Genomic DNA, 230,686 nt, shown 5'->3' with positions numbered 1-230,686 from the left:
TCTGTCCACCGAGAACGCCGACAAGATCTCTATCGAGAAGCTGCTGGCCAGCGCTGGATACCCCGCCAAGGCGGATCCCGCGCAGATTAACCGGCCAGCCGTAATCCTTCTGATCTGGATCCTTGTCGTGCTCGGTTGCATCGCATACGGACCTAACGCAGCCTATCTGGTTGAGCTCTTTCCGACGCGGGTACGCTACTCGAGCATGTCTATGGCGTACCACATCGGAACCGGGTATTTCGGTGGCTTTGCCCTTTACTTCGCGACGTTGATCTCGACGACCACAGGCGACATCTATTCCGGACTGTTTTATCCGCTCGTCATCGCCACAATATCGATTCTGGTGACCGCCTTCCTGTTGCCGGAGACCAAGGGTTGGACCCTCGATCGCTGATCGAGTCGGCCGGGCGGGTCGAGTGCTCCTCGGTCCCGCCCGATTTGTCGCTCTGGATCTGTATATTTGATACAATACAGCGATGTATGCACTTTGATGGTGGATCCCATGGAAATATCAGTAGCTACGTCGAACCTGGAAGAGAAGCCTTCGCCAAAACCTGAGGCCCGCAAACGCACGTCGCTGAGCTCCGCTGCGATCTATGAGCGGGTGAAGAACATGGCTGCGACGTTCGAATTGCGCCCGGGCGAGCGTATCAACGAGATCGATCTATCGAAGCAGCTCGATGTAAGTCGCACCCCTCTGCGAGAGGTTCTCAACCAGCTGATGGTTGAGGGGTTCCTCGAGCGGACCACCAACAAGGGATTTGTGAGTCGACCGTTGGACGTTAAGCAGATCTTCGACCTATATGAATATAGGCTCAGTTTGGAAACAGCAATCGGTCGACTGGCGTGCCAGCGGGCCACTGATGACGAGATTGTCCAACTGGAGCGCAGCGTTCAGGAGGACGCTGCCGTTCCCGAGGATTCGGATTCCAACCAGCTGTTGGCGCTAGATGAGGCGTTCCATATGCGGCTTGCACATCTGACGCGAAATGACGAGTTTGTGCGTGCGCTATCCAACGTCAATGCCCGCATTCACTATGTCCGCTGGATCGACATGCGAAACGGCCGGCGGCCGTACACGCAAGCTGAACACATGCAGATCGTGCAGGCTCTGAAGGCTCGCGATGAAGTGGCTCTCGTCAAATTACTTGAGGGTCATATTGCGCGCCGCAAGGAGCAGATCACAGAAGTTATCAAACTGGGCTTCTCCGAAATCTATACGCGGCAGCGAGGATAGGTGTCCTCCTCCGGTGACGCTCTCCTTTGGTAGTGCCGTCACCGTGCCGCAGCATGCGCGCCAGGGACGGCGTGCCAACACATGCGAGAGGCGTCGCCACGTCAAGGAATCTTGCCTGTGTTGCGACCAAATGTTAAGGGTATCTCGTTGATCATCGTGGCGGTCGTGTGTTTCGCCGCCTTCGATAGCCTCACCAAGTGGGTTGGCACTACAGTGCCACTGGAAATGGTGATCTGGTTCCGATATTTGTTTCAGACCACCTTGACGGCCGGAGTATTGCTGCCCATACGAGGCAGGGCAGTATTCATGACACGGCGCCCATATCTTCAGGTCATACGAGGCATGCTGCTTGTCCTCGTCAGTGTCTTCGCTTTCCTAAGCCTCAAATATTTGCCGGTTGCGGAATTCACGGCGATCGCAATGATCACGCCGCTCGTCATCACACTGCTAGCGACGATTCTCATAGGAGAAGAAGTCTCCGTGCAGCGATGGATGCTTCTGCTAGGGGGCTTTATAGGCGCACTGATGGTAGTCCGTCCGGGCGGACAACAATTCGGGTGGCCGATGCTGTTGCCATTGGGATTCGTCATTGCCAACGCGACCTTTCAGTTGGTGACAAGTCAGCTTGCAAAGGTCGACCATGCAGGAACCACGCATCTATATACCGGAGCCGTGGGTGCGCTAGTGATGAGTTTAGCCGTACCATTTGGCTGGCAGACAAACATTCCCTGGCAATGGTGGCTGGTGCTTGTGGTCATGGGGAGCTGCAGTTCTCTGGGCCACTTTCTTTTGATCAAGGCCTATTCCCATGCCCCAGTTGCCGTATTAACCCCATATCTCTATGGGCAGATAGGGTTCGCCATGCTTGGCGGATGGTTGCTGTTCTCTCATGTTCCGGATTTGTGGGCGCTGGTCGGCATCAGCATCGTCGCATGCAGCGGCGTGCTCGGAACATGTACCAGCGCCCGGATGAAGCTGTCTGCGGCGGTGGGTGATCCAGCGGGATGAGGTCCCGAAAAGCCGGCGCTGTCGCGCCGGCTCGTCCTATGCATCAGTTGACGGCCTTGAACATATCCTCGACCACCTTCTTGGCGTCGCCGAACACCATCATGGTCTTGTCCATGTAGAACAGCTCGTTGTCCAGCCCGGCGTAGCCGGCGGCCATCGAGCGCTTGTTGACGATGATGGTCTTGGCCTTGTACGCCTCCAGGATCGGCATGCCGGCGATCGGCGACTTGGGGTCGTTCTTGGCCGCCGGGTTGACCACGTCGTTGGCGCCCAGCACCAGCACCACGTCGGCCTGGCCGAACTCGCTGTTGATGTCTTCCATCTCGAAGACCTGGTCGTACGGCACCTCGGCCTCGGCCAGCAGCACGTTCATATGGCCGGGCATGCGGCCCGCGACGGGGTGGATGGCGTGTTTCACGGTCACGCCCTTTTCCGCCAGCTTCTCGGTCAGTTCCTTGAGCGCGTGTTGGGCGCGCGCAACGGCTAGGCCGTAGCCCGGCACGATGATGACCGTTTCGGCGTTGCCCATCAGGAAGGCGGCGTCGTCGGCCGAACCGGACTTCACGTTGCGCTGCGCCTGCGCGCCGGCCGCACCGGCAGCCACCGCTTCGCCGCCGAAGCCCCCCAGCAGCACGTTGAAGAACGAGCGGTTCATCGCCCGGCACATGATGTACGACAGGATCGCACCGGAGGAGCCCACCAGCGAGCCCGCGATGATCAGCATCGGGTTGTTCAGCGAGAAGCCGATGCCCGCCGCCGCCCAGCCCGAGTACGAGTTCAGCATCGACACCACCACCGGCATGTCGGCGCCGCCGATCGGGATAATGATGGTCACGCCCAGCACGAAGGCGATCGCCAGCATGATCAGGAACGGCAGCCACGCCTGCGACATGAAGAAGATGATGCCGAAGCCGACCATCGCCACCGCCAGCAGCAGGTTCAGCCAGTGCTGGCCGGCGAACACCACCGGCGCGCCCTGGAACAGGCGGAACTTGTAGCGCCCGGCCAGCTTGCCGAAGGCGATCACCGAGCCCGAGAAGGTGATGGCACCGACGAAGCAGCCGATAAAGAGCTCGATGCGGTTGCCCAGCGGGATCAGGTGCGAGCCTGCCGGGCTGATGCCGAACGCCGCCGGCTCGGACACCGCGGCCACCGCGATGAACACCGCGGCTAGGCCGATCAGCGAGTGCATCGCCGCCACCAACTCGGGCATCTTGGTCATCTGCACCTTCTTCGCCACGTAGGTGCCGATGCCGCCGCCGACCACAAGCGCGGCGAAGATCAGCGCGAGGCCCGTGCCCACCGCCGACTGGGCCGTGCCCGCCGCCAGGAATTCATTCTTGAGCTTGACGATCAGGACCAGCGTGGTCACCACGGCAATCGCCATGCCGATCATGCCGAAGGTATTGCCCTTGCGCGCCGAAGCCGGGTGCGACAGGCCCTTGAGCGCCTGGATAAAGCAGACCGAGGCCACCAGGTAGAGCAGGGTGACGAGGTTCATGCTGACGAGACCGGTCATTACGCGCCCTCCCTGGCCAGCGCCTGCTTGGCCTCAGGGGCCTTGGCCTTCGGTTCCTTCTTCTTGAACATCTCCAGCATGCGCTGGGTGACCAGGAAGCCGCCGAACACATTGACCGCGGCCAGTGCCACCGCCAGCGTGCCCATCACGCGCCCGACCCCGCCTTCGGTCAGGCCCGCGGCGAGCATCGCGCCGACAATGATGATGGCTGAGATCGCGTTGGTCACCGCCATCAGGGGTGTATGCAGGGCCGGCGTGACCGTCCAGACCACGTGGTAACCCACGTAGATCGCCAGCACGAAGATGATCAGGTTGATCACCGTATGTCCTACCACTTCCATTTGCTCCTCCTTGTTTAAGATTGTGCGTCGCGAACACGACCGTCGTGGGAGACCAGACAAGCTTTGACAATGTCGTCCTCCATGTTCAACACGCGCGCGTCATTCGAATTCAGTAGAATCGTCAGAAAACTAAGGACATTGCGGGCGTACAGGGCTGATGCATCGGCAGCCACCATGCTGGCCAAGTTCGTATGGCCGATAAGCGTCACACCATGCCGTTCAACCACTTCATCGGCGACAGTCAGTGGACAGTTACCACCGTCAGCCGCCGCCAGATCAACGACAATAGACCCAGGCTTCATCTCCATGACTGCTTCTTCCGGTAAGAGCACCGGGGCTTTTTGACCCGGGATGAGGGCGGTGGTAATAATGATGTCGGCCTGTTTGGCGCGCTCATGCACGAGCGTTGCCTGCCGACGCAACCAGTCACTCGGCATCGGGCGTGCGTAGCCGCCCACGCCTTTCGCGATCTCACGTTCTTCGTCGGTCAATAGCGAAACGTCAAGGAATTTGGCCCCAAGCGATTCAACCTGTTCCTTTACGCCAGGTCGCACGTCGGAAGCCTCGATAACCGCGCCTAGTCGCTTGGCCGTTGCAATCGCTTGTAGTCCCGCTACACCGGCACCAAGCACTAGGACCCGTGCGGCCTTAACGGTGCCTGCAGCAGTCATAAGCATTGGTAAGAATCGTTTGTAGTGCTGTGCAGCGATCAGGACGGCCTTATAGCCAGCAATATTGGCTTGAGACGAGAGCACATCCATGCTCTGTGCGCGCGTCGTGCGAGGTGCTGCCTCGAGCGAAAAAGCGGTCACGCCTACCTGGGCTAATAATTCGCTGTTGGTCTGATCCAAGCGGCCCAGCATCCCGACAAGGATGGCGCCCTGTCGCATCCGTGGCACCTCCTCAGTTGAAGGAGCTCTCACCTTCAAGACGATATCGGCGTCGAAGGCGGCGTGTATATCGCCAATCTGCGCACCCGCCTCTTCGTATGCGCCATCGGGTTGACTGGCCTTCAGCCCTGCGCCTGCCTGTAACGTGACCTGATGACCTTGCTGCACAAGTTTCTTAACGGTCTCCGCGGTCGCGGCGACGCGTGACTCTCCCACCCGAGACTCGGTAGGGACTCCAATACGCATGGGAAATCTTCCTTTGACGAATGAACGTGAGCCCCTCTTGGGAACCAGCAGGAGCCCGGTATCGTGTGACCAATTTGGCTAGCACAAGCCGCAAACAAGCCGCCGACGGTTGTTCTCAAATGAACGGGTTCAGCGCATTCGGCATGGACGCCGGCCCCCGCTGTACGGGCGCGCGTCGTTCGACGCGTGAGGAAGATGATACCGCCATATTGCATACCTAACAATATAATGTACAGTATGCACTTGTGTGTTCAGTGTGCGAACCCGAGAAAGTGGAGTGACCGGCGCCTGGGCCGTTCGTCGCGCATCTAAGCGGCGAACACGGCCAGAGGACGCCTTCCTTCCCAGAACTCTCGACGTCAGCTGATTTGAACGGGCCCGCGCCCCTTGCACAAATCACCCTCGCCATTCCTGGCGGACATCGCACCCTAATCCTCAACACGGACCCCACAAGCCTTTCGTGGGGCGGTAGCTTGGAGACAGCCAGGAGGATGTTAAGCCGCTTCAAAGTGCATACACAACTAAATATTGATCTGTATGCAGTTACAGGATATGCTGAATGGACGTTGCAGATCACCGCATCGCCAGTTGGGTCAGTTGACCTGCACTCTCATCCAGCCACGTAAAGACAATGACTTCGAGCCGAACTTCTTCTGCCGTTGAACTTGACGGCATCCCGTCCAGCGCCACCGCATGGCGCGCAGTTTTCGTTGATGCCAATCCAACCTTGGCGGAAGTCTCGCTGCGAATTCGCCGCGATGACGACTTGCCGTTAGCAGTCAACCGGCAACCCGACATTCGCCCTGAGGGATTGCCGGAGGCGCTGGCCGGCGCCCCTATCGCGATCATCGACCATACGCACCTGCCGACCGAAGTTGCGTACCAATGCAAGGGTCTCCGGCACGTGGTGTTCCTCGGCACCGGCGCGCGCAGCTATATGAATCCCGAACAACTAGCGGAGCTGGGCATCACGGTCCATACGATCAAGGGATATGGCGACACGGCCGTCGCCGAGTGCGCGTTCGCGCTGATGTGGGCCGCGGCGCGCAACTTCTCGCGCATGGACCGCGAGATGCGCGCCGGCAACTGGCTGCGTTCGGACGCTGTGCAACTCACTGGCAAGACGATCGGGCTGGTCGGCTTCGGCGGCATCGCGCAGGAGCTGGCCCGGCTGGCGCGCGGCATCGGCATGCGCGTGATCGCCTGGAACCGGACGCCGAAGACCCACGCGGATATCGAATTTGTCGATCTCGACACGCTACTGCGCGGGAGCGACGTGGTGTCACTGCACCTGCTGCTGACCGACGAGACGCGCGGTCTGATCTCGGCGGGGCGCATCGCCTCGATGCGCGACGGCGCGATCCTCATCAACACGGCGCGCGGCGCGCTCGTCGACGAGGACGCGATGGTGAAGGCTCTAGGCAGCGGTAAGCTGGCCCACGCCGGCCTGGACGTCTTCACAGTAGAGCCGATGCCGCCCGGCCACTTGCTGACTACGCTGCCGAACGTCACGCTTTCGGCCCATTCGGCTTTCCGCACGCCGGAAGCAAACAACAACCTGATCGAAGCCGCGCTCGATCACTGCCGCCGTATCGTCCAGTCATCCAACTGATATCCACCATGACCGTTACCGCACCCGCCATAGTCCGACTGGACCAAAATCATCGCCGCAGCCGCGCCGTAATCGCCAATGGCATGGTTTTTCTGGCTGGCCAGGTGGCCGACGACAAGGCCGGCGACATCGCCAGCCAGGCGCAGGAGGTGCTGGCCAAGGTGGACGCGCTGTTAGCCGAGGCCGGCACCGACAAGGGCCACGCGCTGACCGCGCAAGTCTGGCTCGCCGACATGGCAGACTTCGACGGCTTCAACGCGGTCTGGGACGCGTGGGTAGCACCCGGTGAGACGCCCACGCGTTGCTGCGGCCACGTGGCGCTCGCCGACCCCGCCTACCGCGTCGAGATTGTCGTCTCGGCCCTATTGCGCTGATTCTCCAAAGGAGCTCAGGACTATGATTTCAACTACCGATCCGCATCGCAACCGCAAGCCGCGTAATATTAGCGACGAAGAGTGGGCGGTGCGTGTCCAACTTGCCGCAGCCTACCGGCTGGCGGCCAAGTTCAACCTTACCGACCTGATCTACACGCACATCTCGGTGCGCGTGCCTGGCACGACCGACCAGTTCTTGATCAACCCGCACGGCTGGTTCTTTGACGAGATCACTGCGTCGTGCCTAGTGAAGATCGACACCGACGGTCGGCCCATCGCCGACGACCGTTTCGAGGTCAACGCGGCCGGCTTCACGATCCACAGCGCGCTCCACCAAAGCCGGCACGACGTTGAATGCGTGGTTCACCTGCACACCAACGCCGGCATGGCGGTGGCCGCACTGGAATGCGGTCTGCTGCCGCTGAACCAAATCAGCATGCAGTTCTACAACCGCGTGAACTACCACGACTATGAGGGCATCTCGCTCGACCTCGACGAGCGCTCGCGAATCGTCAAGTCGATGGGCGATGCTCACTATTTGATCCTTCGCAACCATGGCTTGCTGACGACGGGCCGCACGGTGGCAGAGGCGTTCACGCGCATGTTTTACCTAAACCGAGCCTGCGAGATCCAAGTGCAGACGCTGTCGATGGGTCAGAAGGTCACGATCCCGTCGGGCGACGTCTGCGAGCACGCCGCGCGCCAGCACGACGACTACGCCTATCTCAGCACAGTCCACCTGGACCGCGAATGGACAGCTCTGCTTCGGCTCCTTGACCGCGACGGTGGTGACTATCGTTGCTGAGCGGCGCTGTAGCGAAAAATGGAATTGCGGCTCTTAAAAGACCGTAAGCAACGCAAGGCCACGTACCGGCGCGAAACAAGCGCCGGTTCGATAACCGTAACGCGGCTCCCAACGCTTCTCACTGGCCGAAGCGTCACTGAGAAGCGGCCACTGATCGTCAAGGCACTAGACAAATCTATGTGTTCGGTGTGCAAACTCATTAGCTCGCTCCTGGCGGCCCTTGGCGCCTCCTACCATGAGTACTGCCGATACATTGAGCATGGTGCCATCGTCAGAAGTCATGCTGGGAGCCGGAAGACCGTCAAGACGGACACTCATGAAGACACGCATGCATCGCCAAAATATGGAAATTGCGAGGGTTCAACTCGCTACCCGATAACGGACAGGCGCATTGAAGACTAGCGCGCAAAGGCATTTACACCGTCGCGCCTCATCTTCGCTGCGACGAAGCCTCTAGCGCATCGCACAGTGGCTTTTTTCTCGCGCAACGCCGCGTTGGCCGGTCGACCGTGCGGTGCTTGGTGCTTGCTACGCGCAAGCACGCCGACCCAGCCTGGCACGGGGAGCAAAATCACACAGGCCCATGGCCTTCGAGATAGCGGTATGCGTGCTGGAGGAAACCAATATGTCTCTGTGTGCCCTTTGCCTGTCGCAACTGGACCGGCCTGGCCATGTTCCGCCTCACCCCAAGTTAGTGAAGTCGGCTACGCTGCGCACCACAAGTGGCGAAAACGCCTTCGCCTATCGCTGCTCGCACTGCGGCGAAACGCTGTTGCTGGCATCGGTCGACGGCGAGGCGCCGGACCGCTGGATGCGTCTGGAGGCCGACGATTGGAGCTAGGGCTGGTGTAGCCTGACGTGGTCGATGGCGATCACGCGCGCGGCGCCCTTCACTCGAGCGCTATGCGGTCCGCGCCGCAGATCGCGCAGCTCGCTCTCCGGGAAGCGTTCTCCGCAATAGCCGGGGAAGCGGCGATCAGGGATTTCGCCGCAGGTGGGGAGGAGGGAGAAGAAATGTGCGCAACAGGGCGCCTGCGGAGCAGTCCAGCTAATTTGCGCATCTTTTCACTGCAGTCCAGCTAATTCCGGTTCTGAGACGGCCGAGTCGCGACGGAATTAGCGGTTAAGCCATTGATTTTTCGGGAATCGCAGTCCGGCGAATTCCGGTTCCTAACAGTTCTGTAGGAAACCGGAATTACCTGGACTACGTGCGCTTTTGCTGGACTGGAAATCCGGAATTAGCTGGACTGCCGTGCAGCTGATGGGAGCGCGTGCTGCTCAGAGGGGATGATGGGCGGCCGCTTTCGACCCCTATGCGCAGATCGAAGCTATGCGGAGATTAGCATAGCGACCTGCCAGTAGTATTCGCCGCGCCACCTTCATCTCACTCGTTCAACAGACTCCGGGATATCGCCGGCATGAGGAGTTAAGCGGGCCTTGCGAGCAACCCAGCTCGCCCATTGCCCTGTTTGCCGCTGAAGGTCTCGATGCGGGCCAACCCGTTCATGGCTGAAGGTGGATCCGAGTTCTCGATGACAATGACTTGCACGTGCGCCGCGAGGCTCGCGAGGTGCTTGTAGAAGTGTTCCGCGAGGGAGGTCGCTTTGAGCGCGGCCTCGTCGGGAGACAAGTCACCGTACTTGGACTCCAGCGGCTCGCGGTAGGTGAGCAGCGGTGTGTCGAGCACTAGGAACCCAGGATGCGGCAGCTTGTTGTCAATGCAGTGGACGATCACCGCGACATTGAAGGCCGCGTGTAGTACCGCCCGGACCCCCTTACCGTTGGCCGCGCGGGATTTGCCGCCGACGGTGATGTCGTTGGCCCTCCCATCGAACTGCACCTTGTCGGCGTCGGGAAACTTCCAGGCCTTCAACACCGCCTTTACCGTCTCGCCGAAGTCGAACATGGTCGTCGAGTCCGGGCCTACCGGCGCAGGCTCGCCCTCGCGCTTGGTGGGCATGGCTCCGATCTCCGCCCGCCGCGCGGCCAGCTTTGCGCGACGCTGATAGAGATCGAGTACTTTGAGTATCTCGGTTCGCTTCGCGTTGTAGGTCTCGTAGCTTTCCCGCAGAGACGCCTCCTGGGGACGAAGTCCCTGGATAGTGCCGTCAAGCTTTTCGGTATCGGCGTTGTGTTTTTCGATGGTCTTGCGCAGTCCAACGGCCTCGGCCTCAAGCGAGGCGACGACGTGCGCCAGCTCTCGCTGCTCGCGCTCAATCTTGCGGGCCTCGGCGGCAGCGGCCGTGTGCGCCATGGAGATCTCATCAGCTGCGTGATTGTGGATCTGGGCGCCGGGCGGAGCACCACAGACCGCGCAGTCCCGTCCGGCCATCGCCACCAGCACGTACCCGCCTTCTTCGATGGAGTGCAGACGCTCCAAGTCGGATGTGTAGACCCCCTGCAGTTTTGCAAAACGCTGCAGCGTGAGCTCCAGCTCATCGGCGCGCTCTTCCAACTCGCGGCAACGGTCGACCGTGGTGCGTCGCTCAACGACGAGGCTGTCCAGCTCGTTCTGCGCAGTCTGCAACCGAGTTAGCAAACCGTCGGCACTCTGATCCAAGCGCCTAAGCTGCTCGTCGGTTTCCTTCTCGACTGGGGGCTCCTCGCCGAGCTCAGCGTCCAGTTGCGCCAGCAGTTCGTCGACCAACTCAATTTTCGCAGTCTTGGCCGCCTTGCGCTCCGTCTCCTTTGGGACGGTCACGGCGGCCGAATCGTCGTTGCCAGTGAGCAGGAGCTTAAAGAGGTTCCGTTCGAACGGGCGCTCTGACGGGCTTCCCGACAAATAGACAGGGCTGGTCTCGGACATGATGTCGTCCTCGGCCACCACGGCGTACTTCGACAGCAGGCGGATGGACAGCGAGTCCTTCTTCCCGTTGCCGTCACGAACCACCCACTTGTCGGCAAGGCCGATCACATCAAGTAGTCGATGCGATACGGTATCGGTGCGCTTCTGGTCGTGCTTTTCCCGCAGCACTTCCCCGTTGTCTGCCGGCGCGCCCTTGACTAGGCCCGTGTACAGCTTGAGGTGTCCGCCACGCGTCGCTCGATAGAGCGTGAAGTCGCCCTGTTCGCCCAAGGTGACGCCCAGCCAGGCACCGTCGTACGCGGCCACCTCCTCGGTTTCGGGCAGGCTAGTGTTCGCACCCAGCATGAAGAGGATGGTTTTGGACGCAAAGGACTTCCCGGTGTTGGAGGCACCGTAGATGATGTTGAGACCATCGTCGAACTCAAGTTCAGCGGACTCGATGTTCGGGCCAGTGAAGACAAGATGGCGGAGACGGATGCCGTTCATTTCCGATTCCCCACAGGCAGCTCTTCGACCCGGAAGTCAGCGGTCCAGCGCCCGATGCGGCTTTCGATCAATGCTCGCATCTCGGCGCTCTGCATGCCGGCAAAGCGGTCGGCCATCCACTTGGCGCGTTCCTTGAGGGCAAGGGAATATGGCGCCTGCAGTAGGTCCAGATAGCTCGGCGCGTCCTCGCTGGCGCCGAACGCAATGCCATCCTCAGTTTCGATTACGTCAATGAGATGCACCTGCTGCATGAGACGCAGGCTCTTCTCGACTAGTTGGCGCCGCACGAGCAATTCGCCCGCACGATTGGGCAGGTCCGGATGCAGGCTCCCAGGTACATCCTGGCCGTCGAGGTCGCCGGTGTGTACGACGAGGTGGTCGAGCCAAGTCATTTCCAGAAGGTCGCAGCGCCGCGGGTAGAAGGCCTCCAGCACCACCAGCGCCCTGATTCCGGTTTCAAGCGTGCTGTTGAATGGATGCGCTGGTGCATTGCGCCCTAGTGGTCCCATGGCAGCAGCCCCTCGTTTGCAAGCAGGTGACAGGTGCCTTGCTTGACTGGCGGGCTCGCGTGCTTGGCGAGCACGCCGGACGGCTGCAGGACGGCCGCTTGCTGCATCACTCGTCCGAGCCGACTGAACCGGTCCGTATGCGCGCCCTGATGGACATCGACCACACCGAGGTAGATCTCATCCTTGAAATTTGCCAGGTACTCCTTGGGCGTGGAATCCCGATAGAACCGTTCAAAGGCCACGGAATCGAAAAAGCGGGTGCGCTGTATGCGCAGATTCGGGCCGACCTCCGGACAAGCGAGCGCCGCCGCGGCGTCGGAATACGTCCCGGGTCCCTTCTCGTCGTAGACCTTGAGCAACTGGCCAATGTAGGCCGACTCACTAGCCTGAATCTCGTCGGGCACGACATCCCTGACCCACGACCCCGGATCGGCGTCGAACCATGCAACCAGCGCTGGTTTGCACGCGGGATCCTTGGCGAGGCGCGTCGCGTCGATCCAGTCAACCTTCTTGAAGTCGAAGGCCTTGATCTTGGCCTCGATCTTCGGGGTCAGCTTGACGACTTGGTTCTCCACCAGGTCCTCAGCGATGTAGGTGTCCCACCGGTCCAGGAAGGCTTGCCTGAACTTTTCGGGATGCGCTATGTAGTCCCGCGCGTTCCGAACAAGGCCGTACGGCGCGACGAAGGTGTACGCCCGCGGCAAGGAAAACGCGCCATCGGCCGAGTTCTTGAAAATCTTGCCGAGTTCGACAAAGGCCGAGTGCTCGGACAGCTTCGAACTGAGCTGCTTGCACTGGAAGTTGTCCCACGGGCCCTCCAGGCGACGGTCAGTCACGTATCCAGTCACATCGCGCCCCATGTCACCCGTTCCACGCCAAAGTTCATGGGCGGAGTAGTCTTTGCAACGCTGAGCGATCCAGTCGTCGACGAAATCTTCAAGGTCCGATGCCGAAAGCGCGCAGATCTGAGCGGCGTGGTTGATGCGCAAGGTTGGTCCTCCCTTATGCCGATCTATGGCTTCGTGTCGGTGTGCTCGCTGAGCATTATATTGGATTGCCGTGGGCAACGACGCAGGAAGACGCTGTTCGCGCCAAAGCCTCGAATGTCTCCTTTCGATGGTCGGATCCACCTGCGCTACTTCCGCTTTGGGTCGGGATCGGTCCAGCCGCTGGCCGCAGCCAAGCGGTCGTCACGGGACGACCGAAGGAGTCAAGGCGCGGATTTCAGCAATCGGTGGCTGCGGCGGCGGGGGTCGGCGGGTTCACCACCCCGCCTGAACGCAGCAGCCTTTCGAAGACCCAGGGGTGGTGCCACTGTCTCCGGCGCATGACCCGCTCTACATATTCCTTGTGATGGGCGGCGTCCCGCGCTGCTTTACCCTGGTGTCGGCGAGCGTTGCAAAACCGGCGGGCGGCCACGATGTTGCTTTGGGAGTCCCCACCGCCATCGACTCTGGCATGTAGATGCTCGGCCGTGCATTGAAGGTGTCGAGCCTGCCGAATGGAGGGATCGAACCATCTGACATCTACTCGTCATGCGTACAATGCCATGCGCATGCTCAAGCGCTCGGTACTACTACACTGAAGGGAGAATATGGGAGAAGCTAAACGACGAAAGCTGCTGGCCGTCAGCGATCAAGTGACCTCGAAGCCGGCTTCGGTGGGGCTTTGGCCATTGAGCAACGCGAGCACCCAGCAGGGGCTCGACGCCTGGTTCGTTCAACGTGGTATCGACCCGTCGAGGCCGCGCTTGCATGACACGCCAGAATTTCTGCGCGCCGAAGCGCAAGACCCGAAGGCACTGAACATGGTCGCGCGTCTCGTCGAGACTAGAAGTTACACGGCCGATGAGTTGCAACAGGCCGAGCGCAAGATCCTGGTCGCGGCAGAGGCCGTGGCCGACCGCGTTGCGCGCGATGGGCGGCACGGGCTGTGCGTAGTCGCGTCGGGCGTTCTTTCGCGGATTCTCGACGAGCTCGGCGTGTGGAACTACACCGCGAAGAGCAATCTGGCCATCCACTTCCCGCTATCGGTGTCGGTCACGCCTCGCTACTTCTACTCGATCGACCAGCGCCAGTTCGTCGCGCCCCACGCGATTGTGGTGGCCCCACCATTCACGGTAGTCGACGTCACGGTGCGGCACCAGATGTATGACAAAGATGCAATGGCGCAGTATTTGCCGGTGATGGCGGCCACCAAGGAGTTTCGACCCTACCGAGTGACACCAACGGAGCTCGTCTCACCAGAGTCTCGGGCGATCCTCAGAAGGCAGGGCATGCCGGTCGAGACCTACTTGGCGCGCGAGAGGTCCGCCATGCTGGAGCTCATGAAGCAGCTGCCGTCCCGGGAGGTAACTCTTGATGGCGGGCGGCTGGGCTACGGCCTCGTCGCCGTCGGCGGCTACCAGGAGCGGTTGCACGAACTGCACGGGAAGAACTGCAGTATCAACGGCCTGATGCCGATGGAGATCTTCGAGCAGGACGTGCTACCAAAGCTTTGATGGGCTGCGCTACCAGGCGCCCACTGACAAGGCGACCGCAAGCGCTGCAAAGCCGACATTGAGTCAGTTTTTCCGAAAGACTGCAAGGGGTCGATTTGAGCCCTCTGGCCTTGACCGCGACCTAGCCCCGCAGCATGAACAACGCTTCATTGTGCGCATGGTGGGCGATCCTTCAAAAGAGATAGCAAATTCGTGAGCTTTCGCCGGATGGACTGCGTCGGTTCCGCGATAAGATGATTTCCCGTAGCCCCCGCTACGGACCCAAGACCTCTTAGGACTCGCCCTCCCGTTGTGGAGGGCCTTTTTTTTCGTCCTGCGCCGTGTAGTTGGGTCGCGGCCATCTGGCGCGCAAGTTTCGATTGGTTTATCCTTACGGCTACTTCCGCGTCCCTGACGCATCGACCACGCACCGCCTGGTGCACAGCTTTTCGCAGTAATTTGGCCTCCCGCATCGCCGGGCTGCCAATTTCACTTTCTTATCCCATCGGGAACCTGTTCCCGGTGCGGCAACGGGTTCCCATTCCCCATCCGGAGAGCCCAATCATGCAAAGCCCCACTATCGCCCTCGGCAAGATCCGTCCTGGCCGCAACCCGCGCAAGTACTTCGATGCTGCCGAAATGGCGGAGCTCACCGATTCCGTTCGCGAGAACGGTGTTATCCAGCCAATCCTGATTCGTCCGTTGGGCGATGACGGCTACGAGCTGGTGGCCGGTGAACGCCGCTTGCGTGCCGCGAGGGCGGCGCACGGCGACGACTATCCCATCCCTGTCACCATCCGCGAGATGACCGAAGAGGAGGCCGACCGGCTCGCCCTCATCGAGAACGTCCAGCGTGCGGACATGGCCCCTTCCGAGGAAGCCGTGGCTGCCGCACGGATCGTTGGACAACTTAAGGGCGACCGCGAGGAAGCCGCCAAGATCCTGGGCTGGTCCCGCTCCACGCTGGACAAGCGCCTGGGGCTGATGAACTGCAGCACGTCCGTTCTGGACGCGCTCAACACCCGCACCATCCAGCTTGGCCACGCCGAACTGCTAGCGACGCTCGCCAAGGACAAGCAGGACAAGCTCCTGCCCGTCATCGTGGGCGAGAAGAAGTCGGTGGCCGAACTGAAGAAGACCATCGAGGCCGCCGCGTGCAGCCTCGCTACGGCAATCTTCGATAAGGCCGACTGCGCTGCTTGCCCACACAACTCGTCGTTGCAGACGGAAATGTTCGGCGAGGCGATTGCGACCGGCAATTGCACCAACCGCGCCTGCTACACGCAGAAGACCGACAAGCAACTGGAAACGGTAGCCTACGGCCTGAAGGATGAGTACCCGGTGATCCGGATTGTGCGTGCGGGGGACAACCATACGCGCGTGCAACTGGTGGTGGACGGTCCGACCGGCGTTGGCGAAGATCAGGCGAAGGCCTGCCATGCCTGCGAGCACTATGGCGCGGCGGTCAGCGCGTTGCCGGATAGCATCGGCAAGGTCTTCCGTGGTCAGTGCTTCGATACGGCTTGCAACAGCAAGAAGATCGCGGCACGCCTGAAGGCTGAGCGCGACGCCAAGGCGAACGCACAAAAGCCGGCCGCTGCAGCCGCGGGTTCATCCACGACTGCCAAAGGCTCGACCAAAACGCCTGCAGAGGAAAAGGCTGTCACGCACATCAGCGAGACCGAGAAGGTGAAAGCCTACCGGGTCGCGCTGTGGCGCAAGGCACTGCGCCGCGAGGCCGCAAGCGTTCCCGAGACCGCCAACATCTACCTGCTGGCGGTGGCGCTGTCCGGCCTCTCGCGCAACATTGGTGGCGACATCATGGGCAAGATCTTCGAGAAGCTGACGGACGAGAAGGCTACGTCCACCGACCTCAAGAAGAACCTGTCCACCGTGCAGGAGCTGGATGCCGGCAAGCGTGTCACGCTGACCACAGCAATGACCGTCGCGGCCATCGAGGGGATCGAAGTCAATCACCTTGTGGCGCTCTGCCAATACCACAAGCTGGATCTGCGCCAGCATTGGAACCTGCAGAAGTCCAAAGACTTCCTGGGGCTGCTGACCAAGTCGGAAATTAAGGTGCTGGCCGACGAGCTGGGCCTGCGTGCCGCACTTGGTGACAACTTCGCCAAGGTCTTTAACAAGTCCAAGCCGGATCTGATCGAGGCGTTGCTCAACGTCGACGGATTCGAATACGCGGGCAAGCTGCCCAAGGTTCTTCGCTTCTGATCGCAATCGACCGCTTCCCGGCGGTCGCTTTCCCCCATTTACTCATCTTTTCAAGGATCTCCCCATGTTTCAGGAACTCGTTCCGCTCGTCACCGCGTGCGACAAGGTTGTGCTCACGCTAACCATGAAGGGTGACGCGATGGCTGTTGTCGTTGCACCGGTCGTTTCCAAGGCCGCTGACGCGGCGCTGGCCACCCCGCTCGCTCTGACCGCCTCCCCGGCGGAACTGGACGAGGGCTTTGCCCAGGCAATCTCCTCGGTGTCGGTCTCGCATCGCTCGTTGGCCGAACAGGTCGAAGCCACTGCTTCGATCCTGAACGCGGCAACCAGCGCGCAGTCTACCAAGGCACAGAAGGCGCTATCCAAGGCCAACAGCAAGCCGGTCGCATCGTCTTCCGATGATGCGGATGGGACTGACGGCACGGACGACAACGCGGAAGGCGAGGGCAAGGCTGCGGCCCCCGCGCCCCAGGCATCCTCGCCCGAGCCGAGCGGTACCAACCTCGCCGATCTGCTCGGATAAGGAGCGACACCATGAGCCTGACTGTCCAGCAACTGACCCGTGAATTCATCTACAACGGCATGACCCTGATGGATCCTGGCCCGGCATTTTCGACCGACCAGGTGCGCGACATGTACACCGCCCAGTACCCCGAGCTGACCACCGCCACGGTGGATGGTCCGGTGCATAACGGGACCGTCATGCGCTACACGTTCGTGCGCGCCGCCGGCGCCAAGGGCTGCCATGCGTAAGCGTGACTTGATGCAGGCACTGTCCAGTCCGGACTTCTGCCTGCCTTCCAACCAGAAACCGCCCGAAAGGGCGGTTTTTTCACATTCTGAGGAGATGGAATCGTGCTGTTCGATGCTCGCCCATCTGATGAAATCTTCATTGCATCAGGGCCCGGCTGGACGCCATCGCGACAGCCTCCCGCTGCCAGACGTCGACCTGCCCATGGTTTTCTGACGCTACCCTCGCTCTCGGCCGAGATTCCCGCCCGCGGGAAGCTGCAGTACGGCGAGGGCGCGGACACGCTCAGGCTGATCCGCAAGCAGTTCGAAACCGGCGTGCTGGCGGCCCGGGACGTGCAGGGGGCGGCCAGCGCCGGTGATGCGTTCGCGCAGGCCATGTTCGCCTGGCTGCGCCGGCGCATGCCCAAGTGCAAACGGTTGAACTTCTCGTTCGCGTTGCTCGACCTGGCTGCCGCAAGGGAGCAGGTCGATCAGTTCGGATGGGACGAAGACCTCCATGCGCCGTTGTACCTGGCGATCGAGCTTGACGAGGAAGCCGTGTTCGAGATCGGGAAGCGTGCCGATATCATGCGCCGCGCTGATCCCGCCCTGCTGTACACGGCCACACACCTCGTCAACGAGGCTGCGGGTCGATCGCTCTTCGTGCGCACGCCAGACGAGCTGGCGGACATGTTCGCCCGCTGGTGGTGGGAGTGCGATCCGACAATGAGCGATGAGGAGGCGCGGGAGTTTCTCGGCGAGCGGTTCGGCGACGCTGACAGCTCCGAGATCGAGCGCTACCTGCCGTCCAAGGTACTGCCAGTGCTCGCCCCAGATGACGCGGTGCCTGCATTTGCGCGACGGGACAAATCCGTGCGCATCGACTGCTTGCGCGCTCCGCAACTGGAGGCGCTGGCGGGTCAAAAACGTGGCCTGCCACGCCGAATTTGCCTTGCGCTGCTGGACCTACAGGCGGTACTCGCCCGGACCCGGCGCAGCCGTGCACTCAACCACGCGCAATGGGCAGAACCTGCCTACTCGGCTGCGACGCTCTGCATGTGGAGGGGGCACTGGGTGGGCCAGATCCTCGATGACCACTTCGACTCCCTGAATTGCGGGGGCGACGCCACGATGTATCAGTCGCTAATTCCGCTGGCAAATACCCCTCGCGCAATCCGGCGCCAGTTCAAGCAACTGGCCGACATGATGGACGTCATCGCGGCACTCGACCGCGTTCTCACCTTAATTTCTGAATAGGAGGGCCACATGGCCAAGATTCATAGTGCTTCACGCGACCATGATGTGGCCCTGCAAGGGGCCATTCTGCTGTATGGGACTGACCTCAGTGCGTTCTCTTATGCCACGGCGCATCGCATCGTCACCGATGCTCAGACGGGGCGACCCGTGATCGGAGCCGGCACGCCACTGAACCGGCGTGCGCTGATCCAGGCGGTGCGTCAGGTCGCCGAGGCCTCGCTGCCCAAGGGCGAGTTCTTGACGCCCAACGTGCTGTCGATCGGCCCGGATGCCATCACCTGGTGGTGTCCGCCCGGCAATCGCCGCGTGTACTTCAACTGCGAGGAGCTGGGCGATCGCAGTGCCATGACGCCCCATCCCGGACTGGTCTTTCACGCGTCGCCTGCCGGCTTTCGTGTGTTCGCCCTGATGGAGGATGAGCGCCCGACGCCGGAATCGATGCTGTACGAGCCGCCTTACTTCAATACCTGGGACCACGGGAAGATCTGCATCGGCACGGCCCACGTGCCAAAGCAGATCGACGCGGCGTCCATAGCCGGCTGGGAAGGGGCGTTCTTCGCCTCTGCCTTCACCCATCCCAATCACGGCGGCAAGCGGGTCGACTATGACGACGGCTTCTACGCCTTCTGGCGCGACATGCTGGACGGGAGGTTTCCAACCTTCCCAAAAGCGGCGCTCATCCCCATGAACCAATCCCTCGGCAACCTGATCGCCGGGCAATTCTGAGACTGAACATGCATCCGATGGACATTACCCTGCAGCAATCCTTTCCGTCCGTGATGGTGCCGCGCTTCGGCGAACTGGCACCACTGGAAGCGACGGGAGAACGCCTGCTTATCGCCGCCAACGGCGTGTTTCTGGAAGTGTCGCGGCCATGGCTGCGGCTCGTGCGCCGCGTGGGCCAATTCGACGTCAAGACTGCGGTGCCGTATGGCACCGCGGCCGAGGCGACGGACCTGCGCTGCGGCAAGCTGCCCGCGCACCTGATCGGGCAGTTTGCCGAGCTGGCGCGTGCGGCCATGCCCAACGAGACCGGCAGCTGGATCGTCTGGCATCCGGCAACTTGCGCATTCCGGCTGGTGCCGGTCACGATGCTGTCGCACGGGCGCGGTCATTTGCAGTACGACCGGCCGGCGCTGGCGGATGGAGAAGTGCTGGTGGTGGATTGCCATTCGCATGGCAACTTCCCGGCGTACTTCTCATCGACCGACAACGATGACGATCAGCATGACGTGAAATTCGCCTTCGTGATGGGGAACTGCCTCGCCGCAACACCGTCGCTGTGCCTGCGGCTCTGTGCCAAGGGGATCTTCGAGGCAGTGGACCGTGTACCAGGCGACTGGTACGCGGCTGCACGGGCCCAGGAGGTAGTGTGATGAGTTTCGAGCACCATATCCCCGAAACGATGCGCGTCAATGCGTGGAAAGTAGTGGTAGTGGGCGCTGGCGGTACCGGCAGCGCCTTGCTGCCTGCACTGGCGCGTCTGCACCACGCCATGCTCGAACTCGGCCACCCCGGCGGCATCGAGTGCACGGTCTACGATGACGACACAGTGAGCGAGACGAACGTCGGCCGCCAGGGCTTCTACCCGAACGACGTCGGCCAGCACAAGGCGACCTTGCTGGTGAACCGCCTTAACCTGCTGATGGGCACCCGCTGGGAAGCCCGCCCGCGACGGATCGGCAGCCAGGATCGCTTTGTCTGCGACATGGCGGTCGGTTGCGTGGACTCCCGCGCGGCGCGCAAGGCCATTCTTGGCGCGCTCGAGCGCGGCACCGGTGGCTACTACCTGGATTGCGGCAACGAGACAGACCGCGGTCAGGTCATTCTCGGCCAGGTGCGCGGCAAGCGGGAAAGCCGGTTGCCCCATGTGGGCGACCTGTTCCCGGAACTGATCGATCCGAGGGGCGACAAGGCCGACACTGCGCCGTCCTGTTCGATGGCCGACGCGCTGCGCAAGCAGTCGTTGGTCATCAATCAGGCGATCGCGGTGCAGGCCTTCAACCTGTTGTGGACGCTCTTCCGGACGGGCACGCTGAAGTATTCAGGCGTGTTTGTGAACCTGGAGGCGGGGCGGACCAACCCATTGCCGATTGATCCTGCGGCGTGGGCGCGATTCGGCTATGACCTCAGTGCCAAGCCGACGCGCAAGCGCGGCGCGGCAAAATGACAGCGCGATGCGCGATCATGCAACCACCCCCGACGAAAGTTGGGGGTTTTTTCTTCGTGCTGCGCGCGTACAGTGCTGGGTTTCGTCGGAAGCAAAGCGGGTCATATATGGCTCGTATAGAGGCATGATTGAACTGATCATCAATGAGTCGAAGCACAATAATCACCTGACCCGGGTCGGCCAGTTGCTTGAGGCGGCCAGCAATGTAGTCATCGTTTCTGGATGGCTCAAGAAGGAGGGTGTCGATGTGCTGAAGTCCGCGCTGCTGGCCGCAGTAGGCCGGGGCGCCACTGTTACCGTCTACTCGAATAAGGGTGACCGAGCCGAAGAAACAGAGCAAGTTGCCATTCAGCGGCTCACCGAATTGGGCGTGTCGCACGTTTTGGTGAGAGATTTCTACCTACATTCCAAGATCTACTATTTCGAGCAGGGCGACCGATACACAGCGCTCATTGGCTCTGCCAATCTGACGAGAGGTGCCCTGTGCTCCAATGAGGAATTGTCGGTCGAAGTCTCTGGCAACCTGGGCGATACGCAGCACACCCAGATTTTTGCCTATCTGGCGCGGGTGAAGGCTCGCATTCCGGCAAAGGCGAGCGTGCTGGCCAGGGTCGCGGGCTAGTGGTAGGCGGGATGCTGTGCTAGTATCCCTATCACTTCTCGCGTCACCGACGCATCGACCTTTCCGAGCCTGACGTCCGTCAGGTATTCGCAACCCACTGGGGCATTGTCCCCGTGGCTGTGCTCCTGTCTTTCCCCGGAGCACAGACGTGAACCAAATCATCCAGATTGACCCGCGCCAGCTCAAGGCCATCGCCTTGCTTGCGCCCAAGCAGGATCCCCGCCATTGGCTCAATGGAGTCTTTGTTGAGGCCATGGCACGCGAAACCCGTCTGGTTGCCATGGACGGACAACGCATGGGCGTGTTCCGCGCAGAGAAGGCCAACCAGCTTGGCGACGCCATCTGCGTAAGCTGCATCCTGCCCCACAACGTCATCGAATGCGTAAAGCCGGTGCGCGGCAAGTTTGGCTTGCTGGACCTGCGCCTCGATACCGAGCGGCCCGGCTGGGCCGAACTGGTGCACGGCGGCACACCATTCGAATTTGTGCGGCGCGATCCGTGCTATCCCGTCTACCGTCGCGCCATCGGTCCCCATCGGGGTAGCGGTGAGCCGGGGCAGTGCGACCCGCGCCACCTCTATGACTTCCACCGCGTCTTCCTGGCGCTGGAGGGCAAACTCGCCGCTGACCGCGGCGGCGTCTATCTCCATCACAACGGTACCGACAATACGCGCGTCAGCCTCTGCGGGCGCGAAGACTTCGTTGGCACTGTGCGACCACGCGAGGCTGACGGCCCGGCTTTGCTCTTCTGGGCGGAGTCGCCGGTCCCCGTCGCTCGCGTGAACCCTGCGGACGTTCCGACACCAGACAGACAGCCAACGGGCTGCAGCGTGAAGGTTCGCTTCCTCACAATCCCTTGTCTCTTCGGAAAACTTCCGTGAACAACAGGGAAAATTCCTCCCAAGCAATCTCGCGCATTATCGCAACGCTTATCCGCGTGGATGGCGATGCGCCTGTCCTGGCAGATCCTGCTTAATCGTCATTCGTCATTCCTTGCGGGGCAAAGTCCCTCGGGGGCTTGCTCCGTTCACCTTTTCAGGATGCCTCAAATCACGCTTTCCCGTTCGCAGGTTGAGTCCCTTGTCGCCTTCTGCGACGCGGCGAAGTCCGAGAAGTTTTTTATCGCCAAGGACCACGGCGCTTATGTGGGCTATAGCACCGGCCCCAAGCCGGAGTAGCAGTGTCTGTTTTACTTTAAGGGGTGCAACCCGGCCGTGGATGCGGAGTTCTATGAGAACGCCCGGCGCGGTTTTGGTGGCGATGATTTCGGTGAGCGTCTGTCTCTGACCGGTCTCAAGGAGACCCTGGCCAATGCAGATTGCAAGTCCGTGCGGATCACCGTCACGCCCAGGTCTATCCGGATCGACGCGTTCGCCTGAGACGGCTCCACAAACGATGCCCGGACTGCTAAGATAGCTGCACTTCTCGCGTCCCTGACGCATCGACCACGCCGGCATCTCCGCTGGCACAGCTTTTCCCCTACGGGCCTTCCTGCCCGTAGGCATGTTGGCCCATTTTCATGTGAGGCCAGCATGTTCAAGCGTTATTTCCTCCTCTTTGCATTTGTCAGTGCTATCAGTGGCCGCGCTGCTCAGTTCGCCCAATGTCTACCGCGGTTCCGATGCCATGCGCGCCGGTTCCGCGGAGCAGGTGACGGTAGTGCGCGTGCGCAACGTCACCATTGCGGGCGACAGCATGTTGTCGGCTAACTCCGGTGTGCCGGCAATCCTCAGCACGTTGGTTGGCGCAGTACTCGGTGCGCGTGTCATCGGCAACGGCGATGGGCGTTACATCGCCGGCGCGCTCTCGGGCACGGCAGCGGGTGTCATCGGGCAGGTCGCGGCTACGCACCTGTCGCAGCGCGACGGCGTGGAGGTCATTGTCCGCACGGACAGCGGCCGCCAGCTCGTCGTGGCACAAGGCGCCGATCAGCAGTTCGTCGTCGGCGAACAACTGTACCTGGTGTCGTCGGGCGGCGGCTATCGCCTGACGCGTTGAACTGAGCACCGGCTTGCCGGTGCTCCCATCCCTCGCAAGCCCCAAGAGGGCTTGCCCCAGCGTTCGCGCTTGGGCAAGCGCTTTTGATCGCGTCCACGACGCATCGAAATCCGCGCCTGGCACCGCCAGGACCATCCCTTGCACCCACGGGGCACCGCCCTCGTGATCGGCGTCCCGTGCCATGGAGCCGACTATGCAATCCATCACCCCGATCCAGACCGAAGGCAAGACCGTCGACCAAGTCACCAGCCTTCTTGCGCGTACGCTGCGCGCCATCGACCTCGAGCCGGAGTGGATCATTCCGGCAAATCATTTTGCTGACGCAAACGAGGCGCAGTACGGGCTGTTGCCCGACGCGGTCTGGCCGGCAGAGCACGCCCGCCATCGCTTCGCGGTCTCGGTCGACCGCGGCTGCTCGGAAGGCTGGCGCGTGCACGTCGATCACATCGCGACTGCCGTCGAAGGTCCCACCGGTAGCACGGCGCTGCGCAAGCTCGTTGTGGCCAAGATGTTCAGCCGCGACCAGGCGTGGCAGACGGCGCGCGTGATCAACCGCTTGCTGGACATCGACTGATCCGGAATGCGTGGCGCCTTCGGGCGCCGCGCACACCGCACCAGAGTGCTTGCTCAATCGACGAGCGATTCGGCAAACACTCTTTGATCGCGTCCAAGACGCATCGAACCCCCGTCTGGCTTGTCCAGACCTTCACCCTTCTCGGGACACCGTCCCGATGGGGATGGCCGTCCCGATCATTTTCGAGATCTGCCATGAAAATCCCCAAGTCCTTTACACAGCCGCATCAGCCCGGCAATGCCGCGTCCTGCGCCAACCTCAAACGCGATGCTTCGCGCGTCTTCCGCCGTCTGGCCTGCGACCTTGGCCTGCGCCAGCGAGACTTCACTGTGCGCGAGCGCCGGCACCGCCGCCACCAGGCCGATCTCTATGCGCTGCACACCGACAGCCTGTACGTGCAAATCGCCCATGCGCCACAGCAAAACGCTGCTCACATGAGCTTTCGCACCTGCCGCGGCCGCGACGACCATACGGGCGGTCGCGACAACGCGGTGTGCTTGCATTCGATCGGCTCGCCCGAAGGCTATGCTTCGCTCGTTGCTACGCTGCGTGTGGTGGCTAGCCGCCGAAGCTAGGGGGAGGCTATGACCACACTTATCAAAGTGACATTCACTGGAACCACCGGCGAGGAGACCACTGGCAAAGCCCAGTACGATCATGCCAGCGGTCTCGTGACCTTGCCGACAAGCTTCCTGACGCTCATCGAGCAGGCAAAGGCGGTGGGCATCGGCTATGCGCTGGTAGCTCACGAAGACGGGTATCAATTCCCTCTGCTTCATGACGGCGGGGCAACCTACCGAATGGACCGCAGTCGGCGCGCGCGCCGCAGCCTGCTGGTTCTGGCATGGAAGGCAGTGGCTGAGCCAACTAAAGAGCAACGACAGCAGTCGGGTCGTTTCGCTCACACGCTGTCGGCAGCCGCGGTGATTGGTGCGGCCGGCTACCTTGGTACCAACCACACCTGGTCCATCCGTGCCGTAACCGACGTGATTAGCCTGGTCGGAGTCGGTGTTGTACTATTCTTCGCAGGCGCAATCCTTTCGAAGGGAGACTAAGAATGACCCTCGGCTTGTTTGTTGTGATTCTTGGCGGTGCGATTGCAGGCTTGCTCCTGTGGGCCGGCCAGAACGGCAAACGCGTTCACAAGGACTAAGTGATCCGTAGTTCTCACGATCGCAAGTCGCCGTCGATTTCCTAGGCGTCCAGATTTCTGGATGTCTTCTATAGCGCACCCTGTAAGGGGTGCGTTTTTGTTTACCCACCCACCGGGGCGTGCCCCGTTGGGGCAGCCCTGTAGCCCTCAGGAGTGCCCCATGGAAGAACACATCATCGGCGCGGGCATGGTCAGCTACCCAGCAGGCCTGCAGCTTCGCGTCCACGTCTATCGCAACAACAATCGGCCGGCGCTGGCGTTGATCTGTGCCGACGACTACCTACCTTACCTCGACCTCACTGCCAACGTTCCCGACCAGGAACTGGCCGAAGACGAGGTGTTCATTGCAGCCTGGAACGTTCCCAACGACGTCTTGACGGCGCTGCTGGAGTCCGGCTGGTTCGTGCCTGCGCGCACGATCGCCACCGGCTACATCCGCGGCCCCGTCTGGAAGATCCAGTCCGCCGACCTGCTCGCCTGGATCGCGGACGCTCGCGAAGACGCGCTGGCGGACATGCCGCAATAACCCTTTCACCATCTCACCCACGCGGGGCAATGCCCCGATGGGCATGCTCCGTTCTCTGCCGGAGCAATCATGTACGTTATCTCGACTGGCCCGGAACGGGTCGACACCCGCACGACCCTAGCCGGCGTGCTGGCTTATCTGAATCTCGAACCTGGGCCCAAGCCCGGCTTGCGCGCAGAAGGCATCTCGGTTCGCCATGTCGAGCGCGGCGCCATTCCCGTTTTGCGGCTGCACTCCGGGCAATTCGCGGTGCGGCCCGCCGGCGACCCGAAGGCGATCCTCACGTCCATCCTGGACGAGGTTGAGCGCTTCATCGTCCGTCCGCAGGGCAAGGTGCTGCGTCCGCACGAGATGAGCCGTACGTCGTGGCTTGCCGTCTATGCGGCCGGCCGCCTTGCGGTCTTCACCAACGAAGCGGTCGATCCCGACCAGGTCGCGGACCTCGGAGCGGCCAACCTCGATTTGTTCGCGGTGGTCGAGCCGTTCGATGCCTACGAGTTCATCCGAGTGGAATTCGATCGCCGATTTGGCTACGGGACCAACGGCCCTGAGTACTCGCCTGGCGCTGGCGTCAATTCGCGTTACGAAGTGCACGTTGCCTACGCGCTTCAGCGGGGCGAGCCGGTGCGCGACTGCATCCTCAATGCCTACCGCCACGACGGTGATGCGGCAGATGCTGGTCGGCACGACCTGCATTGGCTGCGGACGCTAATCGCGGTGCCAGCGCTGCGCGGGGCCTTGTCGCCAGGCAAGCTGCAGTCGCTGTGCGACGTGATGCGCCAAGACGAGCTCGCCATTACCGATCGCAACGCCGCGCGGCTCATCGCACTGGTGAAGCCCTTGCCAGACGACTGCACCTACGTGACGGTCGACGATGCGCTCTATGCTGCGCAGGTGATCCCGCCTTTGGCGGCGCCCGTCGGCAAGCCGCCGAGCGGTGATGATGCCGCGCCTGTCTCGCCGTTGGCTGCCCGCCTTCACTCGCTGATCGGTGCCAAGCGGTACGCCGAACGGCTTGCGCGCGCACAGGCTGAGCGCGCCAGGGGCGCGATGAGTGAGCGCTGCTTGCAACGCGAGACGGCGCTTGCCGCCATCGAACGTGACCACGCCAGCTTCTCATGGCCGAACCGGTTTGCCTTGGCGGTCATGCAACGCGACATCGCAACGCTATTGCAAACGCTGGACACGCCGAACGATCGCAACACATCGTCCAAGCGTGCGCTGCGTGAGCAATTCGGCGTTGTCCTGACCGGCGTACCCGCTGTCACACGGCGCCGCCGCATTTTCGAGCTGTGCGGGTTTTCCGAGGCTGAACAGCAGCATTGGGAAGCTCAGGCGCAGACTGCACGCACCGAGCGCCTGCAGGCGGATGATGCGGAGCGGGCGCGCGAGCGGGCCGAAGCGTCGCGCTGGAGTGTCGATGGCAGGAAAATGAACGGGCGCGAGTATGTCGACCTGTGCATTAACCAAGGTTTCAGCCAGATCCGGCATTTCCCGCGCGGCAGCGCTCGGGTCTACTACATCGAGCAGCCGGCGACGCGGACCATCAGACGTCTACAGGCCAAGGATGGCACGCTGGACTATGCCCGGTCGCGACTGGCCGTGGCGTCCGCTTCGATGGCAGTGGCCGCCTGATTGGCTTCCTCGCGTTACTCCCCGGCCCTGTGCCGGGGAGATTTTCTCTCTCGCCCCAAAAGGGACGCTAATTTCATCATGTTTCGTCGGCCTAATCCGCTGACTCTGAGCTAGCCTGTCTACTGAGCGCTGTTCGTACTGGTTCGGATCAGTCCAAACCGCGTTTTACCCGCGTCTCCTGACGCATCGACCTCTGCCAGCTTCGAGCTGGCCTATTCATTGAACCTTCCCACAGGGACACCATCCCTGTCGGGCGGGTGGCTTTGTGGGACTTCCCTTTAGGACATCCCATGAAAGTGAACCCTTCCCAACTGCACACCCTGCTCGCGGCCTTCATTCCCGCACGCCTGCCCGTCCTCATCACCGGGGCGCCTGGCATCGGCAAGAGCGATATCGTGGCCAGCGCTGCCAAGGCTGCAGGCTACGACCTGCTGATCTCCCACCCGGTGGTGGAAGATCCGACCGACTCCAAGGGCTTGCCCTTTCCGGCAACGGATGGCGCGGGTGCCAAGTTCCTGCCGTTCGGGGATCTGGCCACCGCGCTCAACAGCCTGCGCCCGCTGGTCTGGTTTATCGATGACCTTGGACAAGCCTCGCCGGCCGTCCAGGCGGCCAAGATGCAATTACTGCTCGCGCGGCGCATTGGTGAACACGTCCTGCCGGACCACGTCACCTTTGTTGCCGCCACCAACCGTCGCAGCGACAACGCGGCGGTGTCCAACATCCTTGATCCGTTGAAATCCCGCTTCAGCACCATCGTTGAGTTGGAGCCGACGATCGAGGACTGGACACGGTGGGCGGTCACGAACCATGTGCCGCCCGTGCTGATTGCCTTTCTGCGCTTCCGTCCTGACCTGCTGCTCTCGTCCGAGCGCAGCAAGGAAGTGGAGAACCTGCCCTCGCCGCGAGGCTGGGGGCACCTGGCGCGTCAACTGCCGCTGGTACCGCCCGGCATGGAGATCATCGTCTCGGCCGGCGCGGTGGGCGAGGGCGCGGCGCTCGAGTTTGAGTCGTTCCGCCAGATCTATCGCGAGCTGCCCAGTGTCGATTCGGTGCTGGCCGCCCCGGAATCCGCGAGGATTCCGGACAAGGTGGCGGCGCAGTACGCCATCTGCTCGGCGCTCGCCTCCGTTGCCAACGAAAACAACTTCGATCGCGTGATGGTGTACGCCAATCGCCTGTTCGAAGCCCATCTCGGGGAGTTCGCGGTGATGCTCGCCACCGACGCAGCACGCCGCGACTCGCGAATCTGTGCCACCCCGGCGTGGATCAATGCGCAGGGCTGCAAGCTCGGTGAGTTGCTGCTCGGCAACTGATCCACCTTTCTTCTTCATCCCATGACGGCGAGCCATCCGGCTAGCCGTTTGTCTTTGCAGCCGTATCCGTCCCATTTTCAGGATTCATCATGAACATTCAAGACATTATCAAGCGCGTCATGCTCGCCACCTTCAACACGTCGGTATGGCGGGCGCGCAAATTCGACACCCGGGCGACCGAGGAAGTCGAGGCGAACCACGACACCAAGGACATTGGCCGCTTCAACAAGAAGCTGCTGACCGAGGGTGCGACGTCGTACAAGGAGGTGTGTGCGATCGCCAATCGCGCACGCGCCTATTTCGATGCGCACAGCCTGGACTACGACCAACTGGGCGTGCGCCTATTGCCCACCGACATGTACATGGAGGTGGCCGATCGTCAGCGTCAGTTCCAGGACGAGTTCAACGCCGCTACCGCGGTGTTTCTTGGCGACTATCCGCGCCTGAAGGATGAGGCGCGCGAGGCCCTGAACGGCCTGTTCGACGAGGCGGATTATCCGACTCAGGCGGAACTGGCGAAGAAATTCGGCATGCGGCTCGCAGTGCTGCCGTTCCCCGACGCTAGCCAGTTTGACATCGCTCTACCCGCCAACGTGCTGGACGGGCTGAAGACGGATATGGACCAGCGAGTGCTCGGTGCGGTGAAAACCGCCAATGACGACCTGGTAGGCCGGCTCTTCGAGGCTGTGCAGCACTTCGCCAACCGCCTGTATGGGGCGACGAACGTGCGGCTGGACGTTGCCGACAAGGTGCGCGAGTTGAGCGCGCTGCTGCCCAAGCTGAACTTCTCCGGGGACCCGGCGCTCACGCGCATCCTGGAGGACACCCAGCAGCATCTGGCGCGGCACAGCGGCCTGGACCTGCGCAACTCGACCGAACTGCGCAAGCAGGTGGCCGAGAAGGCTATGGAGATCGAGGCACAGATGGCCGCCTTTATGGGCGGCCCTCCGCCGTCGTCGGATGCCACTGCGCCCGCCTCGCCGATGTTCCAAATGCTGACTGCGTGAGGCCGTCATGCGCGATCGAATCTCGAAGCAGCGTTCCCAGCTTATCCTGTCGCAACCGTTCTTCGGGGCGTTGCTGATGCGGTTGCAGCTGGTCGAGGATCCGTCGTGCAAGACGTTCTGGGTGAATGGCGTGTCGCTGGGCTACAACCCGGCGTATGTCGCCACCCTGAGCGATCTTGAACTGCGCGGCTGTCTGGCGCATGAGGTCCTGCATCCGGCCAATGGCCATTGCTGGCGCCGTGGTGTGCGTGATCCCGGCCGTTGGAATCATGCGTGCGACTATGCGATTAATCCATTGGTGCTGAACGCCGGCTTGCAGCTGCCGGCCGGCGCGCTGATCGACGGACGCTTTCTCGGCAAGTCCGCGGAAGAGATCTATGCCATGTTGCGCCAGGAAGGATCGGAGCAACCGCAACCGCAGCAGCCGCCGCAACCAGCACCCCAACCCCAACCACAGCAGGATGGCAGCGGTCAGGGTGATGGCAGCGGCCCGCCACAGCCTGATGGGCAGGACGGGCCGGACGATAGCAGCGCCGGGGGCGATCCTTCCCAGGCTTCGCCGGAGTTTTCACCCGGGGAGGTGCGCCAGCAACCGCAGGCAGCACAGCAGGCGCTGGCCAACGAGTGGAAGGTGGCGGCGATGCAGGCGGCGAAAGCCGTGCAGATGCGTGGAAAGCTTCCCGGCGACCTGAGCGCAATGGTGGCGTCAGCCACGCGGGCTTCGGTGGACTGGCGCTCCGTGCTGCACCGCTTTGCCTTCGAGCAGACTCGTTCGGACTATAGCTGGGCCATGCCGAACCGGCGGTACACCCACATGGGCCTGTACCTCCCGGCTTTGCATGACCAGTCGGTGGGCGATGCGGTCTTTGTGCGCGACACCAGCGGATCGGTATTCGACGAGACGCAGGCCCAGTTCGGCGCGGAGATCGAAGCGGTCTTCACGTCGCTGCAGCCGCGGCGTTTGTTCGTGGTGGACTGTGACACACGCATCGCACAGGTACAGTGCTTTGAAAGGGGCGAGGCTATCGAGCTTGGCCCCATCCGTGGCGGTGGCGGCACAAGTTTTGTAGCGCCGTTCGCCTGGCTGGAAGAGCAGGGTGTTCACCCGGCCTTCCTGGTCTATCTGACGGACATGGACGGGAAATTTCCGTCCGCGCCGCCAGCGTACCCCACGCTGTGGGCTTCGACCACGCCGCTGCGTCGGATTGCTCCGCCGCCGTTTGGCGAGGCGGTCGAGGTAATCGTTTGAACCCAACCCCGGAGCTTGCTCCGGGGTTTTTCTGTTGCATGTGAGCGCCGCATACCCACGCAACCGTCGACGCGGCGACTGCTGACTACTCGATAGCCGCACCAGAAACAACAAAGCCCGGCAAGCCGGGCTGTTGCAACTCAAAAGAGATGCTTAATGATGTGCGTTTCCGCAAATAGGGTGGACTCATGTGCTCGGGGTAGCCGCCGTGTTCGCATCGGCCATCTCAGCGGGATCGACTGATCCCGCCACCACAGCTTCTCGCGCAAAGACGTGTGCGCCGGTGCCAGCCGCGATGGCTGCGACCCGCGAAATCTTGCTCTCGAGGTTTGCGTTCATCCCCAGCCGGATGGTCCCGGCGTAGAAGATCTCACCCTTCACGCGGCCGTTGAGGATTAGCGTACTGCGTGCCGCCACGTCGCCCTCAACGATGCCGTCCACGATCACGTGGTCGCCTTCGACCTTGCCGCGCACGATGCCGCCGGCGGCAATGTGGAGCAGTCCGGCGGAGGAGGAAAGGTTGCCGTCGACGAGGCCAAGGCAGGTGATGCCATGATCCGCAGCCACATCACCGTGGATGCTCATGCCACGATTGAGCACGCTGAAAAGAGGGGTGTCTTTCATGGAAAATCCTCAGAACAGCTTGATCTCGGCCGCGCCGTCGGCGCGACGGGCAGCAGGAGAGGCCGGCGGGGCCTTCGCAACCGCCGGGGCAGGTTCGGCCTTGCGCGCGACCGGAGCTGCTTCCCTCGCGCCGGAAGCCGGACTTGGTCGAGGCACTGGCGCGGCGACCGGCGGCGACGGCTGGACGGACGGTTGCGCGGGCTCGGCAACCCTTGCCCGCGGTTCCACAGGCTGCGCGCTCGCCGGTACCGACGCAGCATCCGCAACGGCGGCGACGGCCGGCGCTGGGGCGGATTCTTTCTCCGGCGCCATCGTCTGCATAGGCGCGGGAGCGGCAGACTCAGGCGTTGCCGCGGTGGTTTCCCGCCCATGCAGCCAGGTGGCGATCGACATGCCGAGTGCGCCGGCCGCTACGATCCCAACAATGACGGTGACGATCAAGCGGGCGCCGCCGGCGCGTTCTGCCCAACGTCGCGTCGCGCCTGCGGCAGCGTAGGCGTAGGCGGGAGGCGGCAACAGGCCGGGGGTAGTATGGTTGGAGCTTGTCGGAGCCTCCAGGGTGAGCGGGGCATGCGCGAACTGCTCGTGCAGGCGCTGGATATCTCGAATGTCCACGGTAATCCTTGGAGTCGGAAAGTCTGGAATGCGGAAGGGGCGGCTAAGAGAGCCGGCTACCGTCGTCGGCAAACCGGTCGTTGTCCGGAATGCAAAGCGTGTGGATGATGTTGATACGGCGGCTTGCGATATCGAGCTGGGTATCGCGCTCGGCCCCGGAGATTGAGCGCCCGATGTGCGCGAATAGCGTTGCCGACGACAGCTTGTCGTACTGGTTGAGCAGGCGCACCAGTCGCCCTGCGAGTGCGTTGGGCACTTCCAGGGCAACGGTTTCATAACCGATGGAAAACTCCACCTGGTTCTTCGTGGCGAGCCACTCGGTCACGCGCGTGAACCACTCCTCGGCCTCGCGAAAGGCTTCGTCGAGCGCCTTCACCTTCCCGCCGCGGGCCACCGAGCATTTGGCGGCGCAGAAATTGTAGTCATCGTGCAGGAAGCGGCGCGTGAACACCGAAGAGAACGAGACCTGCACCTTGGTGGCCGTCTCGGGAACGATGCGCGAGATGCGATCTTCGCTGATTAGCCGCGTGATCGGTTTGAGGCCAGTGTCTGGGGCGGCGCTCTCGGTTTGCGCCGCCTGCACGGCGTCGGGTGGGAATTGCGGTAGGTGGGCAGGAAATATCCCTGGCTGCTCGGCTATGTCCATGATCGTAAGTCTCTCTCTCTGCGGAGATTCTCTGTCAGGACCCGGTGCAAATGCGCATCGTAAAGTATGCGATTTTCGCGAGGTTACGCACTTTGCGCATTGGAGCATTCCGTGCATAATGATCTCACTTCTCGCGTCTCCGACGCATCGACCTGACTCCACCGCGAGTCCATTGCATTTCTCAAGTCGTGCCTTAGCGCATGCGCCGACCGGTTGGCTACCGGTGTGGACATTCCATTGCGATGAGCAATTTCGCCGTTTGCTCCCCATCTATCATCCGTAATACGCGTCCGTGATCTGTGCTGCTTCGGCATGCACAGTGGACACCGTTCGAGCCTGGGACCATGTGGGTCTCTCTCTCTTGCCCCTCCTGGGCAGAACGGCCGTCGTCGGCTGATCCGTGATCCTGCGGTGAACTCCGTGTTCTAAATGGGCCGAAGTGCAGCGTGAACCCTGCTGCACGAGGACGACTTTGCGTCCTCACATAGAGCTATGCGCGTTGTGCGCACTGCTCCCCGTTCGCCACGCCCCCGGAAGGGGCGTGGCAACGGGTTTTCCTGCGAACAAGCTCGCTTCCGCAATGCCGGAGCGGGCTTTTTTTGTTTGTAGGAACCCTCGAACAGGAGCTTAGCCATGCTGTCTGCTATCGATCAGAACTCCGAGATTCGTGCCGCGATTGCGGCTACGCTGGCCCGCCGCCGGCCCGACTACGTCGGGCTGCCGAATGCGTGGCTAAATTTGTGTGAAGCGGCCCATGTGGCCGGTCTAGCGGAACCCGCCCGAGCGGCGTTCCTTTCCGACGTAACGACCCAGCGCGGGGCCGACATAGCCCTGCGCCTTCGGGAGCATGCTGCGTCCATCCGCGTCGCCGTCGTTCAATACCTTCTTGAACGTAGGAGCAACGCACCATGCAACGAGCTATTGGCTACACCGACTTCAACCAGCCTCGCAGCCTGATCGAGGAACGGCCCGCGCGGCCACCCATCATTGGCAAGATTCGACCGGGCATCAAGGTGCTCACGAAGAAGGCCAAGGAGAACGAGCAGGCGGTCAAGATCCACGACGCCGGTCTCGCCCGCGGCGACTCGTTCGAGGCTATCGGCGACGAGATCGAACGCAAAACCAAACTGCGCAACGCCCTGGTGCCGAAGAACACGGCTTGGTTCACCTGCCGGTCTTCGGACTTCACCAATCCGGCCACTGCCGACGAAATCCTCCAGAAGTACGGCGAGGATCGCGGCGATGGCCTGAAGCTCTGGCGCTTCCCGGTCATCTTCGCCTTCGACGACTGGCTGGCCAACATGCCAAACCAGTTGAAGGTATGGGGCACACGTGGTCTGCAGTATTTCTCCGAGTATGGCACCGACGGAAAGCGGTATTGCAAGATGTATGCTGCGCCGGAAGTTGATCAGCGCGCTCAGCGCGCCAAGCGCCTCTTCGGCGGACGTACCATCATCCTGCGCCAGGACGACGCCATTGCCGACGGCGTCTGCGATCCGCACCAGTGTCCGCAGTACCAGGAACGCAAGTGCAACCTGAGCGCGAACTTCCTCTTTTGCGTTCCCGAAATCAAGGGCCTCGGCCTGATCGAGTTGCCGACCAATTCCATCTACGTGTTGCAGAAGGCGTATGCCGCAATGCAGACGGTGGCGTTGGCGCGGGGCGGCCGCATGGCCGGCCTGCAGTTCTGGCTCTCGAAGAAGGCGGTCGAGATTACCCGCATCGGTGACGATGGCCTGCCCATGCGGCAGGAACAGATGCTCACAATGCTGGACGCGGAAATCGACATGGGCGCGCTGCTGGATGGCGCTGACCAGATGGCCCCGGCGCTGGACGCTGCAAGCCACGCGGTCACCTTGCTCGAAGGCACAAACTCGGCAATGTCCGCAACCGCTGCGCCGCCGGCGTCGCCGGTAGCCGACATCTCCGCGATGACGTTGGCACCTGAACCGGCACCGATCGTTGCGCCGGTGTCGCATGCTGGACCGATGTCCTCCGAAGTTGATCCCGACGACCGTGAAAGCGTGCTAGCTGATCTGGCCGCTCGTCTTGACATGGCGAAGGGGCAGGACAAGATGGACCTGCTGGCCTTTGCGCGAATCGAATACGGCCAAGGCTGGACCAAGCGGCCCAAGGACGTCGACAGGATGATCGGCGAGATGCAGATCGCGCTGGCCAATCCGATGGCCTTCCGGGAGCAGGTACGAGCCCGCGTGCGCGAGGCGTCGGCTTCTGTCTAACGGCGTAACAAGGTGAACGGCGTGCAATGCGCCGTTCACGTTTGCGTTTCCTCAATTCCTTTCACCTGTGGCCGCTCCGGGCCGCAACCATCCCTTCCCCGCGCCGCTTCTGGCGCACATCCCATTGGAGATTCACATCATGCTCAAGGCAGCTGAGAGCCTGCTGCTGGCTCACTTTTCTGATTTGCACTATTCGACCGGCCATCTGGCTGAAGCGGATCGCTGTTTCGGCTTTGCCGTCGAGCACGCGATCGCCGTAGGCAGCCGGGTAGGCATCGTTTCGGGCGACTCGACCGATCATCGCCTGGACGCCCATACCCCGGCGCTGCGTGTGCTGGCCGAGCGTATCCGCCAGCTTTCCGGGCACATGCCCGTGGTGATGCTGCAAGGCACGTTCAGTCACGAGCCGCCCGGCACACTGGATCTGTTTCGCCTCGTTGGCAGTCGCTTTCCGGTCTACATCGCTGACCGCATCCACCAGGTGGCGCTGCGCGACGGGGTGTTCATCGCATCATCGGGCGCGCTGTTCACGCCAGTCGAGATCGAGGCGTTGCTGGCTGACGAATCGCCGGAGGTGATTTTCACTTGCGTGCCCACCGTCAACAAGGCGATGCTCGCGGCGGCAGTAGGGGCAACGGAGGCTGCAACCGCAGTCGGCGACCATCTGTCCGCCTACCTGCACGCGGCTGGCACCGTGAATCGATCGTTTCGCGCACGGGGCATCCGCACCATGGGTATTTCGCATGGCACCGTCAACGGCTGCCAGACCGAGCATGGCGTGCCGATGGCCGGATTCGATCACGAATTCACCATTGGGGCGCTGTTCGACGCGCATTGCGACGGCTTCATGCTCGGCCATATCCACCGCGCCCAGCAATGGGACCGCGAGGGTCGGTTGGTGGCGTATCCGGGCTCGATCGGACGCTTCCACTACGGCGAGATTGGCGACAAGACCTACCTGCAATGGCGCGTCGCTCCGGGACTGGCTGAAACAACCCCGGTTGTGACGCCCGCCCGCGAGACGCTGTGCATCGACTTCAACTCCCCGCCTGACATGGACGAGCTGGCCCGTGTCGCCGCGAGTGCGACCGACAAGTTCGTTCGCATCCGCTGGGTGGTCGACGAAGAACACCGTCAGGCCGTCGATCGAGACGCCATCGGCGTTTTGTTTGCCAAGGCGGCCGAGGTGAAGCTGGAAGGCCGGGTCCTGCCCGCCGTGCGCAGCCGTGCCGAGGGCATCAGCCGCGCCACCAGTTTGTCGGAGAAGATCACGCGATGGGGCGAGTTGACGCACGTCGACACCAACCCGTTGTTGGATCGTCTTTCGATGCTGGAGCACGCCGAGCCGCAGGCCATCGCGGACCAGCTACTGCAGCAGCTGGATCGCGAGGGTACTTCAGAAGTCGCGGCGCTCGCCGCGCCGTCGATGTCACCGGAGTTCGTGATAGAGGCAACGCCGGCGCCAGTCGAGGCCCCCGCGCCTGTCATCGTGAAGCCGAGCGCACCGCCACCGGCGATGGACTGGCTCACCGACGACCTGTTTGCGGAAGCTGCCGCCTAACCCTTGAACCTGGCCAAAGCCATGTTCCGAGAGCCCTGTGGGGCTGTCGAAACAAGGTTTCACCCGCGTCCCTCGGACGCATCGAAAGTTGTTTCATCCCTTTGACCCCTGACGGGTGCATCCCGTCCGGGAACGCACTCCGTCCACCTTGGAGTGCACCATGATGCTTTACCCTGCCGGCCCCGACTGGGCCCATACGTTTCAAACCGCACTGGCCGCGCCCACACTGGCCGCGCGCCTGGCGGATGCGCACGGCTTCACCCGCAGTACCCAGTTCCAGCCGTTCGGAACTGGGCGCGGCGCGGTGATTGCGCAGCGCGATCATCTGCTGGTCCTCGCGGTGCACGCCGCCGATGACCAGCACTGGTATGAGGTCACGCCCTCGCTGGAAATGCAGAACCTGCTCTGGTCGTTCTCCCATGGCTATGCCAGTCAGTGGAGCGCGCTGGAACTCAAGGCGCTGTCAGGCTGCACTGCATGGCCTGACGTGATCGCGCTCGCCCGCCAGCAGTTCGCGGCCGTCGTGCGCTCCCTGGAGCGCGCGCTGGCCGGGCTGCCCGAGCGGGACGAGCCGGCAATTGTCCCTGACATGCCCTCCTATGACGGCGATGTGATGGAACTGCCCGGCGACTACCTGGCCTCGATGACTGGCGTGGAGGTATCCGAATGCGCCCATTGAAGCTGACCCTTGCGGGCTTTCATGGCGTGCGCGATGGCATGCGCCGTGACAGCGTGACGTTGGACCTGACTACTCTGCCGCCCGGCCTGATCGCACTGGTCGGCCCCAATGGTGCCGGCAAGACGACGCTGATGGATAACCTCCATCCGTATCCGATCATGCCCAGCCACGCCTCGAAAATGTCCGCGGACGCCTTCTCCTACTGGGATCACCTCTGTGGCACCCGTGGCGAGAAGGATCTGGAATGGGAGCACGCCGGCAAGCAGTACCGATCGGCGTTCGCGTTCCGCAACCCGGGCAAGAGCCGTAAGGCCGAGTATTACCTGTTCGAGAGGGGTGCAAACGGCGACTGGGTACCGCTGCAGCTACCCGACGGCACGCTGTCGGATGGCAAGGCCGATACCTACAACCGCTGCATCGAGGCGGTGATGGGATCCCCCGAAGCCTTCTTCACCAGCGTGTTTTCGGCGCAGAACCGGCGCCCGATCGCCAGCTACCAGGCCAGCGAGATCAAGAAGCTGCTGGCCGAGCTGCTTGGCATCGACCACCTGCGAGACCTGTCGGCAAAGGCTGGCGAGGTGTCGAAGGGGTTGGTGAGGCATCTGGACGCTTTGCAGCGCGAATTGGTAGGCTTGTCCGCCCAGCGCGAGCGGGCCGCTCGGTTGGGCCGGGAAATCGATCAGACCGACGCGGCCCTGGCTGTGGCCCGGCGTGACCGGGACGGGCAAACTGCCGATGGCGCGAAGCTCCTCCAGGAGCGCGCGACGCTGGCGGCCAAGCAAAGTGCAAGCGCGGCGACCGAGGCGCGTCTGCGCGAACTCAGGCAACGGGAAACGGAACTGGGAGCGCGCCGGCGGCAGTTGGAAGCTGACCAGCGTGCTCTGGCCGCCCGCAGCGCCACGCGGCGCCGGGAGCTGGAGCAATTGATCGCCAGCCGCAAGCTGGTGCTGGCCGAAGGGCCGGCGATTCTCGCGGCCGCCGAGCAGCGTGACGTGTTGCAGATGGCCATTGGCCAGAAGCAGGGCGAGTTTGCCACGCAACAGCAGGCCGTCGGCCGGCTGGAGGCGCAGCATACGCAGCACGCTGCACTGTCCACCGAGTTGCAGGGGTTGGAAGCCCGTGGCAAGTCAGCGGCGCTGTTTGCCACCTCGCTCAAGGGCCAGGCCGACGTGATCGAAACGGTGCCATGCCGGGCCGATCCGATGCACGCTACCTGCCCGCTACTCGCGCAAGCTCGTGACGCCAAGGGGAAGTTGGCCGAACAGGTCATTCTTGTGCAGGACTTGCGGACGAGCTACCAGGCGAAGGTGCAAGCGATGAAGCCAATGGCGGAAGCTGTGGCCCTCCTGCCTGCCCAACGTGCCGCGCTGGCAGCCATGCAGTCGGCCCTGGCCCGCGATCAGCAGGAATTGCAACGGCTGACTGCTCTTGCGGCAAAGAAGCCCATGCTGGACGTAGCGCAGGAAGGGCTGGCGCAAGCCGAGCGCGATCTTGCCGCCCTGACGGGCGAGGCTGCTGCCAGCACGGCTCGGCACGACCGGGATCTTGCCGAAGCCGCTTCGCAGTTGTCACTCGTGCAGCGTGAGCTGTCGGGGCTGGCGACGGAAGACGTCACCGGGCTGCTGGCCGCCATGGACGTTCGTCTGCGCCAAAGCCGCGAGGCGGTGGTAGCGCTGGATGCGCGGATCGAAGCATTGATCCGTCAGCAAACCAGCCTGACAACCGAGTGCGAGCGCGTCGAGACTGTGCTGTCCAGTCTGCCTGCAGTACAGGGAAAGGCTGATCGGCTCTCCGACGAAATCGCGCAATGGAAGCTGCTGGCGAAGGCGTTGGGCAACGATGGCGTAATCGCGTTGTCCATCGATGACGCCGGCCCGGCGCTCACGCGCATCGTCAATGACCTGCTGCTCGCCTGCTACGGGCCGCGATTCACCATCGCGATCCAGACACAGACGACGCTGGCCAACGGCGACAAGCGCGAGGGGTTCGAGATCGAGGTGCACGACGCCGAGAGTGACAGCGCGAAGAACTTCGCTGTCATGTCCGGGGGACAGAAAATCTGGATCAACGAGTGCTTGACGCGGGGGATTGCGCTCTACCGGGCGCAGGACTCCGGGCAGTCGTTTCAGACGCTGTTCACCGACGAGGCGGACGGGCCGCTCGATCCAGAGCGCAAGCGTGCGTTCATGCGCATGAAGCGCGAGGTGCTGCGTCAGGGCCGGTATGTGCGGGAGTTTTTCATATCGCATACCCCCGACCTGGTCGATGAAGCCGATGGCGCCATTGACGTGGCCTCGCTGGCTGTAGCGCCGTAGTCATCGCCGTCCTTTTCAATTCACTGTCGGCCCCGCAAGGGGCTGGCCGTTCCTTTTCCTGACCACCAAATCTGAGCTCAGTCATGAACCATATTCCAATGGCTGTGAAGGCCGAACTCGACGCGCTGCGCGAATTCCGCAAGGTGCCCGCCGCAGCCTACATATACGTCGAGACGAACGCGGCCGAGTTGGCCAAATGGGATGCGACCGGCGAAAGCGTCTCGGACATCGCCGATCTTGTGCTGGACATCGTCGCCGCAAGGTAAAGCCATGAACCGAAACCGGAACGAGCCTGGCAAGTCTGAGCGGTTCGACTCGCGATCAGGCGCGCGGGCAGTGGCGACCTTTACAGACGCATAAGCATTCTTCCTACCAATCGCTTGCCGGCTCTCGCTCGCAAGCCTCCACATTTCAAGCCATGTCAAAGATCATGATTTCGGCGGAGCACGCCGCCAAGTTGCTGCCTCGCGGTAAGAAGGTGCACACGTTTTTCAAAGTATTCGGCTGGATGGGCGCCGACGTCGACCGGACCAAAGTGCTGGCGGCATTCGAGTCAGCCCAGCGGGTTGAGGTCTCGCCCGATGCTGCGTGCTTCGGCCATGAGCTGGCCGTAGAGCTGGACGGCATGCAAACCTACATCGACACCAACCAGAAGGCCCTGCGCAAGCTGGTGCCGAAAGCGGTTGACGCGTGAGGACAGGTTATGAACCTCATTGTTGACATTGATATTGGTGGCCGCACGTTTCAGGGGACTGCCGGTCCGGCCGAAGCCGCGCAGCACTTACGCCAGTTGGCCAACGAGATCGAACGCAAGGTGGTTGATTTTTCCGCCTGCCGCGAGGGCAAACGCCTGGGCGGCGCGGAAGGCGGCTGTGCAATCGCCTATCTCGCCGATCTGTAGCACATCCACCACTCTACAACCCATAGGGGCCCAGCCCCTGTGGGCTGTGGCCCCGCTCCGAAGGGGTCACACATGCAAACCATTTCTCTCTTTCCGCAGGGCGCCTTCGATCCAATCGAGGACAAAGCAGACCAGGCCATTCGCGCCGCCCTTGCCATCCTGGAGGCTGGCCACCCGTTGGTCCTCGCTTATAGCGGCGGCAAGGACAGCAGCATGGTCGCCGCACTGGCACTGCACGCCGCGGCGCTCTACCATGCTGCGGGCGGCAAGCCACTGGTCGTCGCGACAACAGGGGACACCCTGGTGGAGTCCCCTGAAGTAGCGCATCATTACCGCCAAGAGCTCGTACGGATGCGCAGGTTCGGCAAGCAGCATGGCTTCGATGTTATTACGCGCGTCGTGCAGCCGTCGATGGCCTTGACATTCCAGGTGAAAATTTTCTCCGGCAGGGCGTTGCCCAGCTTCCCGGGCACGCACGGCGATTGCTCGACCGACCTAAAAATTGCACCACAACGCACCTTCCGCCGACAGCTCTTCCGGTCGTTGGCCGGGCAGGGCCGCGCGGAGCCGGTTACGTTGCTTGGCACTCGCTATGCAGAGAGTGCACGTCGCAGCGCTTCGATGCGCCAGCGCGGCGACTCGGCCAATGTGCCTGTGCGCAATCAGGATAGTGAATTCGTTCTTAGTCCGGTCTGTGACTGGAGCGACGACGATATCTGGGAAGGTATCGCGCTCTACGGGGGGTCCGCGCGCCCGTGTTACTCCGACTTCGAGGACATGCGGCGCATCTATGCGCATGCTGCCGGCACATCGTGCGCCGTGGTGGCTGACGCCATTCTCGATGGCGCCGGTTCGAGTCGACCCCGCAAATGCGGGGCGCGGCTAGGCTGCCATGTTTGCCAGATGGCGGAGGACAAGAGCCTCGCTAGTATGGTCGAGTACGACGAACGCTATGCCTATGCGGCCGGCCTGCAGAGGCTAAACCGATTCATCCGAAACACCCGCTTTGATTGGAGTCGACGTCATTGGGTGGGCCGCACCATCAGCGGCGGCTACATCAAGATCCAGCCGGACACGTACCATCCACGGATGGTTCGCGAACTAGTGCGGTACATGTTGCAGCTGGACTATGATGAGCAATGCCGGGCCGAGCAGGCAGGGGAACGACCGAAGTTCGAACTCCTGCCCCTAGACATGCTGATCGCAGTCGACGCGCTGCAGTCACTGAATGGCCTCGGCAGACCCTTTGCAGCATGGGCGGACTGGCGGGACATTCACCAGCGGGGTGTCAGGTATGACATTCCCGATGTGTCCCAGGTCGCCCAGACCGCGGTCCCGACGGCGCGCTTCTTGCACGTGGGAGCGGAATGGGACGACACGGCTGCGCCTTCGGATTGGACCGGCCTGCGCAATCCGTACCTTGAAAGCTTCACCGCAGATTCCCCCTGCGGCCCAAAGCTGCAGGTCACAACTGGAGGCCGCGAGCTTTGGGCATTGCCCACCGCGCAGCAATTTTCAGTCGATCCGGAGTCGGCGCTGCTGATCTCCGAGTTCGAGGTGGATCGGTTGCTGGACGTTCATGATGCAGGCCTGGCGCCCGGCCAAGTTACTGCGGGCTACCGCTGGTACGCGCAGTATGGGTGCCTGACGCTTTCCCATGCGCAGCGGGGCGAGCACGACGAGATCGCGCGGCGCACCGCCTACAAGGATCGCCTCGGGCTCACCCTTGAGTACGATGTGGGCGCATTGCGTTCGCGGGCGGTGCCCTTCGAGGACCTGCCAGCGACCAGTCAGTTGGCTTGGCGGCAAGCTGCTACGCCGCAGCAATCCCTCTTCTAGAGCCCATGCAAAAGGCCCCGAGATCGCGATTTCGGGGCCCTTTCTTTGGCTCGCGGGAACCGGCGCGATTACATCGCGGCATCCTTCAGCTTCTTCATCGCGCGAACCTTCACCTTCACGCTGGCCGGCTTCGCCGCAAACCACTGGTCCTGGCCTGTGAACGGGTTCTTGCCGAAGCGCTTCTTCGTGGCCGGGACTTGAATAGCCGACACCTTGAACAGGCCCGGGAACGTGAATTCGCCGGCGCCCTTCTTGTGAATGGCGCTGACGATGGTGTTTTCCAGGTGGGCCAGCACCGTCTGAACGGTCTTCTTGTCCAACTCAGTCTGGGCGATCAGGTGGGCCAGCAGGCTCGACTTGTTGAACGTGTCCTTCAACGGCTTGGCGACCGGGGCTGCCGAAGCAGCTTTTTTGGCGGGAGCGGCCTTCGTCACGGGCGTGTCCTTCTTTGCGGGGGCAGCCTTCTTTGCAGCGGTCTTCGTTGCGGTCTTTGCTACGGGTTTTGCTTTCGTGGCCATAGTCGTGTCTGGTTAGAAAAGTGCGCGCGCCTGACGGCGAATTAGGGTGTGGCGCCGCACCGGCGAAGAATAGCAAAAACCGCCGCGGGCGCAAGAGCGAGACGCGATTTTTGAATGCGCCGCTGGCTGCCCGCTCGGGATCGATCGCGCGGCGATAAATCGCTTTCATGGTGCCCATCGTGATATCCATGATCTTCCTATTCGTTGGCCTCGGCGGGGGCGGCCTGCAGCGTCTCGCAGCGCTTGGCCTCTGGCATCAGGGTAGCGGCGATCCGATCACAGGTTCGATTGCTGACCAGCCCCAACATTTGGCTGACCTCATCGCAAGAGTGACCGGCCAAAAGCTGGCGGCGGCAAAAGGTATTGCGCAACGTACGCGGGCTTGGCTCAGCACCCGAGAACCCGATTTCTGCGAGTGCGGTGGCCACGATGCGGCCGAGGCTCATGTCGGTGATCGGTCGACCATCTGGGGTAAGCGTGAACAGCAAATCGCCGTCGAGGGGGAGGGTTGCGCGCCGGGCGGACCAGGCGCGCAGGATCGGTACAGCGAAGCTGGCTAGGTGCACCGTGCGCGCGTCGCGCGGTCCGTGTGCGCGCACGACCAGGTAGGGCGGGGTCGCGTCCGGCCACAGATCCGCCAAGCGCGCTGCACGCGCCTCACCCGCTGTGATTCCCGTACCGAGGAATGCGGCGACGATCGCGCGGCTGCGTAGCCCGGCGACATCGTCCGGAGGCGATAGGAGGTAGGCCTGCAACCGCGCGTCCTCAGCTGCGGTGAGGAACAGAGGCGTTGGCTCCTGATCTGGCCAGCGCTCAGCGGAGAGCAGGGGGGCTGCAGGGTTATCCAGCCGTACGCCGGTGAAGACCAGATGCCGGCACAGCCGGTCCAGCAGCATCACATACCGCGTGCGGGTGGCCTGAGAGTAGTTCCGGCCATCGGGTGACTGCCAGAACGCGTCGACGTCTGCGGTGCCAAATGAGGCGATGGTCGCGCCCCTCACAACCAGGTGCCGGCGGAAATGCTCGAACATCGCCTGATGCTGGACGATCGAGCGCGCCGAGAAGGGACGGCGGTCAGCGCCGGCCGCTTCTCGAGCCTGCCAGTCCCGGTATGCCTGAGTTGGGTTAGTAAGCCAGAGGGAATCCATTCGCGTCATGCCGCAGTTATATACTGAATTTGCCCCATCCCACACCCCTGCCGCCGCTCCGCGGCGGATACCAGGTGAGGGGGTCAGAACCCCGGTCGGCCATAGCGGTTGCGGCGCGCGGCCAGTCTGCCGCGGGTGCAGGCGTAGCGAGGGTAGGAGGCATCCAGCATGTCCGCGATCCGCTCCAAGCGGTCCTCCGACGCGAAGCAGCACGCGAGCAAGCATTCCCAGGCGCAGTAGCGCATGATTTCCTGTAGCAGCGCATACCGCTTTTCTGGGGGAAGTGGAGGTTGCCGACCTTCGCCCACGCCTTCAGCCCTGCATGGGCCAGCGCTACGAGTTTGTCGGGCGTGGCCGGCCCCGTTTGGCACAGATCAATGGCCTCACGATGCAGCTGTCTGTCGAAATCACTCATGCCGACTCCTCTGTGGAAGGATGGAGATCCGCGACGCTGACCCAACGCGGGCAGATTTTCGCTCGGCCGCGCACAAACTCTTCGACTTCGACGTCGGCGGTGGGGCCGCTCGGCCCATTGAAAACCGAGAGCACGCGTGCCTGGCGCGCGGGAAGAGCGGGGGCGGCCCGGTAGAGCAGGGTGGCGATGGAGCCCGCCTCGATCCAGCCATACGAGCGATAGATCGGTGTGCCGTTGGCATGTTGGCCGATCTGGTCGCGGAACACCGACGGCAAGCCATCGAGGAAGGTGCCGAGCTGGGACCGCTGCGTGCCAATGCCACCGGTCGTTTCATGAACGGTGAGGGGCAGGGCGCCGTACTGGCGAACAAGCGCGGCACGCATGACGCGACGGTACTCCTTGCCGCCAGCCAGCAGCACCTTGCCTACCTGGGTGGGCCAGTCTGCTGATGCCGCGAACGCTGGCAGATCGGCCAGAATCTCGTCCGCGCGCTGTGTCGTCATGCGCTGGTCATAGGGGGCGATCACGTCGCGGGGATCGATGAAGCCGTGACGTGCCGACAGGATGAGTACATTCGGGCTGGCCTCGGGCCGGACGTGTGCCCGGTAGGATTCGTACATGACGCCCTGGTAGAGATCCATGGCCGGCGCCGGCCGGTCTAGCTTCGTGCCGGAACAGGCGAGCAGGAGCAGCGCGGGGCCAGTCGTGGCAGACTCGCGGCCTAACGGGCTTGAGAAGAGGGAAAGCTGTGAGTGGCAGGTGAGCATGTGCATCGTCGGCAATGGGATGCGTTCACTCTACGGGTGCCACGGCAAAGTCAAGTAGCCTGGTTACCAAGTCTTGTGCGCACTAGATTTCCCGTTCTCGGTACAGCGCCACCTTATGCCCGACACCGATCCCTTGCTCTGCAGAATGAGTTCCTGCACCGGAATCTGCATGAGGTTGCGCGCTACCTCGGCGGACGATGGTTGCCGTGGCACTCAAGGTAAGCCCGTGTCGCCTCGAAATACGCAAAAGCGGATTCCGTCGGCGCGAAGCGCAACGCCATCAGCCGGCTGGTGGCGTCGTCGACGTAGACCAGCAGCGTGCAGGCCGGCGCCCGGTCCTCGAACCAGGCGTGGTCGCTGCCGTCGATCTGCACCAGTTCGCCCAGGCAGGCCCGGCGATTCCTCGGCTGGTGCACCTTGGGTGGACGCAGCTTGCGTGGCATCCAGAACCCCGCGTCGATCATGATCCGGCGCACGCACGCCGGCGAGATCTCGATGCCATGGCGCTCGCGCAGCTTCTCGCAGGCCAGGGTCGGGCCGAAGTCGGCATAGCTGTCGCGGATCAGGCCACGCACACGGGATTCCAGACCTGCAACTGGTTGTGGCCCGGCTGTCCCCATTTACGGGAGACCAGGCCTTGGGGGCCATCCTGCCGGTACCGCTGCACCAGCCGCTCGACCTGGCGCTTGGAAATGCCGAGCTTCTCGGCGGCGCGCCAGACCATCAGCCCGTCCTGCACAACGGCCTGGATGACCTTGCAGCGGTCCAGTTCGCGCATGCTCATGGTGATCGTGTCGGGTCGGCCCATGGTCGCGCTCCTGGCTCGCTTGCGAGGCCGCCAGCTTGGCACGCTCCGGGACGGGGTACGACATTTGAACTTAACCCAAGTACGACATTAGAAAAAACGGCCAACACCAACTGTTCGCATAATAATTATTATGTTAAATCATGTCATCAAATGACCATCAAACAGAAGCGCTTCGTCTAGCCCATTGAGTTTATTAGTTTTTCTGTCGGTGGTGTGGCCGTGGCTACGAACCCGTGGGGCAAGTTGTCAAAAAGTCGAAACGACGTCGGCCGTGGGAGCTCTCGGACCGGCCCGATCAGTGGGCGGCACGCCGATGGCGCGGCCACTTTACTGCCCGTGTCGCGGGCGACCACTTCACGTCTGAGCAAATGGTCTGTCAAATGCTCTTTCGGTCTTCCGGACAATTGGGTGCGGTCATGTGTTATTCCATATCACCGCTTTTCGGGTGCTTGGCGATCCAGTCTTCCATATAAGTTATCACCGCGGCGGCACCCTCGTCCGACTCCAAAAGGTCCAAAGGGACCGCGCCCCCCAGATGCTCATTCGGGGTGCTGAGCCATTTGAACGCGGCCCCTTTACTGCCTCGCACCTTAGTGGCCAAAGTCAAAGCGGGGGTTAGCAAGTCAGGCCGCGCGTACCAGGACGTTGGCTTGAGACTCACGCCACGTTTGCGCGGCACCACCCGCGGCAACTGCGCGGCAGCAAGTTCTTGCTCGGAAATGTGTTCACGTGTCCAATGACTGAGCTGAACGAGACTCGTGTTGGGCGGGCGTCGATGGTCGCAAGTGGGATTCACCAGTCCCACGACGACATTCGTGTTGTCGCGGATCATTTGCAGTGCCGGTGCCAGGTCCGTGTCATTCGAGGCAATTACGACCTGATCCACGTCGCCTGTTAGAGCATCATGGTAGGCATGCAGTGCGAGTTGGACATCGCTCTGCTTCTCCTCGAACTTCCAGATGTCTACGCGCTCACAGTGCCGGGGCCACTTGCCAGGGTTAGCGTGGTCGACCTTCGGCGCCCTGACTTGGGAAACGGAGAAGTATCCTTTAATGATTTGAAGCCGGCCTGCGCAGTAATTTTCGAGCGCGGTATGGTAGGCGTCCTGCGACGACACGGAATCCGGGCCCTTGGCCGCCGTCTCCACGATTGTCGCGGTAAAGTACTTCACCGCGACGGGGCGCAGTTCATGCCGGTCCGGCGATCCGCCCGGGCCCATATGAAGGATCGAAGGAAGAATTTGGTTTTCGAACAGTGCGTGCAGGTTTAGCCACTTGAAGCGACTGCCTTTCAGGCAACCATAGTAGAAGTTGTACCCGTCGACATAGACGCGCGTCCTGAGCGTCCGGCCACCTTGCCCTCCCATTCCCGACTCCAGAAACGAAAAAACCGGCTTTCGCCGGCTTTTTCCCCCGCGCACCAGGTGGTCAAGCCACACCGACATCGCGGATTAGTTGTTAAGCAAATGCTAACCCGCTGCTGCGTTTTTTGCAACGGCTTGCTGCATGACGTTTCCGTTGCCAAGGCATGACGCGCTTATTCAACGCCAAAGCAAGGCGGCTTAAAGGTTCCACACCGCCGAGTTCTGTTGCCGGCAGGTCTTCAGGGCCGCTGAACGTTTGACCAGTTACGCCCGCTCCGGCCAAGTGCGGTCTCTGCCGCCGTCGCGACCGAAAAAACGGTTGCAGGCCCCGGATTGGAGGATCCCACCCGCAACGGGCTGCCGCCTGTCGGCGACCTCTACAGTTCCGCGCTTGCCTGCAACGCTCGGATTATAAAGGTGATGTAGGTGATGCGGTTCGCCCGGCAGTGCTGTAATGAGCTCCCGCAGGAGAGTCGATCGTGTGATGGATGGTGCAGGTGAACACTGTATAAATATACAGTACACTGTTGGCAGGAGTTCGCCATGCTATCCGTCGCCCCCGAAACCATCCATCCGTCACTTTGGCTTGCCTCGCAGCTTGCTCGGGGCAACGCACGCACCGTTCCGACCGGGTATCCGTCGCTCGACAAGGAGCTTCCGGGCGGTGGCTGGCCGATCAGCTGCCTGACGGAGTTGCTGCAGCGCCAGCCGGGTATCGGCGAGTTGCGCTTGCTACGCCCTGCTCTCGTTGCGCGCTCGAACCGCCCTGTCGCGCTTCTGGCACCACCGCACGCGCCTCAAGCGTTGGCGCTCGCCAACTGGGGCGTCCCGTCCGCGCAGATTCTCTGGGTCGAAGCCCGGCACACGGCTGACGCCCTGTGGGCCGCGGAGCAGATCTTGCGCGCCGGGACCTGCGGAGCGCTCGTCTTTTGGCAGTCGCACCTGCGTAACGATGCGCTTCGGCGTCTGCATCTTGCCGCACAAGCCTCCGATGTCCTTTTCTTCGTTGTTCGTCCGACGGCCTGTGCACACGATGCCTCGCCGGCGCCGCTGCGCCTGACATTGGAACCTGCATCGGACGGAATTCGTGTGCAGTTCGTTAAGCGTCGAGGCCCGCAGCAGGAATCGCCGCTTAACGTAGCCCTGCAGCCCTCGCCCATTCTGTTGTATCGCCATGCTGCGCCTGTGGATCTGCCTACGCCTGTCATCCCTGCCCCTCGAAGTATTCCGGCCGAACTGGTCCACTGAGCTGGCGGTTGCTGTCCTGGACAGGGAGCGCGTGCATATGGCGTCGCCGCTGGCCATTGCGGCCGGCGTGAAGCCGGCAATGCGCCGCGGAGGCGTGCAGACGATCGCACCGCAGACCATTCTCTTTGACCGCGATGGTTGCGCAGAACTGGCGGCGCTCAAGCGTGTCACGATGGCGATGCTGCAGTTCTCGCCCAATGTCACTGCTTCCGAGGAGGCGGCGGTGCTTGTCGACATCAGCACCACGCTGCGACTATTCGGCGGCGTCCGCAAGCTGCGGCAACGGATGCTGGCGGCCGTCAGGGCAATGGGGTTTAATCCAGTCGCGGGATGCGCACCAACTGCCGAAGGCGCTTGGCTGCTTGCGCGCTCTGGCGGCGGAACGGCACTAAGTATGCCCACATTGGTGCGAGCGCTGGTCGGCATGCCCGTTGCGATCCTGCCGGCGGCGCGGCCGTTTGATGAGTGGCTGGACGGACTCGGCTGTCGGACGCTAGGAGACCTGCGCCGGCTGCCGCGCGCAGGCCTGCAGCGCCGATGCGGCGCCGCCATCCTTGAGGCGTTGGATCGCGCCCATGCGGAAGCACCGGAAGTCTTCGAATGGGTCGAAGCTCCCCCATCGTTTGACGCTGCGGTGGATCTTCCGGATAGGATCGAGAACGCTGAGTCCGCCCTTGCCTACATTCGCGGCTTGCTGGTACAGATGGTCGGCTGGCTAACCGCCCGGCACCTGGCCATCAAACGGTTTGCGGTCGAACTTTGCCACGAGCGCGGCCGCGCTGCCATCGCGCCAACGAAGATTGAGATTGCGCTGGCCGAGCCCAACTGGCATGAAGAGCATTTGGTTCGCCTGCTCAAAGAGCGTCTGACGCGGCTGACTGTCGAGGCGCCGATGATCGCCGTCGCGGTGTCTGCCATCGAGACCGAGCCGGTGGCGCCCCCCAGCGATTCATTGTTTCCAGAACCGGGCGGCACGCCGGCGGACCATGCACGCCTGCTTGAGTTGCTGGTCGCGCGTCTGGGCGCCGACCACGTGCGCCAACCGTGCTTGCGTGCCGACTACCGCCCAGAAGTCGCCAACAGCTGGCAGCCGGCAACTGACAAGCCGCCCAGCGCAACGTTGCCCTCAGGCCTGCCACGTCCCGTTTGGCTGCTCAGCAAGCCGATGCCGCTGATTGAACGCGACCACCGCCCCTTCTACGGCTCACCACTGCGTATCGTCTCACCGCCCGAGCGCATCGAGTCGGGCTGGTGGGGAGGCCAGCTGGTGACCCGCGACTATTTCGTTGCGGAGGCGAAGGACCACACCTGCTATTGGATCTTTCAGGAACGCATGGGCAGCCGAGAAAGCGACGCGGCTCGGTGGTATCTGCATGGCCTCTTTGGCTGAAAGCCATGGACATCAACGCCGCGGCAGGTCTGCCCGCCTACGCGGAGCTGCACTGCCGCTCCAACTTCTCCTTCCTCGCCGGCGCCTCACGACCGGAAGAGCTCGCTGAACGTGCCGCCCAGTTGGGCTACCACGCGCTCGCCATCACCGACGAGTGCTCGCTGGCGGGCATCGTTCGCGCGCACACTGAGGCCAGGAACGCCGGCCTTCGCCTGGTAGTCGGCGCCTGGTTTCGGTTGCAGAACGCCGACGGCTCTCCCGCGCTCTCATTCCTTGCGCTTGCCCGTAACCGCGAAGGTTATGGCAACTTGTGCGAACTGATCACGCTCGCGCGCATGCGCGCCGCCAAGGGTTTCTATGTGCTGACCCCACGCGACTTGACAGCGCCCGAAGCGCCGTCCGAGCATCTGAAGGGGTTGCCAGATTGCTTGATCGTTTTCACGCCGGACTATGGCGTGGCGGCCGAGAAGCTGGAGGCGCAATCTGCATGGGTGAGCGCGACCTTTGCCGGCAGGGCTTGGATGGGATTGAGCCTGCTCTACAAGCCGATGGACGATATTCACCGCGGCACGGTCGAAGCGGCCGCGGCGCGCCATCACCTGCGCATCGTCGCCACCGGCAACGTCACCATGCACGTCCGCTCGCGCAAGCCGATGCATGACGTGCTGACCGCCATCCGTGTACATCGCCCGGTTCCCGAATGTGGGTATGACCTCCTGCCTAACGCCGAGCAGCACCTGCGCTCCCGGTTGCGGCTCGCCAACATTTACCCGCACCGCTACCTGACGGAGTCGGTCCACATTGCAAACCTGTGTCAATTTTCTTTGGACGAGCTCCGTTACGAGTATCCCGAGGAAGTGGTGCCGGATGGCGTCACGCCGTCCGACTATCTGCGGGGAGAAGCCTATGTCGGCGCGCAGCGTCGCTATCCGGACGGCATCCCGCTCGCCGTCCAGCAGCAGCTCGAGCACGAGCTTGCCCTGATCCGTGACATGGCGTACGAACCCTATTTCCTGACGGTCTACGATATCGTTCGGTTCGCCCGCTCCAACGGCATCCTCTGCCAGGGCCGCGGGTCCGCGGCCAATTCCGCCGTCTGCTACTGTCTCGGCATCACCGAAGTTGACCCGGCACGCGGCAACCTGCTGTTCGAGCGGTTCATCTCCAAAGAGCGTGCCGAGCCGCCCGATATCGACGTCGACTTCGAGCACCAGCGCCGCGAGGAAGTGATCCAGTACCTGTATCGGAAGTATGGGCGGGACCGCGCGGCACTGGCTGCCGCGGTGACCACCTACCGGCCTCGCAGCGCACTGCGCGACACGGGCAAGGCATTAGGTGTTGACCCTGCCATCGTCGACCTGGTAGCCAAGTCCCACCATTGGTTCGACAGCAAAGCGGACCTCCTCAAGCGTTTTGGCGAAAGCGGCCTGGATCCGGATGCGGAATTGTCCCAACGCTGGGCACACATGGCCGTGTCGCTGCTGGGCTTCCCGCGCCACCTTTCCCAGCACACGGGCGGATTCGTGCTCGCCCGTGGCAAGCTTTCCAGGCTGGTGCCAATCGAAAACGCGGCGATGGCCGATCGCAGCGTGATTCAGTGGGACAAGGACGACCTTGACACCTTGGGGCTGCTAAAGGTTGACGTCCTCGCGCTCGGCATGCTGTCTGCAATTCGCCGCGCCTTGGACCTGGTGATGCAACAACGCGGTGAAGCCTTTGAGCTGCAGGACATCCCGGCGGAAGATCCGAAGACCTACGAGATGATCTCGCGAGCGGATACGGTCGGTGTGTTCCAGATCGAATCCCGCGCCCAGATGTCGATGCTGCCCCGTTTGAAACCACGTACGTTCTACGACCTCGTCATCGAAGTGGCCATCGTTCGGCCCGGGCCGGTTCAAGGTGGCATGGTGCATCCCTACCTGCGCCGCCGGCAGGGGTTGGAGCCGGTCAGCTATCCGAGTCCGGAGATGGAGCAAGCCCTGTCCCGGACACTTGGTGTGCCAATCTTTCAGGAACAGGTGATGCAGGTAGCCATGCTGGCGGCTGGCTTCTCAGCTGGGGAAGCGGATCAACTGCGTCGCGCCATGGCGGCCTGGAAGCGAAAAGGTGGCTTGGAGCGATACCACGAACGCATTGTGACGGGCATGCTCGAGCGCGGCTACGATCCGGAGTTCGCGGAGAGCATCTTCCGGCAGATCCAGGGCTTTGGCGAGTACGGCTTTCCGGAAAGCCATGCAGCAAGTTTCGCACTTCTCGTCTACGCGAGTGCCTGGCTCAAGTGCCACGAGCCTGCCGCCTTCCTCTGCGCCATGCTGAATAGCCAGCCGATGGGCTTCTACACGCCATCCCAGCTGGTGCAGGACGCAAAGCGCCATGGCGTCACGGTTCTTCCTGTTGATGTGACAGTGAGTGGCTGGGACGCCAGCCTGGAAAGTCACGAAGGCTCGGTGCTGGCCGTACGCCTGGGCCTCTCGCAGCTGAGGGGCATGCGCCGCGAAGCGGCCGAACGCATCGAAACGACACGCGCACTCCGGCCCTTCGCCTCCGTTAAGGATCTCGCTCGCAGAGCGTCGCTAGACCGGCACGATGCCAATGTACTGGCCGCTGGCAATGCGTTGATTGGCCTTACCGGTAGTCGGCGTCAGGCGATGTGGCAGGCGGCCGCAGCAGTCCCTGACAAGGATCTGCTGCGGCCCGCGGATCTGGACGAGCCAACACCCGAACTCCCACAGCCAACGGAAGGCGAGGAGATCGTCAGCGACTATCGCTCGCTCGGCCTCACGCTGAACCGCCACCCGCTTGCCCTGCTCCGCCACAAGCTTGCCGCGTTGCGCTTTGTGCCCGCCGATGTGCTTGCCACCTATGCGACGCGGCAGATTGCCCGTGCCTGCGGAATCGTGACCGTACGGCAGCGCCCGAGCACGGCTAACGGGGTGGTGTTCTTGTCGCTGGAGGACGAGACTGGCACCGTCAGCGTCATCGTCTGGCCGTCCGTGATGGAGAAGTATCGACGCGAGGTATTGACGGCCTCCCTGCTCGGTGTCTATGGCCAGTGGCAATGCGAAGGCGAGGTGCGACACCTGATCGCGCAACGCTTTGTCGACTTGTCGCCCATGCTTGGATCCCTGGACACCGCGAGCAGGAATTTTTGCTAACGGTATTCTCGTTGCCCTCATCAGGAAGGCTCTCGCCCACGTGAGGCCTGGAACTCGGCGATGAATTGGATTGCCTGTTCGCACTGATCAAGCGAAAGGGCATGGATGCTGGGGCTGTCGACTGGAATGTGGAGCGATGCAATCAGCCACTTCATTGCCTTGCCCCGCGCCTCAAAGGCGTTGACACCGTCGCGCCGCATCTTCGCAGTGACCAAAGGCTCGAGGGCATCGTGCAGTCGGCTCTTCTTTTCGCGTAATGCCGCGTCGGCCAACCTTCCAAGCGGGGTGTGTTGCTTGCTACGCGCACGCACGCCGATCCACGCCTGGCACGGGGAGCAGATCCACACGGGCCCGTGGTCCTCCAAATAGGGGTATGCCTCTTCTCCCACGCGGGCAAGAACCGCCTTCCCGCCGCAGTAATCGCAGAGGGGCTGAGGAGGAGCAGGTATCGGTCGGCCAACACGCATCAATGACCCTGAGTTGCGCAGTGCAGGAAGTGCGAGATTCTACGATATGGAATCGGGATCCTTCGTTCCCTACGCTGCCAGCTGGTGCTCGTAGTAGGGCTGGTTTCGGTCGTCCAGGATTGCATCGAGCGCGGCCAAGTTCTTCGCGTCGGGATTTAACCAGGCTTCCACATGCTCGGGCTTGACTGGCACGATACAACGATCATGCCCTGCGGCCGACACCTCAGCGGGCGGCTCGTCGGTGATGGCAGCGAAGGAATAGAGATCGGCCTCGCCCTCTCCTCCTTTGCTGAACGACCATAGACACGCCACCAGCATGTCCTGCCGCGGCTCGGGCCTGAACTCCAAAACTACGTTCTCTTCCGGCTCGCCAGGCGCCAGCTCTCGCTGCTCCATCCGATGCCGTGCGACATTTTCGTAGAAAGCATTGACGATCATGATGCCGTGTTTATAGCCGTATAGCTGTCGCCATGCCTTCTTCAAATTGTCGCGTCTTGCATTGTATGAACCAAGTTTCTGGCGCTCCATCGCCGGCGTCCACCCCGGCAGCCTGCACTGATAGCGCATCGGAATCACAACCCGTTGGCCGTCCTGCACCACCATCACAGGCGCGTAATGCCCCGGGAAAATACGCGAGTCCCGATCCATCAAATCGGCTCGCTGCAGGTCGGCAAGATTGCGCTGTGCCCTCGCGATCTTGTCAGTCGCGATGCGCTGATCGTTCTCCGCCTTCTTCGTCGGCTTGGCTGCCAATGCGCGCTCCGCGCCCGTCAGCCGGGTCTTCTGCTGGAACAGCTCCGTTTCCAACGCTCTCGCCTGATCTTTGTCACCCGCCGCCACAAGGTCGGCGACAGCGCGCTCCTTGTCGCTGGCGGCGGAAAGGAATGCGGCACGCATTGCCTTAGGCAGTTTGGACCAGCCGCCGTCTCTGCGCTTCTCCCAGAAAAGCTCGACAAAATGCTCAAAACTGACCGAGGCCCCGAATTCCCGAACGTACTTTCGATAGCTGGCGTGAATCTGCGCGGAATAGCACATCGCTGTCACCGTGGCGTTGTGGCTGAAGAAGCCATTCTAGTGGCGCCGGCCTGACCCTGCAGGGGCACCCCCTTTCTTGAAAATGGGTGAGCACGCCGGTTGCACGGCAGGCCTTCCGAGCATACCTGTCAGACGCTGCCTTCTACATCGCATTGAGATAGCGGCCTAGACTGCAGCAATATGGCAACCCGAGGAGCCGACATGTCAAATGTTCATCTGGTGCCAAGCGGCGACCAACGGAAGGTTGAAGTGGAGGTGGCGCAGAGGACACTCCCACATTCGACAGCTAGGACGCAGCGATTAGCTCCGGGACGACGCTGGCAAAAAGACAGCAGGCCGAGCTGATCGTCCATGGAAGGGAAGTAGCGATCCGGATGCGAAACGCCTATGGCAACGACCCCAGGGACGTCAAAGGCTAGAGCTCGCACTGCAGAGCGATTGCCCAACCTCGACCGCTATCAGAAGAAGCGCAACTTCAGCGTCACTTCAGAGCCGGCGGGAACACGACAGCGGCTCCAAAAGGCCAATCCGTTACGCTTCGTGGTCCAGAAGCATTGGGCACGGCGGCTGCACTACGACTTCCGGCTTGAACTCGATGGTGTTCTGCTCAGTTGGGCAGTGCCCAAGGGTCCTAGCTACGATCCCAGCGAAAAGCGCATCGCGGTCCATGTGGAGGACCACCCGCTCGACTATGCCAATTTTGAGGGAGAGATCCCGGCCAAACAGTATGGCGCCGGCTCGGTGATCGTCTGGGATCGTGGCACGTGGGAGCCAATCGGCGATCCGCGTGAAGGTATGGCCGCAGGCAAGTTGCTCTTCGACCTGTATGGAGAAAAGCTGGCAGGCCGTTGGGAACTGGTACGCATCGCCAAGCCCGGTGACCAATCAGAACAGTGGATCCTGTTCAAGAAGCGAGATGCCTGGGCGCGACCACTGGCGGAGTTCGACGTGTTGGCAGCTTTGCCGGATAGCGTCATCGCAAAGCCACTGGGTACGCTGACTCAGGCGTCGCAGGGCTCAACCGAAATGGCTTCCGATTCCGCCATCACGGACGCCCCGCTCGCCCCCTTGCCGGCTAAGCTCGGGCCACAGCTTGCGAACCCGGCACCCGCACTTCCGACTGGTACCGGGTGGGTCATCGAAACCAAGTTCGACGGCTATCGCATCCTGGCCAGGATCTCCGACGCCCGGGTGACGCTCTTTACCCGCAATGGGCATGACTGGACCCGGATGCTGCGTTCGCTGGCCGCGGAGATCGAGAAGCTCGACATCTCGGAAGGCTGGCTGGACGGCGAGATCGTCGTGCTGCGCGATGGCATGCCAGATTTCAATGCCTTGCAGAACGCCATCGACGGGCATCGCAGCGACGCAATCGTCTTCTTCGCCTTCGATCTACCCTTCTGGGAAGGCCGGGATTTGCGCAACGTGCCCCTGGCCCAGCGTCGGGCTAAGCTGGGGGAGCTTGTCGGAGATCGCTCCGAACGCGTGCGCTTTAGCGAGGCCTTCGATGCCCCCCCGGCGCAGATCTTCCTGGCGGCGTGCCAGCTCGGTCTCGAAGGCTTGATGTTCAAGCGGGCGGACGCCTCCTATGTTTCCGCGCGCACGCAGACGTGGCTGAAGGCCAAATGCAAACTGCGTCAGGAGTTTGTGATTGGCGGGTTCTCGGACCGCAGTGGTGCAGTAGCCGAGGTAGGCAAGCTATTGCTTGGCGTGTATGCGGACGGGGAACTCCGTTACGTCGGCGGCGTTGGAACCGGCTGGGACAGCGCGACGGCGACAGAGCTCAGGAGGCGCTTGGCCGCCTTGGAAATTGAGCGAAGTCCCTTTTCGACGGAGGCGCGTTCCAGCCGGCGATGGGGTGGAGGTCGAGAAGCCGCTGTGCGTTGGGTAAAACCCACCCTCGTTGCAGAAGTCGAGTTTTCCGAGTGGACCCCTGAGGGCCAGGTGCGTCAAGCCTCGTTCAAAGGCCTGCGCGCCGATCATCCCGCTAAGTCGATCCGGCGAGAGGCTATCCAGACTACCGTGACGCCGCACGGCGTGAGCGCCATCAAGGTCACCAATCCGGACCGTGTCATCGACAAATCCACAGGTATCACGAAGGTCGAGCTGGTTCGCTACTACGAGAGCGTGGCGGAGCGGATGCTGCCCCACCTCAAAGATCGGCCGCTATCCTTGGTGCGCGCGCCGGATGGCATTGATGCGCCGACGTTCTTTCAGAAGCACGCGGAAACGGCGATGCCCGGCCTCACCGAGCAACCCCAATCCCTTTGGCCCGGCCATGCCGCATTACTCACCGCTGATTCGGCAGAAGCAATCGTCGCCGCTGCCCAGATGAATGCGGTTGAGTTTCATACGTGGAATTCGACGGCCCGCCACATAGAGTGTCCCGACCGAGTCATTTTCGACCTCGATCCTGGCGAAGGGATTGCATGGGAGACGATGGTCGAAGCCGCCATGCTGGTGCGCACGCTGCTGGATGAACTGGGGCTGCAGTCCTGGTTGAAAACGAGCGGCGGCAAGGGGCTGCACGTCGCCGTGCCACTGGCGCCGCAGCGTTCCTACGACGAAGTGAAGGCGTTTTCGCGGGCCGCCGTCAAGCACTTGGCGGCCACCCTGCCCCAGCGCTTCACCGCCCGCTCTGGGGCGGCCAACCGCAAGGGGCGGATTTTCGTGGATTATCTGCGCAACGGCTTCTCGCAAACCACCGCAGCCGCGTTCTCGGCTCGAGCGCGGCCAGGACTCGGTGTCTCCATGCCGGTGTCCTGGGAGCAGCTTACCAAGCTGAAAAGTGGCGCTCAGTGGACCATCCGCGACGCCAGGGAATACCTCAGTTTCCAAGTGGCGGATCCCTGGCAGTCTTACTGGGAGGCACGCCAAAGTTTGACCGCCGCCATCGAACGATTAAGCTGAATTCTGGCGCATCTGCACTGTGGAGTATCCAATGCCTGCACGATCCCTCGCATCTTTGTCGCTGTCTTTCGGCCTGGTGTCCATCCCCGTCAAGCTCTACACCGCCACCGAGACAAGTTCTGCCGTGCGCTTCAACTTACTGAGCAAAGACGGCGCGCGGCTGAAACAACAGTACGTTTCCGAGCAGACCCAAAAGGTTGTCGAGCGTGCAGACATGGTGAAGGGTTACGAGTTTGAGAAAGATCGCTTCGTGACGTTCTCCCCCGATGAACTCAAAGCCTTGGAAGAGAGCGCCAGCCACATGGTCGATATCGTTGCGTTCATTCCCGAGCACAGTGTGGATCCTCTGTATTACGACAAGGCGTACTTCATCGCTCCAGATAAGCGCGGCGGTAAGCCGTACAGCCTTCTACGCGAGGCCATGTCGAAGACCGGTCGCTGTGCCATTGCGAAGTGGGCCTCGAAAGGCAAATCGCATATCGTGCAGATCCGACCGGTCGAGGGCGGCCTGGTGTTCCAGCAACTGTTGTTCGCAGATGAAGTCCGCAACATCGCCGAACTGCATATCGAGGAAGTGGCAGTCTCAGATGCGGAGCTAAAGTTGGCGATGCAGCTTATCGAGCAAGCCTCGGAAGGCCAATACGATCCGGCCCAGTACAAGGACGAGGAGAAAGTCAGGATTCTCGCCGCCATCGACGCGAAGATCGCCGGCAAGCAAATCGTATCGCCCGAACCGGTTGAAGTCACCGCTGGCGGGCAGGTCATCGATCTGATGGATGCACTTCGCGCGAGTCTGTCCAAGAAGGGAGCGCCCGCGGGAAGAGCGAAGGCCGCCGAGCCGTCAACTTCCCGCAGAGTCGGTAAGCGGGGCACAGCGCCTTCTGAGCCGACCCCGATCCGACGCAACACCAAAAAGTCGGCATGAACCACGGCGAAGGGTTGACCACGCGCGATTTGGAGACGCGCCTGGGCGCTTCGCGCCGGCTGATCTCCAGTCTGGTGGCGGCCGGACTGGTAACTCCTGCACGAGGCCCACGCGGTCAGTACGTCTTCTCTTTCCAGGACGTGGTTCTGATTCGCACCGCCGAATCCCTGCACAGATCGAGCGTTGCGCCGGCACGGATTCTGCGGGCGCTGCGTCGTCTCGAACGGCTCACACCGAACCGGCATCTATCGGCGCTGCGAATCTCCGCAAGCAGCGGAAAAATATCGGCATGGGACCGGCACGGCGCGTGGCTTGTCGAGAGCGGCCAACGTCTGATCGAGTTCGGACCGGATGAAGCCGATGTGCGAGTCGTTGATCTAACGCGAACGCGTGCCAACCAAGCGACCGCCGAGGAAGCCTTTGCGCGAGGCTATGCACTTGAACCTGTCGACGCGGATGCGGCTGAAGCGGCGTACCGACGCGCCTTAGAGATCTCGCCAGGAATGCTGAACGCCTACCTGAACCTTGGGTGCATGTTGGCAGACCAAGAACGCTTCGACGAAGCCATCAGGCTCTATGAAGGGGCATTGTCAGTGCTTCCGAACGCGCCGCAGTTGCATTTCAACCTGGGGGTTGCACGCGAGGATGTCGGCGCCCTGCAGTCAGCTCTGGCGGCATATGAACGATGCATCGAACTTGCGCCTGATGATGCCGATGCCCACTACAACGCAGCGCGTTTGCATCAGGAGTTGGGCCACTTCCAGAATGCGCTGCGGCATTTCAACGCATTCCGGAAGCTCGACCGTCCATAAAGCCACAAGTGGGTGGCCGCTCGATCAAGCGGTCACCAGCCCTCCTAGAGCGGACAATCGAGCGCGGCCAGCCGCGGCATTGGTGCCGCGCCGTCATGAGCTACGGCGATGCCGTTCGGGCGGCATTTCTGGCTGGCCACCCCGTCCAATGGTGCGCCTTCCAAAATGACTTATAGAGCACGTAGCGCAAGAGATGCGTAGATCATTTTCGTGCTTGAAAGTGATGGCTCCACTTTCCTGTTGTGCCGCGGGAGCCTTCTCTCGGGGAAAATGGGTGTTAATTTTGGCTTAATTCAGACTTAAGAATTTTTTGCGGCGCCGTATCATGCCTGGGCAGTCCTGCTACCGTCCGCGTCGCCGCCCCCGGTGACGCGGGCTTTTTTTCGGGAGCGCCCCTTTGTGGACGGGCCGATTGGCTAGGATAGGCGACTGGACGATACTGGGCACGGGCAACTCACCAGTTGCCCGATTTCTTCATGGACGTTCTGCGGCTCTCTGCTACCGGTCGAGAGCCGTCTTTTCCCAGGTCCCTCGTTCGATTTGACTGCGTGTGTTGCGTGGTCCGCCGTCGAGATGGCCAATCGACGGGCTGCCGCTTGCCCGGTCGCATTGATGCGTACAGTCTCGTGGAGAGTCGATTGAGTCGTCGTCGTTCAAGGGACGACGCGCGTGCAATCGATCATTCCTGCTGGATAAGGAAACGCTCGGGCCGTTTGCCCAGCCACGCCGGCGTCCGGCCACGTCCCGACCAGGTTTTGCCGGTTTTGGGATCCATGTACTTCGGCGGAAGCGGTGCTTTCTCGGTGGCCGCGGACGCTGTACTTGCGGGCCGGCCCCGACGACGACGCGGCGCCACGTCTTCCGGCGACAGGCTATACCGAACCATCAGCTCGCGAATCTGTTCGATGACGCCCGCGACCTCAGTCGAACGCGCCTCTTCGATTTTGGCTTCCAACGCTTGCTTCTGCGCTAACAAATCCTGATACGTTGCCATTTTTGCCTCCAATTGTTCAGTCACAATTGACTTATACGCATTCCAAAGACCATCTGCAAGGTATTCATCCTCTAAGACTTACGAATCAAGCTGATAGCTGATTGAAATCGCGTGGACTGTTTGTATTAATGTATGGTTTCGCTGTTAGCGTCAAAGCGGACTTCATATAGATGTCGGCTTGAAGTGAAGGTGGGCGACATCCGCATCCGATGACGTCGGCTGCGGATCGCAGAAACGGGTACGCGTTTGCATCAGTTCCCATCACAGCGACGCTTCATATACGTTGAGCGGACGGCGGTTGGGCTTCCCACATAGCCTGGGCGAATTGCACCAGTCAGGAAAGCGCAGTGTCGCTACCAAGACACATCAAGACCTCCGGTCGCGGTCTAGTCCAGGCTAAAGAAACAAACCTGACGGATGGAAGCCAATGGTTGCATGGTGGGCCTCCCGTGAGGCGAACACGGCAGCAACGGATTATGAGTCCGCTGCTTTAACGAAGCATGAGCTAGAGGCCCAATTGGAAGGGGAAAGCCGACGCCAAGTTCGTACGCCTCAGGTGTCATCAATCAGCTGGTTGGCGACATCGCGTTACCAGCCGAGGCATTGATCACGCCGACGCTACAGGCGACGCCACAGCCGGAACCACTTTCTTCGCCGATGCCCGCTTTTTCGGCATGGATTTCACTGCGGCCGCCTTCGGAGCTGCTTTCGCGGCGACCTTGACCTTACCCCCGGATGCGGCCTTTTTCGCGGCCGCTTTCGTTGCGACAGCTTTCGTTGCGACAGCTTTGTTGCCCGTCGCCTTCTTGGCGCCTGCAGCCTTCGCCTTCTTCGCCGCGAGCTTGTCCTTTGCGGCTTGCTTTTCAAAGCGGGCCGCGGCCTTTGCGGCTTCCACGGCCTGGGCAACCTCGCGCTTAGCCGCTTCAATCGCCTTCTTCGTGTCAGCGCGCAGCTTCAGCAAGTGCTTCTTCGCTGCCTGTGCCTCACGGGCAAGCACGCTGGCCTTTTTCGTTGGCACGACTAGCTTCTTTGCGGTAGGTTTTCCCTTGGCAGTTGCACTTACCCGTGTCGTTTTAGTTGGTGCGACCATGTTGGTTATTCATAGTTGTGAAGCGCGGAGTATAACCGCACGAGTGGCGTTACATAATAGAGCTCAGTTTCTTCTTTGAGTTGCGTCCAACCGATGCGATCAGCCGACGGCCGAGATGCCACCCTCTTCCGCACCGCTTTCTCATTGGTATTTGGTACGTTCGCCAAAACAACAAAACCCAAGCCGATCTTGGCCTGGTCCTAGCGGGCTACTACCTCGACCATTCTGCTCACTTTAGGTGGTGGCTGTGGCTTCCTGGCCAAAGTCGCCTTTGGCTGGATCCTTGGTGCATTGTTCGGTGTCACATTGCCGTGGCAGCGGCTGGTGCGGGCGGCTGCGTGTTGCGCCTATGATCTTTCCCCACTTCCCACGTTTCGCGGCTCCCGCCCCCAGACGCGGATCTTGCTCGGTTGAACCTGCTCACGTGATGACCGGACCTGACAAAGACGGGCGCTCCCCGCTTAAAATGCTGCTATGCAATATGGATCAGGGCTGAAGAAGCGCGAATAGCCACACGCCCTGCAAGTAGTGGAGAAGAGCTCTGGCTGGGACGAAAAGCGAGGCGCTGAAGCCCCTAGAAACAGCGGGAGTAACGGTCGGGGATTTGAACTACGAGTCTGGTTGGCAAGATGCGATTGAACTTGGCAGGCTAGGCGAAAAGCTCGGTGTACACGTCCATTATCGCGGCCATGAGAGCATTGCCGTTAGCTCCCCGGCGGCGCTCGTTGGCGGGCTGAGTCGCCCGAAGTTGACCTTCCGTCAGCTCAATCTTTACTGCCAATTTGAGCTCAGCAAGCTGCCAGCAGGTGAGCTAGAGCGCCTGGAGGCGCTGAGCTCGCCGAGTGCTTGTGTCCGAAGGTGCGCGGTGCCGGTCCGGACGATCTCCGGACGTGCCCTTCGCAGAAACAGGTGATGGTATTGTCCGTGAGCACCGGTACGGGACATGCGCCTCGTCGAGCGCGGTGGCAACGAGCTCGAGCATGCTGGTGAACTGCGAGAACAGGAGAATCTTTCGGCCTTCCTCGACGAGTTCGGGCAACATCTCTACCCGCCGAATATTGCGTCGCACAACGTCGTCCGGTATGATTTAACGTTCCCCATTCTGCGCACACCGGATTCCGCGAGAGGCATCCCGGCCTCGACTGTCCGTGCGTCATTCCACGATTTTCGTTCGCACCCCGACAGGCTAATTGACCTGCCGTCATGTCCGCGACGATCGTCGGCCAACCTGTCGAGGAGAATGTATTGGCAAAGCCAGTTCGCGACAATTCAGTGTCCCGCGTGATCGCGGTTACGTCAAAAGCCGGCCGCCGCGCGCCAAAGGAAAAGACCCAGGCCGTCACAATACCGCTGGACATCGCGTCAATGGCGCGCCAGGAGGAGGAGCGTCAACGCCAGATGCGCGCGCTGATCGCGCTTGGCCGTGAGCGCGGCTATCTCACCCACGCGGACATCAACGATCACCTGCCCGACAACTTTACGCAAACTGCTGCGATGGAGACGATCGTCGGCACGTTCAGCGACATGGGGGTGGCCGTGTACGAGCAGGCGCCGGACGCAGAGACGCTCCTGCTAAACGATGCCGCGGCCGCCGCGGCATCCGACGATCAGGCGGACGAGGAAGCGGAAGCTGCACTGTCGACCGTCGATTCCGAATTCGGCCGCACTACTGATCCGGTTCGGATGTACATGCGTGAAATGGGTGCCCGCGAACTGCTGACCCGCGCTGGCGAAATCGAGATCGCAAAACGCATCGAAGACGGCCTGCAGGACATGATTCAGGCGATCGCCAAGTGTCCGTCGGTCGTGTCCACGATTCTTGTCGATGCGGACCGCATCGCTGCCGGCGAACTGCGTATCGACGAACTGGTCGATGGCATCAGCGACGACGTGAACGAAAGCGAAATGACGCTGGAGTCCGAAGAGGTTGAAGTGGAAGCAGACGCCTCCGACGATGACCCAGACCGTGACGACGTTGAAATGGACGCCGGCGATCCGGAGACAACGAACGCGGCCCGCCTCGAACAACTCACGAGCGACAGTCTTGCGGTTTTCGCGCGCGTGCGTGCACTGTTCAAGCAGTTGCCGGATGTACCCGTTACTGGCAAAACCCGTTCCGCGGCCGTTGCGCAATTGCGCTCGGTGATCCAGCGCGAACTCGCGCCGATCCGCTTTACGGCCAGAACCATCGACCGCCTGTGCGCCGGTGTGCGCGCACAGGTTACTGAGGTTCGTGCGATCGAACGCGGCATCCTGGAGATCGCCGTCGACCGTTGCGGCATGCCACGCGATGCGTTTGTCGAGTCGTTCCCGGGCCACGAGACCGACCTTACATGGACCAGCCGCATGGCGGCGACTTCGCGGCAATTTGGCACGGCGCTTGAGCGACATCTGCCGGCCATTCAGGCCGGGCAGCAGAAACTCATCGACATCGAGGCACGGGTCTCGCTGCCACTCCAGCAGCTCAAGCAGATCAACCGCCAGATGGTTGCCGCGGAGTTGAAAATGCGGCAGGCCAAGCGGGAGATGATCGAAGCGAATCTTCGTCTTGTCATTTCAATTGCCAAGAAATACGTGAACCGCGGCATGCAGTTCCTGGATCTGATCCAGGAAGGCAATATCGGCCTGATGAAGGCGGTGGACAAGTTCGAATACCGGCGCGGCTGGAAGTTTTCGACGTACGCCACTTGGTGGGTCCGTCAGGCTGTCACGCGTGCGCTTGCTGATCAGGCGCGCACCATTCGTGTGCCGGTGCATATGATCGAGATGGTCAACAAGCTGAACCGGATTTCGCGCGAATTCCTGCAACAGACGGGACAGGAAGCGCATCCCGCTATCCTCGCGGAGCGCATGGAGATGTCCGAGGAAAAAGTGCGCAGTATCCTCAGGATCGCGAGGCAACCTGTCTCGCTCGAGACACCCTGTGGGCGACGATGCCGACGCGACGCTCGGTGACATGATTGAGGATGTCTCTGCGAGTTCACCAACTGAGGCCGCGATTCACGCGAACATGCGCGCCGCGATCGATGAGGCACTCGACGAGTTGTCGCCGCGCGAGGCCAAGGTCCTGCGGATGCGATTCGGGCTCGATACGACCTCTGACCACACGCTTGAAGAGGTCGGCAAGCAGTTCGACGTGACCCGCGAGCGGATCCGTCAGATTGAAAGCAAGGCGATGCGCAAGCTAATGCATCCCAGTCGCGCTGACAAGTTGAGGCCCTTTCTTGAGCGCTGAGCAAAGGCGAGGAGTACGCGCCCCCTTTCGACGCCCTACTTCAGCCCCGCAGCGATCACGCATCGCCCGATCGCTGCCCTGACAGGACGCGTTTGCGGCGCGGAAATCTTACAGCGGTTTGATATTCGCTGCCTGTTTCCCCTTGGGACCTTGCTTGACTTCAAAACTGACCTTCTGGCCCTCCTGAAGTGATTTGAAGCCGTTTCCCTGAACCTCGGAGAAGTGCGCGAACAGGTCATCGCCGCCGTCGTCCGGCGTGATGAACCCAAAACCCTTTGCATCGTTAAACCACTTGACGGTACCTGTTGCCATGTTCTGAATGTTCCAAGTAAGACTAGTTGTAGATGACGCCACCGGCCTGCGCCAAATGTGCGGCTATCTTGTATCACGGGTGGGCCGTCGCCGACAATCCCTTGGTCGAGGCTTCACAAGCCTTTAAATGCCCCGGTGCATTGATTGACCCTGGTAGGTTCTATTTTCCGACCCCGGCAAACGCCGGCAAAGGAGGCCGCCATGCTAAGTCCGCACGAAATCGCCGCGCTACTACTGCTTGGCGATGCGCAAGATATCGATGATCTCGAACCAGATCAATTGGACGGCTTGCTGGCCGACAAACTGGTCACGATGGAGCACGGGCATGATAGCGGCAATGCTTGTCCCCGCCTGACGAGTCAAGGACACTCCATGCTCGAAGCCGTGCGAAGCATTCGGTAAGACTTCGTTTCGTGCCCTATCGCCGTGTCCCGGCAACGCCGGCCCCATGCACTTCTTGGTCCGTATGCTGCGGCTAACCGTTGTCGACCGGGGATGGTGGAAGCGCAACGGCGGTAGCCGGCCCATGTCAGCCATCATCGTCCGTCGTCGAATCTCTGATTCGGCACCGTAAATTACCTACGCTACATTCTTCAGTACCACCTTCCTTCCCTGATCACGTTCACCGAAATCCGCAAGCAAACGAAGCTGCCCCCTTACAATGTTGCCGTGCAATATAGGACCAGGGCCGAAAAAGCGCACGAATAGCCACACGCCCTGTTTGCGGCTGGCAAATACGCGTACGCCCGCCGAGGGAAGCAGCGGAGGACAGAATGGCGACAGCTCGAGCTGGAACCAGAGGGGAGGCACTGAAGCTCCTGGAGACAGAGGGAGTAACGGTGGTCGAGTTGGACTACGAGTCAGGTTGGCAGGATGCTGTTGAACTCGGCAGGCTCGGCCAGAAGGTTGGGATACGCGTCGAGTATCGCGGGCACGAAAACATCGCCGTCCGCTCGCCGGCTGCGCTCGTTGCCGGCCTATTGCGACCAAAGACAACGTTCCGGCAGCGGAATCTGTACTGTCAGTTTGAGCTCAACAACTTGCCAGCAGATGAGCTAGAGAGCCTGGAGGCAAAGGCGGCGAAGTTGGGGGACTATATTCTCGCGGGGCACTTGATGAGAGAGGTGGATGCACAGTGGACAGAGTAAGCTGGTGCGATCTGCCCTTTCGACAATGAACAGTTCGCTGTAGGGAAGCTCGGGTACTCGACAGCGTCGTTGTATCCCACTATCCCTCGCATGCCGAGAACCATTATTATTGGTGGGCGGGGTGGGACTCGAACCCACTATCAGTCGATTATGAGTCGACGGCTTATACCACTTAAGCTTCCGGCCCTTGCGTGGAGCGCGAGATGTTACCCGAAGGCGACCTCTTGCGAACAGTTTTCCACCGCCGCTATTCTATAGCTCTGCAGGCGAACTGGAAAATCCGCTCGGTAGGCCTTGGCTTCCTCAGTCGATCCGCTCTGGGCGCCAGTGGTGCGCCCATCTTGCATCAATCGACCGGTTGGCGAAGTCCCATACCAGCCGAGGAAAAGATCACGCCGACGCTTCAGGCGTCGCTACAGTCGGAACCACTTTCTTCGCCGGACTCCGTTTCTTCGTCGCGGATTTCACTGCGGCCTTCTTCGGGACAGCTTTCGCCGCGGCCTTACTAATGGGCGCCACTTTCTTCGGCGCCGCCTTCGTGGCTGCAGCTTTGTTGCCCGTTGCCTTCCTGGCGCCCGCAGCCGCTGTCATACAGCGCCTCTTCGCAAGCCAGGTCTGGAAGGTTGAACCAGTGCTGCAGAAAGTGGATACGCAGCATCCGTTCAAGACCAATGGGCGGCCGCCCATTGCCCGCCTTCGGGTAGCACGGCTCAATCACAGCGCACAATGCCGCCCACGGTACGATCGTCTCCATCGTCGCCAGAAATGCCTCACGACGCGTTGGCTTACGGTATTGCTCGAATCCCGCCCCTTGATCAGCACCCGTTGCCAACGTCATCTGCTTCATGTCCATCTCTTTGCGCTCGTGATTCTTCAAATAACGCTTCTCCTCACGAATCGGAGGACTTAATCAGCATTGCCCTAATTGCCGCGCGGCCGCAACGGCGACCTTCCCCCACGCCTTGCGGTTGACAGCCTGAAGTGCAACACACCAGGCAAGAAGCATCGGCGCGCTCCGTTGCCCAGACTTCAGGCGTCAGTTCCGCTCAGGAACCGGTTAAAGTGTTGCTTGCCGACCAATGCGGAAGTACAAAAGGACGCGGCCTCAATTCTCGTGGAAGGTTGCTTTGACTAGCCAGGAAGTGGGGCGATGTTCTAGTGTAGCCATCTGGTATGAATCACTGCGGCCGTTGGCGCCCGGCTTTGCGGCACAGGCTAATCACTGCATTCCCTTCAGAAACTCCAGAGCACCCCCACACGGAACGTCCGCGGCTCTGCCGGATGGATATGGTGGTCGTTGATTCCGGTGGCCACGCCGCTAGCATCGACCGGCGATGTCTCCCCCTTCAGCAGCGAGGCATAGTAGTAGTCGATGTCGTTGACGCGCTTGTCGAACACGTTCAGCACTTCGGCAAAGACCCGCACGTCCTTCAGCACGCGATACCCCACCTTCAGGTTAACGAGGAACGACGACGCCGAGCGCACGCTGTTGTCCTCCACCAGAGGACGCGGGTCCGAAATAGAGCGCTCACGCGCCGACCGACCAGCGTCCCCGGTTCAGCGGGACGCCGCCCGAGGCGGTGGTCTGGATCGATGTAGTGGCCGACGTCCTCGTGGTCGCGGTAGCGCGCGCGGGAGAAGCCCGCGTCGGCATCCAGGATGAGGCCAGCCAGCGGGCCGCCCTGCGGGGCATAGTAGCCGGCCAGTTCAATGCCGGTGCGACGGCTCGGCCGGCTCGGCTCGGTGGTGCCGCTGGCGCCGGAGAACACGAGTTCGGAGCCGATGTCGACCTGCCACAACGAGGGCGACAACTGCGCCGGGCGCGAACCGCGCCGTGCGCACGCCGATCTCGTAGCCGGTGGCCGGCACCAGCACGCTGACCAGGCGCGCCGGTCGACGGGTTCGACGGTGGTGGTCGCGCCGCGCACGTCGTTACTATGGAAGCCGCGTCCCCAGTTCAGGAAGATCTCGGTCCGGTCCGCCGGCGACATCACGATGCTCAGCTTCGGACTGACGATGCGGTCGCTGCCGTTGCCCGAGTTGGCAGGATTGTCGCTCGACACCCCGTACCAGAACTGGTCCGCCCGCGGCCCGGCCACCGTGCGCAGCCACGGCAGCCAGGCGGTCATGTTGCGCAGGTACAGCGCCGCACTGGTCTCGTTGACGGTGTCGGTGCGCACCGTCACTGATCTGCCGCGCCTCTGAGTTCGCCAGCGTGATCCGGTCGAGTCGATCGAAGCGGAGTTGCGTGCCGATCTAGCGTTCGCCGATCTTGCCGAACCAGATGCGCGACACGTTGGCGCCGGCCGTAACGCGGTTCTCGAACTGCTCGAACTGGTCGCCGCGCTCCGGGTTGTTCAGCGCATAGGTAAAGTTCGAGAACAGTTGCAGCCGGCTCTTGATGACGTAGGCATTGGCCTGGACCAGCCTGTCCGCCAACGGACGCAGCCAGTCCGCCGACACGCTGTAGCGCGACGCGTAGCCGACGTCGGTCGGATCGATATAGCCGAAGCGCGAAATGAGGCCCTCGTTGATGGCCCGCTGCGGCACCTGGTCGGTCGAGTTCCAGTCGTTGCGGTAGGCCATCGCGGTCACGCCCAGCCGCTCGCCCCCGCCGAGCGGCAGCGCGTAGCGCAGTACGCCATTGAGTTTGTGCACGCCCTCCGGCAGCAAGCACCCACGGCCCGTTCTCGCCAAGCCATTCGAAAGACGCGCAGAGGCCATCCTCGATACGGCTCGAGCCTGTTTCCAGGCATTGCTACAAGGAAACGCTGAATCAGGAGCCTTCCGAACCGCTGGGCGTGGAGGCATCCCAGCGCATGTATGAGGCAGAGGTCTTGGTCGACGGTATATTGACCCCGCAACCGGGCGGCAGCCGTCTAAGCCTACCTGTAAGCGGAGGGCTATCCGGAAGCCGGCGGGGACTGCGGGGCTTCGAAGACCTAGGCGGTGGATTAGGCGGGCTTTTTGTTCTGGAAAGCGGATTTGGCCTAGATTCTGGTACGTTGACCCTTGGCGGACGCTTCTTTGGACGCCTAGCTTATGTGGGAATGGTGAGCGGCTGGGGTCAAATCACGTTTGGGCGTCAGTACACTGATATGTATTGACCTTGTCAAGTTGGTTGGTTTCCTATTTTTGGCTGGTTGAACTCCAATGTATTTGGGCCAGGGCCGGCGGTTCTTCGACGGTTGATCATTCTGATATGCGCGGGTAACTGGTCAACGCCAGCAACGAATACTTCGCTCACCCCAACACCAACCCCAACTCGCCTGTACGGTAAAAGTCTGAGTATGGTAACTGCCGCTTCGCCTCGTGAAGAGCCGTCGATCATCAAGCAACGTGTTCAGTCGCTCATGCAGTGCGTCGGATCGCTGCAGCATGCGTTCTAAGGATTCACCGACCCGGATTCGTTCTTATCTTTCATGACGACATGGCCTACTGCAGGGCCCTGAACGATTCCGCATCTACCCCGGCCTCTCACCCTAGAACTTGTGCCTGATGCCAACCGCAGCACCGGTCTGGCTCCGGGCGCCAGCCGCAAGCGTGGACAATGCCGCGAAGTTCAGACCGGCATCCCGCGCATAGGCCACCGCGGCGTACAGGTCCGTGCGCTTTGACGCCGCATAGATGCCCTGCAGCACATATTGCTTCGGATTGGGTGGGTTCGCCTGGCCCTCCCTGACCTTCATCCGGTCATAGTAGAAGGCGGCATTCACCTGGAAAAACGGCGTGACACGATAGCCGACTCCGGCCCACCACATATCGTCGCGTTGCCTCGTGACCCCGGTGGGCATCGTGTCCTGCGCCCAGCGGTATCCGGTCGTAAAGCGCCAGTCACCTGGCGCATAGGTGCCCGCCACGGCGACCTTGCGCATCCTGCCGTAGCCCGTAGCCGTGTCCCGGCCATTGACCTGATCATAGACCGCGGCCAGGCCAAGCTCGCCACTGGTATAGCTCACGCCGCCGCCCCACGCAGCATCGCCCTGCCAGGATCCCGCCTGCTCGCCGAAGCCGTAGTGAGCCTGCGCGGCGAACGGTCCCCGGTCGACGCGGTACTTGACGGCATTGTCGATGCGCAAGGGGCTCATCAGGAAGGGCATCGGCTCATAGGCGCCAGCATAGACCAGTGGCATGAACACCGGCAGCAGGTCGAACATGCTGGTGTACTGCCGTCCAAAGGTAAGCCTGCCGAAATCCTTTGTGCTGACGCCCAGGAATGCCTGCCGGTTGAACAAGCGGCCGGCCTCGCCCATGGTGCCGGTATCGAGATTGAAGCCGCTTTCCAGCGCAAAAATGGCCTGCATGCCTCCGCCAAGATCCTCGGTACCACGCAGGCCCCACCGGGATCCCGCCAGTCCGCCGGAGTTCAGCCGCACCAGCGAGCCGCCGGACGAAGCCGTACCGGCCGGGGCACGCTGATGATTGTTGTATTCCAGGAAGGTGTCCGCCACCCCATACAGCGTGACACTGGATTGCGCGTGCGCCGCTGGTGCCAGGCTGGCGAGCGCCGACACGGCGCATGCGTGCGCCAGGACGATTCGTGCGTTGTGTTTCATCGGTAAGACTCCCTGTTTCGCCTTCAGGCCGCATTGGCGAAAGGCAAAGAGGTCCCCTGCCGCGTCCTGGGAGGTTGCGCGGCAAGGGAAATGGTGGATGGTGGAAACGGGGGCTTGCGGCCCGACACCGGCTTCAGGCCGGCGTCATACCGGGCCGCGCCTGCCAGCGGGGTTTCGGACCAGTCCGGCAGCGGTCACGCGGTAAAGTTGACGGTTGCCATGCGCGCGGCTAGGCGTTGTTGTGCCGCAGCCAGGTCCGTCTTCAGCCTGGACCAATTGACCCCCAGCATCTTGCCGTTGCGCTTGCGTGGCTTGCCTGCAATCCAGACACTGTCCACATCAGCCAGCGACGCAAAGTTCGCGACGCGGTCGGCCACGCTGCCCTGCATGGCAAAGCCGATCCGGTCGGTGCGCAGCAGCACCAGGTCCGCGCGCTTGCCCACCGCGACGCTGCCGATCTCGTCGCCCAGCCGCACCGCCCTGGCGCCGAGTGCGGTCGCGAAATCCAGGCTGTCCTGCGACTTATAGGCGCGCACGAGGTCGCGACCTTCCGGTTCAAGGAAGAGGCTGAGAAAGGCGCCGCGCACGTGCTCGAAGAAGTCCTGCTGCACGACCAGCGGCCCGTCGATGCCGATCCCCGCGGCAACGCCAGCATGCCGGGCGCGGCCATGGCACGAGGCCATCATGTGCGGCGTCAGCATATAGGGAAATTCGCCGACGACCGTCGAGCACAGCATGCCGCCGGTCTCGCGCAGCAACTCAAGCTCGGCAGCCGTCACCCGGTTGCCATGCGAGGCGTGGTAGTCCGAGCCGAGCAGGCCCGCCTCATAGAGATCACGGATGCCGGAATCGCGGTGGCCGATGGTTCCCGGCGCAGTCGGCGTGGCCGGCTTGTGCAGATGCGCGGCGAGGATCTTTACGCCAGATGCACGCACCCGTTCCCATTCCTTGCGTACCTCCCCCACCGGGCGTCCGGTGGCGTCCGACGGAGCCAGGCCGAGCTGCAAGACGGCGCTGCTATCCGAAAAAACCTCCTTCTGCAACCGTGCAACGGTCTTCCAGCTTTGCTCGGTCGTGGTATTGAGATCCGCGTGGACACGTGCCATCGAAATGGTCGAACCCGGACCGAACGCCACTGCGCGCCCGAGCTGGTACGTGAACCATCCCGACACGCCGGAGTCGCGGACGCCGCGCGCCGCCGCCAGCGCCGTCTCCTCGCTCGGTTGCCCATGGGCGAAATCCAGCACCGTGGTCACGCCGGCATCGATGGCCTGCAGTCCGCCAATCAGCTCGGCCAGGTAGTTGTCTTCCGGCGTCATGCACGCCATCGCCCGCCGCTGCCAGCCCAGGTAGGCACGCGAGTAACCGGAAGGATCCATCTTGATCAGCCTGCCCGCATCCATGCATTGCCACAAGTGCCGGTGGCCATCGACCATCCCCGGCATCAGGATCATGCCGGTTGCGTCGATGGTTTCCGCATCTGCCGCTGCCAGGCCCTTGCCGATCGCGGCGATGCGGCCGTTGTCGATTAGCACATCGACCCCGTGCAGCTCCCGGAACTGCGGGTCCATGGTAAGCACGTCGGCATGCCGGATCAGCGTGCGCCGCGGCGTGTCCATCGCCGGCGGCGCCACGCCTTGGATGCGGGGCGCCAGCACATCCTGCGCACCGGCCGTGCCGCCGACTGCCGCGGCCACGATGCCTGCCCCCGACAGTCGCAGGAAAGATTTGCGTGTCATGGTCAGCGGCTCGCCCATGGCGCCCCGGGCTCCTTTGTTGCTATCGCTCACGTCTCGCTCCTTTGTTATCGTGCCGAGGATATTGACAGCGATGCCTGCGCGATTGAAGATTCGCCCACGAAAAAATACCTTTCCCGGCGAGAAAAAGTATGGACCGCCTCACGGCTATGAGTGTGTTCTGCAGGGTCGTCGAGCGCGGCAGCTTCACCGTCGCAGGGGAGCGCCTGGACATGTCGACGGCGTCGGTCAGCAAGTACGTCTCGGCCCTGGAAAGCCATATCGGCACGCCGCTGCTGGCACGCACCACGCGCCGGATCGTGCTGACTGAGGCAGGCAAGGCCTACTACGAGAAATGCACGCGGATCCTTGATGAGATCGAGGACGCCGAACGCAGCGCCGGTGTGGTCCAGACCACGCCGCGTGGCTTGCTCAAGGTGCGTGCGCCAGTCTCGCTGGGCCACGCCAACCTCGGCCGCACGGTGGCCGAATTCACGCAGAAGTTCCCGGAAGTCAGTGTCGAGATGACACTCAACGACCGCTTCGTCGATCCCGCCGAGGAGGGTGTCGATGTGGCCTTCTATATCGCGACCGCCCCGAAGGGATCGGCCGAAGGCGCTTCTCCCATCGCAACGATGCCGCGCCTGCTGGTCGCCGCGCCGGCTTATGTCGAGTGGCACGGACTTCCCGCCGAACTCGACGACCTAGCCAGGCACCGATGCCTGGTCTACACGCGCGGGATCGCGCCGAACGAATGGCGCTTCAGCCCGGCCGGCGGTGATGGCAAGGAGCGTGCGGTACATGTCACCGGCTCGTTTCGCTGCAACCACAGCCTGACGCTGAGAGAAGCGTTGCTTGAGGGCGCAGGCATCGCCCTGCTGCCCGCCTTCCTCGTACTTGACGACCTGGCTGCCGGCCACCTGCACGCCGTGCTGCCGGACTGGTGCCCGCAGGCCCGGACGCTCTACGCCGCCTATCCGCAGCCGCGCCGCTCATCGCCGAAGGTACGGGAGTTCGTCAGCCTGGTTTCCCGCCGGTTCGACTTCGGCACCTCCTTCCCGCTGCGCATGCGCGATTCCTGAGGCCCCGCGCCGGAAGTCATCCGGCGCAAATGCCGCGGCATGCCGATTTTTTTCCGGTTGGAAAGCCATTGTTTCCTGCGCCCCGGTTTATCCGGCCCACGCGCGATGCCAGCATCCAGGCTCCCCCAACAGGAGTGAATGGAGCTATGAACAGAACCGTGATCAAGAACGCCGATATCCTGACGATGGATGCCGGGTTGGGCGAGCTGCGCGCCGACGTGTTGATCGAAGGCGATCGCATTGCAGCGATCGGCACCGATCTGCCGGTGCACGATGCGGAAGTCATCGACGCCACCGGCATGATCCTGATGCCCGGCATGGTCGACGGCCACCGCCATGTCTGGGAAATCATCGACATGGGGCGCTTGGTGAAATCCCGGCCGGCCGAGTATGCGCAGACCTACCAGCAATGGAAGATGCGCACCATCGTCTGCATGACGCCGGAGGACAACTACCTCGCCGGGCTGATCGGCGGCCTCCAGGCGATCGATTCTGGCGTCACCTCGTTATTCGACTTTGCCCATGGCCAGCCCACCGAAGCTTGCGCAATGGGCGCCGCACAGGGCCTGAAAGACTCCGGCATCGCGGGCTGGTTCGGCTTCCAGCTTGGCGTCTCGTCGTCGTACCAGGCGGGCGACACGGTGCCGCTGGCCAAGGCAGACGGCGAACGCATCGCGAAGACGACCGAGGTCCATTGGGCTACCGCCGAGCGCCTGCAGCGCGAGCTGTTCTCCGACAGCAGTGCACTGCTGCAGCTGGCGCTTGCGCCCAGCGGCAATATCGGATCCTCGCTCGACGACATCCGCACCGAATGGACCCGTGCACGCGGCATGGGCGTTGGCATGCTGGCCGCGCATATCCACAAGCCCGAGCACCCGCTGCCTGCGGGCATCATGGGCCATCGCGACTCTGGCATTCGCGATCTCCATGACGCCGGCCTGCTCGGCCCGGACTACCAGGCTACCCACGCCAACCGGCTCACTGCGGAAGAGCTTGCGATGCTGCGCGACAGCGGCGGGATGCTCTGCGCCACGGCGATGGGCGAATTCCCCTATGTCATGTCCGCCAGCAAGGGGCCCTCCGTGCATGGCCGCTCGCGCAGCGCCGGGGTACCCACCAGCATGGGCATCGATATCTCGCTCGCGCTGCCGGGCGACTACTTCGAGCACGTCAGGGCAACCTACTGGAACCTGTACCTCGATCCCGAATGCCGTGCGTTGATGCGCGCCTGCGACTCGGAGTACATCCTCGACTTTGCCACGGCACATGGCGCGCAAGCGTTGCGGCTCGGCGATACGACCGGCTCAATCCAGGTCGGCAAGCGTGCCGACCTGGTGCTGCTGAGCACCGAGCGGGTCGGCTTTGCCATGGCAGGCAGCCTCGCTGACCGCGTTGTCATGTTTGCTGGCACGGCTGACGTCGACAGCGTCTGGATTGCCGGCAAGGCACGCAAGCGCCACGGCAAGATGATTGGCGTGGACTGGCGAGCGCTCAAGGCGCAATTGGTCGAAGCGCAGCAGCGCATCGGCCGGCAGGCGGCCACCATCCGCTTTACCTGAACCTGTTCGCGCCGCAACATGCGGCAACATCGCTCCCGCCGCGATGCCCCCGCGACGGGTTGTCCATTTCCCCAGGGCCCCCGCCCCACCCACGATACCAATGAAAAGACGCCACTTCATTCTTGCCTGTGCCGCCTGGCAACTGGCCGCCGCAACCGCCGCCCATGCCCACGCGCCCGACGTGTGGCCCAGCAAGCCGGTGCGGATCATCCATGGCTTTGCCGCAGGCGGCCCCATCGACAACCTGGCGCGGCTGCTTGCCGCGCAGTTCCAGGAGCGCTTCGGCCAGCCCGCCATCGTGGAGGCCAGGCCGGGCGCCGGCGGCACCATCGCAGCCAGGTATGTGGCACGCAGCGCGCCTGACGGCTACACACTGTTCCTGATGGCATCCGGCCACGCCACCGCGCCGGAACTCTACAAGTCCCTGGCTTATGACCCCATCAAAGACTTTGCCGTCATCTCCATGGTGGCCCGCAGCCCCTATGCCATCATCGCCAACCCGAAGGCCGGCTACGACACCATGGGGCATCTGCTCGACGCGGCACGCCGGCAGCCCGGCAAGATCGACTATGGCACCGGTGGCAACGGCACCGGCATGCACCTGGCGGCGGCCTTGCTGCAAGCGAAGACCGGCGTACGACTGAGCCATGTTGCCTACAAGGGCGGCAGCGCCACCGCGCTGGCTGTGGTTGGCGGGGAGGTTCCGCTCATCTTCACGTCGCTTGCCGGCATGAGCGCCTATGTCGACAGCGGCAAGGTCAAGGTGCTTGCGGTGACCACGCGCGAGCGCTTCCGCCTCTACCCCAAAGTGCCCACCATTGCCGAAACTGTACTGCCCGGCTTCGACGTGACCGCATGGTACGCGCTGGCGGGCCCCAGGGGCTTGCGCCCCGACGTCATGGCCAGGCTGGGTGAGATGGTTCGCGTGACGTTGCAGCGCGACGATGTCGCCGAATCGCTGCGGATGCAGGCCGCCGAACCCTGGTACACCAGCCACGAAGCTGCCCAGCGCTTTGTCGCCGAGGAAGTCCGCCTGTGGCGCAAGGTGATCCAGGATGAGGGGCTGGCGGAGATGAACTGAGTGGGCTGGTGCTAGCGCCCGGGAGGGCGCCGGCGGTGCGTGCGCGGAGGCTGCCGCGCACCGGTCACGCCGGACGCGCCGGACGCGCCGGACGCGGCAATGTGCCTGCTATGGCAGCGGCGGACGCGGAACCTTGCTCTCGCCGGGCTCCACGCGAAGCTCGAGATCCAGCCGATAGCCCCCATTCCCGTCCGGCTCGAACTTGCGCAGCAGCGATCCGACCGCGCCGAACGCGGCGTCGCTGTAGGCATAGGGGTCGAGTTCATCGAAGATCTGCGTCGCCAGCACCTTGTGACCCGGAGCGATCACGATGAAATGCAGGTGCGCCGGGCGCATGTGATGGCGCCCCTGAAGACGAAGCAATTCCCCGCACGGACCGTCGGTCGGCACGCCGTAGCCGGAGGGCTTGACGCTGTCAAACCAGAAGCTGCCGTCGCTGTCGGTCTCGAAGCGCGCGCGCAGGTTCATGTCTTCCTGCTCCGGATCCTGGTTCTCGTACAGCCCGCTTGGCGCGGCCTGCCACGTCTCGACGCGTGCGCCTACAATGGGCGTGCCGTCCAGCGACAGCACCCGCCCGCGTACGCGCAGGCGCTCGCCCTGCGTATCGACGCTGGCGATGCTGGCGCCGTTCGGTCGCACCGGCTGCTCCTCGCGCCAGAACGGGCCGATCAGTGCCGGCTCGGTGCCTCCGGCAGCCAGTGCGGCCTTGGCGTCCATCAGCACGACCAGCGTGGCGACACCGAGGATATCGGCCAGCAGGATGCCTTCATGCTTCTTCGGGCCGGTGGCCTGGCCGATGCGGACCAGGAAATCGAGGCCGTGGTGCAGCTCTTCATAGGTAAGGCCGATCTCGCCGGCAAAGGCATGGAGATGGCGGATGGCGGCATCCAGCACCTCGCGCGTGCGCGCGTTTGCGCTACCCTGGTTGGCCTGCAGCACTGCTTGCAGCAGCGCCTGCGGATCGGCCGGGATGGAGCGCGGCGACGATGCGCGGGGGCGCTGACCGCTGGCGTTGGTTTCGGACATAGCGATGGTTCCTGTTCAGGTGGTGTTCGGAGGCCGGTGCGCGTCGCGCCCCGGGCGATCCGCGTGAGTTAGTCGGCGCGCACCTTTGCGCTGGCGGCAACACGGGCCCAGCGTGGCACCTCGTCGGCCACGCGCCTGGCCAGTGCCTCGGGCGAACCCGCCACCACGGCGAAGCCCATTTCGGCGGCCTGGCGGCGCACGGTCTCCTCGCCAAGCAGCATGGCGCACGCAGAGGCCAATCTTGCGATGGCAGTGCCCGGCGTGCCCGCCGGGGCGTACAGGGCCTGCATGGTTTCCGAGCGATAGCCGGGATAGCCCAGGCCCGCAATGGCCGGCACGCCCGGCAACCCGGGCCATGGCATGAGACTACCTACCGCCAGCGCACGCAGCTTGCCGGCCGCCAGCAGTGCGCGGGCCGGAGGCAATGCCGTCAGCGCGCAATCCACCTGGCCTCCAAGCACCGCGTGGATGGCCGGTGCCGCGCCGTTATACGGTACGTGCAGCAGCGAGATCCCGGCGCGCTGCCATAACAGCTCGCCGCCGAGGTGCACGCTGTTGCCCTTGCCGGGCGTGGCAAAGGTCAGCGCGCCCGGCTGCTGCCTGGCTCGCGCGACCAGCGCGGCAAGGCTGTCGAGGGGGCTGTCGGCGCGCACCGCGATCAGGTCTGGCGCGCTGACCAGTTCGCTGATCGGAGCAAACTGGCGCACCGGGTCATAGGGCGGGTTTTGTATGAACAGCGCCGGATTGGTGAGGAAAGCGGTAGACGCCAGCAGCAGCGTGTGGCCGTCCGCCGGTGCGCGGGCAACGCTGGCGATGCCGATATTGCCGCCCGCGCCGACGCGGTTGTCGACGATGACGGCCCGTCCAAGCAGCTTGCCAAGCCGGTCCGAGAGCAGGCGCGCCACCAGGTCAGTGGTGCCCCCGGCCGCGAACGGTACGACGATGCGCACCGTCCCGCTCGGCGTCCAGGCGGCGGTCTGGCCTGCCGCGCGCGCCACCGCACCGCGCCCCAGCGCAAGTCCGGCGGCGCCGGCCGCGATCCATCCAAGCGCGCTGCGACGGTTCATGGCGGCGTCGCTCGCGCCGCCGCCAGCGCCTGGCGCCGGCACGCGTGGTTGCAAAGGGTCGGCATGCGGTCTCCTCGCTGTCTTCTAGTGGCGGCGGTCAATCGCCGGCACGGTCCGCCGCGTTCGCGCCCGCTTCCTTGATGAAGCCGTCCTGGCCGTAGACGAGACCGGTCGCCTCGGCTGCCTTCACCACGTCGGGGTGCCAGGCAATGCGGCCGCATTCCTCGTCGGTGCCGCCAACCACCGAATAGACGACGAGCGCGTGGTCGTTCGGGTTGCGAAAGCCGCGCATGACGCCGATCGGGCACGAGATGACGTCCCACTGGTTCAGCATCAACGAGTACTGCCCCTTTGCGCCCCAGATGAGCTCCATGCGGCCGTTCAACGGGCAGAACACTTCCTCGGTCTTGTGCGCGTGCAGGCTGGCGCCCTGGCCGACGGGGATTTCGATGAACGTCACGCCAAAGCGGTGATTGCCCGGAATGGCCGGCTCCACGCCTTTGTTCTCGAGCACGCCGCGATTCATGATCTTGTAGATATTCTTCTTCATGCCGGGCAGCCGGCTCTCGATGAAGGTCTCGCGGTACGGCTCGACCTTGCCCCAGCGGGCGATGCGGGTGGCTTCCATTTCTGCGGGCGTGATATCCATGGTGGTTCCTTGTTGCATGGTGCAAAAAAGCGTTGAAAGTGACAGGTGGACCGGTACCGTTCTCTGTGCGTACGACTTTACGCAGCGCCCTACGGGCAATCCAGTAGCATTTTCTTCAGGACTTCATAACGGTTCGGTATGGGGTTCGGCACGGCGCTGGCGTGCCTTCAGGGCACCAGCACAAAGCGCTGGCGCGCGCCCCGTGCCTGCGCCTGCCATGCCTGCGCGATCTCGGACAGCGGCGTTGGCTCGATATCGATCTCCATGCGCCCCGTCTCGGTGTGCCGGCACAACTCGGCATAGGCCCGCGCCTGCTCCGCGATGGGCGCGTGGTAGTAGGCAAAACCCATGATGTCGAAGCAAGCCTTGCGCGCTGCCGCGCCGGCAAAGGTGATGGTAGGGCCGACGGTGGTGCCGATATGGACTAGTCGGCCGCCATGGCCAAGCACCTGCAGGGCCGCTTCGGCCGGCGAACCGCACAGGTAATCCAGCACGACGTCGACCTCGCCTTGCGCCGCCTTGCGATAGGCGGCCGGCAGGTCCGTACCCGAGTCGAGCACCACCACGGCATCGGCGCCCAGCCGCCGCGCGCGCTCCAGCGCCTGCGTGTCGCGCCCCGCTGCGATCACGCGCCCGGCGCCGAGCAGCTTCGCCGACGCCACCGCGAGCAACCCGGAGATGCCGGTCGCGCCAAGAATCAACACTGTCTCGCCTGCGAGCATGCGTGCGCGCCATGACAAGGGCAGCCACGCGGCGAGCCCGGCATTTCCCAGCGCCGCGGCGCGCGCATCGTCGATGCCATCCGGCACCGGGAAGGTCAGCTCGGCATCCACTAGCGCGCGCTGCGCCATCGAGCCGAATGGCGCAGCCGGCGCATTCACGTTGAAATAGATACGCCGGCCATCCGCCAGACGCCCCACGCCCTCACGCCCTACGATGAACTGTTCCACCGGTGGCTTGATGTAGTGGCGCCCTTCGGCGATAGCCATGTCGAGCCGCGTGAGCGCGGCCGCGCTCACGTCAACCACGACCTGTCCGCCAGCGGCCTCCGGTTCGCGGAACTCCTGGTAAGCCGGCAATCGGCCGGAGAGCGAAACCGCTCCTTTCATAAATTTCTCCTTTTCGAGATTTCGATCAATCTGGCGGGCCGGGGCTAACTGGCATGTGCCGATCAAATCGACTACAATGCGATCGATTGCACAAAAAGACACAATCTGACCTGACATACCTCGCAATTCTAGGTAGCGCCTCGGGCGCGCGTCCAATCAACTTTTTGCTCGTGCCGCCATAACGGGAAAGCATCGGGCACGTGTCCTTCCGACCGCTGCCAAATGAGCAAGCCCACCATCAAGCAGATCGCCCAGGCGCTCGATATCCACCCATCGACGGTATCGCGCGTGCTTAACCCCGAGACGCGCCATCGCATTGGCGAGGACATGGTGGCGCGCGTGCTGAAAGCTGCGCAGGATCTGCACTATTCGCCCAACCGGATTGCCGCGGCATTGCGCACGCGCCGCTCGGGCACCATCGGTGTGGTGGTGCCCGATATCAGCAGCCCCGTGTTTCCGCCCATTGTGCTCGGCATCGAGAATGCGCTATCGCGGCACCGCTATATCCCGATCATGGCCAATGCTGGCGGCGACAAGGCCCGCCAGACCTTTATCGTCGACCAGTTGCTGGCGCGTCAGGTGGATGGCCTGATCCTGGCCACGGCCGAGCGCAACGACCCCGTCGTAGCGCATTGCCTGACACAGGGCGTGCCGATCGTGATGGTCAACCGAAGCGACGATGCAGGCCGGGTGTCAAGCGTGGTAGGCGACAGCCGGCAGGCCATGGCGCTGGCAGTGGCCCACCTTCATGCGCTGGGTCACCGGCGCATCGGCCATATCGCCGGGCCGGCCAGCGTGTCCACCGGACATGAGCGTGAAGCCGGGTTCCTGCAGGCGCTCACCGATGCGGGCCTGTCGGCCGCCCAATGCCCGGTGGTGCGCGCGCCCGCCTATACGGAAGCCGCGGGTCAGGCCGCCTGTGCGCAACTGCTGGCCCGGCGCACGCGGATTACCGCCGTGGTGGCAGCCAACGACTTTCTGGCGCTGGGCTGCTACGCCGCCGTGCGTGCCACGGGCGGTAGTTGCCCGCAAGACCTGTCGGTGGTCGGCCACAACGACATGCTGCTGATGCACGCGGTCGCACCCCCGCTGACCACGATCCGCGTGCACTTTTATGAGATGGGCACGCGAGCTGCCGCGCTGATGCTTGGCGCGCTCGACGGCAGCATCACGACCACCGCGCGCACGCTGCTGGCCCCCGAGCTGGTGGTGCGCGACTCGACCCGCACCCTCTAGAAGCCAGTCCATGCGCGACATGCTCATCGTTTTCTGCCGTCTTTTTGCGCAATCGATTGCACGATGGTATGCGCCAACGACCATAACGCCACTGATCCCGAGGCATGACCATGGACCTGCGACAGCTTCGCTATTTCAAGGTGCTCGCGACCCTGCAGCACTTCGGACGCGCTTCCGCTGCGCTGCATATCGCGCAGCCCGCGTTGAGCCGGCAGATCCGGCTGCTTGAGGAAGAGCTTGGCGTCAGGCTGGTGGAGCGCCATGTGCGCGGCGCCACGCCGACCCCGGAGGGGCTTGTGCTGCTGGACCGTGCCTCGTTCCTGCTGCGCTATGCCAACCAGGTCAAGATCGACATCGCCGACCTGGCGGCTTCGCCGCGCGGCCTGGTGGCATTGGGGCTGACACCTGCGCTGGCGCCCTTGCTGTTTATCCCGCTGGCCGAGGCACTGCGGCAACGCTATCCGGACATCCGCCTGCGGCTCGTGGAAAACTTCGCGCCTGCCCTGCAAGATGCACTGCTGCAGGGTACGCTTGACGTCGGCCTGCTCAGTGGCCCGGTATCGAGCGCCGGCGTCTCGGCAATGCCGCTGGTGACTGAAGACCTATGCGCCATCGGCCCCCACGACGATATGTCGCTGGGAGACGGTCCGCTGGACATCGAGCAACTCCAACATCTGCCGATCGTGCTGGCTGGCTTGCCCAAGTCGGGAGTGCGGCTCGCGCTGGAGGCCCTTGCGGCGCGCCAGGGCGTGGCGTTGCAGGTGGCGATGGAGGTCGAATCGATCGAGGTCGCCAGACGCCTGGTGGCGCGCGGCTTCGGGTGGACGGTGCATTTTGCTGCGGCGATCCGCGAAGAGTTGCAGACGCGCCAGCTGCGCGCGCAGCCGATCCGCGGGCTTGCGCTGCAGCGCTTGATCGGCTACGCCGCGGCACGCCCACCGTCGCGGGCCTCGCTCGCCGTCATGGAAACGCTCAAGCAGGTTGCCGTCGAACTCGCCGGCACCGATCACTGGCCACACAGCCGCCTGCTGGAAGCGGCAGGCTGAGCGGCGCAGCCGCGGCAGGCGATGCGTCAGAACACGTGCTTGATGCCGACCATCGTGCCGAACTGCGAACCGCCCGGCCTGGGGTTGGAACCAGCTGCGCCGGCACTGACCGACAACGCCAGCTGGCCGCCGTTATCGATGTAGCCGGCGGTCGCGTAGACCGAGGAGCGCTTCGAGAATGCGTAGGCGCCGCGCAGCGCGTACAGCATGGCTTTATTGGCGCTGTCGTGGAACTTCAGATAGTAGACCTGCCCCGACATCGTGAAGGCCGGCGTGATGTCATAGGTGACGCCGCCGTACCAGAGATCGCTTCGCGGCGTGGGACTTCCCTCGTTGTCACGCCGGATCACACCCAGCCCTAGTTTGGCACGCTCCAGCAGCACATAGCCGTTGAGCGACAGGCGGTCGTCAGTCATCGACTTGCTGCCCAACCCGCCGAACGCGCCCGGTCCGCCGCGCAGCGAATCATAGGCGGCGCTCACGCCCCACCCCTTTTGCTCGTACTGGATCAGCGCCGACCATTCCCGGCATGCGGATTGGCTTGCCGGGTTCTCGCCAGCGCAGTTCGTGCCGGTCGGGCTGGGCCCGGCGTTGACCGCGTCGCGGCCGAAACTGTAGGTGGCGCCGACCGTCAGCCCGCCGAAGCTGCCCTTGTATGCCACCGCATTGTCGGCGCGCGTATTTGGCAGGTAGCTGTCGAGCGATGCGGCGCCATACACGTTCGGGCCGAGAATGTCCGCATCGAGGTTGGCCCAGAACAGCATGGTGTACTGGCGCCCGAACGACAGCTGGCCCCACTTGCCGCTCAGTCCCACCAGCGCCTGCCGGCCGAACAGCCGGCCGCCCTGGTTGGCGCCGCCAGTATCGGGAGCAAAGCCTGATTCAAGCACGAACACACTCTTGAGCCCACCGCCCAGGTCTTCGGTGCCGCGCATCCCCCAGCGCGACGGCACTGTGCCGGTAAGCGTGGGCATGCGCACCAGCCCGTCGCCTGCCGCGCCGACGTTGCTGACGTACTCCACGCCAGTGTCGATCACCCCGTACATCGTCACCGATTGTGCCAGGGCCAGGGCTGGCGTGGCTGCGATCAGCGCCGCGCCCATGGATCCGATCTTCATGCCGTGTCTCCTCCATGGATCTTCTTTTCTTGTGGTTGTATGCCCGCGCTATTGGAGGCTACTGAAACGCTGGTGGATATTGTTCAGGCTGCGGTAGGTGCCGGCGCCGGAGAACTCGCGCAGCTCCAGCGACAGCGCCAGGTAGCGGCGCCGGTAGAGCGCGGCAAAATGCGCGATCATGGCGTCAAACAGCGCATTGACGGTGTCACCGAGCACGTCGCCAGGGCGGCCTGCTGCGACCGCCAGCGTCACGTGCACGAAGGCATCGTCGGCGCTACCGTCGGCGATGCGATACGTATCCAGGCACATGGCTCGCGCTCGGATGCCACCGACGGGGAATGTGCCGTGCTGCATGGCCAGGGTGCTGCACAGCGTGTCGAGCAAGGCCCCGATGCGTGCGCTCTCGCCAAGGTTGCGCGTGTATTCGACGATCAGGTGTGGCATTCACCGCGCCTTCAGGCTGGCGAAGCTGCCGTCGGCATGGACGACCTTACCGTCGACCAGTGTCAGCACCGAGCGGATGCGGTGAATGTCCGCCATCGGCACCGTCAGGTAAGGCTTGTCCAGCACCGCGAGGTCAGCCAGCTTGCCTGCCTCGAGCGTGCCGCGTACGTTCTCGTCAAACGAAATCCACGCCGCGTTGGCCGTGTACAGCCGCAGCGCTTCCAGACGCGTCAGGCGAAATTCCTCGCGGCGCCGCACTTCCTTGCCGATGGCATAGCCGCTGACATGGAACTCCAGCGCACGCCAGACGCCCGGGATGCCGATGCGCGTTGCATCGGTGCCGCCCGCCACCTTCAGCCCTTGCCGCAATGCAAGGCGTACAGGCGGCGCCGACTCGGCCACATGGTTATCGTTGGCATGGCCGATCGCGCCCGCCTCGAAATACGGGCCCATCTGCACCGTGTAGGCCAGGCCGAGCACCTTCATGCGCCGGAAGGTCTCAGGCTTGCCAGTATTGAGATGGGCCATGGCCCAGCGCAGCTTGCCCAGGTCGTGGCTCCGCGCCACCTCCTCGAACACATCCAGGATCGCGCTGGCCGCGTCATCGGTGTAGGCGTGGATTTCCACCGGGTAGCCCCGGCTGGCGGCGAACGAAGCGACCTTGAGCAGTTCCGCACGGTCCTTCGCCACCGGCCGGAAACCCGGCCCCATGGTGACGCCGTCATCCATGCCGAACACCAGCATTTCGCCCGGCCCCAGGAAGCGCAGCTTGCCGTCGCCGAGGCGCGGCGGCAGGTAGGCCAGCGTGTTCTGGAGCCAGTCCGACTCATTGCCGGCGGCCATGGCGGAAACACGATAGCTCACGCGCAGCGGCAATCGTTGCTCGCGCCACAGCGCGAACAGCGGGTCATAGTTCGCGCCAGGCCCCGCGCTGGCATCGATCATGGCCGTGACGCCCAGGCTGTTGAGCTTGCCGAAGAACGCCGCCAGGTTGCCCGCCGTATCAACGTTGCTCTGCGCGTGGATGCGGGCGTACAGGGCGGACAGCGGGCGGATCGCGCCGAGGATGCGCCCGGTCAGGCGGCCTGCGCCATCGCGCTCGGCACGCACGCCCGCCGGCAACGCGTCCGCCTGCTCCAATCCCAGGACTTCGATGGCTTTGGCATTGACTACCGCGTAGTCATACAGGTACTGCACGTAGGCCGGGTTGTCCGGCAGCAGCGCAGTCAGTTCCGCCGACGTCGGCGCGCGCTTTTCGGCGAACTGGTCGGGGTGCCAGGAACCCGTCACGACCACCCATTTCCCGGCGCCGCGCGCCAGTGCAGTCTGGCGCAGCTGCTCGAGGCCGGCGGCCAGGCTAGTGGTCTCGCCTTCGTACCAGTAGGTCTCGAAGCCATAGCCCTGGCCACCGCGGATGGCATGGATGTGCGTGTCGATCAACCCCGGAATCACCGTGCGCCCGCCCAGGTCCACCACCTCGGTGTGCTGCCCGGCGAGCCGCCTGACCTCTTGATTGGTCCCCACCGCGGCGATCTTGTCCCCGCGGATGGCAATTGCCTGTGCGATCCCGTCGGCGGCATCCATGGTCAACACGGTGCCGTTGACCAGGATCCGGTCGGCGTGCGCGACCGCTTGTGCCGGCGCTGCCATGGTTGCTCCGGCGGCCGCCGTCAGGCAGCCGATAGCGACGGCACGTACGAGGGCCGATGCAAGTCTAGCCATATCGAATTGTTCCTTTGCAGACGAAGGGGGGCGCCCGAAAGCCGGACGCCGGCAAGCGTTTACTGTCCCGGCTGTGCGCCCGAGCGCTTGACGACCGGTTCCAGCTTTGCGATGTCGACCGCGATCAGCTTGTCGAGAGCGCCCGGCGTGGAGGGCTTTGCCTCCGCGCCTTGCGCCTTGAGCTTTTCCTTTGTCGCCGGGGAACCGAGCGCCTTCAGCATGGCGGTGTTCAGTTGCGCGATGATGTCTTTCGGGGTTCCGGCCGGCGCCAGCACACCGAACCAGGCGTCAAAGACGTAGCCAGGCACACCCGCTTCCGCAATGGTGGGAACGTCAGGCATCGACGGCACCCGCGCCGCGGTGGCCACGCCGAGGATGCGCAGCTTGCCTTCCTTGACAAATTGCAGCGCGGTGATGGATGGCGCGAAGAACATGTCCACGCGCCCGCTCATCACATCGGTGATCGCCGCAGGTGCGCCTTTGTACGGGATATGCCGCGTTTGCACGCCCGCCGTCACGTTGAACAGCTCGCCGCTCAGGTGCGAAGAGCTGCCGCTGCCCGCCGAACTGTAGGTCACGGCATCCGGCCGGGCGCGCGCGGCCGCGAGCAGTTCCTTCAGCGTGCGGTATGGACTCGATGCGCCCACCACCAGCAGGTAGGGCATGGTTGCTACCGTGGATACGCCCATCAGGTCGCGGGTCGTGTCATAGGACAGCTTCGGGTAGAGCGTCGGATTGACGGCGTGGCCGGCCGACGTCAGCAGCAGCGTGTAGCCGTCCGGCGGCGACTTGGCCACCACCGCGGTGCCGATCGTGCCGCCGGCGCCGGGACGGTTGTCGATGACGATCTGCATGTTGGAGCCGGTGCTCATTTCCGCACTGACGATGCGCGCCAGCAGGTCGGTGGCGCTGCCAGCGGCAAACGGCACCACCATCTTGATCGGCTTGGAAGGAAAGCCATCGGCACGCGCCGCGGTGTGCATCAATGGTAGGCAGAGCAGCATTGCGAGGACTGCCCTGCGGGTGGTCGTGAAGCGCATTTCTATACTCCTGGAATTGGGGATGAGGCTCGGCACGCGCTCAGAAGGTGTGGCGCATGCCCAGCGCAAAGGTCTGCGGATCGGCGCCGGCGGAGATGCCCAGCTCGTTGATCGCGAAGTCGTAGGTCGCGTTCTTCTTATTGAAAATGCGGCTATAGAAGCCGAACACGGCTGTTCGCTTCGACAGCGGATATTCGTAGCCGATGGTCGCCTGCACCGCACCGGTGTCCGCCCCGCTGCGGAAGAAGCCGACGGCTTCCGTGGCATTGCCGCGGCCATTGCTGGCCACGCCGACTCCCGCGCGCAGGCTGCCGGTCCACAGTGTCTGCACCACCGAGGCGTAGTAGGCATCGCGCTTCAGGTCGCCGGTGGCGGTGCGGTAGTGCAGCCGCTCATAGATGGCCGAAACCCTGGTGATAGGGAACTGGTACGAAACGCCGACCTTCAAGCCGTCATCGTCACGCCCCGCGGTCTGGTAGTTGTTGTGCCGCTCGTAGGCCAGCACGAGATTGAGCGGACCACCGTCATAGGCCGCGGAGAACGACCACAGACTCGGGTTGCGCGGCACCGTCACGCGCTCTTCGTTGACGCCCCAGGTAACCCCCGCGCGAAAGCCGTTCCAGCTCGCGCTGCGGTAGTGGATACTGTTCTTCTGGCGTCGATCGAAAGAACTAGTATCCTCGACGTTGTTTGAAGTCGGGGTCGAGCCGTTGCCCATGATCGCCATATAGCCGGCTGTTGTCGGATAGAACGGATCGTACGCGGACGTGGCCTCCAGGTATGGCGTGGTCCAGTTGCCCATGAAGAAACTTCCCGCGGAGCCAGCTAGGCCGATGCGCGTATTGCGCCCGGCGATCTGCCCGCCGCCGCTATCCAGCGAAATCGAACTCTCGATCTGCCAGATCGCCTTCAGGCTATCGCCAAGGGACTCTTCCCCGCGCATGCCAAACACCGAGCGATTGTTGGTCAGCCGCCCTGTACCTCCGAGCCGGGTGCCATCCGATGCCGTGGTGGCATCCGAATACTCCAGCGAGGTATTCAGCCTGCCATAGAGCGTGACCTGGCTCTGCGCACCTGCAGCCGTACAAACGCCCGTGAGCACCAGGAAAGTGGCGCCCACCAGTGAACTCTTCATGTTGTCTCCGTGTTTTTCTACTTCTGCCCGAACGCTGCCGCGGCGCATTGCGCAACCATGGGTCAGGAAAGAGCCCATAAGGATTCCTGCCCTGACTCCGGCATCGGTATTTGGCTGGTTCGGGATGGCGCCTGTTTATGCGGGGATTCACGCGTACTTTCAGCGTGAACGGATTCTAAAAACCACGAACTGGAGCGTCCATTCGCATTTTCTTTTCGACCCGATGCCGAATTGTTATCGGAATGGCGGCCGATGTGCGATGGCTGGAACCGGCGCGCGCTTGCAGCACTTGCCGTGGTGATCGTCCCTCCACCAGGACGCTGAAGCCCATTGTTCGTGCGATCTGGATATCTACCCCAAGTCTGCGCTTCGGCACCTAATGGGCCCGCCGGCGGAGATAGTGCAGCGTCACCGGCTCGTGATTGACGCGCGCTCCGGGCAACCGGTCGTGCGCAGCCTGAACGCCCGCGTTCTGGGCCTATGGGCGGTACACCGATCTGGTCGGGGAAATGAGTACCGACTCGAACGGACTGCTGCTGTACCCACCGGCGCTGGTCGAAGGCCAGGTACTGCCGGCGGTGAGGTTTGCCTCATGCTACGAGTTTCGCATCGTGGATCGCCGCACGGGCACCAAGGTGTCTGACTTCGTTGGCTCAATGTGCGCCTTATTTGAGCGGAGGGTTGGCACGCTGCAGCGCCTGAAACTTGCTACCGGCGGCACGCTGCTCTGCTGGCCGATCCGATATACCAAGTTCGTTGATCCTGGACGCTTCCGGCTGGTCGATACGGATATCGAACTGGAGCCCACGATGCTCGACATGACCGACTGGTGTTGTCCCGCCCGGCGACTCGTCATGCGCCAGGAAGTTCGCTACAGGAACCAGCAGCAGGTCGCCGATGTGCTGGAAATCGACTAGTGCGGCCGCCGGCGCTTGCGGCGATCGGTCGGCGTGCATAGCCGCGGGCCTGCACTCAGCGGCCAAACCGGATGCCCGGGGGGACCAGCTTCAGCAGCTGGGGCGCGGCCGGCGCCGGCAGGCCGGGACTCACCTGCCCGCCATCGACCGGCTTGCTGTCGACAGGCGTTTCCTCCGCAGGACTGGCCCTGGCCGCGTTGCGATCGGCCGGGGCCGGTTCCGCTTCCTCTTCGTCTTGGCTTCGCGGCAGGTTGCCGTCATAGATCTGGTACTCGCGCCGCTGCAGGTAGGCATTGCGCATGAATGTGTAAATGGTCCAGTGCGGCCTGTTCGATCAGGCTGGTGGCCCCGAGCAGTTGGGCGCGGCCAGCCACGATGCGGACGCCAGCCAGCGAATTGCGTAGCGAGACCGGATCGAGATAGGCCGACGGACCAAACTGGCGATCGACCAGCATGCCGGCGCTATCAGGCACGGAGCTTGGTCAGAACAACGGCAGCACCAGGTAAGGACCAGGCGGCACGCCGCAGACGCCGAGGGTCTGGCCGAAGTCTTCCTTGTACCTTGGCAAGCCGGCCGGCGTCGCGATGTCGATCGGGCCGCTTATGTCAAGCACGCCAATAATGGCCACGCGCATGGTGTCTTCGGCGGCGCGGCCGGGCTTGCCCTGCAACAGGTTGCTCACCGACGAATAGACGTCGCTGACATTAGAGAAGAAGTTCTCTGCCGCACGCTGCACGGGCGTCGGAACGTAGTCAGCGTAGCGCTGCGCAACGGGGCGTAGCACGCCCTTGTCGACGTCCTCGTTGTTACGCGATATTTCGCGGTTGAATGCTTCGAGCGGGTCCTTCTGGTTGGCGGTGAGACCTCGTGCAAGCGCCAAGGCTGGAGAGCACCAGATGGGCTGGCGATGGCCCGGCGTCCACACCTCCGGCTTCGGCTGGCTCGTCAGCGAGCCATCGATGCTCCCGGCTGTCGGAAATTGTGACTGAGTATGGCGTCGATATGGTGTTGGCGTGAATCGTGACTCGGGCTGTCATCCTGGCTTTTCAACTCTTGAGCGGGCGGGCTTGCCAGACATGGTTGCGGGCAAAGATGTTCGCGTTCAGCATGACTTGCGGCAAGCTTCGGACAGATTGCCAGCGCAATGGAGCGGCGCATGCGGGAGATACCCCCGCACGCTTGCCATGCCGGCTTGTTTCCAGTAACCGACACGTCGTCCCACGAATACCCGAAGTGGGGATCTGCTTGCCTGGCAAACGGTTCCCGGTAAGTCTGCCGGAAGGGCATCGGCGTTTTTTTTCTGCCGTTGCCGACAGGCGCTGCGCAGGCTTGATTTCATGCGCCGGCGCGTCGACAGCACACCCGCGCAGCCAGGGACTCGCGAAGGCGCTGTTCAGTGCCGATACCGCCGCCGGCGCCCGGACGGTTGTCTCAGGAAAGGCTGCCCCAGATCGCACTTAGCCGTTGCGCCACGATTCTGCGATGGCGTCATTGGCGCCGCCTGGCGCCTGCGGAACAATCAGCGTGACCGGCTTTTCGGAAAATCCGCTAGCCCACGCTGCACAGCCCGCCAGTATCAAGGGCAGAACAGCTCCGGCGCGAAGCCAGTGGGAAGCGGCATTTTTGGACGGCTTTCAATTTTGTCGCCTGGCAGGGAATGCCCCCTGCTTTCAGCATTAACCGCCGATGCAGCAGCGCGGCTGAGCATGAAAGAGATCCAATGTTCTGTAAAGCAACCATAGGCGATCGCGCCATTGCGCAATACGATGGCGCACCTTGCCGCATCCTTTTGCCGGGCAAGCGCATGGCACGCCTTCGTATGATCTCAGAGCAGCGACGGCGCCGGCTTGCCGGCGTCGATACCGTATCGCTCCAGTGCCTGCGCAACCAGCGCGGCAGGCACGGTGCCTTGCGCCGCGAGCGCCCGCAGCGCGGCCACGCACACATAGGCGCGATCCACCTCGAAGAAGCGGCGCAGCGACGGACGGTTATCGCTACGGCCGTAGCCATCGGTACCAAGAACCGTATAGGGCGCGCGCACGTAGGGCGCGATCAGCTGCGGATACGCGCGTACGTAGTCCGTGGCTGCCACCACCGGCGCATTGCCTGCCAGCAGCCGCTCGACGTGGCTGGGCGCGACCTCTGCCAGGGGTTGGTGCAACTGCTGGCGCGCCACCTCGCGCGCCTCGCGTTCCAGTTCGGAGAAGCTCGTCACGCTGAACACTTCGCTGTCGACCTGCCAGTCCTCGGCCAGCATGCGCGCCGCAGCTTCCACCTCACGCAGGATGGCGCCGCTGCCAAGCAGGCGCACCTTGCCGCGCCCGCCTCTCTCTGTCTGCGCAAGCCTGTACATGCCACGCACGATGTCGCGCTCCACGCCAGCCGGCATCGACGGCTGCGCGTAGTTCTCATTCATCACGGTGAGGTAATAGAAGACGTCTTCCTGACGCTCCATCATGGCACGCATGCCCTCGTCGACGATCACCGCCAGCTCGTAGGCGTAGGCGGGATCGTAGGCGCGGCAGTTGGGAATGGTGGCGGCAATGATGTGGCTGGTGCCGTCCTGGTGCTGCAGGCCTTCGCCGGAAAGCGTGGTGCGCCCGGCGGTGGCGCCCACCAGGAAACCCCGCGCGCGCTGGTCGCCCGCGGCCCAGATCAGGTCGCCAATACGCTGGAAACCGAACATCGAGTAGTAGATGTAGAGCGGCAACATGGCCGTGCCATGCGTGCTGTAGGCGGTGCCTGCCGCGATCCACGACGACATCGCACCGGCCTCGGTGATGCCCTCCTCCAGGATCTGGCCCCTGATGTCCTCTCGGTAATACAGCATCGAACCGGCATCCTCGGGCTCGTACAACTGGCCCTGCGACGAGTAGATGCCGACCTGCCGGAACAGGCTGGCCATGCCGAACGTGCGCGCCTCGTCGGCAACGATGGGTACCACGCGCGGGCCCAGCGTCTTGTCCTTGAGCAGGCCAGTCAGCATGCGCACCATTGCCATGGTCGTTGACATTTCCTTGCCTTCGGCTTGGACGGCGAACTGGCCGTACTGCGGCAGCGCCGGCACCGGCACCGCGTCGGCCTGGCGGCGGCGCGCGGGCAGGTAGCCACCCAGCGCTGCCCGGCGTTCGCGCAGGTAGCGCAGCTCGGCGCTGTCCTCGGCGGGCCGGTAGAAGCGCATGGCTTCCAGGTCCTCGTCGGACAGGTCAAGCCCGAAGCGCCTGCGGAAGGCCTTCAGCGCATCGAGGTCAAGCTTCTTCTGCTGGTGCGTGGTGTTCTGCGCCTGGCCGGCATCGCCCATGCCATAGCCCTTGACGGTCTTGGCCAGGATCACGGTCGGCTGTCCCTTGTGGTCGCGCGCGGCGGCAAAGGCAGCGTGCAGCTTACGCAGGTCGTGGCCGCCGCGATTGAGTTCGGCCACCTCCTCCGGCGTCATATGGGCGACCAGCGCCTTCAACGCCTCGTTCTGGCCGAAGAAGTGCGCGCGCCCGTAGTGGCCGTCCTTGGCCTTGTAGGTCTGGAACTGGCCGTCCATGGTGGCGGCGAAGGCGCGCAGCAGCGCGCCGGAGTGATCGCGCGCGAAGATCGGGTCCCACGCACTGCCCCACAGCACCTTGATGACGTTCCAGCCGGCGCCGCGGAACAACGCTTCCAGCTCCTGCACGATCTGGCCGTTGCCGCGCACGGGCCCATCCAGGCGCTGCAGGTTGCAGTTGATGACGAAAGTCAGGTTGTCGAGCTTTTCGCGCGCGGCCAACGGAATCGCCGCGATCGATTCGGGCTCGTCCATCTCGCCATCGCCGAACACGCCCCAGACGTGGCGGCCCGAGGTTGCCTGCAGGCCGCGATGTTCCAGGTAGCGCATGAACCGGGCCTGATACACCGCCTGGATCGGACCCAGCCCCATGGAGCCGGTCGGGAACTGCCAGAAGTCGGGCATCAGCCACGGATGCGGGTAGGAGCACAGTCCCTTGCCCTCCGACTCGCGGCGGAAGTTGTCGAGCTGCCCTTCGGACAGCCTGCCCTCCAGGAAGGCGCGTGCGTACACGCCCGGCGCCGAGTGCGGCTGGAAGTAGACCAGGTCCCCACCGTTGCCAGCTTCCGCACCACGGAAGAAGTGATTGAAGCCGACTTCGAACAGGTCCGCAGCCGACGCATAGCTTGAAATATGGCCGCCAAGCTCACCATATGCCTTGTTGGCACGCACCACCATGGCCAGCGCATTCCAGCGCACGATGGCCGTGATTCGCGCTTCCATGGCGGCGTCGCCTGGATAAGGTGGCTGGCGCTCAACGGGGATGGTGTTCACGTAAGGGCTATTGCTCTGCGCCGTGGTGGACACCCCCAGCGTAGGCGCGACATCGAGCAGCCGACCCAGCAGGTAGCGCGCCCGCTCCTGCCCGCATTGCGCAACGACGGCCTCCAGCGCATCGAGCCATTCCTGCGTTTCCTGCGGATCATCATCGCCCCGGCGCTGGGCTTGTTCAAGCAGTTGGGCGCGGGGGGAAGCGAGGTTCGTCATGCGAGGTCTCCAATAAGTATTCTTGGTTTTTATTCTATGAATGGGTCCGCAGCATGGGATGCCGAGTTGGCGCATGAACATCGCGGATTTCGGCATATGCCACTGCCGCGAGGCGCAAACCACGCGCAACGATGCCGCAGGGCACTCGTCTGCCCGCATACCGTGCCGGGGCGCAGGGGAACAGCTGCCGTCGCCCGTCAGGACGACGCGGGCGAGGTGGTGGAATAACGCTGGAGGATGACTTGCGCTACGCCACCGATGCGGGGCAAGCCCTTGTCGTTGGCGGCGGGTCAGGGAACACGTGCCGAGGTCAGGGCCTGAATGTGTCGGCCGGCATGCGGTCCACAAATTCGCTGGCGCGCCGGAGATGTTCGCGGATCAGCTGGGCAGACTTGTCGGCATCGCCGCTCACGATTGCCTGGGCAATGAGACGGTGCTCAACGACTGATTCTTGCTGTGCTTCGCCGTGGATGGCATTGCCGAGCTGGAACATGATCATCGGCAGTTGTAGCCGTCCGATGAAATCGGTGAGTTTGGCATTCCCGCATTCGTCGGCGATGGCCTGGTGAAAGCGTCGGTTCTCTTCGAAGTAGGCTGCCGGGCTCATGCCATGGTGATCTTCCCAGATCGGCTGGGTCGCCTGCAGGAAGCGTTCACGCACGCATGCCTCGTTCATGCGGCTGGCCGTGCGACGGGCCGCCAGCGCTTCGAGCTCCGCGCGCACCTCGAACAGCTCTTTCATTTCCAGCTGCGAGTAGCGCCTGACCATGGTGGTCTGGTTCGGAATGCTTTCCACCAGGCCTTCGGCCGACAGCCGGCGGAATGACTCGCGCACGGGACCGCGGCTGACGCCAAGCTCGCGCGTCAGGTCTGCCTCGACCAGGCGCTGACCTGGTACGAGACGGCCGCTCAGGATCGCATGCCTCAGGCTGTCGACGACATATTCGAGCGTGCTGCGCTGCGTTGCGGATGGATTCGTCATATCTGGTGATCTCTCCTCGCGATTACCCTTATTGTAACTCAATATAACGCACATTATTGTCCTACAATATTGTATTGCTATGTCATGACCCCCACAACGAAACGGCCACACGATGTCCCTCGGGTGATTCACCGCCGACCACCTTTCGTCTCACTCACCACTACGCAACCGACTTCGACGGTTGCTCGCCAACCAGGAGGCACAAAATTGAAGCGTCATCGGCCAAACCAGCGCGCGTGGCACGCGGGAATCCTACCGATCTTGGCGATCGGACTCGGCGGTGTTGCCGCAAACGCAATGGCGCAGGCCGGCCCGGTAGCACCGGGTGGAAGCGGCCATATTTACGGGGTGCTGGATGCCGGTTATGTCTACCAGAGCGGATCGGTTAATCATGCAAATGGCACCTCCTCCGGACCGGTGGTCCGGAACGCGCTGCAGGGCGGGGTCGCACGCGGCTCTCGCCTTGGTTTTCGCGGCAGCGAGAACCTTGGTAATGACCTGAAAGCCATATTTGTTGCGGAAATGGGGTTTTACGTCGATACCGGCGTGTCGTCGCAAGGCGCACAGGTGCTCAACCAGTATCCGGCGGGACCGTTGTTTGGCCGGCAGGCCTTTGTCGGGCTCGCCAGCAACGCCGGCACCCTGACCATGGGCCGCCAGTACACGCCGGCGTTCCTGGTAACCACGCTGGCCGACCCGTTCTTCCAGGGAATGGCCGGAAATATGGCTAATCTGCAGAACACCAGCGGCCGTGCCAGCAATTCCGTGATCTACGTGACGCCGGCTTTTGGCGGCCTGACGGCCTCCGCGATGTATGCGCTCGGGGAAGTCCCGGGCGATAGCGCCAAGGGCCGACAATACAGTGCGAACCTGATGTACCAGGCATCCCGGCTGAATGTGGGACTAGCTTTCTACAACACCAACAACGCCGGTGCCAGCGCCACCAGCAGGACCACCACGCTAGCCGCCAATTACGACGCCGGCATTGCCACCCTGTACGGTGACCTCCAGATCCAGCGCGCCAGCATGGAGAATCCGCCCGGCTCGACGGTCCTTGGCGGGGATCGGGTCTTCACCAGCTACAACAGTTTCCTGGTGGGGGTCTCGGTGCCACTCGGCAGGCATCAGTTCCTGCTCAGTTATATCTACAACCGGGATATGCGCAGCGGACCTGACTCGGATCGCAATGCCGGCCAGTTTGCCATTGGCTATAAATACCATTACTCAAAGCGCACCTACTTATATTCCGCATACGGCACAGTTACGAATCACAACGGTGCCTCATACACCATCGGTGATGCGCTTTCCGTCAACGGTAATGCCCGCCGCGCCTTCAACCTGGGCCTTTCCCACGATTTCTGAGTTCCGGACCGGCAACCCACTGTGGACCTGCTGATTACCGGGCCGCTACCAACCTGATCAGGACTAACCCTCATAGCACAGCGTCGCCAGCTACACTATTGTCCTACAATATAGTTGCGCAAATTGACAGACGCTATACCGAACTGGCGTGTGGCCAGCAGCGCAAAGACAGGCCGCCGATGCATCCGCATCCCTGGCACAAAACGAAATGGAGACAGCATGGCCACGAGCATTCAGCCAACCTCGATCGAGGCCGCATTGCCCGATCTTGAGAAGCGCACCTACGACAAGGTTTTCTGGCGGACAGTGCCACTGTTCTTTGTCTGCTACGTGATCTCGTACCTTGATCGCGTCAATATCGGCTTCGCCAAGCTGCAGATGCTCGGCGACCTGAACCTGAACGACAACGTCTACGCGCTCGCCGCGAGCATGCTCTTCTGGGGCTATGTGCTCTTTGAAATGCCGAGCAACCTGATCCTTCACCGCGTGGGCGCGCGCCGCTGGATCTCGCGGATTATGATCAGCTGGGGTTGCGTCTCGATCTCCATGATGTACATCGAGCCGCTGGCTGCGCTATTCCACATTACCCCGGCAACTATGTTCTACGTGCTGCGCTTTCTGCTGGGCGTGTGCGAAGCCGGCTTCTTCCCGGGCGTCGTGCTTTACCTGAACCAGTGGTTCCCCTCGCACAAGCAGAATCGCGTGCTGGCCGGCTTTATGTTCGCGCTGCCGCTGAGCCTTTGCATCGGCGGACCGGTATCGGGCTGGATCCTGCAGAACATGCACGAGGCTTTTGGCCACCGTGGCTGGCAATGGATGCTGCTCATCGAAGGGCTGCCCGCGGTGATCCTTGGCATCGTGGTGCTGGCCTGCCTGACGGACTCGGTCGACAAGGCGCGCTGGCTGAGCGCCGATGAGAAGGCGCTGATCAAGCGCAACCTTGCCGCCGAAAACGCGCACAAGACCCACAATTTCGGCGCAGCGTTGAAGAGCCCGGTGATCTGGCTGCTGTGCGCAATCCTGCTGACCATGAACACCGGGTTCTACGGCCTCTCGTTCTGGCTTCCCTCCATCATCCAGGCCACCGGCCTCAAGAACATCTATCACGTCGGCCTGCTGTCCGCGCTGCCCTATGTGGTCGCGGGCGTGTTCATCGTGGCCAATGCCGTGCATTCGAACCGGACCGGCGAACGCCGCCTGCACGCCGCCATACCGGCGGGCTGCGCCGGCATCGGCCTGATCCTGAGCGCTGCCTTTGCCAGCCAGCTGGAAATGTCGTTGCTGCTGATCTCCGTGGCGGCTGCCGGCATTCTCGGCGTGGCACCGCTCTTCTGGATCTTCTCAGGGCGCGCCCTCACCGGCGCCGCGGCCGCCGCGGGGCTGGCCATGATCAACTCGGTCGGCAGCCTGGCTGGCATCACCGGCGCCATGATCACCAATGTCGCCAAGAACGTGACCGGCAATGTCAACAGCGGCACCTATGTGCTGGGCGCCTGCCTGCTGCTGTGCTGCCTGCTGATCCTGCTGCTGCCGCGCGCCATCGTATCGGCCGACGCGCACAGGCCCTGACCGCCAACGCCCCCCCGGCGAGGTAACGTATTCAACAGGAGTAAGCCATGGAAAAACAGGAACTGCGATCGGACATGGGCTGGAGCACCGCCGACCGCATCACGGTGCGCGGACTGGACCTGTGCCAGGACGTGCTAGGCAAGATCGCCCTGGGGGACTTTGCCTTCCTCGAAGTCACCGGCAGAAGGCCAGGCGCCGCCGAATCGACCGTATTCAACGCCATTCTCGCCGTGCTGGTCGAGCACGGCATGACGCCCTCCGCGATGGTGGCGCGGCTGACCTATCTCGGCGCGCCGGAGTCGATGCAGGCCGCGATCGCGGCAGGCCTGTGCGGCATGGGCACGACCTTCGCGGGCACGGCCGAAGGCGCCGCCCGCCTGCTGCAGGGCGTGCAGCCACTTGGCACGGCAAAGCAATACGACGTGGCGGAAACCGCCGCGCGCATCGTGCAGGAACATCGGCAGCAACGCCTGCCGGTGCCGGGCATTGGCCACCCCGTGCATAAGCCGGTCGACCCGCGCGCGGTCACGCTGTTTGCCATCGCCGAGGAAAACGGCCTGGCCGGGCCTTACGTCGCGCTGATGAAAGCGATCTCGCTGGAAGCCGAGCGCGCCTTCGGCAAGCCTGGCCAGCTGCCGGTAAACGCCACCGGGGCGATCGGCGCCATCGCATCCGAGCTTGGCCTGTCCTGGAAGCTGTGCCGCGGCCTGGCGGTGGTGAGCCGTGCCGTCGGCCTGCTCGGCCATCTGGCCGAGGAAATCGAACACCCCATCGCCAATGCACTTTGGGTGCGCACCGAAGAGGAAGCTTCAGCGCACCTTGTCCAGAAGGAGCCGCAATGAAAGTCCTGCAGAACGTCCGTGTTATCGAGATCGGCCGCTTTATCACCGCACCGCTTGCGGCCCAGTTGCTGGGTGAACTCGGCGCCGAGGTGATCAAGGTCGAATCACCCAAGGTGGTGGACCCGTTCCGCACCTTCGACGGTGGCCTGTATGCCGGCCACTTCCAGTCGCACAACCGCAACAAGCGCTCGCTGGTGCTCGACTTCGCCACGCCCGATGGCAGGGAGGTGCTGCAGGAGCTGCTGCGCGACGCGGATGTGCTGCTGCTGAATATGCGCCCCGGCAGCGAAACCAAGCTGGGCCTGGACGCGGAGCACCTGCGTCGGATCAATCCGCGGCTGGTGCATTGCTCGATCACGGGCTTCGGCGCCGACGGCCCTTACGCGCACCGCCCGGCCTTCGACAATGTCGGCCAGGCCCTGTCCGGATGGATGTCGATGTTCCATCGCGGCACCGATTCACGCGTGCCGGGGCCGCCGGTATCCGACACCATTTCCGGCATCTACGCCTGCATCGGCATCCTGGGCGCGCTGGTCGAGCGCGCCTCCACCGGGCGCGGCCGGAAAGTGGAGGTCTCCATGCTGGAAGCGATGATCGCGCTGGCCACCGAACCGCTCGGACAACTGTCGGCCTATGGCAGCGCGCCGGAGTTCTTCAGCCGCGCGTCCAAGTCGCAGTCCTACCTGGTCACCTGCAAGTGCGGACGCCGTATCGGGCTGCACCTGTCGTCGCCGGAAAAATTCTGGCAGAGCCTGCTTGGCGCCATCGAGCGCCCGGACCTGGCGCAGGCGTACCCGGACCGGCAAAGCCGCGTGCACGGCTACGACGCGATCGCGGCCGAGCTCAGCGCCGTCTTTGCCACCGCCGACCGCGACACCTGGATGGCGCGCCTGCAACAGCACGACGTGCCGGCGGCGCCGGAGCTGCGCCTTGATGAACTGGACGCGGACGAGCAGGTACGCCATCTGGACATCTTCTACCAGCTGGAGCACCCGGATTACGGCCCGGTGCGCGCCGCCAACCGCGCCATCCGCTACGACGGCGACAACGCCAGCGGCTTCCGCGTGCCACCGGCCTTCGGTGAACATTCGATCGAGGTCCTGCGCGAGGCCGGCATCGAAGAGGCACGCATCGAGCAACTGGTCGGCGCCGGCACGGTGCTCGATCATCACCGGCCCCAGGCCGGCGGCACGCAAGGCTGAGGCGAACGGGAATCGGACGATGGGAAAGACGCTCTACGAAAAAGTGTTCGACAGCCACGCGCTGCGCGAGCTCGCACCCGGCCAGTACCAGATCGTGGTGGACCGCCACATGCTCAATGAAGTCTCCAGTCCGCAGGCGTTTGCCACGCTGCGCGAACGAGGGCTGAAGGTGGCGTACCCGGAGCGCACCTTCTCCACGTCCGACCATACCACCTCGACCCTGGGAGACCCCGAGGCCGTGGACGATGCCACCAGCGCCCTGCAGATTGCCACGATGCGCGGCAATGCCGCGGAATCCGGCATCCGCTACTTCGATCCACGCCAAGGCGAACACGGCATCATCCACGTGATCGCGCCGGAGCGCGGGCTGATCCACCCGGGCATGGTAGTGGTCTGTGGCGACAGCCATACCTCGACATATGGTGCCTTTGGCGCAGTCGCCTTCGGCATCGGCACGACCCAGGTGCGCGACGTGCTGGCCAGCCAGACCATGCTGTGTGAAAAGCTGCGCGTGCGTCGCATCGACATCGTCGGCAAGCTGGCACCGGGCGTCTACGCGAAGGATGTCGCCTTGTACGCGATTGCGCGCCTGGGCGCCAAGGGCGGCGTCGGCTATGCCTATGAATTCGGCGGCGAGGTGGTGGAGCGCTTCTCGATGGAAGAGCGCATGACGCTCTGCAATATGGCGATCGAGGGCGGCGCGCGGTGCGGCTATGTCAATCCGGATGCCACCACCTACCGCTACCTGCAAGGCCGCGCGCACGCGCCCGCCGGGCAACGCTTCAGGCAGTCCGTCGCGCGCTGGGAGAAGGTCCGCTCCGATGCGGACGCGCGCTATGACAACAGGGTCACGCTGCATGCGGACGAGATCGGCCCGATGGTCACATGGGGCACCTCGCCGGACCAGGCGGTGGCCGTGCATGAGCGGATTCCCGTGGTGTCGCCGGCGCTGGCCGACACGCTCGGATTCATGGGACTTGAAGCGGAACAGCCCATTGCCGGCACCCGCGTCGACGTGGCATTCATCGGCTCCTGCACCAACGGCCGGCTATCCGACTTCGAAGCCGTTGCCGAGCACCTGCGGCGCGGCACCTATCGCGTCGCCGCACATGTGAAGGCGCTGGTGGTGCCAGGCTCGCGCGCGGTACACGAGGCGCTGATTGCCAGCGGCATCGACCGCCTCTTCACCGAGGCCGGCTTTGAAATGCGCGACGCCGGCTGCTCGCTGTGCTGCGGCATGAATGCCGACCGCCTCAGCGGCCACCAGCGCTGTGCCTCATCGTCCAACCGGAACTTCCGCGGCCGCCAGGGCTCGCCCGAGGGCCGCACCATGCTGATGTCGCCGGTTATGGTGGCAGCGGCCGCCATCGCGGGCGAGATCGTCGACGCGCGCCGGCTGTTCGGCATTGACGGAACCGCACCCCCATCATCGCGCACCATCGAGCAACCATGAACCACCGCATAGAACAGATTGCCGCCCGCGCCATGCCACTGCGCGGCGATGACATCGACACCGACCAGATCATGCCCGCGCGCCATCTCAAGTGCATCACCTTCGACGGCCTGGAGGCCCATGTGTTCGGCGACGAGCGCAAGCTGGCGCGGGCCCGGCAGCGCCTGCACCCCTTCGATGACCCGCGCTTCGCCGGCGCGGAGATCCTGCTGGTCAACGCCAACTTCGGCTGCGGCTCTTCGCGCGAGCACGCGCCGCAGGCACTGCGCCGGTACGGCATACGTGCCATCGTGGGAGAGTCGTTTGGCGAGATCTTCGCCGGCAATTGCGTGGCGCTTGGCATCGCCTGCGTCCACCTGGCTGATGATGCGGTGCGGCGGTTGCAGGCGCACTGCGAAGCGCGGCCGGCCACGACACTGCAAATCGACCTGGCCAACATGACACTCGCCCTGCCCGACGCAACGCTGGCCATTGGCATGCGCGACGGCCCGCGGCGGCAATTGCTGAACGGCAACTGGGACTCCCTGTCCGTGCTGCTGCAGGGCAGCCACGAGACCCGCGCAAGGCTGGCAATCCTGCAGTCCCAACCATAATGCTTCCATGATCGATCTCGACAAAATCGACCTCAGGATACTGGCCGAGCTGCAGCGCGACGCCTGCCTCACCAATGTGGAATTGGCGGCCCGCGTCAACCTTTCACCGTCACCCTGCCTGGCACGCGTGCGCGTGCTGAAGCAGTCGGGACTGATCAGCAGACATGTCACGCTGCTGGATCCCCGCAAGCTTGGCCTCAACGTCAACGTCTTCATCCAGGTTACGCTGGAAAAGCAGACCCGCGCCGGCCTGGAATCGTTCGAGCGCGCGGTCCTAGCACTGCCGCAGGTGATGGAGTGCTATCTGATGAGTGGCGATTCCGACTACCTGATCCGGGTGGTGGTTGCCGAAGTGCAGGCGCTCGAGCACTTTATCGTCGACAAGCTGACGCGGCTGGCTGGGGTGGCAAGCATCCGCTCCAGCTTCGCGCTCAAGCAGGTGAAGTACCAGACCGCGCTGCCGCTGCCGGAACCCACGGCACGGAAGTAGGGCCAGCAGCGGGAAGCCGCGCGGCGATTTCCACCGGTGCCGGTGTGCGTCCCGTTGCAGCATATCGTGCTGCCCACGCCTTTTTCTGCGGAATTTTCGTCGGCGTACCCGGTGCAATGCGCATGGGAACGGCACATCATGCGCCGCCCGCATCCGTAGAATGGCCCGCACAGGTGCCTGATCATTCATCTAACGAAAAATTTGCAGGAGACTCAATGCGCTACCCGAAGATTTGCCTGGGCGTGTTAGGCATCATCACCGCCATCGGCGCCGGCGGGACCGCCCAAGCCAGCGCCGAGGCGTACCCGTCGCGCCCGATACGGCTGGTGGTGCCGTTCGTTCCCGGCGGTGTCACCGACGCCAGCGCGCGCCTGGTGGCGGACAAGCTGGGGCAAGCGCTGGGCCAGTCCGTGATCGTCGACAACCGGCCCGGCGCCTCGGGCAATATCGGCGCGGAGATGGTAGCCAAGGCAAGCGCCGACGGCTACACCTTGCTGCTCGGCTTCGACGGCGCGCTGGTGACCGGCACCCACATCACCAAGCCGCGCTTTAACGTGCTGGCTGATTTCGCTCCCATCACCAAGGTGGGCGACGCCACCCTGATCTTCGTGACCAGTCCGTCGGTACCCGCCAAGAACTTCAAGGAGCTGGTCGCCTACGCCAGCTCCAGGAAGAGCACCGGCTTGTCGTTCGGCAGTTCCGGCACCGGCACCACCTGCCATCTTGCCGGAGAGTTGCTGAAGGAACAGGCCGGCATCAATCTGCAGCACATCCCGTACAAGGGCGGCTCGCAGGCGCTGACGGACGTGCTCGGCGGCTCCCTGCCCGTGCTCTGCACCGCAGTGGCGAGCGTGTCCCAGTATGTGAAGAGCGGCCAGGTCCGTGCCATCGCCGTGACCGGCAGCCAGCGCATCGCGTCGCTGCCGGAAGTGCCGACGCTGATGGAGTCCGGGGTCAGGAACTTCAGCGTCGATTCCTGGGTAGGCATCCTCGCGCCAGCCGGCACGCCGCCCGCCGTCGTGACGCGCTTGCAGCGGGAAATCCGCAAGGTGCTGGATCAGCCCGAAACGCGGGCCAGGATGCTCGATCTAGGCATCACCCCGGTGGGCAACAGCCCGGATGAATTCGCCAAACAGATCCGCAGCGACTATGCACGGTACGGCGAGGTGGTGAAAAAGGCCGGCATCACGCTCAACTAAGCAGGCGCGGCCGTGTGGTGTCACACGGCCGCGCGCATTCCTCCCACTTCACGCCCCCATGCTTATCATGTTCTCTACCAGCGACCTTTCCGACGAGCACCCTGACACGACCTCGGTCTGCCAGCTGCAATTCCGCAGCTTCGGCTTGCGCGAGCATTTTGCCGGCCCCTGCGCGACCCTGCGCGTGCAGGAGGATCACAGGCCGGTGTTGCGCCGTCTTTCGACGCCCGGCGCCGGCCGCGTGCTGGTCGTCGATGTGGGCGGCTCGCTGCGCATCGGCGTGTTCGGCGACCGGCTTGCCGGACTGGCGGCGGCCAATGGTTGGGCGGGACTGGTCATTCATGGCGTCATTCGCGACAGCAAGACCGTCAATGGCATCGACATCGGCGTCAAGGCACTGGGTACGACGGCACTGCGCAATGCGTCCGAGCAGCCGGGCGCCGAAGATAACGTCCCGCTGACCTTCGGGGGCGTGATCTTCAGGCCGGGCGAATGGGTGTATTGCGACGCGGATGCCGTGCTCATCAGCCCGGAGGCGATCCAGGCGGCCGCGCCGCCGCAAGCGTACTGATCGGCATGCCGGCGCGCGTGCCGGCAGATCTGCGTCGGATTGACTGAACGAACAGGAGTAGGGGATGGCTGAGAGGCTCCCGGCCCAAATTCTGCAGGGCGACTTCGGGCGTGCGACGATCAACACCACTGAGCAAGCGATCGTCGAGCACGCACATCGCGAATTCAACGTGATCATCAAGCTCAGCGGCGCGGATACGGCGCTACAGCTGGAATCCGCCTCGCTGGAGGTGGACGATAGCTCTGTGGTGTTGCTCAATCCATGGGTGCTGCACGCGAAGCGTCCCAGCGATTGCGGTCCAACCACCATTCTGTCGCTCTTTCTGAACCCATCCTGGTTGGCGAACGAATTCAAGGATGCCGCGCCGCATCTGGATTATCTGTTCCCTCGTCCACGAGAACCGATTGCCGACGAGCTTCGGGAAAAAGTCAATTTGCTTGTCGCCGCTATCACAACGCGGTCCCTGGGATCGCCAGGGACCTGCGAGGAGCGCCTGAAGGCGGTGGTCGGTACTGTCGTGAGGCAGTATGGGAATCTCGATGCGGATGGCAGGGCGCTAAGGAACACGCGCCCGACCGATCACCGGATCAGAAAGGCTATCGCTTATATCCACGAACATGCGACGGAGAATCCTCAGGTTAGCGAAATTACACGCTCGGCAGGCATTTCCCGTTCACATTTCTTTGCGCAGTTCAGTCTTTGCGTCGGGGTCCCGCCTCGGCACTACATCGATAGCCTGCGTTTAGGCATCGCAACGCGCTGGCTTGCCACCACAGACAGACCGCTAGTCGATCTGGCCGACGAACTCGGATTTGGGACCCATAGCAACTTCACGCGTTTCTTCACGAAGCACATGGCATTGTCACCGAGCGAATTTCGCCGACGGACGACTGACATCGCTTTTCTTGAACCGAGGTGAGGTCAACCAAAATAGTGGAGACCGGCAGGAACAGACGACGGTGAACCCACGGAGGAAACTCACATGGGTTGCCGTCGCTTCGCGTAGTTAAACGCGTCTCTGTCCACTCATCGGTTTGAAAGCGACCCGTCTGTTGATCCGGGCGTACCATGCTTCCAAGGCAGGAAAGTCAGCGCAGGCCGGCTCCATGATCTTCCAGAGATTGTAGCTAATCGCCACGGGGATGTCGGCTATCGTGAACGTATTGCCGGCGACATAGTCGCGCTGCTCAAGCTCCCGATCCACCAGTCGCAGCAGCGGGATGATTTCCGCCCGGGCCGCTTCGATTTCTTCCGGGGTTGGCATCGTGCTCCTGGGCTTGACGACAAGCACGACAAGGGAGCGAATGGCAGGCGACAGATGTGCGCAGTGCCAATCCATCCATTGGTCAATTTTCGCGCGAGCTTGCCAATCGTCGGAGGTCAGACGCTTTGCGGGGTCCCTGGCGGCCAGATATCGAAGGATCGCGTGGGATTCCCACAAGGCGAAGCCGTCGTCCTCTATTGTTGGCACCCGTCCGTTCGGATTCTTGGCCAGATAGCTGGGTGTATCGGTTCCTCCGAACGCCCCCCCGATATCCTTCCGGACATAGCGGGCACCGAGCTCCTCACAGGCCCAGATAACCTTCTGCACGTTGGGTGAGCCCTGGTGTCCCCAAATTGTGAGCATGCATATCTCCTTATTGGAAAACTCTTCTCCACACTGACCCTCGCCAGCATCAGGAGCGCCTTTCCCGGACAGCACTGGCTCCTGTCTTGCCGTGTCAGGAGGATTCTCGACTTTTTATCGCCGCCGCTGCTACGGCGTCACTGATCCCCCGATCGATTCGATGGCATTTTTCAGCGTCTCTTCTTCGATTTCCGCTGCGCCACCGCTTACGCCCATCGCCCCGATCAGTTCCCCCTTCACCCAAATTGGCTGTGAACCGATTGCAGGCAGCAACGGTGCGCCATATCCCAACGATGAGATGTTGCCCCACACCATAGGATGGTCGACATAACGCTGGCGCAGCGCCCTGCCAGACTGCCCGCCGGTGGCCACGCATGCAAATGCCTTTCCGCGCGCGACTTCAATGGTGACAAAGGGGGTGCCATCCATCCGCGCGGCGGCAACAAGATGCCCAGCGCTGTCAACCACCACAAAGCTGAGTGCGGTGTTATGTCCTTGCGCTAGCCGTACAGCCGCTTCAAGCGCCTGGCTGGCTTGTTTGTAGCTGATTAGGGTGAGGCTATTGACGTTCGATTCTTCCGTAGACATTGGCATTTCCCATGTTTCGAGGTGACAAATTCTTCTGACTACTCTATTGCGGCGCGGAAGGTTGAGGTTCTGCTCAGGAGGACGACCAAAACGGCTGCCACCAGACCAGGCAGGGCGATCGCTGAATAAATGCTGGCCGCAGACCACTGAAATCCAACCAGTAGTCCGACACAAACCGGACCAAGCACCGCCCCCGTACGCGCGAACCCCAGGGACCAGCCCACCCCAGTGGCGCGGACATGTTCCGGGTAGAGGCTCGCCGATAGTGCCAGCAAGGAACCGCCCGCTGCGGAGGAGAAGAAACCCGCAAGGCCGGCCGCGACTGCAACCACAGCAAAACTGTGCGTGAAAGCACCCAACATCACTATCGATGCCGTCGCGGCGATCAGCGCCAGCATCAACGCCCGTTGGGGAGAAACGAACTTGAGCGCGGCGCCAATCAGGAATGTTCCCGCGACGCCGCCTGCGTTCAGCAATCCAAGCATCGATGCGGCCATGGCTATCGTCCAGCCGGCCCGTTGCAGCAATGACGGGGTCCAGACACCGATGACGACGAGCAACGCCCAGGTCATCCAGGACGCGAGCCACAACCACAGCGTGGCCAGGCCGCGCCCTTCACCGAACAGCGTCCTGATAGGCGAAACACGCAACTGAGCCGCGCCATTGTCGTTGGCACCGCGCTGAACCTCCCGAGACTCCGGCAGCAGGAAAACAAGGGCCGGCACCAGCAACAGCGGCGCCCCGCATCCGAGAAGGAAGATCGCCTGCCACCCAAACCGAGAAAGCGTGACGGAACTCACGAACGACCCCACCATTCCGCCGAGCGGGACAGCTGCCCACAGCATCGTTACAACGCGAGCGCGGAGCACAAGCGGAGAGAATTCCGATGCCAGGCTGATAAAGTTCGGAGTAACCCCGCCAAGGCCGAGCCCGGCTACGATGCGAATCACGATCAGCTCGTTGTATGAACTCGCGAATGCCGTGCCCAACGAACTGATGGCAATAATCAACGTTCCCGCAACCAGCATCCGCTTGCGACCGAAGCGGTCTCCCAGGGCGCTAAAAATCATGGCGCCGATCAGGAACCCAATCTGCGACGCGCTGAAAACCGGACCAAAGTCCTTGATATCGATGCCGATCGAAGCTGCGATTGCATCGGCGGCGGGCCCGATTGACTGCGTGTCGAAACCATCCAGAAAGGCCACGAGCCCGCAGAGAATGTAGATACGCCATTGCAAGTGCTGCGTGCCGTCTGACGCCAAAGGCGCGACCCCGGCTTTCGCGGCCTCCATATCCTGTCGAAGAGAGATCATGATCATGAACCCCACTAGTGCCTTGATTTAAGAATTCTGAGGTCGAAGGGAGCGCGAAATCTTCGTCTGTCGCTCAGCGCTGAAGATGCGCTTGGGCAACGTGGCATGAATGACTTTAGGTGACGGGAAGCTGTAGTTGCTGTTCGTCTGATTTGCGTATTGAGTCACCCGAAAACTACCTTCGATACTGCAAAGCGCATAGACATCGTGCCAGGAAAGGGCAGTTGCCGCGCTGATCCACCCGATCATCTGTCGCAGAGCTGCTGTCAGCGCTTCCTCAAGGGTGGGGCCTGCTCCGAGTACGATCCAATGCGTCGGCGTTTCGGCCAGCGGCGCGTTCAGCGCGACCCGCTTGTGCAGCACGTATTGAATCCGCAGGTCTTCCATCGCGGACTCAATGCCAGTCTGGTTAACGACACCATCTCCTTGCGCGGCATTCGAGTCCCCGGTCCACATCTTGGCGCCGGGCACCTCCACCGAGACGAACAGTGACGTACCCTCGACCAGACTCGCAAGCGAAAGATTGCCCCCATATGCACCGAGCAACAACGCACTCGTCGGCTTGTCGCCTGCCGGCTGAGCGGCGATGGCGCCTTGCGTTGGCGCCAGCGGAATGAGTACGCCGGGAGCGAATTCAGCAAATCGCCGCTCGGCGTCGAACCGGAAATAGTGCAGATACGGCTCCTGGAAATCCCCGGGTAACGCGCCCATGCCCCTGACGGTCGAGTTCCAACCCCAGTCGATCGGACGCAACCGGATCATCCTGCACTCGATCACATCGCCCGGCACCGCACCTTTGATACTCACTGGACCAACCAGCGATTGGGGACCCTGAGGATACCGCTTGCGAATCACGTTGCGCTCAGCGAAGGACATTCCGAACTTGGCTTCGTTGCCCCAATGCACCCAGGTGTTCTGGTAATGAACCACGTCGCCCGATTCAATCTCGAGCACCGACTGCACCGCAGGGTCCATCTCGCCAACGCGCACCGTCTCCGGCGTCGAGGGCAGCGTGTGAACCTTGCCATGCCGGTTCGGGTCAAAAACGCGCGCCCCGTCCCGCTCACCTTCGATTCCAGATGCCGCATGGGCTCTGCCGCCCAGAATCATTGAGGCCCCACCGATACCAGCCAGCTTCAGCAAGCCACGCCGGCTGCGATCGGTGCCGCCATCGCCTGCGAACCGGCGAATTTCATCGCGCGCCGAGCCATCGGCAGCATCAAAATCATTCGCTTGGTCGATGATGATTTTCCCTGCAGTCATTTGCCTACCTACCCCCAGTTCTGTTTGCCCGAATCCTGCCGATGTCGGCGTGCCGGCGTCGTACCACACTCACTCGCATCGCCCACGGAAGACTGGACGATGTCGCGAGTTGCGTTCGATGAGTACAGTACTCGTGGAGGCGCGCCAGCCACTAATCGGCGCGTCGGTTCGCTGTTCAGATCGTCTGAATTTGACGCCTGCCGATCAGGTTTTCCGCGTCGAGAGTTCTGTACCGAGCACCACAGCAGCGATCCAGGCCCGCTCGGTCCCGTGGTTCATCCAGCGGTGGCGTACCCCGTTCTGGACCAGCGTATCTCCAGCGTGCAATACCGTCGCGACACCACTGTCGAGCTCAAGCGTGATCGCTCCACTGAGAACGACGACAAAATCGATCGACGTGGTCGCATGCATTCCCGGCACGTCCGGATCCATCAGTTCCAACAGGCCTGGAATCTCCCGCTCCCACTCCTCCCTGGCATTCTCGATGTCGGCCGCAGGCTCAGCAGCCACGACTTCGCTCATCGGGGGCACGCTGAAGATCGAGAAGTGATATCCGCCCGGCGGGGGAGAAAACTTCGGCGCTTGGGTCAACTCCCCCGAGTTGGGGACTGCAGGTGGTGTCGCCGCCCCGCACAGGCGCACCGTGGTAACGCCGCCCGCAAGGGCCAACGCAAGCTCGGGCACTTCTACGTCGGAGGCGATAACCGCCTTTCCATTCAGCGAACCTGTCACCACGCGCCGAATCCTCTTCATCGGACCATCTCCCGGATGTCTTGTTTCTGTCAGTGAATAAATTGCATAGCGTGTCTGTCCCCTGGGAAGGGACTCGTGTCTGGTCGGCGCAGGGGCACGCCCGACATCACGCAGCGCAAGCTCCCTTCGTCAAGCCACGAGAGGCCATGGAAGTCTAGGGCGTGCCTGGCCGCGTTTAACACCCGTTCAGGAAATTTTCGGACTGGAGGTTAAACCTGCGGGCTATCCGTTCACGTCGATCGGCCGATGCCCGCTTAGGCTTGAACCTCACACGAGGCGTGCAAGAAGAGCGAGGAGACAAGAGTGCATCCGCCTGTCTCACTTCGACTGCAACGCCAATGAACTGGATCTGATCATGAAAATCATTGCTTATGCGGAAGGCGGTGCAACCGCGCTTGGCGTCATCACCAGCCCGACTCATTATGTTGCCGTTTCCGATATCGCACCGGAACTGCCCACAGGTCTTATCGCGATCCTGGAACTGGAGCACGGACTTGCGCGCCTGCGCGACGCGGCGCAAGGCGTGCAGGGTGATCGCGCACTGGCTGCGGTCACGCTCAAACCGTTCCTCGACCGCCCGAATGCCATGTGGGCGCTTGCTCTGAACTTCAAGAGCCACGTTGCAGAGACAGGGCTTCAGACCAACGCCGACTATCCCCACCTCTTCATGCGGATGCCGGCATCCTACGTCGGCGCGGACGAACCGATCGTCGCCCCGCCAGAATCCATTGCGCGTGCGTTCGACTACGAGGGTGAGCTGGCCGTCATCATCGGCAAGCCCGGACGCTACATCCCCGCGCAACGGGCGATGGAACACGTGGCGGGATACACCTGCCTCAACGAAGGCTCTGTGCGCGAGTATCAAGTGCACAACCGGCAATTCGGCCTCGGGAAGAACTTCGAAGCATCGGGATCGTACGGGCCGTGGCTGATGACCAGCGACGAGTTCGGCGATCCGGCAAAGCACGCGGTGCTGACCCGGATCAATGGGGTTGTGCGCCAGCGCGCGCCGCTTGACGACATGCTGTTTGACGTCGCCAGGGTGATCAGTTACCTGAGCCAAGGCTACAAGCTGCGGCCCGGCGACCTGATTGCGATGGGTACGCCCGGTGCGCTCAAACCGCAGCCGGACGACGTGGAAGGCCGGGATATGTCCCGTCAATACGGCCTGTTCAAGGTGCCCGGGCTTGTACACATGCGGCCGGGTGACCAAGTGGAGGTGGAGATCGACGGACTGGGGATTCTGCGCAACCCGGTAGTTCGTGACGAGGCTTATCGGGGCAGTACGCAGTAGAAGCGTATCTCGCCTGCGCTGCCATGCCAGCAGGCCCTGACGTGCAAACGAAGCAATACCAGGGTCCGTAAATGGACGCTTGATTCCCCACGATGCATAGAACCAGTGGTCCGAAGCGGACGCGGCGCTCCAGGCCTGTGTGCCCTTCGCAGTCATAACAAGAGAGGAGAGGATGTTGAAAGCAAGTCATTGCCTTAAGAGCCAGCTGACCATTGCATTGCTGACCTGCCTGGGTGCATCGGCCACGGCACATGCTGCCAATGGCGGCGTTCGACTCTACGGGCTGATCGATACCTATATCGGCAGCATCAAGCCAAGCGGCACGGCATACAGCTCATGGCAGCTCGATAACGGTGGCGAGACCACCCCCTTCTGGGGGATGTCCGGAGAGGAGGACCTTGGCGGCGGCCTGAGCACCGTGTTTGCCCTTGAGAGCTTTTTCCGCTCCGACACGGGCGAGGCTGGCCGCAGCGCGACCGACTCCTTTTTTGCACGCAGTGCCTATGTAGGCCTGTCTTCAGACAAGTTCGGCGAACTCAGGCTCGGGAGAAATTCCACTCCCCTGCTCTATCTGACGACGCTATTCAATCCGTTCGCCGGTTCAACGCGCTTCTCACCGCTGAACGTCCAGAACTGGACTCCGAATTTCGGGCGGCTGATTCATGGCGATACCGGCTGGAGCAACGCGGCGCGCTACATCTCGCCAACCATGGCCGGCTTCAGCGTCCAGTTAATCTACGGACTCGGCGAGGCGGCCAATAACAATGGCACCAACAATGTTGGCGGATTCATCCGATACCAGGGCGGCCCGCTCGATGTGGCCGTCGGCGGCAATCACACGAAAACAGGAACGGCCATCACGGCATTCGAACCCAGCCAGAAGGTCATGTTCGCCGGAGCCTCCTACGATTTCAAGGTGCTGAAACTGTTCGGCACCTTCAACATGACAAAGAACGGGCAATCCGAATTACGCACATATACTTATCAAGCCGGGGTCTCGGCCCCGCTCGGACCCGGCCAGCTCAACGCCAGCTACGTGTGGACGAAGAACGATCGTAAAACCCTGGCTGACTTCAACCGTACCACTGCAGGGATTGGCTATAGCTACAATTTCTCCAAGCGCACCGACGTATATGCCAACTATCTCTACGACAAACTGACGACCGCCGCCACCGGGAACACTTTTGGCGTTGGACTGCGCCACAAGTTCTGAGTGCGCCGGGAGACCGGCAAGGAGTAGGTGGTGCAAGTCCACTACGATGAAGGAATAGCGAACCACATCGGCCCCGAGCCGTGCGCAGGGCGCCGCGAGGTGGTCGGCGAAGCGTCGGTAGGGGAACGTGCGGGCCAGCCATTGAGCCGCGATAGTTGTGAAATTCCGGATGCCGACGCGGTTCAGAACGCGGAAGGCAACACGGAGGGGCGCGCGAGCGCGAGCGCCCCTCCGATCCGGCGTGGTCGAAGACCCTGGCACGCACGGACGCTCTTTGCGCGGGAACCGGGAGATCTCTCGTCTGGCCAGTCGCAGCATGGGCTGGTCCGCGTCGGGAAGGCGAGGAGCCGAAGCCGATGATGAACGGACGGGAGAAGTCAGACTCCGCCGTAGTGTGCGCTGAGCAGCGCGTTGTTCAGGAGGGTTGAAGTCCCTCTGGCGCTCGGATGAGGGGCGCTATATCCGAAAGCGGGGGTAATGCCTCGCTGGCCGGGGAGAGGTGGAAAGGTATGGAGAAGCCTAAACGGGCACGCAGGCGAGAGCCGGACACTGCCAAGGCTGACCTGGAGCCACCAGCTCGCAGTACTCCGGAGGGCAGGGTGTCCATCGCGAGGTGGAATCCGAAGGGCATGAGGAGAAGTACCAGGCCGTAGTCGAGGGGGCTGCCCCAATGACGAACCGGTCGGCCAAAGGTGGGGCAAGGTCGAGCCTGCACTATGGAGGCGAAGGCGTTCTCATCCACCCACTGCACCAAGGTGTTTGCGGGCGGCACGGTACGGAAGAACAGCGTGTGACCTCAGGAGAACTGGCACAGTCCGCGGGTGGCACCGCGGGAAGTGAGCCTTCTATGAGGGCGAGGGTGTCAACCCCCGATCCAGTATTGGATTTCAGTATAGGGATGTCTGGCGCGATACTCTCTCCTTGCAAGCCCAATACTTTTCGTTTGCGGGGACTGAAGCGGCGCGAAATCGAGGTCGGGGTCTTTCAGTGTCGGGCTTGCTGCCCGGACAACCTTCTATCCGTGCCGGCGCAAAGGCCGGGCACCACATACCACGTGCGCAAAGCGCTGGAACTACCCCTGTTACCTTGGCGCGCCCCATCTATAAGGACGGCTACCCGCAGGGGGTAGCCCGGCTCACTTACGGGCGCGCTGACCTGCTATCGTACCGCTTCGCTCTCCATGCTTAGATCGGAATTACCTCAGTGTACTGATTTGAGGCTTGCCCCGTGGGGAATCTCGCCGTACTCGAGATAGCGCCATAGGGCAATTGCCAATCGTCGGGCAACTGCGACAATACCGACGCGACGCATGCGCTTGCTGCCTCGCGCGAAGCGCTCATTGAACCATTGCGTGAGCTGACTCGTTGGCTGGTAGCGTAACCAGGCCCATGCCAGTTCGATCATGAGCCAGCGCGATCGTTTGTTGCCCGCTTTGCTGATGCCTTGCTCGACCTGGCTTTCGCCACTGCTGTAAGGCGTCGGTGCAAGTCCGAGGCAGCCTGCGACTTCGCGGCGGTTGTGAAAGCGCCGCCAGCCAAACAGTTCGTTGATCAGGAGCCAGGAGCTGCCCAGGCCGATCCCCCTGAGCCGCGCGAGCAGCGCGATGGCTGGCTGCGTGCCAGCCTTCACGGCGTCGCGCTGCTGGGTTTCGATCGTTTTGATCTGCGTTTCGACCAGCGCCAGTCTTGCGACTTCACGCTCGATCTCGGCACTCAAGCCAGCGGGCAGTTGCGAGCCATGGGCGTTCCACCAGTGCTTCCAGGATCGGTCCCCGATGTGGGCGACCCGCAGGTTGTGCAGTACGAGCAGCGAACGAATCCGGTTGCTGTGGGCCGCACGTTCGAGCCTGAGTCGCCCGAGCTCGCGGTGCAAACGCCGCTCATCTTCCTGCTGTGGTGTCGGGACTCGCGCGACTGCCCACAGGCGCCGCTCGCCGGCGTAGTAACGCATCAACATCGAGAGCAGCTTGTCGCCGTCGACCCGGTCGGTCTTGGCGCGTCGGGCGCGGCGGTTGACTTCAATGCTGGCCGAATCCACGACCAGGTTAGCGATGCCTTGTTCGATCAACCAGCGGTGCAGCCAGAAGCCATCGCGGCCGGCCTCGTAGCAACTGCGCACCGGGGCTTGCGGCGCCAGGCCGCAGCGAGCCTTGGCCTTGGCGATCACTTGCAGGACTGCATTCAGGTCACCAGCGCCCAAGGTATGCCGGCTCGGTCCAAGCACGCCGTCGCCTAGCGACAGCTTCCAGCTCTTGTCGCCCAGTTCGAAAGCCATGTACAGCCAGCCGGTGATCGTCGTATTCTGCCCGTGAAGGGCTGTGTTAGGCGTCGTGTTCATTTGCGTGCTCCTTCGGAGAAACGAGACTGCGAATCTTCGTTTTACTCCAGGGGCTTAACCTCCCGCGGCCCTTCATAGTATCTATAAGCGAGGAGCGAAGTGGCGAGCGGTGCTGTGTCAGTAGTCGGACGGCTGAGTAGTACCTGAAGCGTGGCCAAAACCACGTGACCGAGAGATCGGCGACGGAACTGGGTCGGGGAAGGCAGCCGGCGAAGATGATTGGGAAGAGCCGGGAAGGCAGTGAGTAAGGGCGCAGAGGAGGATCAGTTCCATGAGTGAAATACCCGTACATCCGCGTCCGAGGAGACTGTCCGATTGGATCAACCCGATGGAGGCAAGGAAAGTCCACTCATTGATTGACAAGGTCTATCAACGGAAGAATCTGGAGGTTGCCTGGGAGCGAGTAAGGGCCAACCGGGGTAGTGGCGGTATCGATGGGATTAGCGTAGCGGCCTTCGCAGAACAGGCGGACCAGCAACTGGGTCGCCTGCAGGCGGAATTGCGCGCGCAAACCTATCAGCCGCAACCGGTCCGGCAGGTCTCGATCCCGAAGGTGGGCAAGCCGGGAGAGTTCCGCAAGCTTGGCATTCCGTCGATTTACGACCGTGTATGTCAGCAGGCACTGCTCAACCGGCTGGAGCCTGTCTTTGAACCGATATTCGACGATGCCAACTTCGGGTATCGGCGAGGGCGATCGACACACGACGCTCTGCGCAAGATCTGGAAGGAAATCGAAGCTGGTGGGGAATGGATTGTAGACGCTGATCTCAAGGACTTCTTTGGGTCGGTGGACCATGACAAACTACTGGCGCTCATTGCCCGGCGCGTTGCAGATGGCCGGGTGCTGGGGCTGATCAAGGCGATGCTTAAAGCCGGAAGCTTCGGCCAAGGCCGCCTCTTTCCGAGCGAGCGCGGAACCCCGCAGGGTGGGGTCGCATCCCCGTTGCTGAGTAATATTCTCCTGACGCCGTTTGATCGGGAGATGCGGCGCAGGGGCTATCAGCTTACGCGGTACGCGGATGACTGGGTGATTACCTGTTCCTCCCGAGCCGAAGCGCACGCCGCGATCGCGGCGGCGACGAAAATCCTGACAGCACTGGGCGTACAACTGCATCCAGAGAAGACTCGAATCGTACAGGTTCAATTTGGATTCGAGTTCCTCGGGTACAAGATCAAGCGCGGGCGGCGACTCTCGCTACCTGCGGCGAAGATTCGCAGCGGTGCGCGATCCGGGGCGCTGTATGCATATCCCCGGGAGAAATCGATCCAGCGGCTGATGGATCAGGTTCGTCGCCTCACTAAGCGGTGCATCCCGCTTCGGACGCGCGATCTGATCGCGCGACTTAACCCTATCTTGCGGGGCTGGGGGCACTATTACAAACGCTCCCACGTACGAAGAATCTTCAACCGGCTCGACCGCTGGATCGTGCGGCGAATATGGTCACATCGATTCAAACGCTGGCGCAACCGAGGCTGGAAGCTCATGACGGAGGCGCGGCTATATGGCGATCTCGGGTTGGTGAATCTTGTCGGATTGATACCTTCTATTGCCTCTCAGCATGCTGCATCTTCGTGAAAGCTGCATGCGGGAAAACCGCACGTGCAGTTTGGGCGGCGGACGGAGGCCAGCGCGCAAGCGCGCCTCCTCCGACCCAACAGCGTCGAGGCCTGCGAACAACGTCGGGAAACCGGCTGCGGAGTGGGTGGAGCGAAGGGCGGGGACCAAGGGGAACACGGATCAACCACGCACGCGCCGGGCGCAGAACCGGGCAAGCGTGTCACAGGGGTTGGAACGGGTACGGCAAGCTGCAAGGCAGCGGAAGAAGGAGCGGTTCACTGCGCTGCTGCACCACGTCACGATCGATCGCCTTAGGGAGTCGTTCTTTGCGCTCAAGCGCAATGCGGCCCCTGGGGTGGACGGCGTGACGTGGCGGTACTACGAAGCAGGACTGGAAGAACATCTCGAGCGACTGCATGCGCAAGTACAGAGCGGAGCGTATCGGGCACTACCCGTCCGGCGGCGGTACATACCGAAGCCGGACGGTAAGCAGCGGCCGTTGGGGATTGCCGCGTTGGAGGACAAGATTGTTCAACGCGCGGTGGTTGATGTGCTGAACGCGATCTACGAGGAGGATTTCCTCGGGTTCTCGTATGGGTTCCGGCCCGCGCGCAGCTAGCACGATGCGCTGGACGCGCTGGCGACGGCCATCACCAGCACCCCGGTGAACTGGATTCTGGATGCGGATATTCGGAGCTTTTTCGACTCGGTTAGCCAGGAATGGCTAGTCCGGTTCATTGAGCACCGGATCGGCGACCAACGCATCATTCGTCTTGTGCGCAAGTGGCTCAAGGCGGGCGTGCTGGAAGAGGGGGAGCTGAGCGTTAGTGAGACAGACTCGCGGGCACTCGGCGCGTTCCGTTACCACGTCGTTGATCTCTGGCGGCGTGCGCTCCGGCGCCGCAGCCAAAAGGATCACATGACGTGGACGCGGGTCGAGCGGATCGCGGATGCCTGGCTCCCACCACCTCGAATCCTTCACCCGTGGCCCGACCGGCGTTTTGCCGTCAAACACCCAAGGTAGGAGCCCGGTGCCCGAATTGGACACGCCGGGATCTATTGGTATGGACGCCCCCCAACCTCAAACCAGCCGCGTCAAAGATGCCATAGTGGATACGTGGCTGCTGAGCACACCCACCCGGAACAACGAGGAGCTTAGACATGATGATCACGACAATTGGGATCGACTTGGCAAAAACGGTCTTTCAGTTGCACGGCGTGAATGTGCATGGCAAGACCGTGTTGAGAAAGCAACTCAAACGTGACCAGGTCGCAGCATTCTTTGCCAACGTGCCACCATGTCTGGTCGGTATGGAAGCATGCTCAAGCTCACACTTTTGGGCTCGCAAGCTGCGGAGCTTAGGGCATGATGTGAGGCTGATGGCACCGCAGTTTGTCAAACCGTATGTGAAAACGAACAAGAACGATACGGCTGACGCTGAGGCCATCTGCGAAGCGGTTGGGCGGCCAAACATGCGTTTCGTGCCGATCAAGAGCATCGAGCAACAAGCTGTGCTTTCGCTCCACCGCGTCCGGCAAGGTTTTGTGAAAGCACGGACAGCCCAAGCTAATCAAATCCGTGGGATATTGGGCGAATTCGGACTTATAGTCCCGCAGGGCATTGCTCATATAGCAAACCGAGTCCCAGAGCTTATCGAGGATGCTACCAACGAATTGCCGGGATCAGTCCGCCAGCTTGTGGAACGGCTACTGGAACACTTGAAGGCCAGGTCCATGATCTCGAGAATCAAATTGTAGTCTGGCATCGCATGTGTGATGACAGCCGCAAGCTGGCCCGTATGCCGGGCATAGGTCCGATCACGGCCAGTGCGATGGTGGCTTCAATGGGTGACGCGAAAAGCTTCAAAAACGGTCGACAGGTAAGTGCGTGGCTCGGACTTGTACCCAAGCAAAACTCTAGTGGCGGCAAGACGGTGCTGTTGGGGATGAGCAAGCGAGGAGATTCATATCTTCGGACGCTACTGATCCAGGGAGCATGCTCGGTAATCTATGCGACCGAGCGAAAGAAGCAGGCTGTTGACAACTGGTTGACCCGACTACTAAAGCGGCGTAACGCTAATGTGGCAGCCGTTGCACTGGCCAACAAGAATGCCAGAATCATCTGGGCCTTGCTGTCCGGTGATCGCGAGTTCCGCTCCGACTACGCGACAGCAATAGCCGTCGCGTAGTCGGAGCGGCCTAGCATAGGCAATGTAACCCCCGTAGTGCATTCCTCCTATCGATTGCTCAGGTGATCATGAATTGATGGCGAAACTGGTAAGACCGTGGCCTAGAGAATCTGACCCGCACAGCGTGCCGCGAGCACACGGATCTACTGAGAGCTAGGCCAGCGGATTCCATCAGGGACAGCGGCAGCGCCGCACCGAAAGGCCGGATGTATGAGTGCAATCTCTACCTTCGAGCCATCACGGATTGAAAACTTGGCAAACCGGGGGGCGTCCATGTATGTGCGGGGGTGCTCAGTAATGGGCATTCCTACCGCGATCAGCACGCCAGCGCAGCTAGCCGGCCAGGAATCCCGCCGATTGTCGGCGCCGGGCTTCCTGGCCGGCCGGAACAGTACCCGGAGCATTGGCGACATGTCGACCCCACTGCACAAGCCGTCGGGGTTTTGCTTCCTCCCTTCCCTCTATGTGGCAAAGCCGCCGGTGTGCCGGCGGCTCTGCCCATCTACTACCGCGCCAGGCCTACCTTGACCTCCATGCGGCCCACGCCTTCGACGCTCGCGGTCAACCGGTCGCCGGACTTCACCGGTCCGACGCCCGCAGGCGTTCCCGTGAACAGGATGTCGCCGGGATACAAGGTGTAGAAGGACGACGCGAACGCAATCAGTTGCGCAATGCCCATGATCAGGTTGCTGGTGTTTTCGCGCTGCCGGTGCTCGCCATTGACCGTGACCGACAGGGTCAGGTTCGAAGGGTCGGCGACGGCATCCGCCGTGGCAAGCCATGGCCCCACCACCGAGTAGCTGTCGATCGACTTGCGCATGCTTCTTTCTTCCGGCCCCCGCACCGTCATGTCGAGGCCGACGCAATAGCCTGCAACATACGAGAGCGCATCGGCCTGCGGGATATTCCGCCCGCTCTTGCCGATCACTGCAACCAGTTCGATTTCATGGTCATTCCGTCGTTCGGGGTGCTGGATGAAGACGCCGTGCGAAGGCCCCACCAGCGAACTGGTTGCCTTGAGGAACAGCCCCGCCTGGCTGATCTCGTTAATCTTGTTGCCATGATGGATTTCAGGCTGGCTCAGGCCTTCATGCAGATGATCGACATAGTTCACCGGCGCGGCGATGATCTTGCCCGGGTTGGCGACAGGACAAAGCAGTTCGACATCGGCGAGCCGCAAGCGCGGTGCGCCGTCCCGCAAGCCGGCGATGCGCTCGCGGACAGCCGCCAGATTGGCGATCAGCGGATCCACGCGGGGTAGCGGATAGCGATGCGTCGGCAGCACTTCCAGTGCAGGCGTCACGTCGAAGACGGTGTCTGCTTCCACCACGCCAAGGCGGTCATCGTCAAAGCGGCAAAGATACATGGTACTTATCTCCTTGAAATTGGTTTAGGGATTGGCTTGAAGCGGCAACGGCATCTCGCCGCGGCCCAGGTCCTCGACGCGGTAGTACCTGGCCCAGTGCATCAGCTGCTCGTCGCTGATCGTGCAGATCACGCTGTCATCGGTCGCATGATGCGAAACCCGGCTCCACGCGGGCGCGACGAAGGTATCACCAAAACTCCAGTCGACCTCCAGTTCGCCCACCTCGGAACGTCCGCTGCCGCGCATCACCACGTAGACGGTATTCGCGGTATGGCGGTATGGCCGGTTCGCCCAGTTCGCCGGCCACCGGCATACCTTGAGCGTGACCGTCGGCATCATCGGTGTGGGCAACGTGATCGTGGTACCGAAATGGCCGGTGGGATCGGGCTCTGCCCGATCCAGCGCGGCCATGGTGTCGGTCCACGCGAACCGCATCGGCGAATGCGTGGTTTCCTGCGCGACCCGCTCCCATTGATCGGGATGGGGCTCATAGAACATCGGCTCCAGCAGATGGGTAAGCGGCACGTCCAGGCCGTCCAGCCAGAACGCCTGCTCGCTGCCCTCATGGCCATGGCCATGCCAGCTACCGCCCGGCGTCAGCACGATATCGCCGCTCTCCATGGGGTGCTTGTGCCCGTCGACGATCGAATAGGCGCCCCGCGACTCCAGGATGACCCGCATGGCATGCGGAGAATGCCGGTGCGACTTCGCCCTTTCACCGGGCAACATGGTCTGGTAGGCGCAGATCAGCGTGCGCAAGGTGGAGTGATCGTTGTCCGGAATCGGATTGCGCAGGATTAGGTTGCGCCGCTCCGCTTCCTCCGTGGACACTTCGTGCGCCGCCTGGCGCAGGCATTCGCGGACTTCCTGGTACCGCCAATGAGCCGGCACGCAGTGCGACCGCATTTCCCGCCACAGCAGCGGCGTTGGCCGCCGGAACCACCCCGGCAACAAGTGCAGCGCTTCGGTCCGCTGCGCCAGCGCCTCGGGTTCCCCCGCTTGACCCGGCTTCATCCAATCCTGATCCATATCCAGTTTCTCTCGTATTGTGTCAATTCATGTCCATAGGGCCGCCCCTCCCCATCCGGAATCGGCCGGATGAGCTGGAAGCCGTTGCGCCAGCCGGCACGCGGGCCTCGGACGAGGCATGAGGAAAGAGGAAGCACGCCAGCGCCGGCAGCAGGATGAGCGCCCCGAGCATGTTCCAGATGAACATGAACGCAAGCAGGATTCCCATGTCCGCCTGGAACTTGATGGGCGAGAGCATCCAGGTGGCAACCGCGATGGCAAGCGTGACGCCGGTCAGCACGACAACCTTCCCGGTAAAGAGAAGCGCGCGGTAGTAGGACGCTGACAGGCTGTTGCCCTGGCGCAGTTCCGCCAGCGTCACGGCGAGCACGTACAGCGCATAGTCGACGCCGATGCCCACCCCCAGCGCGATCACGGGCAGCGTGGCCACCTTGACGCCGATGCCCAGCTTGACCATCAGCGCCTCAGTCAGGATGGTCGTCAGCATCAGCGGAATCACGGCGCACAGCACCGCCCGCCAGGAGCGGAAGGTCACGAAGGCGAGCAGGATCACGGCCGCGTAAACCAGCAGGAGCATCTGGCCATTGGCCTGCCTGACCACGATATTGGTAGCGGCCTCGATGCCTGCGTTGCCGGCGGCGGAAAGGAACTTCAGGTCCGCCGTATTGTTGGTCTGGCCAAACTGGTCCACCACCTTCACCACGGCATCCAGCGTGTCCGACTTGTGGTCCCTGAGGTAGACGTAGATCGTCAGCAGGTCGCAGTTCTGGTTGAACATTTCGCGCGGCGCGCGTGTGGTGATGGCGTTCAGCATGTCCTGCGTGCGCGGTACGTCGTGCCACTTGAAGCTGCCTTCGTTCATGCCCACGGCTGCGGTCTTGGCCAGGCTGGCGAAGGAGCTCGTGCCATCAACTCCGGGCAGTTGCCGCAGCTTCCATTCCAGGTCGTCGACCAGTGAAAGGGTGCTGAAGCGGGAACACTGGAATTGCGGCGTTCTTACCATCACCACATAGGTGTCGCTGCTCGCGGCGTAGTTTGCGACCATGAACGCGGTGTCCCGGTTGTAGCGGGCGTCCCGGCGCAGTTCTGGCGCACCCGGTTCCAGGTCGCCAACCTTCAGGTCAAGCCGCACGATGAAGCTGGCGGCGCCCAGTGCCATGGCAATTCCCAGTGCCAGTGCAGCCCACTTGCGCTGCGTGAAGCGGTCGAGGAATGCCCAGAACGCATGCTTGCGCGGTGCCACCACTGCGCCGGCGTCCGCACTCCCGGCGCTTGCGCTGTCTCCCCGCAGGCTGCGCAGCGCCGCCTCCGGGTTGACGCCCACATAAGACAGCAGGATGGGCAGCAAGACCAGGTTGGTAAAGATCAGCACGGCCACACCCAGGCTGGCCGCGACCGCAAGGTCATGAATGACCTGGATCCGGATCACCATCAGCACCGCGAAGCCGACCGCATCCGCGAGCAGTGCCGTCAGTCCCGCGACAAACAGCCGGCGATACGTCAGCCGCGCAGCGGTAAGGCGGTGCAGGCCCCGCCCGATGTCTTGCATGATCCCGTTCATCTTCTGCGCGCCATGGCTCATGCCGATCGCAAAGACGAGGAATGGCGCGAGGATCGAATAGGGATCGAGCTCGTAGCCAAGCAGGGACAGCAACCCGAGCAGCCATACCACCGACAGCAGCGAGCAGAACACCACCAGCACCGTGCTGCGCATGCAGCGCGTATGCCAGTACAGAACGCCGGCACAGACGGCGATAGCCAAACCGAAGAACAGCACGACATGCTTCAGTCCTTCAATCAGGTCGCCCACGACCTTCGCGAATCCCGTAATATGCAGGCGGATCGACCCGTTCTCATATTTGTGCCGCAGCCGTTCCAGCTTGCCGGAGAACTCGTGATAGTCGAGCCGCTGCCCGTGCGCGTCGACATCCAGCAGCGGCACCACGATGACACTGGAACGCAGATTCGCTGCCACAAGCTGGCCGACCTGCCCTGACCGCTCGATGTTGGCGCGCAGTTCCGTCAGGCTCGCCGCCGAGCCATCGTATGTATTCGGGATGACCGGGCCACCCTCCAGGCCCTCTTCCGTGACGCCGAGCCATCGGGTCGATGGCGTCCACAGGGATTTGACATAGGAGCGGTCGACGCCCGGCAACAGGAACACCTCATCGTTGATCCGGCGCAGGGTCTCGAGATAGGACGCATCGAAAATGTCCCCCTTGGTGTTTTCGACGGCAATCCGCAGCGTATTCCCAAGCCCCGACAGCTCCTGCCTGTTCTCGAGATAGGCGGCAATGAACGGGTGGCTGGTCGGAATCATCTTCTCGAACGCTGCGTTCAGCTGGAGCCCGGTCGCACGATAGCCCAGGAGCAGCGTGGCCAGCACGCACAGCGCGACCACTACCCGGCGATGATTGAAGAGTAGCCGCTCGAGCAGCGAACCCGAACTGGCGTCCAGACCGGAAACATCCGGCCTCCCTTGCCCGGACGATGTGTCCACGCGCTTCATGGTTCGACTCCTGTGCGGATCTTGTCCAGCGGCAGCCGCGCGACGCCGCGCAGGCCTGCCAGGATCAGGCTGCCATCGGCTGCCTGGGCAATGCTGTTGATGGGCCCGGCAATCCCTGTGGGGATGTTCCGGAAGGTTTTGCCATCGTCGATGCTGCGCATCAGCCCGCCGTCGCCATCGACGATCAGGATGGCGCCGTCGCTGGCCCGGATGCCGTCCGTCAGGGCCGCGGTGCGGCCACTGTCAATCTGTCGCCAGTTCAGTCCGGCGTCTTGGGTACGGTAGAGGTTGCCGCGCATGCCGAAGATCAGGAGATCGTCCCGCGGCCCGGTCACCATGCCGAAGTAGCTTCCCGGATAGTTCGTCTTGATTCCGGTGAAGTGCCTGCCACCGTCGCGGGAGCGATATAGCGCGCCCTGCTCCCCGGCGAGATAGAGGTCACTGCCGACTGCGCGAATCCGATAGAGATGTCGGCCCTCCGGATTTACCAGTCTGTCGTCCGCGGGCTGCCAATGCTTTCCGGCGTCCTCGGTCGAAAACGCCAGGCCGTAGGCGCCAACTACCAGGCCTTCGCGCTCATTGGCGAAATAGACGTCGAGCAGCGGCTTGTCCGGGCCGTCGGCAACCAGGCGCTCGGCGTCGCGCAGGCGACGGGTGGAGCGATCGCCAGTGGTCGCGCCGGTATCGGCCACGGCGGCCTGCGCTGCCGCCAGAACCAGCTGCGCGGCGCGCACGCCGTCCAGTTGCTTGCTCCAGGTCTCGCCGCCATCGTCGGAATGCAGGATCACGCCGCCGTGCCCCACCGCCCAGCCTTGCGTGCGCGAGGCAAAGAAGACACTCGTCAGCGTGACACTGACCGGCACGCCGGCTTGGCGCCAGGACCGGCCATTGTCGTCCGACAGCAGCACAATGCCGCGCTCGCCCGCGGCGACGAGCCGTTCCCCTGCCCGCGTCACCGCCAGCATCAGGCTGGCAGGCGCCAGCACGCTGCGCAACGCCTGGCGCTCCAGCACATCCGCTGGTCCACCCGCGCGCGCCGGGGCGGTCGCGCCGGACAGCCCCATGCCAACCGTGCATGCCACGGCGGCAATGCACAGGGCCAAACTTCTTGTTCGCATACTCGCTCATCTCTCCCGGGCATTGCGCCCCGATCGCGCCGGCGGTTGTGCCGGCGCATTGTCGTCAGGCTGCAGGCTCAGCGCACCCCTTCGCCGGCCACGGCCTCCGGCGTGAAGTAGGTCGCGGGCAGCCGGTCGAGCAGCTTGAGATAGGACGAGGTCGAGGCATTCTCCCAGTCCGTGTCGCCCATGCTCACCCAGCTTCCGGCCAGCAGATTGAAAACCGAGATCTGGCCGCCGGTGTAGATGAATGGCCCTTCGGGGACGATCAGCGGCAACTGGATCTGGACGCGCCACAACTGGCCCTCCGCATCCCAGCCTTCACCCATGAGCGCGGCCCACGTGTCCTCGTCCAGATAGAAGCGGCGCTTGTGGACCACATGCCGCTGTCCTTGCGCCAGGCTGGCTTCGACCACCCAGACCCGATGCAGCTCCCACCGCACCAGGTCCGGATTGACGTGATGCGCCATCAGGCGCTGGCCAATCGGCGTCTTCTGGTAGTACTTGTTGTTGTTATAGGGAACGTAGATTTCCCGCTTGCCGACCAGCTTCCAGTCATAGCGGTCAAGATCGCCATAGAAGACAAAGGCCTCGTCGTAATAGCTCTGCCCCGAATTGACGTCATCCGGCGTGTCATAGCCAATGGTTGGCGCCTTGCGCACCCGCCGTTGGCCGGTCAGGTACTGCCACGCCTGGCGCGGCTTGTTGATGGAATCGACGATCAGGTACTGCTCGCCGGACTTGAACGGCGGGTCCGTCATGAAGATGCGCAGCAGCTGGTTGGCGCCCTTGAAGCCTTCAAGCGAACCGCTTTTGTCGTAATACGGGTTCTGCGTTTTGTTGACGACCCTGGCCGCGAGAACGCTCTTGCCGTCCGCCGTGCCAAGATAGTTGGCGCCGGTGAACGCAGTGGTTTCCCCCATCCAGCGTAGCTTGTGGTTCCACATGGCCTCGAAGCCGTCTTTGGGAATGGGAAACGGAATGCCGCCGAAGGCGCCCTCCAGGCCGATGCCACGGCCGGTGGTGGTAGCACGCGTCGCATTCCTGTACGTGTTGTCGTAGACCCATTGCGGTGCCGCCGCGGTGCGGTGCGTGGGATAGACATCAAGCCGGTAGCTGTCCGGGTACTTCTTCAGCAGCGCCTTCACGCCGTCCGACAGTTTGTCGGCGTACTTGTCGAGGTTCTTCGCGGAGATCGAGAACAAGGCCTTCTCGGCGCTGAACGGGTCCGGTCGTGGCGCGCCGCTCTTGTAGCCCGGTGGCACCTCGGCATAGCCGCCAGTCCAGGCCGGGATGGTGCCGTCCTTGTTGCCGGCCCGTTCGGCCCCGAACGGCGTCAGGGTGGTCTTGAGCTTCGCGGCTTCTTCCGGCGGCACCGCCGCGCCAGCCAGCTGCGAGACGGCAAGCATGCCGCACAGCGCCGCACGCAAATACATGTTTGAACTCTTCATGCCATGGCTCCAACAAGCGTTTAGAAAGTCCGCGAAATCGACAGCGAGACGAAATCCCGGTCTCGCAATGACTGCGCATAGGAGTAGTTCTGCACAGCGGCATTTGCCGGCGTCAGCACGCCGTCCGCGGAACCGAAGTAATGCGTGTAGTTCAGCGAGAACTTCCACACCTTGAGATAGTCTCCGAGCACGCCGATGCTCAGGTCCCCGGCATGGCGCGCGCCAAAACCCGGATGGATGACCGAGGACTTCCCGCTCAGGCCGTAGCCGATGCCGATCGGCACGGACAGGTCGACACCGTCGAAGACCTGGAAATAGGAGGGCTGGAATACCATGCGGATCGCCGTGGCATCGCGCGATGCATTGGGGTCTAGCGTGGCTGCGTTCCCGTCCACGCTGAGCCGCCGGTTCCACGCAATCTCGCCCAGAAAGCTGCCGCCTTGCCAGAGCGCCGATGGTGCCAGCAGGGCAACCCACGAGAGCTGGGCATGGGCCGTGCCGCCTACCGGATACAGCGGGTTGCCGGCGTTGTCCGCGCTGACACCAACCGGCACCGCGACCGAGCCCCCGTGCGGCACCAGCGGCATATTCCGACGAATCGACGCCTCCGCCGACACGTTGACATCGGCGAGCGTCGTCGTGACGCTCGCGCCATAGACCTTGATGTCTTGCGGGAACACCAGCTGATAAGCCCCGACCTGGCCACTGACCGGATTGAAGCCGGCGCCGGGGAAGGCGTAGACGACGGGAGACTTGGCATGGAAGCGGGCTGCATAGAAGCCGAACTCCATGTCGCCACCTTCGGGCCGTAAGCGCAACTGCACGCCGCCCTGCCCCGAGTTCTTGGCCTTCAGGTCGCCGACGCGCGCCAGGTAGAAAGGCGATCCGCCGGGGATGATCGCATTCGGCCCAGCCAGGATGCGCTCGCCGCCGGCGTCGAGAATGTCGACCTGCGAGAAATAGCTGCCCACGCCCGGCAGGCGATCTCGTTCCCAGCTGGCCTGGTAGTAACCGCCCACCGCCACGTTCGGCGACAGCTGGAGCTGGCCCGATATCTGCGGCACTGGCCGGATCACCTCCTTGAACGGCGTGTTCGGGACCGACAACAGCTTGATCAGGTCGACGGGCGATTGCGCGGCGGCAATGCCATTGTTGCCAAAGAAAAGACTCTCCCCGTACAGCAGCGTATGCTTCCCCAGGCGCCCGGTGGCCGACATGTCGCCAATCTCGGCTTTGCCAAAGGCGAACAGATCGAGCAGGTCCGCCTTGCGCCCATGCAACCGTTCCGTGGCATCGGGGAAGTGGTTGCTGCTGACCGAAGCGGCGTTTGCGGTGCCCGGCGAGTTGTTATCGTTCGGGCGGTTGTAAACCTGGTCATACCAGGCTGCGCCGCTGACGCGCATCCCCACGTCCCGGTAACGCAGGTCGAACTCGGAGTACAGGTCGACGCGGTTCGAAATCAGGCCGTACTGCCTGAAGTTCCGGTCGCCATCATCCAGATTCGCGTCCGCCGTGAGGGCACCGGACGGTCGCCCCAGACGCTGCGCGACGCTGTACTTCAGGGTATTGTCCCAGCGCGCCTTGAGATCCTCATTGCCGGTATCGAATTCAAAGGCATTGGCTACCGATGCGACCGTCATGGCAACGGCCGCGAACACTGGTGTGACAATAGCGGTCGGTCTCGCTCGCAGTATCCGCCTGCGCGGTGAAGCCCTGCGCCAGATGGCACGGGCAGCGTTTCTTTTCATGCCTCCTCCATTTCTTATTGTTGATTCTCGCCGCTCCCAAAAATGGCGATACACCCGCCATTTCCCACTGCCGGCTTGCGCCGGGAGATAGCCGCTAGCGCCTGCGGACTAGGGTGTCGAGCTCGCCAAGACACTCAATCGACAGCGAAATCCTGTCGCCATCCTTGAGATACTCGCCGCGGCCATGTCCGACACCAGCGGGGGTGCCGGTCGCGATGATGTCTCCGGGCATCAGCGTCATGACCGAGGAGAAGTACTCGATGACTGACGCAATATCGAAGACCATGTTTGCTGTGGATGAGTCTTGCCTGACTTCACCGTTGACGGACAGTCGGATCGCAAGATCCTGCGGATCCCGCACGAACTCGGCCGGCGTGATGAGCGGTCCGAGCGGACCGAAACCGTCGAACGATTTGTGCAGGATCCAGTCCTGGCCCAGACCGGGCACCAGGTCGGAGATCCAGTCTCGCGCGGAGATGTCATTGAACGGGCAATATCCGGCCACCACATTCCATGCATCCTGCGCCGCAACCTGAAAGGCCTTGCGGCCTATGATGATGGCGAGCTCGGCCTCCCAGTCGACTTTGCGGGTGACGGGTGGCAGCCACAGCGTCTGCCGATGCCCAAGCAGCGTGTTCCGGGGCTTGATAAAGGCGAATGGCCGCTCCGGGCGGACGGCGCCACTGCCCATCTCAGCGAGATGGTCGCGATAGTTCACCCCCACGCACACGATCTTTCCAGGGTTGGGTATGGCGGGCAGCCAATCCAGGCGGTCACGCTCGAGTGGGCGCGCGGCGGCTGAACTGCCTGCCAGCTTCGTCAGGATCGGCCGCCACGTGTCCCACTGCTCGATCACATCCCGAACGGCTGTCTGCGCGGGCGCAGGGGTTCCCGTCCTCGCAATCAGCTCCTCCAGCAAGTAAAGCGTGCCCGCTGTTTCGACGACCGTGACCGGACGCCCGTCAGAGGCAACCGTCCCGAGCCTCCATGGCAGGCGCCCGCCGGTTCCTTCCTGAAAATGCTCCTGCGTCATAGCATGGACTCCGGCGGCCGCGTGCCCCACTCGTCCAACGATCGGGGATCTTCGACAGACCAGCGCATCGGGGAATAGGCCTCGTCATCGAAGATCACCTCTTCTTCGGCGGAGTATTCAATGACGTGTCCGACGTGGTCGCGGAAGTAGCAGGCAATGTTGTGTCCAGGTCCGTGGCGGACCGGCCCCCACAACAACTCCACCCTGGATTCGCTGCGCATCTTCTCCCAGGCCTCAAAGACGGCTGCGCCGTCCTTGAGCGTGAACTGCACGTGATGAAGACCGTTCGAGGGTGACTGCGCCACGGCAAGGCAGTGGTAAAGCCTGCTTGCCCGAAAGAAGGTCATCACCGGGGTGGCGTCCGGGGTCTCAATGCGGGCTGATTCCATCAGCCCGAGGGTTCGGGATGCGAAAGCCATCTCGGCTTGAAGATCGCTGCATCGCACTACTACGTGGTCGCAGACGATCGGGCCGCTGGCGCTTGCCGGACGCAGCGTGGTGGCAGCGATCGGCACGTCGGTGATAAGCCCGGTAGTCAGCTCCAGCGTGTGACCGGCCGGCGTACTGAACCTCAGCGATGCGCCCGGGCTCCACAGCGACGGCTCGTGTCGGGTCACCGGAATGTTGGCATCGGCCAGCCGGGCAGCCGCTTCGTCGAGAGCGGCGTGATCGGCCACGATATACGAGATATGGTCGAGTCCGCCTTGCCCGGGCGTGTAGACGAGAGAGTACGGGTCAGGACCGGCCGCCGACAGATAGTAGCGACCTTCGTCATCATGGCCGGCCAGCGTGAATCCCAGCTGGCTGACCGCGAATTCAGCCGCTGCACTGGGGTCAGGAGCGCGCAATGCCACGTGGCCAGTGCGGTGGATGCCCAACCCGAGCGCTCTCGTCGACGGTTGCCGGGCCTTCGGAAAGATGTTTGGGGAAAAGTCAGTTTCGAGAGACATCGCTGCTCCGCTTTATGTAGTTCCGCTGTTTGAGAGAGGCGCTCGCTAGTCAGGCCGGCACCGCGAGCGACTCAAGGACCTTGACCATGACGGCGATATCTTCTGCGCCGTACCCATCCTCGCAGGCTCGCTCGTAGAGTCTCTTCGCCGTATTCAGGAGTGGCATCGCCGCACCAGCGTCGTCAGCGGTGGCAAGAATGGCATCCATGACGTCGACGAGTCCGGTAACGGTGCCGTTGACTGGACGAGACCGTCCTTCCGCCATCATCGGCGCCCTGATGTTGAACATCGTTGAACTGGCCGCGGAAGGTCTGATCGTGTCGAGGACCAGCTTCGGGTCGAGACCAACTGCCTTCGCCAGCGCCATGGCCTCGGCAGCCGCCGCGGTGTGCACAGCGACGAGCGTGTTGGCCACGAACTTGAGTTTCGATCCCGCGCCGAATGCGCCGGCGTACACCACCGTAGACCCCAGCGCGGTGAGCAAGGGGCGCACTCGTTCACAAGCCGTCTGCTCGCCACTGGCGAACACCACGCCCTTTCGTGCGCTCACCATCGGTGGCGTGCCGCTGACAGGTGCGTCGAGCATTTCGATGCCCGCACGCCGCAACGTCTCCCGCGCGGACAGCTTGCGGCCAAGCGCCATCGCGCCGATATCCACCACAAGAAGGTCGGATCGTCCTGCGGCAAGGAGCCCGTGCGGGCCGCTGATGACCTCGTCAAGCGCGTCAGCTGACGAAACACAGGTGAATACGATCTCCGCCTTCTCGGCGACTTCTTGCGGGCTGCGTGCGGCCATGCCCCCGATGGCCTCGAATTCTGCGAGGGAACCTCGGCGGTATCCCCAGACGGCGTTGCCATCGGCAACGAGATTGGCTGCAAATGGCAGCCCTATCTTGCCTGGGGCGATCAGGCCGACGGTGTGTGTGCGTGTCTGTTGGTTCACGGTGGTATCTCTGGTTCTGTGAGTCAGGCTTGTGGCTGCGGCTGTCGCTGCGGTGGACCGCCACGGTCAGGAAAGGTGGATCTTCTGGTCCGAGAGATCGATGGACATTTCGATGCGTCCCTGATGCACCTGCCATGCCTCGACCCGGAATGCCCTGGCGCCGCTGACGTGGAACGGATCGCCTGCCGCGAGGGCATGCGCCTGCTCCCGACTCGCTGCGCGCACGATCCACATGCCGCTCGGTGCGGGTTCGCCGGACGTGTCAAGGAAGGGCCCTGACATGAACAACGCACCCCGCTTCTCGAGCCCGACCATGTATTCGATGTGGGCCGGAATGTGTTGCGCCAGCTCGCCAGGCCGTTCTCCCGGATCACTGAAGATCACGAACAAGGGCCTGTTCAACGAGCTGTTCGCTGCGTGGTGCGTGGGGTTCATCGCCGGACACCTCCCGCGGCGGCCAGCTCCATGATGCGGGGGTTGCCATCACTCCAGAGCTGCGCCATCGCCACGGCGTCAATGCTCCAATCGGCATCAGTCCGAACCAGCCCGAAGGTGTAGGTTCCGTGCGTCCTCAAATGATGGCTTCCGATGCGGTTGGCGAGCCGTACAGTGACTTGCGCATGCACTACACAGGTCGCCCGGTCCCCGCTGAGGCCAATGTAGGGCATCGACAGGAAATGCTGGGATGCGTCGGTGTGGACGATGCTCGATCGCCACCGGTCAGCAAGAGCGCCGGCGTCGAACTCGGCGGCAGGCTGACCGGTTACGGACGCATAGTCCCACCTGACTCGCGGCGCGAGACAGGCGACGGCGCGGTCGATATCGCGCGAGTCCAGCGCGAGCACAAAGCGCGCCACGGTATCTTCAATGTGCGCCCGGCTGATTGCGTAATCCGAGGCGCGCGCGGATTCTGTCATCGTCATGATCCCCATTTCATCTTCTTGTGTTTAGCTGGCCCTGTAGGACGCGAGGGCTGTGAGCACCGAGCTGCCGGTGTGGTAGTTCGCGATTGACCCAAAGGTCAGGAGGCATGGTGCGGCTGCGGCTGTTTGGGTGCCCACCCTCGTTGGACACCGGCCCGGCGGAGGATTTGATCGGACGCCGCAACGGCACGCCGGTTCAGCTCTGCCATATCGGTGCCGAGGAGTTTGCCGTCGCGTTTGACAGCGGTGCCCGCCACATAGACGTGATCGACGGTATGTCGACTGGCATGGTGAACAATCGACGCAATGGGATCGATGGCAGGGATCATGGAGATGTGGTCCGAGCGAATCATGACAATGTCTGCCTGTTTGCCCGGAGTAAGGCTGCCGGTGGTCGCCTCTTGTCCGATCGCGCGCGCACCTTCGATGGTGGCGAACTCGAGCACGTCGCGGGCTGTCAGTTTCAGCGCCCAGGGGTTCTCGTGCGCCTCGAGCATGGTTTGGTTGTCCAGGCCCCGAGGCACGGCCAGAGCAAATCGCATTGCGGTAAAGGGATCGCCGCCGACAGCCATGCATGTGTCGATACCAATGTTCGGCCGGATGCCGGCTTTCAGCAGTCCGGCGATAGGCGGCCACCCATGGCCCATGGCGCATTCATCCTCTGGTGTCACGGTGGCGGACACCCCGGCATCGGCCATCATCCGGAACTCGTCGTCGGTGAGCAGGTTGCAGTGACTGAAGATCAGGTCGTCCCCCAACAGCCCTTCCTTGCAGAGCCGCGTCACGTTCGGTCGGCTGCCCAGATCCAGTGCGGCCATCCCGATATGGATGTTGATGCGAATACCGAGCTCCCTGGCTAGCGCCCAATCGGCCCGAACAACGTCCATGGTCGATGAGTCAGGACCCCGTGCGCCCATGCCCAGCGTCAACAGACCCGAGTCGGAAGAGAAATACTGGCGGCGGATCCGTCGGATTTCCGCCTGATTGCTCAGGGTGGCGCTCTTGAAGGGCGGCACCAGGATCTCGGCCTGTTCGGCCATCGATCCACCGTAGCCAAAGACTGCGCGGATTCCTGCGTTGCGCAAGGCACGGATCGCCGCGTCGGTGTGCTCGGGCGTGGACTGGTTGTGCGAGTAATCGAACACGCCAGTGACACCGGCATCGAGCGCGTCAAGGGCGCCCAGCGTCGTCCCCAGATACATGTCCTCCGGCGTCATGGTCGGCGCGAGCATGCCGAACATGGACACGAAGTACTGAAAGAGCGACCAGTCCGAAGCCAGCCCGCGCAGCAGGGCCTGGAAGAGATGCCGATGCGAATCGATGAATCCGGGGAGCACGATGTGCCGGGATGCATCGATCACCTCGGCGCTGCCGTCCGCAATGTTCAAGTCGGGCCCGATGGCGGCGATGGTGTCGCCCTCGATCAATACGTCGCCCACCAACTCGCCGATGTTGGGATCCATCGAAACGATATGGCCCCCGCGCAAAATTTTTCTCGTGAACGTCATCCCTTGAGCTCCTTGCTTTGCGAACTGGGCTTCATCGCGCCTCCTAAAAGTGTTCTGCTATGAAGAACATGTGTCTGCTATGTGGAACACTATAATGTCGCCTTCGAGGATGTGAGAATCGGGGTAAACGCCCGGCTTAGAATTCGTCGTCGCGCTCAGACGCACCACAACGCAGGCAAGGAGAAACAAATGGTCGAATCCGACCCCCAGCAAGATCAAACGAAGCCGAGCTATCCGATCGCATCGGTCGACAAGGCATTGCGCCTGCTGCGAAGCTTCACGGACCGCGGCGCGATCCGCGTGGCAGAAGCGAGCAGGGACCTGGATGTGGCGCGGTCCACGGCCCATCGTCTTCTGGAGATGCTCCAGCACCACGAATTCGTGCAGCAGGATCCCGTGTCTCGCGCCTACGTGCCGGGTCCCGCCCTGCTCAAGATTGGCTTGTCCGTGGTTCGCAACCTCGATGTTCGCGCCGTGGCACGGCCGGTCATCGAGGCGTTGGTGGACGAAGTCCAGGAATCCGCGCACCTGGTCATTCTTTCCGGGCGCGACATGCTCATCATCGATGCGGTTGAGAGCCCCCGGATGTTGCGCATCGGTTCGCGCTTGGGCGGGACTATCCCGGCGCACGCTGCAGCAGGTGGCCGAGCGATGCTCGCCACGCTCTCCGACGAACGCATTAAGGAGCTGTATCCAACGGAAGAACTCAAGGCCGTCACCCCAGACACCTTGACCAGCCGCAAGGATCTTCTAAGCGAGCTCGAGCAGGTTCGCGCCCGCGGGTATGCGGTAAGCGTCGCCGAGGTCGAACCGGACGTGAGCACGGTCGCTGCGACGATCCCTGGCTCCGCCCGCACGACGCCAGCGGCGATCACCATTTCCGTACCACGCTCTCGGGTGAAACGGGATGATCTTCCGCGACTTGGGAAAGCCGCGGTCTCCGCGGCACTGCGCGTTGCCGACCGGATGGCGCTGTAGCGCTGATTCGAACAAGCCGAAGGAGGCGATATGCAGAGGATTTCTTATGAACGCGCTGTCATGCATGGACGCCTCCCGTTTGCACCTCGGCCTCGGTGCTCACCGGCACGCCAACGTGGCCATAGGCCCGCGCCAGTGCCGCGCGTGCATCCAGGCGTTGTCGACCGGCAAGCAATACGACAAAGGCTATCCGGGCATGGTGTTCCAGTTGCAGCCCGTGGAATACGGGCGGCGCGACTCACAGCACCGCTCCACCCGGCTAGCCCCACACAGTGCGCACGCCCCCAGGCAAGCAGCTTTCCGACGAACGTTTCAGCATCGCACAACACACACGGCCCGTGAGCATTGGGTGTGGCGGAAGTAGTGCGGAACTCCGGGGCCGGCATGTTCATAGCTTGTCTCTCTTCTCGATACTGTCCGCCAATGGTCCACACGTGAAGAAGAATTCTAGGAACAGATCGGCCGCATAGTCTGCCGAAATTTGCCTCCGGAACCGCCGCCTGCAGTGGATTGTGCCGCGGTTGGCGTCGGCACTGCGCAATTCTTCCGCCGACAGGGAAAACGAAACAAGCTACCGCGTGTAGCCGACGATTTCATCGATGCCGGCTATGCGCCGGCCGCCGTGACTACACCGGTGAACGGCGACGCAGCCACCAATACGCGGCCTGGAACCATGCCTAACCACCTTGCTCAACCAGCACAGCCTCTCTTTTCCAGGGAAGAATAAATGCCATGACCAGTGCGCCAGCGAACAGAACGATCGTAAGCGCTAGATTCAGCACACCTTGAGGAGTCGATTGTTACCCGGTAACGTTGCAGAACGGTGTGTTACCGGGTAACGCAGATGAAGGAGTGCAGGATGGCGCAGACGACAGCACAGCGGCAAGCCGCCTATCGGGCAAGGCGCGGGACGGCGGGCAAGGACGGCAACGGAGAGCGGCGGCTGGACATGTGGGTCAGTACGGAAGCCGACCTTGCTCTTGCACGGCTGGCGCACCGTTACGCGGTCACGAAGCGTCAGATGCTGGAGCGGCTGATCGCGCGAGCGGACGACGCGATCGTGCGCAGGCTCGATCCGGATTCGGAACAGTGGGATCTCTACTTCAACGTGCCCCGCTAGCGCCTCGCCGTTACCGGTAACGAGGGGCTTCTCTCAGTGTGATGGAGTCCCCGACTTGGGGGCAACGATCGATCTGACGCTCAGGCAGGGTGCGGCGGCGCGGTTTGCCGCCGTGCGAAGTTGAACGGCAACAGGTCGCTGATGTCAGCGTCCGGCGCGCGCTGTGGCAGCTCTGTGAGCACGTGGAGCAGATAAGCATACGGCTCGACGTCACAGGCGCGGCACGTAAGCATCAGGCTGTAGATCATGGCGCTCGCCTTCGCCCCAGCGACGGTGTCTGCAAAGAGCCAGGCCTTTCTCGCTGTGCAGAATGGCCGGATGTCTCTTTCTATGGCGTTATTATCTACCGGCGCCCGTCCATCGGTGACGTAGCGGCTCAGATATTCCCACTGGTTGCGCGCGTAGGCGATGGCCTTGCCCAGCAGGCTTTCCGGCAGTACCTGCGGCGCCTGCTGGTCCAGCCATGCCTTGAGGGCTTCCAGCAGCGGCACGCTGTGCTGTTGACGCATCCGGTACGTGTAGTCGACGCGCGTTTCACCTTCGGGCAGCTCTGCCTTGGCGAGCGTCTCGACCTGGTACAGCGCCTGGAAAGACTCGAGCGCCTTTAGCACTCGAGCGCTGGGCTTTTTCTGCCCCTTTTGCGCATCAACGAACATCCTCCTGGCGTGCGCAACACAGCCGAAGTGCGTGACGCCTTCGAGCGTGCGCCAGGCCTTGTAGCCATCGGTCATTAGCATGCCATGGTAGCCGGCGAGGAACGCCTGCGGATACTCCTGTCCGCGCCCCGGTTGGTAGTCGAACAGCACCACGGGTTGCTCGCTGTCCTCCGCGCTGCGGTAGACCCACATGTACGATTTGCTCTGCGCGGCCTTGCCTTCCTCCTTGAGTACCTGCACCGTCGTCTCGTCGCCATGGATCAGTGGCTGCGATAGCAGCGAGCGGCGCAGCGCCTCGTACAGCCGGCTGTAGTGCAGTTGCGCGGGTCTGATGATCCAGTTGGCCAGTGTGCCACGGCCAACTTCAATACCGGCGCGACCCAGCGCGTCTTCCATGCGGTACAGCGGCGTGCCATCCACGTACTTGCCGGTGGTGACAGTCGCCAGCATCGCTGGGCTTGCGTTGCTGCCAGGAAGTGGTTGCGCCGGCATCGGTGCGGTCACCACCGGTGTGCGTTCGGCGTTGCGCTCGCAGTGCCGACACGCGTATTTGAAGCGGACGTGCTGCAGTACCGAGGCCTTTACCTCGATGTGCAACTGTTCGCTGACTTCTTCGCCCATGCGATGCAGTGCACCTCGGCAGCACGGGCAGATCTTCTGGTCTTCGGTCAGGTCGTACTCAATGCGCTGGCGCGGCAGCTCCGCCGGCAGCGGCTTGCGGCCACGTTTGCGCCCTGCGGGCTTATCAGGCTCCGGCAACCCCGTGTCCGGCAGCGCGAGCACCTCATCCTCATCATCGTCGGCCGGCTCTGCTGCGGCCATTTGTTCGGCTTCGTCGAACACGCGGTCCTTGAGCTTCTCGCTGCTTGGTGCGAAGCGTTTGGACTGCGCGAGGCGGAACTGTTCCTCAAGGAGCCCGATGCGCTCGTTCAGCTCGGCGATGTGCTGAGCGTTGGCAGCAGCCCGCGCTTCGAGTTCGCGGATATAGGCCTGGGCGGCCGGCGGCAATTGGGAGAGGTCGTGTTCGTTCATGCTGAACACGATAGTGCAGCCGACGTCCAATCGGGTATACGTCACACCGGACGACTCAACCCGTGTGCTGATATTTGCGCGACGGGTGCCGCTGCACGGCGTCCACGTCGATACCGTCCAGCAGCCAGTGCAACTGCTCGGTCGTCAGCTCGATCACCGCCTGCTGACGCCGCGGCCACACGAAGCGGTCTTCCTCCAGGCGCTTGAGCAGCAACCAGAACCCGTTGCGGTCCCACAGCAACAGCTTGATGCGGTTGCGCCGACGGTTATGAAAGGCGTAGACGGCGCGGGCAAAGGGATCATGCTGCATCGACTGCTCGACCAGGGCAACCAACCCATTGATCCCGAGGCGGAAGTCCACCGCATTGCGGTGCAGGTAGACCTGCAGGTCAGCGTCGAGCCGGAACATGGCAGCGGCCCAGTGCTTCGATGGTCGCCATTACCAGCGTGGCATCCTGCCCCGAGCATTCGAGCTCAACGCTCACACCGTTTGGCAACCGCGCCACCAGGCGCGCAGGCAATGGCTGCGGCGGTTGCAACGTTCGCACAGGCAGTGGTTCAGGCACGGTTGGCAGCTCCGCTCCGGCCTTGGGGCCGGCTGCGTGAACTTCCACCACGGGAACGAACGCCGCCGGCGCACTTTCGATGGCATCCATCGTGCCATCAGCGTCTTTCTGTTCCGCCTTGTGCTGTTCGATCCAGCGGCGCAACTGGTTCGCGTTCACCCCGGCCTTGATTGCCATGCCAGCCACCGATACCCCCGGCTGCAGGCAAGCTTCAACCAACCGCCGCTTGTCGCCCTTGTCAAAGCTGCGCTTGCCGTTGGCGCCGACGTTGATCGCCCGCAGCGGCAAGCAATCCAAATCGCTCTGGTCCATGACTTGTGTCCACTAAAAACAGTGGACACAATCCTGCGCCGTCTGGGCTTCCGGCGCTATGTGCGGCAAATTTCGCGCTTACGAACGATCGCCATCAAGGAAAGCCCGAGGCTGAAGCTCGCCGTGTGTGCCTTCGTCAAACCCATGACGTAGGGACTGACAAACCCCGCGAGTTGTCCGATGCTGCTGATCAAGGCTAATCCACCGGCAGCCGCCGAGCCGGCCAAGAATACATGCGGCGTGGCCCAGAAAATGGGAAGCAGCGCGTAGGTGGCAATGACGGCAACGCTCAGTGCGATGATCGTAAGTGGCAGGCTTCGGGTCGCAACGGTCAGGGTTAGAAGCGCGAGCGCACCGATTGATGCACTGGTCAGGAAGTGCCACCGCCTTTCGCCGGTCGCGTCTGAATGTCGGCAAAGCACAATGATTCCCACGGCACCCACCACGTTAGGAATCGCGCTCAACAAGCCTACTTCGAGAACTGACCCCACTCCTGTCGCGTGAACCAAGCTTGGCAACCACAGCACCAGTCCGTAGGCCGCGCAGTTTACGGTGAAGTAGATAGCGGCAAATATGTAGATGATCGGATTGCGTAACGCAGCACGGAAGGAATGGGAGCGGGCGTTCGCGTGCGTGTGGTTTTCTGCTGCGAGATCGCGAGCCAGCGCTGCTTTTTCCTCAGCGCTCAACCAGCGAGCAGTGCCGGGGTTGTCCGAAACATGGAAGTACGCAACCGCCCCCAGGAAAATTGCCGGAAGCGCCTCGAGAAAGAACATCCACTGCCAGCCGTGCAGGCCGAGTACGCCTGCCATGTCACGCATGATCCATCCCGATAGCGGGCCGCCGATCAAACCCGCAATTGAAGATCCGGCAATGAACCACGAGACTGCTTTCGCATAGTGCCGGGTCGGAAACCAATACGCGAGATACAACATCAGACCAGGATAAAAGCCTGCTTCGAAAACGCCGAGCAGGACCCGCAATACATAAAAGTGCATGGGTTCGGTGACGAACATCATGGCCATCGAGACCAGTCCCCAGCAAACCATAATGCGCACGAACGTGCGGCGCGCGCCGTATCGTGCCAACAGCAAATTACTGGGAATCTCGAAGAGCACGTACCCGATCGCGAACACTCCCGCGGCTAAACCGTAAACGGCATCGCCAAAGCCAAGGTCTTGCTGCATCTGGAACTTGGCGTAGCTGATATTGACGCGATCGAGGAAGGCCACCACGAAACAGATCACCAGGAAAGGCACGATTCGTCTGCTGACCTTCCTGTACAGAACGTCGCGGTCAACCGCGTTCATCGGTTCCAGTACTGCTTGCGTCCGACTCATCACCCATCTCCTGCGTTGCGCTCCGTGAATCGGTTGACGGTTGCAGGCCAACGATTGCCACGCTTCCCGCTCCATCCGGCATGGCGAACCTTAAATGTATTCATTATAAATGAGCAGTCAACATATACCCATATGAAGGATGCGTTATGCATCACGCCCGACTGCGGGTATACCCTTTGCCGTATCCTTGTGGACATATAAATGTATTTATTTTAGAGTCTGGCTTCCGCGGGCCTGCATCGGCGGCCGGGCGGAAAGGGACCTCCAATCGGGTTCCAGGCACCGCCACTATCAGGAGACTCCATGCCTATTCAGCGCTTTTCGCACGTGGCCTATCGCTGTGCCGACGCTCGCAAGACAGTCGACTTCTATACGCAGCTACTTGGCCTCGAGTACGCATTCGCCGTCGCGGAAAATTACGTTCCGTCGACGGGCCAATTCGATCCGCACATCCATGTGTTCTTGCGCGTGAGCCCCGGGTCCTACCTGGCCTTCTTCGAACTGTCCGAGGCTCCGGAAATGGGATTCGATCCGAATACGCCGGACTGGGTGCAACACATTGCGTTGCACGTACCGCGCGTCGAGGAAGTCAAGAGCTTTAAGGAGGCGCTGGAGACCGCAGGCATTGCCGTGCTCGGAATCACCGATCACGGCATTTTCAAATCCATCTATTTCCGCGATCCGAGCGGACACCGTGTCGAGATCACTTGCGAGTCACTCAGCGATGAGCTGTGCGAGCAACTTGGCGCCAGGTCGAAGGCGTTGCTTGATGAGTGGAGCCATACACGTCGGGCGCCGGACATCGGCATTCACCGTTCGGGAAGCCTCGTGGGCACCGTCAATCTTGAGGATCGAGCTTTGCGGGAGTAAGCCGTCAAGCAACACCTCAAAGCCTGGTGTGTTGCGATCCGAACTGCATTCCTTTGGAGACAGGCAGGCCGCAAAGCCGACCAAGGTCCCTATTTGTCGTTCCGGATTCGCCAGGGCATAAGCCAACCATTCATTCAAGGAACCAGAGCATGAACGTCGTTTTTGAACATGTCGCAATCGATGTGCGACATGGAGTAGTCATGGAAAGCCAGTCTGGACTCCAGAATCTGCGGCCGAGAATCTACGGCGTGCTGGGGCGGCCGATGAGCGGTAATCCCAAGACGGCAGCCCTGATCATGCATCCAACGTCGAACTACATGGGACACTACTTTGTCGGGCCGCTGGCGGCGATGAATGTGCCATGTCTGGCGCTCAACTCCCGTTACGCGGGCAACGACACGCTGTTGCAAATGGAACGTGTCATCCTCGACCTCGGGGCCGGCATTCGGTATTTGCGCAGCCGTGGCTACCAAAAAATCATCCTGATCGGCAGCTCCGGCGGAGGTGCTCTCGCGGCGTTTTATCAGTCCGAATCGGAAAACCTGACCGTGCACGAATTCATCGAAGGCGGCCCGACCGGAATCACAAAGGATGACATTCCTCCGGCAGACGGCATCGTTCTTAGCGCCGCTCACCTGGGGCGCGCAGATATCTTCGCAGAATGGGTCGACCCGGCGGTAGTGAACGAGCACGACCTGTTTGCGACCAACCTGGAACTGGATATCTACGAAGGCCCCATCAAGCCGCCCTTTACGTCGCAATTCATCGCCACCTTCCGCGCGGCGCAGCTTGCGCGCCGCGCGCGGATTGAAGGCTGGGTAGAGGCCGAGATCGCGGCGCTCAGGAAGCGGCCGAACGGACCGGCGGATCGCATCTTCATCATCAACCGAACGCATTCCGATCCGCGCATGATCGATTTAAGCCTGGATCGCAACGATCGCAAATGGGGCAGTGTATGGGGTGATCCGCGCACCGTGAACTATGCTGCCAACGCATTTGGGAGAGTGACAAGTCTCCGGGCATTCATGTCGCAGTTCTCATCGAAATCCCGTGCGTTGGGCCCGGCCAACCTCAAGCAAACCAGCGTGCCGGTCTTGCTTCTGGTCCACACCGCTGACGCATCCACGTTCCCCAGCACGCGGGATGCATGGCAGGCATCAGCCGCGGGCCGTATCACGACAGTGGGAATCGAGCCTGGCAACCATTATCTCGTTGGGCAAACCGAACTGGTTGAATTTGGGGCGAACACGATTGTCGATTGGATCGACAAGCACGTTCGCTGAGTCGAGCGACGCGGCAGGGCTCGCATACCGGCCACCTGTGGTCCGCAGCAACGCAATGGTGGAGCACCTGTCGCCGACCATGACGCTGGACTCGCTCTGATACCTATCCGGCCATTGTTGCATCCAGTGTGCGCCGCAACACCTCGCCGGCGTTGTAGAGATGTTCACGCATCAACTCCTCCGCACGGGTCGCTTCATTGTTTGCCAACGCATTCACGATTTTGCGGTGGTCATTCTGGGCGCTCTTGATCAGATCGATATCCGGTTGCGCGCGCCAGTCTGCGGTGGTCGTCGGAGCGGCATGCGGAACGCGCCGCGCATACCCGGAAACCTCGTCGAACACCGGGTTCATCGGTTCAAGGAGAATCTTATGGAAGTCTGCATTCATCTGGCTCCAGGCCGCTGTATCGAATGGCGCTTTCTCAGCGTTCCGAATCAGCTTGTCACCTAGCGCGACAAGCGCCTGCAAGCGGGGCACAACCAGATGGGCCAGGCCGCGTTCGACAAGCAGGCGGCAAGCGAGTCCCTCCACCACGCCGCGGATCGCATACGCATCCTGCGTATTTGCCATCTCGAAGCGCCTTGCTCGATAACCTTTCTGCGCGACATAGTCGAGCAAACCCTCGCTATGCAGGGCCAGCATAGCTGATCGGGCGGGCGTGCGGCTGACGCCGCAGAGCGCACAAACATCAATTTCTCTGACCGATGCACCGGGGGGGAAATGGCCACGCAGCAGCGCCTCTCTTAGTTTTTCTATAGCCGTCTCTACCCTCGTCGAGGGTGTGCTTTCAATAGTCAATGCTTTCGACACTGGCGTCGCACCAAGTAAATATTGGACCGATATGAGGCAAGCATAACAAACCGCCCGACTCTGGTGGTCGATATCTATACGGGAGCGCCCGGCGTTCCGCCCGGAGGATGCCCGTCACCGCCGGTCCGGCGTGCGCTCGGCCGTAGCTTTCCATGACAATGAAAACGTGGAAGTGACAAGGCTCGCCCCCAGACGCAATCAGTGAATCCGGGGTGCTTGCAGACATGCAGATGCACGCTGCGGAACGCCATCACCGGCGCTACGCGCTATCGGCTGGACAAGGCCTCCGCTCGTCCTATGGTCGGCTCAGGGATGTGCCCGATTCCGCCTTCTGTCTCAACGCGAGGCATCGGTCGATGTGCTTTCACCCAACAGCATCTCGCCAAGCCCGTGCCCGCCGGGAATCATCGGCCACACGTTCTCGCTGCCATCCACGTGGATATCAAGAAAGACCGTACGGGTCTTCTGCGCCAGCGCGTCGCGCAAAGCCGGCTCCACATCGGCCTCGGTGTTTACCGACAGGCCGATGTGGCCATAGGCCCGCGCCAGCGCCGGGAAGTCGGGCAGGGCTTCCATGTATGACTGCGAATAGCGTCGTTCATACTCAACGTGCTGCAGCTGGCGCACCATGCCCAGATAGCCATTGTTGAGCGAGACGATCTTGACCGGCAGGTCATACTGCTTGCAGGTCGACAGCTCCTGGATGCACATCTGGATCGAGCCGTCACCCGTGATGGCGATCACGTCACGCTCCGGGAAGGCATGCTTGACGCCCATCGCGTAGGGCAGGCCCACGCCCATCGTGCCGAGGCCGCCCGAATTGATCCAGCGGCGGGGCTGGGTGAAGCGGTAATGCTGCGCGGCCCACATCTGGTGCTGTCCCACGTCGGAGCAGATGATGGCGTCGCCGCCGGCGAGCCTGGACAGCGTCTCGATCACGTACTGCGGCTTGATGCGCTGGCCGTCGCGCACATAGGCCAGGCACCGCCGCGCGCGCCAGCTGTCGATGCGCCGCCACCAGTCCGCGCGGTCGGCCAGCGGTGTGCGCGCTTCGCGCAGCGCGGCGGTCAGCTTCTCCAGCACCCGGCGCGCGTCGCCGACGATCGGCACGGTCGGGCGCACGCGCTTGCCGATGCTGGCTGGGTCGATGTCGATATGGACGATCTGCCTGGGGGTCGCGCAGAAGTCGGCGACATTGCCGATGACCCGGTCGTCGAAGCGCGCCCCAATGGCAACCAGCACGTCGCACTCCTGCATGGTGCGATTGGCCTCGTAGGTGCCGTGCATGCCCGGCATGCCGAGATAGCGTGGATCGGTGGCGGAAAAGGCGCCGAGTGCCATGAGCGTAGTGGTGACAGGCGCGTCGGCGAGTGCCGCCAGCTCCCGCAAGGCTACGGTGGCCCCCGCCGTGACTGCACCTCCTCCAACGTACAGGTATGGCCGCCGCGCCTCGCGCAGCAACTGGGCGGCGTGGCGGATCTGGCCTTCGTGGCCCTCCACCGCAGGCCGGTAGGAGCGGATCTCGACCTTGTCCGGATAGTGGAAAGGCGCGCTGGCGAGCGCGATGTCCTTGGGGATATCCACCAACACCGGTCCCGGACGGCCGGTGCGGGCCAGGTGAAAGGCCTTTTTCAGGGTGACGGCGAGGTTGCCGATATCGGATATTAGAAAGTTGTGCTTGACTATGGGCCGCGTAATGCCGACGGCGTCGCACTCCTGGAAGGCATCCTCGCCGATCATCGTCGTTGGCACGTTACCCGACAGCACCACCAGCGGGATCGAATCGAAATAAGCCGTGGCGATTCCGGTGACTGCATTGGTCAGGCCCGGACCGGACGTCACCAGGGCGACGCCCACCTCGCCGCTGGCGCGGGCATAGCCGTCCGCGGCGTGCACTGCGGCCTGCTCATGCCGCACCAGCAGGTGCTCCAGGCCGGTCTGGCTGGCAATGGCATCGTAGATCGGCAATACCGCCCCACCCGGATAGCCCCAAACGGTACGCACGCCCTCGGCGAGCAGGGCTTCGACGATCATCTCGGCACCGCGTAGCACGCGCGGCGCACGGGCATTGGGCTTTGCAGGGGTATTGCGGAACTCCAGGGTTGGCATGTTCATGGCTTGTCTCTCTTTTCTTTTCGGCACCGTCCACCGATGGTGCGGACGCGAAGAAAATTCTAGGGACAGGCCTGCCGCATGGGCTGCTGAAATGAGCTGCCGGTGCGGGTGCCGGCAGCTAATCGTGCCGCCGGGGCGCGCGGACAATCCGCAAGTCTGCCGCCGGCAGGGCCGGCGGACCGCGCCGCGCCGCTCGTTCCCCGACTTGATCGCCTTCGGCCCCCTAACGACTCGCTGTGGACGAAGACGGCCGGCTCCGCAGGCGTGGGAGCCGCGGACCGGCTACGCATGCGCGCAAAGTGATCGTTGTGTACCAGTCCGCGCTACTCCCGCCGGGACCCACAGCACGAGGGAAATGCCAATAGCGAGGAGCTGCCCAGACAGGCGGCAACCGCAAACGCGGCGTCCCGCCACGTTGCGGCACATCGTGCCGGCCTGGCTCGTCACCGCGGAATTTTCGCCTACACACCCCATGCCGTTTGGCATGGGAACGGCACATCATGCTCCGCTCCCATCCGTAGAATGGCCCGCACAAGCGTTTAATCATCCGTCTGACCACGGCATTAACCTGCAGAAGATCTCGTACAAGGGCGGCTTGCCGGCACTGACCGATGTGCTGCACAGGGGGCTCCCCATGTTGTGCACCGCGGTAGCCAGTGCGTCCCGGTACGTGAAGACTGTTTGGATTTTGCACGCCACTTGTTGTGGTGGCCGTTCACCTCATAGGACGCTGAGTTCTAGTCCCGCGAGCTACCGCGCCAGACCCAGGGAGCCTATTCTCCATTCACTAATGCCCCACGACTTCCCAGCCCGCAGAAAGGAGCCTCATAGTGAAGCGACTGCTTGGTGTCTACAGCGCCCCGCGTTCCCATTGGGTGGGCGACGGCTTCCCCGTGCGCTCGATGTTCTCCTACCAGAGCCATGCCCGTCAGCTCAGCCCGTTCCTGATGCTGGACTACGCCGGCCCGGCCGATTTCGGGCCCACGGACCGGCCGCGCGGCGTCGGCACGCATCCGCACCGCGGATTCGAGACCGTCACCGTCGTCTACAAGGGCGAAGTCGCACATCGCGACTCGACCGGCCAGGGCGGCGTGATCGGGCCCGGCGACGTGCAGTGGATGACGGCTGGCGCAGGCATCCTGCATGAAGAATTCCACTCGGAGGCCTTCACCCGCGACGGCGGCCCATTGGAGATGGTGCAGCTCTGGGTCAATCTGCCGGCAAGGCACAAGCTGACGGCGCCAGGCTATCAGGCCATCCTCGACCGCGACATTCCCGCCGTGGCGCTGCCCGATGGCGCCGGCACGGTGCGCGTCATCGCCGGCCAGTATGGTGCGCATGCCGGTCCGGCGCGCACCTTCACGCCGATGCATGTATGGGACCTGCGCCTGGTCCAGGGCGGCGTGTCGACCCTGCCCCTGCCCGATGGCTGGAACGCGGCGCTGGTAGTCCTGCGCGGCCGCGTGCGCATCAACGGCGACACCGTGGCGGGCGAGGCACAGATGGCCGTCCTTGACCGCAGTGGCGCCAGCTTGACGCTGGAAGCCTCCACAGACACAGTCGTGCTGTTGCTGACAGGAGAACCGATCGACGAACCCGTAGTGGGCTATGGCCCGTTCGTGATGAATACCGAGCAGGAAATCCAGCAGGCCCTGAGCGACTTCAACAACGGCCGCTTTGTACCTGCCTCTGCCTGATCCCGCACCTGCCGTGCCAATCGCGGCAGGTATCGTCCCGCAGTAAGCCTTCTGACAAGGAGCAACACCATGAGCCAGCCCGCAAACTTCAATGGCAAGCGCCCCGCGATCGACCCGGCCGACACCGCCATGCTGCTGATCGACCACCAGAGCGGCCTGTTTCAGACTGTCGGCGACATGCCGATGCCGGAGCTGCGCCTGCGCGCCGCGGCCCTGGCCAAGATGGCGACGCTGAGCAAGCTGCCGGTCATCACCACCGCCTCGGTGCCGCAAGGCCCTAATGGGCCGCTGATCCCCGAGATCCACGAGAACGCCCCGCATGCCAAGTACGTCGCCCGCAAGGGTGAAATCAATGCCTGGGACAATCCTGACTTTGTCGCCGCGGTCGAGGCAACCGGACGCAAGACGCTGATTATCGCCGGCACCATTACCAGCGTCTGCATGGCATTCCCCTCCATCAGCGCGGTGGCGGACGGCTACAGGGTGTTCGCAGTGGTGGATGCCTCGGGCACGTACTCGAAGATGGCGCAGGAGATCACGCTGGCGCGCGTGGTCCAGGCCGGTGTGGTGCCGATGGACACGGCCGCGGTGGCTTCGGAACTGCAGCAGACCTGGCACCGCGATGACGCGCAGCAATGGGCCGAGGTCTATACCAAGATCTTCCCCGCCTATCAATTGCTGATCGAAAGCTATACGAAGGCGCAGGACGTACAGAAGAACGGCGAAGCGTTGGACTCTGCACGTTGACCGCGCGCGCGGCTTGGCCTTGTGGCCATGCCGCGCAGGCCGCATCCCATGACACGAGCCTTCGGACCTATCCTGGCGCTTGCCATGGCCATGGCGGGCATACCATGCCGCGCAGAGGCGCAAGGGTCTGCCCCGCCCTACAATTTCCTCCGCTACACCGAGGACTACCGCTACCTGCAGGATCCGGCCAGGCGCAGCGACCCATGGGATCCGGTCAAGCTGATCCCGCTGGGCGCGCCGGACGCCTACCTGAGCCTGGGCGGCGAACTGCGGGAACGCTTCGAAAGCTACTCCGCGCCGAACTTCGGCGTGCCAGGCCCCTCCTCAGACAGCTACCTGCTGCATCGCCTGCTGCTCCATGCCGACCTGCATGTCGGCAGCTACTTCCGCGTGTTTGCCCAACTCGGCAACCAACTCGCGCCCGGCAAGGACATCGCGACGCCGCCATATGAAGACCGGGCGGATGTGCAGCAGGCCTTTGTCGATATACGGCTGCCCGTCACCGATGGCCCGCGAGCGGATTCCGAGCTGCCGATCCTGCGCATCGGACGGCAGGAAATGGCATTCGGCTCGCAACGGCTGGTGTCCGTGCGCGATGCGCCCAACGTCAGGCGTTCGTTCGACGGCGCACGGCTCGGCGGCAAGGTCGGCGAGGTGAAGCTCGATGCCTTTGCCACGCGTCCCGTATTGCTCAAAACCGGCAATTTCGATGACACGCCCAACCATGCGCAAGGGTTCTGGGGCCTTTATGCAACCTTTCCGAAGACGGTCATCCCGGCATCGGGCGCTGATCTCTACTACCTGGGCTTCGAGAACAGCCAGGCGCGCTACAGCATCGGCACGGGCGTGGAGCGCAGGCACTCAGCCGGTGGGCGCATCTTTGGCAGCCACGGACCCTGGGACTGGGATTGGGAAGCGCTTGCGCAGTTCGGCAGCTTTGGTCGGCAGGATCTGTTCGCCTGGGGCGTTTCCACCGATACCGGTTATGCATTCAAGTTGGCTGAATGGGGCGCGCGCGCCGGGCTGAAGGCGACCGTCGGCAGCGGCGACCGCGATCCCCAGGATGGCAAGCTGGGCACCTATGGCGGATTGTTCCCAAAACTTGCCTATTTCAACCAGGCAGGCTTGCTTGGCGCATCGAACGTGATGGATCTCCAGCCTTCGCTGACCTTCAAGCCCACGGCGACGCTGCGATTCATTCTATCGTGGGACTTCATCTGGCGGCAGACCACCAACGATGCGGTGTACACCGCCGCGGGACTTCCGATTGCCGGCACCGCCGGGCGGTCCGGGCGCTACACGGGCAGCCAGCTTGCCTTCGATATGCTGTGGCAGGTGGACCGGCATATCGCCATCAATGCCGGCGTGGTGCATGTGGACGTTGCCCGGGTACTGGGTTCGGTCGGCGGGCACAATACCAACTTTACGTATGTGGCAGCAGCCTATACGTTCTGACAGCTTGGCACACCTTATTCAATCCGCAGCATTCCTCGAGCCACAACGAGCTGCAACTTGCGCACCTCGGGATCCGACCGGGACGCTCCAGGCTCGCCAGCGCCCGTCGAGACACTTCAATCCGGTGATCGCCTCGTGCTCCATGTACTCGGCCAGGCCGAAGCTGCTCAACTCTCTCCCGTTGCCGGACCCCTTGTCGACTAGCGGCTGGATCGAACGTCCGCCGAGTTCAAGACTCTCGATAACGAGCGCGTGGCGGCTCGGCTGCAGCCGCCGTGTCGGCGGACCTGTACCGATTCTGAAGGCGGAAATGCATCGTTTCATCGGATCAACATCATTGCCGCGGGTTCCTTATCGGCCCCGACTAAGCTTCGGCTGCATTTTGCCAAACGCTGGAGTCAGCGGGCACCGCGTCATACTCGCTGAAGGGATGCCTGTCGGGTGATAGAGCGAAGTGTGGCGATGCGACCGCTATATTTTTGCTTTGGCGCTGCGGGCCAGGCCTGCTGGCGGTAGTCCCCCGCTGGGATTGTCAGCCGGCGCGCCGCATCAAGCTGAAACTCTGCGCGGTCGGCCCAGCATCGCCCTGTCCGGCCAGGAACAGCGCCAGCGGCACCACATCTTCCGGATCCTTGACCCACTCCCCGGCCGGCGCGAACTTATCGCCGAAGCCCGTCATCTCGGTGCGTACCGGTCCCGGGATCAACTCGTTCACGCTGATGTTAGCGTCCAACAGTTCCACGGCCAGGGTCTGCGTCAGCATCCACATGCCCAGCTTGGCGCTGGCGTAGGAGGACATGCCGGGATTGGGCCGGTGGCGTGAGCCGGAGCCAGTGAAGATCATCTTGCCGGCACCGCGCCGCCGCAGATGCGGAAGGGCCGCGCGCGCTGTATGGAAGGCGCCAATGAGGTTGACCTCGACGGTTTGTCGCCAGAGCTCGGGATCGCAGTGTTCGACCTTGCGGCTCTGCATCGAAACGCCGGCGTTCGCCACCACGATGTCCACCCCGCCGAACAGGGTAAAGCTGGTCGCGAACAGGGCTTCCATGGCAGCGTAGTCGCACACGTCCGCCGTTACTGCTGCCGCCTTGCCACCGGCGGCTTCGATCTGATGCACGGTGTCCTGAATTTCATTGGTTGTGCGCGCACTGCACACCACCGCCGCGCCAGACCGGGCGTAAGCCATCGCAATGGCACGACCGATGCCGCGCCCCGCGCCGGTGATGACGGCAACCTTGCCATGCAGGTCTGCGTGCGCCTGGGAATTGTTCATCTGGGCTCCTATAGCTCGGCGAATTGGGATAGTCGGACAAACATAGATGATGTTTAACTCAATCAGTCTGATAGTTTCGATATGCGAAACACCGCTCGACATCCGCGGCTATCAGAGCTTGATCGGGACAACGTACGCAGATTCGCTATGCGAAATCTTGCACGGATGCGCGCACACGCAGCGCTAGGCTGTAGGCCACCCAGGGCCAACCTGACGCCCTCCGAAGGAGAGAACCCATGTTTGATCACGCCAGCCTTGACCGGATGTTCCGGCCCCGCAGCATCGCCCTGATCGGCGCTTCCACCAATCCCGACAAGATTGGCGGTGTGCCGCTCGCTCTCCTGCTGAAATACGAGTACGACGGCAAGCTGTATCCGGTCAATCCGAACGCCGGCGAGGTGCAAGGCGTACCCGCCTACCCGAGCTTGGCGGCGATTGGGGCGCCAGCCGACCTGGCCATTGTGGCGGTGCCGATGGCACGAGCCGAACAGGCTGTCAAAGATGCGGCTGAGGCCGGGGTGTGCAGCGTGGTGCTGTTTACATCCGGCTACGCGGAAGTCGGCGAGACTGGCCGCGCCGCGCAGGCACGCCTGGCCGCGTTGGCACGCACGCGCGGCGTTCGCATTCTGGGCCCCAATTGCTTGGGCTTCATGAACACCCGTGATCAGGTCTATGCCACCTTCTCGCCAGCACCCCATGCTGCTCGTGCCCGTCCCGGCGCGGTTGGCATCGTGTCACAAAGCGGCGCCTTCGGCATTTACGCCTACGCCATGGCACGGGAGCGGGATATCGGCCTTTCCTATTGGATTAGCACCGGTAACGAATGCGATATCGAGTTTGCGGACGCGGTCGCGTGGCTGGCCCGCGATCCCGATACCCGGGTGATCATGGGCTATGTAGAAGGCTGCCGCGATGGCGCCAAGCTCAAGGCCGCTTTATCCTTGGCACGCGACGCGGGCAAACCGGTGATCGTGACGAAGGTCGGGCGTACCGCGTCCGGCGCGGCCGCAGCCGCATCCCATACCGCGGCGCTGGCCGGTGACGATGCCGTCTTCGACGCGCTGCTGCGCCAGTACGGCGCCATTCGCACGCGCACGCTGGATGAATTCTTCAACGTGGGCTACGCGCTAAGCGGCCCCGTGCGCCCCGCGAACAACGCCTTGGGCATCATGACGTTGTCGGGCGGCGTGGGTGCGCTGATGGCCGACGACGCCGCCGACGCGGCCCTGGAGCTCGTGCCGATGCCGGCTGGCGCACAAGCCGCGATCATGGCACGCGTGCCATTTGCCGCGCCACGCAACCCCGTCGATATCACCGGCCAGGTAACCTCCGAGCCGGAACTGATGACGTTTGCCGCCCGTACCATGCTGGACAGCGGAAGCTACGGCAGCTTGCTGGCATTCCTGGCGGCGGCGGGCACCTCCGCTACCTTCTGGCCCCACCTGCTCGCATTCGCCAAGACCATACGCGCCGAGTATCCCGATACGCCGCTGGCCCTGTGCTCGCTATTCACGCCAGAGCGGCGCCGCGCGCTGGAAGCGCTGGGCTGCCTGGTGTTCGCGGACCCGAGCGCCGCAGTCCGCGCGCTGAAGTGCCTGGGCGACACCGCGGCGATAGCCCGCCCCGCTTGCGACCCGGGCTTGAGCCCGTATTCGGAGAATCCAGCCACGATCGAGGCTGGCGTGTTGGATGAACCTGCCGGCCTGGCCTTGCTGCGCTCTGCCGGCGTCCCGGTGGTGGCGCACCAGCGTGTGGCCAGCCAAGATGAAGCAGTAGCCGCGGCAGCGGCTTTTGGCTACCCGGTGGTGATGAAATTGGTCTCTGCCGACATCACCCACAAGAGCGACATTGGCGGCGTACGTCTGCACCTGCAGGATGCCGGTGCGGTCCGGGCCGCCTACCGCGAGATCCTGGAGGAGGCGGCGCGCCATGCGCCTGCGGCTAGGCTCGATGGCTTACTGGTCGCACCGATGATCAAGGGTGGCGTGGAATGCATCCTGGGGGTGCAGCGCGATCCCGTCTATGGCCCGGTGGTCATGTTCGGCTTGGGCGGCGTGCTCGTGGAAGCCGTGCGGGATGTCGCCTTCCGCATGGCGCCCTTTGACGAGCGGGAGGCGCATGCGATGATCGACGAGATCCGCGGACGGCGGGTGCTAGCGGGCATGCGGGGCCAGCCGCCAGCCGACGTGTCCGCGCTGGCGAGCGCACTGGCGGCACTCTCCCGCTTCGCGTGGGCAAATCGTGACGCCGTGGTCAGCGTCGACGTCAATCCGTTCATCGTCCTGCCGCTGGGCGGGGGTGCGCTCGCGCTGGACGCCGTGGTGATCGGCGCCGGCAACGCGTCCGACAGGCTGGCAACGGCCTGATCCGCCCGGCGCAAGCGAAGCACGGGCGGCCCGGCACGCGCTTCACAACAACTCACTCGGCCTTGATGCCCGCCTCCCGAATCAGCTTGCCCCAGCCGGCATAGTCGCGGCGCACCACCTCCTCGAACTGCGCCGGCGACAGGTTGGTGGCCTGGATGCCCAGATCCTTCAGGCGCGCCGCCACGGCGGGCTGCTTGAGGATCTGGCCCACTTCTTCTCGCAGGCGGCTCAGGACAGGTGCGGGCGTGCCCGCCGGGGCGAACAGGCCGTACCAGAAGCTGCTGTCGAAGCTCACGCCTTCGTCTTTCAGGCCGGGCACATCGGGCAGGTTGGATGACCGCTCCGTGCACGCGGCCAGCGCGCGCAGCTTGCCAGCCTGGACATATGGCGCGGATGTCGTGGAGTCCACCATGGCGACCATGATGGTGCCGCCGAGCACGTCGGCCAGTTCGGGGGCCGTGCCTTTGTAGGGCACGTGCGTCATAGTGATGCCCTTCGCGCGCATCAGGATTTCCGCGCACAAATGCCCGCCCGAGCCCAGTCCCCAGGAGCCGTAATTGATCTGCCCGGGCCTGGCCTTGGCGGCCGCAACCAGTTCCTTCAGGTTGTGTGCGGGAAACGCGGGATTGACCACTAGCATGTTGGACACCGTCCCGATCTGTCCCAGCGCGGCAAAGCGCTGGTTGGCCGTGTACGCGGCATTGGGATAGAGAAACGGCGCCATCACCATGGTCGCCGAAATGCCGAGCACAATGGTGTAGCCATCGGGCTCGGCTTGCGCCGCATAGCTGGTGCCGATGGTGCCGCCCGCCCCGGCGCGGTTCTCCACCACCACCGTCTGCTTGAGCGATTGCTGCAGCCGCTCGGCCATCATGCGGGCTACCGTGTCAGTACCGCCTCCAGCAGGAAAGGGCACAATCAGCCGGATCGGCTTGCTGGGATAGGGATCGGCATGGGCCATGGGCGCGAGCACCAGGCAGGCCACCGGGGCGGCAAGCAATTTGCCAATGGACATCGTCATCATTGTCTCCTGTCGGTTTTTTCTGATCCCGCTGCTTGGGCAATGGCGGCACTTCCCCCCCACGCCCCCCACGGGTCGGACGATCCTACGGCGCCTGTCGAATCCAGACGGTCAACATTTCGCTATCCGAAACACCGGGTCCTCGACGATGTTTCGATATGCGAAATCATTCACCGTGCCACGACATTGCGCTCCTAAGCTGTCTCTCACACTTCCAACGGCTTGCCACGCGCTTGCCAGAAAACAAGGAGGAGACAATGACGTTTCGATCGTTCGCCACCGCGGCCCTGGCTGCCTGCCTCACGCTGCCAGGTGTCGCCAGTGCCCAGACTTACCCGTCCAAGCCGGTCCGGATGGTTTCCCCCTATGGCCCCGGCGGCTCCAACGACATCTCCGCGCGCATCATCGCGGAAGGCCTGGGCAAGAAGTATGGCCAGCAGTTCGTGGTCGAGAACAAGCCAGGAGCCGCCACCCGGGTCGCCAATGAGATGGTCGCCGGGGCGCAGCCTGGCGGCTACACGCTGCTGTATGCAGCCGCGCCATTCGCCATCAACGAAGCGGCCGGGATCAAGGGGCACTACGACATCCGCAAGAACTTCATCGCCATCGGGCCGCGTGTGGTGGCGCCGCTGTTCCTGATCGTCAACGCGGCATCGCCCATTCGCAACCTGGCCGATTTCGTCAGCTTTGCCCGCGAGAAAAAGGATGGTGTGACCTTCGCCGGTACTGGCGTCGGGGCTGCCCCGCATCTGGCATCCGAACTCCTCGCCAACGCAGCCGGCTTCAAACTACTGAACGTGCAGTATCGCGGGGATGCCACGGCCTACACCGAACTGCTCGCCGGGCGGGTTGACGCCACGCTCACGGCCATCACCAGCGCTCTTCCCTTTATCAAGGCGGGCCGGCTGCGCGTGATTGCAATCGCCTCCGAACAACGCTCACCGATCTATCCGGAAGCCCCGACCTTTTCCGAACTCGGTTATCCGACGGTCATAGGCTATGGCTGGTTCGGCCTGCTCGCACCGGCGGGCACGCCGCCGGCTGTCGTCCAGCAACTCAACCGCGACGTCAATGCCGTTCTGGCGGATCCCGGCAACAAAGAGCGTCTCGTCAACCTCGGACTCCAACCGGAGAGCGGATCGAGTGAGGCCTTTGCTGACTTTATCGGCGGCGAGGTTGCCAAATGGTCCGCTGTCATCAAGCGTGCAGGCATCGTGTTGGAGTAACCAGTGTTTCGATATGCGAAATCATTTCACATAACGAACCTCCTGCCTTCTACGATGGCTTCCCGGACATTCCCGCTAAACAGTGAACTAAGGAACAACGGCGCGCAACGGCGCCTCCTGAGGAGACGAGCATGAGCAGTTTCGGACGTCGACCCCGCTTGGCCATGATCGCGGCAACCGCAATGTGCCTGATCGTCCAGCCTGTGGCAGCGCAGACGCCATGGCCTAGCCGGCCAGTACGCCTGGTGGTTCCATTTCCGCCGGGTGGCAGCACCGACCTACTGGCGCGGGCGTTGGGTGAGAAGCTCAGCAAATCGCTAGGGCAGGCCGTTGTCATAGACAACAAGCCAGGCGCATCGGGCGCCCTCGCCGCGGAATCGGTCGTGCGCGCCGACCCCGATGGCTATACGGTGCTGGTGACCATTCAGGCGCCGGTGGTGGTGGTTCCGCACTACACGACAGTCCGCTACGATCCGCTGCGCGATCTGGTGCCCGTGGCTGCGCTAGCCAATGGCCCGCTGGTCTTTGCGGGCAATGCGGCCTTCCCGGCGCGCAACGTCAAGGAAGTGGTGGCCTATGCGCGCACCCATCCCAATACCGTTTCGTATGCCTCCTTCAGCCCGGGAACCTGGAGCCATTTTGCCGGCCTGCTGCTCAACCGGCACGAAAAGATCGACCTGCTGCATGTTGGCTACAAGGGTTCGGCACCAGCCATCGGCGACGTGGTCGGTGGCCAGGTCCAGTTGATCTTCGATGGGCAAGCCACCGTGCTGCCTATGGTGAAGGCCGGCAAGCTGCGCGCCTATGCGGTGACCTCCGCCACCCGCACCAGGTTGTTGCCCGACGTGCCCACGTTCGCGGAACTCGGTTACCCAGAGATTTCCAGCGATGGATGGATGGGCGCGTTCGCGCCGGCCAAGACGCCTGACGCCGTGGTGAAACGCCTCAACGCCGAACTCGTCAAGCTGGTGAACACACCGGAGGTCATGGAGCGCCTCAACACGCTGGGGGCCGAACCGGCCAGCGCGATGGATGCTGCTCGCTTTGGCCGGCAAGTGGCGAGCGATTACAAGCGATGGGGCGACATCGTGCGCACCAGCGGCTACCGCCAGGAATAAAGGCATTTCGAATTCCGGTGCCAGGCACGGCACCGCTCGCAGGAGGAAGACAATGGACACAAGCAACATCCTGATGGTCAAACAGGCGCTGGCGTGCCACGCCGACGGCGTGTACACGCTTGGCGGCCAGGGCAACTCCGTGGTGGTCGACCTTGGCGCCACGTTGCTCCTGGTGGACGCCGGCCCCGGCGGCGGCATTACCGACGCCATGATTGCGCAATTGCGCGCCAGCCTGGACAAGCCGGTGGCCTATATCGTCTACAGTCACGGCCATATGGGCTACAACAACGGCGTGCGGCAATGGCTGGCCGAAGCCGCCAGGCGGGGCGACCCGACCCCGCAACTGGTCGCGCATGCCAACCTGCCGGCGCGCTACCGGCGCTATCGCGAGACTGGCGGCTTGCAGGCCTATACCAATGTCCGGCAATTTCGCAGCGACTATCCCGCCACGCCGCCCGCGCACTGGTTCCAGATGCCTACGCTGACTTATCAGGACCGGCTGGCCCTGACGGGCACCGAGCGGCATGTGGTGTTGATGCACGCGCCCTCGGAGACTGACGATGGCACGGCGGTGTGGATACCCGATGCACGCACGCTCTACGGCTCTAACGCTTTCATCAAGACCTGCCCGAATGTCGGTTCGCCGTACCGCATCTATCGCGATCCAATGCGCTGGGCGCAGACGCTGGAGCGATTCGCCGAGCTAGCGCCGGCGGTGCTGATCCCCGAGTTCGGCAAGCCAGTGACGGATGCGGCGGAGATCCATGAGGCCCTGACTGTACCGGCACGCGCGCTGCGCTACTTACGCCGGGAAGTAGTGGCCAGGATGAATGCGGGCATGAGCGAGAACGACATCATCAACGATGTGCCGCTGCCAGACGAACTGTTCGGCAGCCGCTTCATGAAGCCAACGTATGGCTGCGCAGCGTACATCATGCATGACATCTGGCGCTCTGAGAACGGCTGGTGGAACCGCAATCCGACTGACCTTCATCCGGCCGCGCCCGCAAAGGCGGCTGCGGCCGTCCGGCGAGCACTGGCCAACCCGGAGCGGGTACTGGCACGCACCCGTGAGTTGCAGGCGGCAGGCGAGTTGCAACTGGCCCTGCATGTCATCGACCTGCTCGCCAGCGATGATGACGGCGACCCGGTATCGAAACAGGCGCGCGAGTTGAAGGCGGCACTGTGCGAAGGCCGGGCCCAGCCTATGACTTCGGTGGTGTCGCGCCACCTCTATCTCAGCGCCGCCGACGAATTGCTCGACCGTCCCGTCGGCGCCGCCGAACGTGCGCGCGGCGATGCCGGCTATGCATGGCAGTAGACCGGCACGATAAATCTGCCCGATCTAGTCGGGCAATCGACCGGGGCGCGCCAGCGCGCCTCCAACAACGCGGAGTCACCCAGATGCAAGCCAATACCACGCAAGCCATTGAAGAACGCGTCAAGCCGAATGCCGGCCTGGGCGTGCTAGTGCGCAGCGAGTACTTTACGAACCTGATCCCTGGTGTCCATACGCTTGGCGGACAGGGCAATTCCCTGGCCATCGAGACGGCGCGCGGCGTGGTGATCGTCGACGCCGGCCCCGGCGGTGGCGTGACGCGTGCCATGATCACGCGCTTGCGCGAGTTGTCCGCGGCGCCGGTCCTGGCCATTGTCTACAGCCATGGCCACAGCGGCTACAACGCGGGTGCCAGGCTGTGGCAGGAACACGCGGCGGAACGCGGCGAGATCCGGCCCGCGCTGATCGCCCAGGCCGGCGTGCCGGCGCGCTACCGGCGCTATACGGAGACCGCGCAGTTGCAGGCGTGGTTGAACAGCCGCCAGTTCCGCAAGACCATGCGTCCGGCATCGGCAGACAGCTACCCGATGCCGGACCAGACGTTCGACAGCCGCATGGTGATCGACGGTGGCGACCGCCGCATTGAGCTGATCGCCGCACCGTCCGAAACGGACGACGCGCTGGCAGTGTGGCTCCCCGAGTCGCGCTTCCTCTATGGCGGCGCCTCGATGATCCGCAGCATTCCCAACGTTGGCACGCCGCTGCGTACCATCCGCGACCCGCTGCGCTGGGCAAACACGCTGGAGCGCCTCTATGCACTGAACCCGACACAGGTTCTCCCCGAGTTTGGCGACCCGATTACCGATCCGCAGGAGATCCATGACGCGTTCCAAGTGCCCATCCGCGCGCTGCGGTACTTGCGCGATGCGGTGGTAGAGCGCATGAACGCCGGCATGAACGAGCGCGAGATCCTGCACGACATGGTGTACCCAGAGGCGCTGTTTGGTCACAAATGGATGCGGCCGATCTATGGCGATCCCGAGTACATCGTCCGGGAAATCTGGCGCATGGAGAACGGCTGGTGGGATCGCAATCCCACCCACCTGCACCCGGCCCGGCCTGCCGAGGCGGCGAACGCCGTGCTGTCCGCCCTGGGCAACCCGGGTCACGTGCTCGATGAGGCCCGCAGGCTGCAGGCAGAAGGCGATACCCAGCTCGCGCTGCATGTCATCGACCTGCTTGCGCTGGCGGATCCGGTCATCCCGGAAGTGATAGCTGCGCGCGCGCTGAAGGCAGCGCTGTGCCGCCAGCGCGCCGAGCAGATGCGCTCGATCGTCTCGCGCCAGATCCTGCTTAGCAGCGCCGAAGACTTGCTCGGCCTGCCGATCGGCAGCACCAGCGCGGAAGATCCGCCGGCCGACTTCTCCTGGAACTGAGTAGAGGATCCCAGTCATGCACGTGGATATCCGTCATCACCATGTCATGCTCAACGGCTTCGATATGCACTATGCAAGCTGCGGCGAGCCAGGCCATCCGCTGCTGCTGTTCGTGCATGGTTTTCCCGAGAACTGGCAGGCCTGGCACCACCAGCTTGAGGCCTTTGGCCCTCACTACTATGCGGTCGCGCTCGATACGCGGGGCATCAACGAATCCGCTGGCCCGGTAGATGTGAAGGGCTACCGGGCCGGTCATATGGTGGCCGACATACTTGCCTTGATCGACCACCTTGGCTACCCCCAGTGCGTGCTGGTCGGCCATGACTGGGGTGGTGCCATCGCGTGCGCCGTTGCGCTGGCTAACCCCGCCCGCTTGCATGGACTGGTGATGATCAATGCCGTCCATCCGGCGATCTACCGCCGCGAATTGGTGGAAAGTCCGGCGCAGCAGGCTGCCAGCGCCTACATGAACTTCTTCATCGGCGACGATGCGCTGGCGCAGATCTGCGCGAATGACTTTGCTTATCTGTTCGGTATGTTTGCGGAAGACGGACAGCAACCGGAATGGCTCGACGCGCCAACTCAAGCTGGCTACCGGCACTCCTGGTCCCGCCCAGGTTCCGTACGGGCAGGTCTCGACTACTATCGCGCCTCGCCGCTCCACCCTGCGGCGCTGGGCGACAGCGGCGCCGCAGGCGTTGTGTTCGACTCCGCGGCTATGACACTCAGCGTTCCCACTCTGGTGATCTGGGGCGAACGGGACCGTTTTTTGCTGATGGGCTGCATTGATGGCCTCAGGCAATTCGCGCCAGACCTGAGGATCGAGCGTATCCCGGACGGAAGCCACTGGGTCATCCACGAGCATGGCCCCCGTGTTAACCGGCTGATTACCGAGTTCCTTAACGACCGCCTGGATACCGCTTGAGCGGGGTCGAATTTCATCTTTAAGTAGCCGGACAGTGGCACACTGTCGGCTTGCCCCCTAATCCCTTTCGCCAGGTATCCACCGATGGCAAACGTCGTTCCGCGAGACCGCAGTGCATCAGCCCGCGCCGGAAAGCCCCAGAACTTGACTCGGGCGGTGCTGCGCGAGCCAGGAGACCGGCAGTTCGCCAGCACCCTGGAGCGCGGCTTGCGCGTCCTGCAGTGCTTTTCCGCAGATTCCCCCGAACTCGGCAATGCCGAGATCGCGGCTCGTACCGGTCTGCCAAAGCCTACGGTTTCCAGGCTGACCCATACCCTGGTCAGGCTCGGCTACCTGCGTCGCCATCCAGACAGCGGCGATTTCGGATTGGGGATGAGCATTCTCTGCCTGGGCTACCCGCTGCTAGCGGGGCTGCAACTGCGCCGGCTGGCGGCGGGCCCTATGAAGGAGCTGGCGGACCTGATCGACGGCTCTGTGGCGATCGGCGTTCGAGACCATCTGCGTATTGTCGCGCTGGAAAACATTACCACGCGTGACGTGCTCAAGCGCAAGCCCGGCACGGGCCTCACGCTGCCACTGGTATCCAGCACCGCCGGCACGGCCTGGCTGGTGGGAGCCACGGCAGACGAACGCAAGCGCGCGATCCGCGAGATCGAATATGCGGAGCCTGGGAGCTGGGCACGGCAGGCCGACGAATTTGACGTATTCCGCAAGGAATTTGCCCGACTTGGTTATGTCAAGCGCCGCAACGTCTTGCGTCCGGACACGGTGGCACTTGGCGTACCGCTGCGCCGACGGCCTGGCGCCGAGCTGCTGGTGCTGTCCTGCGTCCTGGCGACCAGCGCGGCCACGGCAGACGCGCTGGAGCAGCAAGCCGCCGTGGGACTTCTCACCGCGGCAAAGTGCATCGGCGAAAAGTTGCAGCAGCCGTAGCGTTGCCATTTACCAGATTCGCAGTCAGGCCCGGATGAACGTACGCCTAACCTCACGCAAGGAGTTGGCGGCTGGACGATTCCGTCAATCTGTAGCATCGAGCTGTCGAATCCACAACCGCGTACTTCGCCAAGGGTTCGCTGCCCGGTAGCTGTAGGTGGGATCGGGGAATGAGTTCGCGCTGATCACGTAGCGCGAAAAGAGAAGACACCCCGTGGACTCCTCCGGGTGAACGCGACACTCTGCTTCGGCCGAGCGACGATAGCGCCTCTCGTCTCCGCATTTCGCCAAGCGCTATACCCACGTGGAAGCTCAGCTTGAAGTGACAGACCGTCCCGTCGACCTTGTGGATAGCGGTATTGACTTGGCCATCCGGTTTGGGTCGCTTCCCGACCGACGGCTCTCGGCCCGCCGCATCATGTCGAACCGGAGGTTCATTTGTGCATCGCCGGGATACCTGGAGCGGTTCGGCTCCCCTAAGACGCTTGCCGATCTTTCGCACCATCACTGCATCATCCATCGCCAAAACGACAGCGCCTACGGCGTTTGGCGCTTTGACCACGAAGGCCGTCACGAGACCGTCAAGTTCGATGGGGCGCTCTCAAGCAAGGCCTCGTCTCCTCTCTTTCTCCGAAAGGGATTCATGCCCGCCCGAGCAGCGGGCATTCTTTTGCCTGTGCTCCTGATCGACTAGTCAGAATCGGAAAGTCAGGACTCTCTACATCGAGCGCGTGGCCGCTCGTCAGCCTCCGCAGTCGACCTGTCCCTATTCTGCAGACGTGCGTGCATCGTCTTGCAGCGTATCAACATCATTGTCGCAGGCTCCTCGTCTGCGCCGGCGTCGGCAGCCCCTCCGCGGCGCTGCGCAGATATACCTGCCGGGAGACGATGGCGGCGATCACGATGAAGGCGCCGACGCCGAAGGCCCGGGCTAAAATCGGAAGGTATCGTGCCATGGAAATCCTACGCGATACTAGCGGTGATGGTAGCGAGACTACACGAAGCTGCCACGAGTCTGGGCTACGCCATTGCAACATTGACATCGCCTCCGCTTCGCCGTAGCGAGGCCGGGGCCTTCAGTAACACCGCACTGGGCCGGATGAGCATGCCAAAGACGATCACGCCCTTACCGCGCGGCCAATACTGGGCCACACCCCACGCCCCCTTTCCGCTGGACGGTCCGAACGGCCATGACGAAGTCTTCCCTGGCGCCTACGGCGTCAGCGACGGCCAATGGGTCACTTTCTACAAAGACGGCGAAGAAGTCTGGGCGTGCAATGCCATCTATGCCGCCGCGCATTTCGACTTTGCTGCCGTTTCGAGCGCCGGGGCCGACTGAGAGGGTCCGCGTCGTTAGACGTCCACCCTCACCCCTTCAACATAACCTCCCAGCAACCCGCAAAATTTCGCTCTACGGGCGTTATGTTCAATGGGTGCAGAGTACGACCCCTCTTGGGTGGGCACCGCTGGCCGCGGGCGAATGCCCAGATGGCCCTGTTCAATTGCGCTGAGGTGAAGTTCGATAACGACTTGGGTTGCCGCCTAAGCGCGGCGTCCGCCATTTCCTTTCGCCTTCCTTAATCCTAGGAGCATTTCTGTAGTTGTCTTGCCTAGAAAATTGCACGCTACGCTACTATGTGTTCCCACTGTGCTCTTCCAAACATTTTTTGATTCGGGATACGACTAGAATTACCTAAGCTGAGCAGAGAACTTAGAGGAGGAGCCATGGCAAGAGGCGGATTTTGGATAGTTGCCCTAGTCCTCGGAGGAGCGTCGCTGGTAGAGCAAATTCAAAAATACTGGCCGGTGTTCCTCGGCTTCATCATCATATCCGTCCTCGCGGCTATTTATATCTTCGTAGACTCCACTGCAAAAGAGAAGCTTCAGAAAGAGCAGCGGGAGAGAGGGCTGCGCGCAAAGTACGGCGAAGAGATTGCGAGTGAGATTTTGAAATCCCACATTTGGGTGGATCAGACCACGGAACAACTTGTGCATTCCCGCGGAAAGCCCTACGCGATCGACCAAAAGTTCCTCAAGACGAAAGTTCGGGAAGTATGGAAGTACGAACCCGGTCCTCGCGGAGGCTGTCGACTCCGCGTCACGATTGAGAACGGGCGTGTAGTGGCTTGGGACAGGAAAATCTGAGTTCACTCCGTCGGCCCAGCCCGCTCGCGAGTCAACCAGGATGGCAAGGCCAACTCTAAGCTTGTGCGCGTAGCCCCTCATTGCTCCTGCGCCAGGGTCACCTGCTCGGGAGCGCGCTCGAGCTTGATCGAGAATTGGGTAAGCTGTTCCGCCAGTTGCCGCCAGGCAGCCTCCAGCTCGCCTGCCCCCCTTCCAGCCGCGCCTGGGTCCCCGCGTGCACCTGGGGCTCCGCAGTCAAGTGCGCCTGCATGGCGTCATGCACGTCGGGTGCCTCGGCCAGCTGCGCCGCGAGGGCGGCCACCTTCTCACGGGCCGTCGCGGTCTCAGTCCGCGCCGCGCCGCGTCGGGCTCGGACTCGGACTCGGACTCGGACTCGGCGGCGATGGCTGCAGGGGGGGCCTCGGCGCGCAGCGTGGCCAACTCGCCGGTGGCGGCTTCGTTGGCCGCTTGCCAGATGGCTTGGACCGCCCCGGCCGCGATGCCCTTCAACGCAGCCGGCAAGGCGGAATGGTCGATGGTGACGCGCGTGCGCCCGGAGTTCCTGCAAGAACGCCTGCAACACATCGGCGGGCATGCGCCCATGCTGCCCTTGCCCACCAGGCCGCGCGGTCCGCTATGATGAACTCACGAAATCAAAGAGGGAAGGCGCAATGTCTTCAAAACTGACCCGCTACATCATGAGTCAACGCTTTCAAGACGTTGTCGGACGCGGTATCGAGCAAGCCGTGGCCAGGACGCGCGCGGCAGGTTGGACGCCGGCCGGCGATCCGAGCATCCAGCCGAGCGCGCGTCCGACGACCACGACTGTCATGGCCGAAGCTGCCCGGTCAGCGAAGCCAGTGCGCCAAATCGGCGCGACATCGCGTCGCGGGCCTTCCTCGGAAGATCCTCACGCTGGATGAGGCACTGGGCTCGCCCCTAGGGAATAACGTGCGCGTCCATGCGCCGCTGGGGCCTGTTTTTTTACGTATCGTTGCGTTGCAACGATATCGGAATTTGACATATGTGGGGCTATGTCAAAAACCGTGAGAGGGGCGCCTTTTCTACGGCATCAGGTGCCAACTTCGAGCAAATGCAGCAGACCGGAATTAACCGGATTGCCGAGCAACTGATGTGGGCGCGGCTACGCCAGGATGGTAAACCGTCGCCAGCGGCCTGGATGGTGTGGTGGCCGAGACGGCTGCGCGGCTGGCGTCGGCCACGAAGACGACGGTCGCTGGCGCCGGTTTCGGAGACTTCTGCGTTGGCGAATCACAACATACCCCCTTCGCGATGCACGACCGAACTCGCCGACAATGCTACGTTCCTAGTTCAGCCTTGACCTGATACCTGGGCATGCAACGCGAACCGGTATTATGCTGGAGTCCATTCTTCCTACCTCACCCAACATGGTTACTCCAAAACTAGTTGCCAAGATCGAAGCTGAAGAACCAACACTGCGACTTGCTGTTCTGATCGACGCGGACAACGCGCAAGCCGCGGTCATTGAGGGCATTCTTGGCGAGGTGGCGAGGTTTGGCGAGGCAACGGTGAAGCGCATCTATGGCGATTTCACGTCGCCGCACAGCGCCTCGTGGAAGAAGGTGCTACAGACGTATGCGATCAAGCCGGTTCAGCAGTTCGCTTACACCACAGGAAAGAACGCAACCGACAGCACGCTTATCATCGACGCAATGGATTTGCTCTACACCCGGCGCTTCGATGGCTTTTGCCTAGTGACGAGCGACAGCGACTTTACCGGGCTGGCGACTCGGATTCGGGAGGAAGGATTGTTCGTGCTGGGCTTTGGAGAGCAGAAGACGCCTGATGCCTTTCGAAATGCCTGTAACAAATTCGTGCTCACCGAGTTGCTCCGACCGGCTCCGGCCGAGGCCACACCCGCTGCTGCGGCCAAACCTGAAACCGCAGTGGTGCCCATTGTTACGCAGGCGAACACCGTAACCAAAGCGCCGGTGCCAAGCTTCCCGCAGGATTTCATGCTTTCCGCGATTGACCAGTCATCGGACGAGAACGGCTGGGCACACCTTGGGACGTTTGGGAGCTACCTCACGAAGCTGCAACCTGACTTTGACCCACGGGTCTATGGATTCAAAAAGCTATCCGACCTGGTGAGATCGCGCCAGGACATCTTCGTGACAGAAGAGCGCACCCGCCGGGCCAAACTCAGAAGCAGCTCTACCTGAAACCAAGGTGAGACTGGTCGTGCGAGGTAAGACCGGGGGGGCCTACCGGCCAGCAGCGGCCTTTTGCCGCGACGAAGCGAAGGGCCGTCTCAATGCGTTTCGGCCAATCGTCCAGTTAGCGTTTCATGGCACCCCTAATTTCGCATTGGCCTCGAAGCTTCCACGATTCGCATCGTCGACCGGACCAACGTCGGCCCGGTCCATCAAGGGGCTGAGCCGCAAGCAAATTGCGTGGCTGAACCTGCGTCACGTCACGGAACAACGGATCGACAAGGCCATCGTGAAGGTTATCAACGCATACAATCAGTTCGCGCTACCGAAATATTGGGGCGGTGGCAAACGCGCGTCCGCGGCGCTCACAGGATTGCCTGTGGGACACAAGGAGGGTCTCCTAGGCAACGGAGGTGGCAATTCGTTGGGTGTGCTCAATCGCATCACGGATGCATGCCCGTCCTCATCCGTCCGTATCGCATGAATTCAAGATCACAGCAGGACCTTTGTCTTCACGACTGATTTTGCAAAGAGGGCCGCAAACGGGAAACAAGACGGCGCGGCCGACTGGGGATCTCTGTATTCCGAGAAGAAGCTGCGTTGAGGATTGTGCAGGAACCAAACAGTGATTTGAACCAGATTCAGCAGAGAAGCTAATGTATATAGACGAGCGGGTGGCGCATGGGCGAGCCGATCTTTACCTCAGGGACCGCCCTGAACTCGAGCCGGATTCACTCGAACGCATAATTCGCGACGTTTGTGATGGAGCTCCAGCTCGACCGGCACGCGCGGACAAGTTTACTTTGTGCTTGCACGCCGAGAACCACTTGCTGGCGCCCCTTAAGGCGCATGGCTTTTTCGGGCACATTGAATACTCAGCCCCTGACCCTCTCCTCTGGATGTCCATCGTTGGAGGCAACCAACGCATCGGCTTCCGATGGATCCAACTGTTACATGCGATTGAAGCAAACAAATTCTGGATTCTTAAGCCGCTCACCATCACGCCTCATGCCATTGCCCGTTGTCTTCAGCGAGTCGGTACCATGGACGTTCCTGGGATCCTGGAACCCATTTCGTTGGCGCTCGGTTTTGCCATACCGTTGATGTCCGTCTCGCATCAGGAGAAATGGAGGCAGTTTGCGGTGCCCGTTCGCGAAGGCTTGTTCTTGGGCGATTCTGGTCCGGATGGTTGGGTAATTCGAACCTATATTTCTCGCAAGCCATACGAGCACGAGTCCGGCTGGGACAAGTACCTGAATTTATTCCCAGAAATTCCCCGGTGGAGTCCGAGTGATTTGAGGAATATATCTGTTTCTGGCAGGTGGATGACCGAGCAACTGATGGCAATACGAAAAGAACGCTTAATCGTCGACCGCGTTAGCAGACTCGCGAAGCAATATGAGCGCCGCGAGGACAAGCAAGGCGAACAGTGGCGCAAAGCGAAAAGTCAAAGAGACAGGGACCGTCGTAGGCAGTCGGATGCTTAGGAGGCGCACCGCTATGGCCTCGTCGAGATTCCCGAACGGCAAGCAACGGAACGGCTGGTCCTCCGAATTTCCGAGGTGAAAGACCGCTTACGGCAAGAGAGGACATTCGACGTCGTCTTGAGACCTAGCACGGAGGGCTGGTGGCACCGCATGTATTTATCGCTCAGCGCCGGTGATGAAAACGTCGGAGGCATAGAGCTATTGCAGAACGCCGACGGCGTACGCTCCATCAACCAGCCAAGCACACCCGCCGCGACCAGTAGACTGCTGGAATCGGCGCCCGCCACGGTCTCTAGCAGCGGCGGGCCGAAACCAAGGTGTCGTCAATAGACCAAACAACATGGATAAACACTGATGACTTCAGTCCGCATCACAGAAGCCAACCCCGCACTGGCGACGCTGCGGCGATCCTGGGTCACCGCCATCTACACCAATGAGGACGGTATTGGGTCCATGGGGTCGTTGCACGAGGCTGGGGATGCGCTGGTTGCCCTCGCCTTGATGGAGGAAGATGGACCCACCATCTTGGGCAGTGGCGTCATGATTGGTCCCGGACTAGTGGTGGCTGCCACGCACGTACTGGCAGAGTTCAAAGCGCGGAACGCTGATCCGGTGCTGCTGACATTCCTGCCAGACGGGGCGCGTGCCTGGCTTCCACGCGAGAGTTCGACTTTGACGGGCCCCAGTGTCTTCGGAGCGGATCGCCGGATCGTCTCAGACGTCTCGCTTCTGAGCTGCACGCTGAACTCCGAGGCGCACGAGCACCATCCACTGACGCTTGTGTTACGTCCCGCGCAATCTGAGGTTTGGGAAGGGCCGTTTATCCCGCGAACGGCTGGGGCGATTTTCTGAACATCTCCGCAATCAGCGCGAGACGCAACGGACATAAGGAAGGCCAGTACTGCTCTGATATCGTGCGATGTTTTCCAGGCGCCACACGACAACCAGAACAGACTGGCCTATGCATCGCATTGTATTTGCGTTTCTCACGCTCGAACAACATCTTCTCGCTATCCGTTGCACGCCGCAGTCGTACCGGCCCGATGCTTGCGCACATTGCGGCTGTGGCTGCCTGTGGGGCCACGGCTGCTATCACCGCAAGGCTGACCGCAGCGGCGACGCCGAACTCAATCCCGTGCCGATACCGCGTTTTCGGTGTCCATCCTGTCGTCGAACCTGTTCGCGCCTGCCGCTGGCCATCTGCCCCCGCCGTTGGTACGGCTGGGCGCTGCAGCAGCAGGTGCTTTTACTGCTGATCGCCGGTGCGTCGCTGCGCCGTACGGCGGCCATTTTCGCGCTGGGCTATCACACGGTGCGCCGCTGGTGGCGATGGCTCAATACCAGCCAGACCTTCGCATTCCATTTGCGCAGTCGCTTTGCCGACCTCGGTCGCTGTGCTAATTCCGTTGAGTTCTGGCTAACCTGTTTCGGGCAAATGCCATTGTGCCAAGCGATGGCCTGGATCGATCACGACGGCCTGACTGTCCCATGATCGCTTGATCCTCGCGCGGCGCGCAACGCGCTGCTCGCACGCCTGGCGCACGCCCCACAGACTTTGCTCACTGCCGCTGCCGCGGCAATAGCGGTTTCATGTCGTTTCCTCACTTTGATGAAGGATTCAACGAGATGAACGACATCGACGAGATGGCGCTGTTCCGTCTGGGCGTGCTGGGCCCGCTCACCAGCCGCGGCGAACTCGCACGCGGTGAACTGACTCGCCTGATCCGCCAGATTGCCCAGCAGGAGTACGCGATTCCCGGCTCCAGACGCCGCCACATCAGCGAGAAGACGCTGCACGCCTGGTACGACACCTGGCGCCGCGAGGGCATTGCCGGACTGGCCAGCAAGGTCCGCGCCGACCGCGGCTCATCGAAGCTGCCCGAGGCCGTGCAGGCAGCGGTGCTGGCGGCCAAACGCGAGAACCCGCGCCGCTCGATCCGCCAGATCCGGCTGCTGCTGGAGAGCGCCGGCCTGGTGGCGCGCGACACGCTCTCGCGCAGTGCCGTGCACCGCCTGCTCAAGGCAAACGGACTCTCTCGCATCGCCGGCCCGGCCGTCGTGCCCGACGAGAAGCGCAGCTTTGAGGCCGAACACGCCGGCTCTCTCTGGTACGGCGACGTCATGCACGGGCCAACTCTGTCGATCGACGGCAAACGCAGGAAGACCTATCTGGTCTCGCTCATGGATGACGCCTCCCGGCTTGTCGCTCACAGCGCGTTCTGCCTGTCCGAGACAGCGCTCGATATCGAGAGCGTGCTCAAGCAAGCATTGTTGAGGCGCGGCATCCCCGGGCGGCTCGTCGTGGACAACGGCTCGGCCTATCGCAGCGCGACCCTGCAGAGCATCTGCGCACGTCTGTCCATCCGCCTGATCTACTGCAGGCCATATCAGCCGGCCTCCAAGGGCAAGATCGAACGGTGGCACCGCACGCTGCGCGAGCAGTTCCTGGCCGAACTCGACACCAGCCGCATCCGCGAGCTCGGCGATCTGAACGCCCGGCTGTGGGCCTGGATCGAACAGATCTTTCACCGAAGCAAACATGCCTCGCTGGGCGGGCTCACGCCGCTGGCACGTTACCAGCAGGACCTGCCGCGCATCCGCCTGCTCGGGCCGCTGGCCGCGCAGCTCGACCAACTGTTCTGGTACCGCATCACCCGCCTGGTGCGCCGCGACGGCACAGTGTCCTACCAGGGTAAGCGCTTCGAGGTGCCGTACGAACTCGCCGGCCAGCACGTGCGGCTGGTCGTCGATCCGCATACCGGCGTGGTCATGCACGTCGAGAACGAAGCTGGGCTGCAACTGGGTGCGGCCACCGAGCTCGATACCGTGGCCAACAGCACGCGCCGGCGCCAGCGTCCCCAGGCCGAGCCGGCCACCGCCGAACCCGCCGTGGCCGGCCCGAACCTGATCGAGCTCGCCCACCGTCAACATTATCCGCACACGGAGCATTGAATCATGTACCGCCAGCACTTCGGCCTGCGCTGCGCACCACTGGACAAGGACTCCACCAGCCTGTGGGACGACGGCGCGATCGCCCATTTGAATGAACGCTTCCAGTGGCTGCTTACCAGCCCCGGCGTGGGCCTGCTCACCGGCGAGCCCGGCGTGGGCAAGACCGCCGCGCTGCGCCACATCACGCGCTCGCTCAACCCGCACCGCTACCAGGTCATCTATACGGCCGAGTCCGACTTCGGCCGCATCGATCTGTACCGGGCGCTTGCCCGCGAACTCGGCCTTGAGCCCAGCTACCGGCGCGCCGACCTGTGGCGCGACATCAAGCGGCGCATCACCGAACTGGCCCAGAACCGGCAGGTGCTGCCGGTCTGGGTCATCGACGAGAGCCAGAACCTGCCACCCGCATTCTTCCGCGATCTCCCCGCTTTCCTGAACTTCGCCATGGATGCCAGGGATCTGATCACCATCTGGCTGGCCGGTCATCCGTCGCTGGCCGACGTGCTCGAACGCGCGCCGTACGCCGCCCTCTACGGACGCATCCAGGTGCGCGTGCACTTCACCCCGGTCATCGAACGCGAGCGCTTCGCCCAGCTCATCGGCCACGCGCTTGCCGCCGCTGGCTGCAACCACACGCTGCTCTCGGACTCCGGCATCGAACAACTGCGCGAGGCGTCGCGTGGCGTGCCCCGCCAGGCCGGGCGCATCCTGCGCAACGCCATGCGGCTGGCCGTGCCCAAGGGACTGAACCATATCCCCGACGACTTGCTGCTGCGGGCCATCGGGGAAGTGCGGTGAGCCCCGCCATGCAACACGATCTGACTTCAACGCCAACCCGGGAGGCCCATCATGGACATCTTCACGCGCAATGCCGGACTGGCCGACCCCGTGCTCTCCGACGAGGCCGCCTTCTTCATCCAGCTCATCCTGGATGACGTCTGGCTGTGGTTCAACACCGTCTACGGCGAGCAGGCGCGCCGCTATCGCCCACCGCCAGACCTAGATCCCGATGACGATCCCGCCAACGAGCTCGACCTTCCCTTCTGACTTCACGGGGGCCGCAAGGCCCCCGTTTGCATGTCAGCACCGTTCCCCGCTTCAGGCCGCCTGTCCCATCATCACCATCGCCGCTGACATACCTACCGGCGTCGCTTCGCCACCGCATTCCTGCAGCCTACGGACCACTTCATCTCGCGCTCTGCGCGGTCATGTTCATTCCCATCGCAGCGCGAGACAAACGCTGTCGTCTCACCTCGATTAGCCTGGGACGTCGGTCCTCAAATAGCGCGGGACGTAACACTTGCGCCCCTGCAGATCGCCCTGCCCCTTGTCGGTGAGCGCCTGTGGGCGTTCGGCTACCGTCACGATGCGCGGCAAGACGCGGCGGCGCTGATCACCCCACTGGTAACCTCCGGGGTGGTGACCGCGGTGTTCCCGCAAGGCCGCGGCGAACGCATGCCTTCCGCGTGCGTCGAGGTGGCGATGGATACGAAGGGGGGCATGAGCGGTGGGCCGGTGGTAAACGCCAACGGTGACTTGGTAGGCATCGTGTCATCGTCATTCGATGGCGGGCCGTCCTACGTTACCCTCATCTGGGAGGCGCTTCGGATAAAAGTCTCCAGCAGGCTGCCATCGCTTGCGCTGAGGGGCGATATCGACCTGATCGCTGCGCGGGAGCTGGGACTTGTGAAGCTCAAGGGGGAGGTCAAACGGAGCAAGCGCGGCGACATCACTATGACGTTGACGGAGCCCGAGTGCGAGCTGCTGACAGTGTCGTCGGATCCCGAGGCAATTGTATCGCCGCCGCCAGGGAGCAAGCCTCTTATTGGTGTGCGGTTAGAGGACTTCGAAGAACGCTGGCTGTCTGAGGTAGAGACTGCAGCAGCCGACACCGCGCTGGCATACCTGGAAGGGTTAGAACTGCCATTGGTGCGCAGGTTTCTGTCGGCATCTGATGTCCCCGAAGCGTGCTTAGCACCGATCCGCGAATTTACCGTCGAGGACTTCGACGGGGTAGAGGATCCCGACATTCAGTCGGCACGGGAGGACGAAGATGGTACCGTTGCCATTGCTTTCGCCTTCGATCTGCTCTCGGTCGTGTGGACGATGCAGGTACCTGCTTCGGACTATCTAGCGCTGGCCAGGGACTATGATTCCCATTTCATGAACATCACTGTCGATGGCCCAACGGCAAGCATGGAGCTAATCCAGCGCTGCCACTTCGAGACGTCGCTGGCCCTGGACCGAGAGGCCTCGGAGTTCACGAAGGCGTCGATCACGTTTTCTGGTGTCATACGCCCTAAGCCACGCGCCCCTGGTACGCGCCGCATTCCCGATGCGCCAATCGACCTCGATTACTGGCTGCGAGAAACGCCGGCGGACGCCGGCGGTCTGTTGAGCGGTTACCCGTAGCGCTCGCTTTACGGTTGAATAGAAGGATGAGGCGAGCTTGGGTTGTTCCCGTGAGGATGTGACCATGACGACAGAAAAGAAGCCACCGTTCGAACTCTCGGCAGCGGAGTTGGACGAAGAGCTGACCACGCGCGAATCTCATCGAGGCTGCGGGGGTGCATCGGCAAGCGCCGATCAGGCAAGCTGGATACATGCATGCAGACCGTTTCGACATCACGAACAAGAAGCTTGCAAAAGGCTTCGGGTCCATACATGCACGGAAAGTATGATCCCCCTTTCCGAGGCGGCTGACCGATTTTCTGTGCGCCGGTCTGGCCGCCCTTGGGTTGCGACGATCTCAGCGTATTGCCCTTTTCGCCAATGCTCGATATTAGAATGGCAACCCTGCTGAAAATTTTGCCTTTTGAGACATAAAAAGAATATACATGTCCTTTAGGCCAACGGAAAACCCCGTGGTGCTTATCGTGTCCGCGAATATCTTGTAATACGTTAAAAAAAGCCTCTTGTCGGTCTTGTAAACCCCCGTCCATCGTGAATCGGAAATTCTAGACACAATTTCATTAAAAAGAAAGTTATTGATTGTCTTGACCATTCCTGTCGATATAACAATAGAATTTTGAAGCGAAAGGTAGTCAAGAAGCAATGGTTTTTCTAGCAACTCTTTATGGTCCTCAAGTCCTAGTGCTATGGCATTGGAAACACCAAGTTTTCCAAAACGGTGCACTGCACAGTGGCGAAGATGGCAGATCTTTACGTAATCATCGATTGAAGCCGTGACATCAGGCGGGAGATTGCCTTTGATTCCAGCCAATTCACGGATCGAGTCAACGATGCTTCCTTTCGAGATGAATGAGATCTTCTCGAGTACTGCCTCTGGCAGCATGTCCTTCGTGAGATGAATTGCGGCGCCATAAGAAACGTCTCGGCGATGCACGCTCTCTTGGCAAATCGAATCCATCGCGATCAGCCGCCGCAGAATGGCACGTAAATAACTCTCCACTGCAGCAATCACACCCAGTAGAACCAGCTGCGCTTGTAGAGGGTTGAACGCTGCAGGAGGCGGTGCCAGTTGGTTAATAGCGACCAACCGCATGAGGAACTCGTCGATTGGCGATCCCGTACCCTCCACGTAGGTCGCGTCAAATAGGACGCTGGTATCCAGCGACGGATTTACCGATGCAACGCTAGTGGAAAGTTTTGAACGAAAGACGGCGGCCATAATCTATTAGGACAGAAACTCGTTTACCATGACCGACACTTTGCTGATGATCCCTGATGCCCTCACAGGTCCAACGTAATTTGCCTGCTGCAAGTCGCCTGACGCATTCTGCGAAGCGTACACATGACCAATTGTTCTCAGGTTTGTATCTGCTTGAATTCGTTGAATTAATGCCTTACTGATCCCAGGCACCTGCTCCAGCGGCAGCTTCATGCATTCTTCGAATAAGGAAGCAGCAACCAATTCTTGTCCACAGTTGTGACAGAAACGCTGCGAATCGTTAAGTCTTTCCGCACCACAATTCTGACATGGCGGCAAATCGAGGTGCAAATTCTCGACTGTTTCCGCTCCGAGTAACGAATTGAGATCACGCCGCACGGGATGCTTTGCCGCTGGACGTTGCATAACCTGCGGCAGCACTTTCAACGAGGAACCTCTCCCTTCTCTAAAGGCTCCATGCTGATATAAGAATGCGATATGCGGAATGTACCTATCGTATTTACGATTGGGCCCATGCGAGACAGCCTGAAGTGGAAAAAGCATGCCCACCTCAATTAGGAATCGCAGCATCCTCTCCGCTAACGGATTCTGCCCAGAATCCTGTCTAATGCCAAGAACTATATTTCGGGTCGAGGTGTCTTCACTTTGCCCCGCGGATATGTCAATAACCGCCTTGTCGAAAAGCCGACGCCCCATTGACACAAGGGAGGAAAACTGTCGAATCTTCAGGCCGAGAGAATCATATTCTGCCCCGATTAGCGATGCTTGCTGCTCGATAATCTTGTTGATCTTTTGCTGTGAAGTTCCAGGTCGCGAATCGAAATACTCTCTAAGTAAACGGAGAAACGTACGCGGAATCCCAAACGATGCGTACTTGAAAACTTCAAGGATATCCCGGTTGATAGTCTCAACTTCCTTCTTTGTCAATCTCTTCTCGGCTATTTCCCCCATTATTTGCGAGTATTCGGAATCCTCGATGCTTAACCACAATGGCACGGATTCCGCTTCGTGAGAAGCATGGAAGGTTGGCCCATACTGTGTAGTTCCGGGATAAACCGATGCCTTAGGCGAAATGTACTGAGTCTTCAATAGTCTGAAGATTTCGAAGAAGGAAACTAGATACTGATCGGATAGGCTTAATGCAGCATCATCCAAGAGAAATACGGTTCGGCTGCGTGAGAATCGAGACGCGAGCGCGCGCGCAGCCTTGAGCACTAAATCTACCGTTAGGAACTGTCCGAACTCTTGATATATATCGTCCCCGCCACCGCGCTCAAGCAACGATATAAGCCCTGAAAGCTTAGCACTGTCGTATAGCGGGTCGAGCGCCGCAAACCAGGCAGAATTCTCTCCCTTATCCTCAAGCCATTGAAAGCAACTCAGAATCAGCTTGGCGAGTACCCAGGAATGAAACCGTTTAAGCGCATCAGGAGACCGCTTTAGAAGCGGTTCAAGATTCAGGTAACGATTAAAGGACGCATACAACACCAGGGGCGCAGTTGGTTTGTCGAGCGCATGTTGATAGGTATACCTCATCAGGTGCGTTTTGCCGGTCCCACGCGGTCCCACGAGCAGCTTGGCTCCTGTCGCCAGCAGCTTTCTACGTGCGCTCCTAAACATCTCACCGTCAACGAGTGACGTGTCGATGATATCTAGCGCAAGTTGATCGGCGCGCTCTTCAAATTCCGACATACCCGCCTTATTCTTTAAAGATAAATTGGAAACGATAGAAGATCAGCCTTCGTCAACTGACGCGCCCCAACTCCATATGTACGGGATTCAAACCAATCTCGGTTTGCTTTACTGCTGAGTTGAGATAGAACCAATTTTTGATACCGTTGTGGAACCCGTATTCTGTAAACGCAATCTGTTAACAAGACCATCCCAGTGGCAACTCCGAGAATCTTTTGGCCAATATTGCGACCTACGCGGGCAACAAGGATGTCACCCGAGGTAGCCGTAATCATCGAGCTTTCATTGTCGCTACCTGGGAACTGATTTGGTAAATCTACCCAGCGACCCAGGTCCGCGGAACTCATTGAAGTCGTATGAAAGACGGATATGCTGCAACGCTTGGCCAAGGAATTTTCAATTAGACCACGTCGAACTTCCGTGCAAATCGCTGCCAGCGGAAGTTTCTTGCCGGGTCGTACTGGTTGCACACGTGTTAATGCGTGATAGTCGTAGTCAAGTCGTTCCACAGCTTGGTCAATGGGGACCAAGATAGGAGTAGAAATTGTGCGCTCGAAATTTAGTTTGTATAGCGGTACAGATTGATCCGTGGGTTTTGCTGTCTTTACTATGAGGATCGATGCCAAGGCTTCCGTGCCAAGGAAAGAGCCACGTGGAAGCTTGATGACTGCCTCCACTTTGTATCTTGCCAGCAGATCTTTTCGAAAGCGCTGATAACGCTGCGATGAGATCATCGTGTCCGGGAGAATGATTCCCAGCGTGGCGCCGGCATCTAGTGTGCGAAGATTCTGCGCGAGGAACAGTAAGGCCGCATCAGCGTCCTTTATGGCGGGTAGGCAGCCGCTCAGTCCGGCGTCTTCCAGAATATTATCAAATGTTTTTCGCCAAACTGGTTTTATAAAAGGGGGATTACAGACTGCGGCGTCGATTTTATCCAGCTGTGCACGAATCAACAGAGGGAGTCTCGAACTAAGTGCGTCCGCACGTAGATGTGCATGGCGACCTTCGGCGCGTAAGTTCAACGCCGCTCTGATCTGCGCGGATACGGCCTGATCTACATCGACTGTAAGGATGTTGGAGTTGCTCCAGCGTCGCGCAGCAGCTTCGGACAGCGAGCCGACCCCTGAGCCGAGATCCAGCACACCGTACGGTGCCGTCGAACCCATGTAATCGACAAGTAGTTCTCCGATGTCAGCTCGGGTGTAATACCGGCCAAGTTCGTCCGAACGTCGGGCCCCTATAGTCGCTCGCTCAGGCGAAAGCATAGATTTGCATGTACTTTTATTTCACTGGCCGAGAGTTTACACGTAAACACTTCAAAATCCCCCAAATTGGGAGGAGTATTAGTATGTTGTCCCGGCACTAATCACTGGCGATGATTAGGTAGCAGGACTGAAGATGCGAACATCGTTCGTGCGCCTGCCTTCGCAGTGGCAAGCCATTGCTGTCAAACCAGTGCATCAGCTTGCGCGAGCCGGAAAAATTCTACGCTCTGCCCCGCATTGACTGCCGGCCGCAGCCAGGGCGGCATCGCGGCCCTGCCCCGTCCCAGGTGACTTTTTCGGCATTGCAGGTACGTGACTGGCGGATCGGATGGCGGCGGCGGATCAAAGCACCCTGTCGTAAAGTGCCTCAAACGGCACCCAGCAGTCGGCCATCTGGCTGGATCCAGCGAGTCGCGGCCACCCCTCGAAACGCGGTCAGCGGCGGTTCGTTTGCCACTATGGAGAACTGATTAGGAAACGCTCGGACTTTTTGCCAATCCACGCGGGAGCCCTACCGCGCCCCGACCAGGTCTGGCCCGTCTTGGGGTTGCGGTACCTCGGAGGCGGCGCGGCCTTCGTCTTGGTCGGAACAGCGCGGGCAGCGGGCTCAACACTGGGCTTGCCCGCAATGTCCTCAATGCTGAGGTCGTACTCCTGCATCAACTGCCGAATCTCCTCCACGACCTTTGGCACTTCCGTGGCTCGCAACTGCTCAAGTTGCGCATTGACAGATGCCAGTTGAGCGAGCAGTGAGGATTGGGACGGGCTTTGGGTTGCGGTAGGCGTTTTTTGCTCCTGTCGCGGCTTCCGGGTTTGCGGCTTCTGAGTCGGCGCTTCCGGGGCAGCCTCCACTCCAGGCAGTGTTATCTGCTTCGGCCCGCGCTTCCGGGTTGGGGTCTCTTGAGTCGTGACTTCCGGAGCGGCAACTTCGGCTAGGGTTTTCGGCTTCCGACCGCGCTTCGGGGTCCGCCTCCCTTCCGGCGCTGCTTCGGGAGCGGCGGTTTCGGTGAGCGCTTTCGGCTTCCGACCGCGCTTCGGGGCCTGCCTCTCTTCCGGCGCTGCTTCCGGAGCTGGGGCGTAAAGCGGTGCTACCGGGGCGGCCGATTCGGTCAGTTCGTCCCGGGCGGCAGCTTCCATCGGTTCGTCCGTGGCCAGGACTTCAACCGGAGCTTCGGCCACGGCTTCAGTGGTCGCTTCCGAGGGCATGGCTTCAATGGGCGCTTCCGGCGCGTCGGATTCAGTCAACGCTTCCGAGGCGGCAGCTTCCCTCGATTCTTCCGGTGCCACGTCTTCCGTTGAAGCGTCCGGGGCTGCGTAAGACCGCCGGCGCCGATATGACACGGTCGCCGTCGGGCCGCTATCCCGGCTTGTCGACCAGAAGTCCAAGCGTTGGGCCTGAGTGTCAACGCTGCCACTACCGACGCCTGCACCACTGGCTTCACCAATGGCGGGATCCGCGTCGCGCATCGCCTCAGCGATGGGAAGCTCCATCTGACCCAATCCGTTCGTCGCATTGCTCGCGACACGGGGTTCAACCTCTTGCTCTGGGGCCAATTTGTTCTCCTTCATTGAAGCCACTGCAGGTGCAGACGCTTCCTAATCCCATGGACGGTGAGACCTTGTCTCTTGCGTGTCGTTCGCTTCAGCGGATCGCGTCCCCCGCTCAGTCTTTGCTGTCATCGCTGCCGTCACTGCTGTCGTTGCCTTCGTCCTGATTGTTGGGTAGCGCCGCCGCCCCCGGCTCGTCGCCCTGTTCTTCGCCCAGCTCATCCTGGTGAGCGTCCCCCTGACCGTCGCCCTGCTCTTCCGGCGCGGTCGCCGCCGAACGGCCGCCCTTGCGCTTCACCACCGCCACCGCCACCGCCACCGCCACCGCCACCGCCACCGCCACCGCCGTCGCGTTCGGGCGGCGCGACGCGCAGGGTGGCCAGCAACTGGCGTGCGAGCGCCGCTTCGGCTTCGGCCCGCTCGGCCCGGCGCTGCGCCGCCGCGAGTTCCGCCTGCACGGTGTCCAGGTCGCCCGCCGCCTTGCGTTGCGCCTGCTCGGCCACTGCGAGCCGCTCGGCCAGCGCCACGGCCTGCGCTTCCAGCTTGGCACGGCCCTCCGCCTGCGCCACCGCGGCATCACGCGCCTCGCTGCGTGCCACCGCCAGTTCGGCGCGCAGGTCTTCGGCCGTGCGCTCGCTCTTCTGGCGCGCGGTGCGCTCCTGGTCCAGTTCGCGCAAGCTGCGCCGCTCGCTGGCTTCGGCGCGTTCCTGCGCGAGCGTCACCGCCTCGCGCGCCCGCTCGAGCTCCGTCGAGAATTGGGTGCGCAGTTCCGCCAGCTGGCGCCCCGTCGCCTCCAGCTCTCCCCGCCCCGCTTCCCATCGCGCCCGCGTCGCGGCGTGCGCCTGGCGCTCGGCCGCCAGTTCGGCCTGCACGGCGTCGTGCGCCTGGCGCGCTTCCCCCAGCTGCGCCGAGAGCGCCAGTGCGTCTTCGAGAGCTGCTGCCGTCTCGGCGCGCGCGGCATCGCGCTCGGCCTCGGCCGCCTTCGCGACGTCGCGGGCTTCCGCCCGGAGCGTGGCCAGCTCGGCGCTGGCCGCTTCGTTGGCCGCCTGCCAGATCGTCCGGACGGCCTCGGCCGCCACCTGCTTGAGCGCGTCAGGCAGGTCCGGATGGTCGATGGTCACGCGCGTGCGCCCGCGCAGCTCCTGCCAGAACCCCTGCAGCACCTCGGCGGGCGTGCCCATGCTGCCCTTGCGCACCAGGCTGTAGAGCTTGTTGGCGGTGGGCGTGACGCCATAGCGGAAGAACAGCAGGCCGCAAACCTCGCGGTACAGCGCGCGGGTCTCGGGAAAGCGGCCGCGCAGCTCGGCAATGTCGTGGGCCATGGCGGCCTGCAGCGCGGCGTCGCTCAGATCCAGGTCGGGAGCGGGCATCAGCAAAAAATACGGGGTGAATCGGCGATATATTACTACGTAATACGCGTAATATCCAATTTTTTCGGCAAGACTTTAGACATAAGTCCGCTTATGTCAAGGGACAGGCTACTGACGCAAATGGCATGTGCCCCCGTTGGTTAAACTAAATTTGTATCCATTTTGAAACTAATTTTGTTCCTAGCCCCCTGGAGCAAAATCCTCGTGCAGCCGCGCCCACCAGAGGTGCACCGCCCTCCTGCTGTTCAACTATGCGCAGCGACGGCGAGCCAAGCACCACACCGGCCGACGCAATGTGCGTCAGCCATGATGACCGCGCACACGCCCCATCACCTGGATGCAAACATCGCTGGTCGCTCTCGACCGCCGTGATGATGCCGGCTACGTTCGACCGTCAGTTGCAAACGAATACCCGACGCGCCCGGCAGTTCACTGAGGCTTTCGGTCAGCGCAAAGCCTCGCGGCGATCTGGCTGAGCGCCGGGCTGCCATCGTCTTGACTTACCTTGGCGCCCCTTTCGTGCGGCGCCCGATTGCCCAATGGCGGCCCGATCCGTGCCGAGCTCGTGCCCAACGTCGGCTCAGAACGGAGTCGTCTGCGACGCGGACCCGTCTGCCTGCGTCCACCTGATCAGCAACAGCCCGTCGTCGGTTTCGCACAGGCGGACGCAAGATTTGGAATCGTCGCGCTCAAGCGGATCGACACCCCGATCGATGTCATCCAGCCAAGTGGTCAACGCGTCGAACGTCAGCTCGATTTCCCACGCGACCGCCATCTCGAGCACTGCGGTTAGCGTCGACTCCCGGACCCACTCGCAGCAGGTCCAGACGTCCTGATCGGCATATAGGTAACCCGCCGGCGCTACCGCTGCATCCCGTGTATAGCGGATGAGGCCCAAGTCGCGCATCGCGTGAGAAACGCTGCAGAAGCGCTGCCGTTCCTGCTCCGCCTGCCGATTGGAGAGCGCCAGGTCCGAACGGCCCCAGCCGAGTTGAAGTTCGTTGAGCGCGATATCGTATGGGCAGATCAGGCCCCAGCGGGGCCCCTCCTCTGGGTGCACGTTGACCCAGCGGGAGAGCCATCCCGCCTTGGTCAGCCTCCACCGACAGCGACAGGTGCCATGGCGAGTCTGCCGGTCCTGCATGGCATGCAGGCGCGTGACAAACGAAGACGGATTCGCCGAAGCGGCGTTGATGCGTATATAGAAGTGAAGAACTTCGGCAAAGCTGAGGTGGCACAACCTGAGGCGGCCGAGCTGGATTTTCGCTTGTCGCGCAAACGCGTGGCTTTCCAGACTCCACCGATCACCGGCTTCGGTCAGGAGCGGCTCGATGTCCTCGGGCGGGGGCTCAAGCGTGCGCAGCTGACCGAACGCTTGGTCGAAGGAGACGGCCCCCGGCATGCCATCGTTGCCCGACGACCAGATCTCGCCGAGCGACATGCGCGCGGCAGCGACGCTCGCCCGTGCGACCCAGCCGGCGAGCGACGCAACACGCCCCTGCTCTCGGGCGGGAAAGCCGGCATCAATGCCGTGCGGCCACGTCCTGCAGCGTTGCCGCATCACGAACTCCAACGCGCCCACGCGCTGCGACACGTGGCTGGCGGTGTGCTCCTGCGCCCAGGTCGTTTTCAGCTCGCTCAGGTGAAATGGGCACCGCGAAAGCCACCCAAGCTGATGCAGGTAGCTGTGGTAGCCGTGCTGCACACAGGTCTCGCAATAGCGGATGGCACCTCGCTCGCGACTATCGGGAGGTGGGCCATAACGGCCGACATCGATGAAGCGTATGGAAGGCGAGAAAACGTCTTCGACAAGCGGCGCGGTCTCACCGAGCACGGACGCCAGGCGCCTGATTTCGTCGATCGGAAGCGGCGTGTTGCTATCGGGCTCCACACTCAAAAACTCCGCGCATTTTCGGACGTTGATGCCATTCAGTGCGCAGAAGCGGGCGACGAACGATAGCCTCGACTCGTACGAACGGAGGTTTCCCGGCCACCAGTTCACCGATGGGTAGGCCGCCATGTCAACTACCCGTCGAGATGATCCTCATGTGGTCCGGGAAGTTCGCTTTTGCGAATTCCTGCAACCAGTTCTCGTAAGACGTCACGTCAACCCAGTCTCCGCCATGCGCCAGCTGGAAAAGCATCGCCTCGGTTGCCCTGGCGATATGCTGCATCGGGAACTCGAGATGACGGCGCGCAGATTCGGGCGAGAGTTCCACCAGCGCTTTCCACACCAGCGCGGCACAGTCTGCAAGGCGGTGCCCTGTCGCGAATTGAACCGGCGCGAAATACTTCAGGTATGAAACGCCGCTGCCCGGTGGCCATTCCGAGTCGATATCGTAGCCGTTGAGCACGTATGCGATTTCTTCCGGCGAACGCAGCCCATGAAATCGCGCATGCGCGGCCATAAAACGTGCTGCCAGGTGAGCGTTGCCGGTGATCGCCATATACTCGTGACGATAGTTCAGCTGGTGCGAGCCGACGGAAAACACGCTCAGCAGGTAGCCCTCGTAATCAAGGTCATTCTGAAGACCGAGCAACCACTTCCACTCCCGGAACGTCAAATCCTGCGCTTCGTCGATGGTCAGTACTACATAATTACGCTGCGCGTTGTTCGCAATGGCGATGAAGCGTTGCCTGCACAGGTGGATCCCTTCCGCTCTTTTCGGTGGTTTCGCCGGGTTGGCGAATTCGAAGTTCGAGGCGAGTAACAGCTGATGCCAGAATCCTGCTTCGCTTGTCTGGCTGTCCGGACGGCGATTCCACACCACCAGCGGTACCACGGCGTTAAGGCGTTCCTGCAGCACCTGAGCGACGTACCATTGCACGCAGCGAGACTTGCCCAGCCGTGATGCACCATATATATAGCCGCCGGGGCGCTGCTGGTCGATCCATTCGCCGAGCTGTTCAATCATCTCGTGCATGGGCGGCGTATATACTGCGTACTGCTTCGTCACGATGCAGTGTCGCGGATCGATGCGCTCGGGCAGAGGGAATCGCATGACCTACCCCGATTGCGCCATTCGACGTGGCGGGAGCATGGAGCCCGGCGTCGCGGGCTCAGTTTTGATAGCCCCGTTAGGTCGCGCTGGCTTGTTGCTGGTGCCACCGTTGCGCGAACCTCTGCTGTCCTTCTGTTTGGCACGATCCATCGCAGCGTCCAGCATGGCAGCGCCGATCGACGGATCCGCTGCAGCAACCAGAATGCGTCGCGCTTCGAGGTAGGCCGGATGGACGGGTAAGCGTTTGTGCGCTTGACTCTCCACAAAGCGCATGAAGATTTCAATGGCGTCTGCGCCCGCTGGGATAATCAGTTGTCCGTGCGAGCAGGCCTGAGAGATTGCAGCGCGAACGGCAAGACTATGGGGTGAAATGTTCCAGGGCGGCGCTGCCCGCAGTACACCGAGTGAGATGCCGTCAAGCGTGGAGGCGAGCGCTACCCGGCAATCATCCTCCTTGTGACAGACCACCCAGATCTCGGATCCCACCAGGTCGTGCCGGTTGTGCAGCACCTCGTTGGTGTAGCGGCCGTAATAGAACTCCACGTACGGGGCGCGCCCACTCGCTGCTCCGCCGCGCACGATGCAGCGCTTGCGGATGCTGAATAGCGCTTCCACAACGGCGGGATCGACTCGGCGGAAGCTCTGCTGGGCGTGGTGGTACAGGAAGTTCGCGTATGCGAGCGGCGTGCGGTTGCCAATCCCGCTGTGCGGTGTTGCGTTGTAATTGGCGATGAGCACGTCCAGCAGCTCTTCCGCATATTCGTACTGGAATCGGCTTGCCAGCGCAACGTCTTCCGGCTTCCGGCCCTTACGGTCCTGAGGCTTGGCGCCGGTGGTGTTGGAAAGACGCTGAAAGCCCTTCCCCGCCAGATTTCGAAAAAACGCCTCGATGAAGGGCCGGTCGTCCTTGCTTCGACGTTTCGAGAACGAGGTTTTCGGCTCAAGCAGCGTCGCGCGAACCGTATCGCGCAACGCGTCGCGCACGTGCTGACAGGTCTCGGCAAGGGCACCGTCTACGCTGGTCTCATCCCAGCACAGTCCGACGAAATCGTCACCCAGCACCGACAGAAGCCCGGCATCGGGCAGATACGCCCTGTCGCTGAAGCTTACCGGGCGCGCACACCATTTTCCCAATGCCCGCTTCAGCGCGCGCAGGACATCATCCTTCGAGACTTCCCGTCTCATGCTGAAGTAGTAGCCGAGCACCGCGCGCGACATCACTTCAAGTATCACGATGACCCAGAGACGATGAACGATCTTCTCCCGAAAGCCGCCTCCCATCAGGGGAAGCGACACGCAGAAACGTCCGTCCAGCTTGTGCGCATCCATCTCGACGCGCTGCATGAACTTCTGAACCGGCCGTCCGGTTCCGTCCCCTGTCTTCAGCTTTGACACCAGGTCTGGACCGCCGCTCGCCGCCGCCAGCGCTCGTGGGTTGGCCGACAACACCTTGTCGATAAACCGGCCAATCGAGACGTATCCCAGGGTCGCCGTGTTGAACGGCCACTCGTTTCGCTGTTCACATCCAAGTTCGCGGAGCTGGTCGAGAAGCCACCCGCAGTGACGTCTTTTCGACTGCCGGGTTTCGACCAGCCGCTTGCCTGATGCGCTCGCGAGAATACGCGCTTCGAATGCCTGGCGAAGCTCCGGCTGCGCATCAAGGAGCGCCTGCAGGGCACCAACGGCGCCGCCGCCGAACTGACTGACATGGATCTTCCGATGGCGCCGGTAGTGCTTGATCCGGGTCCACGGAACCAGCCCGCGCCAGCCGTAGGGCCGCCCGTCCGGATGCGTTTCGAGGCAACGTTCGCGGATCAGTCGATAAGCCTGTTTTGCGCCAAGTGAGGTGAGACGCTTGATGGTGTCGGCCGTCGCGCCGGAAAGGTACAGCGAGACCGCCTGCTTTCTCGCAAAATACAACGCGCGCCGTTCTCCTTCGAGCGCCCCTTCATCCGGGCTTGCCCAGAGCGAGGTGTCGATGGCTCTCCTGCCGATTGTGCGGCGGGAGCAATGACAGCTGTCGTCAGCGTCGCGGACTTCCATGGAGGTTCCAGAACAAATGGCCACCTTCGCCTATGGCCCGATCGCTATGAACCATAGGGCGCTATCGCGGGACTGCAAGGCAAGGAAGCGCCGGAACGTGGGCAAGGATACAATATTAGTTTAACGGTCGGCCGAAGGAACAATTTGTCTTTAAGCTTTTTAAACTAATTTTGTTACTCGACCCTCTGGTTGCCCTTATTTTCCGTGTCCATGACGGGAACAAAATTAGTTTCACTGACGCCCGTCGTTGGTTTGCACAATTTTGTTTCCGTTTTCTGCACAATTTTGTTCCGAGCCCCCTGGGCCGAAACTCTGGCGTCGATACGCCGCAAGCCAACGGCTTTCACGTTGCCCACGGTGCGTCGCGCTCAGATCCGGGATCGCCCCCGACGCACATTCGCTTCTGCCCTCGTCCACTTGATCAGCAACAGGCCATCGTCGGTTTCGCACAGGCGGACGCAAGATTTGGAATCGTCGCGCTCAAGTGGATCGACACCCCGATCGATGTCATCTAGCCAAGTGGTCAGCGCGTCGAACGTCAGCTCGGCTTCCCACGCGACCGCCATATCGAGCACTGCGCTTAGCGCCGATTCCCGGACCCACTCGCAGCAGGTCCAGACGTCCTGATCGGCATATAGATAACCCGCCGGCGCTACCGCTGCATCCCGTGTATAGCGGATGAGGCCCAAGTCGCGCATGGCGTGAGAAACGCTGCAGAAGCGCCGCCGTTCCTGCTCCGCCTGCCGATTGGAGAGCGCCAGGTCCGAACGGCCCCAGCCGAGTTGAAGTTCGTTGAGCGCGATATCGTATGGGCAGATCAGGCCCCAGCGGGGCCCCTCCTCTGGATGCACGCTGACCCAGCGGGAAAGCCATCCCGCCTTGGTCAGCCTCCACCGACAGCGACAGGTGCCATGGCGAGTCTGCCGGTCCTGCATGGCATGCAGGCGCGTGACAAACGAAGACGGATTCGCCGAAGCGGCGTTGATGCGTATATAGAAGTGAAGAACTTCGGCAAAGCTGAGGTGGCACAACCTGAGGCCGCCGAGCTGGATTTTCGCTTGCCGCGCAAACGCGTGGCTTTCCAGAGTCCACCGATCACCGGCTTCGATAAGGAGCGGCTCGATGTCCTCGGGCGGGGGCTCAAGCGTGCGCAGCTGGCCGAACGCTTGGTCGAGGGAGACGGCCCCCGGCATGCCATCGTTGCCCGACGACCAGATCTCGCCGAGCGACATGCGCGCGGCAGCGACGCTCGCCCGTGCGACCCAGCCGGCGAGCGACGCAACACGCCCCTGCTCTCGGGCGGGAAAGCCGGCATTAATGCCGTGCGGCCACGTCCTGCAGCGTTGCCGCATCACGAACTCCAACGCGCCCACGCGCTGCGACACGAGGCTGGCGGTGTGCTTCTGCGCCCAGGTCGTTTTCAGCTCGCTCAGGTGAAATGGGCACCGCGAAAGCCACCCAAGCTGATGCAGGTAGCTGTGGTAGCCGTGCTGCACACAGGTCTCGCAATAGCGGATGGCACCTCGCTCGCGACTATCGGGAGGCGGGCCATAACGGCCGACATCGATGAACCGTATGGAAGGCGAGAAAACGTCTTCGACAAGCGGCGCGGTCTCACCGAGCACGGACGCCAGACGCCTGATTTTGTCGATCGGAAGCGGCGTGTTGCTATCGGGCTCCACACTCAAAAACTTCGCGCATTTTCGGACGTTGATGCCATTCATTGCGCAGAAGCGGGCGACGAACGACAGCCTCGACTCGTACGGACGGAGGTTTCCCGGCCACCAGTTCACCGATGGGTAGGCCGCCATGTCAACTACCCGTCGAGATGATCCTCATGTGGTCCGGGAAGTTCGCTTTTGCGAGTTCTCGCAACCAGCTCTCGTGGGAGGTCACGTCGTCCCAGTCTTCGCCCCGCGCCAGTTGGAAGAGTATCGCCTCGGTCGCTTTCGCGACATGCTGCATTGGAAACTCGAAATGCCGGCGCGCAGATTCGGGCGAAAGCTCCATCAGCGCTTTCCACAGCTGCGCCGCGCATTCGGCGAGCCGGCGCCCTGCCGCATAATCCGCCGGTGCGAAGTACTCCAAGTACGGAACGCCGCTGCTTGGCGGCCACTCGGAGTCGATATCGTAGCCGTTGAGCACGTACCCGATCTCCTCGGGGGAGCGCAGGCCGTGGAAGCGCGCATGCGCTGCCATAAAGCGCGCGGCGACGTGAGCGTTGCCCGTGATGGCCATATATTCGTGGCGATAGTTCAACTGGTGTGAGCCGACTGAAAATACGCTGAGTAAATAGCCCTCGTAATCGAGCTCATTTTGCAGGCCGGCCAGCCATTTCCACTCCCGCAACGTCAGGTCCTGCGCTTCGTCAATAAGCAGCACCACGTAGTTCCGTTGCGCGTTGTTCGCAATGGCGATGAAGCGTTGCTTGCACAGGTATATGCCTTCGGCTTTCTTCGGTGGCTTTGCCGGGTTGGCAAATTCGAAGCGTGAGGCGAGTAGGAGCTGGTGCCAGAATCCCGCTTCACTACTCTGACTGTCGGGGCGGCGATTCCACACCACCAGGGGCATGACGGCCTTGAAGCGCTCCTGCAATTCGTTTGCAACGTACCACTGCAAACAACGGGACTTGCCCAGGCGTGACGCGCCATAGATATAGCCGCCGGGGCGCTGCTGGTCGATCCATTCGCCGATTTGCTCGATCATTTCGTGCATGGGCGGTGTATACACCGCGTACTGCTTCGTCACGATGCAGTGCCGTGGATCGATGCGCTCGGGCAGTGAGAAGGACATGGCTTACCTCGACTGCGCCATTCGACGCGGAGGCAGCGTGGAACCCGCAGGAGGCTTCGGCGGGTCCGCGGCGCCAGACTGCGCGCGTCTTGCCGTCGGCTCCTGCGCGGACCCCTTGCTATGGTTCGAAGAACTGCTGCCTGCCTTGGCCCGAGCCATTGCTGCATCCAGCATGGAAGGCCCGATTGATGAATCGGCTGCGGCTGCCAGTATGCGCCGTGCCTCGAGGTAGGCCGGATGGACCGGCAAGCGGTTGTGCGCCTGGCTCTCCACGTAGCGCATGAAGACATCGATGGCGTCGACGCCTGCCGGGATCGCAAACTTTCCGTGAGAGCACGCCTGGCAAATTGCAGCACGTAGCGACAGGCTGTGCGGCGACATGTTCCAAGGCGGTGCTGCCCGCAACACGCCGAGTGACATACCGTCCAGCGTGGAGGCAAGCGCCACCCGGCAGTCATCCTCCTTGTGGCAGACCACCCAGATCTCGGATCCGACAAGGTCGTGCCGGTTGTGCAGCACGTCGTTGGTGTAACGGCCGTAATGGAACTCAACGAACGGGGCACGCCCGCTCGCAGCGCCCCCGCGCACGATGCAGCGCTTGCGGATGCTGAATAGCGTGTCCACGACAGCGGGGTCGGCTCGCCGGAAGCTCTGCTGGGAATGGTGGTACAAGAACTTCGCATACGCGAGCGGCGTGCGGTTACCAATCCCGCTGTGCGGTGTCGCGTTGTAGTTGGCAATGAGCACGTCCAGCAGCTCTTCCGCATATTCGTACTGGAATCGACTCGCCAGGGCGACCTCTTCCGGCTGTCTTCCCTTGCGGTCCTGGAAATTGGCGCCGGTGGTGTTGGAAAGACGCTGAAATCCCTGTCCGGCCAGATTGCGGAAAAACGCCTCGATGAACGGACGGTCATCCTTGCTTCGACGTTTCGAGAACGAGGTCTTCGGGTCCAGTAGCGTGGAGCCGACGCTGTCGCGCAGCGCATCCCGCACGTGCTGACAAGTCTCGGCAAGCGCACCATCTACGCTGGTCTCGTCCCAGCATAGCCCGACGAAATCGCTACCCACAGCGGAAAGAAGCCCGGCTTCAGGCAGATACGGCGTATCGCAAAAACTGACCGGGCGCAGGCACCATCTGCCCAATGCCCGCTTCAGCGCGCGCATGACGTCATCTTTCGATACTTCCCGTCTCACGCTGAAGTAGTACCCTAGCACCGCGCGCGAAACGACCTCCAGGATCACAACGACCCAGAGACGATGAACGATCTTCTCCTTGAAACCGCCCCCCATGAGGGGAAGCGACACGCAGAAACGTCCGTCTAGCTTGTGCGCGTCCATCTCGACGCGTTGCATGAACCTCAGCACCGGCCGCCCGGTTCCGTCACCGGACCTCAGCTTCAAAGCCAAATTCGGCCCGCCACTCGCCGCGGCCAGCGCCCTTGGGTTGGCCGACAGCACCTTGTCGATATACCGACAGATCGAATAGTAGCCAAGGCTCGATGTATTGAACGGCCATTCGTTTCGCGCTTCGTACCCGAAGCTACGCAATTGGTCCAGAAACCACGCGCAATGACGCCTTCTCGACTGTTTAGTTTCGACTAGCCGCTTGGCTGAGGCGCTCGCAAGGATACGCGCCTCAAATGCCTGACGAAGCGCCGGCTGGCAGTCCAGCAGCGCTTGCATCGCGCCCGCAGCGCCGCGGCCGAACTGGTCGACATGGACCTTCCTGCTACGACGGTATGGCTTGACTCGGAGCCATGGTACAAGTCCGCGCCAGCCATAAGGACGCCCGTCGGGATGCGTCTCAAGGCAGCGCTCCCGGATGAGACGATAGGCCTGTCTTGTGCCAAGCGACGTCAGCCGCCTGATGCTCTCGGCCGAGGCACCGGAAAGATACAGCGAAACCGCCTGCTTTCTCGCAAGGTACAGGACGCGTCGGTCACCAGTAAGTGCTCCCTCGTCGGGGCTGGCCCAGTGGGAAGTGTCGACGGTTCGCCCGTCTATCATCCGGCGGGAGTAAAAGGAATTGTCGTCAATGCCCTCTTCCATGCGACGCTCCAAAATGGGCTGATCGCCCAAGAGGCGATGGTTGTAAACCATAGGGCACCTTCGGGAGAAATCGCACGACGAGCATGGAACAAACGTTGGCGAAGATACAAAATTGCTTCGAGTGTTCGCCGGAGGAACAAAATGGTGCAGAATTTTGTGAAGTAAATTTGTTCTCGCACGCCCGGGCTGCGTCGCTTTCACGGCCACGTATCGGATACAAAATTGTGCAAACTAACGCCCCGGCCGATTCCCCGCCCATGGAACTCCTCCCCCTCGAACCCCTGCCAACCTCAGCCGCGGCGCCGCCCACCCCGCTCGAGCGCCTGCACTTGCCGCCCGCGCTCTCCGGCGCCGCCGGCAGCAACCGCGCGCCCGCCACGGCCACCCGCATTGCCGCGACCAACGACCTGGCCGCCGTCACCGCCTGGCTCGCGCGCTATGCCGACACCCCGGCGACCGTGAGCGCCTACCGCCGCGAGGTCGAGCGGCTGCTGCTGTGGGCCGTGCTGCAACTCGGCAAGCCGCTGTCTTCGCTGACGCACGAGGACCTGCTGGTCTATGAACGCTTCCTGGCCGACCCGCAGCCGGCCGCGCGCTGGGTGCTGTCCGGCAGCAAGAAGCTCGCCCGCAGCCACCCCGACTGGCGCCCGTTTGCGGGGCCGCTGTCGCCCGCGAGCGTGCGCCACGCGATGGTCATTCTGAATGCCCTCTTCGCCCGGCTGACCGAGGCCGGCTATTTGGCCGGCAATCCGCTCGCGCTGGCGCGCCGCCGGCGCGCGCCGACCCGGCCGCGGATCACGCGCTACCTCAGCCACGATCTGTGGAATGCAGTCAAGGCCACCATCGAGGCGATGCCAGCCGCGACCGAACGCGAGCGCCTGCATGCCGCGCGCTGCCGCTGGCTCTTGACCGTGCTCTATCTGGGCGGGTTGCGGGCGGCGGAGGTCACCGGCACGGCGATGGGCGCGTTTTTTTGCCGGCGTGATGCCCAGGGCGTCGAGCGCTGGTGGCTGGAGGTCACCGGCAAGGGCAACAAAACCCGGCTGGTGCCGGCCACCGACGAGCTCATTGCCGAACTCGCGCGCTACCGCCGCGCCCACGGGCTGCCGCCCACCCCGCACCCCGGGGAAACGCGCCCACTGCTGCTGCCGGTGATCGGCCGTGAGACGGGTCGCGACAAGGCCCTGTCACGCGGAGCGCTGCACCTGATTCTGAAGGAGGTATTCGGCATGGCGGCAGCGCGCCTGCGCGCGCGCGGGCCCGAGTGGGAGGGTCAGGCTGCGGTGCTGGCCAGCGCCTCGGCGCACTGGCTGCGCCATACTGCCGGCTCGCACATGACCGACCAGAAGGTCGACCTGCGTTTTGTGCGGGACAACTTTGGCCATGCCTCGATCGCGACCACCAGCGGCTACCTGCACAGCGAGGAGGACGCGCGGCACGCGGCCACGCAGGAGCGGCATCGGATTGGGTGGGCCCAAAAGAGCTAACGCCGCCAGCCTTCTCCGCGATTGCGGCAAGCCAGCTTAAGGCATGCGAACTGTAGTTTCACGATCTTGAAATTACATCCCAGCCTGCGCTCGCATCAACCGGGCGGGAGCAGATCATCTGAGCAAACGACACGCGACCGATCAACTGCTCGATCGGGTAGCCGCGGTAGCGGATTTCGCCCGGACGCATATCGATGATTTCGGTGCGCCACCAGTCTTGTGACAGGCGCTGGTCCGGATCCGTTGTGTTTTCCCCGGGATTCATGACTTCCTCAGCACCGCTCATACTGCACGCTCCTCGCTGAGTTGGTCGATATCGGAATCGCTATAGCCCAGACTGCCGAGCACTTGGCGGGTATGCTGACCAAGTTCGGGTGGCGGCGTGTCCACAGCCGGTGCTTCGCGGTTGACCTTGAAGCCGGTACGCACCACGCGGATGTCGCGACCGACGCCTGGAGCATTGGGAAATACGCCGATCATGCCGCGGTCGCGCACCTGTGGGTGCGCTAGCGTGTCGGGTACGCTTAGGACCGGTCCCGCCGGAACGTCGGCCGCGTTCAGCAGGGGCCACCATTCCATGGCGGGTTTCTTCACCAGCTCAACTTCCAGCGCATCGGTCAGGGCAACGCGATTTGCCAGGCGGCCCTGACGCTGAGCGAAACGTTCGTCAGTGGCCAGTTCGGGCCGGCCAACCACGCGGCACACGGCCTCGAATTGCTCCTGCTTATTCGCAGCGATGTTGAGCAGCCCATCGCCGGTGCGGAACGTGCCGGACGGGCTAGCCGTCATGTTCTCGTTACCCATTGGCGCCGGCGTCTTGCCTGCGATCAGGTTGTTTGAGACCACCCAGCCCATGGTGGCCAGCGTGGCGTCCAACATCGATACGTCGATGAAATAGCCCTCGGTGCGCTGGTGGTCAGCGAGCGAAGCCGCCACCGCGAAGGCTGCGGTAAGGCCGCCGATAGTATCCGAGACCGGATAGCCAACGCGGTAGGGCGCGGTCTGTGAGTCACCCGTGATGCTCATCACCCCGGACATGCCCTGGATGATCTGGTCATAGGCGGGAAGCTCTGCGAGCGGACCATCTTGGCCGAAGCCGGAGATGGCGCAATAGATTAGTCGCGGATTCTCCTGCTTCAGCATCTCGTAGCCCAGCCCAAGCCGATTCATCACGCCGGGTCGGAAGTTCTCCACTACCACATCGGCGCTGCACACCAGCTTACGGAATACCTCCTTGCCGCGCGCATGCTTCAGGTTGATCGTTATCGACTGCTTGCCGGGGTTCTGCGCCAGAAATGACACGCCCATCAAGCGCTGATTCAGTTCCGGGTCGGCACCCAATTGGCGGGCCAGGTCACCGGTGCCAGGCGTCTCCACCTTAATGACTTCGGCTCCCATATGGGCGAGTTGGTGGCAGCAGAAGGGCCCGGCCAGCACGTTGGTGAGGTCGAGCACGCGGACATTGCGCAAGGGCTTTTGCATAACTGGTCTCCAATGTAGCGGAGTTAGGGGTAGCCGCCTTTTGTGCGAAATCTGGCGGGTTGCGAAGAGCGGGGCGGCGTTCCATCTTGACGACAAGCGGTCGTTGAGCCATTGGCCGCACATAGCCGCTGTCGGGCAGTAGCAATGGCCGTTCGGGTCTCGGTTACAGTCTGGCCACGAGACGCATTTGGCAGCATCGGCACTGTTGCGCAATTCCAAGCGGCGTTCAGTAACGGTGGCAGCATTCCTCAACACGGAGACCCAGGGTTCGGCCGACCGCCGTACTTGGTCAGTCGACTAACCATGCTCGCATTCACCGCGACGGATAGAGGTGAGCCGAGATGTTGGAACTCTTCGCATCCCTGCCCAGAAGAGAGCGCGTATGTCACTCGTTTGGTTGCCGTTTGCGGCCATCATGCATCTTGAGATATGCCGCTCTGGGACCACGCCCAACTCAAGGGCAGCGCCAAAACATATCAACAACTCACGCCCGGTGAATGAAGTCATCCACGCATCGAGTATGGATTCAAGGCGTTCAGCATATTCATGTCTATGGCCGGCACACTGTGCAAGCGTGCGCTTTTCCGCTTCGCGAGCAAGTGCGCGCACTTCCCACATCAGATCGCTCAATCGAGACTGCGGCGTGTAAGACCGGTTAACGACCCGCATCGTTTTGCCACTGCTCAATGTCATGACGGCTGAGGAGTAGTAGTTTCAATGAGAAGTTTGTCGAGAACGCGTCCGAGCATTCCACCCGACTTCAACCATTCCGCTTCCACGGTAGTATCGATCCGGCAAACAAGCTTGAGGCGTTTCACATCTGTGCCATCTGGGGCGCGAATCGTGAGTTCGAGTTCTCCGCCCAGGCGTAGCGCCTCGGGCAGGCCGACCATATCGAGTGTCTCGCCTCCTGTAAGCAAGCTACCAAGGTCTTCTTGCGTCTCTAGCGGCAGTACGCCGAACGCTACCAGGTTGGCGCGGTGGATGCGCTCGAAGCTCCTTGCAATCACCGCACGAACGCCAAGCAGGCGCGTCACCTTCGCGGCCCAGTCGCGAGCGGATCCCCCTCCGTAGCGCTCGCCCGCTATCACGATAATCGGAACCTCGCGATCAGCGTAGACCCCCGTAGCCTCATGAATCGGGACGACATCCCCATGGGGGAGAATTCGTGTGAAGCCACCTTCGACCTCGGAAAGGAGGCGGTTGCGGATGCGTGGGTTGGCGAAGCCTCCGCGCAACATGACTTCATGGTTTAGCCGCCTGGCGCTGAATGTTCCGTGTTTGGTCGCTGGAACGTCATGTTCCTGAAGCCATCTACCGGCAGATGAATCGGCTGGGATCCGGGAAACCGGGGAAATATGATCCGTGGTCACCGCATCGCCAAGAATGAGCAGCGGCCGGGCTCCCACGATATCTGATGTAAGCAATGGCCGTCTAACGGTTGTTTCGAGGAACGGCGGGCGGCGGATGTACCCCGCGCGAGCTTCCCATGGGTATTCGTCCCCAACCGCGCTGGGGAGCGCGTCCCATTCCGCCGTTCCCAACTGCCAAGCTCGCCGATTCGCAGCGAAGTGCGATTCGAGCCGGACCCCCTCCAATGCTGCTCGCACTTCCTGAGGGTCAGGCCAGATATCGGCCAGTTGGATGGGGGAGCCATCGGGCGCAGAGCCCAGCGGGGCAGATGATAGATCGACGGCGAGATTGCCCGCCAACGCATAGGCCACCACGAGCGCGGGCGATGCCAGATAGGCGGACCGGACGGCCGGATGGATTCTTCCCTCGAAGTTGCGGTTTCCGGAAAGAACGGCGGCAACCGACAGCTTCTCGTTCTTCACGTAGGCTTCCACGCCGGGATGCAGAGGCCCAGAGTTTCCCATGCAGGTGGCACAGCCGTGACCGACAACGTGAAAACCCAGCGTGTCGAGATGTTGCTGCAGTCCAGCAGCGCTGAGGAGTTCGGACGCGACGCGGGAGCCCGGGGCAAAGGAGGTCTTGACCCATCTGGGCACATGCATGCCCCGCGCGACGGCATTCCTTGCCAAGAGTCCCGCCGTGACGAGGGCCTCGGGATTTGAAGTATTCGTGCACGAGGTAATGGCCGCAAGCACCACGGCGCCATGCGTTAGGCCTTCTCCCATCCCCGTGTGCTCGATCGTGGCCGGCACCTCGCTCAGGGTGCGGCGCTGTTGAGGCAAAGAAGGGCCAGCGACCGTTGGTTCAACTGAGCCGAGATCGAAGTCGATGACCGCGGTGAAGCATGGCTCGGGATCTGAGGCCACTCGGTACGTGCCCTGCGCTCGGAGGAAGTTTTCTACCCGCGCTAAGTGTTCCTGAGGCCTGCCGGTCCAGCGAAGGTAGGCTAGCGTTTGCGCGTCCGGCGGGAAGTAGGCCATGGTCGCGCCATACTCGGGCGCCATGTTGGCGACGGTAGCTCGATCGGGCACGGACAGTGTGCCTAGCGCAGGCCCACAGAATTCCACCACCCGTTGCACAAGGTCGTGTTCCCGCAGTGTGGAGGTTAGCGTGAGGGCCAGATCACTTGCTTGGACACCTGGCCGAAGGCTGCCATACAGGCGCACCCCAATGACATCCGGAATGCGTATGACGGTCGGCTCACCGAGCAAGGCTGCTGTCGCATCGATACCGCCAATGCCCCAGCCGAAGATCGAAAGGCCGTTGACCATGGTGGTGTGGCTGTCCGTGCCGAGTACCGAATCGAATCCCAAGAGTTCGGGGTCATCTGTCGTGTTCGTGCTGACGAGGTCGGCAAGCACTTCGAGGTTGAGCTGATGACAGATGCCGATGCCAGGAGGCGCGATGCGAAGGTTGGTGAACCGCTGGGCCGCCCACTTGAGAAATTCATATCGTTTGCCGTGCCGCTCGAACTCAAGCTGAAGGTTAGCGGAAAGGGCGGCACGCGTGCCGGATGCGTCCACCTCCACGGCGTGGTCGACGATCAGATCTGCCGGAAGCTTCAGCGTGATACCGGTGCCGCGCTTCGCTCGCAGCTCCTCATCGAGCGCAGCCAGGTCGGCGAGAACTGGAAGACCGGCCGCGTCCTGCATCAGGACACGGCCGGGCATGAAGCCAACGCTTTTGGTGCTCGACCCGGTGAGGGTCCACTCCCCGAGCGCCTCGATATCCTCCTTGCGTACAACATCGCCGTCTTCGTGGCGAAGCAGATGTTCGGCCAGCACCCGCAAGCTGTAGGGCAGCCGAGTAAGCGCGCCGGCGCCGTTCTTCTCTGCTTCCACGATGGACATGCAGAAGTAGCCTGGCATGCCCGGAAGCGCTGTCCGACATCTGAAGCTGTTGCGAGATAAGCGCATGAATTGTCTCGTTCTGTTTGGTACGCCTGGCCGTGCGCAGGCCAGGCACTCGCTGATGCGGATTTCGCGGGCAAGCGCGGGCCCGACACCAGTGAAAACGCTGGCGTCCCCGTATGCCTACGTCTGGGAAGAAAAATTACGCGTGAACGCCGACGTCCAACCCGAGGAAGCGCTCCAGTGTGGTGGGATCGTCGTCCAACGCCGCCGTTGGCCCTTCGAACACCACGTGGCCTTCCTCCAAAACGTAGTGTCGCGACGCCAGCGCTCGGCAAACGGCGAAGGTTTGCTCCACCAGCACGATCGATACGCCGGAGCGACCGACACTTGCAATCAGCTCGACCAGCTCGTCCACGATCACCGGCGCCAGCCCCTCGGTCGGTTCGTCCAACAGCAAGACTTTCGGGCCCTGCATCAGCGCTCGCGCGATCGACAGCATCTGTTGCTCGCCGCCGGACAGTGCGCCGCCAAGGTTCTTCCGCCGCTCCTTGAGCCGAGGGAAGCTCGCGTATGCGCTCTCCAAAGTCCACGCGGAGTGCTTGCGCCTGGCGATCTTTAGATTCTCCTCAACCGACAGCAGCGTGAAGATGCCTCTGTCCGCCGGCACGAGCGAGACGCCAAGGCGCGAGATTTCATCCGACTCAAGATCGCTAATGTCGACACCGTCGAGATGGACCGAGCCCGCGGTCTTCTCCAGCACGCCGACGATGGTATTCAGCGTGGAAGTTTTTCCCATGCCGTTCCGGCCCATAAGACTGACAACTTCTCCGCGACCGACTTGCAGCGAGACATCCTCCAACGCAATGCTCTTGCCATATGAAGCTTGAACGCCGTGGAGTGCTAGTAGTGGCTGAGTCATACGGAACTCCCGAGATATACACGCTTTACATTGGCGTCCTGTCGAATTTCATCAGGGGAGCCTTCTGCGATGACGTTTCCCTGGAACATGACCGTGATGCGGTCGCTGATGCCCATGACCACGTGCATGTTGTGCTCGACTAGCAGAATGGTGTAACTAGCCTTCAACTGCAGCAGGAGCTCGGAGACACGGGGGACATCCGCAAGCCCGAGGCCCGCCATCGGCTCATCGAGAAGTAGGAGCATAGGCCTGGCCACGAGGCACATTCCAATCTCCACCAGCCGCTGTGTGCCGTGTGAGAGGGCTCCCACCGGCATGCTGGCGTAGCGAGCGAGATCCAGCTCGACGAGCACCTTGTCGGCAATCTCGTGTTTGCTGGCTTCCTTGTTCCATGTGCTCCAGAAATGGAGAGACCGGCCAGCCTCGTATCCCATTGCGGCAAGGCGCAGATTGTCCAAAACCGTGCTTTCGGGGAACAGGCTCGTCACTTGGAAGCTGCGCGCCATGCCAAGCTTCACCCGTCCATGCGCTGGAGAGCGCGTAATGTTCTTGCCCTCGAACTCGATTGTTCCGCGCGTGGCAGGTAATCGTCCGCTCACGATGTTGAAGAGGGACGTCTTTCCCGCGCCGTTTGGTCCGATCAATGAGTGGAGCGTATTTGCTTTCAGGTCGAGGGCGACCTTGCCCACGGCGGTGAAGCTGCCGTAGTCGAGGCCCAGCCCTCGAGTGGTCAGGATGGTGGCTGTCATCACGCAGTCTCCTTACTACTCAGGTGCGTTCCGCTGGCCTTCCGTTTCTCACGTGACATTCGCCATTGGGAAGAGACTCCGCCGATGCCGCTCGGTGCGAAGAGGACGGTCAGAATGAGCACGAAGCCGACAATCATTTGCCACCGCGGCCACAATTGGGAAAGCTGCTCCGCCATCAAAGTCATCAGCAAAGCCCCAAAGACGGCACCCAGAAGTGATCGTTTGCCGCCGAGAATGGCCATGATCAGAATCGTTTCCGACATCATCAGGTCGATGTTCGATAGGGGCGCTGAGCGCAACTGGATTGCATACAGCGCGCCCGCCAGCGCGGTCACGGAACCGGATATCACGAAGGCGAGGAGCTTGAGCCGCCGGACGTCGTAGCCTGCCATCTGGGCGCGCGTTTCGTTCTCGCGCACTGCGTCAAGTACCCGGCCAAACGGCGATCGCACGACCCGGCGCAGGAAAGCGAACGCGAGGAAGAACATCACCGACACGACGAGATACTGGCTCTGCGATTCCGAGAGGATGCCATCCAGACCTGCACTCAAGCGAGGAATATCGAGAAGACCATTTTCGCCGCCCGTCACATCCGGAAACGATAGCGCCGCGAAGAATGCCATCTGCGCCATCGCCAGTGTGATCATGACGAAGTAGATGCCTTTGCGCCGGATGCTCAGCATGCCGATGATCAGGGCGGCCACCGCACCGGCGACAGCACAGAGCACAAGCACGCCGAGGCCCAAGTCTGGATGACTCCTTAGCAGTAGACCAGCCGCATAAGAGCCGACGCCAAAGAACGTTCCCTGCGCGAAGCTGAGCAGCCCGGCATAGCCGAGCATTAGGTTGCAGGCCGCAGCAGCGATCCCGAAGATCATCACGACGACCGCCGTGGTGGCGGACCCCGACATCAATGGCAATGCGAGGGGCAAGGCCAGCAGCGTCAGGTAGAACGCCCCGGCTGACTTTGAAATGGTATTAAGCACGGCCGAAGAGTCCTTTGGGCATCAGGAGAAGAACGACAACCATGAGAAGGAAGATGGCAAGGCGTGCTCCCTCCGGCCAGATGGCGCTCATCATGCTTTGTGTTACGCCAATGATCAGCCCGCCGACCAGCGGTCCACTGAAGCTGCCCATGCCGCCGATGACGACCACCACGAAGGCAATGACGATGGCTTCGAGGCCCATGGACGGATCAGCGCCGCGGAGGGGTACGGCCAGCCCACCGGCTAGGCCCGCCAAACCGGTTCCCAGTCCGAAAGCAATCGCATACACCCGCGACACTTTCGTGCCCAGCAGCTTGAGCATCTGCGGACGTTCGTTCCCTGCGCGGACCCTGGCGCCGAACATCGTTCGCTCGAACAGCCACCAGAGCGCCGCCCCGATTACCGCGCAAACGATGACGATGAAGACCCGAAAGCTGGGGATGGGGTACGGTCCGATCATCAGGACGCTGCTCAGTGCCTCTGGCGGCGCCACGCGCTGGGACTCAGGCCCAAAGAAATAGACCACGGTTTCGGTGAGCACGAACGTGAGGCCGACGGTCACGAGGATCTGCGCCTCGTGGGACATTTTGTACGTTCGCCTGAGCAACCAGTGCTCTGCGACCAAGCCGACACTTGCGACGCAAACGAACGAGGCGATGAGGCCCAGTGCAAAGCTCCCGGTTGCCTGGCTAGTAAAGAAGGCGGCGTAGGCGCCAACGAGAAACAAGGCGCCGTGTGCAAAGTTGACGAAGCCAAGGAGACCAAAAATGATGCTCAGCCCGACCGAAAGCAGGAAATAGATCATTCCCAGGCCGAGCCCGTTCAGGGCTTGGAAGACATAGATGTTCATGTCGACGACTCCGGCTGTGGCCTCAGGCCATTTTGCAATCCGACGCGGATTTGGGGCTGGCAGTCTTCGACGACGACAGAATGTCCACGAAGTCGTCCGCATCCTTCATGGCGGACTTCTTCTTCCCTCGGGCAAGGAAGTAGTTCTTGATGACCTGGTGGTCGAAAGGACGCACCTGCTCCTCGCCGGTCAGGCCGGCATAGGTGTAGCCCTCCAGCGCCTTGATGATGGCTGCGGGGTCTTCGCTGCCCCCTTTCCTGATGGCGTCGAACATCAGCGTGGCGATCTGGTAGTCGGCGGCCGAATAGAACCGAGGGTTCTCCTTGAACTCGCGCCGATACACGTCGAGGAACGTCTTATTACCCGGCGTATCGAGTCCGTGCCAGTACTGCAGGCCGAAATATATGTCCTCGGTGACATCGGCGCCGAGCGCCTGGAAAGTGTCCAGGCCGGAGAACCAGACAACTGCCACGGCCATGCGCTTCTTGATTCCGAAGCTGGCGGCCTGCCGGAGCAGGTCGAGCGTGTTTGCGCCGAAGTTCAGAATTACGAGAACATCGGCTCCGGAGGCCATCGCGTTGCCGAGATAGCCCGAGAATTCCTTTTCGGCAAGCGAGTGGTAGCTGTTTCCGACGAGCTCCACCTTCGCGTCCTGCATCACTGCCTTCGAGTTGCGCAGCAGCGCCTCTCCGAACACATACTGGCCGGTGATCGTATACGCCTTCTTCCATTTCGGATTCTGTTGGAACAAGGGCCGCAGGACCGTGTTGACCGCGCCAAAGGTCGGTGTGGACCACCGAAACGCGGAACGGTTGCAGTCCTTGCCCGTGACCTCATCCGCTCCGACGTAGGTGATGTAGACGCCATTCGCTTTGTTCACCTCCTTCATGATGACCAGCGCCTCCGACGAAAGGGCGGCCCCGCCGAAATGGCGTGCGCCGTCCTGGCTGATGGCCTGCTGGACCTTGCGTACGGCAATGGCTGGGTTGCCTTCGGTATCGATGCGCTTGTATTCAATAGCGCGGCCAAGGCGGGTCCCATAGCCGGTGATGGCTGCGCGTACGCCGAGGTCGCTGTACTTGCCGCTTGCTGCGAAGTTGCCAGAGAAGGCATTAATGCTGTAGTACACCAGCGGCTTCGGCTGGGCGATGGCAAGGCTAGGGAGTGCAATCGATCCCGCGGTGGCGCCTGCTAGCGACAGAAACGCGCGTCGGTCCATGGTGAGTCTCCTGGAGGTCTTATATGTCAGTAATGCTTGATTTGCCTCAGCGGTGAGAGCTGAGTGCAATGTGCTGGGCAGCTCGGCGGCCGAAGACCAGGCCCCGAAGCACGGACGTCGAGCCCGTATAGACTTGATGATAGATGCCCATGGTTTCCCCAGCCGCATACAGGCCTGCCATGACACGGCCGTCCTGATCCAGAACCTGCGCACTCTCATTGACCTTCAGGCCGCCAAACGTGAAGCAGTTAGTGGAGATAATCGGATAGGCGTAAAAAGGCGACTGGTCGATCGGACGGCACCAGTGGCTCTTGTTGATCTCGAGGCCTTTGGTGCCGCGGTGGTCCACGGTGAATGGCTCGAACGCGTCCGAGCGCTGCGGGCATGCTGCGTTGAAGGTAGCGACGGTTTGCGCGAGCGCATCGTCGGGAAGGCCAAGTTTCGCGGCGAGGGCTTCAAGCGTCTGCGCTGAGACGGGAGGCTGATCGCTGCGGATGCTAGTCTTCCAGCGCGGAATGTCGTCGACCTTGGAGTCGAAGATGACATATGAGATGCCATCCGGTTGATCCGCGATGGTGCGCGCGATGTTGTCGTAGTGGGCGTCGACGGTTCCAGGCGCCTCGTTGACAAAGCGCTTGGCGAGCTTGTTGACCAGCATGCCGTATGGGTAAATGAACACGACGGCCTCTGCCTGCTGCGAGCGGGGATCGACGGGCTCCGCGTGATAGGAACCGAATTCCCCGGCAGGAGCTGCGCCGGCGTTGAGCGCCATCTGGATACCCTCGCCACGGTTGTAGTACCCGCCGATGGCAACTGGCCGAATGTGCTTTGCGCGCGGACCCACGTACTTCGTCATCATCTCCGGATTACCCTGGAACCCGCCGCTTGCCAGGACCACGTGTTTTGCAAGCAACTGCGACCGGACGCCATCGGGGGTCGTGATGACGAGGCCGCAGGCCGCGCCATTGTCGTTGCGAACGAGGTCGGTCGCGGTAGTGCGGTATCGAATTTCACCGCCAAGTGCCAACGCCTTGGCGCGCAATGCCTCGATGATGGCGAGGCCGCCGCCCTTGGCTGCGATGCGGGTGGTGTTCTGCGTCAGCAGGTAGATCGGTTGAGGTTCGAACTTCAGGCCCAGTCCCTTGAGCCAGGAGATCGTGGGTGGAACCGAGTTGGCGAAAGCTGAGATGACTTCGGGATCCGGCAGGCTGTGCGACTTCACGAAGGACGGCCAGTTTGCATAGGAGTCGGTGAGGGCATCGAGGACATTGGGGTCGATGTTCCATCCGGCATTGTTCGCAAAGTGCTCCTCGAAATCGTCGGAGATTTCCGTGTCGTTCTTCATGCGCATGTACGCTTCGGTCCAGCGCGAGTTTCCGCCAAATTGGCTCTCATCCGAGCGCTCCAGGTTGATGACCTTGAGGCCCGCTTCCAGCGCGGTAACGGCGGCGGAAAGCCCGGCAACACCACATCCCACGATGAGAACGTCCGCGTCAGATTTATCGTTCACAGTAGCTCCTCCTGATTGCCTTGGTTGGTGCGCCGTTAGCCCAGAACGAAGGCGTTTGCCTTGGCCGGCTTGGTAGTGATCCAGACACTCTTGGTCTGGAGATATTCCTTGATGGCGTCCACGCCGCCCTCGCGGCCGATCCCGCTGCGCTTGTAGCCGCCGAACGGTGTGGTAAAGCTGGTCGCGCGGTAATTGTTCACCCACACAGTGCCTGCCTTCAGGCGGTCGGACATGTAGAAGGCGCGATGCAGGTCGGAAGTCCATACCCCGGCTGCGAGACCGAACATGGTGTCGTTGGCGATGCGCAGGGCGTCGTCTTCCGTGTCGAACGGGATGACGGCAAGCACCGGCCCAAAGACTTCTTCTTGGGCGATACGCATGTCGTTCGTCACGCCCGTGAAGATCGTCGGGGCGATGAACTGGCCTTGTCCGTAGGCATCGCCAGTCAGTGCGTGGCCGCCGAGAACGCAGTGCGCTCCGCCGCTCTTCGCAATCTCGATGTAGGAAAGGATCTTCCGGAACTGGGCCTCGGTTGCGATCGGACCAACTTGTGTTTCGTGTTTGGAGGGGTCGCCGATAACCGCATCGCTGGCAACCTTGATCAGCATCTCGACGAACTGGTCGTGCACATTGCGCTGGACCAGCAGTCGGGAACCAGCCATGCAGGTCTGCCCGGCGGCACCGAAGATGCCCGCGACGGCGCCTTTTACTGCTTGGTCAAGATCGGCATCGTCGAAGACAATATTTGCCGATTTTCCACCCAGCTCGAGCGTAACCTTCTTGAAGTCGCTTGCAGCAATCTCGTTGATGCGCTGGCCGGCAATGTCGCCACCTGTGAACGCGATCTTGGCAATGTCCTGATGGCGCACCAGCGGTTCACCCACATCTGCACCGAACCCCGTGATGACATTGACCACACCAGGGGGGAAGCCGGCTTCCTTGGTCAAGGCAGCAAGCTCCAGCAGCGATGCCGAGGTGTATTCGGACGGCTTGATGACCATCGTATTGCCGGCGGCCAATGCCGGCGCCATTTTCCAGACTGTCAGTGCGAGAGGGGAATTCCAGGGCGTAATCGCCGCGACCACCCCCAGCGGCTCGTGCTTGATGTAGTTGAAGACGCCCGGCTTGTTGATGGGTACCACGGCGCCCTGTACCTTGTCGGCCAGACCTGCGTAGTAGTGGAACCACTGGGCAACGTTCTGAACCTGTCCGGAGACTTCGGCGATCAGCTTGCCGTTGTCCCGCTGCTCCGTGTCGGCCAGGCGCGTGACATTCGTGCTGACCAATTCGGCGAGACGACGCAGAAGTGCGCCGCGCTGCGTCGCGGTGAGATCCCGCCAAGCGGGATCATCAAACGCAGCCTTGGCCGCCTGCACGGCCTTCTCAACGTCCTGGGCGTTGCCCTTCGGCACTTCCGCCCAGGCCTTGCCCGAATACGGCTCGATAGACTCGAACCACTGTCCCGAGGTGGAGTCGACCCACTCGTTATTGATGAACATCTGATAGCGCTTCACCACGTCTCCTTGTTTGGCTGTTGCAGCAACTTTAGGAGCGTTCTAAACTACAGTCAAGCGTTCTGGTGGATAGAACGCTCGTCGATTGCTGCGTGGGTGTGGTTTATGATTCACATTGGAGAAAATCAAATGGCTAGAAGAAACCTTGAACCAAAGCAGGAGCCTGCCGGCGAGGACGAGGTAGGAGTTGCAGCGGTAAATCGAGCGCTGTCCCTTCTCGACACGTTCTCGAAGGAGCAGCTGTCCTTCACTTTGGCGCAGATGGCCGAGCGGACCGGCCTGTACAAAAGCACGATCCTTCGGCTGGCCGAGTCGCTAGAGGCGTACGGCTATCTGCGAAGGGGCGAAGGCAGCGTGTTTACCCTTGGTCCCACGCCGTTCCGGCTCGCGACGCTGTACCAGCGCAATCTGCATCCTGCGGAGCTGGTGATGCCTGTGTTGCGAAACCTCGTTGAGCTGACGGAAGAGAGCGCGACGTTCTATGTCATATCGGGGGACAAGCGCTTGTGCGCGTATCGCGCGAACTCGCCTCTCGCGATCACTGACAACGTGCAGGCCGGAGAAATGCGCCCCCTTGAGCGCGGCGCAGGAGGTAAGGTGTTACTCGCCTTCGTGGGCCGGCAGGGTCCTGAGTTCGATACGATCCGCGAGGAGATGTTCTCGTTAAGCCGAGGGGAGCTCTATGAGGGCATCGTGTCACTAGCCTCGCCGGTGTTCGGTTCTGCGGATAAGCTCGAAGGCGCCATTTCCATCTCCGGTCCGGCAACGCGCTTGGGCAAGGAAGCGATCGCCCGGATAAAACCACACTTGTTCCGGGCGTCCCAGCATCTGACCGAACTCTTTGGCGGGGATGGGTCAAGGTACGAAGTGTTGCTCTGATCGCCGCCCCTCAGATGTCCCTTTCGCTGAAGGGCGCTTGGGAGTATTTCCGAATGACAACCATGTTTATCGTTGAGTTGACCTATACGCAGCCGCTAAATGCTATCGAAGCCCGACTTTCCGAGCATCGACGGTTTCTCGATGCGCAGTACGCGCGGGGCCTGTTCCTAGTGTCTGGCCCCAAGAATCCACGCGATGGCGGCGTGATCTTGGTGAGTGGGCTCATCGCCAGAAACGAGCTCGACAAGCTGTTGCGCGAAGACCCATTTCCAATACGGTTTGGCGGAGTACCGCGTGACGGAGTTTGCTTCGCTCAAGCATCATCCAGCACTGGCGAAACTGCTGTTGTCGATCGCTAATTCCGCCAGCGGCAGACGCTATATCCGCTAGCATTCACCCCGATCCAACTGATTGATCCGTAATGGATTTCTCATCCGCTGTGACGTCTACCACTGTTGTTTAATGGGATGCTCGATGCCTAACAGTTTCGTAACGCGAGTCTGTAAGGCCATTTCAGAGCGCCTCCAGGATGGTTACATTGGCGACTCCACCGCCCTCACACATGGTCTGCAGCCCATAGCGCTTGCCACGGGCACGCAACGCGTGAATAAGTGTCGCCATCAGTTTGCTACCTGAGGCCCCGAGGGGATGCCCAAGCGCGATCGCGCCACCATTCACGTTGAGTCGCGCAGGATCCGCCTCAAGGGCCTGGAGCCACGCCAAGGGTACTGGCGCGAACGCTTCATTCACTTCATATAGATCGATATCGTCAATCTTCAAGCCAGCCTTGCTGAGCGCACGACGTGTAGCAGGGATCGGCTCTTCGAGCATGATCACCGGGTCGCCGGCGGTGACCGTCATGTTCACGATTCGCCCAATGGGTGTCAGTCCGTATTGCTTCAGCGCTTGTTCACTGACTACCAGAACAGCGGAGGCACCATCACAGATCTGGCTGGCATTCGCCGCGGAAATCACCCCATCTTCCGACAGGAGCTTTACTGCACCAATGCTTTCTAGCGTGGCGTCCCTTCGGATTCCCTCATCCTCCATATGACATCCTGTTTCGGTCGCCAAAGGGACAATCTCCGCCTTGAACGCGCCGGAATCAGTTGCTTGCGCTGCTCTCCGGTGGCTTACCAGCGCAAATGCATCCAGCACGGCGCGATTGAAGCCATACTTTCGCGCTATCGCTTCAGCGCCCGCAAATTGGCTGAAGTTTCTAACGCCAAAGCGCGCCTTGATTCGTTCACTGAACGGCCCGACTCCAATACCTGCCTTTTCATGCAGTGAAATGTTGGAGAACATCGGTACACGGCTCATGCTCTCGGCACCAGCCGCGATGACAACGTCTTGAGTGCCGGACATGACCGCCTGAGCGGCGAACTGAACAGCCTGTTGCGAGCTTCCGCATTGGCGGTCAATCGTTACGGCTGGCACGCTCACTGGCAGCCGTGAAGCTAATACGGCGTTCCTTGCGAAGGCGAACGCTTGCTCGCCTGCCTGAGTGACACAACCGAGAATGACGTCATCGACGGCGGCCGGATCAATTCCGGAGCGTTCAACCATAGCGTTCAACACCTCGGCTGCCATATCGGCTGGATGCCAGCCAGCCAGCTTCCCATTCCGCCGGCCTCCCGCGGTTCTTACCGCTTCTACAATATAGGCTTCAGCCATTCTCGACTCCTCGATAGAAAATAGGTTTGCGCTTCCCGACGAAGGCCGATATACCTTCTCGGGCTTCGAGCCCGGCACTCAAGGCAGCAATGCTTCGTGCCTCTTTTTCCAAGTGCGCTTCCAGGCCGTCCTCATAGGTCTCGAGAAGAAGACGCCGCGTGCCGCCCAACGCACCTGTGGCAGATCTGGCAAGGGTCTCGGCCAGCTCTATTCCTTCTGCGAGCAACTTATCGTCATCGACGGCACGTGTAATTAGCCCAATGTCCTCTGCCTGCTGCGACGGGACACGCTTATTCAGTACGACCATCTCCTGCGCCTTTCTCAGACCGATCAGCCTGGGCAGGTTCCAGGTAAGTCCGCCATCTGGGCTGAGCCCAACCGCGGAATATGCCGCTGTGAAGTGAGCGGATCTCGCACTGAGAACAATGTCACCACTAATCGCAAGACTTAACCCTGCACCCGCGGCTGGACCATTAACAAGAACAACAAGCGGCTTGCCCATTCTTTGAAGGCGCGAGATGGCCAGATGAAGGATTCCCGCAAGCTCACTTAGTAAGCCCGGAACCTGATCACCAGCCGCGCGGAACGTTTCGAGGTCACCACCAGCGCAAAATAGCCGCCCAGTTCCGGTCAAAATCACACATCGAATCGCGGGATCTTGATCGCACTGAATTGAAGCCTTCAAGAGTGCTTGCGCTGATCCCATGTCGATCGAGTTACCAACCTCCGGACGATTTAGGCGTATTGTTGCGACCGGCCCTTCAACGCTGAGAATTACTTGCTCTGTCATTGGCACTCCTTCATGGAACGATATGCGAGTTCTGCAAGAACCGTGAAGCTGGCAGCTCGATCCCTGGCATGAACCGACACCGCGGTGCCGCGCAGCACCCGACCCTTAATGCCGTGAAAGATCGCCACCATCCGGAAAAAATTGAAAGCAATGTAGAACGGCCAACTCTCGATGTCCGTACGTCCGGTACGGGTGCAGTAATCTCGTACGTATTTCTCTTCGCTCGGAATGTTCAATGCCTTCAGGTCAGCACCTGCGAGTCCCGCGACGATACTGGGCGGCATGCGATACATCATCGCTTGATAGGCGAAATCTGCCAAAGGGTCACCGAGTGTCGATAGTTCCCAATCCAGTACCGCGACTACCTCGGAATTGGTCGGATGAAAGATCATGTTGTCGCATCGGAAGTCACCACGGACGATGGCACAGGAGTCTTCTGCAGGTATGTCCAAAGGAAGCCATTCGATTAGCGCATCCATGCATGAATCTCGACCAGCATCCGTGTCTTCGATACTGCTTCGTCCAACGGGCGCTCTGCCGGCTGAAGTAGTTGCCAGACTTGCCATAGTCAGCAAGTCCGATTGCAACTGGATCGACCCGGTGCAATGCCGCATCGTTCGGTTCATCGCGTCGAAATATTCGGGCCTGGCGTCAAGCTGGACTTGACGAAACGATGCGTAGCAGCTCTTCCGTAGGACAGTTGTGATGATCGCGACGGGGATCACGCTCGTATGGCACCACGACTTCGCGGACGAATCGCTCAACTAGGGCCGCGATTTCGTCGGCATGGTAGTTCGTGGTAGCGCTCATCGTGGGGCCATCCGAATGGCGCCATCGAGGCGAATAACTTCGCCATTGAGCATGGCATTTGTCACGATTGCCTCAACCAGTTGTGCAAACTCGTCAGGCTGGCCCAAACGGCTCGGGAATGGCACCTGCTGACCCAGCGACTCCTGCGCTTCCTGGGGCAAACTTGCCAATAGAGGCGTCAAGAAGATACCAGGCGCGACCGTCATTACACGGATGCCGAACCGCGCAAGTTCGCGAGCAATCGGCAACGTCATTCCCACGATACCGGCCTTCGACGCGGCATATGCCGGCTGCCCAATCTGGCCATCGAAGGCTGCCACGCTCGCAACGTTGACGATCACTCCACGTTCCTCGCCCAGTGCGCGCGCCTTGTGCAGTCTTGCTGCAAATTTCGAAAGAACGTTGAAACTGCCGAGCAAATTGATTGAGATGATCTTGGAGAAGTCCGTGAGCGGCAGCGGCTCGCCGTCTCGGCAGATAACCTTTGCAGGTGCCCCTACTCCTGCCGAGTTCACCAGGATACGCGCGGGACCGTGCAACTCCTCTGCTTGTGCAAGTGCGCTGGCAACCGCAACCTCATCGGTGACATCTACCTTAAAGAACTGCCCACCAATTGCCCGTGCGTGAGCCCGGCCCAGTTCGTCGTTCAGGTCAAAGATTGCGACTTTTGCGCCTGCTTCCGCCAAGCGCTTGGCTGCTGCCCCGCCAAGACCTGAAGCACCGCCCGTCACCACTGCTGCTACATATTTGATCTGCATTCCTCAACTCCTCTTGATGACACGGGGGTATGGTTCTTCGCGCGCGTCGTTGATTCCATTGTTTCCCGCACGCGCGTTCGAGCCCAGAAGCGGAGTAACGTCAGAGGAAACGACAGCAGAAAGGGAACACGCCATCCCTACGAACTCTCCTGCTCGCTAGTTGTGAGTGCCGTCATCGCTCCGGCAACTGCTGCTGTGAGTGCGAATCCACCGCTCGACCCAAGACGGGCAAACGCTAGGCTCGCTTCGTCCTCTGCCAGTGTCTCCTCACACAGCCTGAGACGCTCGGCGTAAGCTCTTCTTCCCTGGCGTGAAGCTCGTCGTCTTTTGGCCCTGATCTGGCTGCTGCTGCTCGATACATTCGGCCTGCTGCAGGATGTTCTGCAGCATTCGAACCGCCAGCGCACTAATCGCCTCCGGTGATCGACCTGCAAGATCCTCGGGCTGAAGCTCCGCAACTCGCGCATGAGCGCACTTTCGGGCAAGGCTGGCCAGTTGGGCACCGGGCTTGCGCTGTCAACCGCGGTGCCTGGCCTTCACGTGCGTGTGATGATCCGTATGTTCTCCAGTCCCTGCCATGGCAGGCCCAGCACGAGCGTGCCGAACAGCTCGCGAGTGAGCTACGGCAATGACGCGCCAGCATCGAGGCCTGGCCCGACGAAGCGCCTTTGGTTCAGGCGCCGCGCAGCGCACCTCACGCCTAAGCCATCGTGCACCAGCAGTTTCATGAGTGTGCGTCGCGCGATGGCGAACAGGTAGCAGCATGGGTACCGGCGAGCCGGCCGAAGGTGACTGAGCGGAGTACTGAAGTTGCGGCGGGGTACTCGTGATAGTAGAGGCCAGTTACTTCTCCGGCAGCGTACAAACCTGCTATCGGCGTGCCGGCTGGGGTGAGTACCCGTCCGACCGTATCGGTTCGGATACCGCCAAAGGTGAATGTGATGCCGCCGGTGAGTGGTACAGCGAGGAACGGCCCCTGCTCGATTGGATTGGCCCAGTTCGACTTGGGCGGTGTGATACCAGTGGTGGATTTACCGTCTAGCCTTGTGTGATCGAAAGTCTGCGAACCGCATGCAGAGTTGAACTCCGCGATTGTGGATTCGAGTGCGGACGGATCGAGGCCTAGGTTCTCGGCGAGTCCCTCGATGGAGTCAGCAGCAATCGGATCTACATCGGTGAAGTTGATCGCAAGGATGCCAGGAAGGTTTGCGATCTGCTGATCCGTGATCCAGAATGCCCGCTGATTCTGGTTCTTCCAGATCTCATATCCGAGGAGTTCAAAAGTTCGGTCAAGGGTGTGGGAACCTTCATCAAAGAAGCGCTTGGCGTCAGAATTGACCACGATCCCATAGGGAGTCGCCCAAACAACTGCATCAGGTTGTGAACTGCGAGGGTCAATTGCCTCAGCGTGGAACATGTCGAACTGTCCCGACGTATCCGCGCCGACCTCAATCGCCATCGTGATGCCTTCACCTCGGTTGTTCTTGATCCCCGGTACAATGGGGACGAGATCGCATGCGTTGCTGCCGAGGTACCGCGTCAGCATTTCCTTATTGCCTTCAAAACCTCCACTGGCGATCATCACGTTGTTTCCGTGTAGTGTTCGAAGCCGGCCGTCCTCTTTCCGGACTACAACTCCGTTCACAGCACCGTCATCGGAGATGCTCAGTCGCACGGCTTCTGTGCGGTAGTGGACCTCGACCCCCTTGTGTTTGGTGAGCTCGTTGAATAGTCCCGAGACGATCCCCGCTCCGCCGTTAACGGGGTGCATCACTGTCTGAAGCTTTACCTCGCCGTGAGCGAAGTTGATGGGAGCGGGCCAAGGAAGGCGTTCGAGTGGCACGCCTCGGCTGGTCAGGAACTCCAAAGTCGCGGGGACTTCCTTCTCCAGGGTCGCACAGTACTCTTGGTCAGGAAGTCCGCCACCGAGAACGTCAACTAGTTGTCGCCAATTAGTATCGAAACGACCGTCTTCAGCGATCCTCAGGAGCGCCGCGGTCCATTGCGTTGCACCGCCGCGTTCTTCCTCGGGCGCTCGTTCGAGCAGTGCGATTCGTGCGATCTTGTCCGAACGGTCGGCAGCCTCGGCGTAGGCGATAGCTGTGGCTAGTCCAGCAGCTCCACAGCCGATGACAATGATGTCGTAGTTGTTTTCGGTGTTCATGTCCGAGAGTCTCCTGTTGGTTATGATTTGCTAACTTGGGTTGAGTGGCGATAGAAGCGGCTTTTCTAGTGGTCGCCTTGTCAGTACCGGATCGTTCACGGATCCTTGCCAGCGGGAGGGCGCGGTCTTCCTGTGTCAGGTTTCCAGCCCGTTACCTAACCAGATGGACTTGACTTGCGTGTACTCGTGCAGAAGATCAGGCCCGAGTTCGCGTCCTAGGCCACTCATCTTCACTCCACCGAATGGAACGTTGATTCCGAAGGCTCGCCAAGTATTTACCCAGACGACTCCCGATCGGAGTCGCTTGGAGACTCGCGCAACACGGTCCACGTCCTGCGTCCAGAGACCCGACACTAACCCGAATTCGGTTTCGTTGGCCACCTCAATGGCTTCGTTCTCGCTGCGGAAAGAAATGACAGCGCCGACAGGACCGAAGATCTCTTCGCAACGCACACGTGAAGTTCGATCTGGCGTGGCGTAGATTGTCGGTTCGACGAACAAGCCGCGAGTAACTTCCGGGATTTCGGTGCCAACGCGTGCGCCATATAGTAGTTTCGTGGTCTGCTCTCGCGCAGCTATGTCGAAGTACCCCGTCACCTTAGCGAATTGTGCGCGGGAAGCTAGGGGGCCGACTTGGACCTTGGGATCCAGAGGATCCCCGATCTTGACGTTCGCCAGGGCTAACTTCAGTCGCTCGAGGACCTCGTCGTAGAGCGATTCGTGGACCAGCAGCCGTGACCCTGCGTTGCAGGCTTGTCCGGTGCCCGCGATCAAGCCTGCGAGCAGGCTGGGAACAGCCCGAGCGAGGTCGGCTTCGGGGAAGACGATCTGCGGCCCTTTCCCTCCCAACTCGAGAGTGGTGGGGAGAACCCGGGCAGCCGCGACTTTGGCGATCGAGATGCCGGTGGCGGTGGACCCCGTGAACGCCACCTTGTCGATGTCCGGATGCGAGACCAAAGCCGCTCCGGTCTCGGCGGCGCCGGTCACAACATTGATCACGCCAGCAGGAACACCTGCTTGTCGTGCTAGCTGTGCCAATCGCAGAGTTGATACGGGGGTTACTTCGGAAGGCTTGATCACGACCGTGTTGCCAGCTGCGATGGCCGGGAAAAGCTTCCATGCAAGCAGCACCAGGGGGTTATTCCAAGGTGCGATAGCGGCGATGACGCCGATGGGCTCGGGCCTTGTCCACGCGTCATGGCCCGGAAGGGTCGGCTGGACCGTCGTACCGTGATCTGCGATCGCCAACTGTGCGACATAGTCCGCGAGCGGGGCCAACGTCGACGTTGCGCCGCGCATCTCAGTGATGGTCTTTCCATTTTCGTGGACCTGGATGCGGGCAAGTTCTTCCACGTTCTCGCGGATCAGATTGCCGAAAATTCGGAGAATCTCGGCGCGGCCTGCCACAGGGGTCGCGGCCCAGGCAGGGAATGCAGCTCGAGCGGCGCGGACCGCGCGGTCAACATCATCGGAGGTTCCAACCGGTACGATGCCCCATTCGGTCTCTTCGAAGGGGTCAAAACACGTGAACGAATCCGACCCGCTGGAAGGGACAGCTTCGCCGGCAATGAATAGGTCGTACCGCGTATGAGGGTTGACCTCAGGGAACCGGTGGTTCTCAGTCTGATCCGAACGACTCATCGCTTCACTCGCAACGACGGTTCGAAGAGCTGGTTGATCCAGGTGCCAGAGTCAGCGGCTCCTGCCGTGACCTGAAAGTGTCTCCGCTTCATAAGTGCTCCAGTTAGTCAGACTTGCCTACTCACCACGCTTCCGCCGTGTTCGGTAGGAAGTAGTCTAGGCAGACAAGGGGTGGTCGTAAATCGAGATTTCTTCTTGATTCTTTTCAGTTTGTCTAAGGTAAGCAATGGGATGGACGCGCCCACCCGACAACTGCATCTCAGTGCCAGAGTGGAAGTGTCAGCCAACACTCGATTCGGAGGGAACGTCCACCACGCAGGTTACGACGATCGGCCTCGACCTGACCAAGAATGTGTTTCAGATCCACGGTGCCAACGAGCACGGCAGGCCGTACTTCGCAAACAGTTGCGACGTGCCCAAGTCGCAGCGTTCTTCGCAAACTTGCCTGCGTGCCTGGTCGGGATGGAGGCATGCTCCAGCGCACACCACTGGGTGCGCAAGCTGCAGGTTCTGGGCCACACGGTCAGGCTTATGGCTCCTCAGTTCGTCAAGCCTTATGTGAAAAGCAACAAGAACGACGTCGCTGACGCGGAGGCCATCTGCGAGGCAGTGACACGTCCGTCGATGCGTTTTGTGCCAGTCAAGAATATCGAACAACAGGCGCGGCTCTCACTGCATCGTGTGCGTCAAGGCGCGCACGGCTGGCTGTTGTAGTGACGATCAGGCGCGAGCCCTGCGGAACCAGCAGGTGGCGGCCCGTGTCGGTGTCGTATACCGCTTCTGAAACGTTGGCGGTGACCTCCCCCGCAGATCGGAGTTGATCCCTATCACCAGCGCAACGGGGATTGTGGTTCCTGCCATCACCTGGTAAAGAGACGCCGGCAACTCCAATCCACCGGGATTGCGCGTGGATCTGCCAGGATGTCGGCGATGTTCTGTACGTCGCGGACTTGACCTGCCCGGTTTCTCCGAGACATTGATTTCAAGGAAGATGGCTCCCGCCCGAAGAGGAGCTCATGAAGAAGAGTCGATTCACGGAAGAGCACATGTTCACGATCCTGCGCGAAGCGGATCGGACGACGGTGGCCGAGGCCGCCAGGAAGCACAAGGTCAGTGAGGCCACGATCTACGCTTGGCGCAAGCACTTCGGCCAGATGGAAGCAACGGACGTCAAACGGCTCAAAGCGTTGGAGCTTGAGAACAGCAGGCTGAAGAAACTGCTGGCCGAGAGGGCTCTTGACATCGAGATCCTCAAGGAGACCAACGGGAAAAAATAGTGAGCCCGCTGGTCCGACGCGAGCCACTTGCTTTCGTGCGCGCACGGGGCTGGCGACAAGCGGTCCCACATGACGTCCGGCAACGTGTCGGGCTTGCGCTGGGGCCTGCCCGGCGTCGAGGACCTGGGCAGCGGCATGAAGGCGGTCTATACGCTGGAGAGCGGCTTCGACCTCGATAGCGGCGCTTCCGGCCAGGGCGGACGCCAGTTCGGCCGCCAGGCTTTGTGGGCCTGGAAAACCAGTGGGACCGCGTCACGCTTGGCTGGCAGCAGAACGCGCTGTTTGACCTGCTGATCAACTATGAGCCGATGGTGCTGGCCGCACGCTACTCAGCGATGCCGATTGATGCAAACTTTGCGGGCCGCTACGACAACACCGCCAAGCACACCGGCAAGTTTGGTCCTGTCACCGCCACCGCCCTGTTCAGATTGCCCGCGGCATCACCATCACCGGCGCGGGCGGCACCACCTCGCATGGCACCAAGGTACCCGAAGACGTCAAGAGCGATCGAGCGTTCGGCGCGGGCCTGGAGTACGCCAACGGCAATTCGGCGCCACCGTGAACTATGACCAGCACAAGGCACACGTGGCATCGCCGGGCAGAACTCCGGCCAGACCGACCGGCGCATCGCGGCGGCCGCCAACGTCAGTTTCGGCAGCTCGACGCTGCTGGCCGGCTATCGCTGGTTCAAAGGCGATATCGGCGTCACACCTGGCACGCCACAGCGCCGCAACAATCTCTTCCGGCTTGGCTACGGCTTCCAGGCCACGCCGGCACTGACGCTGACCGGCGCGGGCTACCACCTCAACAACAAGCGCAACGGCGAGGACCCGTGGATGCTGCTGGCGTCAGCCAACTATACCCTGTCCAAGCGCACCGACGCATTCCTGAACGTGGGCAATTTGCGCAACAAGAACAATTCCAACCTTGGGCTGAACGGGTTCGGCAGCACCGTGACGCCACGCGATAACCAGACGGGTGTTCATGGCCAGCATTCGCCACAAGTTCTGACGGATCCGCGCCTGCCGTACTGCTCGGGCGAGACGGCCGGGCCCACGCAGCAACAAGAAGTGAAGAAGTGAAGAGGTAGACGGAAACTGGCGCCTGGCGGCGCGTAACAGGGCTAAGCGCATTTTTTTCTCGACTGCAACGACGAGAGCGCCTGATGACGAAGCGTGCTGCAATACGCCGCGCGCTTCTTTCCGTTCAGGTGGACCAGCCTCAAAACGTGTGGCGGATCCCCAATGCCGCCCCCAGCATCGTGCTCTGGCCACCGGCAAGCGCGTAGCTGTTGCCGAGGAAGAGACTGGTGACGTAGGCAGTCGGACCCGAGTCCAGCATCAGGCCAGCATTCTTTGCGAACGCCGTGGTCAGGTAAAGCGAGGTCCGCTTGGAGAGCGCGTAGTTGGCGCGCAGGGCAACCTGCCAGGGATTGGCCAGGCGGGTACTGCCCAGGAAGTTCTTGAGGTCCTGGTAGTTGTAGGCGACTGACAGGTCCAGCGCTGAAGTCACCTGGTAGTTGGCGCCAAGCGAATACAGGTCATCGCGCTGCAGCAGGATACCATTCGCATCCTTGTTCTGGCCCCAGCGGTAGCCGCCCATGACCGTGACCGGCCCGATCGCATAGCTGGCTGCCACGGCTGCCTTCTTATAGGCGCCACTGCTGATCGTACCGCCGGCGGTGCCGATGGAAGGATTGAACTGGTCGTACGCAGCAGCCAGCCCGAGCTTTCCGGCGAAGTAGTTCAACCCCACGCCGTAGCCCGCATCGCGCCGGAACTGGCCGGGCACTTCGCCATTGCCTCCCACCGCGACGCCATTGGCAGCCGGCTGCGGAAGCGCGACGCCGGTGCCGAATGACCAGTGGGCCATGGCTGTCACCGGGCCGAACGTGCCGCTGTACGCGACAGTGTTGTCCTCACGGAAGTTCGGGCCGATCTGCGCCACGATCGGATCATATTGGGAGGCGAACGCCATGGGCGTGAAGTTCGCCAGCGCATACATGATCGACGTGTATTGCCGGCCGAAGGTGAGCCGGCCATAGCTCGCGCTCTGCACGCCCACGAACGCCTGGCGATCAAACAGCCGCCCGCTCATCGCCAGCGTGCCGTTGTCCAGGTTGAAGCCGCTTTCCAGCACGAAGACGGATTTCAGGCCATTGCCGAGATCCTCCTCGCCGCGCAGGCCCCAGCGCGAACCGGCCACGCCACCGGAGTTGATACGCCAGGCGTCGTTGGCCGGTCCCGGATTGAACTGGTTGGCTGCCGACGGAACCTTGCCGACATGGTTGACGTATTCAACGTTGATATCCGCCACGCCGTACAGCGTCAGACCCGCCTGCGCCATGGCTGTCCCGCTGAAGGCCGCCAGCACAGCCAGCGCTACCATGGATCGTTTCATCACACGCTTCATCTTCCTTGTCTCCCCTTCATTTAATGGTGCGCCCCTAGTATCGTGAGTTAGAAATTCATTGAATAAAATTCCACCTGTAGTACCGTGCAAGTCGATACCACGGACCCGAGGTGGCGACGATCGGAACTCATATTGAGCGAGGCGGAGCGCGAGCAGCTCACGGCGCTGACGATGCGTCGCAAGACGGCGCAGGCGCTGGCATTGCGAGCGCGGATCGTGCTAGCGTGCGCCGATGGCATCGACAACAAGACAGTCGCGGCGAAACAGCGGGTCACGCAGCAAACCGTGTCGAAATGGCGTGCGGGCTACGTGGCACATCGACTCGATGGACTGCTCGATGCGCCGCGCCCGGGCGCGCCCAGAACGATTGACGATGCGCGAGTCGATGCCGTAATCGCCAAGACGCTGGAATCGGTTCCCAGCGGAGCGACGCATTGGAGTACGCGCACGATGGCTCGGGAGATGGATCTTTCTCAGACAGCCGTCTCGCGAATCTGGCGAGCCTTTGGCCTGCAGCCACATCGGCAGGAAACCTTCAAACTCTCGAGCGATCCGTTGTTCGTCGACAAAGTTCGCGACATCGTTGGTCTGTACCTGAATCCTCCGCTCAAGGCGATGGTGTTGTGCGTGGACGAGAAGAGCCAGATCCAGGCGTTGGATCGCACGCAGCCCATATTGCCGCTGGCGCCTGGCATTCCCGAGCACCGTACTCACGACTACATGCGCCACGGCACCACTACGCTGTTTGCTGCGCTGGACATCGCCACCGGTGAAGTCATTGGTGAATTGCATCGTCGCCATCGCAGCAGTGAATTCCTGCAGTTCCTGCGCACAATCGACGCCAACGTGCCCGCAAATCTGGAGGTGCATCTGGTGATGGATAACTACGGTACGCACAAGACACCTTCGATCAAGAACCGGTTCGCTCGACACCCACGCTTCCATGTTCATTTCGCGCCGACATCCGCATCGTGGGTCAATCAGGTCGAACGCTGGTTCGCCACGCTGACTGAGAAGTACATACGACGTGGCACGCATCGCTCGACGCGCCAACTTGAAGAGGCGATCCGGCATTACCTCGATGTCTATAACGCGAATCCCAGGCCCATCGTCTGGTGCAAGCCGGCCGACGAAATCCTCGCGAGCCTTGAGCGGTTTTTCATGCGAATCAGGAGAGCAGCACTATGAATGCCATGAACATCGACACCGCTGCCATCGACGATGCTGTCCTCGCGCTGCTCTACCTGACCCTGCATGACCAAAACCGGGCTTGGAAAAGCCTCGACTGGGAGGTGCTCGACCGCCTGCATGAACGAGGTCTCATTGCCGACCCTGTTAAACAAGGCGAAATCAGTCATCCTCACCGAGGAAGGATTGCGCGAATCCGAACGCCTTTTCATGCGCCATTTCGTGGCGGCAGGCGGACAAGGCAATAATGAAACGAATCTCTAACTCACGACACTGGGGGATAGTTGTTCACACCCGCTCGAAAATCGCCGCGATGCCCTGGCCGCCACCGATGCACATGGTCACCAGCGCATAGCGGCCCTGCACGCGCTGCAGCTCGGCCAGCGCCTTCACCGTGATGATCGCGCCCGTGGCACCCACCGGGTGGCCCAGCGAAATGCCCGAGCCGTTGGGATTGACCTTGGCCGGATCGAAGCCCAGCTCCTTCATGACCGCGCAGGCCTGGGCGGCGAAGGCTTCGTTGGACTCGATCACGTCCAGGTCGCTCACTTTCAGGCCGGTGCGCTCCAGCACCTTGCGCGTGGCCGGCACCGGGCCGATGCCCATGTAGGCCGGCTCCACGCCCGCGTGCGCATAGCCCACCAGCCGCGCCAGGGGCTTGAGGCCCAGCGCCTTCACGCGCTCGCCCTCGGCCAGCACCACTGCGCCGGCGCCGTCGTTGATGCCGGAGGCATTGCCGGCGGTGACCAGGCCGTCCTTCTTGAAGGCCGGCTTCATCTTCGACAGCACGTCCAGCGTGGTGTCGGCGCGAACGTGCTCGTCGGTATCGAACAGCACCACGCCCTTGCGCGTCTTCACTTCCACCGGAACGATCTGCTCCTTGAAGCGGCCGGCCGCAAGGGCGGCCGCGGCACGCTGCTGGCTTTGCACGGCCAGCGCGTCCTGCTGCTCGCGCGAGATGCCGTAGCGCGCCGCCACGTTCTCGGCCGTGATGCCCATGTGCATCTTCTCCCACGGGTCGTGCAGGATGCCGATCATGTAGTCGACGAGTTGCGCGTCGCCCATGCGCGCGCCGTGGCGTGCCGCCGTATCGAAATACGGGGCGCGGCTCATCGATTCGGAGCCGGCGCCGATGGCGATGTCGCAATCGCCCAGGGCAATGGCCTGCGCCGCCGACACGATGGCCTGCAGGCCCGAGCCGCACAGGCGGTTGACGTTGAAGGCCGGCGTCTCGATGAGACAGCCGGCGTCCACCGCGGCCACGCGGCTCAGGTAGGCGTCGCGCGTGTCGGTGGGAATCACGTTGCCCATCACCACGTGGCCCACGTTGGCGGGCGCCACGCCGCTGCGCTCGATGGCGGCCTTGACGGCGGTGGTGGCCAGTTGGGTGTTGGGAACGTCCTTCAGCGAGCCGCCGAAGGTGCCGATAGCGGTGCGGGCAGCGCCGACCACGAAGATGTCGCGTTGTTTCATGGTGAAGTCCTTAACGAGGTGGAAACGGGTTCATGCTCATCTTCGACCTATCCCCTGAGCGCACTGGTGCGCACATAGGCGAAGCCATCCATCAAGCGCCTGGCGGTGCGCACGAAATGAACCTCCTGCACCGACCATTCGCCATCAGCGCCGCGTGCCACATGGCCGTACACTCCGAATACGCCACTCGGATGCCCAATCCTGATCCTCGCCGGCCCCTGGTGGCCGCCGCGGACTTCGGATGCCACCGTCCCCTCGATCTGCGCCGCAATGGACAGGCAGACCGAGCCGCCGCCGGGAAACGCCTTGTGCACGAGGCCATTCGCGCCCACCATGCGCGCGACCAGATCGATCTCGCCGGACTCGACCACGCGGTCGCCGCTAAAAGCCCTGTAGCTCTGCGGTGGGCCTACGACGATCTGATAGGGGGTGTAGCTGCCCTGAAGACCGCAACGCTCTGCAGCCCATTGACGCACGGCTTCCGCGACCTCGAAGGTTCTGGGGTTGAACTCTCCTGGCAGTTCGGTTCCTGTTTCCCCTAGATCCGCCGCGCGGATTAACACACAAACTGTTCCGACGTCAACGATTGAAACCTCGATGTCCCGCCCCAGGAGTGGCACATGGACGGCGTCTCGTGGATGTCCCGTAGGCAGGAGCTTGCCGGTCGCGCCTCCGCTGGTGCCCGAATAATCAAGAGCCACTTCCGAACCACTGCCGGGAACGCCGTCGATCTCGCAATCGCCTTCGACGCGGGGCTCGCCATCGGCGCATTGCACCAGTAGCCGCAAGATCTTGCCTGTATTCGTGTTGTGCACGCGCACTTCAGTGACGGGCTCCTGGACCGCGACCAGCTTCTCCTGCAATGCGTACACCCCGGTCGCCGCCGAGATATTTCCGCAGACCATCTCGTAGCTGACCGTCGGCGCATCGATGCCGATCTGGGCGAACGTGTAGTCGATATCCGCGTCCGGCCGCGACGGCGGTCCGATGATGGCGCACTTGCTGGTCAGGACATCGGCGCCGCCGAGCCCATCGATCTGTCGCGGATCAGGGCTTCCAAAGAGAGCAAGCAGTAAGCGCGCCCTGCGACCGGGATCGGCCGGGATGTCTCGCTGCGCGAGAAATAATGCCTTGCTGGTGCCACCACGCATGATGGTGACGGGAATCCGAACCTGCTCGCTCATCCGCCGAGAATTTGCATTGCTCAATTCCGAACTCCTTTCGAGCCTATTTGGAGAAGTCGAGCTGGATTTTCCCAAGGAAGCCCCGCATGAAGCGGGCCTCCTCCTTCAGCTTGGCAGCACTTTTCGCACGTGACATGGGCATCGGCACCAGCCCGAGATCCTTTATACGCGCCTCCAGCTGCGGACTGAGCAATGCGGTTCGTGTCGCCTGATTCACGGCGTCCATTGCGCCCTCGGGTGTGCCCACCACCGCGAAGATACCGGTCCATGTGGGCACCGACGAGCCGCCCAGCTCGCCGTTGAGCGATGGAAGGCCACCGAACGCCGTGCCCGACTGTAGCGATCCAAGCGGTTTGAGCTTGCCGGCGGTCACCAAGCCGTGCGCGGTACTCCAGCTCGAGAACACCGCGTCGAGATGCTGCCCCGCAAGATCCGCCACCATTGGGGCACCACCCTTGTACGCCACATGGATCATCCGCACGCCGGTGTGCTTCTCGAGCAGCAGCGCGGCAAGGTGATGAGGTGTGCCAACGCCCGGATTGCCGAACCGGAGTTGGGAAGCCTTGGCCTTTCGCATAAAGTCGGCGAAGGACTGGATGCCGCTGTCTGCGTTCACCATGAGCACGAGCGGGATATCGACCAGAGGCGCGACGGGCACGAACCGCTCGAGGACGTCGATGCCCTTGATGCGCAGTTCCGGAACAAACGAGTTCGTCGTCAGCTGCGACGATGGGATCACCAGGAAGTTGGTCCCGTCTGCGGGCTGGCGCGTGACGTATTCGGTGCCGATGTTGCCGTTGGCTCCGGGGCGGTTGTCGAAGACAACCACCCCGGAGCCAAGTGCGGTCTGCAGGCCTTCCAGGCCGATGCGGGCACTCGAGTCAGCCACGCCACCCGCGTTGTAGGGGATGACAAAACGCAACTGTTTGCCAGCAAAGCTGTGGGGCGCCGATGCGAAGGATCGACTTGCAAGTGCAGTCGCACCCAACGCTGAAAGAAAGCTTCTCCGCTTCATGGACATGTCTCCTAACATTTTTCGATTGGTTCCAGCTTCGCCGATCGAGGTGCCGAGAAGCCAGCGTCGGTGGCGAGCGCTCAGCGCCCTTGAAAACGAGGTTTGCGTTTCTCAGCGAACGCGCGACGCCCTTCGATCCGGTCTTCCGAGTTGCGCAGAAGGCCGAAGGTCTGCTGCTCGAGCTCGAGTCCCGCGGCGAGGGGCAGCTCACCACCGACCTGCGCCAGTTTCTTCGCCGCCACCACGGCCAACGGTGCGTTCGCCGCAATTCGGCTGGCGATCGAACGAGCCAGCACCTGAAGATCCTGCGATGCCACCACCCGGCTCACCAGCCCGATGCGCAAGGCCTCCTGTGCATCGACGCGCTCTCCGCTCAACAGCATCAGCATGGCGTCCGACTGGCCAACCGCACGCACGATACGCTGCGTTCCGCCGCCCGCCGGAATGCTGCCGATACACACTTCGGGGAAGCCGAACATCGCGGTGCTCGCGGCAATCCGGATATCGCAGAGCATCGCCAGTTCGAGGCCGCCACCCAGCGCGAAGCCGTTGATCGCCGCGATCATCGGTTTCGGAGTCTGCAAGGTCGAGACCGGCGGAACACCTGCCCTGGGGCCGAAATGCAGCTCGGCGAAGCTCTCCGCGGGCGGCATGGTCTTCTTCAAGTCCGCGCCCGTGCAGAAGGCACGCTCGCCGGCCCCGGTGAGGATGCCCACTCTCACATCCTTGCGGGCCGATATCTCGTTCCAGGCCTCGTGCAACTGCGTGGCGGATTCCGGGTCGATGGCATTCATCGCCTCCGGGCGGTTGAGGGTCACGGTGGCGATGTAATCGCGCACCTCGAGGTTCACAGGCATGGGTTGTCTCCTTCGCAAGCGATGCCGGCAGCGCGCAACACCTCGCTGGTGTGCTCGCCCACCAGCGGAGCAGGCCGCCGTGCGCGCGGCGACTCCCCGACCGCGCGCAGCGGCGAACGCGGGAGGATCAGTTCGCCGGCCACGGAGTGGCGAACGGTTTCGGCGAGTTGCGCATCCTTGAATGCGGGTGATGCGACCGCTTCCGAATAGTCATTGATCGGCGCGCAGATGATGTCCGCCGCCTCGAAGCGTTCAAGCCACTCGCTGCGCGGACGCAGCGTCATGCGCGCCTCGAGCAACTGCACGAGCTCCCGCCGGTGCGCGATTCGGTCGGACAGTTCACAAAAGCGCGGGTCGGACAGCAGCTCGCGGCAGTTGAGCACCTCGCACAGCGCCACCCATCGGGAGGGGTGGTACGCCGCGAGCATGACCCAGCCGTCCGCGCAACGCAGCGCCTCGTTGGGCGCCGCATAGGGTGCGGCGCTTCCGATGCGCGTCGGCGCCACGTCGTCGGCGAAGTAGCTGGCAAAGCTCATTTGTTGCAGGGCGACGGCGCACGCGAACATGCCGACGTCGATCCATTGCCCGCCACCGTCGCGCGTGCGCCGGGCGAGCGCGCCCAGGACGGCGATCGCGCCGATGTAGCCCGTCACCATGTCGACGACCGGCACCTGCACCTTGCACGGCGGCGCGTCCGGCAGCCCGGTCACGCTCATCAGGCCCGAGACGGCCTGCAGTACGCCGTCGACGCCGGGCTTGTGCTTCCAGGCACCTTCCTGCCCATAGGCTGAGATGGAGCAGTAGATCACACCCGGGTTGAGCTGCCGGACGTCCTCGTAGCCTAGTCCGAGCCGTTGCATGACGCCGGGACGAAAGCTCTCCACCACCACGTCCGCACCGGCGGCCAGTTGCAGTGCTGCCGCGCGCTGCTGGGGGTCCTTCAGGTCGAGCGCCACGCTGCGCTTGTTTCCGTTGAGGGCCAGAAAGCCGAGGCTCTGGCCCTCAACGAAAGGCGCCAGCGCGCGGCACAGCTCGCCCTGGGGCGCCTCGACCTTGACGACGTCGGCGCCGAGGTCGGCGAGCGTCTGGGTGCACACGGGTCCCGCCGCCACCTGGGTGAAGTCGACCACGCGGATGCCGCGTAGGGAGTCTGAAAGCATCTCTGTCCCCTGCCCCGTCAACTGCCGCGAATGTTGTTGTCGCGGATCACCTTGGTCCACTGGGCGGTGTCCTCCACGAGCGCCTTCTGCGCCTCGGCGGGCGACAGCCGCATCGGCTCGAAGCCGCTCTTGAGCAGCGACTCCGCCACCGCCGGCGTGCGCAGCGTCTTGTCGATCGCCTCAGGCGCCGCCGGTGCCAGCAGCGATGCCGCCGCAGCAAGAGTGAAGTCTCTTCTTCTCATGACTGTCTCCTGAATGTGGCGGTTTCAGACCGAAGCGCTGCTCAGGCTGCGTCCGCCGCACACGTACAGCACCTGCCCGGTGACGTAACCGGACGCCGGCGACGAGAAGAAGCGCACCGCATTGGCGACATCATTGGCTTGCCCGATGCGCTGCATGGGGACAGTGCGCTTGAGGTCTTCCTGCACCTGCGGGGCCAGCGTTCCGAAAAGGGGCGTCTCCACAATGCCCGGCGCAATCGCGTTTGCCGTAATGCCGCTGCGTGCGAACTCCAGTGCGATGCTTCGCGTCAGGCTGACTACGCCGCCCTTGGATGCTGAATAGCTGGCCTGCCCACGGTTGCCGAGCCACGCGCGCGAGGAGATGTTGACGATCCGCCCGAACTTCTGATCCATCATTGTCGGCAGCACCGCCTTGCAGCAGATAAACTGCGAGGTCAAGTTGGTTTCGATGACACGCTGCCAGAAATCAAGCTCCATCTTCACGACGAGGTTGTCGCCGCCGATGCCGGCATTGTTGACAAGCACGTCAATTCGGCCGTTACGTTGTAGCAGCTCCGCGGCAGCCTGCTGCACATCAGGCTCGGAGGTGATGCTCACGCAGCGCGTAGTCACATCGGCGCCAGCGTCGCGCAGTTCTGCCGCGGCGGCCGCCAGAGCTGCACTGTCAATGTCCCACAGCGCCAGCCGGCAGCCCTCGGCAGCCAAACCGTGCGCGATCCCAAGGCCAATGCCTTTGGCGCCGCCGGTGACGATCGCCGTCATTCCCTTCAGAGAGACGGGCGACGAGGAAATGGTTGCGTTATCTGTCATGGCGAACCCTTCAGGCGGCAGCCAGGATGTGAATAGAACAAGCGGCGTGATCGACGCCCCAAATGCCACCGCCGGTGACCTGGCTTAAGCCGAGGTCCGCCTTCTGGACCTGGCGTTTCCCGGCGCGTCCCTGCAGCTGTTCGCAGAGCTCCACGATTTGCGCCACGCCAGTTGCACCCGGCGGATGCCCCTTCGCGATCAGGCCACCGCTTGGGTTGACCGGAATGCGGCCGCCCAGCGCAGTGGCGCCGCTGGCCAGCAACTGTGCCGCCTCGCCGTGGCCACACAGACCCAGTGCCTCGTAGTACAGCAGTTCGGAGATGGTGAATGCGTCGTGCAGCTCTATCACGCTCAGGTCCTCGGGGCCGACGCCTGCCTGCTCGTACGCAAGTCGTGCAGCGCGGCGCGTGATCTCAGCTTCAGTCATGTCGACCTGGTGAATCTCGAACAGTCCGGACTGCACCACCGAGGCGAGCACACGTACTGGCTTTGCCGCCCCGCGTGAAGACCGAGTGCTGAGTACCAGTGCCGCCGCCCCGTCTACGACGGCCGGACAGCACTGCAGCAGCGTGAGCGGTTCGGCGACCATGCGTGAGGCGAGTACCTCTTCGCGCGTGACTTCCCGGCAAAATTTCGCGATTGGGTTGAGCATGCCGTGCCGCCGGTTCTTCACCGCGACGTCTGCCAAGGTCTCAAGGGGGATGCCGTGGTCGTGAATGTAGCGCTTCGCACGCATCGCATACAGCGCCGGCATGATCATGCCCCGCCGGTTGTTCCAATCGCGCTGGTTCATCGGCAGCGCGCCGCCGCCCAGGCCGCTCAGATGGTCCATGCCGAACACCACCACTGTCTCATACTGACCAGCGCGCAACGCCTGCAGCGCAAGATTCAGTGCTGTAGCACCGCTCGAACAGGCATTGTCAATGTTGTAGACCGCCTCGCCGCCGGTGCCAAGCTCGCGCAGTGCGCGCTGCCCAGGCAGGTGGCCACCCAATGCATTGCCGCAATAGAAGGCCTGCACGTCGCGCATCGGTACCTCGGCATCCTTCAATGCATCCAGGATCGCAGCCTGGGCCAGTGCCTCCTCCGTGAGATGCGGGAATCGGCCAAAATCGGAGATGCCGACGCCGGTAATCAGGGGTTCCTTCATGCTGCATCTCCTTTCAGGGGTTCAAACGCGTAATCGGATGTCCCGTCTGACAGTGCAAACGGCACGGCGCGCACCACGGCGCCGATGGCTGGCGCAGTATCGCCCTCCCACACCAGCCGGCCAAAGGCGCGAAGGCCGTAGTCGAAATCAACCATGGCAAGCGAGTAGGCCGGCGCCTTGCCAGGGTGCACAGTGGTATAGGTGTAGAGGCGTCCGGTGATACCCAGCGATAAGGGTTCGACAACACCCTCGCCATGCAGGAACTCTGGCGGTGGAAAGCGAACCTCGCCGCTGGCAAGAATGCGGGCCCCCTGGAGCACCAGGCCTTCGGCGAAGTCGCCAACATGGCCGCCTTCGTATTTAGTAATATTCATGCGTCTCGCTCCGCTTTGTGCTTGGATCTGTCTAGATTTTGGGCGGGAATGCGCATTCCAACAATGCCGTTTTGTTGCTCCTTATATTTAGTTCTGCTAAATTTGAAGCATGCAACGCGCCCGCCTACCCCTACTTGGATTACGCGCCTTCGAGGCCACTGCACGACACCTGAGCGTGTCGAAGGCCGCCTCGGAACTGTGCGTCACGCCCGGTGCCGTGAGCCAGCAGGTCAAGCTTCTGGAGGACACGGTCGGCGTTCCGCTACTTCGCCGAAAGGGTCGCTCGGTGGAACTCACGGATGCGGGCCAAGTCCTGCGGCCGGCCCTCACGCAAGCTTTCCAAACGATCGAATTGACACTCAATGCGATCGCGCGTCGCCCCCGGCATGACACGCTGAAGCTGTGCCTGCTCCCGACGCTGGCCGAGAAGTGGCTGATGCCCCGGCTCTCGCGCTTTCACGGCGCGCATCCGGAGGTAGACATTCAGATCATGACCAGCTTTCGAACCATCCAATTCGAGGCCGAGGACGTGGATATGGCGTCCTTCACGGGGAAGGATCTGCCCACTGGGTTGGAAGGCGTACGCCTGTTCGACGATGAGTTTCTGCCCGTTTGCAACCCCGCCCTCCTGCAGCACTACAAGCGGCTTGCGGCGCCACGCGATCTGGCTCGAACAACCCTGTTGTACTCAGTGCGGCGCATGGACGACTGGCAGCGCTGGCTCGCTCTGGCCGGTGCGGCGGACCTTCGTCCGCAGCGCAGTCTCTCATTCGAGAACTCCTCGCTCGCGATCCAGGCTGCCGTAGATGGACTCGGTGTCGCTGTGGTGCAGCGTGCGTACGTGACGGACCTGCTAAAGGCCGGCATCTTAGTCGCGCCCTTTGACCTGGTGGCCCGCAGCGAAAACGGCTACTACCTCGTGTGGTCGGCTGCGCGCGCGGCAAGCCCGACCTTCCGTTCGTTCCTGCAGTGGGTGCTGAAGGAGGCCGGGCGCAACGCAGCCTGAGGTTCAGCGTGGCGCGATCGTGCGCGCTATGCAGGCGAGCAAGGTGTCGGTATTCCCGTCCAGCCGTCGTCACACAAATTGCGGAAGACCCAAAATTGCTTTGTTCTACGATTCCGGAGTGACAAAATTGCTTTGTTCTACGCCTGCGGGCGCGTGGGCCCGAGTGGGCGGCGCAGGCCGATGTCCTGGCGAGCGCCTCGGCCCACTGGCTGCGCCACACCGCCGGCTCGCACATGACTGACCAGCAGGTCGACCTGCGCTATGTCAGGGACAATTTTGGGCATGCCTCGATCGCGACCACCAGCGGCTACCTGCACAGCGAAGAGGATGCGCGACACGAGGCCATACAGGAGCGGCACCGCATCGGGTGGGGGGCCAAGACCTGAACCCGTCGTGTATCAAGCCCCTTTGGTGAGACTCCCGCGCCAACACGGCTTTTCCTGTTCGGAAGTGACGAACGCGGATTGCTAGGTGATGTGCACAACCGGGGCGGAACGCAGGCGACCGCGCTCATATCGATTGCCGCGACTAGGGCGAGGCCTGCGAAGTTTGCTCGAGCGGATCCGCTGCCGTCGTGTCGATGCGCTGCATCTTGTGGCCCTCAGTGATGTCCTGACGCATCACCACACTCGCGACCGGGCAGTACCAGTCGGTGACTTCCATGTGCGAAGGCTCGGACAAGACTTGCTCGCCTGCGATGATCATCGGTCCAACCGAAGTAATGCGTACATAGTGGATCGGCACGCATTCCGAAGGGCCTCGCGCGGTCTGAATCACCTGGCGTTTGCCGACTCGGCGCGAGGCTACTGCGACAGTCGCATGTGGGGCAACTAGTTTGCCGACTTCAATGCCTGAGTCGCGGGCATAGATAGTGAAGGAAACACTGGCTTCGACTGTGGCACCGCTAACGGCGTCGCCCTCTCGCAGCGGCAACCCGCGGTATTGATAGTCCAGCAGGCCAAGGGCATCAATGGTGGTCGTGCCATACAGGCGCGTGTAACGCGCCCACGCGTTGACCGTGCCGCTACCTGTAATACCTGGCGGCGACCCATTCGCAGCTGGCCGCAAAAGTACGCGCTGCTGCTGATCTGTGATGACGGGCGGGCCCATCAGCGCCGCCAGCGCCGTTTTGGATTGGATTTCCAAGTCGGTCTGGCATCCCGAAGGTGTGGGCAAGGGAGCCATTTGCGTGGATCGGCGTGACATGGGCATATCGCCATCGACTTCCATCTGCAGCCGCATTCCTCGCGGGAACCAGACTGAGCTACGGACGTTTGCATCGCTCGCCTCCGCCGGCTGCTCGCCCGGCGCTGCCATGGCCACAGTCGCCACGCCCGAAAGGAGCCAGGCGATAAGCCAGACAGAGCGGCACTGCCGATAGAAGGGATCGCGGACTAGCGAGCGACGTCCGCGCCCGGTGGCGCAAACAAGGCAAGTAGGTTCTTTGGAAACCAACACGTGACGCAAGGCTTGCTCGGACTGCATTGCCGCTCCAAAACGTCGATATCGGGGTGAAAAGCAGCAAGCTTGGCTTCACTGCTTTTCTCCTGCCAATACCCATCGTCAGTCTAGTCCGTCGTGACCCTCTCGTTGATGACCTTGGCCGTGTGAAAGCCAGCGTCCGCACTCAGTCCCGGGCGCCGTCGGTATAGACATCAAAACGGGAAGTGCGAAGACCGTCGGAGTATGGATTGAACTTCTCGCGCGCGCCATTGGCACGTGGGGTTGAACCGGCCTCGGGCTCCGTCGGCGTAAGGGTTGAACGTGCTTTTGGCTTCATCATGGTACGGACTGAATCCAGCAGCGTAAGTCGGGTTGGAAGCAAGGACGGAACCAACCGCAGCAGCCAGGCCACATAGCAAAGTGGTTGAGTTTCATGATCGTTTCGAGCATTTCTGCCGCGGCAACCGCGGGGCTGATCCAGAAATTCCGATCCGGCGCCCCCCTGATCGCGGTCCTACTCTTCCAGCCAGGCATGCACTTCCCTCACCGCATCCTCGCCGGTCTTGGTCGCATGGGCCGCTGCCTGTTCGAGCCAAGGCGTATGGGCCTTGGGAACGACCAGCATCGTCAAACCCAGTCCGTCCATCACACGCAGGGCCGTGCTCGAGATTGACGCCCTTGCCGTTCTCCAGCGTGGACAGCATACCGATGGAGACACCGCAATGCCTCGCCGCCCGGTCAATGGGCATCCCTTCCTCTGCGCGGGTTGCTCGAATGCGGTCCCCCAGCTGCCGAATGGTGCGAATGTCGCGCGCGAAGGAGGAATCGGATCAGGTAGTGGTCGCGGCATGGAGGCCCGTCCCGTGAAGAGGAGGAAGTCAGCGTGAAGGCTGCTGGCGTTGTTTCATGATGGTGAAATTACGCAAACGGCTGCTTCTATGCGTTTTTCCATCAAGGTACAGGAAGCGCAATGCACCGACCGCAGGACAGAGGCTGCTGGGCGCAAGTTTGCGCTTGTCGCGAAGATGGACGAGCCAGGCGCGAATCCCTTCGGGGCCTAGCAATTCCGGTGAGCGACGGAAGTGCTGGGCGAAACGGGAAACTTGCAGAAGATACGACTTCTGCGTGTTGTCTGCGAGGTTGCGGATCTGCATGTCGTGCATGCATGCGCTCGCGGAGCGGTGTCATGGCGGAACTCCTGGGAACAGTGGATGGAATGCCCGGGCGGGCGCCTCCATCCTGCTCATCCGCTCTCCGCCGCCACGGCCGCCACGGCCGCCAGACAACCGTCCTGCATCGAACGTCAGGCACTGCCCCCCGCTTCTCTACCACGACCGCGTCAGCGATTTAGTACTAGTCCGGTTAGGCATGACGCCATATTCGCATCGGGTTCGTTAGTAGTCAAAACGGAATACAAAATTGTTTGCTATTTTGGATCCACAATCTATAGTTGATCCACAATCTATAGTTGATCCACAGTCAGACGAAAGCGGGGAGCCAGCATCGATGGGCGTCGCAGAAAGAACAATCCGTAAAAAGGCCGCACCTGAACTGAAGGAGGCGCCGCGCCCGACCAAGTCCGGCGCCGGCGATATCGCCGATGAACTGCGCGCGCGCATCGCGCGGCACGAGCTGTTGCCCGGTACCAAGCTCGTGGAGCAAGACCTCGCGCAGGAATTCGGCACCACCCGACCACGTATCCGCGAGGCGCTGGCTGCGCTGGAGCAACGCGGGCTGGTGGAGCGCATTCCCAATCGGGGCGCCATCGTCACCCGCATCAGCTTCGAGCAGATCCTGCAGATCTACTGCGCGCGCGAGGCGCTGGAGGGCATGAGCGTGCGGCTGGCGGCGCAACTGGCCCCGCCGGGCGAATGGGACGACCTCATCGAACTGTTCGGCGCGCCGATGGAAGCCGCACTGGACAACGGCGACTTCGACTTCTACATGGAAGGCTACGATCGCTTCCGCCAGCGCATCTTCAAGAACGCCGCCAATCCGGTCATCCAGGGCATGCTGGATTCCATCCTGGAACGCACCCAGGACGTCATCCGCCGCGCCATTGTGCTGCCGGGGCGGGCCAAGCTGGGCCTCGCCCACCACCGTGCCACGCTGGCCGCCTTGCGCGAGCGCAACGCCGAGAAGGCGGAGTCGATCCGGCGCGAGAGCCTGCGCGAAGCCGCGGAATACCTGGCCAAATACCGCAAGTACATCATCTGAACGCTCGGCTCACGCAACACCAGTAACACCCGCATATAAGAACAAAACATGCAAGGAGACCTGCCCGATGCTGTCATCGATCCATCGCGCCCTGAGCGCGGCCGCCTTGGCGCTGGCTGGACTGGCCTTCACCGCCGCCCCACTGCATGCGCAAGACAAGTACCCCAATCGGCCGATCAAGATGTACGTCGGCTTCTCCGCCGGCAGCGCGACCGATATCGTGGCGCGGGTGGTCGCGCAGTACCTCTCCGAGCGGCTCGGGCAGTCGATCGTCGTCGAGAACAAGACCGGGGTGGGCGGCAGCCTCGCTGCTGAGGCCGTTGCCCGCTCGGCCCCCGACGGCTACACGTTGCTGACCGTCTCCAGCGCGATCGCCGTCAATCCGGCGGTGTATCCGAAGCTGTCGTTCAACATTGAGAAGGACCTGACTCCCATCGCACTGGTCGGCCGCCTGCCCACCGTGCTGCTAGTCAGAAACGGCTTCCCCGCCAAGTCCTTGACCGAATTCCTGACCTACGCCCGCAGTCATCCGAAGAAGATCAACTATGGCTCTTCCGGCGTGGGCGGCTCCACCCACCTGAGCACCGAATACCTTGCCACGCTGACCGGCACCTCGTTCACCCACGTGCCGTACCGGGGCAACTCGCAGGCCGTCGCGGCACTGCTGGGCGGCGAGATCGACATGGTGACCGACACCATCCTGCTGGCAGCGCCCAACATCCAGGCCCGCCGCGTGCGCGCGCTGGCCATCTCCAGCCAGGCGCGCTCACCGCTGGCGCCCGACGTGCCCACCTTCGCTGAGGCGGGGCTGAAGGGCTACGACGGGAGCCTGTTCTTCGGGTTGATGGGGCCGAAGAACTTGCCGCCCGAGATCGTCAGCCGCATCAATCGCGAACTGAACGACTTGCTGAAGAACTCGGCCGAGCTACGCGAGCGCCTGCAATCGGCCGGCGGGCTGGAACTGGTCGGCGGCAGCCCGGACCAGTTCCGCGACACCCTGCACAAGGAAGTGACCCTGTGGGCCGACGTAGTGAAGAACGCCCACGTGACCGTTGCCCAATGACCCGCGCGGAGATTCCCTGCATGCCCCCCAGCGAACGTATCCAGCCGCTGTCCGGCTACACCGTGATCGAACTTGGCTCGACTGTGGCTGGCCCATTTTGCGGCAGGCTGCTGGCGGACTTTGGCGCCACCGTCATCAAGGTCGAAGTGGCCGAGGGCGACGCCCTGCGCTCGATGGGCAGTCATAAGGACGGCATCTCGCTGTACGCCCTCTCGATCTTCCGCAACAAGGAACTGATCTCGGTCGACCTGCGCACCGAAGAAGGCCAGGCGCTGCTGCGCGGCCTGATCGACAAGGCCGACTTCGTGGTGGAGAACTTCCGCCCCGGCACATTGGAACGCTGGGGGCTCTCTTACGAGACTCTGAGCGCGACTAACCCCGGCCTGATTGTGGTGCGCATCAGTGGCTACGGGCAGGACGGACCGTACAGCCAGCGGCCCGGCTACGGCGTGATTGGCGAGGCCATCAGCGGGCTGCGCTCGATCACCGGCGACCCCGACCGCCCACCGGCCCGCGTGGCCACCTCATTGTCCGACTACCTCACCGGGCTGTACGGCGCGTTTGGTGCACTGCTGGCGCTGGAAGCCCGCCATCGCACCGGGCGCGGCCAGGTGGTGGACACGGCGCTGGCCGAATGCGCGTTCAGCTTCATGGAGCCGCACGTCATGGCCTACGACCAGCTCGGCGTAGTCGCGCAGCGCGCCGGCTCCCGCCTGCCGGGGTCGAGCCCGAACAACCTCTACCAGTCCGCCGACGGCTGCCACGTCCATGTGGCGGCGCTGGCCGACCCGATCTTCCGCCGCCTGTGCGTGGCGATGGGCCAGCCGGACCTGGCCGACGACCTGCGCTACGCCACCAACCTGATGCGCAGCCGGCACAGCGACGAGGTCGATTCGGCGGTGCAGGCCTGGATCGGCGCGCACGACTACGACGAGATTCACCGCCGGCTGGGTGAGCACGACATCCCGCACGCCAAGATCTACAACATCGACGACGTCTTCGCCGACCCGCACTTCGCCGCGCGCGACAGCATTCAGCGCCGCCCGCACGACCGGCTCGGCATGGTGGCCTTGCCCAACGTGACGCCGCGCCTGTCCGACACCCCGGGCGAAGTCCGCGGGCTAGGCCGCGACACCGGCGCCGACACTGCCGCGGTGCTCGCCCGCATGCTCGGGCTCGCGCCCGACGCGCTGGCCGCGCTGCAGCGAAGCGGCGTCATCTACGACGCGGGAATGGCCCGCTGAGCGCGCCGGCCCCGGTTTTCCTACATCGTTGCTGCATTTCTTCATAAGGATGAGTTCAATGAGCGTCAAAGTGAAATCCGAGGTGGTCGGGTCGGTCTGGAAGTGCGAATGCGAGACGGGACAGACCGTGGGCGAAGGCGACGTGCTCTTTATCATCGAGTCGATGAAGATGGAGATCCCGGTCGAAGCCACGCACGCGGGCACGGTGTCGGAGGTGCTGGTCAAGGAAGGTGAGTCGATCGCCGAAGGCCAGTTGCTGGCAGTCGTCGATCCGGCTTGAGGACATGGCCATGGACATGACTCAAAGCATTCCCTCGGAGGACTTGTTGGAACTCGAACGACGCCGCGAGCTGGCGCTAGGGCTGGGCGGCCCCGAGGCCATCGAGCGACACCACGCGGCCGGCAAGCTGACCATCCGCGAGCGCATCGACGCCTTGTCCGACAAGAGCTCCTTCCATGAAGTGGGCCGCCTCACCGGCCAGGGCCACTACGACGAGAACGGCGTGCTGGTGAAGGTCACGCCCGCGCCATACGTGATGGGACTGGCCACCGTGGACGGCCGCCCGGTGGCGATCGGCGGCGAGGACTACACCGTGCGCGGCGGCGCGAGTTGGAGCGGCGACCGCAAGAAAGGCGGCCAAGGCGGCTTTGTCGAGGACCTCGCGCTCAATTATAAGATTCCGCTTATCAACCTGATCGACGGCGTGGGCGGCAGCGTCACCTCGGCGCAGCGGCGCGGCCATACCGTGTTCCCCGGCGTGCATGGCTTCGAGACCTCCGCCGCGCTGCTCGGCCAGGTGCCGGTTGTTTGTGCGGTGCTCGGCACGGCAGCCGGTGGGCCGGCCGGGCGGACCATCCTTTCGCACTGGTCGGTGATGGTCAATGGCACCAGCCAGATCTTCGCGGCCGGGCCGCCCGTGGTGAAACGTTCGCTCGGGCAGGATATCTCCAAGGACGACCTCGGCGGCGCGCCGATTGCCGTAGACGTGGCAGGTTCGGTGGACAACGCCGTGGAGACTGAAGCCGACTGTTTCGCCTTGATCCGGCGCTACCTGTCGTACATGCCGCAGAACGTGTGGGAGCTGCCGCCCGAAACGCCCTGCGACGATCCAGTCGATCGCCGCGAGGAGGCGCTGGCGACCATCGTCCCGTCCGACCGGCGCAAGGCCTACGACATGCGCAAGATCGTGCGCATGGTGTTC

At 62.3% G+C, this 230,686-nt stretch carries 198 protein-coding genes, 2 tRNA genes and 16 pseudogenes (2 of these 216 running past the window's edge); 111 read left to right on the top strand and 105 right to left on the bottom strand.

All coding sequences use genetic code 11. The features are described from left to right. From CNE_RS38250 to CNE_RS38240, 3 genes are all read left to right on the top strand, one after another. On the top strand, window positions 1–394 hold the final stretch of the coding sequence (locus tag CNE_RS38250) for an MFS transporter (RefSeq protein WP_013954420.1). The gene continues 1,211 nt to the left of window position 1, outside the view; 394 of the gene's 1,605 nt are visible here — the last part of the coding sequence; its start codon lies beyond the left edge, outside the window; its stop codon occupies window positions 392–394. A gap of 108 nt (window positions 395–502) precedes the next feature. Next, window positions 503–1,237, top strand: coding sequence for a GntR family transcriptional regulator (locus tag CNE_RS38245; RefSeq protein WP_013954419.1), 735 nt, complete (start codon window positions 503–505; stop codon window positions 1,235–1,237). A gap of 81 nt (window positions 1,238–1,318) precedes the next feature. Next, complete coding sequence (locus CNE_RS38240; RefSeq protein ID WP_080569702.1) at window positions 1,319–2,245, top strand: DMT family transporter; 927 nt, start codon at window positions 1,319–1,321, stop codon at window positions 2,243–2,245. Between the two features lie 43 nt (window positions 2,246–2,288). Here the strand turns inward: CNE_RS38240 and CNE_RS38235 are convergent, their stop codons facing one another. From CNE_RS38235 to CNE_RS38225, 3 genes are read right to left on the bottom strand one after another with little or no spacing between them, the layout of a single operon-like run. Further along, a complete protein-coding gene (locus CNE_RS38235) occupies window positions 2,289–3,764 on the bottom strand; it encodes an NAD(P)(+) transhydrogenase (Re/Si-specific) subunit beta (protein WP_013954417.1) in 1,476 nt (491 codons plus the stop codon). Further along, complete coding sequence (locus CNE_RS38230; protein ID WP_013954416.1) at window positions 3,764–4,105, bottom strand: NAD(P) transhydrogenase subunit alpha; 342 nt, start codon at window positions 4,103–4,105, stop codon at window positions 3,764–3,766. Before CNE_RS38230 ends, CNE_RS38235 begins: the two co-directional genes overlap by 1 nt. A 14-nt stretch (window positions 4,106–4,119) precedes the next feature. Beyond that, window positions 4,120–5,241 carry a Re/Si-specific NAD(P)(+) transhydrogenase subunit alpha gene (locus tag CNE_RS38225; protein WP_013954415.1) on the bottom strand — a complete coding sequence of 374 codons (1,122 nt, stop codon included), beginning with the start codon at window positions 5,239–5,241 and terminating at the stop codon, window positions 4,120–4,122. A gap of 631 nt (window positions 5,242–5,872) precedes the next feature. Between CNE_RS38225 and CNE_RS38220 the strand changes: the two genes are divergently transcribed. From CNE_RS38220 to CNE_RS38205, 4 genes are all read left to right on the top strand, one after another. Further along, on the top strand, window positions 5,873–6,853 hold the full coding sequence (locus tag CNE_RS38220; protein WP_013954414.1) for an NAD(P)-dependent oxidoreductase: 981 nt from the start codon (window positions 5,873–5,875) through the stop codon (window positions 6,851–6,853). Window positions 6,854–6,861: 8 nt separating this feature from the next. Then, on the top strand, window positions 6,862–7,227 hold the full coding sequence (locus tag CNE_RS38215; RefSeq protein ID WP_013954413.1) for a RidA family protein: 366 nt from the start codon (window positions 6,862–6,864) through the stop codon (window positions 7,225–7,227). 22 nt (window positions 7,228–7,249) lie between these two features. Beyond that, the gene (locus CNE_RS38210; protein WP_013954412.1) at window positions 7,250–8,032 is read left to right on the top strand and encodes a class II aldolase/adducin family protein; all 783 of its coding nucleotides are present in this window, start codon (window positions 7,250–7,252) and stop codon (window positions 8,030–8,032) included. Between the two features lie 625 nt (window positions 8,033–8,657). Beyond that, a complete protein-coding gene (locus CNE_RS38205; RefSeq protein ID WP_013954411.1) occupies window positions 8,658–8,873 on the top strand; it encodes a hypothetical protein in 216 nt (71 codons plus the stop codon). A 585-nt stretch (window positions 8,874–9,458) separates the two neighbouring features. On the opposite strand, the gene CNE_RS38195 is transcribed toward CNE_RS38205, so the two are convergent. Genes CNE_RS38195 through CNE_RS38185 form a run of 3 tightly spaced genes read right to left on the bottom strand, consistent with a single transcriptional unit; the run spans window position 9,459 to window position 12,822 of the window. Continuing rightward, window positions 9,459–11,324, bottom strand: a complete 1,866-nt coding sequence (locus CNE_RS38195) for an SMC family protein (protein ID WP_013954410.1) — start codon at window positions 11,322–11,324, stop codon at window positions 9,459–9,461. Continuing rightward, the gene (locus CNE_RS38190) at window positions 11,321–11,833 is read right to left on the bottom strand and encodes an ABC-three component system middle component 2 (RefSeq protein WP_013954409.1); all 513 of its coding nucleotides are present in this window, start codon (window positions 11,831–11,833) and stop codon (window positions 11,321–11,323) included. Before CNE_RS38190 ends, CNE_RS38195 begins: the two co-directional genes overlap by 4 nt. Further along, window positions 11,821–12,822: an ABC-three component system protein gene (locus CNE_RS38185; protein WP_013954408.1), complete on the bottom strand. Its 1,002-nt coding sequence runs from the start codon at window positions 12,820–12,822 to the stop codon at window positions 11,821–11,823. Before CNE_RS38185 ends, CNE_RS38190 begins: the two co-directional genes overlap by 13 nt. Before the next feature lie 605 nt (window positions 12,823–13,427). On the opposite strand from CNE_RS38185, the gene CNE_RS38180 reads away from it, so the two are divergent. The 20 genes from CNE_RS38180 (at window position 13,428) to CNE_RS38085 (ending at window position 30,779) form a co-directional block, all read left to right on the top strand. Next, on the top strand, window positions 13,428–14,333 hold the full coding sequence (locus tag CNE_RS38180; protein WP_013954406.1) for a hypothetical protein: 906 nt from the start codon (window positions 13,428–13,430) through the stop codon (window positions 14,331–14,333). Window positions 14,334–14,876: 543 nt separating this feature from the next. Next, entirely contained in the window at window positions 14,877–16,541 is a 1,665-nt protein-coding gene (locus CNE_RS38175; protein ID WP_013954405.1) for a PRTRC system ParB family protein, read from the top strand. 64 nt (window positions 16,542–16,605) lie between these two features. Then, a complete protein-coding gene (locus CNE_RS38170; protein ID WP_013954404.1) occupies window positions 16,606–17,064 on the top strand; it encodes a PRTRC system protein E in 459 nt (152 codons plus the stop codon). An 11-nt stretch (window positions 17,065–17,075) separates the two neighbouring features. Next, on the top strand, window positions 17,076–17,294 hold the full coding sequence (locus CNE_RS38165; RefSeq protein ID WP_013954403.1) for a PRTRC system protein C: 219 nt from the start codon (window positions 17,076–17,078) through the stop codon (window positions 17,292–17,294). Between the two features lie 102 nt (window positions 17,295–17,396). Next, the gene (locus tag CNE_RS38160) at window positions 17,397–18,530 is read left to right on the top strand and encodes a PRTRC system protein F (protein ID WP_013954402.1); all 1,134 of its coding nucleotides are present in this window, start codon (window positions 17,397–17,399) and stop codon (window positions 18,528–18,530) included. Window positions 18,531–18,539: 9 nt separating this feature from the next. Beyond that, window positions 18,540–19,256, top strand: a complete 717-nt coding sequence (locus CNE_RS38155; RefSeq protein WP_013954401.1) for a PRTRC system protein B — start codon at window positions 18,540–18,542, stop codon at window positions 19,254–19,256. A gap of 8 nt (window positions 19,257–19,264) precedes the next feature. After that, window positions 19,265–19,906 carry a PRTRC system protein A gene (locus CNE_RS38150; protein WP_013954400.1) on the top strand — a complete coding sequence of 214 codons (642 nt, stop codon included), beginning with the start codon at window positions 19,265–19,267 and terminating at the stop codon, window positions 19,904–19,906. Beyond that, the gene (locus CNE_RS38145) at window positions 19,906–20,700 is read left to right on the top strand and encodes a PRTRC system ThiF family protein (RefSeq protein ID WP_013954399.1); all 795 of its coding nucleotides are present in this window, start codon (window positions 19,906–19,908) and stop codon (window positions 20,698–20,700) included. Before CNE_RS38150 ends, CNE_RS38145 begins: the two co-directional genes overlap by 1 nt. A 124-nt stretch (window positions 20,701–20,824) precedes the next feature. Continuing rightward, window positions 20,825–21,322 (top strand): phospholipase D-like domain-containing protein, encoded by a 498-nt coding sequence (locus tag CNE_RS40575; protein WP_041229408.1) that lies wholly within the window; start codon window positions 20,825–20,827, stop codon window positions 21,320–21,322. A gap of 148 nt (window positions 21,323–21,470) precedes the next feature. After that, window positions 21,471–22,202: a hypothetical protein gene (locus tag CNE_RS40570; RefSeq protein WP_013954397.1), complete on the top strand. Its 732-nt coding sequence runs from the start codon at window positions 21,471–21,473 to the stop codon at window positions 22,200–22,202. Between the two features lie 303 nt (window positions 22,203–22,505). After that, the gene (locus CNE_RS40565; RefSeq protein ID WP_080569701.1) at window positions 22,506–22,700 is read left to right on the top strand and encodes a DUF3085 domain-containing protein; all 195 of its coding nucleotides are present in this window, start codon (window positions 22,506–22,508) and stop codon (window positions 22,698–22,700) included. 190 nt (window positions 22,701–22,890) lie between these two features. After that, window positions 22,891–23,319 carry an outer membrane lipoprotein gene (locus CNE_RS38125; RefSeq protein WP_238553244.1) on the top strand — a complete coding sequence of 143 codons (429 nt, stop codon included), beginning with the start codon at window positions 22,891–22,893 and terminating at the stop codon, window positions 23,317–23,319. 193 nt (window positions 23,320–23,512) lie between these two features. Beyond that, window positions 23,513–23,893 carry a hypothetical protein gene (locus CNE_RS38120; protein ID WP_013954393.1) on the top strand — a complete coding sequence of 127 codons (381 nt, stop codon included), beginning with the start codon at window positions 23,513–23,515 and terminating at the stop codon, window positions 23,891–23,893. Between the two features lie 194 nt (window positions 23,894–24,087). Beyond that, window positions 24,088–24,468, top strand: coding sequence for a hypothetical protein (locus CNE_RS38115; RefSeq protein WP_013954392.1), 381 nt, complete (start codon window positions 24,088–24,090; stop codon window positions 24,466–24,468). Between the two features lie 9 nt (window positions 24,469–24,477). Then, the gene (locus CNE_RS38110) at window positions 24,478–24,948 is read left to right on the top strand and encodes a hypothetical protein (RefSeq protein ID WP_013954391.1); all 471 of its coding nucleotides are present in this window, start codon (window positions 24,478–24,480) and stop codon (window positions 24,946–24,948) included. A gap of 258 nt (window positions 24,949–25,206) precedes the next feature. Beyond that, window positions 25,207–25,572 (top strand): DUF4313 domain-containing protein, encoded by a 366-nt coding sequence (locus tag CNE_RS38105; RefSeq protein WP_013954390.1) that lies wholly within the window; start codon window positions 25,207–25,209, stop codon window positions 25,570–25,572. 69 nt (window positions 25,573–25,641) lie between these two features. Beyond that, complete coding sequence (locus tag CNE_RS38100) at window positions 25,642–27,207, top strand: hypothetical protein (RefSeq protein ID WP_013954389.1); 1,566 nt, start codon at window positions 25,642–25,644, stop codon at window positions 27,205–27,207. A gap of 290 nt (window positions 27,208–27,497) precedes the next feature. Then, window positions 27,498–28,523, top strand: coding sequence for an ATP-binding protein (locus CNE_RS38095; RefSeq protein ID WP_013954388.1), 1,026 nt, complete (start codon window positions 27,498–27,500; stop codon window positions 28,521–28,523). Between the two features lie 89 nt (window positions 28,524–28,612). Then, entirely contained in the window at window positions 28,613–29,530 is a 918-nt protein-coding gene (locus CNE_RS38090; protein WP_013954387.1) for a hypothetical protein, read from the top strand. A gap of 7 nt (window positions 29,531–29,537) precedes the next feature. Next, window positions 29,538–30,779 (top strand): vWA domain-containing protein, encoded by a 1,242-nt coding sequence (locus tag CNE_RS38085; RefSeq protein WP_013954386.1) that lies wholly within the window; start codon window positions 29,538–29,540, stop codon window positions 30,777–30,779. Window positions 30,780–30,965: 186 nt separating this feature from the next. Here CNE_RS38085 and CNE_RS38080 read toward each other — a convergent pair whose 3' ends face one another. Genes CNE_RS38080 through CNE_RS38070 form a run of 3 tightly spaced genes read right to left on the bottom strand, consistent with a single transcriptional unit; the run spans window position 30,966 to window position 32,664 of the window. Continuing rightward, window positions 30,966–31,403, bottom strand: a complete 438-nt coding sequence (locus CNE_RS38080; protein WP_013954385.1) for a bactofilin family protein — start codon at window positions 31,401–31,403, stop codon at window positions 30,966–30,968. A 9-nt stretch (window positions 31,404–31,412) separates the two neighbouring features. Continuing rightward, window positions 31,413–32,018, bottom strand: coding sequence for a hypothetical protein (locus CNE_RS38895; protein ID WP_049800776.1), 606 nt, complete (start codon window positions 32,016–32,018; stop codon window positions 31,413–31,415). Window positions 32,019–32,061: 43 nt separating this feature from the next. After that, complete coding sequence (locus CNE_RS38070) at window positions 32,062–32,664, bottom strand: hypothetical protein (RefSeq protein ID WP_013954384.1); 603 nt, start codon at window positions 32,662–32,664, stop codon at window positions 32,062–32,064. A gap of 633 nt (window positions 32,665–33,297) precedes the next feature. Here CNE_RS38070 and CNE_RS40560 point away from each other — a divergent pair. From CNE_RS40560 to CNE_RS38035, 9 genes are all read left to right on the top strand, one after another. Continuing rightward, entirely contained in the window at window positions 33,298–33,621 is a 324-nt protein-coding gene (locus tag CNE_RS40560; protein WP_080569700.1) for a DUF7696 family protein, read from the top strand. Then, window positions 33,573–34,904, top strand: a complete 1,332-nt coding sequence (locus CNE_RS38065; protein ID WP_013954383.1) for a recombination directionality factor — start codon at window positions 33,573–33,575, stop codon at window positions 34,902–34,904. Before CNE_RS40560 ends, CNE_RS38065 begins: the two co-directional genes overlap by 49 nt. A gap of 139 nt (window positions 34,905–35,043) precedes the next feature. Continuing rightward, window positions 35,044–36,465 (top strand): metallophosphoesterase family protein, encoded by a 1,422-nt coding sequence (locus CNE_RS38060; protein WP_013954382.1) that lies wholly within the window; start codon window positions 35,044–35,046, stop codon window positions 36,463–36,465. Window positions 36,466–36,625: 160 nt separating this feature from the next. Beyond that, complete coding sequence (locus tag CNE_RS38055) at window positions 36,626–37,144, top strand: hypothetical protein (protein ID WP_013954381.1); 519 nt, start codon at window positions 36,626–36,628, stop codon at window positions 37,142–37,144. Further along, window positions 37,132–39,459: an AAA family ATPase gene (locus tag CNE_RS38050; protein ID WP_013954380.1), complete on the top strand. Its 2,328-nt coding sequence runs from the start codon at window positions 37,132–37,134 to the stop codon at window positions 39,457–39,459. The genes CNE_RS38055 and CNE_RS38050 overlap by 13 nt, the downstream gene beginning before the upstream one ends. A gap of 83 nt (window positions 39,460–39,542) precedes the next feature. Then, window positions 39,543–39,725 (top strand): hypothetical protein, encoded by a 183-nt coding sequence (locus CNE_RS40555; RefSeq protein ID WP_013954379.1) that lies wholly within the window; start codon window positions 39,543–39,545, stop codon window positions 39,723–39,725. Window positions 39,726–39,877: 152 nt separating this feature from the next. After that, entirely contained in the window at window positions 39,878–40,153 is a 276-nt protein-coding gene (locus tag CNE_RS38045; RefSeq protein ID WP_013954378.1) for a hypothetical protein, read from the top strand. A 9-nt stretch (window positions 40,154–40,162) separates the two neighbouring features. Continuing rightward, window positions 40,163–40,360: a cell division protein ZapA gene (locus CNE_RS38040; protein ID WP_013954377.1), complete on the top strand. Its 198-nt coding sequence runs from the start codon at window positions 40,163–40,165 to the stop codon at window positions 40,358–40,360. 72 nt (window positions 40,361–40,432) lie between these two features. After that, complete coding sequence (locus CNE_RS38035; RefSeq protein ID WP_013954376.1) at window positions 40,433–42,199, top strand: adenine nucleotide alpha hydrolase family protein; 1,767 nt, start codon at window positions 40,433–40,435, stop codon at window positions 42,197–42,199. A gap of 68 nt (window positions 42,200–42,267) precedes the next feature. Here CNE_RS38035 and CNE_RS38030 read toward each other — a convergent pair whose 3' ends face one another. The 5 genes and pseudogenes from CNE_RS38030 to CNE_RS38005 all read right to left on the bottom strand — a co-directional run bounded on the left by CNE_RS38030 (window position 42,268) and on the right by CNE_RS38005 (window position 47,299). After that, window positions 42,268–42,717 (bottom strand): HU family DNA-binding protein, encoded by a 450-nt coding sequence (locus tag CNE_RS38030; protein ID WP_013954375.1) that lies wholly within the window; start codon window positions 42,715–42,717, stop codon window positions 42,268–42,270. A 197-nt stretch (window positions 42,718–42,914) separates the two neighbouring features. Continuing rightward, on the bottom strand, window positions 42,915–43,865 hold the full coding sequence (locus tag CNE_RS38025; protein ID WP_049800775.1) for a tyrosine-type recombinase/integrase: 951 nt from the start codon (window positions 43,863–43,865) through the stop codon (window positions 42,915–42,917). A 411-nt stretch (window positions 43,866–44,276) separates the two neighbouring features. Next, entirely contained in the window at window positions 44,277–44,921 is a 645-nt protein-coding gene (locus tag CNE_RS38015; protein WP_238553242.1) for a DUF6884 domain-containing protein, read from the bottom strand. Window positions 44,922–45,250: 329 nt separating this feature from the next. Continuing rightward, window positions 45,251–45,855: pseudogene (locus CNE_RS38010) on the bottom strand (helix-turn-helix domain-containing protein); the annotation flags it as partial. A gap of 421 nt (window positions 45,856–46,276) precedes the next feature. Further along, a complete protein-coding gene (locus tag CNE_RS38005; protein ID WP_269148761.1) occupies window positions 46,277–47,299 on the bottom strand; it encodes an antitoxin Xre/MbcA/ParS toxin-binding domain-containing protein in 1,023 nt (340 codons plus the stop codon). Between the two features lie 462 nt (window positions 47,300–47,761). Between CNE_RS38005 and imuA the strand changes: the two genes are divergently transcribed. From imuA to CNE_RS37990, 3 genes are read left to right on the top strand one after another with little or no spacing between them, the layout of a single operon-like run. Then, window positions 47,762–48,466 carry a translesion DNA synthesis-associated protein ImuA gene (imuA, locus tag CNE_RS38000; RefSeq protein WP_013954370.1) on the top strand — a complete coding sequence of 235 codons (705 nt, stop codon included), beginning with the start codon at window positions 47,762–47,764 and terminating at the stop codon, window positions 48,464–48,466. Beyond that, entirely contained in the window at window positions 48,393–49,856 is a 1,464-nt protein-coding gene (locus CNE_RS37995) for a Y-family DNA polymerase (RefSeq protein ID WP_013954369.1), read from the top strand. The genes imuA and CNE_RS37995 overlap by 74 nt, the downstream gene beginning before the upstream one ends. A gap of 5 nt (window positions 49,857–49,861) precedes the next feature. Further along, entirely contained in the window at window positions 49,862–53,011 is a 3,150-nt protein-coding gene (locus CNE_RS37990; protein WP_013954368.1) for an error-prone DNA polymerase, read from the top strand. Window positions 53,012–53,031: 20 nt separating this feature from the next. On the opposite strand, the gene CNE_RS37985 is transcribed toward CNE_RS37990, so the two are convergent. Next, window positions 53,032–53,478, bottom strand: coding sequence for a zinc-finger-containing protein (locus CNE_RS37985; RefSeq protein ID WP_013954367.1), 447 nt, complete (start codon window positions 53,476–53,478; stop codon window positions 53,032–53,034). 69 nt (window positions 53,479–53,547) lie between these two features. Then, window positions 53,548–54,513, bottom strand: a complete 966-nt coding sequence (locus CNE_RS37980) for an SOS response-associated peptidase family protein (protein ID WP_013954366.1) — start codon at window positions 54,511–54,513, stop codon at window positions 53,548–53,550. 299 nt (window positions 54,514–54,812) lie between these two features. On the opposite strand from CNE_RS37980, the gene CNE_RS43285 reads away from it, so the two are divergent. From CNE_RS43285 to CNE_RS37965, 4 genes are read left to right on the top strand one after another with little or no spacing between them, the layout of a single operon-like run. Next, window positions 54,813–54,932: a DUF2188 domain-containing protein gene (locus CNE_RS43285; protein ID WP_080569706.1), complete on the top strand. Its 120-nt coding sequence runs from the start codon at window positions 54,813–54,815 to the stop codon at window positions 54,930–54,932. Then, entirely contained in the window at window positions 54,901–57,423 is a 2,523-nt protein-coding gene (ligD, locus tag CNE_RS37975) for a DNA ligase D (protein WP_013954365.1), read from the top strand. The genes CNE_RS43285 and ligD overlap by 32 nt, the downstream gene beginning before the upstream one ends. A 31-nt stretch (window positions 57,424–57,454) precedes the next feature. Continuing rightward, window positions 57,455–58,348, top strand: coding sequence for a non-homologous end joining protein Ku (gene ku / locus CNE_RS37970; RefSeq protein WP_013954364.1), 894 nt, complete (start codon window positions 57,455–57,457; stop codon window positions 58,346–58,348). Next, entirely contained in the window at window positions 58,345–59,160 is an 816-nt protein-coding gene (locus tag CNE_RS37965; RefSeq protein ID WP_013954363.1) for a tetratricopeptide repeat protein, read from the top strand. Before ku ends, CNE_RS37965 begins: the two co-directional genes overlap by 4 nt. 679 nt (window positions 59,161–59,839) lie before the next feature. Here the strand turns inward: CNE_RS37965 and CNE_RS37960 are convergent. The 3 genes from CNE_RS37960 to CNE_RS37950 all read right to left on the bottom strand — a co-directional run bounded on the left by CNE_RS37960 (window position 59,840) and on the right by CNE_RS37950 (window position 61,244). Continuing rightward, complete coding sequence (locus CNE_RS37960) at window positions 59,840–60,154, bottom strand: H-NS histone family protein (RefSeq protein ID WP_013954362.1); 315 nt, start codon at window positions 60,152–60,154, stop codon at window positions 59,840–59,842. Between the two features lie 436 nt (window positions 60,155–60,590). Then, window positions 60,591–60,669: transfer RNA gene (locus CNE_RS37955), tRNA-Ile, on the bottom strand. 92 nt (window positions 60,670–60,761) lie between these two features. Continuing rightward, entirely contained in the window at window positions 60,762–61,244 is a 483-nt protein-coding gene (locus CNE_RS37950; RefSeq protein ID WP_013954361.1) for a hypothetical protein, read from the bottom strand. Between the two features lie 565 nt (window positions 61,245–61,809). On the opposite strand from CNE_RS37950, the gene CNE_RS42670 reads away from it, so the two are divergent. Then, a complete protein-coding gene (locus CNE_RS42670) occupies window positions 61,810–62,157 on the top strand; it encodes a hypothetical protein (protein WP_404997168.1) in 348 nt (115 codons plus the stop codon). 290 nt (window positions 62,158–62,447) lie between these two features. After that, window positions 62,448–64,479, top strand: a pseudogene (rpoD, locus tag CNE_RS37945) (RNA polymerase sigma factor RpoD). A gap of 108 nt (window positions 64,480–64,587) precedes the next feature. On the opposite strand, the gene CNE_RS37940 reads toward rpoD, so the two are convergent. Continuing rightward, the gene (locus CNE_RS37940) at window positions 64,588–64,791 is read right to left on the bottom strand and encodes a cold-shock protein (RefSeq protein WP_013954359.1); all 204 of its coding nucleotides are present in this window, start codon (window positions 64,789–64,791) and stop codon (window positions 64,588–64,590) included. 201 nt (window positions 64,792–64,992) lie between these two features. Between CNE_RS37940 and CNE_RS40540 the strand changes: the two genes are divergently transcribed. Next, window positions 64,993–65,193, top strand: a complete 201-nt coding sequence (locus CNE_RS40540; RefSeq protein WP_080569699.1) for a hypothetical protein — start codon at window positions 64,993–64,995, stop codon at window positions 65,191–65,193. Window positions 65,194–65,564: 371 nt separating this feature from the next. Then, window positions 65,565–65,939: a hypothetical protein gene (locus CNE_RS37935; protein ID WP_013954357.1), complete on the top strand. Its 375-nt coding sequence runs from the start codon at window positions 65,565–65,567 to the stop codon at window positions 65,937–65,939. A 110-nt stretch (window positions 65,940–66,049) separates the two neighbouring features. Here CNE_RS37935 and CNE_RS37930 read toward each other — a convergent pair. The 3 genes and pseudogenes from CNE_RS37930 to CNE_RS37920 form a co-directional block, all read right to left on the bottom strand. Continuing rightward, a tRNA-Ile gene (locus CNE_RS37930) sits at window positions 66,050–66,126 on the bottom strand. Window positions 66,127–66,525: 399 nt separating this feature from the next. Further along, a pseudogene (locus CNE_RS37925) lies at window positions 66,526–66,786 on the bottom strand (transposase); the annotation flags it as partial. A 386-nt stretch (window positions 66,787–67,172) separates the two neighbouring features. Next, window positions 67,173–68,658: pseudogene (locus CNE_RS37920) on the bottom strand (TonB-dependent receptor); the annotation flags it as partial. A 100-nt stretch (window positions 68,659–68,758) separates the two neighbouring features. Between CNE_RS37920 and CNE_RS40530 the strand changes: the two are divergent. Continuing rightward, complete coding sequence (locus CNE_RS40530; RefSeq protein ID WP_080569705.1) at window positions 68,759–69,046, top strand: porin; 288 nt, start codon at window positions 68,759–68,761, stop codon at window positions 69,044–69,046. A gap of 375 nt (window positions 69,047–69,421) precedes the next feature. On the opposite strand, the gene CNE_RS37915 is transcribed toward CNE_RS40530, so the two are convergent. Then, window positions 69,422–70,495 carry a porin gene (locus CNE_RS37915; protein ID WP_013954355.1) on the bottom strand — a complete coding sequence of 358 codons (1,074 nt, stop codon included), beginning with the start codon at window positions 70,493–70,495 and terminating at the stop codon, window positions 69,422–69,424. 194 nt (window positions 70,496–70,689) lie between these two features. Beyond that, window positions 70,690–72,285 carry an amidohydrolase family protein gene (locus CNE_RS37910; protein ID WP_238553241.1) on the bottom strand — a complete coding sequence of 532 codons (1,596 nt, stop codon included), beginning with the start codon at window positions 72,283–72,285 and terminating at the stop codon, window positions 70,690–70,692. A gap of 98 nt (window positions 72,286–72,383) precedes the next feature. On the opposite strand from CNE_RS37910, the gene CNE_RS37905 reads away from it, so the two are divergent. The 3 genes from CNE_RS37905 to CNE_RS37895 all read left to right on the top strand — a co-directional run bounded on the left by CNE_RS37905 (window position 72,384) and on the right by CNE_RS37895 (window position 75,953). Beyond that, on the top strand, window positions 72,384–73,313 hold the full coding sequence (locus tag CNE_RS37905; protein ID WP_013954353.1) for a LysR family transcriptional regulator: 930 nt from the start codon (window positions 72,384–72,386) through the stop codon (window positions 73,311–73,313). 146 nt (window positions 73,314–73,459) lie between these two features. Next, window positions 73,460–74,872 carry an amidohydrolase family protein gene (locus CNE_RS37900; RefSeq protein WP_013954352.1) on the top strand — a complete coding sequence of 471 codons (1,413 nt, stop codon included), beginning with the start codon at window positions 73,460–73,462 and terminating at the stop codon, window positions 74,870–74,872. A gap of 100 nt (window positions 74,873–74,972) precedes the next feature. Beyond that, a complete protein-coding gene (locus CNE_RS37895; RefSeq protein ID WP_041229403.1) occupies window positions 74,973–75,953 on the top strand; it encodes a tripartite tricarboxylate transporter substrate binding protein in 981 nt (326 codons plus the stop codon). A 108-nt stretch (window positions 75,954–76,061) separates the two neighbouring features. On the opposite strand, the gene CNE_RS37890 is transcribed toward CNE_RS37895, so the two are convergent. From CNE_RS37890 to CNE_RS37875, 4 genes are all read right to left on the bottom strand, one after another. Next, on the bottom strand, window positions 76,062–76,979 hold the full coding sequence (locus CNE_RS37890) for a dioxygenase family protein (RefSeq protein ID WP_013954350.1): 918 nt from the start codon (window positions 76,977–76,979) through the stop codon (window positions 76,062–76,064). Between the two features lie 68 nt (window positions 76,980–77,047). Then, a complete protein-coding gene (locus CNE_RS37885) occupies window positions 77,048–78,046 on the bottom strand; it encodes a tripartite tricarboxylate transporter substrate-binding protein (protein ID WP_013954349.1) in 999 nt (332 codons plus the stop codon). Window positions 78,047–78,143: 97 nt separating this feature from the next. Next, window positions 78,144–78,695: a cupin domain-containing protein gene (locus CNE_RS37880; protein WP_013954348.1), complete on the bottom strand. Its 552-nt coding sequence runs from the start codon at window positions 78,693–78,695 to the stop codon at window positions 78,144–78,146. A gap of 167 nt (window positions 78,696–78,862) precedes the next feature. Continuing rightward, window positions 78,863–79,804, bottom strand: coding sequence for a quinone oxidoreductase family protein (locus CNE_RS37875; protein WP_013954347.1), 942 nt, complete (start codon window positions 79,802–79,804; stop codon window positions 78,863–78,865). Between the two features lie 222 nt (window positions 79,805–80,026). Here CNE_RS37875 and CNE_RS37870 point away from each other — a divergent pair, with 222 nt between their 5' ends. Both CNE_RS37870 and CNE_RS37865 read left to right on the top strand, forming a co-directional pair. Further along, entirely contained in the window at window positions 80,027–81,040 is a 1,014-nt protein-coding gene (locus CNE_RS37870; RefSeq protein WP_013954346.1) for a LacI family DNA-binding transcriptional regulator, read from the top strand. A gap of 110 nt (window positions 81,041–81,150) precedes the next feature. Further along, window positions 81,151–82,086: a LysR substrate-binding domain-containing protein gene (locus CNE_RS37865; RefSeq protein WP_013954345.1), complete on the top strand. Its 936-nt coding sequence runs from the start codon at window positions 81,151–81,153 to the stop codon at window positions 82,084–82,086. 26 nt (window positions 82,087–82,112) lie between these two features. Here CNE_RS37865 and CNE_RS37860 read toward each other — a convergent pair whose 3' ends face one another. The 5 genes from CNE_RS37860 to CNE_RS37840 are packed head-to-tail and all read right to left on the bottom strand — an operon-like array spanning window position 82,113 to window position 87,545. Further along, a complete protein-coding gene (locus CNE_RS37860; protein WP_013954344.1) occupies window positions 82,113–83,204 on the bottom strand; it encodes a porin in 1,092 nt (363 codons plus the stop codon). Between the two features lie 48 nt (window positions 83,205–83,252). Next, window positions 83,253–83,648, bottom strand: coding sequence for a 5-carboxymethyl-2-hydroxymuconate Delta-isomerase (locus CNE_RS37855; RefSeq protein ID WP_013954343.1), 396 nt, complete (start codon window positions 83,646–83,648; stop codon window positions 83,253–83,255). Beyond that, the gene (locus CNE_RS37850) at window positions 83,649–85,370 is read right to left on the bottom strand and encodes an amidohydrolase (protein WP_041229402.1); all 1,722 of its coding nucleotides are present in this window, start codon (window positions 85,368–85,370) and stop codon (window positions 83,649–83,651) included. It abuts the gene before it with no gap. Window positions 85,371–85,429: 59 nt separating this feature from the next. Beyond that, a complete protein-coding gene (locus CNE_RS37845; protein WP_013954341.1) occupies window positions 85,430–86,410 on the bottom strand; it encodes a tripartite tricarboxylate transporter substrate binding protein in 981 nt (326 codons plus the stop codon). A 40-nt stretch (window positions 86,411–86,450) separates the two neighbouring features. Beyond that, window positions 86,451–87,545, bottom strand: a complete 1,095-nt coding sequence (locus CNE_RS37840) for a porin (RefSeq protein ID WP_041229401.1) — start codon at window positions 87,543–87,545, stop codon at window positions 86,451–86,453. A gap of 509 nt (window positions 87,546–88,054) precedes the next feature. Here CNE_RS37840 and CNE_RS37835 point away from each other — a divergent pair. Continuing rightward, a complete protein-coding gene (locus tag CNE_RS37835; protein WP_013954338.1) occupies window positions 88,055–88,462 on the top strand; it encodes a hypothetical protein in 408 nt (135 codons plus the stop codon). Window positions 88,463–88,517: 55 nt separating this feature from the next. Here the strand turns inward: CNE_RS37835 and CNE_RS37830 are convergent. The 3 genes and pseudogenes from CNE_RS37830 to CNE_RS37820 form a co-directional block, all read right to left on the bottom strand. Further along, window positions 88,518–89,388: pseudogene (locus tag CNE_RS37830) on the bottom strand (MlaA family lipoprotein). A gap of 900 nt (window positions 89,389–90,288) precedes the next feature. Then, on the bottom strand, window positions 90,289–92,985 hold the full coding sequence (mdeB, locus tag CNE_RS37825) for an alpha-ketoglutarate dehydrogenase (protein WP_013954336.1): 2,697 nt from the start codon (window positions 92,983–92,985) through the stop codon (window positions 90,289–90,291). Window positions 92,986–93,295: 310 nt separating this feature from the next. Next, on the bottom strand, window positions 93,296–93,967 hold the full coding sequence (locus CNE_RS37820; RefSeq protein WP_041229400.1) for a GntR family transcriptional regulator: 672 nt from the start codon (window positions 93,965–93,967) through the stop codon (window positions 93,296–93,298). 261 nt (window positions 93,968–94,228) lie between these two features. Between CNE_RS37820 and CNE_RS37815 the strand changes: the two genes are divergently transcribed. From CNE_RS37815 to CNE_RS38890, 10 genes are all read left to right on the top strand, one after another. Then, on the top strand, window positions 94,229–95,329 hold the full coding sequence (locus tag CNE_RS37815; protein ID WP_158310060.1) for a porin: 1,101 nt from the start codon (window positions 94,229–94,231) through the stop codon (window positions 95,327–95,329). A gap of 219 nt (window positions 95,330–95,548) precedes the next feature. After that, window positions 95,549–96,898, top strand: coding sequence for an MFS transporter (locus CNE_RS37810; RefSeq protein ID WP_013954333.1), 1,350 nt, complete (start codon window positions 95,549–95,551; stop codon window positions 96,896–96,898). A 47-nt stretch (window positions 96,899–96,945) separates the two neighbouring features. Then, a complete protein-coding gene (locus CNE_RS37805) occupies window positions 96,946–97,740 on the top strand; it encodes a citryl-CoA lyase (protein ID WP_013954332.1) in 795 nt (264 codons plus the stop codon). Then, complete coding sequence (locus tag CNE_RS37800) at window positions 97,737–98,942, top strand: CaiB/BaiF CoA transferase family protein (RefSeq protein ID WP_013954331.1); 1,206 nt, start codon at window positions 97,737–97,739, stop codon at window positions 98,940–98,942. Before CNE_RS37805 ends, CNE_RS37800 begins: the two co-directional genes overlap by 4 nt. 19 nt (window positions 98,943–98,961) lie before the next feature. Then, on the top strand, window positions 98,962–100,395 hold the full coding sequence (locus CNE_RS37795; protein ID WP_013954330.1) for a 3-isopropylmalate dehydratase large subunit: 1,434 nt from the start codon (window positions 98,962–98,964) through the stop codon (window positions 100,393–100,395). Then, entirely contained in the window at window positions 100,392–100,988 is a 597-nt protein-coding gene (locus tag CNE_RS37790; protein ID WP_013954329.1) for a 3-isopropylmalate dehydratase small subunit, read from the top strand. Before CNE_RS37795 ends, CNE_RS37790 begins: the two co-directional genes overlap by 4 nt. 7 nt (window positions 100,989–100,995) lie before the next feature. Beyond that, a complete protein-coding gene (locus tag CNE_RS37785) occupies window positions 100,996–101,478 on the top strand; it encodes an Lrp/AsnC family transcriptional regulator (protein WP_013954328.1) in 483 nt (160 codons plus the stop codon). Between the two features lie 215 nt (window positions 101,479–101,693). Beyond that, complete coding sequence (locus CNE_RS37780; RefSeq protein WP_013954326.1) at window positions 101,694–102,677, top strand: Bug family tripartite tricarboxylate transporter substrate binding protein; 984 nt, start codon at window positions 101,694–101,696, stop codon at window positions 102,675–102,677. Between the two features lie 67 nt (window positions 102,678–102,744). Then, window positions 102,745–103,248, top strand: a complete 504-nt coding sequence (gene rraA / locus CNE_RS37775; RefSeq protein WP_148271842.1) for a ribonuclease E activity regulator RraA — start codon at window positions 102,745–102,747, stop codon at window positions 103,246–103,248. 64 nt (window positions 103,249–103,312) lie between these two features. Next, a complete protein-coding gene (locus CNE_RS38890) occupies window positions 103,313–104,167 on the top strand; it encodes a helix-turn-helix domain-containing protein (RefSeq protein WP_013954324.1) in 855 nt (284 codons plus the stop codon). An 87-nt stretch (window positions 104,168–104,254) separates the two neighbouring features. Here the strand turns inward: CNE_RS38890 and CNE_RS37765 are convergent, their stop codons facing one another. The 5 genes from CNE_RS37765 to CNE_RS41455 all read right to left on the bottom strand — a co-directional run bounded on the left by CNE_RS37765 (window position 104,255) and on the right by CNE_RS41455 (window position 108,792). Beyond that, a complete protein-coding gene (locus CNE_RS37765) occupies window positions 104,255–104,875 on the bottom strand; it encodes a glutathione S-transferase family protein (RefSeq protein WP_013954323.1) in 621 nt (206 codons plus the stop codon). Between the two features lie 129 nt (window positions 104,876–105,004). Then, window positions 105,005–105,463 carry a GlcG/HbpS family heme-binding protein gene (locus tag CNE_RS37760; protein WP_148271841.1) on the bottom strand — a complete coding sequence of 153 codons (459 nt, stop codon included), beginning with the start codon at window positions 105,461–105,463 and terminating at the stop codon, window positions 105,005–105,007. A 38-nt stretch (window positions 105,464–105,501) separates the two neighbouring features. Then, window positions 105,502–106,782: an MFS transporter gene (locus CNE_RS37755; RefSeq protein ID WP_041229398.1), complete on the bottom strand. Its 1,281-nt coding sequence runs from the start codon at window positions 106,780–106,782 to the stop codon at window positions 105,502–105,504. 21 nt (window positions 106,783–106,803) lie between these two features. Next, entirely contained in the window at window positions 106,804–108,039 is a 1,236-nt protein-coding gene (locus CNE_RS37750) for an acetamidase/formamidase family protein (RefSeq protein ID WP_013954320.1), read from the bottom strand. Between the two features lie 204 nt (window positions 108,040–108,243). Further along, window positions 108,244–108,792 (bottom strand): cupin domain-containing protein, encoded by a 549-nt coding sequence (locus CNE_RS41455; RefSeq protein WP_041229397.1) that lies wholly within the window; start codon window positions 108,790–108,792, stop codon window positions 108,244–108,246. 355 nt (window positions 108,793–109,147) lie between these two features. On the opposite strand from CNE_RS41455, the gene CNE_RS37740 reads away from it, so the two are divergent. Together CNE_RS37740 and CNE_RS37735 are read left to right on the top strand one after the other, a co-directional pair. Then, entirely contained in the window at window positions 109,148–110,086 is a 939-nt protein-coding gene (locus CNE_RS37740; protein WP_013954318.1) for a fumarylacetoacetate hydrolase family protein, read from the top strand. A 172-nt stretch (window positions 110,087–110,258) separates the two neighbouring features. Then, the gene (locus CNE_RS37735; RefSeq protein ID WP_013954317.1) at window positions 110,259–111,299 is read left to right on the top strand and encodes a porin; all 1,041 of its coding nucleotides are present in this window, start codon (window positions 110,259–110,261) and stop codon (window positions 111,297–111,299) included. A 1,200-nt stretch (window positions 111,300–112,499) separates the two neighbouring features. Here the strand turns inward: CNE_RS37735 and CNE_RS37730 are convergent. Then, window positions 112,500–113,636 carry an IS110 family RNA-guided transposase gene (locus CNE_RS37730; RefSeq protein WP_013954316.1) on the bottom strand — a complete coding sequence of 379 codons (1,137 nt, stop codon included), beginning with the start codon at window positions 113,634–113,636 and terminating at the stop codon, window positions 112,500–112,502. A 352-nt stretch (window positions 113,637–113,988) separates the two neighbouring features. Here CNE_RS37730 and ltrA point away from each other — a divergent pair, with 352 nt between their 5' ends. The 3 genes and pseudogenes from ltrA to CNE_RS37715 all read left to right on the top strand — a co-directional run bounded on the left by ltrA (window position 113,989) and on the right by CNE_RS37715 (window position 117,383). Beyond that, window positions 113,989–115,212, top strand: a complete 1,224-nt coding sequence (gene ltrA / locus CNE_RS37725) for a group II intron reverse transcriptase/maturase (RefSeq protein ID WP_238553240.1) — start codon at window positions 113,989–113,991, stop codon at window positions 115,210–115,212. A 7-nt stretch (window positions 115,213–115,219) separates the two neighbouring features. Next, a pseudogene (locus tag CNE_RS37720) lies at window positions 115,220–116,218 on the top strand (reverse transcriptase domain-containing protein). Window positions 116,219–116,355: 137 nt separating this feature from the next. Next, a pseudogene (locus CNE_RS37715) lies at window positions 116,356–117,383 on the top strand (IS110 family RNA-guided transposase). 505 nt (window positions 117,384–117,888) lie between these two features. Here the strand turns inward: CNE_RS37715 and CNE_RS37710 are convergent. From CNE_RS37710 to CNE_RS37655, 12 genes are all read right to left on the bottom strand, one after another. Beyond that, window positions 117,889–118,749, bottom strand: a complete 861-nt coding sequence (locus CNE_RS37710; protein ID WP_013954314.1) for a fumarylacetoacetate hydrolase family protein — start codon at window positions 118,747–118,749, stop codon at window positions 117,889–117,891. 24 nt (window positions 118,750–118,773) lie between these two features. Beyond that, on the bottom strand, window positions 118,774–119,763 hold the full coding sequence (locus CNE_RS37705; RefSeq protein WP_013954313.1) for a cupin domain-containing protein: 990 nt from the start codon (window positions 119,761–119,763) through the stop codon (window positions 118,774–118,776). Between the two features lie 37 nt (window positions 119,764–119,800). Next, on the bottom strand, window positions 119,801–122,287 hold the full coding sequence (locus tag CNE_RS37700; RefSeq protein ID WP_013954312.1) for an efflux RND transporter permease subunit: 2,487 nt from the start codon (window positions 122,285–122,287) through the stop codon (window positions 119,801–119,803). Next, on the bottom strand, window positions 122,284–123,273 hold the full coding sequence (locus tag CNE_RS37695; RefSeq protein ID WP_238553269.1) for a WD40/YVTN/BNR-like repeat-containing protein: 990 nt from the start codon (window positions 123,271–123,273) through the stop codon (window positions 122,284–122,286). The genes CNE_RS37700 and CNE_RS37695 overlap by 4 nt, the downstream gene beginning before the upstream one ends. Window positions 123,274–123,482: 209 nt before the next feature. Next, window positions 123,483–124,856, bottom strand: a complete 1,374-nt coding sequence (locus CNE_RS37690; RefSeq protein ID WP_013954310.1) for a DUF1329 domain-containing protein — start codon at window positions 124,854–124,856, stop codon at window positions 123,483–123,485. A 20-nt stretch (window positions 124,857–124,876) separates the two neighbouring features. After that, entirely contained in the window at window positions 124,877–126,604 is a 1,728-nt protein-coding gene (locus tag CNE_RS37685; RefSeq protein WP_013954309.1) for a DUF1302 domain-containing protein, read from the bottom strand. Between the two features lie 94 nt (window positions 126,605–126,698). Then, window positions 126,699–127,637, bottom strand: coding sequence for a fumarylacetoacetate hydrolase family protein (locus CNE_RS37680; protein WP_013954308.1), 939 nt, complete (start codon window positions 127,635–127,637; stop codon window positions 126,699–126,701). Further along, window positions 127,634–128,587 (bottom strand): VOC family protein, encoded by a 954-nt coding sequence (locus CNE_RS37675; protein WP_013954307.1) that lies wholly within the window; start codon window positions 128,585–128,587, stop codon window positions 127,634–127,636. Before CNE_RS37675 ends, CNE_RS37680 begins: the two co-directional genes overlap by 4 nt. A gap of 49 nt (window positions 128,588–128,636) precedes the next feature. Beyond that, a complete protein-coding gene (locus CNE_RS37670) occupies window positions 128,637–129,530 on the bottom strand; it encodes an NAD(P)-dependent oxidoreductase (RefSeq protein WP_013954306.1) in 894 nt (297 codons plus the stop codon). A 66-nt stretch (window positions 129,531–129,596) separates the two neighbouring features. Further along, complete coding sequence (locus CNE_RS37665; protein WP_013954305.1) at window positions 129,597–129,965, bottom strand: YciI family protein; 369 nt, start codon at window positions 129,963–129,965, stop codon at window positions 129,597–129,599. Next, window positions 129,962–130,453, bottom strand: a complete 492-nt coding sequence (locus CNE_RS37660) for a nuclear transport factor 2 family protein (RefSeq protein ID WP_158310059.1) — start codon at window positions 130,451–130,453, stop codon at window positions 129,962–129,964. The genes CNE_RS37665 and CNE_RS37660 overlap by 4 nt, the downstream gene beginning before the upstream one ends. 98 nt (window positions 130,454–130,551) lie before the next feature. Beyond that, on the bottom strand, window positions 130,552–131,961 hold the full coding sequence (locus CNE_RS37655) for an amidohydrolase family protein (RefSeq protein WP_013954303.1): 1,410 nt from the start codon (window positions 131,959–131,961) through the stop codon (window positions 130,552–130,554). Between the two features lie 189 nt (window positions 131,962–132,150). Between CNE_RS37655 and CNE_RS37650 the strand changes: the two genes are divergently transcribed. Both CNE_RS37650 and CNE_RS37640 read left to right on the top strand, forming a co-directional pair. Then, complete coding sequence (locus CNE_RS37650; RefSeq protein WP_013954302.1) at window positions 132,151–132,939, top strand: IclR family transcriptional regulator; 789 nt, start codon at window positions 132,151–132,153, stop codon at window positions 132,937–132,939. 859 nt (window positions 132,940–133,798) lie between these two features. After that, on the top strand, window positions 133,799–134,059 hold the full coding sequence (locus CNE_RS37640) for a hypothetical protein (protein ID WP_041229049.1): 261 nt from the start codon (window positions 133,799–133,801) through the stop codon (window positions 134,057–134,059). A gap of 80 nt (window positions 134,060–134,139) precedes the next feature. On the opposite strand, the gene tnpC is transcribed toward CNE_RS37640, so the two are convergent. From tnpC to CNE_RS37620, 4 genes are all read right to left on the bottom strand, one after another. Continuing rightward, window positions 134,140–135,723: an IS66 family transposase gene (tnpC, locus tag CNE_RS37635; protein ID WP_404997160.1), complete on the bottom strand. Its 1,584-nt coding sequence runs from the start codon at window positions 135,721–135,723 to the stop codon at window positions 134,140–134,142. A gap of 79 nt (window positions 135,724–135,802) precedes the next feature. Next, window positions 135,803–136,156 carry an IS66 family insertion sequence element accessory protein TnpB gene (gene tnpB / locus CNE_RS37630; protein ID WP_013954297.1) on the bottom strand — a complete coding sequence of 118 codons (354 nt, stop codon included), beginning with the start codon at window positions 136,154–136,156 and terminating at the stop codon, window positions 135,803–135,805. Beyond that, a complete protein-coding gene (tnpA, locus tag CNE_RS37625) occupies window positions 136,137–136,625 on the bottom strand; it encodes an IS66-like element accessory protein TnpA (protein ID WP_013954296.1) in 489 nt (162 codons plus the stop codon). The genes tnpB and tnpA overlap by 20 nt, the downstream gene beginning before the upstream one ends. A gap of 56 nt (window positions 136,626–136,681) precedes the next feature. After that, window positions 136,682–137,965: an MFS transporter gene (locus CNE_RS37620; RefSeq protein ID WP_013954295.1), complete on the bottom strand. Its 1,284-nt coding sequence runs from the start codon at window positions 137,963–137,965 to the stop codon at window positions 136,682–136,684. Window positions 137,966–138,268: 303 nt separating this feature from the next. Between CNE_RS37620 and CNE_RS37615 the strand changes: the two genes are divergently transcribed. Together CNE_RS37615 and CNE_RS37610 are read left to right on the top strand one after the other, a co-directional pair. Next, a complete protein-coding gene (locus CNE_RS37615; protein ID WP_013954294.1) occupies window positions 138,269–138,835 on the top strand; it encodes a VOC family protein in 567 nt (188 codons plus the stop codon). Window positions 138,836–138,984: 149 nt separating this feature from the next. After that, complete coding sequence (locus tag CNE_RS37610; RefSeq protein WP_041229393.1) at window positions 138,985–140,118, top strand: alpha/beta hydrolase family protein; 1,134 nt, start codon at window positions 138,985–138,987, stop codon at window positions 140,116–140,118. A 103-nt stretch (window positions 140,119–140,221) separates the two neighbouring features. Here CNE_RS37610 and CNE_RS37605 read toward each other — a convergent pair whose 3' ends face one another. Together CNE_RS37605 and ilvB are read right to left on the bottom strand one after the other, a co-directional pair. Further along, window positions 140,222–140,929, bottom strand: coding sequence for a GntR family transcriptional regulator (locus tag CNE_RS37605; RefSeq protein ID WP_013954292.1), 708 nt, complete (start codon window positions 140,927–140,929; stop codon window positions 140,222–140,224). A gap of 336 nt (window positions 140,930–141,265) precedes the next feature. Further along, window positions 141,266–143,044: a biosynthetic-type acetolactate synthase large subunit gene (gene ilvB, locus CNE_RS37600; protein ID WP_013954291.1), complete on the bottom strand. Its 1,779-nt coding sequence runs from the start codon at window positions 143,042–143,044 to the stop codon at window positions 141,266–141,268. Window positions 143,045–143,874: 830 nt separating this feature from the next. Here ilvB and CNE_RS37595 point away from each other — a divergent pair. The 3 genes from CNE_RS37595 to CNE_RS37585 all read left to right on the top strand — a co-directional run bounded on the left by CNE_RS37595 (window position 143,875) and on the right by CNE_RS37585 (window position 146,943). Further along, a complete protein-coding gene (locus CNE_RS37595; protein WP_013954290.1) occupies window positions 143,875–144,741 on the top strand; it encodes a pirin family protein in 867 nt (288 codons plus the stop codon). A gap of 69 nt (window positions 144,742–144,810) precedes the next feature. After that, window positions 144,811–145,488, top strand: coding sequence for a hydrolase (locus CNE_RS37590; RefSeq protein WP_013954289.1), 678 nt, complete (start codon window positions 144,811–144,813; stop codon window positions 145,486–145,488). Window positions 145,489–145,536: 48 nt separating this feature from the next. Beyond that, window positions 145,537–146,943, top strand: a complete 1,407-nt coding sequence (locus CNE_RS37585; protein WP_041229391.1) for an alginate export family protein — start codon at window positions 145,537–145,539, stop codon at window positions 146,941–146,943. A 532-nt stretch (window positions 146,944–147,475) separates the two neighbouring features. Here the strand turns inward: CNE_RS37585 and CNE_RS37580 are convergent. Next, window positions 147,476–148,216, bottom strand: coding sequence for an SDR family NAD(P)-dependent oxidoreductase (locus CNE_RS37580; RefSeq protein WP_013954287.1), 741 nt, complete (start codon window positions 148,214–148,216; stop codon window positions 147,476–147,478). A gap of 236 nt (window positions 148,217–148,452) precedes the next feature. Here CNE_RS37580 and CNE_RS37575 point away from each other — a divergent pair, with 236 nt between their 5' ends. After that, complete coding sequence (locus CNE_RS37575) at window positions 148,453–150,582, top strand: acetate--CoA ligase family protein (protein ID WP_013954286.1); 2,130 nt, start codon at window positions 148,453–148,455, stop codon at window positions 150,580–150,582. A 52-nt stretch (window positions 150,583–150,634) separates the two neighbouring features. Here the strand turns inward: CNE_RS37575 and CNE_RS37570 are convergent, their stop codons facing one another. Then, window positions 150,635–151,597: a Bug family tripartite tricarboxylate transporter substrate binding protein gene (locus tag CNE_RS37570; RefSeq protein ID WP_041229457.1), complete on the bottom strand. Its 963-nt coding sequence runs from the start codon at window positions 151,595–151,597 to the stop codon at window positions 150,635–150,637. Window positions 151,598–151,860: 263 nt separating this feature from the next. On the opposite strand from CNE_RS37570, the gene CNE_RS37565 reads away from it, so the two are divergent. The 7 genes and pseudogenes from CNE_RS37565 to CNE_RS37535 all read left to right on the top strand — a co-directional run. Then, window positions 151,861–152,829, top strand: coding sequence for a Bug family tripartite tricarboxylate transporter substrate binding protein (locus tag CNE_RS37565; protein ID WP_013954284.1), 969 nt, complete (start codon window positions 151,861–151,863; stop codon window positions 152,827–152,829). Between the two features lie 131 nt (window positions 152,830–152,960). Continuing rightward, window positions 152,961–153,947, top strand: a complete 987-nt coding sequence (locus tag CNE_RS37560; RefSeq protein ID WP_013954283.1) for a Bug family tripartite tricarboxylate transporter substrate binding protein — start codon at window positions 152,961–152,963, stop codon at window positions 153,945–153,947. A 52-nt stretch (window positions 153,948–153,999) separates the two neighbouring features. Beyond that, entirely contained in the window at window positions 154,000–155,268 is a 1,269-nt protein-coding gene (locus CNE_RS37555; protein ID WP_013954282.1) for an alkyl sulfatase dimerization domain-containing protein, read from the top strand. Window positions 155,269–155,351: 83 nt separating this feature from the next. Beyond that, complete coding sequence (locus tag CNE_RS37550; protein ID WP_013954281.1) at window positions 155,352–156,662, top strand: alkyl sulfatase dimerization domain-containing protein; 1,311 nt, start codon at window positions 155,352–155,354, stop codon at window positions 156,660–156,662. A 16-nt stretch (window positions 156,663–156,678) separates the two neighbouring features. Next, window positions 156,679–157,587: an alpha/beta fold hydrolase gene (locus CNE_RS37545; RefSeq protein WP_013954280.1), complete on the top strand. Its 909-nt coding sequence runs from the start codon at window positions 156,679–156,681 to the stop codon at window positions 157,585–157,587. Window positions 157,588–157,743: 156 nt separating this feature from the next. Beyond that, a complete protein-coding gene (locus CNE_RS37540) occupies window positions 157,744–158,520 on the top strand; it encodes an IclR family transcriptional regulator (protein WP_049800771.1) in 777 nt (258 codons plus the stop codon). A 207-nt stretch (window positions 158,521–158,727) separates the two neighbouring features. Further along, window positions 158,728–159,127: pseudogene (locus CNE_RS37535) on the top strand (LysR substrate-binding domain-containing protein); the annotation flags it as partial. Between the two features lie 202 nt (window positions 159,128–159,329). Here CNE_RS37535 and CNE_RS42665 read toward each other — a convergent pair. After that, window positions 159,330–159,476 (bottom strand): hypothetical protein, encoded by a 147-nt coding sequence (locus CNE_RS42665; protein WP_013954278.1) that lies wholly within the window; start codon window positions 159,474–159,476, stop codon window positions 159,330–159,332. Between the two features lie 143 nt (window positions 159,477–159,619). On the opposite strand from CNE_RS42665, the gene CNE_RS37525 reads away from it, so the two are divergent. Both CNE_RS37525 and CNE_RS37520 read left to right on the top strand, forming a co-directional pair. Further along, window positions 159,620–159,859: a hypothetical protein gene (locus CNE_RS37525; RefSeq protein WP_013954277.1), complete on the top strand. Its 240-nt coding sequence runs from the start codon at window positions 159,620–159,622 to the stop codon at window positions 159,857–159,859. Between the two features lie 386 nt (window positions 159,860–160,245). Beyond that, entirely contained in the window at window positions 160,246–160,665 is a 420-nt protein-coding gene (locus CNE_RS37520; RefSeq protein WP_049800770.1) for a hypothetical protein, read from the top strand. A 234-nt stretch (window positions 160,666–160,899) separates the two neighbouring features. Here the strand turns inward: CNE_RS37520 and CNE_RS40505 are convergent, their stop codons facing one another. Continuing rightward, window positions 160,900–161,229, bottom strand: coding sequence for a hypothetical protein (locus CNE_RS40505; protein WP_404997169.1), 330 nt, complete (start codon window positions 161,227–161,229; stop codon window positions 160,900–160,902). An 824-nt stretch (window positions 161,230–162,053) separates the two neighbouring features. Between CNE_RS40505 and CNE_RS37510 the strand changes: the two genes are divergently transcribed. From CNE_RS37510 to CNE_RS37480, 9 genes and pseudogenes are all read left to right on the top strand, one after another. Then, window positions 162,054–162,848 (top strand): NYN domain-containing protein, encoded by a 795-nt coding sequence (locus CNE_RS37510; protein WP_148271854.1) that lies wholly within the window; start codon window positions 162,054–162,056, stop codon window positions 162,846–162,848. Between the two features lie 178 nt (window positions 162,849–163,026). Beyond that, a pseudogene (locus CNE_RS40500) lies at window positions 163,027–163,200 on the top strand (Tn3 family transposase); the annotation flags it as partial. A gap of 466 nt (window positions 163,201–163,666) precedes the next feature. Next, entirely contained in the window at window positions 163,667–164,326 is a 660-nt protein-coding gene (locus tag CNE_RS37505; protein ID WP_148271836.1) for a hypothetical protein, read from the top strand. Window positions 164,327–164,680: 354 nt separating this feature from the next. Then, complete coding sequence (locus tag CNE_RS37500) at window positions 164,681–165,178, top strand: hypothetical protein (protein WP_013954272.1); 498 nt, start codon at window positions 164,681–164,683, stop codon at window positions 165,176–165,178. Between the two features lie 109 nt (window positions 165,179–165,287). Next, on the top strand, window positions 165,288–165,818 hold the full coding sequence (locus CNE_RS40495; RefSeq protein ID WP_013954271.1) for a DUF6431 domain-containing protein: 531 nt from the start codon (window positions 165,288–165,290) through the stop codon (window positions 165,816–165,818). Window positions 165,819–165,952: 134 nt separating this feature from the next. Next, window positions 165,953–167,278: a DDE-type integrase/transposase/recombinase gene (locus tag CNE_RS37495; protein ID WP_041229451.1), complete on the top strand. Its 1,326-nt coding sequence runs from the start codon at window positions 165,953–165,955 to the stop codon at window positions 167,276–167,278. 3 nt (window positions 167,279–167,281) lie between these two features. Beyond that, window positions 167,282–168,076, top strand: a complete 795-nt coding sequence (locus CNE_RS37490; RefSeq protein ID WP_013954269.1) for an ExeA family protein — start codon at window positions 167,282–167,284, stop codon at window positions 168,074–168,076. A 51-nt stretch (window positions 168,077–168,127) separates the two neighbouring features. Continuing rightward, window positions 168,128–168,325 (top strand): hypothetical protein, encoded by a 198-nt coding sequence (locus CNE_RS37485; protein ID WP_013954268.1) that lies wholly within the window; start codon window positions 168,128–168,130, stop codon window positions 168,323–168,325. A 120-nt stretch (window positions 168,326–168,445) separates the two neighbouring features. Beyond that, window positions 168,446–169,690 (top strand): S1 family peptidase, encoded by a 1,245-nt coding sequence (locus CNE_RS37480; RefSeq protein WP_158310061.1) that lies wholly within the window; start codon window positions 168,446–168,448, stop codon window positions 169,688–169,690. A gap of 370 nt (window positions 169,691–170,060) precedes the next feature. On the opposite strand, the gene CNE_RS37475 is transcribed toward CNE_RS37480, so the two are convergent. The 11 genes and pseudogenes from CNE_RS37475 to CNE_RS37430 all read right to left on the bottom strand — a co-directional run bounded on the left by CNE_RS37475 (window position 170,061) and on the right by CNE_RS37430 (window position 186,671). Continuing rightward, on the bottom strand, window positions 170,061–170,909 hold the full coding sequence (locus CNE_RS37475; protein WP_148271835.1) for a hypothetical protein: 849 nt from the start codon (window positions 170,907–170,909) through the stop codon (window positions 170,061–170,063). 6 nt (window positions 170,910–170,915) lie between these two features. Continuing rightward, entirely contained in the window at window positions 170,916–172,601 is a 1,686-nt protein-coding gene (locus CNE_RS37470; protein WP_013954265.1) for a hypothetical protein, read from the bottom strand. Window positions 172,602–172,615: 14 nt separating this feature from the next. Continuing rightward, window positions 172,616–173,866 carry an N-6 DNA methylase gene (locus tag CNE_RS40490; RefSeq protein ID WP_013954264.1) on the bottom strand — a complete coding sequence of 417 codons (1,251 nt, stop codon included), beginning with the start codon at window positions 173,864–173,866 and terminating at the stop codon, window positions 172,616–172,618. A 456-nt stretch (window positions 173,867–174,322) separates the two neighbouring features. Then, window positions 174,323–175,435, bottom strand: a complete 1,113-nt coding sequence (locus CNE_RS37465) for an H-NS histone family protein (RefSeq protein WP_013954263.1) — start codon at window positions 175,433–175,435, stop codon at window positions 174,323–174,325. Between the two features lie 94 nt (window positions 175,436–175,529). Then, window positions 175,530–176,784, bottom strand: a pseudogene (locus tag CNE_RS37460) (DNA-binding protein). A gap of 580 nt (window positions 176,785–177,364) precedes the next feature. Beyond that, window positions 177,365–178,804 (bottom strand): hypothetical protein, encoded by a 1,440-nt coding sequence (locus CNE_RS37455; protein WP_013954261.1) that lies wholly within the window; start codon window positions 178,802–178,804, stop codon window positions 177,365–177,367. A gap of 1 nt (window position 178,805) precedes the next feature. Then, window positions 178,806–179,786, bottom strand: coding sequence for an ATP-binding protein (locus CNE_RS37450; RefSeq protein ID WP_013954260.1), 981 nt, complete (start codon window positions 179,784–179,786; stop codon window positions 178,806–178,808). A gap of 3 nt (window positions 179,787–179,789) precedes the next feature. Further along, window positions 179,790–181,829 carry a hypothetical protein gene (locus CNE_RS37445; protein WP_013954259.1) on the bottom strand — a complete coding sequence of 680 codons (2,040 nt, stop codon included), beginning with the start codon at window positions 181,827–181,829 and terminating at the stop codon, window positions 179,790–179,792. A gap of 368 nt (window positions 181,830–182,197) precedes the next feature. Next, on the bottom strand, window positions 182,198–183,640 hold the full coding sequence (locus tag CNE_RS37440; protein ID WP_013954258.1) for a hypothetical protein: 1,443 nt from the start codon (window positions 183,638–183,640) through the stop codon (window positions 182,198–182,200). 1 nt (window position 183,641) lies between these two features. Next, on the bottom strand, window positions 183,642–184,622 hold the full coding sequence (locus CNE_RS37435) for an ATP-binding protein (RefSeq protein WP_013954257.1): 981 nt from the start codon (window positions 184,620–184,622) through the stop codon (window positions 183,642–183,644). A gap of 3 nt (window positions 184,623–184,625) precedes the next feature. Continuing rightward, window positions 184,626–186,671 (bottom strand): hypothetical protein, encoded by a 2,046-nt coding sequence (locus tag CNE_RS37430; protein ID WP_013954256.1) that lies wholly within the window; start codon window positions 186,669–186,671, stop codon window positions 184,626–184,628. A 257-nt stretch (window positions 186,672–186,928) separates the two neighbouring features. Here CNE_RS37430 and CNE_RS37425 point away from each other — a divergent pair, with 257 nt between their 5' ends. Further along, window positions 186,929–188,158: a tyrosine-type recombinase/integrase gene (locus CNE_RS37425; RefSeq protein ID WP_041229386.1), complete on the top strand. Its 1,230-nt coding sequence runs from the start codon at window positions 186,929–186,931 to the stop codon at window positions 188,156–188,158. Between the two features lie 58 nt (window positions 188,159–188,216). Here the strand turns inward: CNE_RS37425 and CNE_RS37420 are convergent, their stop codons facing one another. The 10 genes from CNE_RS37420 to CNE_RS37375 form a co-directional block, all read right to left on the bottom strand. Continuing rightward, the gene (locus CNE_RS37420; RefSeq protein WP_013954254.1) at window positions 188,217–188,444 is read right to left on the bottom strand and encodes a hypothetical protein; all 228 of its coding nucleotides are present in this window, start codon (window positions 188,442–188,444) and stop codon (window positions 188,217–188,219) included. Beyond that, on the bottom strand, window positions 188,441–189,640 hold the full coding sequence (locus tag CNE_RS37415) for a CaiB/BaiF CoA transferase family protein (RefSeq protein ID WP_013954253.1): 1,200 nt from the start codon (window positions 189,638–189,640) through the stop codon (window positions 188,441–188,443). The genes CNE_RS37420 and CNE_RS37415 overlap by 4 nt, the downstream gene beginning before the upstream one ends. A gap of 689 nt (window positions 189,641–190,329) precedes the next feature. Then, complete coding sequence (gene acnA, locus CNE_RS37410) at window positions 190,330–192,969, bottom strand: aconitate hydratase AcnA (protein WP_013954252.1); 2,640 nt, start codon at window positions 192,967–192,969, stop codon at window positions 190,330–190,332. Between the two features lie 136 nt (window positions 192,970–193,105). Beyond that, window positions 193,106–193,825 carry an ABC transporter ATP-binding protein gene (locus CNE_RS37405; RefSeq protein ID WP_013954251.1) on the bottom strand — a complete coding sequence of 240 codons (720 nt, stop codon included), beginning with the start codon at window positions 193,823–193,825 and terminating at the stop codon, window positions 193,106–193,108. Then, complete coding sequence (locus CNE_RS37400) at window positions 193,822–194,574, bottom strand: ABC transporter ATP-binding protein (RefSeq protein WP_013954250.1); 753 nt, start codon at window positions 194,572–194,574, stop codon at window positions 193,822–193,824. Before CNE_RS37400 ends, CNE_RS37405 begins: the two co-directional genes overlap by 4 nt. Further along, window positions 194,574–195,560 carry a branched-chain amino acid ABC transporter permease gene (locus CNE_RS37395; RefSeq protein ID WP_013954249.1) on the bottom strand — a complete coding sequence of 329 codons (987 nt, stop codon included), beginning with the start codon at window positions 195,558–195,560 and terminating at the stop codon, window positions 194,574–194,576. Before CNE_RS37395 ends, CNE_RS37400 begins: the two co-directional genes overlap by 1 nt. Then, window positions 195,553–196,410: a branched-chain amino acid ABC transporter permease gene (locus CNE_RS37390; protein ID WP_013954248.1), complete on the bottom strand. Its 858-nt coding sequence runs from the start codon at window positions 196,408–196,410 to the stop codon at window positions 195,553–195,555. Before CNE_RS37390 ends, CNE_RS37395 begins: the two co-directional genes overlap by 8 nt. Before the next feature lie 22 nt (window positions 196,411–196,432). After that, on the bottom strand, window positions 196,433–197,629 hold the full coding sequence (locus tag CNE_RS37385) for an ABC transporter substrate-binding protein (protein ID WP_013954247.1): 1,197 nt from the start codon (window positions 197,627–197,629) through the stop codon (window positions 196,433–196,435). Window positions 197,630–197,675: 46 nt separating this feature from the next. Then, complete coding sequence (locus tag CNE_RS37380) at window positions 197,676–199,139, bottom strand: FAD-dependent oxidoreductase (protein ID WP_013954246.1); 1,464 nt, start codon at window positions 199,137–199,139, stop codon at window positions 197,676–197,678. A 35-nt stretch (window positions 199,140–199,174) separates the two neighbouring features. Next, window positions 199,175–200,653, bottom strand: a complete 1,479-nt coding sequence (locus tag CNE_RS37375) for an aldehyde dehydrogenase (protein WP_013954245.1) — start codon at window positions 200,651–200,653, stop codon at window positions 199,175–199,177. Between the two features lie 129 nt (window positions 200,654–200,782). On the opposite strand from CNE_RS37375, the gene CNE_RS37370 reads away from it, so the two are divergent. Further along, a complete protein-coding gene (locus tag CNE_RS37370; RefSeq protein ID WP_013954244.1) occupies window positions 200,783–201,532 on the top strand; it encodes an IclR family transcriptional regulator in 750 nt (249 codons plus the stop codon). A 53-nt stretch (window positions 201,533–201,585) separates the two neighbouring features. Beyond that, window positions 201,586–201,891 (top strand): YciI family protein, encoded by a 306-nt coding sequence (locus CNE_RS40480; RefSeq protein ID WP_319609761.1) that lies wholly within the window; start codon window positions 201,586–201,588, stop codon window positions 201,889–201,891. A gap of 154 nt (window positions 201,892–202,045) precedes the next feature. Here the strand turns inward: CNE_RS40480 and CNE_RS37365 are convergent, their stop codons facing one another. The 6 genes and pseudogenes from CNE_RS37365 to CNE_RS37340 form a co-directional block, all read right to left on the bottom strand. Continuing rightward, window positions 202,046–203,206: an acetyl-CoA C-acetyltransferase gene (locus tag CNE_RS37365; RefSeq protein WP_013954242.1), complete on the bottom strand. Its 1,161-nt coding sequence runs from the start codon at window positions 203,204–203,206 to the stop codon at window positions 202,046–202,048. After that, window positions 203,199–203,996 carry an enoyl-CoA hydratase/isomerase family protein gene (locus CNE_RS37360; protein WP_041229385.1) on the bottom strand — a complete coding sequence of 266 codons (798 nt, stop codon included), beginning with the start codon at window positions 203,994–203,996 and terminating at the stop codon, window positions 203,199–203,201. Before CNE_RS37360 ends, CNE_RS37365 begins: the two co-directional genes overlap by 8 nt. Beyond that, window positions 203,993–204,673: pseudogene (locus CNE_RS37355) on the bottom strand (phosphotransferase); the annotation flags it as partial. The pseudogene CNE_RS37355 and the gene CNE_RS37360, both read right to left, overlap by 4 nt. A gap of 129 nt (window positions 204,674–204,802) precedes the next feature. Continuing rightward, on the bottom strand, window positions 204,803–205,564 hold the full coding sequence (locus CNE_RS37350) for an SDR family NAD(P)-dependent oxidoreductase (RefSeq protein WP_013954239.1): 762 nt from the start codon (window positions 205,562–205,564) through the stop codon (window positions 204,803–204,805). Window positions 205,565–206,288: 724 nt separating this feature from the next. Then, window positions 206,289–207,728, bottom strand: coding sequence for an FAD-binding protein (locus CNE_RS37345; RefSeq protein WP_013954237.1), 1,440 nt, complete (start codon window positions 207,726–207,728; stop codon window positions 206,289–206,291). 135 nt (window positions 207,729–207,863) lie between these two features. Next, a complete protein-coding gene (locus tag CNE_RS37340) occupies window positions 207,864–209,369 on the bottom strand; it encodes an aldehyde dehydrogenase family protein (RefSeq protein ID WP_013954236.1) in 1,506 nt (501 codons plus the stop codon). A 328-nt stretch (window positions 209,370–209,697) separates the two neighbouring features. On the opposite strand from CNE_RS37340, the pseudogene CNE_RS37335 reads away from it, so the two are divergent. Beyond that, a pseudogene (locus CNE_RS37335) lies at window positions 209,698–210,059 on the top strand (IS110 family transposase); the annotation flags it as partial. Between the two features lie 28 nt (window positions 210,060–210,087). Here CNE_RS37335 and CNE_RS42660 read toward each other — a convergent pair. Next, window positions 210,088–210,284 (bottom strand): annotated as a pseudogene (locus CNE_RS42660) (TrbI/VirB10 family protein); the annotation flags it as partial. Window positions 210,285–210,385: 101 nt separating this feature from the next. Between CNE_RS42660 and CNE_RS37330 the strand changes: the two are divergent. The 3 genes and pseudogenes from CNE_RS37330 to CNE_RS42645 all read left to right on the top strand — a co-directional run. Continuing rightward, window positions 210,386–210,696 (top strand): annotated as a pseudogene (locus CNE_RS37330) (transposase); the annotation flags it as partial. A 19-nt stretch (window positions 210,697–210,715) separates the two neighbouring features. Then, window positions 210,716–210,940, top strand: coding sequence for a hypothetical protein (locus CNE_RS42655; protein ID WP_013954233.1), 225 nt, complete (start codon window positions 210,716–210,718; stop codon window positions 210,938–210,940). 296 nt (window positions 210,941–211,236) lie between these two features. Beyond that, the gene (locus CNE_RS42645) at window positions 211,237–211,728 is read left to right on the top strand and encodes a porin (RefSeq protein ID WP_080569697.1); all 492 of its coding nucleotides are present in this window, start codon (window positions 211,237–211,239) and stop codon (window positions 211,726–211,728) included. 139 nt (window positions 211,729–211,867) lie between these two features. Here CNE_RS42645 and CNE_RS37320 read toward each other — a convergent pair whose 3' ends face one another. Next, window positions 211,868–213,046 carry a porin gene (locus tag CNE_RS37320; protein ID WP_041229384.1) on the bottom strand — a complete coding sequence of 393 codons (1,179 nt, stop codon included), beginning with the start codon at window positions 213,044–213,046 and terminating at the stop codon, window positions 211,868–211,870. 183 nt (window positions 213,047–213,229) lie between these two features. Here CNE_RS37320 and CNE_RS37315 point away from each other — a divergent pair, with 183 nt between their 5' ends. Together CNE_RS37315 and CNE_RS37310 are read left to right on the top strand one after the other, a co-directional pair. Further along, window positions 213,230–214,246, top strand: coding sequence for an IS630 family transposase (locus CNE_RS37315; protein WP_238553266.1), 1,017 nt, complete (start codon window positions 213,230–213,232; stop codon window positions 214,244–214,246). A gap of 5 nt (window positions 214,247–214,251) precedes the next feature. Next, window positions 214,252–214,510: pseudogene (locus CNE_RS37310) on the top strand (DUF6429 family protein). 24 nt (window positions 214,511–214,534) lie between these two features. Here CNE_RS37310 and CNE_RS37305 read toward each other — a convergent pair. The 9 genes from CNE_RS37305 to CNE_RS37265 all read right to left on the bottom strand — a co-directional run bounded on the left by CNE_RS37305 (window position 214,535) and on the right by CNE_RS37265 (window position 222,511). Continuing rightward, window positions 214,535–215,719, bottom strand: a complete 1,185-nt coding sequence (locus CNE_RS37305; RefSeq protein ID WP_013954226.1) for an acetyl-CoA C-acyltransferase family protein — start codon at window positions 215,717–215,719, stop codon at window positions 214,535–214,537. Window positions 215,720–215,766: 47 nt separating this feature from the next. Continuing rightward, on the bottom strand, window positions 215,767–216,903 hold the full coding sequence (locus CNE_RS37300) for a 2-methylaconitate cis-trans isomerase PrpF family protein (protein ID WP_041229383.1): 1,137 nt from the start codon (window positions 216,901–216,903) through the stop codon (window positions 215,767–215,769). 43 nt (window positions 216,904–216,946) lie between these two features. Then, the gene (locus tag CNE_RS37295; RefSeq protein WP_013954224.1) at window positions 216,947–217,918 is read right to left on the bottom strand and encodes a Bug family tripartite tricarboxylate transporter substrate binding protein; all 972 of its coding nucleotides are present in this window, start codon (window positions 217,916–217,918) and stop codon (window positions 216,947–216,949) included. 80 nt (window positions 217,919–217,998) lie between these two features. After that, the gene (locus tag CNE_RS37290; protein WP_013954223.1) at window positions 217,999–218,775 is read right to left on the bottom strand and encodes an enoyl-CoA hydratase/isomerase family protein; all 777 of its coding nucleotides are present in this window, start codon (window positions 218,773–218,775) and stop codon (window positions 217,999–218,001) included. Further along, window positions 218,766–219,935: a CaiB/BaiF CoA transferase family protein gene (locus CNE_RS37285; protein WP_013954222.1), complete on the bottom strand. Its 1,170-nt coding sequence runs from the start codon at window positions 219,933–219,935 to the stop codon at window positions 218,766–218,768. The genes CNE_RS37290 and CNE_RS37285 overlap by 10 nt, the downstream gene beginning before the upstream one ends. 17 nt (window positions 219,936–219,952) lie before the next feature. Continuing rightward, a complete protein-coding gene (locus tag CNE_RS37280) occupies window positions 219,953–220,177 on the bottom strand; it encodes a hypothetical protein (RefSeq protein ID WP_013954221.1) in 225 nt (74 codons plus the stop codon). A 24-nt stretch (window positions 220,178–220,201) separates the two neighbouring features. Further along, window positions 220,202–220,987 (bottom strand): SDR family NAD(P)-dependent oxidoreductase, encoded by a 786-nt coding sequence (locus tag CNE_RS37275; RefSeq protein ID WP_013954220.1) that lies wholly within the window; start codon window positions 220,985–220,987, stop codon window positions 220,202–220,204. A gap of 10 nt (window positions 220,988–220,997) precedes the next feature. Next, window positions 220,998–222,137, bottom strand: a complete 1,140-nt coding sequence (locus CNE_RS37270) for a thiolase family protein (protein WP_013954219.1) — start codon at window positions 222,135–222,137, stop codon at window positions 220,998–221,000. Next, entirely contained in the window at window positions 222,134–222,511 is a 378-nt protein-coding gene (locus CNE_RS37265; protein ID WP_013954218.1) for a Zn-ribbon domain-containing OB-fold protein, read from the bottom strand. The genes CNE_RS37270 and CNE_RS37265 overlap by 4 nt, the downstream gene beginning before the upstream one ends. Window positions 222,512–222,620: 109 nt before the next feature. Between CNE_RS37265 and gcvA the strand changes: the two genes are divergently transcribed. Both gcvA and CNE_RS40465 read left to right on the top strand, forming a co-directional pair. Then, window positions 222,621–223,517 carry a transcriptional regulator GcvA gene (gene gcvA, locus CNE_RS37260; protein ID WP_013954217.1) on the top strand — a complete coding sequence of 299 codons (897 nt, stop codon included), beginning with the start codon at window positions 222,621–222,623 and terminating at the stop codon, window positions 223,515–223,517. A gap of 140 nt (window positions 223,518–223,657) precedes the next feature. Beyond that, window positions 223,658–223,903 (top strand): annotated as a pseudogene (locus CNE_RS40465) (tyrosine-type recombinase/integrase); the annotation flags it as partial. A gap of 142 nt (window positions 223,904–224,045) precedes the next feature. Here CNE_RS40465 and CNE_RS37255 read toward each other — a convergent pair. Both CNE_RS37255 and CNE_RS40460 read right to left on the bottom strand, forming a co-directional pair. After that, window positions 224,046–224,747: a hypothetical protein gene (locus CNE_RS37255; protein WP_148271833.1), complete on the bottom strand. Its 702-nt coding sequence runs from the start codon at window positions 224,745–224,747 to the stop codon at window positions 224,046–224,048. Window positions 224,748–225,838: 1,091 nt separating this feature from the next. After that, complete coding sequence (locus tag CNE_RS40460) at window positions 225,839–226,123, bottom strand: phage integrase N-terminal SAM-like domain-containing protein (protein ID WP_013954213.1); 285 nt, start codon at window positions 226,121–226,123, stop codon at window positions 225,839–225,841. Window positions 226,124–226,466: 343 nt separating this feature from the next. Between CNE_RS40460 and CNE_RS37245 the strand changes: the two genes are divergently transcribed. The 5 genes from CNE_RS37245 to CNE_RS37225 form a co-directional block, all read left to right on the top strand. Continuing rightward, on the top strand, window positions 226,467–227,177 hold the full coding sequence (locus tag CNE_RS37245) for a GntR family transcriptional regulator (RefSeq protein WP_013954212.1): 711 nt from the start codon (window positions 226,467–226,469) through the stop codon (window positions 227,175–227,177). Window positions 227,178–227,244: 67 nt separating this feature from the next. Beyond that, window positions 227,245–228,240, top strand: coding sequence for a Bug family tripartite tricarboxylate transporter substrate binding protein (locus CNE_RS37240; protein ID WP_013954211.1), 996 nt, complete (start codon window positions 227,245–227,247; stop codon window positions 228,238–228,240). Between the two features lie 20 nt (window positions 228,241–228,260). After that, window positions 228,261–229,484: a CaiB/BaiF CoA transferase family protein gene (locus tag CNE_RS37235; protein WP_013954210.1), complete on the top strand. Its 1,224-nt coding sequence runs from the start codon at window positions 228,261–228,263 to the stop codon at window positions 229,482–229,484. 58 nt (window positions 229,485–229,542) lie between these two features. After that, complete coding sequence (locus CNE_RS37230; protein WP_013954209.1) at window positions 229,543–229,764, top strand: biotin/lipoyl-binding carrier protein; 222 nt, start codon at window positions 229,543–229,545, stop codon at window positions 229,762–229,764. A 10-nt stretch (window positions 229,765–229,774) separates the two neighbouring features. Continuing rightward, a protein-coding gene (locus CNE_RS37225; RefSeq protein WP_013954208.1) for an acyl-CoA carboxylase subunit beta crosses the window boundary here: on the top strand, window positions 229,775–230,686 show its 5' portion. Its footprint extends 669 nt past the window's final position; 912 of the gene's 1,581 nt are visible here — the first part of the coding sequence; the start codon lies at window positions 229,775–229,777; its stop codon lies beyond the right edge, outside the window.

The sequence above is a fragment of the Cupriavidus necator N-1 genome, from assembly GCF_000219215.1.
In the GTDB taxonomy this organism is placed as follows: domain Bacteria; phylum Pseudomonadota; class Gammaproteobacteria; order Burkholderiales; family Burkholderiaceae; genus Cupriavidus; species Cupriavidus necator.
The sequence above is the reverse complement of the archived record's forward strand: the minus strand, read 5'-3'. Positions and strand labels throughout refer to the sequence as shown.

Excerpts from the sequence above, each read along its gene's own strand:
- CNE_RS38245 (WP_013954419.1), top strand. The coding sequence starts at position 503 with ATGGAAATATCAGTAGCTACGTCGAACCTGGAAGAGAAGCCTTCGCCA.
- CNE_RS38240 (WP_080569702.1), top strand. The coding sequence starts at position 1,319 with ATGCGAGAGGCGTCGCCACGTCAAGGAATCTTGCCTGTGTTGCGACCA.
- CNE_RS38235 (WP_013954417.1), bottom strand. The coding sequence starts at position 3,764 with ATGACCGGTCTCGTCAGCATGAACCTCGTCACCCTGCTCTACCTGGTG.
- CNE_RS38230 (WP_013954416.1), bottom strand. The coding sequence starts at position 4,105 with ATGGAAGTGGTAGGACATACGGTGATCAACCTGATCATCTTCGTGCTG.
- CNE_RS38225 (WP_013954415.1), bottom strand. The coding sequence starts at position 5,241 with ATGCGTATTGGAGTCCCTACCGAGTCTCGGGTGGGAGAGTCACGCGTC.
- CNE_RS38220 (WP_013954414.1), top strand. The coding sequence starts at position 5,873 with ATGACTTCGAGCCGAACTTCTTCTGCCGTTGAACTTGACGGCATCCCG.
- CNE_RS38215 (WP_013954413.1), top strand. The coding sequence starts at position 6,862 with ATGACCGTTACCGCACCCGCCATAGTCCGACTGGACCAAAATCATCGC.
- CNE_RS38210 (WP_013954412.1), top strand. The coding sequence starts at position 7,250 with ATGATTTCAACTACCGATCCGCATCGCAACCGCAAGCCGCGTAATATT.
- CNE_RS38205 (WP_013954411.1), top strand. The coding sequence starts at position 8,658 with ATGTCTCTGTGTGCCCTTTGCCTGTCGCAACTGGACCGGCCTGGCCAT.
- CNE_RS38195 (WP_013954410.1), bottom strand. The coding sequence starts at position 11,324 with ATGAACGGCATCCGTCTCCGCCATCTTGTCTTCACTGGCCCGAACATC.
- CNE_RS38190 (WP_013954409.1), bottom strand. The coding sequence starts at position 11,833 with ATGGGACCACTAGGGCGCAATGCACCAGCGCATCCATTCAACAGCACG.
- CNE_RS38180 (WP_013954406.1), top strand. The coding sequence starts at position 13,428 with ATGGGAGAAGCTAAACGACGAAAGCTGCTGGCCGTCAGCGATCAAGTG.
- CNE_RS38175 (WP_013954405.1), top strand. The coding sequence starts at position 14,877 with ATGCAAAGCCCCACTATCGCCCTCGGCAAGATCCGTCCTGGCCGCAAC.
- CNE_RS38170 (WP_013954404.1), top strand. The coding sequence starts at position 16,606 with ATGTTTCAGGAACTCGTTCCGCTCGTCACCGCGTGCGACAAGGTTGTG.
- CNE_RS38165 (WP_013954403.1), top strand. The coding sequence starts at position 17,076 with ATGAGCCTGACTGTCCAGCAACTGACCCGTGAATTCATCTACAACGGC.
- CNE_RS38155 (WP_013954401.1), top strand. The coding sequence starts at position 18,540 with ATGGCCAAGATTCATAGTGCTTCACGCGACCATGATGTGGCCCTGCAA.
- CNE_RS38150 (WP_013954400.1), top strand. The coding sequence starts at position 19,265 with ATGCATCCGATGGACATTACCCTGCAGCAATCCTTTCCGTCCGTGATG.
- CNE_RS38145 (WP_013954399.1), top strand. The coding sequence starts at position 19,906 with ATGAGTTTCGAGCACCATATCCCCGAAACGATGCGCGTCAATGCGTGG.
- CNE_RS40575 (WP_041229408.1), top strand. The coding sequence starts at position 20,825 with ATGATTGAACTGATCATCAATGAGTCGAAGCACAATAATCACCTGACC.
- CNE_RS38120 (WP_013954393.1), top strand. The coding sequence starts at position 23,513 with ATGCAATCCATCACCCCGATCCAGACCGAAGGCAAGACCGTCGACCAA.
- CNE_RS38115 (WP_013954392.1), top strand. The coding sequence starts at position 24,088 with ATGAAAATCCCCAAGTCCTTTACACAGCCGCATCAGCCCGGCAATGCC.
- CNE_RS38110 (WP_013954391.1), top strand. The coding sequence starts at position 24,478 with ATGACCACACTTATCAAAGTGACATTCACTGGAACCACCGGCGAGGAG.
- CNE_RS38105 (WP_013954390.1), top strand. The coding sequence starts at position 25,207 with ATGGAAGAACACATCATCGGCGCGGGCATGGTCAGCTACCCAGCAGGC.
- CNE_RS38100 (WP_013954389.1), top strand. The coding sequence starts at position 25,642 with ATGTACGTTATCTCGACTGGCCCGGAACGGGTCGACACCCGCACGACC.
- CNE_RS38095 (WP_013954388.1), top strand. The coding sequence starts at position 27,498 with ATGAAAGTGAACCCTTCCCAACTGCACACCCTGCTCGCGGCCTTCATT.
- CNE_RS38090 (WP_013954387.1), top strand. The coding sequence starts at position 28,613 with ATGAACATTCAAGACATTATCAAGCGCGTCATGCTCGCCACCTTCAAC.
- CNE_RS38085 (WP_013954386.1), top strand. The coding sequence starts at position 29,538 with ATGCGCGATCGAATCTCGAAGCAGCGTTCCCAGCTTATCCTGTCGCAA.
- CNE_RS38080 (WP_013954385.1), bottom strand. The coding sequence starts at position 31,403 with ATGAAAGACACCCCTCTTTTCAGCGTGCTCAATCGTGGCATGAGCATC.
- CNE_RS38070 (WP_013954384.1), bottom strand. The coding sequence starts at position 32,664 with ATGGACATAGCCGAGCAGCCAGGGATATTTCCTGCCCACCTACCGCAA.
- CNE_RS40560 (WP_080569700.1), top strand. The coding sequence starts at position 33,298 with ATGCTGTCTGCTATCGATCAGAACTCCGAGATTCGTGCCGCGATTGCG.
- CNE_RS38065 (WP_013954383.1), top strand. The coding sequence starts at position 33,573 with ATGCAACGAGCTATTGGCTACACCGACTTCAACCAGCCTCGCAGCCTG.
- CNE_RS38060 (WP_013954382.1), top strand. The coding sequence starts at position 35,044 with ATGCTCAAGGCAGCTGAGAGCCTGCTGCTGGCTCACTTTTCTGATTTG.
- CNE_RS38055 (WP_013954381.1), top strand. The coding sequence starts at position 36,626 with ATGATGCTTTACCCTGCCGGCCCCGACTGGGCCCATACGTTTCAAACC.
- CNE_RS38050 (WP_013954380.1), top strand. The coding sequence starts at position 37,132 with ATGCGCCCATTGAAGCTGACCCTTGCGGGCTTTCATGGCGTGCGCGAT.
- CNE_RS40555 (WP_013954379.1), top strand. The coding sequence starts at position 39,543 with ATGAACCATATTCCAATGGCTGTGAAGGCCGAACTCGACGCGCTGCGC.
- CNE_RS38045 (WP_013954378.1), top strand. The coding sequence starts at position 39,878 with ATGTCAAAGATCATGATTTCGGCGGAGCACGCCGCCAAGTTGCTGCCT.
- CNE_RS38040 (WP_013954377.1), top strand. The coding sequence starts at position 40,163 with ATGAACCTCATTGTTGACATTGATATTGGTGGCCGCACGTTTCAGGGG.
- CNE_RS38035 (WP_013954376.1), top strand. The coding sequence starts at position 40,433 with ATGCAAACCATTTCTCTCTTTCCGCAGGGCGCCTTCGATCCAATCGAG.
- CNE_RS38030 (WP_013954375.1), bottom strand. The coding sequence starts at position 42,717 with ATGGCCACGAAAGCAAAACCCGTAGCAAAGACCGCAACGAAGACCGCT.
- CNE_RS38025 (WP_049800775.1), bottom strand. The coding sequence starts at position 43,865 with ATGGATTCCCTCTGGCTTACTAACCCAACTCAGGCATACCGGGACTGG.
- CNE_RS38015 (WP_238553242.1), bottom strand. The coding sequence starts at position 44,921 with ATGGATCTCTACCAGGGCGTCATGTACGAATCCTACCGGGCACACGTC.
- CNE_RS38005 (WP_269148761.1), bottom strand. The coding sequence starts at position 47,299 with ATGTCGGTGTGGCTTGACCACCTGGTGCGCGGGGGAAAAAGCCGGCGA.
- imuA (WP_013954370.1), top strand. The coding sequence starts at position 47,762 with ATGCTATCCGTCGCCCCCGAAACCATCCATCCGTCACTTTGGCTTGCC.
- CNE_RS37995 (WP_013954369.1), top strand. The coding sequence starts at position 48,393 with ATGCTGCGCCTGTGGATCTGCCTACGCCTGTCATCCCTGCCCCTCGAA.
- CNE_RS37990 (WP_013954368.1), top strand. The coding sequence starts at position 49,862 with ATGGACATCAACGCCGCGGCAGGTCTGCCCGCCTACGCGGAGCTGCAC.
- CNE_RS37985 (WP_013954367.1), bottom strand. The coding sequence starts at position 53,478 with ATGCGTGTTGGCCGACCGATACCTGCTCCTCCTCAGCCCCTCTGCGAT.
- CNE_RS37980 (WP_013954366.1), bottom strand. The coding sequence starts at position 54,513 with ATGTGCTATTCCGCGCAGATTCACGCCAGCTATCGAAAGTACGTTCGG.
- ligD (WP_013954365.1), top strand. The coding sequence starts at position 54,901 with ATGGCAACGACCCCAGGGACGTCAAAGGCTAGAGCTCGCACTGCAGAG.
- ku (WP_013954364.1), top strand. The coding sequence starts at position 57,455 with ATGCCTGCACGATCCCTCGCATCTTTGTCGCTGTCTTTCGGCCTGGTG.
- CNE_RS37965 (WP_013954363.1), top strand. The coding sequence starts at position 58,345 with ATGAACCACGGCGAAGGGTTGACCACGCGCGATTTGGAGACGCGCCTG.
- CNE_RS37960 (WP_013954362.1), bottom strand. The coding sequence starts at position 60,154 with ATGGCAACGTATCAGGATTTGTTAGCGCAGAAGCAAGCGTTGGAAGCC.
- CNE_RS37950 (WP_013954361.1), bottom strand. The coding sequence starts at position 61,244 with ATGGTCGCACCAACTAAAACGACACGGGTAAGTGCAACTGCCAAGGGA.
- CNE_RS37940 (WP_013954359.1), bottom strand. The coding sequence starts at position 64,791 with ATGGCAACAGGTACCGTCAAGTGGTTTAACGATGCAAAGGGTTTTGGG.
- CNE_RS40540 (WP_080569699.1), top strand. The coding sequence starts at position 64,993 with ATGCTAAGTCCGCACGAAATCGCCGCGCTACTACTGCTTGGCGATGCG.
- CNE_RS37935 (WP_013954357.1), top strand. The coding sequence starts at position 65,565 with ATGGCGACAGCTCGAGCTGGAACCAGAGGGGAGGCACTGAAGCTCCTG.
- CNE_RS40530 (WP_080569705.1), top strand. The coding sequence starts at position 68,759 with ATGTATGAGGCAGAGGTCTTGGTCGACGGTATATTGACCCCGCAACCG.
- CNE_RS37915 (WP_013954355.1), bottom strand. The coding sequence starts at position 70,495 with ATGAAACACAACGCACGAATCGTCCTGGCGCACGCATGCGCCGTGTCG.
- CNE_RS37905 (WP_013954353.1), top strand. The coding sequence starts at position 72,384 with ATGGACCGCCTCACGGCTATGAGTGTGTTCTGCAGGGTCGTCGAGCGC.
- CNE_RS37900 (WP_013954352.1), top strand. The coding sequence starts at position 73,460 with ATGAACAGAACCGTGATCAAGAACGCCGATATCCTGACGATGGATGCC.
- CNE_RS37895 (WP_041229403.1), top strand. The coding sequence starts at position 74,973 with ATGAAAAGACGCCACTTCATTCTTGCCTGTGCCGCCTGGCAACTGGCC.
- CNE_RS37890 (WP_013954350.1), bottom strand. The coding sequence starts at position 76,979 with ATGTCCGAAACCAACGCCAGCGGTCAGCGCCCCCGCGCATCGTCGCCG.
- CNE_RS37885 (WP_013954349.1), bottom strand. The coding sequence starts at position 78,046 with ATGAACCGTCGCAGCGCGCTTGGATGGATCGCGGCCGGCGCCGCCGGA.
- CNE_RS37880 (WP_013954348.1), bottom strand. The coding sequence starts at position 78,695 with ATGGATATCACGCCCGCAGAAATGGAAGCCACCCGCATCGCCCGCTGG.
- CNE_RS37875 (WP_013954347.1), bottom strand. The coding sequence starts at position 79,804 with ATGAAAGGAGCGGTTTCGCTCTCCGGCCGATTGCCGGCTTACCAGGAG.
- CNE_RS37870 (WP_013954346.1), top strand. The coding sequence starts at position 80,027 with ATGAGCAAGCCCACCATCAAGCAGATCGCCCAGGCGCTCGATATCCAC.
- CNE_RS37865 (WP_013954345.1), top strand. The coding sequence starts at position 81,151 with ATGGACCTGCGACAGCTTCGCTATTTCAAGGTGCTCGCGACCCTGCAG.
- CNE_RS37860 (WP_013954344.1), bottom strand. The coding sequence starts at position 83,204 with ATGAAGATCGGATCCATGGGCGCGGCGCTGATCGCAGCCACGCCAGCC.
- CNE_RS37855 (WP_013954343.1), bottom strand. The coding sequence starts at position 83,648 with ATGCCACACCTGATCGTCGAATACACGCGCAACCTTGGCGAGAGCGCA.
- CNE_RS37850 (WP_041229402.1), bottom strand. The coding sequence starts at position 85,370 with ATGGCTAGACTTGCATCGGCCCTCGTACGTGCCGTCGCTATCGGCTGC.
- CNE_RS37845 (WP_013954341.1), bottom strand. The coding sequence starts at position 86,410 with ATGCGCTTCACGACCACCCGCAGGGCAGTCCTCGCAATGCTGCTCTGC.
- CNE_RS37840 (WP_041229401.1), bottom strand. The coding sequence starts at position 87,545 with ATGAAGAGTTCACTGGTGGGCGCCACTTTCCTGGTGCTCACGGGCGTT.
- CNE_RS37835 (WP_013954338.1), top strand. The coding sequence starts at position 88,055 with ATGAGTACCGACTCGAACGGACTGCTGCTGTACCCACCGGCGCTGGTC.
- mdeB (WP_013954336.1), bottom strand. The coding sequence starts at position 92,985 with ATGACGAACCTCGCTTCCCCCCGCGCCCAACTGCTTGAACAAGCCCAG.
- CNE_RS37820 (WP_041229400.1), bottom strand. The coding sequence starts at position 93,967 with ATGACGAATCCATCCGCAACGCAGCGCAGCACGCTCGAATATGTCGTC.
- CNE_RS37810 (WP_013954333.1), top strand. The coding sequence starts at position 95,549 with ATGGCCACGAGCATTCAGCCAACCTCGATCGAGGCCGCATTGCCCGAT.
- CNE_RS37805 (WP_013954332.1), top strand. The coding sequence starts at position 96,946 with ATGGAAAAACAGGAACTGCGATCGGACATGGGCTGGAGCACCGCCGAC.
- CNE_RS37800 (WP_013954331.1), top strand. The coding sequence starts at position 97,737 with ATGAAAGTCCTGCAGAACGTCCGTGTTATCGAGATCGGCCGCTTTATC.
- CNE_RS37795 (WP_013954330.1), top strand. The coding sequence starts at position 98,962 with ATGGGAAAGACGCTCTACGAAAAAGTGTTCGACAGCCACGCGCTGCGC.
- CNE_RS37790 (WP_013954329.1), top strand. The coding sequence starts at position 100,392 with ATGAACCACCGCATAGAACAGATTGCCGCCCGCGCCATGCCACTGCGC.
- CNE_RS37785 (WP_013954328.1), top strand. The coding sequence starts at position 100,996 with ATGATCGATCTCGACAAAATCGACCTCAGGATACTGGCCGAGCTGCAG.
- CNE_RS37780 (WP_013954326.1), top strand. The coding sequence starts at position 101,694 with ATGCGCTACCCGAAGATTTGCCTGGGCGTGTTAGGCATCATCACCGCC.
- rraA (WP_148271842.1), top strand. The coding sequence starts at position 102,745 with ATGTTCTCTACCAGCGACCTTTCCGACGAGCACCCTGACACGACCTCG.
- CNE_RS38890 (WP_013954324.1), top strand. The coding sequence starts at position 103,313 with ATGGCTGAGAGGCTCCCGGCCCAAATTCTGCAGGGCGACTTCGGGCGT.
- CNE_RS37765 (WP_013954323.1), bottom strand. The coding sequence starts at position 104,875 with ATGCTCACAATTTGGGGACACCAGGGCTCACCCAACGTGCAGAAGGTT.
- CNE_RS37760 (WP_148271841.1), bottom strand. The coding sequence starts at position 105,463 with ATGTCTACGGAAGAATCGAACGTCAATAGCCTCACCCTAATCAGCTAC.
- CNE_RS37755 (WP_041229398.1), bottom strand. The coding sequence starts at position 106,782 with ATGATCATGATCTCTCTTCGACAGGATATGGAGGCCGCGAAAGCCGGG.
- CNE_RS37750 (WP_013954320.1), bottom strand. The coding sequence starts at position 108,039 with ATGACTGCAGGGAAAATCATCATCGACCAAGCGAATGATTTTGATGCT.
- CNE_RS41455 (WP_041229397.1), bottom strand. The coding sequence starts at position 108,792 with ATGAAGAGGATTCGGCGCGTGGTGACAGGTTCGCTGAATGGAAAGGCG.
- CNE_RS37740 (WP_013954318.1), top strand. The coding sequence starts at position 109,148 with ATGAAAATCATTGCTTATGCGGAAGGCGGTGCAACCGCGCTTGGCGTC.
- CNE_RS37735 (WP_013954317.1), top strand. The coding sequence starts at position 110,259 with ATGTTGAAAGCAAGTCATTGCCTTAAGAGCCAGCTGACCATTGCATTG.
- CNE_RS37730 (WP_013954316.1), bottom strand. The coding sequence starts at position 113,636 with ATGAACACGACGCCTAACACAGCCCTTCACGGGCAGAATACGACGATC.
- CNE_RS37710 (WP_013954314.1), bottom strand. The coding sequence starts at position 118,749 with ATGTATCTTTGCCGCTTTGACGATGACCGCCTTGGCGTGGTGGAAGCA.
- CNE_RS37705 (WP_013954313.1), bottom strand. The coding sequence starts at position 119,763 with ATGAAGCCGGGTCAAGCGGGGGAACCCGAGGCGCTGGCGCAGCGGACC.
- CNE_RS37700 (WP_013954312.1), bottom strand. The coding sequence starts at position 122,287 with ATGAAGCGCGTGGACACATCGTCCGGGCAAGGGAGGCCGGATGTTTCC.
- CNE_RS37690 (WP_013954310.1), bottom strand. The coding sequence starts at position 124,856 with ATGAAGAGTTCAAACATGTATTTGCGTGCGGCGCTGTGCGGCATGCTT.
- CNE_RS37685 (WP_013954309.1), bottom strand. The coding sequence starts at position 126,604 with ATGAAAAGAAACGCTGCCCGTGCCATCTGGCGCAGGGCTTCACCGCGC.
- CNE_RS37680 (WP_013954308.1), bottom strand. The coding sequence starts at position 127,637 with ATGACGCAGGAGCATTTTCAGGAAGGAACCGGCGGGCGCCTGCCATGG.
- CNE_RS37675 (WP_013954307.1), bottom strand. The coding sequence starts at position 128,587 with ATGTCTCTCGAAACTGACTTTTCCCCAAACATCTTTCCGAAGGCCCGG.
- CNE_RS37665 (WP_013954305.1), bottom strand. The coding sequence starts at position 129,965 with ATGAACCCCACGCACCACGCAGCGAACAGCTCGTTGAACAGGCCCTTG.
- CNE_RS37660 (WP_158310059.1), bottom strand. The coding sequence starts at position 130,453 with ATGACGATGACAGAATCCGCGCGCGCCTCGGATTACGCAATCAGCCGG.
- CNE_RS37655 (WP_013954303.1), bottom strand. The coding sequence starts at position 131,961 with ATGACGTTCACGAGAAAAATTTTGCGCGGGGGCCATATCGTTTCGATG.
- CNE_RS37650 (WP_013954302.1), top strand. The coding sequence starts at position 132,151 with ATGGTCGAATCCGACCCCCAGCAAGATCAAACGAAGCCGAGCTATCCG.
- CNE_RS37640 (WP_041229049.1), top strand. The coding sequence starts at position 133,799 with ATGGCGCAGACGACAGCACAGCGGCAAGCCGCCTATCGGGCAAGGCGC.
- tnpB (WP_013954297.1), bottom strand. The coding sequence starts at position 136,156 with ATGTTCCGGCTCGACGCTGACCTGCAGGTCTACCTGCACCGCAATGCG.
- tnpA (WP_013954296.1), bottom strand. The coding sequence starts at position 136,625 with ATGGACCAGAGCGATTTGGATTGCTTGCCGCTGCGGGCGATCAACGTC.
- CNE_RS37620 (WP_013954295.1), bottom strand. The coding sequence starts at position 137,965 with ATGAGTCGGACGCAAGCAGTACTGGAACCGATGAACGCGGTTGACCGC.
- CNE_RS37615 (WP_013954294.1), top strand. The coding sequence starts at position 138,269 with ATGCCTATTCAGCGCTTTTCGCACGTGGCCTATCGCTGTGCCGACGCT.
- CNE_RS37610 (WP_041229393.1), top strand. The coding sequence starts at position 138,985 with ATGAACGTCGTTTTTGAACATGTCGCAATCGATGTGCGACATGGAGTA.
- ilvB (WP_013954291.1), bottom strand. The coding sequence starts at position 143,044 with ATGAACATGCCAACCCTGGAGTTCCGCAATACCCCTGCAAAGCCCAAT.
- CNE_RS37590 (WP_013954289.1), top strand. The coding sequence starts at position 144,811 with ATGAGCCAGCCCGCAAACTTCAATGGCAAGCGCCCCGCGATCGACCCG.
- CNE_RS37585 (WP_041229391.1), top strand. The coding sequence starts at position 145,537 with ATGACACGAGCCTTCGGACCTATCCTGGCGCTTGCCATGGCCATGGCG.
- CNE_RS37580 (WP_013954287.1), bottom strand. The coding sequence starts at position 148,216 with ATGAACAATTCCCAGGCGCACGCAGACCTGCATGGCAAGGTTGCCGTC.
- CNE_RS37575 (WP_013954286.1), top strand. The coding sequence starts at position 148,453 with ATGTTTGATCACGCCAGCCTTGACCGGATGTTCCGGCCCCGCAGCATC.
- CNE_RS37570 (WP_041229457.1), bottom strand. The coding sequence starts at position 151,597 with ATGTCCATTGGCAAATTGCTTGCCGCCCCGGTGGCCTGCCTGGTGCTC.
- CNE_RS37565 (WP_013954284.1), top strand. The coding sequence starts at position 151,861 with ATGACGTTTCGATCGTTCGCCACCGCGGCCCTGGCTGCCTGCCTCACG.
- CNE_RS37560 (WP_013954283.1), top strand. The coding sequence starts at position 152,961 with ATGAGCAGTTTCGGACGTCGACCCCGCTTGGCCATGATCGCGGCAACC.
- CNE_RS37555 (WP_013954282.1), top strand. The coding sequence starts at position 154,000 with ATGGACACAAGCAACATCCTGATGGTCAAACAGGCGCTGGCGTGCCAC.
- CNE_RS37550 (WP_013954281.1), top strand. The coding sequence starts at position 155,352 with ATGCAAGCCAATACCACGCAAGCCATTGAAGAACGCGTCAAGCCGAAT.
- CNE_RS37545 (WP_013954280.1), top strand. The coding sequence starts at position 156,679 with ATGCACGTGGATATCCGTCATCACCATGTCATGCTCAACGGCTTCGAT.
- CNE_RS42665 (WP_013954278.1), bottom strand. The coding sequence starts at position 159,476 with ATGGCACGATACCTTCCGATTTTAGCCCGGGCCTTCGGCGTCGGCGCC.
- CNE_RS37525 (WP_013954277.1), top strand. The coding sequence starts at position 159,620 with ATGAGCATGCCAAAGACGATCACGCCCTTACCGCGCGGCCAATACTGG.
- CNE_RS37520 (WP_049800770.1), top strand. The coding sequence starts at position 160,246 with ATGGCAAGAGGCGGATTTTGGATAGTTGCCCTAGTCCTCGGAGGAGCG.
- CNE_RS40505 (WP_404997169.1), bottom strand. The coding sequence starts at position 161,229 with ATGTGTTGCAGGCGTTCTTGCAGGAACTCCGGGCGCACGCGCGTCACC.
- CNE_RS37510 (WP_148271854.1), top strand. The coding sequence starts at position 162,054 with ATGGTTACTCCAAAACTAGTTGCCAAGATCGAAGCTGAAGAACCAACA.
- CNE_RS37500 (WP_013954272.1), top strand. The coding sequence starts at position 164,681 with ATGACTTCAGTCCGCATCACAGAAGCCAACCCCGCACTGGCGACGCTG.
- CNE_RS40495 (WP_013954271.1), top strand. The coding sequence starts at position 165,288 with ATGCATCGCATTGTATTTGCGTTTCTCACGCTCGAACAACATCTTCTC.
- CNE_RS37495 (WP_041229451.1), top strand. The coding sequence starts at position 165,953 with ATGAACGACATCGACGAGATGGCGCTGTTCCGTCTGGGCGTGCTGGGC.
- CNE_RS37490 (WP_013954269.1), top strand. The coding sequence starts at position 167,282 with ATGTACCGCCAGCACTTCGGCCTGCGCTGCGCACCACTGGACAAGGAC.
- CNE_RS37485 (WP_013954268.1), top strand. The coding sequence starts at position 168,128 with ATGGACATCTTCACGCGCAATGCCGGACTGGCCGACCCCGTGCTCTCC.
- CNE_RS37475 (WP_148271835.1), bottom strand. The coding sequence starts at position 170,909 with ATGGCCGCCGTCTTTCGTTCAAAACTTTCCACTAGCGTTGCATCGGTA.
- CNE_RS37470 (WP_013954265.1), bottom strand. The coding sequence starts at position 172,601 with ATGTCGGAATTTGAAGAGCGCGCCGATCAACTTGCGCTAGATATCATC.
- CNE_RS40490 (WP_013954264.1), bottom strand. The coding sequence starts at position 173,866 with ATGCTTTCGCCTGAGCGAGCGACTATAGGGGCCCGACGTTCGGACGAA.
- CNE_RS37465 (WP_013954263.1), bottom strand. The coding sequence starts at position 175,435 with ATGAAGGAGAACAAATTGGCCCCAGAGCAAGAGGTTGAACCCCGTGTC.
- CNE_RS37455 (WP_013954261.1), bottom strand. The coding sequence starts at position 178,804 with ATGGCGGCCTACCCATCGGTGAACTGGTGGCCGGGAAACCTCCGTTCG.
- CNE_RS37450 (WP_013954260.1), bottom strand. The coding sequence starts at position 179,786 with ATGCGATTCCCTCTGCCCGAGCGCATCGATCCGCGACACTGCATCGTG.
- CNE_RS37445 (WP_013954259.1), bottom strand. The coding sequence starts at position 181,829 with ATGGAAGTCCGCGACGCTGACGACAGCTGTCATTGCTCCCGCCGCACA.
- CNE_RS37440 (WP_013954258.1), bottom strand. The coding sequence starts at position 183,640 with ATGGCGGCCTACCCATCGGTGAACTGGTGGCCGGGAAACCTCCGTCCG.
- CNE_RS37435 (WP_013954257.1), bottom strand. The coding sequence starts at position 184,622 with ATGTCCTTCTCACTGCCCGAGCGCATCGATCCACGGCACTGCATCGTG.
- CNE_RS37430 (WP_013954256.1), bottom strand. The coding sequence starts at position 186,671 with ATGGAAGAGGGCATTGACGACAATTCCTTTTACTCCCGCCGGATGATA.
- CNE_RS37425 (WP_041229386.1), top strand. The coding sequence starts at position 186,929 with ATGGAACTCCTCCCCCTCGAACCCCTGCCAACCTCAGCCGCGGCGCCG.
- CNE_RS37420 (WP_013954254.1), bottom strand. The coding sequence starts at position 188,444 with ATGAGCGGTGCTGAGGAAGTCATGAATCCCGGGGAAAACACAACGGAT.
- CNE_RS37415 (WP_013954253.1), bottom strand. The coding sequence starts at position 189,640 with ATGCAAAAGCCCTTGCGCAATGTCCGCGTGCTCGACCTCACCAACGTG.
- acnA (WP_013954252.1), bottom strand. The coding sequence starts at position 192,969 with ATGCGCTTATCTCGCAACAGCTTCAGATGTCGGACAGCGCTTCCGGGC.
- CNE_RS37405 (WP_013954251.1), bottom strand. The coding sequence starts at position 193,825 with ATGACTCAGCCACTACTAGCACTCCACGGCGTTCAAGCTTCATATGGC.
- CNE_RS37400 (WP_013954250.1), bottom strand. The coding sequence starts at position 194,574 with ATGACAGCCACCATCCTGACCACTCGAGGGCTGGGCCTCGACTACGGC.
- CNE_RS37390 (WP_013954248.1), bottom strand. The coding sequence starts at position 196,410 with ATGAACATCTATGTCTTCCAAGCCCTGAACGGGCTCGGCCTGGGAATG.
- CNE_RS37385 (WP_013954247.1), bottom strand. The coding sequence starts at position 197,629 with ATGGACCGACGCGCGTTTCTGTCGCTAGCAGGCGCCACCGCGGGATCG.
- CNE_RS37370 (WP_013954244.1), top strand. The coding sequence starts at position 200,783 with ATGGCTAGAAGAAACCTTGAACCAAAGCAGGAGCCTGCCGGCGAGGAC.
- CNE_RS40480 (WP_319609761.1), top strand. The coding sequence starts at position 201,586 with ATGACAACCATGTTTATCGTTGAGTTGACCTATACGCAGCCGCTAAAT.
- CNE_RS37365 (WP_013954242.1), bottom strand. The coding sequence starts at position 203,206 with ATGGCTGAAGCCTATATTGTAGAAGCGGTAAGAACCGCGGGAGGCCGG.
- CNE_RS37360 (WP_041229385.1), bottom strand. The coding sequence starts at position 203,996 with ATGACAGAGCAAGTAATTCTCAGCGTTGAAGGGCCGGTCGCAACAATA.
- CNE_RS37350 (WP_013954239.1), bottom strand. The coding sequence starts at position 205,564 with ATGCAGATCAAATATGTAGCAGCAGTGGTGACGGGCGGTGCTTCAGGT.
- CNE_RS37345 (WP_013954237.1), bottom strand. The coding sequence starts at position 207,728 with ATGAACACCGAAAACAACTACGACATCATTGTCATCGGCTGTGGAGCT.
- CNE_RS37340 (WP_013954236.1), bottom strand. The coding sequence starts at position 209,369 with ATGAGTCGTTCGGATCAGACTGAGAACCACCGGTTCCCTGAGGTCAAC.
- CNE_RS42655 (WP_013954233.1), top strand. The coding sequence starts at position 210,716 with ATGACGTCCGGCAACGTGTCGGGCTTGCGCTGGGGCCTGCCCGGCGTC.
- CNE_RS37320 (WP_041229384.1), bottom strand. The coding sequence starts at position 213,046 with ATGAAACGATCCATGGTAGCGCTGGCTGTGCTGGCGGCCTTCAGCGGG.
- CNE_RS37315 (WP_238553266.1), top strand. The coding sequence starts at position 213,230 with ATGCGTCGCAAGACGGCGCAGGCGCTGGCATTGCGAGCGCGGATCGTG.
- CNE_RS37305 (WP_013954226.1), bottom strand. The coding sequence starts at position 215,719 with ATGAAACAACGCGACATCTTCGTGGTCGGCGCTGCCCGCACCGCTATC.
- CNE_RS37300 (WP_041229383.1), bottom strand. The coding sequence starts at position 216,903 with ATGAGCGAGCAGGTTCGGATTCCCGTCACCATCATGCGTGGTGGCACC.
- CNE_RS37295 (WP_013954224.1), bottom strand. The coding sequence starts at position 217,918 with ATGAAGCGGAGAAGCTTTCTTTCAGCGTTGGGTGCGACTGCACTTGCA.
- CNE_RS37290 (WP_013954223.1), bottom strand. The coding sequence starts at position 218,775 with ATGCCTGTGAACCTCGAGGTGCGCGATTACATCGCCACCGTGACCCTC.
- CNE_RS37285 (WP_013954222.1), bottom strand. The coding sequence starts at position 219,935 with ATGCTTTCAGACTCCCTACGCGGCATCCGCGTGGTCGACTTCACCCAG.
- CNE_RS37280 (WP_013954221.1), bottom strand. The coding sequence starts at position 220,177 with ATGAGAAGAAGAGACTTCACTCTTGCTGCGGCGGCATCGCTGCTGGCA.
- CNE_RS37275 (WP_013954220.1), bottom strand. The coding sequence starts at position 220,987 with ATGACAGATAACGCAACCATTTCCTCGTCGCCCGTCTCTCTGAAGGGA.
- CNE_RS37270 (WP_013954219.1), bottom strand. The coding sequence starts at position 222,137 with ATGAAGGAACCCCTGATTACCGGCGTCGGCATCTCCGATTTTGGCCGA.
- CNE_RS37265 (WP_013954218.1), bottom strand. The coding sequence starts at position 222,511 with ATGAATATTACTAAATACGAAGGCGGCCATGTTGGCGACTTCGCCGAA.
- gcvA (WP_013954217.1), top strand. The coding sequence starts at position 222,621 with ATGCAACGCGCCCGCCTACCCCTACTTGGATTACGCGCCTTCGAGGCC.
- CNE_RS37255 (WP_148271833.1), bottom strand. The coding sequence starts at position 224,747 with ATGGAAGTCGATGGCGATATGCCCATGTCACGCCGATCCACGCAAATG.
- CNE_RS40460 (WP_013954213.1), bottom strand. The coding sequence starts at position 226,123 with ATGCACGACATGCAGATCCGCAACCTCGCAGACAACACGCAGAAGTCG.
- CNE_RS37245 (WP_013954212.1), top strand. The coding sequence starts at position 226,467 with ATGGGCGTCGCAGAAAGAACAATCCGTAAAAAGGCCGCACCTGAACTG.
- CNE_RS37240 (WP_013954211.1), top strand. The coding sequence starts at position 227,245 with ATGCTGTCATCGATCCATCGCGCCCTGAGCGCGGCCGCCTTGGCGCTG.
- CNE_RS37235 (WP_013954210.1), top strand. The coding sequence starts at position 228,261 with ATGCCCCCCAGCGAACGTATCCAGCCGCTGTCCGGCTACACCGTGATC.
- CNE_RS37230 (WP_013954209.1), top strand. The coding sequence starts at position 229,543 with ATGAGCGTCAAAGTGAAATCCGAGGTGGTCGGGTCGGTCTGGAAGTGC.